Source organism: Pseudomonas sp. NPDC098740, from assembly GCF_044760065.1.
Lineage (GTDB): Bacteria > Pseudomonadota > Gammaproteobacteria > Pseudomonadales > Pseudomonadaceae > Aquipseudomonas > Aquipseudomonas rossensis.
Map to the genome: position 1 here is coordinate 115,790 of NZ_JBIWAM010000001.1, position 224,716 is coordinate 340,505.

208 protein-coding genes and 31 pseudogenes (2 of these 239 cut by a window edge) are annotated in these 224,716 nt (G+C 57.7%); 120 read left to right on the forward strand and 119 right to left on the reverse strand.

Translation table 11 applies throughout. From position 1 onward, the window contains the following. Nucleotides 1-766 carry the 5' portion of a putative selenate ABC transporter substrate-binding protein gene (locus tag ACIQU2_RS00550; RefSeq protein ID WP_347805272.1) on the reverse strand. Its footprint begins 86 nt before the window's first position, so only the first 766 of its 852 coding nucleotides appear in the window; it begins with the start codon at nt 764-766; its stop codon lies off the left edge, out of view. Nucleotides 767-1,056: 290 nt separating this feature from the next. On the opposite strand from ACIQU2_RS00550, the gene ACIQU2_RS00555 reads away from it, so the two are divergent. Next, nucleotides 1,057-1,365, forward strand: a complete 309-nt coding sequence (locus tag ACIQU2_RS00555) for a panthothenate synthetase (protein WP_347805273.1) — start codon at nt 1,057-1,059, stop codon at nt 1,363-1,365. A 22-nt stretch (nt 1,366-1,387) separates the two neighbouring features. Here the strand turns inward: ACIQU2_RS00555 and ACIQU2_RS00560 are convergent, their stop codons facing one another. The 4 genes and pseudogenes from ACIQU2_RS00560 to ACIQU2_RS00575 form a co-directional block, all read right to left on the reverse strand. Further along, nucleotides 1,388-1,873, reverse strand: coding sequence for a GNAT family N-acetyltransferase (locus ACIQU2_RS00560; RefSeq protein ID WP_347805274.1), 486 nt, complete (start codon nt 1,871-1,873; stop codon nt 1,388-1,390). Between the two features lie 41 nt (nt 1,874-1,914). After that, complete coding sequence (locus ACIQU2_RS00565) at nt 1,915-2,718, reverse strand: 2OG-Fe(II) oxygenase (protein ID WP_403137660.1); 804 nt, start codon at nt 2,716-2,718, stop codon at nt 1,915-1,917. Between the two features lie 84 nt (nt 2,719-2,802). Further along, entirely contained in the window at nt 2,803-3,612 is an 810-nt protein-coding gene (locus ACIQU2_RS00570; RefSeq protein ID WP_403137662.1) for a glycosyltransferase, read from the reverse strand. Between the two features lie 469 nt (nt 3,613-4,081). Beyond that, a pseudogene (locus ACIQU2_RS00575) lies at nt 4,082-4,896 on the reverse strand (methyl-accepting chemotaxis protein); the annotation flags it as partial. Nucleotides 4,897-5,191: 295 nt separating this feature from the next. Between ACIQU2_RS00575 and ACIQU2_RS00580 the strand changes: the two are divergent. After that, the gene (locus ACIQU2_RS00580) at nt 5,192-5,653 is read left to right on the forward strand and encodes an anti-virulence regulator CigR family protein (protein ID WP_347805277.1); all 462 of its coding nucleotides are present in this window, start codon (nt 5,192-5,194) and stop codon (nt 5,651-5,653) included. A 50-nt stretch (nt 5,654-5,703) separates the two neighbouring features. Here ACIQU2_RS00580 and ACIQU2_RS00585 read toward each other — a convergent pair whose 3' ends face one another. Both ACIQU2_RS00585 and ACIQU2_RS00590 read right to left on the reverse strand, forming a co-directional pair. Continuing rightward, complete coding sequence (locus ACIQU2_RS00585; RefSeq protein ID WP_347805278.1) at nt 5,704-6,138, reverse strand: GFA family protein; 435 nt, start codon at nt 6,136-6,138, stop codon at nt 5,704-5,706. A 42-nt stretch (nt 6,139-6,180) separates the two neighbouring features. Beyond that, on the reverse strand, nt 6,181-7,122 hold the full coding sequence (locus ACIQU2_RS00590) for a carbon-nitrogen hydrolase family protein (RefSeq protein WP_403137665.1): 942 nt from the start codon (nt 7,120-7,122) through the stop codon (nt 6,181-6,183). 103 nt (nt 7,123-7,225) lie between these two features. Here ACIQU2_RS00590 and ACIQU2_RS00595 point away from each other — a divergent pair, with 103 nt between their 5' ends. Both ACIQU2_RS00595 and ACIQU2_RS00600 read left to right on the forward strand, forming a co-directional pair. Further along, nucleotides 7,226-7,909, forward strand: coding sequence for a helix-turn-helix domain-containing protein (locus ACIQU2_RS00595; RefSeq protein ID WP_283180784.1), 684 nt, complete (start codon nt 7,226-7,228; stop codon nt 7,907-7,909). Between the two features lie 92 nt (nt 7,910-8,001). Next, a complete protein-coding gene (locus tag ACIQU2_RS00600) occupies nt 8,002-8,505 on the forward strand; it encodes a hypothetical protein (protein WP_403137666.1) in 504 nt (167 codons plus the stop codon). Between the two features lie 419 nt (nt 8,506-8,924). Here ACIQU2_RS00600 and chrA read toward each other — a convergent pair whose 3' ends face one another. Beyond that, nucleotides 8,925-10,283, reverse strand: a complete 1,359-nt coding sequence (gene chrA, locus ACIQU2_RS00605; protein ID WP_403137667.1) for a chromate efflux transporter — start codon at nt 10,281-10,283, stop codon at nt 8,925-8,927. After that, a complete protein-coding gene (locus ACIQU2_RS00610) occupies nt 10,276-11,220 on the reverse strand; it encodes a chromate resistance protein ChrB domain-containing protein (RefSeq protein ID WP_403137672.1) in 945 nt (314 codons plus the stop codon). The genes chrA and ACIQU2_RS00610 overlap by 8 nt, the downstream gene beginning before the upstream one ends. Before the next feature lie 99 nt (nt 11,221-11,319). Here ACIQU2_RS00610 and ACIQU2_RS00615 point away from each other — a divergent pair, with 99 nt between their 5' ends. Next, the gene (locus tag ACIQU2_RS00615) at nt 11,320-11,460 is read left to right on the forward strand and encodes a hypothetical protein (RefSeq protein ID WP_347806017.1); all 141 of its coding nucleotides are present in this window, start codon (nt 11,320-11,322) and stop codon (nt 11,458-11,460) included. Between the two features lie 49 nt (nt 11,461-11,509). Here ACIQU2_RS00615 and ACIQU2_RS00620 read toward each other — a convergent pair. The 5 genes and pseudogenes from ACIQU2_RS00620 to ACIQU2_RS00640 form a co-directional block, all read right to left on the reverse strand. Further along, nucleotides 11,510-12,250 (reverse strand): annotated as a pseudogene (locus ACIQU2_RS00620) (Mut7-C RNAse domain-containing protein). Between the two features lie 263 nt (nt 12,251-12,513). After that, nucleotides 12,514-12,939, reverse strand: coding sequence for a GNAT family N-acetyltransferase (locus tag ACIQU2_RS00625; RefSeq protein WP_403137675.1), 426 nt, complete (start codon nt 12,937-12,939; stop codon nt 12,514-12,516). Between the two features lie 130 nt (nt 12,940-13,069). Continuing rightward, nucleotides 13,070-14,083 carry an acyltransferase family protein gene (locus ACIQU2_RS00630; protein ID WP_403137677.1) on the reverse strand — a complete coding sequence of 338 codons (1,014 nt, stop codon included), beginning with the start codon at nt 14,081-14,083 and terminating at the stop codon, nt 13,070-13,072. Between the two features lie 437 nt (nt 14,084-14,520). Further along, a complete protein-coding gene (locus ACIQU2_RS00635) occupies nt 14,521-15,462 on the reverse strand; it encodes an MFS transporter (protein ID WP_403137680.1) in 942 nt (313 codons plus the stop codon). Between the two features lie 112 nt (nt 15,463-15,574). After that, nucleotides 15,575-17,082 (reverse strand): annotated as a pseudogene (locus ACIQU2_RS00640) (PLP-dependent aminotransferase family protein). A gap of 412 nt (nt 17,083-17,494) precedes the next feature. Between ACIQU2_RS00640 and ACIQU2_RS00645 the strand changes: the two are divergent. The 8 genes from ACIQU2_RS00645 (at nt 17,495) to ACIQU2_RS00680 (ending at nt 25,937) form a co-directional block, all read left to right on the forward strand. Continuing rightward, nucleotides 17,495-18,388 carry an amidohydrolase family protein gene (locus tag ACIQU2_RS00645; protein ID WP_403137683.1) on the forward strand — a complete coding sequence of 298 codons (894 nt, stop codon included), beginning with the start codon at nt 17,495-17,497 and terminating at the stop codon, nt 18,386-18,388. 35 nt (nt 18,389-18,423) lie between these two features. Continuing rightward, a complete protein-coding gene (locus ACIQU2_RS00650) occupies nt 18,424-19,389 on the forward strand; it encodes an alpha/beta hydrolase (RefSeq protein WP_403137685.1) in 966 nt (321 codons plus the stop codon). 216 nt (nt 19,390-19,605) lie between these two features. Further along, the gene (locus ACIQU2_RS00655; RefSeq protein WP_403137688.1) at nt 19,606-20,601 is read left to right on the forward strand and encodes a GlxA family transcriptional regulator; all 996 of its coding nucleotides are present in this window, start codon (nt 19,606-19,608) and stop codon (nt 20,599-20,601) included. A 344-nt stretch (nt 20,602-20,945) separates the two neighbouring features. Further along, the gene (locus ACIQU2_RS00660) at nt 20,946-21,635 is read left to right on the forward strand and encodes an ABC transporter permease (protein WP_403137690.1); all 690 of its coding nucleotides are present in this window, start codon (nt 20,946-20,948) and stop codon (nt 21,633-21,635) included. Beyond that, nucleotides 21,632-22,630: an ABC transporter ATP-binding protein gene (locus tag ACIQU2_RS00665; protein ID WP_403137693.1), complete on the forward strand. Its 999-nt coding sequence runs from the start codon at nt 21,632-21,634 to the stop codon at nt 22,628-22,630. Before ACIQU2_RS00660 ends, ACIQU2_RS00665 begins: the two co-directional genes overlap by 4 nt. 2 nt (nt 22,631-22,632) lie before the next feature. Then, nucleotides 22,633-23,301: an ABC transporter permease gene (locus ACIQU2_RS00670; protein WP_403137694.1), complete on the forward strand. Its 669-nt coding sequence runs from the start codon at nt 22,633-22,635 to the stop codon at nt 23,299-23,301. Nucleotides 23,302-23,355: 54 nt separating this feature from the next. Beyond that, a complete protein-coding gene (locus tag ACIQU2_RS00675; protein ID WP_403137697.1) occupies nt 23,356-24,237 on the forward strand; it encodes a glycine betaine ABC transporter substrate-binding protein in 882 nt (293 codons plus the stop codon). A gap of 155 nt (nt 24,238-24,392) precedes the next feature. Continuing rightward, complete coding sequence (locus ACIQU2_RS00680; protein WP_403137698.1) at nt 24,393-25,937, forward strand: amidase family protein; 1,545 nt, start codon at nt 24,393-24,395, stop codon at nt 25,935-25,937. Between the two features lie 17 nt (nt 25,938-25,954). Here ACIQU2_RS00680 and ACIQU2_RS00685 read toward each other — a convergent pair whose 3' ends face one another. Then, nucleotides 25,955-26,839 (reverse strand): LysR substrate-binding domain-containing protein, encoded by an 885-nt coding sequence (locus tag ACIQU2_RS00685; RefSeq protein ID WP_403137700.1) that lies wholly within the window; start codon nt 26,837-26,839, stop codon nt 25,955-25,957. Between the two features lie 159 nt (nt 26,840-26,998). On the opposite strand from ACIQU2_RS00685, the gene ACIQU2_RS00690 reads away from it, so the two are divergent. Then, nucleotides 26,999-30,022, forward strand: a complete 3,024-nt coding sequence (locus ACIQU2_RS00690) for an FAD-binding and (Fe-S)-binding domain-containing protein (protein ID WP_403137703.1) — start codon at nt 26,999-27,001, stop codon at nt 30,020-30,022. Between the two features lie 153 nt (nt 30,023-30,175). Here the strand turns inward: ACIQU2_RS00690 and ACIQU2_RS00695 are convergent, their stop codons facing one another. Beyond that, on the reverse strand, nt 30,176-30,619 hold the full coding sequence (locus ACIQU2_RS00695) for a PRC-barrel domain-containing protein (RefSeq protein WP_403137705.1): 444 nt from the start codon (nt 30,617-30,619) through the stop codon (nt 30,176-30,178). Between the two features lie 577 nt (nt 30,620-31,196). Next, nucleotides 31,197-31,496: pseudogene (locus ACIQU2_RS00700) on the reverse strand (LysR family transcriptional regulator); the annotation flags it as partial. Here ACIQU2_RS00700 and ACIQU2_RS00705 point away from each other — a divergent pair. After that, the gene (locus tag ACIQU2_RS00705) at nt 31,467-31,817 is read left to right on the forward strand and encodes an AzlD domain-containing protein (protein ID WP_403137708.1); all 351 of its coding nucleotides are present in this window, start codon (nt 31,467-31,469) and stop codon (nt 31,815-31,817) included. The pseudogene ACIQU2_RS00700 and the gene ACIQU2_RS00705 overlap by 30 nt on opposite strands. Here the strand turns inward: ACIQU2_RS00705 and ACIQU2_RS00710 are convergent. Further along, nucleotides 31,794-32,489, reverse strand: a complete 696-nt coding sequence (locus tag ACIQU2_RS00710) for an FMN-dependent NADH-azoreductase (RefSeq protein ID WP_403137710.1) — start codon at nt 32,487-32,489, stop codon at nt 31,794-31,796. The two genes, ACIQU2_RS00705 and ACIQU2_RS00710, sit on opposite strands and share 24 nt — an antisense overlap. A 106-nt stretch (nt 32,490-32,595) precedes the next feature. Between ACIQU2_RS00710 and ACIQU2_RS00715 the strand changes: the two genes are divergently transcribed. Next, a complete protein-coding gene (locus tag ACIQU2_RS00715; RefSeq protein ID WP_403137713.1) occupies nt 32,596-33,450 on the forward strand; it encodes a LysR substrate-binding domain-containing protein in 855 nt (284 codons plus the stop codon). Nucleotides 33,451-33,714: 264 nt separating this feature from the next. Here ACIQU2_RS00715 and ACIQU2_RS00720 read toward each other — a convergent pair whose 3' ends face one another. The 4 genes from ACIQU2_RS00720 to ACIQU2_RS00735 all read right to left on the reverse strand — a co-directional run bounded on the left by ACIQU2_RS00720 (nt 33,715) and on the right by ACIQU2_RS00735 (nt 35,746). Next, a complete protein-coding gene (locus ACIQU2_RS00720) occupies nt 33,715-34,143 on the reverse strand; it encodes a hypothetical protein (protein ID WP_403137715.1) in 429 nt (142 codons plus the stop codon). A gap of 108 nt (nt 34,144-34,251) precedes the next feature. Further along, complete coding sequence (locus ACIQU2_RS00725) at nt 34,252-34,914, reverse strand: hypothetical protein (RefSeq protein WP_347806072.1); 663 nt, start codon at nt 34,912-34,914, stop codon at nt 34,252-34,254. A gap of 47 nt (nt 34,915-34,961) precedes the next feature. Continuing rightward, nucleotides 34,962-35,192 (reverse strand): DUF6966 domain-containing protein, encoded by a 231-nt coding sequence (locus tag ACIQU2_RS00730; RefSeq protein WP_347806071.1) that lies wholly within the window; start codon nt 35,190-35,192, stop codon nt 34,962-34,964. Between the two features lie 281 nt (nt 35,193-35,473). Next, the gene (locus ACIQU2_RS00735; RefSeq protein ID WP_403137718.1) at nt 35,474-35,746 is read right to left on the reverse strand and encodes a hypothetical protein; all 273 of its coding nucleotides are present in this window, start codon (nt 35,744-35,746) and stop codon (nt 35,474-35,476) included. A gap of 644 nt (nt 35,747-36,390) precedes the next feature. Between ACIQU2_RS00735 and ACIQU2_RS00740 the strand changes: the two genes are divergently transcribed. From ACIQU2_RS00740 to ACIQU2_RS00750, 3 genes are all read left to right on the forward strand, one after another. Then, nucleotides 36,391-37,323, forward strand: a complete 933-nt coding sequence (locus tag ACIQU2_RS00740; RefSeq protein WP_403137721.1) for a diguanylate cyclase — start codon at nt 36,391-36,393, stop codon at nt 37,321-37,323. A gap of 550 nt (nt 37,324-37,873) precedes the next feature. Further along, entirely contained in the window at nt 37,874-38,680 is an 807-nt protein-coding gene (locus ACIQU2_RS00745; RefSeq protein WP_403137723.1) for a hypothetical protein, read from the forward strand. A gap of 9 nt (nt 38,681-38,689) precedes the next feature. Continuing rightward, complete coding sequence (locus ACIQU2_RS00750) at nt 38,690-39,124, forward strand: hypothetical protein (protein ID WP_403137725.1); 435 nt, start codon at nt 38,690-38,692, stop codon at nt 39,122-39,124. Between the two features lie 459 nt (nt 39,125-39,583). Here the strand turns inward: ACIQU2_RS00750 and ACIQU2_RS00755 are convergent, their stop codons facing one another. Then, the gene (locus ACIQU2_RS00755; protein WP_403137728.1) at nt 39,584-40,495 is read right to left on the reverse strand and encodes a DUF5677 domain-containing protein; all 912 of its coding nucleotides are present in this window, start codon (nt 40,493-40,495) and stop codon (nt 39,584-39,586) included. Nucleotides 40,496-40,809: 314 nt separating this feature from the next. On the opposite strand from ACIQU2_RS00755, the gene ACIQU2_RS00760 reads away from it, so the two are divergent. Together ACIQU2_RS00760 and ACIQU2_RS00765 are read left to right on the forward strand one after the other, a co-directional pair. Next, nucleotides 40,810-42,168: an MATE family efflux transporter gene (locus tag ACIQU2_RS00760; RefSeq protein ID WP_403137731.1), complete on the forward strand. Its 1,359-nt coding sequence runs from the start codon at nt 40,810-40,812 to the stop codon at nt 42,166-42,168. Between the two features lie 95 nt (nt 42,169-42,263). Next, complete coding sequence (locus ACIQU2_RS00765) at nt 42,264-42,965, forward strand: phosphoribosyltransferase (protein ID WP_403137734.1); 702 nt, start codon at nt 42,264-42,266, stop codon at nt 42,963-42,965. A gap of 205 nt (nt 42,966-43,170) precedes the next feature. On the opposite strand, the gene ACIQU2_RS00770 is transcribed toward ACIQU2_RS00765, so the two are convergent. Continuing rightward, nucleotides 43,171-44,538: an erythromycin esterase family protein gene (locus ACIQU2_RS00770; protein ID WP_403137735.1), complete on the reverse strand. Its 1,368-nt coding sequence runs from the start codon at nt 44,536-44,538 to the stop codon at nt 43,171-43,173. A gap of 240 nt (nt 44,539-44,778) precedes the next feature. Here ACIQU2_RS00770 and ACIQU2_RS00775 point away from each other — a divergent pair, with 240 nt between their 5' ends. Continuing rightward, complete coding sequence (locus ACIQU2_RS00775) at nt 44,779-45,810, forward strand: NAD-dependent epimerase/dehydratase family protein (RefSeq protein ID WP_403137736.1); 1,032 nt, start codon at nt 44,779-44,781, stop codon at nt 45,808-45,810. Here the strand turns inward: ACIQU2_RS00775 and ACIQU2_RS00780 are convergent. Together ACIQU2_RS00780 and ACIQU2_RS00785 are read right to left on the reverse strand one after the other, a co-directional pair. Continuing rightward, nucleotides 45,737-46,144 (reverse strand): MerR family transcriptional regulator, encoded by a 408-nt coding sequence (locus tag ACIQU2_RS00780; RefSeq protein WP_403138288.1) that lies wholly within the window; start codon nt 46,142-46,144, stop codon nt 45,737-45,739. The genes ACIQU2_RS00775 and ACIQU2_RS00780 overlap by 74 nt on opposite strands. Before the next feature lie 133 nt (nt 46,145-46,277). After that, nucleotides 46,278-47,033 (reverse strand): SDR family oxidoreductase, encoded by a 756-nt coding sequence (locus tag ACIQU2_RS00785; RefSeq protein WP_403137739.1) that lies wholly within the window; start codon nt 47,031-47,033, stop codon nt 46,278-46,280. 204 nt (nt 47,034-47,237) lie between these two features. On the opposite strand from ACIQU2_RS00785, the gene ACIQU2_RS00790 reads away from it, so the two are divergent. From ACIQU2_RS00790 to ltrA, 3 genes and pseudogenes are all read left to right on the forward strand, one after another. Next, nucleotides 47,238-47,807, forward strand: coding sequence for a YceI family protein (locus tag ACIQU2_RS00790; protein ID WP_403137741.1), 570 nt, complete (start codon nt 47,238-47,240; stop codon nt 47,805-47,807). Between the two features lie 88 nt (nt 47,808-47,895). Continuing rightward, a complete protein-coding gene (locus ACIQU2_RS00795) occupies nt 47,896-48,585 on the forward strand; it encodes a GNAT family N-acetyltransferase (protein ID WP_403137742.1) in 690 nt (229 codons plus the stop codon). Nucleotides 48,586-49,176: 591 nt separating this feature from the next. After that, a pseudogene (gene ltrA, locus ACIQU2_RS00800) lies at nt 49,177-50,599 on the forward strand (group II intron reverse transcriptase/maturase). A gap of 261 nt (nt 50,600-50,860) precedes the next feature. Here the strand turns inward: ltrA and ACIQU2_RS00805 are convergent. Further along, nucleotides 50,861-51,541 carry a TetR/AcrR family transcriptional regulator gene (locus tag ACIQU2_RS00805; RefSeq protein ID WP_403137744.1) on the reverse strand — a complete coding sequence of 227 codons (681 nt, stop codon included), beginning with the start codon at nt 51,539-51,541 and terminating at the stop codon, nt 50,861-50,863. 86 nt (nt 51,542-51,627) lie between these two features. Here ACIQU2_RS00805 and ACIQU2_RS00810 point away from each other — a divergent pair, with 86 nt between their 5' ends. Beyond that, on the forward strand, nt 51,628-52,278 hold the full coding sequence (locus ACIQU2_RS00810) for an NAD(P)H-dependent oxidoreductase (RefSeq protein WP_403137746.1): 651 nt from the start codon (nt 51,628-51,630) through the stop codon (nt 52,276-52,278). Here ACIQU2_RS00810 and ACIQU2_RS00815 read toward each other — a convergent pair. Both ACIQU2_RS00815 and ACIQU2_RS00820 read right to left on the reverse strand, forming a co-directional pair. Next, a complete protein-coding gene (locus tag ACIQU2_RS00815) occupies nt 52,235-53,356 on the reverse strand; it encodes a P1 family peptidase (RefSeq protein ID WP_403137749.1) in 1,122 nt (373 codons plus the stop codon). The genes ACIQU2_RS00810 and ACIQU2_RS00815 overlap by 44 nt on opposite strands. Before the next feature lie 212 nt (nt 53,357-53,568). Then, nucleotides 53,569-54,483 (reverse strand): annotated as a pseudogene (locus ACIQU2_RS00820) (extracellular solute-binding protein); the annotation flags it as partial. A gap of 142 nt (nt 54,484-54,625) precedes the next feature. Between ACIQU2_RS00820 and ACIQU2_RS00825 the strand changes: the two are divergent. Continuing rightward, nucleotides 54,626-55,052 (forward strand): annotated as a pseudogene (locus tag ACIQU2_RS00825) (LuxR C-terminal-related transcriptional regulator). Nucleotides 55,053-55,149: 97 nt separating this feature from the next. Here ACIQU2_RS00825 and ACIQU2_RS00830 read toward each other — a convergent pair. Continuing rightward, on the reverse strand, nt 55,150-56,088 hold the full coding sequence (locus ACIQU2_RS00830; RefSeq protein ID WP_403137751.1) for a class I SAM-dependent methyltransferase: 939 nt from the start codon (nt 56,086-56,088) through the stop codon (nt 55,150-55,152). A 166-nt stretch (nt 56,089-56,254) separates the two neighbouring features. Here ACIQU2_RS00830 and ACIQU2_RS00835 point away from each other — a divergent pair, with 166 nt between their 5' ends. The 6 genes from ACIQU2_RS00835 to ACIQU2_RS00860 all read left to right on the forward strand — a co-directional run bounded on the left by ACIQU2_RS00835 (nt 56,255) and on the right by ACIQU2_RS00860 (nt 59,777). Then, nucleotides 56,255-56,875: a cytochrome b/b6 domain-containing protein gene (locus ACIQU2_RS00835; RefSeq protein WP_403137752.1), complete on the forward strand. Its 621-nt coding sequence runs from the start codon at nt 56,255-56,257 to the stop codon at nt 56,873-56,875. After that, complete coding sequence (locus tag ACIQU2_RS00840; RefSeq protein WP_403137754.1) at nt 56,872-57,657, forward strand: molybdopterin-dependent oxidoreductase; 786 nt, start codon at nt 56,872-56,874, stop codon at nt 57,655-57,657. Before ACIQU2_RS00835 ends, ACIQU2_RS00840 begins: the two co-directional genes overlap by 4 nt. A gap of 71 nt (nt 57,658-57,728) precedes the next feature. Continuing rightward, nucleotides 57,729-58,010, forward strand: coding sequence for a pentapeptide MXKDX repeat protein (locus ACIQU2_RS00845; protein ID WP_403137755.1), 282 nt, complete (start codon nt 57,729-57,731; stop codon nt 58,008-58,010). Nucleotides 58,011-58,192: 182 nt separating this feature from the next. Next, nucleotides 58,193-58,600, forward strand: a complete 408-nt coding sequence (locus ACIQU2_RS00850) for a response regulator (RefSeq protein ID WP_347805865.1) — start codon at nt 58,193-58,195, stop codon at nt 58,598-58,600. Nucleotides 58,601-58,775: 175 nt separating this feature from the next. Next, entirely contained in the window at nt 58,776-58,988 is a 213-nt protein-coding gene (locus ACIQU2_RS00855) for a DUF1059 domain-containing protein (RefSeq protein WP_403137758.1), read from the forward strand. A gap of 111 nt (nt 58,989-59,099) precedes the next feature. Then, nucleotides 59,100-59,777 (forward strand): HAD-IA family hydrolase, encoded by a 678-nt coding sequence (locus tag ACIQU2_RS00860; RefSeq protein ID WP_403137760.1) that lies wholly within the window; start codon nt 59,100-59,102, stop codon nt 59,775-59,777. On the opposite strand, the gene ACIQU2_RS00865 is transcribed toward ACIQU2_RS00860, so the two are convergent. Both ACIQU2_RS00865 and ACIQU2_RS00870 read right to left on the reverse strand, forming a co-directional pair. Then, the gene (locus ACIQU2_RS00865) at nt 59,771-60,430 is read right to left on the reverse strand and encodes a methyltransferase family protein (protein WP_403137762.1); all 660 of its coding nucleotides are present in this window, start codon (nt 60,428-60,430) and stop codon (nt 59,771-59,773) included. The two genes, ACIQU2_RS00860 and ACIQU2_RS00865, sit on opposite strands and share 7 nt — an antisense overlap. Before the next feature lie 121 nt (nt 60,431-60,551). After that, nucleotides 60,552-61,499: a GlxA family transcriptional regulator gene (locus tag ACIQU2_RS00870; protein ID WP_403137763.1), complete on the reverse strand. Its 948-nt coding sequence runs from the start codon at nt 61,497-61,499 to the stop codon at nt 60,552-60,554. A 123-nt stretch (nt 61,500-61,622) separates the two neighbouring features. On the opposite strand from ACIQU2_RS00870, the gene ACIQU2_RS00875 reads away from it, so the two are divergent. Both ACIQU2_RS00875 and ACIQU2_RS00880 read left to right on the forward strand, forming a co-directional pair. Further along, nucleotides 61,623-62,414 carry an SDR family NAD(P)-dependent oxidoreductase gene (locus tag ACIQU2_RS00875; protein ID WP_403137766.1) on the forward strand — a complete coding sequence of 264 codons (792 nt, stop codon included), beginning with the start codon at nt 61,623-61,625 and terminating at the stop codon, nt 62,412-62,414. A gap of 67 nt (nt 62,415-62,481) precedes the next feature. After that, a complete protein-coding gene (locus tag ACIQU2_RS00880; protein WP_403137768.1) occupies nt 62,482-63,414 on the forward strand; it encodes a pyridoxal-phosphate dependent enzyme in 933 nt (310 codons plus the stop codon). 51 nt (nt 63,415-63,465) lie between these two features. Here the strand turns inward: ACIQU2_RS00880 and ACIQU2_RS00885 are convergent, their stop codons facing one another. Further along, entirely contained in the window at nt 63,466-63,783 is a 318-nt protein-coding gene (locus tag ACIQU2_RS00885) for a DUF2388 domain-containing protein (protein ID WP_403137769.1), read from the reverse strand. A gap of 304 nt (nt 63,784-64,087) precedes the next feature. Then, a pseudogene (locus ACIQU2_RS00890) lies at nt 64,088-64,249 on the reverse strand (OprD family outer membrane porin); the annotation flags it as partial. 3 nt (nt 64,250-64,252) lie between these two features. Between ACIQU2_RS00890 and ACIQU2_RS00895 the strand changes: the two are divergent. From ACIQU2_RS00895 to ACIQU2_RS00905, 3 genes and pseudogenes are all read left to right on the forward strand, one after another. Continuing rightward, nucleotides 64,253-64,420 (forward strand): annotated as a pseudogene (locus ACIQU2_RS00895) (MFS transporter); the annotation flags it as partial. A 16-nt stretch (nt 64,421-64,436) separates the two neighbouring features. Beyond that, complete coding sequence (locus ACIQU2_RS00900; RefSeq protein WP_347803892.1) at nt 64,437-65,555, forward strand: NAD(P)/FAD-dependent oxidoreductase; 1,119 nt, start codon at nt 64,437-64,439, stop codon at nt 65,553-65,555. A 241-nt stretch (nt 65,556-65,796) separates the two neighbouring features. After that, nucleotides 65,797-66,393 (forward strand): DinB family protein, encoded by a 597-nt coding sequence (locus ACIQU2_RS00905; RefSeq protein ID WP_403137773.1) that lies wholly within the window; start codon nt 65,797-65,799, stop codon nt 66,391-66,393. Here the strand turns inward: ACIQU2_RS00905 and ACIQU2_RS00910 are convergent. The 3 genes and pseudogenes from ACIQU2_RS00910 to ACIQU2_RS00920 form a co-directional block, all read right to left on the reverse strand. Next, a pseudogene (locus ACIQU2_RS00910) lies at nt 66,314-66,787 on the reverse strand (LysR substrate-binding domain-containing protein); the annotation flags it as partial. The gene ACIQU2_RS00905 and the pseudogene ACIQU2_RS00910 sit on opposite strands and share 80 nt — an antisense overlap. Before the next feature lie 72 nt (nt 66,788-66,859). Continuing rightward, on the reverse strand, nt 66,860-68,161 hold the full coding sequence (locus ACIQU2_RS00915) for a sensor histidine kinase (protein ID WP_403137774.1): 1,302 nt from the start codon (nt 68,159-68,161) through the stop codon (nt 66,860-66,862). Continuing rightward, a complete protein-coding gene (locus ACIQU2_RS00920) occupies nt 68,158-68,898 on the reverse strand; it encodes a response regulator (protein ID WP_403137776.1) in 741 nt (246 codons plus the stop codon). Before ACIQU2_RS00920 ends, ACIQU2_RS00915 begins: the two co-directional genes overlap by 4 nt. A gap of 304 nt (nt 68,899-69,202) precedes the next feature. Between ACIQU2_RS00920 and ACIQU2_RS00925 the strand changes: the two genes are divergently transcribed. The 3 genes from ACIQU2_RS00925 (at nt 69,203) to ACIQU2_RS00935 (ending at nt 71,127) form a co-directional block, all read left to right on the forward strand. Beyond that, complete coding sequence (locus ACIQU2_RS00925; RefSeq protein WP_347803889.1) at nt 69,203-69,466, forward strand: DUF2790 domain-containing protein; 264 nt, start codon at nt 69,203-69,205, stop codon at nt 69,464-69,466. 48 nt (nt 69,467-69,514) lie between these two features. Continuing rightward, entirely contained in the window at nt 69,515-69,727 is a 213-nt protein-coding gene (locus tag ACIQU2_RS00930; protein WP_403137780.1) for a hypothetical protein, read from the forward strand. 170 nt (nt 69,728-69,897) lie between these two features. After that, nucleotides 69,898-71,127 carry a cytochrome c biogenesis protein DipZ gene (locus ACIQU2_RS00935; RefSeq protein WP_403137781.1) on the forward strand — a complete coding sequence of 410 codons (1,230 nt, stop codon included), beginning with the start codon at nt 69,898-69,900 and terminating at the stop codon, nt 71,125-71,127. A gap of 9 nt (nt 71,128-71,136) precedes the next feature. Here ACIQU2_RS00935 and ACIQU2_RS00940 read toward each other — a convergent pair. After that, a pseudogene (locus ACIQU2_RS00940) lies at nt 71,137-71,337 on the reverse strand (helix-turn-helix domain-containing protein); the annotation flags it as partial. Nucleotides 71,338-71,662: 325 nt separating this feature from the next. Between ACIQU2_RS00940 and ACIQU2_RS00945 the strand changes: the two are divergent. Further along, nucleotides 71,663-71,932, forward strand: coding sequence for a DUF4242 domain-containing protein (locus ACIQU2_RS00945; protein WP_347803886.1), 270 nt, complete (start codon nt 71,663-71,665; stop codon nt 71,930-71,932). Nucleotides 71,933-71,969: 37 nt separating this feature from the next. Beyond that, nucleotides 71,970-72,782, forward strand: coding sequence for a class I SAM-dependent methyltransferase (locus tag ACIQU2_RS00950; protein WP_403137784.1), 813 nt, complete (start codon nt 71,970-71,972; stop codon nt 72,780-72,782). Between the two features lie 135 nt (nt 72,783-72,917). On the opposite strand, the gene ACIQU2_RS00955 is transcribed toward ACIQU2_RS00950, so the two are convergent. Continuing rightward, complete coding sequence (locus ACIQU2_RS00955) at nt 72,918-73,844, reverse strand: universal stress protein (RefSeq protein ID WP_403137787.1); 927 nt, start codon at nt 73,842-73,844, stop codon at nt 72,918-72,920. Nucleotides 73,845-73,996: 152 nt separating this feature from the next. On the opposite strand from ACIQU2_RS00955, the pseudogene ACIQU2_RS00960 reads away from it, so the two are divergent. Next, nucleotides 73,997-74,116 (forward strand): annotated as a pseudogene (locus tag ACIQU2_RS00960) (ABC transporter ATP-binding protein); the annotation flags it as partial. 14 nt (nt 74,117-74,130) lie between these two features. On the opposite strand, the gene ACIQU2_RS00965 reads toward ACIQU2_RS00960, so the two are convergent. Next, nucleotides 74,131-74,571, reverse strand: a complete 441-nt coding sequence (locus ACIQU2_RS00965; RefSeq protein ID WP_403137788.1) for a hypothetical protein — start codon at nt 74,569-74,571, stop codon at nt 74,131-74,133. Nucleotides 74,572-74,755: 184 nt separating this feature from the next. Then, nucleotides 74,756-74,956: a hypothetical protein gene (locus ACIQU2_RS00970; protein WP_347803882.1), complete on the reverse strand. Its 201-nt coding sequence runs from the start codon at nt 74,954-74,956 to the stop codon at nt 74,756-74,758. Nucleotides 74,957-75,150: 194 nt separating this feature from the next. On the opposite strand from ACIQU2_RS00970, the gene ACIQU2_RS00975 reads away from it, so the two are divergent. From ACIQU2_RS00975 to ACIQU2_RS00985, 3 genes are all read left to right on the forward strand, one after another. Continuing rightward, nucleotides 75,151-75,348 (forward strand): hypothetical protein, encoded by a 198-nt coding sequence (locus ACIQU2_RS00975; RefSeq protein ID WP_347803881.1) that lies wholly within the window; start codon nt 75,151-75,153, stop codon nt 75,346-75,348. A gap of 308 nt (nt 75,349-75,656) precedes the next feature. Beyond that, complete coding sequence (locus ACIQU2_RS00980) at nt 75,657-76,811, forward strand: hypothetical protein (RefSeq protein WP_403138291.1); 1,155 nt, start codon at nt 75,657-75,659, stop codon at nt 76,809-76,811. A 74-nt stretch (nt 76,812-76,885) separates the two neighbouring features. Next, entirely contained in the window at nt 76,886-78,004 is a 1,119-nt protein-coding gene (locus tag ACIQU2_RS00985; RefSeq protein ID WP_403137791.1) for a glycosyltransferase 61 family protein, read from the forward strand. Between the two features lie 32 nt (nt 78,005-78,036). Here ACIQU2_RS00985 and ACIQU2_RS00990 read toward each other — a convergent pair whose 3' ends face one another. After that, nucleotides 78,037-79,254, reverse strand: coding sequence for a DUF3422 domain-containing protein (locus ACIQU2_RS00990; protein ID WP_403138294.1), 1,218 nt, complete (start codon nt 79,252-79,254; stop codon nt 78,037-78,039). Nucleotides 79,255-79,465: 211 nt separating this feature from the next. Then, nucleotides 79,466-81,145 (reverse strand): thiamine pyrophosphate-binding protein, encoded by a 1,680-nt coding sequence (locus ACIQU2_RS00995; RefSeq protein ID WP_403137794.1) that lies wholly within the window; start codon nt 81,143-81,145, stop codon nt 79,466-79,468. A gap of 308 nt (nt 81,146-81,453) precedes the next feature. Between ACIQU2_RS00995 and ACIQU2_RS01000 the strand changes: the two genes are divergently transcribed. From ACIQU2_RS01000 to ACIQU2_RS01015, 4 genes are all read left to right on the forward strand, one after another. Then, nucleotides 81,454-81,720: a ParD-like family protein gene (locus ACIQU2_RS01000; RefSeq protein WP_347803877.1), complete on the forward strand. Its 267-nt coding sequence runs from the start codon at nt 81,454-81,456 to the stop codon at nt 81,718-81,720. Then, entirely contained in the window at nt 81,717-82,508 is a 792-nt protein-coding gene (map, locus tag ACIQU2_RS01005; RefSeq protein ID WP_403137797.1) for a type I methionyl aminopeptidase, read from the forward strand. Before ACIQU2_RS01000 ends, map begins: the two co-directional genes overlap by 4 nt. A 157-nt stretch (nt 82,509-82,665) precedes the next feature. After that, nucleotides 82,666-83,679: a GlxA family transcriptional regulator gene (locus ACIQU2_RS01010; RefSeq protein WP_403137799.1), complete on the forward strand. Its 1,014-nt coding sequence runs from the start codon at nt 82,666-82,668 to the stop codon at nt 83,677-83,679. Nucleotides 83,680-84,447: 768 nt separating this feature from the next. Further along, on the forward strand, nt 84,448-85,323 hold the full coding sequence (locus ACIQU2_RS01015; RefSeq protein ID WP_403137801.1) for an alpha/beta fold hydrolase: 876 nt from the start codon (nt 84,448-84,450) through the stop codon (nt 85,321-85,323). Here the strand turns inward: ACIQU2_RS01015 and ACIQU2_RS01020 are convergent. The 5 genes from ACIQU2_RS01020 to ACIQU2_RS01040 form a co-directional block, all read right to left on the reverse strand. Next, the gene (locus ACIQU2_RS01020) at nt 85,297-86,064 is read right to left on the reverse strand and encodes a metallophosphoesterase (RefSeq protein WP_347803873.1); all 768 of its coding nucleotides are present in this window, start codon (nt 86,062-86,064) and stop codon (nt 85,297-85,299) included. The two genes, ACIQU2_RS01015 and ACIQU2_RS01020, sit on opposite strands and share 27 nt — an antisense overlap. Nucleotides 86,065-86,127: 63 nt before the next feature. Further along, nucleotides 86,128-86,601, reverse strand: coding sequence for a GNAT family N-acetyltransferase (locus tag ACIQU2_RS01025; protein WP_403137803.1), 474 nt, complete (start codon nt 86,599-86,601; stop codon nt 86,128-86,130). A gap of 85 nt (nt 86,602-86,686) precedes the next feature. Further along, the gene (locus ACIQU2_RS01030) at nt 86,687-87,073 is read right to left on the reverse strand and encodes a DUF488 family protein (RefSeq protein WP_347803871.1); all 387 of its coding nucleotides are present in this window, start codon (nt 87,071-87,073) and stop codon (nt 86,687-86,689) included. A gap of 16 nt (nt 87,074-87,089) precedes the next feature. Continuing rightward, nucleotides 87,090-87,806, reverse strand: coding sequence for a phosphatidylcholine synthase (pcsA, locus tag ACIQU2_RS01035; protein ID WP_347803870.1), 717 nt, complete (start codon nt 87,804-87,806; stop codon nt 87,090-87,092). 246 nt (nt 87,807-88,052) lie between these two features. Further along, on the reverse strand, nt 88,053-88,478 hold the full coding sequence (locus tag ACIQU2_RS01040) for a GNAT family N-acetyltransferase (RefSeq protein ID WP_347803869.1): 426 nt from the start codon (nt 88,476-88,478) through the stop codon (nt 88,053-88,055). A 166-nt stretch (nt 88,479-88,644) separates the two neighbouring features. Here ACIQU2_RS01040 and ACIQU2_RS01045 point away from each other — a divergent pair, with 166 nt between their 5' ends. After that, nucleotides 88,645-89,385, forward strand: coding sequence for a tellurite resistance TerB family protein (locus ACIQU2_RS01045; RefSeq protein ID WP_347803868.1), 741 nt, complete (start codon nt 88,645-88,647; stop codon nt 89,383-89,385). Between the two features lie 70 nt (nt 89,386-89,455). Here ACIQU2_RS01045 and ACIQU2_RS01050 read toward each other — a convergent pair whose 3' ends face one another. Beyond that, nucleotides 89,456-89,899 (reverse strand): cupin domain-containing protein, encoded by a 444-nt coding sequence (locus tag ACIQU2_RS01050; protein ID WP_347803867.1) that lies wholly within the window; start codon nt 89,897-89,899, stop codon nt 89,456-89,458. Nucleotides 89,900-90,093: 194 nt separating this feature from the next. Between ACIQU2_RS01050 and ACIQU2_RS01055 the strand changes: the two genes are divergently transcribed. From ACIQU2_RS01055 to ligD, 3 genes are read left to right on the forward strand one after another with little or no spacing between them, the layout of a single operon-like run. Next, a complete protein-coding gene (locus tag ACIQU2_RS01055; RefSeq protein WP_347803866.1) occupies nt 90,094-91,479 on the forward strand; it encodes an iron-containing redox enzyme family protein in 1,386 nt (461 codons plus the stop codon). A 10-nt stretch (nt 91,480-91,489) separates the two neighbouring features. After that, nucleotides 91,490-92,485, forward strand: coding sequence for a methyltransferase (locus ACIQU2_RS01060; RefSeq protein ID WP_403137810.1), 996 nt, complete (start codon nt 91,490-91,492; stop codon nt 92,483-92,485). Next, on the forward strand, nt 92,482-95,073 hold the full coding sequence (gene ligD / locus ACIQU2_RS01065) for a DNA ligase D (protein WP_403137811.1): 2,592 nt from the start codon (nt 92,482-92,484) through the stop codon (nt 95,071-95,073). The genes ACIQU2_RS01060 and ligD overlap by 4 nt, the downstream gene beginning before the upstream one ends. A gap of 117 nt (nt 95,074-95,190) precedes the next feature. Here ligD and ACIQU2_RS01070 read toward each other — a convergent pair whose 3' ends face one another. The 3 genes from ACIQU2_RS01070 to ACIQU2_RS01080 form a co-directional block, all read right to left on the reverse strand. After that, entirely contained in the window at nt 95,191-95,865 is a 675-nt protein-coding gene (locus ACIQU2_RS01070; protein ID WP_403137814.1) for a DUF3313 domain-containing protein, read from the reverse strand. Nucleotides 95,866-96,013: 148 nt separating this feature from the next. Continuing rightward, nucleotides 96,014-96,295 (reverse strand): DUF3303 domain-containing protein, encoded by a 282-nt coding sequence (locus tag ACIQU2_RS01075; protein WP_056741823.1) that lies wholly within the window; start codon nt 96,293-96,295, stop codon nt 96,014-96,016. 225 nt (nt 96,296-96,520) lie between these two features. After that, on the reverse strand, nt 96,521-96,922 hold the full coding sequence (locus ACIQU2_RS01080; RefSeq protein WP_403137817.1) for a hypothetical protein: 402 nt from the start codon (nt 96,920-96,922) through the stop codon (nt 96,521-96,523). A 249-nt stretch (nt 96,923-97,171) separates the two neighbouring features. Here ACIQU2_RS01080 and ACIQU2_RS01085 point away from each other — a divergent pair. The 5 genes and pseudogenes from ACIQU2_RS01085 (at nt 97,172) to ACIQU2_RS01105 (ending at nt 99,836) form a co-directional block, all read left to right on the forward strand. Continuing rightward, nucleotides 97,172-97,810 (forward strand): annotated as a pseudogene (locus tag ACIQU2_RS01085) (DUF2092 domain-containing protein). A gap of 1 nt (nt 97,811) precedes the next feature. Then, entirely contained in the window at nt 97,812-98,378 is a 567-nt protein-coding gene (locus tag ACIQU2_RS01090) for a hypothetical protein (protein ID WP_403137818.1), read from the forward strand. A 46-nt stretch (nt 98,379-98,424) separates the two neighbouring features. Beyond that, nucleotides 98,425-98,817: a GFA family protein gene (locus ACIQU2_RS01095; RefSeq protein ID WP_150656047.1), complete on the forward strand. Its 393-nt coding sequence runs from the start codon at nt 98,425-98,427 to the stop codon at nt 98,815-98,817. 33 nt (nt 98,818-98,850) lie between these two features. Continuing rightward, nucleotides 98,851-99,309, forward strand: a complete 459-nt coding sequence (locus ACIQU2_RS01100; protein WP_347803859.1) for a metallophosphoesterase family protein — start codon at nt 98,851-98,853, stop codon at nt 99,307-99,309. A gap of 146 nt (nt 99,310-99,455) precedes the next feature. Next, nucleotides 99,456-99,836, forward strand: coding sequence for a RidA family protein (locus ACIQU2_RS01105; protein WP_123369193.1), 381 nt, complete (start codon nt 99,456-99,458; stop codon nt 99,834-99,836). On the opposite strand, the pseudogene ACIQU2_RS01110 reads toward ACIQU2_RS01105, so the two are convergent. Together ACIQU2_RS01110 and ACIQU2_RS01115 are read right to left on the reverse strand one after the other, a co-directional pair. After that, nucleotides 99,829-100,200: pseudogene (locus ACIQU2_RS01110) on the reverse strand (aldehyde dehydrogenase (NADP(+))); the annotation flags it as partial. The gene ACIQU2_RS01105 and the pseudogene ACIQU2_RS01110 sit on opposite strands and share 8 nt — an antisense overlap. 61 nt (nt 100,201-100,261) lie before the next feature. Further along, a pseudogene (locus ACIQU2_RS01115) lies at nt 100,262-100,519 on the reverse strand (lipoyl synthase); the annotation flags it as partial. On the opposite strand from ACIQU2_RS01115, the pseudogene ACIQU2_RS01120 reads away from it, so the two are divergent. Beyond that, nucleotides 100,517-101,287, forward strand: a pseudogene (locus tag ACIQU2_RS01120) (GMC oxidoreductase); the annotation flags it as partial. The pseudogenes ACIQU2_RS01115 and ACIQU2_RS01120 overlap by 3 nt on opposite strands. 91 nt (nt 101,288-101,378) lie before the next feature. On the opposite strand, the gene ACIQU2_RS01125 reads toward ACIQU2_RS01120, so the two are convergent. Both ACIQU2_RS01125 and potE read right to left on the reverse strand, forming a co-directional pair. Further along, nucleotides 101,379-103,664, reverse strand: a complete 2,286-nt coding sequence (locus ACIQU2_RS01125; protein WP_403137823.1) for an Orn/Lys/Arg decarboxylase N-terminal domain-containing protein — start codon at nt 103,662-103,664, stop codon at nt 101,379-101,381. 2 nt (nt 103,665-103,666) lie between these two features. After that, entirely contained in the window at nt 103,667-105,070 is a 1,404-nt protein-coding gene (potE, locus tag ACIQU2_RS01130; RefSeq protein ID WP_403137825.1) for a putrescine-ornithine antiporter, read from the reverse strand. Nucleotides 105,071-105,254: 184 nt separating this feature from the next. On the opposite strand from potE, the gene ACIQU2_RS01135 reads away from it, so the two are divergent. Continuing rightward, complete coding sequence (locus tag ACIQU2_RS01135; RefSeq protein WP_403138297.1) at nt 105,255-105,584, forward strand: hypothetical protein; 330 nt, start codon at nt 105,255-105,257, stop codon at nt 105,582-105,584. Nucleotides 105,585-105,685: 101 nt separating this feature from the next. Here ACIQU2_RS01135 and ACIQU2_RS01140 read toward each other — a convergent pair whose 3' ends face one another. Beyond that, nucleotides 105,686-106,402 (reverse strand): glycosyltransferase family 25 protein, encoded by a 717-nt coding sequence (locus tag ACIQU2_RS01140; protein WP_403137828.1) that lies wholly within the window; start codon nt 106,400-106,402, stop codon nt 105,686-105,688. A gap of 385 nt (nt 106,403-106,787) precedes the next feature. Between ACIQU2_RS01140 and ACIQU2_RS01145 the strand changes: the two genes are divergently transcribed. Next, nucleotides 106,788-107,441, forward strand: a complete 654-nt coding sequence (locus ACIQU2_RS01145) for a peroxiredoxin (RefSeq protein WP_403137831.1) — start codon at nt 106,788-106,790, stop codon at nt 107,439-107,441. Between the two features lie 3 nt (nt 107,442-107,444). Here ACIQU2_RS01145 and ACIQU2_RS01150 read toward each other — a convergent pair. Next, nucleotides 107,445-107,716 (reverse strand): annotated as a pseudogene (locus ACIQU2_RS01150) (cytochrome C); the annotation flags it as partial. Between the two features lie 274 nt (nt 107,717-107,990). Between ACIQU2_RS01150 and ACIQU2_RS01155 the strand changes: the two are divergent. The 5 genes from ACIQU2_RS01155 to ACIQU2_RS01175 all read left to right on the forward strand — a co-directional run bounded on the left by ACIQU2_RS01155 (nt 107,991) and on the right by ACIQU2_RS01175 (nt 113,032). Further along, complete coding sequence (locus ACIQU2_RS01155; RefSeq protein ID WP_403137833.1) at nt 107,991-108,488, forward strand: hypothetical protein; 498 nt, start codon at nt 107,991-107,993, stop codon at nt 108,486-108,488. 461 nt (nt 108,489-108,949) lie between these two features. After that, nucleotides 108,950-109,507 (forward strand): polysaccharide biosynthesis/export family protein, encoded by a 558-nt coding sequence (locus tag ACIQU2_RS01160; protein WP_403137836.1) that lies wholly within the window; start codon nt 108,950-108,952, stop codon nt 109,505-109,507. An 86-nt stretch (nt 109,508-109,593) separates the two neighbouring features. After that, the gene (locus ACIQU2_RS01165; protein WP_403137837.1) at nt 109,594-110,649 is read left to right on the forward strand and encodes a hypothetical protein; all 1,056 of its coding nucleotides are present in this window, start codon (nt 109,594-109,596) and stop codon (nt 110,647-110,649) included. Nucleotides 110,650-110,669: 20 nt separating this feature from the next. Further along, the gene (locus ACIQU2_RS01170; protein WP_347806452.1) at nt 110,670-112,232 is read left to right on the forward strand and encodes a lipopolysaccharide biosynthesis protein; all 1,563 of its coding nucleotides are present in this window, start codon (nt 110,670-110,672) and stop codon (nt 112,230-112,232) included. A 68-nt stretch (nt 112,233-112,300) separates the two neighbouring features. Then, the gene (locus tag ACIQU2_RS01175) at nt 112,301-113,032 is read left to right on the forward strand and encodes a CpsD/CapB family tyrosine-protein kinase (RefSeq protein WP_347806453.1); all 732 of its coding nucleotides are present in this window, start codon (nt 112,301-112,303) and stop codon (nt 113,030-113,032) included. Between the two features lie 44 nt (nt 113,033-113,076). Here ACIQU2_RS01175 and galE read toward each other — a convergent pair whose 3' ends face one another. After that, nucleotides 113,077-114,054, reverse strand: coding sequence for a UDP-glucose 4-epimerase GalE (galE, locus tag ACIQU2_RS01180; protein ID WP_403137838.1), 978 nt, complete (start codon nt 114,052-114,054; stop codon nt 113,077-113,079). Nucleotides 114,055-114,285: 231 nt separating this feature from the next. Here galE and ACIQU2_RS01185 point away from each other — a divergent pair, with 231 nt between their 5' ends. Beyond that, nucleotides 114,286-115,914, forward strand: a complete 1,629-nt coding sequence (locus ACIQU2_RS01185; RefSeq protein ID WP_347804479.1) for a phosphoethanolamine transferase — start codon at nt 114,286-114,288, stop codon at nt 115,912-115,914. Between the two features lie 65 nt (nt 115,915-115,979). Here the strand turns inward: ACIQU2_RS01185 and ACIQU2_RS01190 are convergent, their stop codons facing one another. Together ACIQU2_RS01190 and ACIQU2_RS01195 are read right to left on the reverse strand one after the other, a co-directional pair. Beyond that, a complete protein-coding gene (locus ACIQU2_RS01190; RefSeq protein WP_403137841.1) occupies nt 115,980-118,598 on the reverse strand; it encodes a glycosyl hydrolase family 5 in 2,619 nt (872 codons plus the stop codon). 5 nt (nt 118,599-118,603) lie between these two features. Next, on the reverse strand, nt 118,604-120,127 hold the full coding sequence (locus ACIQU2_RS01195) for an O-antigen ligase family protein (RefSeq protein WP_403137844.1): 1,524 nt from the start codon (nt 120,125-120,127) through the stop codon (nt 118,604-118,606). A gap of 95 nt (nt 120,128-120,222) precedes the next feature. Here ACIQU2_RS01195 and ACIQU2_RS01200 point away from each other — a divergent pair, with 95 nt between their 5' ends. The 12 genes and pseudogenes from ACIQU2_RS01200 to ACIQU2_RS01255 all read left to right on the forward strand — a co-directional run. Continuing rightward, nucleotides 120,223-121,602 carry an oligosaccharide flippase family protein gene (locus ACIQU2_RS01200; RefSeq protein ID WP_347804476.1) on the forward strand — a complete coding sequence of 460 codons (1,380 nt, stop codon included), beginning with the start codon at nt 120,223-120,225 and terminating at the stop codon, nt 121,600-121,602. A gap of 135 nt (nt 121,603-121,737) precedes the next feature. Next, nucleotides 121,738-121,932 carry a hypothetical protein gene (locus tag ACIQU2_RS01205; protein ID WP_347804475.1) on the forward strand — a complete coding sequence of 65 codons (195 nt, stop codon included), beginning with the start codon at nt 121,738-121,740 and terminating at the stop codon, nt 121,930-121,932. Continuing rightward, nucleotides 121,929-123,398, forward strand: coding sequence for a GMC family oxidoreductase (locus tag ACIQU2_RS01210; RefSeq protein WP_347804474.1), 1,470 nt, complete (start codon nt 121,929-121,931; stop codon nt 123,396-123,398). The genes ACIQU2_RS01205 and ACIQU2_RS01210 overlap by 4 nt, the downstream gene beginning before the upstream one ends. 133 nt (nt 123,399-123,531) lie before the next feature. Next, on the forward strand, nt 123,532-124,149 hold the full coding sequence (locus tag ACIQU2_RS01215) for an acyltransferase (protein ID WP_347804473.1): 618 nt from the start codon (nt 123,532-123,534) through the stop codon (nt 124,147-124,149). Then, complete coding sequence (locus tag ACIQU2_RS01220; protein WP_347804472.1) at nt 124,142-125,098, forward strand: glycosyltransferase family 2 protein; 957 nt, start codon at nt 124,142-124,144, stop codon at nt 125,096-125,098. Before ACIQU2_RS01215 ends, ACIQU2_RS01220 begins: the two co-directional genes overlap by 8 nt. A gap of 8 nt (nt 125,099-125,106) precedes the next feature. Continuing rightward, complete coding sequence (locus ACIQU2_RS01225; protein WP_129436669.1) at nt 125,107-125,631, forward strand: serine O-acetyltransferase; 525 nt, start codon at nt 125,107-125,109, stop codon at nt 125,629-125,631. Nucleotides 125,632-125,674: 43 nt separating this feature from the next. Next, on the forward strand, nt 125,675-126,652 hold the full coding sequence (locus ACIQU2_RS01230; protein ID WP_403137851.1) for a glycosyltransferase family 2 protein: 978 nt from the start codon (nt 125,675-125,677) through the stop codon (nt 126,650-126,652). Nucleotides 126,653-126,659: 7 nt separating this feature from the next. Beyond that, entirely contained in the window at nt 126,660-127,595 is a 936-nt protein-coding gene (locus tag ACIQU2_RS01235; RefSeq protein WP_347804469.1) for a DUF535 family protein, read from the forward strand. 75 nt (nt 127,596-127,670) lie between these two features. Beyond that, entirely contained in the window at nt 127,671-128,873 is a 1,203-nt protein-coding gene (locus ACIQU2_RS01240) for a glycosyltransferase (RefSeq protein WP_403137854.1), read from the forward strand. Then, complete coding sequence (locus tag ACIQU2_RS01245) at nt 128,870-130,057, forward strand: glycosyltransferase family 2 protein (RefSeq protein WP_403137856.1); 1,188 nt, start codon at nt 128,870-128,872, stop codon at nt 130,055-130,057. Before ACIQU2_RS01240 ends, ACIQU2_RS01245 begins: the two co-directional genes overlap by 4 nt. Beyond that, nucleotides 130,057-130,812: a WecB/TagA/CpsF family glycosyltransferase gene (locus tag ACIQU2_RS01250; protein ID WP_403137858.1), complete on the forward strand. Its 756-nt coding sequence runs from the start codon at nt 130,057-130,059 to the stop codon at nt 130,810-130,812. The genes ACIQU2_RS01245 and ACIQU2_RS01250 overlap by 1 nt, the downstream gene beginning before the upstream one ends. A gap of 142 nt (nt 130,813-130,954) precedes the next feature. Next, nucleotides 130,955-131,789, forward strand: a pseudogene (locus ACIQU2_RS01255) (hypothetical protein); the annotation flags it as partial. A 27-nt stretch (nt 131,790-131,816) separates the two neighbouring features. Here the strand turns inward: ACIQU2_RS01255 and ACIQU2_RS01260 are convergent. The 6 genes and pseudogenes from ACIQU2_RS01260 to ACIQU2_RS01285 all read right to left on the reverse strand — a co-directional run bounded on the left by ACIQU2_RS01260 (nt 131,817) and on the right by ACIQU2_RS01285 (nt 136,813). Continuing rightward, entirely contained in the window at nt 131,817-133,241 is a 1,425-nt protein-coding gene (locus ACIQU2_RS01260) for an undecaprenyl-phosphate glucose phosphotransferase (protein WP_403137860.1), read from the reverse strand. Between the two features lie 444 nt (nt 133,242-133,685). Beyond that, complete coding sequence (locus ACIQU2_RS01265) at nt 133,686-134,870, reverse strand: acetyl-CoA C-acyltransferase family protein (protein ID WP_149629676.1); 1,185 nt, start codon at nt 134,868-134,870, stop codon at nt 133,686-133,688. 313 nt (nt 134,871-135,183) lie between these two features. After that, a pseudogene (locus ACIQU2_RS01270) lies at nt 135,184-135,921 on the reverse strand (heavy metal sensor histidine kinase); the annotation flags it as partial. Then, nucleotides 135,921-136,007: pseudogene (locus tag ACIQU2_RS01275) on the reverse strand (DNA-binding response regulator); the annotation flags it as partial. The pseudogenes ACIQU2_RS01275 and ACIQU2_RS01270, both read right to left, overlap by 1 nt. A 108-nt stretch (nt 136,008-136,115) precedes the next feature. After that, nucleotides 136,116-136,373, reverse strand: a complete 258-nt coding sequence (locus ACIQU2_RS01280) for a DUF2790 domain-containing protein (protein WP_403137862.1) — start codon at nt 136,371-136,373, stop codon at nt 136,116-136,118. Nucleotides 136,374-136,502: 129 nt separating this feature from the next. Further along, nucleotides 136,503-136,813: pseudogene (locus ACIQU2_RS01285) on the reverse strand (hypothetical protein). 155 nt (nt 136,814-136,968) lie between these two features. Here ACIQU2_RS01285 and ACIQU2_RS01290 point away from each other — a divergent pair. Beyond that, on the forward strand, nt 136,969-137,190 hold the full coding sequence (locus tag ACIQU2_RS01290) for a hypothetical protein (protein WP_149629672.1): 222 nt from the start codon (nt 136,969-136,971) through the stop codon (nt 137,188-137,190). A 17-nt stretch (nt 137,191-137,207) separates the two neighbouring features. On the opposite strand, the gene ACIQU2_RS01295 is transcribed toward ACIQU2_RS01290, so the two are convergent. After that, nucleotides 137,208-138,110 (reverse strand): LysR substrate-binding domain-containing protein, encoded by a 903-nt coding sequence (locus ACIQU2_RS01295; RefSeq protein ID WP_347804463.1) that lies wholly within the window; start codon nt 138,108-138,110, stop codon nt 137,208-137,210. A gap of 149 nt (nt 138,111-138,259) precedes the next feature. Between ACIQU2_RS01295 and ACIQU2_RS01300 the strand changes: the two genes are divergently transcribed. Together ACIQU2_RS01300 and ACIQU2_RS01305 are read left to right on the forward strand one after the other, a co-directional pair. Next, nucleotides 138,260-139,561, forward strand: a complete 1,302-nt coding sequence (locus tag ACIQU2_RS01300; protein ID WP_403137864.1) for an NAD(P)/FAD-dependent oxidoreductase — start codon at nt 138,260-138,262, stop codon at nt 139,559-139,561. A 51-nt stretch (nt 139,562-139,612) separates the two neighbouring features. After that, a complete protein-coding gene (locus ACIQU2_RS01305) occupies nt 139,613-140,701 on the forward strand; it encodes a polyamine ABC transporter substrate-binding protein (RefSeq protein WP_403137866.1) in 1,089 nt (362 codons plus the stop codon). A gap of 3 nt (nt 140,702-140,704) precedes the next feature. On the opposite strand, the gene ACIQU2_RS01310 is transcribed toward ACIQU2_RS01305, so the two are convergent. Both ACIQU2_RS01310 and ACIQU2_RS01315 read right to left on the reverse strand, forming a co-directional pair. Then, entirely contained in the window at nt 140,705-141,217 is a 513-nt protein-coding gene (locus ACIQU2_RS01310) for a DUF6644 family protein (protein WP_403137867.1), read from the reverse strand. Continuing rightward, a complete protein-coding gene (locus tag ACIQU2_RS01315; RefSeq protein ID WP_403137869.1) occupies nt 141,217-141,567 on the reverse strand; it encodes a DUF6152 family protein in 351 nt (116 codons plus the stop codon). The genes ACIQU2_RS01310 and ACIQU2_RS01315 overlap by 1 nt, the downstream gene beginning before the upstream one ends. A gap of 466 nt (nt 141,568-142,033) precedes the next feature. On the opposite strand from ACIQU2_RS01315, the gene ACIQU2_RS01320 reads away from it, so the two are divergent. The 3 genes from ACIQU2_RS01320 to ACIQU2_RS01330 are packed head-to-tail and all read left to right on the forward strand — an operon-like array spanning nt 142,034 to nt 145,029. Next, entirely contained in the window at nt 142,034-143,005 is a 972-nt protein-coding gene (locus ACIQU2_RS01320; RefSeq protein ID WP_403137872.1) for a tripartite tricarboxylate transporter substrate binding protein, read from the forward strand. After that, nucleotides 143,002-143,496: a tripartite tricarboxylate transporter TctB family protein gene (locus ACIQU2_RS01325; RefSeq protein WP_403137875.1), complete on the forward strand. Its 495-nt coding sequence runs from the start codon at nt 143,002-143,004 to the stop codon at nt 143,494-143,496. The genes ACIQU2_RS01320 and ACIQU2_RS01325 overlap by 4 nt, the downstream gene beginning before the upstream one ends. Nucleotides 143,497-143,520: 24 nt before the next feature. Then, nucleotides 143,521-145,029 (forward strand): tripartite tricarboxylate transporter permease, encoded by a 1,509-nt coding sequence (locus ACIQU2_RS01330; protein ID WP_347804456.1) that lies wholly within the window; start codon nt 143,521-143,523, stop codon nt 145,027-145,029. A gap of 867 nt (nt 145,030-145,896) precedes the next feature. On the opposite strand, the gene ACIQU2_RS01335 is transcribed toward ACIQU2_RS01330, so the two are convergent. The 8 genes from ACIQU2_RS01335 to ACIQU2_RS01370 form a co-directional block, all read right to left on the reverse strand. Continuing rightward, nucleotides 145,897-146,316, reverse strand: a complete 420-nt coding sequence (locus ACIQU2_RS01335; RefSeq protein WP_403137877.1) for an organic hydroperoxide resistance protein — start codon at nt 146,314-146,316, stop codon at nt 145,897-145,899. A 248-nt stretch (nt 146,317-146,564) separates the two neighbouring features. Then, nucleotides 146,565-147,071, reverse strand: coding sequence for a peptide-methionine (S)-S-oxide reductase MsrA (gene msrA, locus ACIQU2_RS01340; protein ID WP_403137879.1), 507 nt, complete (start codon nt 147,069-147,071; stop codon nt 146,565-146,567). A gap of 310 nt (nt 147,072-147,381) precedes the next feature. After that, entirely contained in the window at nt 147,382-148,374 is a 993-nt protein-coding gene (locus ACIQU2_RS01345) for a LacI family DNA-binding transcriptional regulator (RefSeq protein WP_403137882.1), read from the reverse strand. A gap of 75 nt (nt 148,375-148,449) precedes the next feature. After that, entirely contained in the window at nt 148,450-149,952 is a 1,503-nt protein-coding gene (locus ACIQU2_RS01350; RefSeq protein ID WP_403137884.1) for a glycoside hydrolase family 32 protein, read from the reverse strand. Continuing rightward, nucleotides 149,949-151,094 (reverse strand): ABC transporter ATP-binding protein, encoded by a 1,146-nt coding sequence (locus ACIQU2_RS01355; RefSeq protein WP_403137885.1) that lies wholly within the window; start codon nt 151,092-151,094, stop codon nt 149,949-149,951. Before ACIQU2_RS01355 ends, ACIQU2_RS01350 begins: the two co-directional genes overlap by 4 nt. Nucleotides 151,095-151,121: 27 nt before the next feature. Next, nucleotides 151,122-151,964, reverse strand: a complete 843-nt coding sequence (locus ACIQU2_RS01360; protein ID WP_347805226.1) for a carbohydrate ABC transporter permease — start codon at nt 151,962-151,964, stop codon at nt 151,122-151,124. Beyond that, on the reverse strand, nt 151,961-152,923 hold the full coding sequence (locus ACIQU2_RS01365) for a sugar ABC transporter permease (RefSeq protein WP_347805225.1): 963 nt from the start codon (nt 152,921-152,923) through the stop codon (nt 151,961-151,963). Before ACIQU2_RS01365 ends, ACIQU2_RS01360 begins: the two co-directional genes overlap by 4 nt. Nucleotides 152,924-152,944: 21 nt before the next feature. After that, on the reverse strand, nt 152,945-154,219 hold the full coding sequence (locus ACIQU2_RS01370) for an ABC transporter substrate-binding protein (RefSeq protein WP_403137888.1): 1,275 nt from the start codon (nt 154,217-154,219) through the stop codon (nt 152,945-152,947). 168 nt (nt 154,220-154,387) lie between these two features. On the opposite strand from ACIQU2_RS01370, the gene ACIQU2_RS01375 reads away from it, so the two are divergent. Beyond that, a complete protein-coding gene (locus ACIQU2_RS01375) occupies nt 154,388-155,953 on the forward strand; it encodes a carbohydrate porin (RefSeq protein WP_347805223.1) in 1,566 nt (521 codons plus the stop codon). Between the two features lie 65 nt (nt 155,954-156,018). After that, nucleotides 156,019-156,927, forward strand: coding sequence for a carbohydrate kinase (locus ACIQU2_RS01380; protein WP_403137890.1), 909 nt, complete (start codon nt 156,019-156,021; stop codon nt 156,925-156,927). Nucleotides 156,928-157,074: 147 nt separating this feature from the next. Here the strand turns inward: ACIQU2_RS01380 and ACIQU2_RS01385 are convergent, their stop codons facing one another. Then, nucleotides 157,075-157,497, reverse strand: a complete 423-nt coding sequence (locus ACIQU2_RS01385; RefSeq protein ID WP_347805222.1) for a histidine phosphatase family protein — start codon at nt 157,495-157,497, stop codon at nt 157,075-157,077. Between the two features lie 17 nt (nt 157,498-157,514). Here ACIQU2_RS01385 and ACIQU2_RS01390 point away from each other — a divergent pair. From ACIQU2_RS01390 to ACIQU2_RS01405, 4 genes and pseudogenes are all read left to right on the forward strand, one after another. Beyond that, nucleotides 157,515-157,763 (forward strand): annotated as a pseudogene (locus ACIQU2_RS01390) (ParA family protein); the annotation flags it as partial. A 166-nt stretch (nt 157,764-157,929) separates the two neighbouring features. Then, a complete protein-coding gene (locus ACIQU2_RS01395; protein WP_403137892.1) occupies nt 157,930-158,145 on the forward strand; it encodes a hypothetical protein in 216 nt (71 codons plus the stop codon). After that, nucleotides 158,146-158,307, forward strand: a pseudogene (locus ACIQU2_RS01400) (LysE family translocator); the annotation flags it as partial. 532 nt (nt 158,308-158,839) lie between these two features. Then, complete coding sequence (locus ACIQU2_RS01405) at nt 158,840-159,877, forward strand: GGDEF domain-containing protein (RefSeq protein WP_347805220.1); 1,038 nt, start codon at nt 158,840-158,842, stop codon at nt 159,875-159,877. Between the two features lie 76 nt (nt 159,878-159,953). Here ACIQU2_RS01405 and ACIQU2_RS01410 read toward each other — a convergent pair whose 3' ends face one another. Both ACIQU2_RS01410 and ACIQU2_RS01415 read right to left on the reverse strand, forming a co-directional pair. Then, on the reverse strand, nt 159,954-160,637 hold the full coding sequence (locus ACIQU2_RS01410) for a helix-turn-helix transcriptional regulator (RefSeq protein ID WP_403137894.1): 684 nt from the start codon (nt 160,635-160,637) through the stop codon (nt 159,954-159,956). 64 nt (nt 160,638-160,701) lie between these two features. Beyond that, a pseudogene (locus ACIQU2_RS01415) lies at nt 160,702-160,917 on the reverse strand (hypothetical protein); the annotation flags it as partial. 284 nt (nt 160,918-161,201) lie between these two features. Here ACIQU2_RS01415 and ACIQU2_RS01420 point away from each other — a divergent pair. From ACIQU2_RS01420 to ACIQU2_RS01440, 5 genes and pseudogenes are all read left to right on the forward strand, one after another. After that, complete coding sequence (locus ACIQU2_RS01420) at nt 161,202-161,834, forward strand: CDP-alcohol phosphatidyltransferase family protein (RefSeq protein ID WP_403137895.1); 633 nt, start codon at nt 161,202-161,204, stop codon at nt 161,832-161,834. Then, a complete protein-coding gene (locus tag ACIQU2_RS01425) occupies nt 161,821-162,420 on the forward strand; it encodes a lysophospholipid acyltransferase family protein (RefSeq protein WP_403137897.1) in 600 nt (199 codons plus the stop codon). The genes ACIQU2_RS01420 and ACIQU2_RS01425 overlap by 14 nt, the downstream gene beginning before the upstream one ends. Continuing rightward, a complete protein-coding gene (locus ACIQU2_RS01430; protein WP_403137900.1) occupies nt 162,417-163,364 on the forward strand; it encodes a phosphatidate cytidylyltransferase in 948 nt (315 codons plus the stop codon). The genes ACIQU2_RS01425 and ACIQU2_RS01430 overlap by 4 nt, the downstream gene beginning before the upstream one ends. 164 nt (nt 163,365-163,528) lie before the next feature. Then, a pseudogene (locus tag ACIQU2_RS01435) lies at nt 163,529-164,050 on the forward strand (MCP four helix bundle domain-containing protein); the annotation flags it as partial. Between the two features lie 438 nt (nt 164,051-164,488). Further along, nucleotides 164,489-165,142 carry a methyl-accepting chemotaxis protein gene (locus tag ACIQU2_RS01440; RefSeq protein ID WP_403138300.1) on the forward strand — a complete coding sequence of 218 codons (654 nt, stop codon included), beginning with the start codon at nt 164,489-164,491 and terminating at the stop codon, nt 165,140-165,142. A gap of 105 nt (nt 165,143-165,247) precedes the next feature. Here ACIQU2_RS01440 and ilvD read toward each other — a convergent pair whose 3' ends face one another. Continuing rightward, nucleotides 165,248-166,930, reverse strand: a complete 1,683-nt coding sequence (gene ilvD / locus ACIQU2_RS01445) for a dihydroxy-acid dehydratase (protein ID WP_403137902.1) — start codon at nt 166,928-166,930, stop codon at nt 165,248-165,250. A gap of 387 nt (nt 166,931-167,317) precedes the next feature. On the opposite strand from ilvD, the gene mqo reads away from it, so the two are divergent. Further along, on the forward strand, nt 167,318-168,964 hold the full coding sequence (mqo, locus tag ACIQU2_RS01450; RefSeq protein ID WP_403137904.1) for a malate dehydrogenase (quinone): 1,647 nt from the start codon (nt 167,318-167,320) through the stop codon (nt 168,962-168,964). A 117-nt stretch (nt 168,965-169,081) separates the two neighbouring features. Here the strand turns inward: mqo and ACIQU2_RS01455 are convergent, their stop codons facing one another. After that, on the reverse strand, nt 169,082-169,360 hold the full coding sequence (locus ACIQU2_RS01455) for a hypothetical protein (RefSeq protein ID WP_403137906.1): 279 nt from the start codon (nt 169,358-169,360) through the stop codon (nt 169,082-169,084). Nucleotides 169,361-169,561: 201 nt separating this feature from the next. On the opposite strand from ACIQU2_RS01455, the gene ACIQU2_RS01460 reads away from it, so the two are divergent. Continuing rightward, nucleotides 169,562-169,927, forward strand: coding sequence for a hypothetical protein (locus ACIQU2_RS01460; protein WP_347805211.1), 366 nt, complete (start codon nt 169,562-169,564; stop codon nt 169,925-169,927). An 82-nt stretch (nt 169,928-170,009) separates the two neighbouring features. On the opposite strand, the gene ACIQU2_RS01465 is transcribed toward ACIQU2_RS01460, so the two are convergent. Beyond that, nucleotides 170,010-170,630 (reverse strand): hypothetical protein, encoded by a 621-nt coding sequence (locus ACIQU2_RS01465; protein ID WP_403137910.1) that lies wholly within the window; start codon nt 170,628-170,630, stop codon nt 170,010-170,012. 504 nt (nt 170,631-171,134) lie between these two features. On the opposite strand from ACIQU2_RS01465, the pseudogene ACIQU2_RS01470 reads away from it, so the two are divergent. Then, nucleotides 171,135-171,256: pseudogene (locus ACIQU2_RS01470) on the forward strand (DUF6124 family protein); the annotation flags it as partial. Nucleotides 171,257-171,452: 196 nt separating this feature from the next. On the opposite strand, the gene ACIQU2_RS01475 reads toward ACIQU2_RS01470, so the two are convergent. Next, nucleotides 171,453-171,836, reverse strand: coding sequence for a hypothetical protein (locus ACIQU2_RS01475; protein WP_403137913.1), 384 nt, complete (start codon nt 171,834-171,836; stop codon nt 171,453-171,455). A 102-nt stretch (nt 171,837-171,938) separates the two neighbouring features. Continuing rightward, complete coding sequence (locus ACIQU2_RS01480) at nt 171,939-172,874, reverse strand: LysR substrate-binding domain-containing protein (protein ID WP_347804861.1); 936 nt, start codon at nt 172,872-172,874, stop codon at nt 171,939-171,941. 151 nt (nt 172,875-173,025) lie between these two features. Here ACIQU2_RS01480 and ACIQU2_RS01485 point away from each other — a divergent pair, with 151 nt between their 5' ends. The 7 genes from ACIQU2_RS01485 (at nt 173,026) to ACIQU2_RS01515 (ending at nt 181,201) form a co-directional block, all read left to right on the forward strand. After that, a complete protein-coding gene (locus ACIQU2_RS01485) occupies nt 173,026-173,784 on the forward strand; it encodes an alpha/beta fold hydrolase (RefSeq protein ID WP_403137916.1) in 759 nt (252 codons plus the stop codon). Nucleotides 173,785-173,839: 55 nt separating this feature from the next. Next, nucleotides 173,840-175,387 (forward strand): GMC family oxidoreductase, encoded by a 1,548-nt coding sequence (locus tag ACIQU2_RS01490; RefSeq protein ID WP_403137918.1) that lies wholly within the window; start codon nt 173,840-173,842, stop codon nt 175,385-175,387. 65 nt (nt 175,388-175,452) lie between these two features. Then, on the forward strand, nt 175,453-176,382 hold the full coding sequence (locus ACIQU2_RS01495) for a LysR substrate-binding domain-containing protein (RefSeq protein ID WP_347804858.1): 930 nt from the start codon (nt 175,453-175,455) through the stop codon (nt 176,380-176,382). Between the two features lie 116 nt (nt 176,383-176,498). Continuing rightward, on the forward strand, nt 176,499-178,136 hold the full coding sequence (locus tag ACIQU2_RS01500) for a GMC family oxidoreductase (protein WP_403137920.1): 1,638 nt from the start codon (nt 176,499-176,501) through the stop codon (nt 178,134-178,136). Between the two features lie 19 nt (nt 178,137-178,155). Beyond that, nucleotides 178,156-179,613 (forward strand): aldehyde dehydrogenase family protein, encoded by a 1,458-nt coding sequence (locus tag ACIQU2_RS01505; protein WP_347804856.1) that lies wholly within the window; start codon nt 178,156-178,158, stop codon nt 179,611-179,613. Between the two features lie 113 nt (nt 179,614-179,726). Next, a complete protein-coding gene (locus tag ACIQU2_RS01510; RefSeq protein WP_403137924.1) occupies nt 179,727-180,656 on the forward strand; it encodes a catalase family peroxidase in 930 nt (309 codons plus the stop codon). Continuing rightward, nucleotides 180,653-181,201 carry a hypothetical protein gene (locus ACIQU2_RS01515; RefSeq protein ID WP_347804854.1) on the forward strand — a complete coding sequence of 183 codons (549 nt, stop codon included), beginning with the start codon at nt 180,653-180,655 and terminating at the stop codon, nt 181,199-181,201. The genes ACIQU2_RS01510 and ACIQU2_RS01515 overlap by 4 nt, the downstream gene beginning before the upstream one ends. Before the next feature lie 52 nt (nt 181,202-181,253). Here ACIQU2_RS01515 and dapF read toward each other — a convergent pair whose 3' ends face one another. From dapF to ACIQU2_RS01545, 6 genes are all read right to left on the reverse strand, one after another. Then, nucleotides 181,254-182,069 carry a diaminopimelate epimerase gene (gene dapF, locus ACIQU2_RS01520; RefSeq protein WP_403137927.1) on the reverse strand — a complete coding sequence of 272 codons (816 nt, stop codon included), beginning with the start codon at nt 182,067-182,069 and terminating at the stop codon, nt 181,254-181,256. Between the two features lie 272 nt (nt 182,070-182,341). Then, nucleotides 182,342-183,361: an AbrB family transcriptional regulator gene (locus ACIQU2_RS01525; RefSeq protein WP_403137929.1), complete on the reverse strand. Its 1,020-nt coding sequence runs from the start codon at nt 183,359-183,361 to the stop codon at nt 182,342-182,344. 152 nt (nt 183,362-183,513) lie between these two features. Further along, nucleotides 183,514-185,769, reverse strand: a complete 2,256-nt coding sequence (katG, locus tag ACIQU2_RS01530; protein ID WP_403137932.1) for a catalase/peroxidase HPI — start codon at nt 185,767-185,769, stop codon at nt 183,514-183,516. A 389-nt stretch (nt 185,770-186,158) separates the two neighbouring features. Further along, a complete protein-coding gene (locus ACIQU2_RS01535) occupies nt 186,159-188,195 on the reverse strand; it encodes an LTA synthase family protein (protein ID WP_403137934.1) in 2,037 nt (678 codons plus the stop codon). 32 nt (nt 188,196-188,227) lie between these two features. Beyond that, a complete protein-coding gene (locus ACIQU2_RS01540; RefSeq protein WP_347804849.1) occupies nt 188,228-188,842 on the reverse strand; it encodes a hypothetical protein in 615 nt (204 codons plus the stop codon). Next, complete coding sequence (locus ACIQU2_RS01545; RefSeq protein WP_403137937.1) at nt 188,839-190,137, reverse strand: exo-alpha-sialidase; 1,299 nt, start codon at nt 190,135-190,137, stop codon at nt 188,839-188,841. The genes ACIQU2_RS01540 and ACIQU2_RS01545 overlap by 4 nt, the downstream gene beginning before the upstream one ends. A 324-nt stretch (nt 190,138-190,461) precedes the next feature. Between ACIQU2_RS01545 and ACIQU2_RS01550 the strand changes: the two genes are divergently transcribed. Continuing rightward, nucleotides 190,462-190,968, forward strand: a complete 507-nt coding sequence (locus ACIQU2_RS01550) for a GNAT family N-acetyltransferase (protein ID WP_403137939.1) — start codon at nt 190,462-190,464, stop codon at nt 190,966-190,968. Nucleotides 190,969-191,149: 181 nt separating this feature from the next. Here ACIQU2_RS01550 and ACIQU2_RS01555 read toward each other — a convergent pair whose 3' ends face one another. From ACIQU2_RS01555 to ACIQU2_RS01565, 3 genes and pseudogenes are all read right to left on the reverse strand, one after another. Beyond that, nucleotides 191,150-191,722, reverse strand: a complete 573-nt coding sequence (locus ACIQU2_RS01555; RefSeq protein WP_403137941.1) for a hypothetical protein — start codon at nt 191,720-191,722, stop codon at nt 191,150-191,152. Nucleotides 191,723-191,870: 148 nt separating this feature from the next. Continuing rightward, nucleotides 191,871-192,077, reverse strand: coding sequence for a hypothetical protein (locus ACIQU2_RS01560; RefSeq protein ID WP_403138322.1), 207 nt, complete (start codon nt 192,075-192,077; stop codon nt 191,871-191,873). Nucleotides 192,078-192,132: 55 nt separating this feature from the next. Next, nucleotides 192,133-192,219: pseudogene (locus ACIQU2_RS01565) on the reverse strand (DUF899 domain-containing protein); the annotation flags it as partial. An 82-nt stretch (nt 192,220-192,301) separates the two neighbouring features. Here ACIQU2_RS01565 and ACIQU2_RS01570 point away from each other — a divergent pair. After that, complete coding sequence (locus tag ACIQU2_RS01570) at nt 192,302-193,522, forward strand: helix-turn-helix domain-containing protein (protein WP_403137944.1); 1,221 nt, start codon at nt 192,302-192,304, stop codon at nt 193,520-193,522. Between the two features lie 36 nt (nt 193,523-193,558). Next, nucleotides 193,559-194,188, forward strand: coding sequence for a PQQ-binding-like beta-propeller repeat protein (locus tag ACIQU2_RS01575; RefSeq protein WP_403137947.1), 630 nt, complete (start codon nt 193,559-193,561; stop codon nt 194,186-194,188). 16 nt (nt 194,189-194,204) lie between these two features. Here ACIQU2_RS01575 and ACIQU2_RS01580 read toward each other — a convergent pair whose 3' ends face one another. After that, on the reverse strand, nt 194,205-195,065 hold the full coding sequence (locus ACIQU2_RS01580) for a CAP domain-containing protein (protein WP_347805490.1): 861 nt from the start codon (nt 195,063-195,065) through the stop codon (nt 194,205-194,207). Between the two features lie 173 nt (nt 195,066-195,238). On the opposite strand from ACIQU2_RS01580, the gene ACIQU2_RS01585 reads away from it, so the two are divergent. After that, nucleotides 195,239-195,646: a hypothetical protein gene (locus ACIQU2_RS01585; RefSeq protein WP_403137949.1), complete on the forward strand. Its 408-nt coding sequence runs from the start codon at nt 195,239-195,241 to the stop codon at nt 195,644-195,646. On the opposite strand, the gene ACIQU2_RS01590 is transcribed toward ACIQU2_RS01585, so the two are convergent. After that, complete coding sequence (locus ACIQU2_RS01590; protein ID WP_403137951.1) at nt 195,594-196,484, reverse strand: DMT family transporter; 891 nt, start codon at nt 196,482-196,484, stop codon at nt 195,594-195,596. The two genes, ACIQU2_RS01585 and ACIQU2_RS01590, sit on opposite strands and share 53 nt — an antisense overlap. 83 nt (nt 196,485-196,567) lie before the next feature. On the opposite strand from ACIQU2_RS01590, the gene ACIQU2_RS01595 reads away from it, so the two are divergent. The 4 genes and pseudogenes from ACIQU2_RS01595 (at nt 196,568) to ACIQU2_RS01610 (ending at nt 199,743) form a co-directional block, all read left to right on the forward strand. Then, nucleotides 196,568-197,899: a PLP-dependent aminotransferase family protein gene (locus ACIQU2_RS01595; protein ID WP_403137954.1), complete on the forward strand. Its 1,332-nt coding sequence runs from the start codon at nt 196,568-196,570 to the stop codon at nt 197,897-197,899. Further along, nucleotides 197,900-198,118, forward strand: a pseudogene (locus tag ACIQU2_RS01600) (peroxiredoxin); the annotation flags it as partial. It abuts the gene before it with no gap. Between the two features lie 172 nt (nt 198,119-198,290). Continuing rightward, complete coding sequence (locus tag ACIQU2_RS01605; protein WP_403137957.1) at nt 198,291-199,565, forward strand: epoxide hydrolase family protein; 1,275 nt, start codon at nt 198,291-198,293, stop codon at nt 199,563-199,565. Next, nucleotides 199,492-199,743 carry a DMT family transporter gene (locus ACIQU2_RS01610; RefSeq protein WP_403138302.1) on the forward strand — a complete coding sequence of 84 codons (252 nt, stop codon included), beginning with the start codon at nt 199,492-199,494 and terminating at the stop codon, nt 199,741-199,743. The genes ACIQU2_RS01605 and ACIQU2_RS01610 overlap by 74 nt, the downstream gene beginning before the upstream one ends. Here ACIQU2_RS01610 and ACIQU2_RS01615 read toward each other — a convergent pair. Next, complete coding sequence (locus ACIQU2_RS01615; protein ID WP_403137960.1) at nt 199,632-200,420, reverse strand: alpha/beta hydrolase; 789 nt, start codon at nt 200,418-200,420, stop codon at nt 199,632-199,634. The two genes, ACIQU2_RS01610 and ACIQU2_RS01615, sit on opposite strands and share 112 nt — an antisense overlap. Before the next feature lie 504 nt (nt 200,421-200,924). Between ACIQU2_RS01615 and ACIQU2_RS01620 the strand changes: the two genes are divergently transcribed. After that, the gene (locus tag ACIQU2_RS01620; RefSeq protein WP_403137962.1) at nt 200,925-201,869 is read left to right on the forward strand and encodes an aldo/keto reductase; all 945 of its coding nucleotides are present in this window, start codon (nt 200,925-200,927) and stop codon (nt 201,867-201,869) included. Nucleotides 201,870-201,932: 63 nt separating this feature from the next. Here ACIQU2_RS01620 and ACIQU2_RS01625 read toward each other — a convergent pair. Further along, nucleotides 201,933-202,127, reverse strand: a pseudogene (locus ACIQU2_RS01625) (glutathione S-transferase N-terminal domain-containing protein); the annotation flags it as partial. A gap of 148 nt (nt 202,128-202,275) precedes the next feature. Between ACIQU2_RS01625 and ACIQU2_RS01630 the strand changes: the two are divergent. Beyond that, a complete protein-coding gene (locus tag ACIQU2_RS01630) occupies nt 202,276-202,647 on the forward strand; it encodes a nuclear transport factor 2 family protein (RefSeq protein ID WP_347805498.1) in 372 nt (123 codons plus the stop codon). Between the two features lie 45 nt (nt 202,648-202,692). Here ACIQU2_RS01630 and ACIQU2_RS01635 read toward each other — a convergent pair whose 3' ends face one another. Further along, nucleotides 202,693-204,084, reverse strand: coding sequence for an aldehyde dehydrogenase family protein (locus tag ACIQU2_RS01635; protein WP_403137965.1), 1,392 nt, complete (start codon nt 204,082-204,084; stop codon nt 202,693-202,695). A 100-nt stretch (nt 204,085-204,184) separates the two neighbouring features. On the opposite strand from ACIQU2_RS01635, the gene ACIQU2_RS01640 reads away from it, so the two are divergent. Further along, the gene (locus ACIQU2_RS01640) at nt 204,185-205,069 is read left to right on the forward strand and encodes a putrescine utilization regulator PtrR (protein WP_046055497.1); all 885 of its coding nucleotides are present in this window, start codon (nt 204,185-204,187) and stop codon (nt 205,067-205,069) included. Between the two features lie 35 nt (nt 205,070-205,104). Here ACIQU2_RS01640 and ACIQU2_RS01645 read toward each other — a convergent pair. The 3 genes and pseudogenes from ACIQU2_RS01645 to ACIQU2_RS01655 all read right to left on the reverse strand — a co-directional run. Then, nucleotides 205,105-205,455: pseudogene (locus ACIQU2_RS01645) on the reverse strand (MarR family winged helix-turn-helix transcriptional regulator); the annotation flags it as partial. A gap of 40 nt (nt 205,456-205,495) precedes the next feature. Further along, on the reverse strand, nt 205,496-205,936 hold the full coding sequence (locus ACIQU2_RS01650) for an Ohr family peroxiredoxin (protein ID WP_347805500.1): 441 nt from the start codon (nt 205,934-205,936) through the stop codon (nt 205,496-205,498). A gap of 109 nt (nt 205,937-206,045) precedes the next feature. Next, nucleotides 206,046-206,333: pseudogene (locus tag ACIQU2_RS01655) on the reverse strand (Ohr family peroxiredoxin); the annotation flags it as partial. Nucleotides 206,334-206,488: 155 nt separating this feature from the next. Here ACIQU2_RS01655 and ACIQU2_RS01660 point away from each other — a divergent pair. Further along, nucleotides 206,489-207,496: an Ldh family oxidoreductase gene (locus ACIQU2_RS01660; protein ID WP_403138305.1), complete on the forward strand. Its 1,008-nt coding sequence runs from the start codon at nt 206,489-206,491 to the stop codon at nt 207,494-207,496. A gap of 142 nt (nt 207,497-207,638) precedes the next feature. Here the strand turns inward: ACIQU2_RS01660 and ACIQU2_RS01665 are convergent, their stop codons facing one another. From ACIQU2_RS01665 to ACIQU2_RS01740, 16 genes are all read right to left on the reverse strand, one after another. Then, entirely contained in the window at nt 207,639-209,219 is a 1,581-nt protein-coding gene (locus ACIQU2_RS01665; RefSeq protein ID WP_403137969.1) for an aldehyde dehydrogenase (NADP(+)), read from the reverse strand. Nucleotides 209,220-209,438: 219 nt separating this feature from the next. Further along, nucleotides 209,439-210,836, reverse strand: a complete 1,398-nt coding sequence (gene abaF, locus ACIQU2_RS01670; RefSeq protein WP_403137971.1) for a fosfomycin efflux MFS transporter AbaF — start codon at nt 210,834-210,836, stop codon at nt 209,439-209,441. Between the two features lie 72 nt (nt 210,837-210,908). Further along, the gene (locus ACIQU2_RS01675) at nt 210,909-211,826 is read right to left on the reverse strand and encodes a dihydrodipicolinate synthase family protein (protein ID WP_403137974.1); all 918 of its coding nucleotides are present in this window, start codon (nt 211,824-211,826) and stop codon (nt 210,909-210,911) included. Nucleotides 211,827-211,963: 137 nt separating this feature from the next. Next, on the reverse strand, nt 211,964-212,992 hold the full coding sequence (locus ACIQU2_RS01680) for a trans-3-hydroxy-L-proline dehydratase (RefSeq protein WP_076030925.1): 1,029 nt from the start codon (nt 212,990-212,992) through the stop codon (nt 211,964-211,966). A gap of 149 nt (nt 212,993-213,141) precedes the next feature. Beyond that, entirely contained in the window at nt 213,142-213,864 is a 723-nt protein-coding gene (locus ACIQU2_RS01685; protein ID WP_008157200.1) for an amino acid ABC transporter ATP-binding protein, read from the reverse strand. Next, nucleotides 213,857-214,507 carry an amino acid ABC transporter permease gene (locus tag ACIQU2_RS01690; RefSeq protein ID WP_008157201.1) on the reverse strand — a complete coding sequence of 217 codons (651 nt, stop codon included), beginning with the start codon at nt 214,505-214,507 and terminating at the stop codon, nt 213,857-213,859. Before ACIQU2_RS01690 ends, ACIQU2_RS01685 begins: the two co-directional genes overlap by 8 nt. A gap of 10 nt (nt 214,508-214,517) precedes the next feature. Beyond that, nucleotides 214,518-215,183, reverse strand: coding sequence for an amino acid ABC transporter permease (locus ACIQU2_RS01695; protein ID WP_403137979.1), 666 nt, complete (start codon nt 215,181-215,183; stop codon nt 214,518-214,520). Next, the gene (locus tag ACIQU2_RS01700; RefSeq protein ID WP_403137981.1) at nt 215,176-216,954 is read right to left on the reverse strand and encodes an aconitase X; all 1,779 of its coding nucleotides are present in this window, start codon (nt 216,952-216,954) and stop codon (nt 215,176-215,178) included. The genes ACIQU2_RS01695 and ACIQU2_RS01700 overlap by 8 nt, the downstream gene beginning before the upstream one ends. A gap of 10 nt (nt 216,955-216,964) precedes the next feature. Continuing rightward, on the reverse strand, nt 216,965-217,783 hold the full coding sequence (locus ACIQU2_RS01705; protein ID WP_403137984.1) for a transporter substrate-binding domain-containing protein: 819 nt from the start codon (nt 217,781-217,783) through the stop codon (nt 216,965-216,967). 251 nt (nt 217,784-218,034) lie between these two features. Next, on the reverse strand, nt 218,035-218,784 hold the full coding sequence (locus ACIQU2_RS01710; RefSeq protein ID WP_403137987.1) for a helix-turn-helix domain-containing protein: 750 nt from the start codon (nt 218,782-218,784) through the stop codon (nt 218,035-218,037). A gap of 74 nt (nt 218,785-218,858) precedes the next feature. Next, nucleotides 218,859-220,115 carry an FAD-dependent oxidoreductase gene (locus ACIQU2_RS01715; RefSeq protein WP_403137990.1) on the reverse strand — a complete coding sequence of 419 codons (1,257 nt, stop codon included), beginning with the start codon at nt 220,113-220,115 and terminating at the stop codon, nt 218,859-218,861. Further along, nucleotides 220,112-220,348 (reverse strand): (2Fe-2S)-binding protein, encoded by a 237-nt coding sequence (locus tag ACIQU2_RS01720; RefSeq protein WP_008157207.1) that lies wholly within the window; start codon nt 220,346-220,348, stop codon nt 220,112-220,114. The genes ACIQU2_RS01715 and ACIQU2_RS01720 overlap by 4 nt, the downstream gene beginning before the upstream one ends. Further along, a complete protein-coding gene (locus ACIQU2_RS01725) occupies nt 220,341-221,456 on the reverse strand; it encodes an NAD(P)/FAD-dependent oxidoreductase (RefSeq protein ID WP_403137993.1) in 1,116 nt (371 codons plus the stop codon). Before ACIQU2_RS01725 ends, ACIQU2_RS01720 begins: the two co-directional genes overlap by 8 nt. Further along, the gene (locus ACIQU2_RS01730) at nt 221,453-222,385 is read right to left on the reverse strand and encodes a 4-hydroxyproline epimerase (RefSeq protein ID WP_403137996.1); all 933 of its coding nucleotides are present in this window, start codon (nt 222,383-222,385) and stop codon (nt 221,453-221,455) included. Before ACIQU2_RS01730 ends, ACIQU2_RS01725 begins: the two co-directional genes overlap by 4 nt. 114 nt (nt 222,386-222,499) lie before the next feature. After that, on the reverse strand, nt 222,500-223,171 hold the full coding sequence (locus tag ACIQU2_RS01735; protein ID WP_347805354.1) for a GntR family transcriptional regulator: 672 nt from the start codon (nt 223,169-223,171) through the stop codon (nt 222,500-222,502). Nucleotides 223,172-223,279: 108 nt separating this feature from the next. Further along, nucleotides 223,280-224,716, reverse strand: the 3' portion of a protein-coding gene (locus ACIQU2_RS01740) for a M15 family metallopeptidase (protein WP_403137999.1). The gene runs 24 nt beyond the window's last position; only the last 1,437 of its 1,461 coding nucleotides appear in the window; its start codon lies off the right edge, out of view; it ends in the stop codon at nt 223,280-223,282.

Below are 224,716 nucleotides of genomic sequence, written 5' to 3' on the forward strand. Positions count from 1 at the left end.
GCAGATCCAGAATCTCCTTGTCCTTCGGGTTCGCCGGATCGAGAGCAAGAAAGGCGGCTTTTATCTTGGCCGCCAGCGCTGGGTCGAGAGTCCCGCGCACCGTCCAGTTGTAGTCGTAGTAGGCCGGGGTGGTCGCAAACACTCTGACCTTGGTGGTGTCGACCTTGCCGGCGGCGACCAGTTTTTCCCACACGCTGGCGTTCAGTACCCCGGCGTCCACCTTACCGGCCTGGACCCAAGCGACAGTGGCGTCATGGGCGCCGGAATAGCCCACGCGGCTAAAGTAGGTTTCCGGTTTGATGCCGTCCTTCAACATGAAATAGCGCGGCATGAGACTGCCTGAAGTGGAGGACACCGAACCGAAGGCGAAGGTCTTGCCCTTGAGGTCGGCGAGGGATTTGACGGCTGGGTCGGCGGTGATGAATTTGCTGGTGAACTGGGCGTCCTGTTCGCGCTGTACCAGCGGAATGGCGTTGCCGGTTTTCAGGCGGGCCTGCACGAATGTGAAGCCGCCCAGCCAGGCCATATCAATTCGGTCGGTGGCCAGCGCCTCGACCACGGCCGGATAGTCGCTCACGGGAACGAACTCGACCTTCATGCCCAATTGTTGTTCCAGGTAGGTGCCCAGCGGCTTGAACTTGCGGAGCAGTTCGGTCGGGGCTTCATCGGGAATCGCACTGACTTTCAGGGTGTCGGCGGCCTGCGCCAACAGGGTGCAAAAAGACAGGGTCAAGCCGACAGCCAATGCCAGGGTACGGTTGAGCATGAAAATTCTCCGGTGCATCAAAGCAAAAATGTCGATACGCCAAGCGCAAGCTGATTGCTGCATGGCACTTTGTGAGGGTAAACGAAATGGAGCGAAATTGACCGCTTTGGCCCAATTGTTAGTGCGACAAGCCTGAAGTCGATCCGGCCAGGATGATCCTTGGGTTAGCGCTTTTAGCAGCCCGAAATCGCCATATTTCATGACCGCCCGTAACCCGGCACGAGGGTTGGCTCACGCTTCGCTATTCTTCATGACACTACAGGGTTGCAAGTTGAACAGAGGATTGAATGATGAAGATGTTGCTGATGGTCGAGTGCCCTAATGAACCCTTCAACACCCTTGTCAAAGCCGGGAAGGTGGGCGAGGTTATTGAGCGCATCCTGAACAGCATCAAACCGGAGGCGGCGTACTTTACCGAGCAAGATGGCAAGCGTGGTGGGATTTTTGTGGTCGACGTACAAGACCCCTCCGACATCCCCGCATTGGCGGAGCCCTTTTTTCTCAACTTCAACGCCAGCTGCAAGTTCCGTATTGTGATGAGCGCGCAGGATCTGCAAAAGTCCGGTCTGGAGGCTCTCGGGAAAACGTGGGCGTGCTGAGAGGCCAGACACGTCTGATTAGTCAGTTCCGTACAGTCCAAAGCATGGTCTGAACCCTGATATGCGGATGACTGACCAAAGGTTCCCATTCATCGATGAAAGAGAAGCCCTGCTTTAGATAGAAATTCGAGGCTCTTGCATTGTCCGGGGAGACATCCAGAAAAACGCGATCATGCCCTTTGCCGATTGCGCGAGATTTCACTGCCTCAACCAGCTGACCTGCCACGCCAGAACCACGTGCAGCGGGTTCTACCCACATTCCGATCAGGTTATAGCGATTCGCTTGGCTGACCCCAGCACCGATCATCCCAACCGGTCTATCGTCCTTGATGGCCAACCAGAATTCCGGTCCTGCCGCTGACGAGGCGCGTTCTTTCCACTGCTCGTCACTGTATTGAGCGGCCGTTTGGTAACTCACACCAAACGCTGTCGGCGTGTCCAAAAGCGCAGCGAGACGGACTTGCTTCAAAAACATCCAGTCTTTGGCTTCCGTCAATCGAATGTCCATGTTCTTCCTTAAAGATGGCGCGCAATGGATGCTTTCGTAGTCTAGTTTTTCTTCTTGATTAGTTTGCCCAGGTAGTACTTTAGGCTTAAACGATCTTTGGGCCTTGGCTTGTAGTGGGTTTTATTTCTTTGTGCGGGATCGATCACCATGGTTCCTGCGGTGTAGTAATAAAGCGCTATAGACCTGCGCGTGATGTGCTCTGGCGTTGTTAAAGGCTCTGGATGCCCGTGATTGCTGTCTTTGTCTGTATTGAAAATGACACATCGATTGTAAATTGGCAGGACTTTTTTAAGACAGGTCTTCATGTCGACATCCCAAAGTTCAAGGTTGCCGCCGTATTCCTCTCGCCAGTCTTCATTTAGATAAATGATGATATTCAGTCTGCGCTCAACATTAAGTTTTTTGTTAAGCCTGAAGTCCGAGTGTACCCCCAGGAAACCACCACTTTTCGTTTCATGCAAGCCGCCACCAGCAAAGTAGGGGTCGGGTATCAAGCCTTCAATGCCTGTGAGCCTTTCAAGAAACTGCAACATGGGGGCTGAGTTAAAGGCGTTGAAAACAGTCTTCAAATAGGGGGTGCATTCGTTGGGACTGATTTGACGTTTTAATTGACCTTTATAGCCGCGCTCATAGAGCATTTCGTTGTTGGTGGGTTCGGTTGGGAAGTGCGAGCAGATACTCGCAATCAGCTCTTCATCCAAGAAATTATCGATGACGATGTGCGGAAATGGCGCAGCCTGAATATAGCGACTGGCCAATGAAGAACCCAAGGCGCTGGCGGCGTTCTGGTCGAAATCAAGCTCCGGGGAGAGGGTCATAGGTAGTGCTTGAGTGATGGGTGCCATTACCGCTCCAATAACTTGGTATAAAGACGTGTGGGTGACTTCAAGCAGAGTCCAGCAGCACTGCTCGTTGTGTCTCTTCGTTGCTTAACTTTTGCTGTCTTCTTTTTTCAGGCGCTTAAGAATATCGTTGTACATTTTGGTTCGTCTATGAGTCTTTTCATAGCCGCCAGCCGCTGCGACAGTGCCAGACTGCATGTGATCCAGATAACTGAAGATTTTACGCGGTGATAACATTTCAACGACATAGCCAAGTTCGGTCATGCGGTCTTGGAGGGTGTAGCCTGGCACGCGATCATCCATCGAAAAATGCATGTTGTGCTGTTTGATAAGTTTGCAGTTCCACAATGTGCAGAAACTCTTCAAGTAGACTTCTCTGTACGGTTTTGGTTCTCTGGAGCGTAGTCCCATGGAGATTTTCAGACGTCTGAAATGGTGTTTGAATAGTCGTGCGCTAAAGCGCCAAAGAGTTCTCGTGGTGCCACGGTTTAATTGCTCGACACAACCGACCGCTACGACTTTTTGGTTTTTTAAACATTTATTTAGCATCATCGGAAAAACATTTTTATCGAAAACAAATGTGTCGGTGTGCATTAGAAATAAATAATCAGTTTCAACTCGCTCCAAGACCAGGTCAAGTGCTTTGCCATGCGCTATATGCCCAGGTTCTGGTTCAGAAACAGAGCGCTCGATTAAATTTATCCAGTCAAGAGTTCGTAAGTACTCAGTGCTTTCATCGGCGGAATAGTTGTCAACTACCCATATTGGGACGCTGTGGCTGCCCACATGCTGTTGCAATAAGTCTAAGCATATCTTGGTGATTTCTGGTGTTTTGTAATTGACTATAACTATGCTGAAGGTTTTAGAGTTGTCAGCCAGAAAGCTAGAGTTATTCATCGTTCAGGCGCCCAATGATATTGCATGTTATTGTAGGAATAATTGAACCTGTATACAACTTTCGTTTATTTTTCTGCGCAAAATTTGCTTGACTATTAAGCACGATTTGTTAAGCCGCTTTGTTGTACATAATAACCATAGCTTACTCGGACCTGATGGAGAGCAGTATATGCGGGCGTCATCGTATAAGGATCTGCGCTGTAGGTAAACATCCGTGAAATCGCCATGTCCCTGTCTCTCTCTGGCTGTGTCGGGGTAGTGGTTTCCATACCGGAACCGGAAAGAGAACGCATTCCCTTGACCTGCCAGCAAACAGATAGCGACCAGACCACGCGAGCGTGGTTTGAGCGAGGCGGCGCCACAGAAAACAACCATTTCTGTAGATACCGTGGCACTAACGGCTACTGCGCATTGAGCATTACTGATGAAACGTGCGGCCCAGTGCATCCAGGCGAACGGCGATGGGCGGCAAGCGCTGGCTGCTCAGGGCAAGGATTTCGACATTGCCTTTCAGGCGCGATGCCAACTGAGTGATTTCCTGCTGCGCGCGGTTCACACTTTCATGTTCTCGGGTGATTTGCACGCTGGCCTGGCCGGCATGTTCAACGGCATGTTCGACATGAACGGCTATATGTCCCATCGCGTCCCCCATCCGCTGCATCGAACCCGTCATCTGGGCAATTTCCGTCAGCTGATGCTTGGCCCCTTTCTCCAGCGTATTTGAGCTGGGACGTGGCCGCGATTGTCCAGCATGTCCTGGCTCTCCACCGCTTCGGCCTGACTGTGCACGGCCAGATAGAGCAGGGTGACCGCCGCCATGATCACATAGAAGGCGTGAACGAACACCATCGTCCACCCACCGTGATGCGCCATGACGTAGACCGGAAAACCTTGGTGTTGCAGCGCATGGAAAACCACGTGATGAACGGCGATCGTGGCAGCGGCGACCAGAATCGGTAGCCAGTCGCGATAAAAAGTCAGTACCGCCAGCAACGCGAAAATACCGAAGTGGGATTCAATGACGCCCTCGGCCTGATTGATATGCAACGCGGCGACGACCATCAAACCAATGCCCAGGCAACACCGCATCCATCGCGTGCCGCCCATTGCGCGATAAAGCACCGTCAGCAGCAGGCTCGTGCCGCCACCCACCAAAAACGCCTGAATAAACGTGTCGTGCCAGTAAGCCAGACCCAAAGCGAAGAGGAACATCAGCCAGATCAGGCCCAACATGATTCGGTCGGCCTTGCGGTAGTGGTCAAGAAAACGAGGGGGCAAAGGCATTCACATTTACTCCATGTAATTGAGCCGGAATAAGGCAGGTCATTCCGGCATGTCGAGGCATACATGAGAAACCGTGCAAAGCGTAGCCGTTTGCCATCACACCTCCCGTGGTCGACGGTGAACACGGGAAACAAAGTCAGAAATAGAGGCAAGTAATGTTGAAGTGAGGCGCAGTACGGCAGTTCCGTTGCAAACCGGCCGTGCGGCTTGGGTGTCGATGGGAGAATATGGAACCCACATCACCGATAGCGTCTAAATTCCAGAGAGATGTCCCGCCACCCTGAAGGAACGACTCATGCTCAGATCTAGCTCATTGATTGCAGCTATTACATGCCTTGCGCTGGTTTCCGGTTCAGTGACTGCATTGGCCGATCCTGGTAATGGAAAGGGCCAGGGAAATGGCAAGGGAAACCCGCAAAACAGCCAGGTTCATGGTAACCAGGGAGGCAAGGGAAAAAATTCCGGGGGTGGTGATTGGGATAATGGCCCAAGCATCAATCGCGGAAGCGTTCTTGGAATTATTGGTGGGTATCGGGACTACTGGAGCCCCGGACCTGCATTGCCACCCGGCATTCAAAAGAACCTCGCGCGAGGTAAGCCGCTTCCACCCGGAATTGCCAAAAAACTGGACGGCCGGTTGATCGGCAGGCTGCCGCATTATGATGGGTATGAATGGCAGCAAGTTGGCACCGACTTGATATTGGTCGCGCTGGCAACCGGGCTCATCTACGAAGTGCTCAACGGTGCTTTTGATTAATGGGCATGATCCATATGCCCATTTGAAGGTGGCAACCGGCGTAAACAGCGCTATTCGTCCACGCTGATACCCGATCCCCCTAATTCGTTGGGGACATCCTTCAGCTTGGGCAATCCATCTTTGATGCGCAGCACGGTCTCCTGATAGTGGACGTGAACGCCTGGCAAATACGCAAGATCCGGGATGACCGCGGCATACACATCGATCAGCCCCATCCCCGGGTGTTCAGTGAAGATGTGCCCGCCGCAAGTCTTGCACCACTTGCGGTAACTCTGCGGTGTCTTGTTGTAGGTGCCGATGTTGTCAGCACCGCGAGTCACTTGCACCGCCTCGGGTTTCCACAGCGTGAAGGCATTGACCGGTCCTGCTGACCAATGCCGACACGACTCGCAATGGCAGTAGCCCATCCCGACCGGCTCGCCACTGACGGTGAACTCGACTGCACCGCAAAAACAACTGCCCTTGTAAGACCGTTCAATGCTCATGGCATGACTCCTTGATCAATTGCCAGGCGATACCGCCGGACTTCATTCATCGAGGTAACGCACCGCTGTCGCCGGCGTGCGCCGCACCTGCAGTTCGAAAATGTCAGGGCGCGCGTAGTGCCCGGTGACGTCGAGCGCCCGCCGCGCTGGCGCCACGAGAGCGACGTCGATGTCCGCATACAGAATGCCGGCCTCTCGGTGTAATGGACCGGCCACGATCCGGCCTTGAGGGCTGACCACCACTGAGTCGCCGTCGTTGATCCATTCGTCCGGATCGGGAAACAGTTGCGCACGAGACGGGAAGTCGTCGGGGATGTCGCTGCCGCGCAGTGCGGAGCCACTGCCGAGCACCCAACAGCGGCCTTCAAGTGCAATGTGACGCATCGTGCTGATCCAGCCTTCGCCCGTGTCGTACGTGGGGGCGACGTAGATTTCCACCCCTTGGGCATACAGTGAATAGCGTGCCAGCGGCATGTAGTTTTCCCAGCAGATGAGTGCACCCACGCGACCGACCGGTGTATCGACCGTACGCAACCCGGAGGCATCACCGAAGCCATGCACCATGCGCTCTGGATTGGTTGGCATCAGCTTGCGGTGTCGGTTGAGCACGGCGCCGTTCGCGCCGATAACGACTACGCTGTTGTAGAGCGTGCCGCCTCCGTTGCGCCGGTCGCATTCATTGATGCCGCACACGATCGTCACCGCATGCACCCTGGCGGCCTCGCACAATTGGCTCAGGTCACCGTTCGCGATATCGACGGCGTTGGCCAGCAGCCGCGTGTGCAACTGGCCCATGACAGCCCCGTCCTTTCCCGCCGCCAGCCGCCAGATCCAGGACGGGTAACCGGGAATGTACGATTCGGGCAAAACGATCAGCGAGGCTCCCGCCGTCGCTGCCTCGGCGACCGATTGCACGGCCCGGGCGATTGTCGCGCTGCGATCGAGCAGCACGGGCGGACGCTGAATGATGGCTACCTTGGTCATGGCGTGCTCCTTTGGTATTTGGCTTTCGAGGTTTCAGCGTGCGCGTGGCGAAGTGGCGGGGCTAGTTCAGAATCTGAAGCGTTGTAATTGCGGAGCCAAAGCAATGGACGAAAGCTACGGTCAGTTCTGCACGGTCGCGCGCGGTGCTGAAGCCCTGTGCGAGCGCTGGACACCTTTGGTCGTGCGCGAGTTGCTGTGCGGCAGCAAGCGCTTCAATGAACTGCACCGCGGCGTTCCACGGATGTCCACCAACCTGCTGGCACAACGTCTGCGCCATTTGGAAGAAATCGGCGTCGTGCACCGCACGGCCACAGGCAAAGTCTGGGAGTACAGCCTGACCAAGGCGGGGGAGGAGTTGCGCCCCATCATCATGGCGCTGGGTCATTGGGGCGCGCGCTGGATCGGCAGTCGCCTTCGCGATGACGAACTCGACGCGGGCCTGCTCATGTGGGACGTGCGCCGGTTCGTGCGCGTCGAGACATTCCCGTCCCGACCGGTGGTCATCCACTTCAAATTCCGCGACGCGCGGCCCGGCGAGCAAGCGTGGTGGCTCGTGGTTGAACAGGGTGTGGCAGACCTGTGCCGCGACGACCCCGGCCGCGAACTGACGCTCGTCGTGGACTCCAGCGTGCGGGCGTTGACCGAGGTGTGGACGGGCGACCGCACACCGCGGGAGGTTCTGCAGTCGCGAGAGCTGCGTGTAGATGGCGCGGTGAAAGATGCGGAAAGCTTGTGGCGATGGCTTGGCACAAGCGCGTTCGCGGGTACCCGGAGCGCTGCACGCTAGCGCTGGCAGCTCCATCCGTCGCAGGACTTGAACTGTCTGGGGCTTAATGCGTCCTAAGACTCGCGATATCAACCAACCCTACGGAAGCAATCATGCTTTTAAAGAATAAGAGTCTCGTTGCTGTAATGTCCTGCGCCCTGATGCTTGCGGCCGCCCCATTACTCCCTGCTGACCTGTCCATCATGAGCTCCGCCTATGCGAAAGACGGTGGTGGTGGTGGTGGTGGTGGTGGCGGTAACGGTGGTGGTAATGGGGGCGGAAACGGAGGTGGTAATGGCGGTGGCCATGGCGGCGGTACAGGCGGCGGTCATAGCGGTTCAGGTCACTCCGGCAACTCTGACAGCAACGGCCGCGGTAATGGACTGTCCAGCGATCATGCCGGCAAGGCTGTTCGCGATCGTGGCGAAAGCGGAAACCACTACGGCAGTGTTCGCAATAGTGATAGCGGTCATGGCCAAACGACTTCAGGCATCGCCCACTCCAAAGATACTCGCGGCTTAGACAAAGCCAGAGCAGTCTCGACCTCGACTCCAGGTGATCACAACACGAAAGGGTTGAGCAAAGCCGGGACTTCGGTATCGAAAAAATCGCACTGATCAGCCATAACGGCGGATAAAGAAGTCCAACAGACTCAATTGCAAAGTCTGCCGCACGCTTGGGCTCAATTGGACTTCTTCGGTGGGTAGTTACCGCGCAAGCCCCCGGACCGGGTGCCTGTTTTGCAGGGCAGGGCAGGCACTACCGGGCGAGATCTGGGTTGGGGGTTGGAGCGGCTCCGGGGTTGAGGTTGTTTGCTCATTGTGTGCCTCCTGACTTTTCAGGGTTTCGCGAAGGCCTCCTGATAAAGCTTAGTTGCTGGCTGCGATGGTCTGCATCGTTCGGCAGTGGGTGAAAAGGCTGCAAGCGACCAAAACCCGCAGCACGTAACCCCAAACAAAACGGGCGCCCGACAAGGCGCCCGTTTTTGTTTGTTTTGCCGCCTGCGCCCGCAAGCGCCGGCTGATCACATCCTCTCTTAGCGCAGCAGATGCACCGCCAAGCCGACGAGCGCGCAAGCCATCAGCACCTGAATGACGCCCCGTTTGAAGCGGAACAAGGCAATTGCCGCCAAAATGGCGATCAGTGCAGAGGGCCAGTCGAGGTTGCTGCTGAAGCCCTTCGGCCACAGCACGTGATAGCCGAAGAAACATGCCAGATTGAGGATCACTCCAACCACCGCCGCTGTGATTGCGGTAAGCGGTGCAGTGAACTTGAGTTCGTTGTGGGTCGATTCCACCAGCGGGCCACCGGCGAGAATGAACAGGAACGAGGGCAGGAAGGTAAACCATGTCACCAGGGTGGCTGCGAGAGCCCCGGCCAGAAACACATGATCGGCGCCGAACACTTGTGAGACGTACGCTCCAACAAAGCCGACGAAGGCCACCACCATGATCAGCGGCCCTGGTGTGGTTTCCCCCAGTGCCAGACCGTCGATCATCTGAGTCGGGGTAAGCCAGCCATAGTGACCGACCGCTCCTTGATAGACATACGGGAGGACTGCATAGGCTCCGCCAAAAGTAAACAGCGCGGCCTTGGTAAAGAACCAGCCCATCTGGGTCAAGGTACCTTCCCAGCCAAAAAGCGCGGTCAGGACTCCCATCGGCAACGCCCACAGCGCCGCGCCGATGAGGGCCAGCAGCGCCAGTTTCATCCAGCTGAACCGGGCATGTTCCGGGGACGGGGTGTCGTCATCGATCAAGGCCGGGCCGAAGGACTTTTTGGCAGCGCTATGGCCCCCGGTTCTGAACTTCTCAGGCGCCAGACGCCCTCCGACATAGCCGATTAACGCTGCCCCCAATACGATCAGCGGGAAAGGAACATTGAACGCGAAGATCGCGGTAAATGAAGCTGCTGCTATCGCCCACAGCCAATTATTCTTCAGCGCCCGAGTGCCGATCCTGTGTGCCGCCTGCACCACGATGGCCGTCACGGCAGGCTTGATCCCATAGAAGAGGCCGGCCACCACAGGCACTTCGCCGAACGCGATGTACATCCACGACAAAGCGATGAGGATGAACAGTGAGGGCAGCACAAACAACACTCCGGCGATCACTCCGCCCCAGGTTCGATGCATCAGCCAGCCGATGTAGGTCGCCAATTGCTGAGCCTCTGGCCCAGGCAGCAACATGCAATAGTTGAGCGCATGGAGAAAGCGTCGTTCGGAGATCCAGCGCCGACGTTCTACCAGTTCCTGGTGCATGATCGAAATCTGCCCTGCTGGCCCGCCGAAACTGATGAAACCGAGCTTCAACCAGAACCGGAATGCCTCACGCAAGCTGATCGCCTCCGGCCTTGATAGGTTCTCTTCAGCCGTTGATGCCAACACCTTACTCATTGGGTTGTTCCTCTTTCACAAACTCGGCGAGCAGTCCGTCGAAGATAGCGCTGGCAGCAGCCAGCAAGTGGTCGTCATGGGCAATGGTTTCACGCAGTCCTGCCAGCACGCGCTCGATGCCGGCAGCCTCCAAAGGCTGAATGCCGCCGATATCGAGGTAGTGCACCAACGCCGCGATGCGGTTCAGGCCGGACTCTTGAAGCTCAAAACTGGCTTGCAGGGTTTCGAAGGTCACGCGATTGCCGACATGACTGAAGGTCGCATCATCGAAGTCGAAGCCCAGCGCGTCTGCCGGACAGTCATGTGGCGTATTCAGCCAGAGGATCCGAGCCTCAGGATCAATGAAGCGCCGAATCAACCAGGCGCAAGCCAGACGATCAACCCACGGACGCTTACGTGTTGCCCAGACACGACGTTGATAATCACCACGGTTGAGTGCCGTTATGGGCTCGTCGCGGCTAGGTGGTTCATCCGCAGCCAACGCTCTGCTGACAGCCGTCTCAAGCTCCAGCAAGGCTGAATCAATCTGCTCCTTTGGCTTACCTGGGAAATAATCGATGTGGGTGAGCTGATCGTAGTTTTTGCGCAGCTTGCGAATTTGTTTGGTTGTGGCCAATGCGCTTTCAGGATTGAGCTGCCCACGGCACTCTTCAATCTCTGCGCGTAGCTTGCTGTAGTCATCGCTACGGTCGAACAACTCGACAAAGCGCTTACCCTCCGGATCGACCACGGGCAGGATGTAAACAGTGCCATTGATAGAAAGGATGTCGCGCTCGACAGACGCCAGAACATCGCGACAGACACCGGTATCAGGCAACAGATAGGCACCATCGCGCAAAACCGCCGCACCTGAGGCTTTCAGAGCACGCCAGGCTCGCATGCGCTCGGTGGCATTCGCGGTAGGTAAAGCGAGAATCAGTGTCAGCCAGTTTTTCATGTAGATGTCGCTATTTATTTTGTTGTTCTTATTACATTAACTGTGGTTTTGGCGTTTGGAAAGCCATCCTTAAAATCTGGGATTTTGGCGATGCATTAAATGGGGATTGATTTGTTTAGTGAGGCCGAAGAGATCAATCGGCATATCCAGCAGATCTACGACGAGGCGCGGCTGGTCGAAAGCTGGCCAGCTCTGCGCAAGAAGACTCAGGCCGGCTTTCGCACCTCTCGAATGAACTGAACGGGCTGGTGGGGCGCTTGAAGTCGTAGAGGCGGCCCGATGCGCTCGGCTATCGGTCCAGCAGAGGTGCCAGCAGTGCACACATGCCGCGCCAGTGCGAACCCTCCCAGTAAACCCGTTGTCAGGCGTTGCAGCGCAGGAAGTGCGAATAGAGGATGCCAACGCGTGGCGGCACCTGCGACCGGGCCAGTTCCGGGCTGATCTCGTGCAGCGGCAGGTTGCAATGAAGGCACAGGCTGAATGGCCGCGCGCTACGCGCCAGGTCGAGGCGCTCGTACAACTCGCGCAGCTGCAGCGACGGTTTCAGGGCATGCACGTAACAGCCGTGGCTGATGATCCGTCGCTTGAGCAGTTCGCGGTCACGGGTTAGCACGATGCGTCCTTGCTGCGCAGCGATCTCGGCGATCTCGCCATCCTCGAAGCCATTGTCGTAGAGGGTGTCGAAGCCGCTCATGCGCAGCAGGCTGGCCAGCCCGCCAAGGTGCGCATCAGCGACGAAGCGCAGCACCCGTAAAGGTTGCGCACGAACCTTTAGCAGCGGGCTGATGTCCAGTGCTTCGAACTTGGGATACACCGCCAGCCGGTCACCGTCGAAGATCATCCGCTCCAAGCCCACCGACTCGCCGTTGAGCAGCACTAATTCGACCTCCGTGTGCGGTATCCCGAGCGCCTCGATCATGTGCTTGACCGTCGCTCCTCGCGCGCACTCGCAGGTGAAGGACTGCCGCCGCCGTTCGGCCGGCAGGAAATCGTTGAGCTCCTCGTAGAAGCGGAAGGTTGCACGGGTCATGCTGAACAGTATGGCAGGGCTGCAAGGATGAGCGAGTCTAGTCCGGGCATCTTCTCCGGCAGGCCCCAAACTACGAAACGCCCGCTGAACGATTTAGCCAATCTGTTGCATCGACCGGTTGAATCTACAACCCATAGCGGACCTAACCGGTTTCTGAAGCTGCGCGAAGCCTGGAGCAGAGTCTACCAACGACTAACCCGCAGAGCAGCTGCATTATCACCAGGCGTTGGGATCTACGAGAGCAAAATCAACTAAAAACGCTGTTAGCACAGCGTCTTTTGGTAATAGAGTCGAGTATGTCCTGGCGGGTAATCTGCCAAGCGTCCGAACTCGGAGTACCCAAGTTTTCGATAAAAACCTGGCGCTTGAAAGCTGAAGGTCTCTAGCCAAATTCCAATGCAGTTCTTCTTTTGCGCGATATCTTCGGCCATGCGCATTAATCGCTCCCCGATACCCTGGCCCCGCATCTGTTCAGGAACACTGACAAGATCGATGAGTAGCCATCGATAGGAGATCTTCCCGTACAGCCCGCCAATGACTTCGTCCCTGTCAGGGGCTCGTAGCAGCAGAGCAAATGCTTCATGCGCGTCGTCTCCGCCGTTAGTCAGATTATGGGCCAGCAGCGGGGTCAGAATGGCGAGGCGCTCTGCCTCCGTTACATTTTCTGATAGTTGGATTTGTGCAGACATGGTGCTCTCCCTGAGCGTTTTGCAACCGGGTCAAAATGGTATCCGATTCGCGTCATCCATAATGACTCGGCTGACAAATTAAGTCGTCCGTTTTTAGACAGTTCTGAATGGCTGCTTTTGGTCTGTGGATTCAACCGGCCGATGTAACAGATTGGCTAGCTACTTTTTTGGCAAATCTCTTACCAAAAGCAATCCACCATTTTTCATAATAGAAGGTCGAGATGTGCGCGGTGATAAAAATGGCGGCGAACAACAAAGGGCGCTTCAGATATTTTATGACGGTATCTCCGCTACCCAGCCAAGTATGTATTAGCAGTGGATGAACAACGTAGAGAGCGTACGAGATGGTGGCGATATAAAATAGAGCGCGATTATTCAGCATCTGGGCAATTCGTGTCCGACTATTTAGTAACGTGCTCCCCACCATTGCTGCGGCAAGATAGGGGCGGAAGTAGTTCATAAAGCCCGCATCGGGATGACAGGACACGACAAACAGGAGGAGTAAAAATATTTGCACGAACGCCGTTTGTGTCGGAAGTTTGTCAAGGATGTTGCCCAGTCTATTGTTGTATATCAGTGCCAGTATGCATCCGGAAAGTATTTCATCAATGCGGTAGTAAGTGTTGATTGCGACATGCACATCATTCATGACCCGGTACATCGTGACGGCGATGCAGAGAACAGGGATCAGCAGCACCCACTTGTTTCTCATCAGAACTACCAGCAAAGCGATGGCGAAATAAAACTGGACCTCCATGCACAAACTCCATAGGTGGCCGTTTACATTGCCAAGCCACATAGGCGGCCAGTTGGCAACGAACAGAAAGTTTGCGATGTAGAACTCCGGAGTGCTGTTCATGACAGGTAAAGCAATGAGCATGTACAACCAGGCGAGAGGCACAACCCGAAAGATTCTGCGGATTAAAAAATCAACGACGCTGCTGTTGTTGAGCAGAAAGTTTGTTATCAGGAAACCCGATAACGTAAAAAATATAGCCATTCCCATAACGCCTGCGGCGGCATTAAATTGCCAAGGCTTTGGGCTAAGTGGTAGCAGGTGGCATGCCAAGACAAGCAAGATGCTTATGCCGCGCCATCCATCAAGTACGCTGAATCGAGAGCCCGCTACTGAACTACTGTTCATATTTGCATCCCGCTCTTGGGTCGATAGGGGGCATTCGATAAAGGCAGTGCTGCGTCTGAAGACTGTCTGAATTCATATAAAAATCCAGTAGTTTCAGCGGTGAAAAATTCAAGAAATCAGACCATTTAAGCCTGTAGTCTAGGACACCTTTTGCACTTTACACTTCACGCCATGAAAAAATTCCAGTCGCGAGGAATTCGCTGAATGACCGGGTTTTTGACGTTGCTTGTTTGACGTTGCTTGAGAGCGTGGCGCTAAGTGAATCGCCCACGGTCGCTCCATAAGCCGGTGCATCGCCATACGATGAAAAAGCATTCCGTCGCGGTAACGCGTTAGCCAGATTGTGCGCAAGTCAGCGCCGGTTCATTCCGGCGTTATGGCCAGGAGGAGGGATCGGCGTGGTAGACGATTCCTCCTCCTGGAGTCCAAGGCGATGATCAGGCTTGCGCCGCGCTCATCCCGCCAGTGGCCATGGATTTTTTGCGCACCGCTTGATAGAGCAGGCTGGACACCATGAAGCCCACAACGGCCAGTATGCTCATCAGGGTGAAGACATAGTTGTAACCCTGTTGACCGGGGAAGTGGTCGAGAATCGCGCCATAGATGACGTAGGCAAACATGCCGGGTGCATAGCCGATCAGGCAACCGATGCCGAAGGCCGAGCTGGTGATGTGCTGGGGAATACCGATTTCACCCATGGGGGCCCAGAACACGCCGCGCATGGAGAACACGATCAGGGCGAAGGACAGGGTGGCGGCCATGCCCGCATAGATGAAGCCCGGGCTTTTCGGAATCAGCATGATCACGCCCATCAGTGGCAACAGCGCCAGGAAAGCCCACTTCAGGTAGCGGCTGGTGCTCTTGAACTGCTTGTCGGCAATGAAACCACCGGCAGGCCCGCCGAGGATCTTCAGGAAGTACTGGTTGATGATGCCGTAGGCGCCCACCAAAGCCACGGGCAACCCGTACATTTCCTTGAGGTAGGGAATGAAGTAGGTCAGGCCGCAGTAGACGATGTAGACCATGAACACGTTGAGGCTGACCAGCCAGATTCCCGGTACCTTGATCGCCTCCATCAGGTTCGCCAGACCATTCTTCGGCTTGGCCACCGACTGCGCGGTGCCGCTCTTGAGCCTGGAGCTGCGCGGGTGACAGCCTTGCAGCTCGTGGCGATAGGCGAAGTCCAGCAGGTCGGCAGGGGTGACACGACCGTGGGTGAGGTTGGTCAGTAGCGGGTAGGCATGGGCAAACAGGCGCAATTGCCCGAGACGTTCAAGCAACCGCCGGGCCAGTGCGTCCGTCAGCACGGGAACAGCCCCGTGTTCGACCACCTTATGGCTCAGCAAGGCGTTGAATCGTTCCTGGATCTTATTGTTCATTAGAGCCGTTCCTGGTTCAGACACCGGGTCTACCGGCGCAGCCTTTATCGCGCCAGTCAGGAACTCTCGAAAGATCCATTATCAGTTAATTGATAAGACCACTTGCCTCGCATCAAGTGGTCGGCGGCAGATAACCCAATATGCGCAAGGCCTGGGCCAGCGCTTCGACACGTTCCCGGGCCTGGTTTTCAGGCGTGCCGGCAAAGCCGATCAACAGGGCCGGAGACAGGGAATACTTGATGCGATAGTCGCTCAAGGCGTAGGTGTGGATGTTGTGCTGGGCCAGTTGCCGGGCGATGTCAGTGTCACTGAGTTCGGGGGGCAGCCAGGCGATCAGATGCATGCCAGCATCCGTCGGGGTGATCTTGAAGAAGCTGCCAATCTGCTTTTCAAGCTGTTCGATCAATGCCTGCTGGCGCGCCTTGTACAGCGCACGCATGCGGCGGATGTGCCCCAAAAAGTGGCCTTCAACCATAAAGTCTGCCGTTGTCGCCTGAAGCAGGGTAGGCGGACTGCGATCCATGACTGCGCGCAGGGTGCAGAAGGGTTCGACCAAGGGCCTGCGGCAAAATCACGTAACCCAGTCTCAGTGACGGAAAGAGAACTTTGCTGAACGTTCCGACGTAGATCACCCGGGCCATCTGGTCCATGGCATACAACGCCGGGAGGAGGCGGCCACTGTAGCGAAACTCACTGTCGCAATCGTCCTCGATGATCCAGCTCTGATGCTGCGCAGCCCAGTCGATGAGTGCCTGGCGCCGCGCATAACTCAGGGTGACACCCAAAGGATGCTGGCGCGAAGGCGTACAAAACACCAGGCGGGCATCAGGGCACTCGGTCAGGCCTTGCTGGACATCGATCCCCTGTTCATCGATACGCAACGGAATCACCTGAGCCCCCTGGGCCTGCAACGCAATGCGCGCGGCGATGTGCCCCGGGTCCTCCATCCAGACGCTGTCCTGAGGATTGAGCAGCAGAATGCCCAGCAGGTTGAACGCTTGCTGCGCGCCGGAAACGATCACCACTTGCCCGGCACTGCAATCGATGCCACGCGCATCGAAGACGTATTCGGCAATCGCTGTGCGGAACGCCTGCAAGCCTTGCAACTCGCCATAACCCAGAATGGCCTTGGTTGGCTTGAGCAGATGACGGTTCATCAGGCGCCGCCAAATCGCCTGCGGGAATGCGTCATAGGTGCTGTGGCTGGGCCAGGAAGGTATCGGGGTCGCGGGGTCCCAGTCAGCATAGGACACCCCGCGAAAATGATCGCTGCGCAGCGACAGCATCGACTGGCTCAAGTCGGAGAGGCGCGGTGGCTGGCGCTGTTGCTCATCCTCGATACCTCGGCTTTCCCACTCAGTGTCGACATACGTACCGGCGCCAGTACACGAGGCCAGGAAACCTTCGGCAATCAGCTGATCGAAAGCATTGAGAATGGTGATCAGCGACAACCCCAACTCGTTGCTCAAGGTCCGGGTCGACGGCAGGCGCACGCCCCCCCTGGAGTCTGCCGTTGAGTATCTGTTTGCGAATCTGCAGATACAGTTGGCGGTACAGGGGAATGGCACTGGCACGGTCCAACTCGATAGCCGACAGCAGCAAACCGGCGGGGGATTTCATGACATGCTCGTCTGGATGAAATGGGATTTGACTTGGAAACCCTCAGGCGACGGGGAGGTAAGGGTATCGAGCGATAGTCGATAAGTCATCCGTCTGGCGTTGATGTTCGGCGATTCGCCGGGAAGGCACTATAGGCGGTCCAAACCCCATCAATTTTTCGCCATCCGCCTGACGGACCGCTTACCCATCGCCCGCCCCGGGCTTCATTTTCACGACTCTGGAATCCTGCCAGCGCTGCAACAGAGAATCCCAAGGGCTACTTCACCCCCACAAATCCATGCGGTGATTTCACAAGCCTCCTCGCTCACAAAATCGCGCATGGCGAAATTTTGATACTACACGTCGAGTTGGCGGGAGCGACGAAGCACTGACGACGATTATTGTTTTCGCACAAAAGCAGGAAACAATACTCATGCTGCCGTTGATCAAAAGAATAGACAGTCACGTTCATTTTTATGCTTCGCAAGACCTCCGTCGAGTGGCCGGTTCGCTGCCCTATACGTTACCTGAGCCGCATCCGCTGACTGCTTATCTGGATACATTGATCGATGCCGGAATTGCTCCGACGCTCCTCAATAACGTCCATTTAAGTATCCTGCCCGATTCAGAAAACGTATTTGCTTCATTTGACGAACTCAAGAATCTCCAGGCAGCCAACCCTCTGCGCTATGGGGACGTCAAATTGGTGGGGACGATCAAGGCAGAGCCTGCTTACGCCACCCAGGAACGTCTCTCACACCCGCAGGTGGTTGGCGCCCGAATCGTTCTGCACGATGCAAGGCCTGAAACGGTTTCTGATGCGCAGTTCAGTGATGGGCAGTGGTCGGCGTTTTATGGCCGCCTGCAACCGCACCAGCATCTGCACATTTACGCGAAAGAAGCTGAGACGAATCTGCGCGTATTGCGCCAGATCCCTCGCAATGTGCGGGTCATTATCGATCACCTGGGCACCTGTCACAGCGAGCGTGACATCACTGAGCCGGCATACATCGCGCTACTCACTGAAGCGAGAGAACGAGGCAACGTGTGGTTCAAAGGCCCTGGCTATCGCACTTCTGTCTATCCCGAGGAAACAGCTCGTTTCGTGACGCAAATTGTTTGCGCAGTCGGCGCGGACAAGATTCTTCTGGAAGCAACCGATGCACCTCATGTTGGAACGGACAACCAGGGTGTGCCGTATTCCCGCCTCTTTAATCTGAACAACGCTTTTAACTTTGTTGATGCCGTTGCACAGCATGTTTCTACAGAAACCCGAATTCCTGTTGGCCAACTTCTCCGAGGAGCATCTGGCCAATTGGTAAGTTGATCTATGCCCACGCTCTAACTTCGAGATATCTAGCGATGACGAACATTACTACAAAAGAAATCGAGTTTGCCGTTAAGTATGGTGACGAAACCCTGAACCTCAAAGGAACGGTGTTTCAGCCAGAACTAATCGACGCGTCAATTCCGCCCGTCATCTTCAACTCCGGCTTCACCGGCGGGGTCACGATGTACGGCCAGCTGTTTGGTCGCGCCCTGGCAGCCCGCGGTTATCGCGTCATGACCTACGACGTGGCGGGCTTTTTTACCAACAAACACATCCGCAACACGATCCAGGCCGCAGACATTGAGATCACCAATGTCATCCTCGAAGACCAGAAAGATGAAGTCCTTGGAGCCATTGAATGGGCGCGCGAGAATTTTGGTGAGATGCCGGTAGTTGCATCTTGGGCGATGGGTTCGGTGGCGAGCCTCGGTGCAGTGGCTGAACTGGCCGCCGCAGGCGTAGAACAGATCCGCTTCTGGGTACCGATGAGCTACACCAACATCCGTAAGCTGCAAGCCTTGCGTGCAGACAAAGACGCGGCGGATGCCGCCATTAACCAACTCGCGGATGACGCGCCGATCCCTCCGTTCGATACCGGAACTGACGCGACCCGCCTCGGCTACTATCCGCTGGATCCTGAGACTCAGGCTTACGTTGATCAGCAGTTGGGCGGCTACACCGAAGCGGGTGGCGCGGACCGTTGGCCTGGCTGCACCCACGTGACGGCGAAGTCCTACAAGTCTTATGTGGCGTATGACCCGGAGCAGTCCATCGAAGGTGCAAAAGGCTTCCCGCCTGCACTGATCATCCACGGCGCCGACAACACGTTGCACATGCCCTCGGAGTCTGTACGTCTGCACCAGAACTATCCGGGTGATGCAGGCCCGAGCGCGCTGATCATTTCCCAGATGCAACATGGCCAGCAGAATCAGGTCGACAGCCCTGTGTTCAAGTCGATGATCCAGAGCATCGATGAGGCCATCCGCGCGCGCGGCTGATCCGCTCGCCCTTCTCCTGTGAGGCCTCGGGCGACGAAGCCTCACAGCGACGTTCAAGCGCCGCGCTGCATACTCCCGTCATTGCGATCTGTCGCAGCGATTGAATCTGGCTGAATGCGTGCCCAACCCCTAACATGGCGTGTCCAAAGCCACTCTCTCGGGCTGGCCTGAGCTGTTCATTTGAACGGCTGGAACGACCCATGAAAGGATCCGGCGATGGCAGCCCCCAGTGAATCAGCGACGTCTGTGAATAGCTACACCACCAAGCGAATCGGGCTGCTCATTCTCCCTCAGTTCTCCATGATGGCCCTGGCCGGAGCCAGCGAGCCTTTGCGGGCGGCGAACAGGCTGTTCGGCAAAACACTGTATGAGTGGACCCTGCTCACGGAATCCGGTGGTCCGGTCAGCTCCAGCAGCGGTATCGAAATCCAGACCGTGCCGGTTGATCAGGCCCCGGAGCTGGATCGCGTTTTCGTCCTGGCAAGCCTCGATATCGAGCATCAGAAACCACCGAAAATGTTGCGCTTCCTGCAGCGGGCAGCGGCCCGAGGGATCACCGTCGGCGCACTGAGCACCGGTACGTTCATCCTCGCCCGCGCCGGGTTACTGGAAGGAAAGCGCTGCACGTTGCACTGGGAGTCCATCGGTCAGTTTTCGGAGGAATTCCCCACGATCGAAGTGACCAAAGAACTGTACGTCAACCACGGCAACCGCTGGACGTGTGCCGGGGGGACGGCGGCCATCGACCTCATGCTGGCGCAAATCGCGCTTGATTTCGGCAATCAGCTGGCCGCGAGCATCGCCGAGCAATTTCTGCACGCCAGGATAAGAGCCCCGGAAGAACATCAGCGGATGTCGATTCAGTGGCGGTTCGGGATTCACGATCGCAGGCTGACGGCCGCCATCGCCTTCATGGAAGACAATCTGGAGAACGTTGTCGGTATCGAAGAAATCGCCGACCGCTGCAATCTGTCCCATCGTCAACTGGAGCGGCTGTGGCATCAGCACTTCGGAATGACACCCAAGAAATTTTACCTGGAGCTCAGGCTGAACGAAGCGCGGCGCTTGCTGCGTGAAAGCACCCAGCCCATTGCTTCCATCGCCTACAGCTGCGGATTTGTCTCGGCGTCACATCTGGGCGCTGCTTACCGTCGGGTGTGGGGATGCACGCCGGGTGAAGAGCGGCGGAAATTTGATGATGCTCATTCCTGATTGCAGTCGTTGAACCGGCTGGTCAATGAACGCTAATCCGCTGAAAAACCACAGAGTTGATCCGCTCTGTAAAACCGCATAGCAAGCTAATGACTCGGCCCGACAAGCGGTGCGCTCCGGCACGCTTCGGGAATTAGGCGATCCTGCATACTTCCTTCTTCAATCAACCCTTCATCTTGCATTGCACGCTGGGGGCCACGTGACGTCGGTTTTTTGATAGAAATCGTCGAGCTCAAAGCTCAGGCTGCCTACGGTAGCGCGGTAATGTTTCTTACAAATCCGGCGTCCACTTCCAGATGCATAGCCGGCAAAAACAACAATGACGTACAGAAGGCATAACAACCATGGAAACCTTGAGTTTCATTCTGGAAAACGGCGGGCTGATCGGCCTGCTACTCGGACAGCACCTTCTCATCGTGGCGGTAGCGGTGGGACTGGCGATTCTGACCGGCGTTCCTGTTGGGATCGCAATATCCCAGCACCCCAGAACGCGCCGTTGGGTCCTGGCTTTCGCCGCTGTCCTGATGACCATTCCTTCTGCCGCGCTGTTCGGGCTGATGATTCCGGCTCTGTCCCTGATTGGTTATGGAATCGGCGTCGTGCCGGCAGTCATTGCGTTGTTTCTCTATTCCCAACTGCCCATCATTCGAAACACCACCACCGCGATCTCCAACATCGATCCCGCCTTGCGCGAAGCGGCGATCGGGATGGGCATGTCCACCTGGCAACGACTGCGCAAGGTTGAGCTGCCGATTGCGGTCCCGCTGATCATGGCGGGCGTCAGGATGGCGACCGTCATCAACATCGGCATCGCGGCCATCGCGGCTTACATCGGCGCTGGTGGCCTGGGCAGTCTCATCATTCGTGGCATCGCTCAATCGGATACCCGACAGCTGTTGGCTGGCGCGATCGTCATCAGCGTGATTGCCATTGCGGCTGATTACGCGCTCTACGGCTTGCAGCGTGTCCTGACGCCAAAAGGCCTGAACAAGAACAAAGTGGCCGCTGGCCGAATGAAGGAAGCTACGACGTGATCCAGATCGAAAATTTAAACAAGAAATTCGGCTCAATCACTGCAGTAGAAGATGTCTCATTCAATGTTGAAGAGGGGCAGATCTGCGTACTGCTTGGGCCGTCGGGCTGCGGTAAAACCACGACGCTGAAAATGATCAACCGACTGATCACGCCGACCTCAGGCACGATCCGAATCGGTGGTCGCGACACATCCGAACTGGACAGCGTCACCCTCAAACGCTCCATCGGCTACGTGATTCAGCAAGTCGGCCTGTTCCCGAACATGACCGTCGAGGAAAACATCTGCGTCGTCCCTAATCTGTTGGGATGGGATAAGAACAAAAGTCGCAAGCGAGCGGCGGAGTTGCTGGAAGTGGTCGCGCTGGAACCGTCCAAATTCCTCAAGCGCTACCCGTGCGAACTTTCTGGCGGCCAGCAGCAGCGGGTAGGGGTGGCCCGGGCCTTGGCAGCGGATCCACCCGTGATGTTGATGGATGAGCCCTTTGGCGCGATCGACCCGATCAACCGCGAAGTGATCCAGGACGAGTTCATGCGCATCCAGCGTCTCGTCAACAAAACCGTACTGTTTGTCAGTCACGACATCGATGAAGCGGTGAAGATGGCGGACTGCGTCGCCCTGTTCCACAACGGAAAAATCCAGCAGTTCGGTAGCTCGGATGATTTGCTGGCTCGGCCCAACAGCGAGTTCGTGGCGAACTTCATGGGCGGCGACCGGATCATGAAACGCTTGCGCCTGCTGCGCGCGGCTGACGTCGTGAGCAAGATCGCGCCGCGCGAACACATGCAGATCGTGGGCGGCAACAGCGGTGTTACTTCGCACACACACCTGATCGTCAAGCCCGGGGATGACCTGCGCCAGGTGCTCTCGCAACTGCTGGGTCGCGGGCAGGACTGGGCAATATGCAACGACAGCGACGGACGCTTCATCGGCTATGTCCACCAGGCTGACATCCTGGCGCGACTTGTTGAAAACATTACTCCGGCGGTGCACTGACGATGTCTGACTTACTGATCAGATTTTGGGAAGGGCTGCAGTTTTACTGGGGCGACATCAGCTACCTGATGGTCCAGCATCTGCAGATCGTGGCGGTCAGCGGGGCGCTGGCCCTGGCCATCGCGCTGCCGTTGGGCGTGTGGATGAGCCGTCCGGCGAACCAGCGTTACGCCATGGCCAGCATGCAGGTCCTTAACGTGGGGCAGGCGATCCCCAAGCTCGCGTTGCTGGCATTGGCCATGAGCTTTATTGGCGTCGGCAGCGGGGCGGCCATCATCGGCTTGTTTGTCGCGACGTTGTTACCCGTCGCGGTCAACACCTATGAAGGCTTGCGCGCGGTGCCGCAGCACTTGGTCGAAGCGGCCGAGGCCATGGGCATGACGCCTCGGGAGACGCTGTGGAAAGTCGAATTTCCGAATGCGATGAACGTGATTTTCGCGGGCATCCGCACGGCGCTGGCGATCAACGTCGGTACCGCGCCGCTGGCCTTCCTGGTCGGTGGCGGCGGGCTGGGCGAGTTGATCTTTACAGGGATCGACTTGAACGACTTTGGCATGATGCTGGCCGGCGCCGCATCGACCGCGCTCCTGGCTATTGCAGTCGATCTGGGCTGCGGCTTGATTCAAAACATTGCAGTGTCTCGGGGCTTGAGGTTGGCCGGGCGCGAATGAATCTGAAGACCATCGACCTAAACCAATAATATGAGGTGCATGATGATTTATCGAATGCTAGCCAGTCTGATCTTTAGCCTTAGTCTTGTTTCAGGTGTTGTGGGCAGCGCTTCTGCCAACAGCACGATTGTGGTCGGCGGCAAGAAGTTTACCGAGCAGCAACTGGTTGCCGAGATGACCACTCAACTCCTGCGCGCCAATGGCTACAGTGTCGATAAACGCCCGGACCTGGGTTCGTCTGTATTGCGCGCGGCGCAAGAGAACGGTCAGGTCGATGTGTATTGGGAATACACCGGCACTTCCCTGATTACTTACAACAAAGTCACGGACAAACTTAGTGCTGACGAAACCTACAAGAAGATCAGCGAGCTTGACGCGCAGAAAGGCATCACCTGGTTGAACCCCTCCAAGGCCAACAACACCTACGCCTTTGCCATGCGCAAGGAAGAGGCCGAGAAAGATGGCGTCGTCTCCATCAGCGATCTTGCAAAGAATATCCAAGGCGGCAAATCCTATAAATTCGCCTCCAACGCTGAGTTCTTTTCCCGGCCCGATGGCCTGCGCCCTCTTCAAGAGGCGTACAAGTTTGAATTCGAGCGCAAGAATATCGTCCGTATGGACGGCGGGCTGACCTACCAGGCGCTCAGGGACGGTCAGGTCGATCTGGCCTTGGTCTTGTCGACGGATGGGCGGATTCCGGCCTTCGGTTTTGTGGTGCTGAAGGACGATAAAGGCTTCTTCCCCAGCTACGCGTTGACGCCTGTCATTCGCACTGAAGTCTTTAAAGAGAATCCGAAGATCGGCGAGTTGCTTAACGCCCTGTCCTCCAAACTGGACGACGACACCATTGCGGGTCTCAACTCTCGGGTCGACGTTGGCCGTGAATCTATCGAGAGCGTGTCCAAGGAATTTCTGCAAAAGAGCAAGTTGCTGTAGGAACTGCCGAAGGCTGCGATCTTCGATGGTGTCTTTATAACCTTCCAGGCCTGGCATAACGCCGGCCTTTTTTACCCTGCCTACCACCCATTCCCTCGCACCTACATGAGGTGCGAGCTCATTCCGTTCGCCTGTACTCACTAGGAGAATCACCCATGCAGTTGAATAAAAAGTTCGTGGCGTGCTCGTTTTTGCTACTGGCAGCAAGTGCTCAGGCAGATGACGGTATCGACCGCATGACCCTCGCCGATATGCGTCATGCGTTGAATAACGGGACCCTCAGTTCCGAGCAACTGGTCCAGCACTATCTGGATAACATCCGGGCGAACAATCACCAGGGCCAAAACATCAATGCGCTGGTGACCATCAATGAACAGGCGATCGATCAGGCCCGGAAGTGGGATGCTGAACGGGCGAAAAATCCTAATGCCAAATACGCACCGCTGGCCGGCATTCCTTTCGTAGTGAAGGACAACTTTGACACCGCCGCAATGGTTACCTCCGGTGGGTCCTACGTTCTGCGTTCGTCGGTGCCGAGCCAGGATGCCTTCACCGTCAAGAAGTTGATCGACGGGCAAGCGATTCTTCTCGGCAAGGCCAACCTGTCGGAACTGGCCGCGTCCTTTGGCTGGTTTGGCTACAGCTCGTTCGGCGGCCAGACGCTGAATCCGAAAAATACCAAGCGTGATGCTTCTGGCTCAAGCAGCGGTTCTGCCGCCGCCGTGGCGGCAGCGTTTGCACCGTTTGCGCTAGGGTCGGACACCAGCGGCTCGATCCGCGCCCCGGCCAGCGTCACAGGCACCGTGGGTTTTCGGCCTTCGCTGGGGTTGATCAGCCGCAGCGGCATCATTCCGCTGTCGCTCGCGTTTGATACGGGTGGCGTCATTACCAACAGCGTGCTGGATCAGGCCATCGTGCTGGATGCGATCAAGGGCCAGGACAAAAGCGACCCGGCAACTCTGGATCTGGTCGCCGACAAAATTCAGTTCGAGCCAGCGCTGAGTCGTTCCTCGTTGCAAGGCAAAACCATTGGGGTGATCACCAATTTCAAAGGCGCCAATCCAGAGGTGGATGCAGTCTTCAAGGCCGCTCAGGAAACCCTCGGCAAGCGCGGCGCTCATGTTGTTTCCATCGACCTTCCCACGTCGTTTGAAACGCTATGGAGCGATGTGTTGGGTCCCGTTGGCGAGAGCGAATTCAAACCGCAATTCGAACGCTACCTGGCCACCCTCAACCCGAGCCAACCGCGAACGCTTGCGCAGTTTCTCGATCAGGCAAAAAAAAATCAGTCTGAAAACGGACCGCATGGCATGAACCCGGCACGCCTGGCCGGACTGGAAGCCGTCTCGAATACCGCAAGCACCGATTCGCCGCTGTACATCTCCATCCTCTCGAGAAAGATCCCGCAGTTGCGCGCGCAACTGATGGACATCATGAAGAAGAACAAAGTGGACAGCCTGTTCTTCGCGACGATCAATTGCCCGGCTTCGGTGGTTCACGGCGTGACCGATGACAGTTACGTGTGCAAATCCGGCGATACCTACGCGTCGTCGTACATTGCCTCCGCCACCGGATTTCCCGAAATCACCGTTCCGGCAGGCACGATCAAGGGCAACCTGCCGGTCGGTGTTTCGTTCCTGGGTGGCTACGGCGAAGACGCCAAGGTTGTGGGCTTTGGCTACGCATTCCTCGGGCGCTGATCAGTGGGGCGGGCCGTTCAGATCTGTTTCAGCAACCAGGTACGGAACGCGATGAGCGATGGCAGCATTTCGTTGCGGGGCGGGTAGGCCAGGTAGTAGCTGCGCTGACTGGCGAACGGCAGGTCGAGGCTGATCAGCTCGGCGTTGGCCAACTCGTCGGCCACGAGAATGCGCGGCACCAGACCGATGCCGATGCCGGCCCTGACGGCCTGGATCAAGTGCGAGGTGAGTTCGAAACTCGGCCCCAGCCGCATCATTCGATGGGGCAGGCCGTGGTGGCTGAACCACTCGCCCCAGACGTTGGCATTGCTCGCGACGTTGAGCAGCGTCTGTCCGCCAATGCGCTCCGGCGTCCAGGTGTCATGGAGTTCGGCCGCTTGTGGAGAAATGATCACCATCAGTTCTTCCGTGTGCAGGCGATGGCTGATCAGACCCGGCAAATCGGCATTACCGACGACGATCGCGGCATCGATGCCGCTGGTTTCAAAGTCGATGGCGTCGATCCGGGAATTGATGTGCACCAGCATGCCAGGATGGGTTTTGTAGAAGTCATGAAGGCGCGGCAATAACCACTTCGAGCCGAAGGTCGGCAAGGTGGCCAGGCGCAAGGTGCCGCTGCCGGATTGATAAGCCATGGCTTGCAACGTGGCGCTGCGGATGCGTCCGAGCGCTTCGCTCATTTCCCGCTGGTAGAGACGACCGACATCGGTCAATTGCACTTGCCTGCCTTCACGGCGAAACAGCGTCAGGCCCAGTTGCTGTTCCAGCGCCTGGACTTGCCGGCTCACGGCGCTTTGGGTCAGTGACAGTTCCATCGCGGCCCGGGTGTAGCTTTCATGGCGGGCGGCGGCTTCAAAGGCCAGCAGCAACGACATCGAGGGCGTGAGGTGACGGTAATTCATTCGTAAAAGTCATCGATAGCGGCAGGAATATCCGTTTGTCCGGTGCCGGAGCCTGCAGGATCATTGGCGCAACCGGCGACCTGAGGCTGACCCATTAATGCTCAGGCGACAAGTGTTTTGATTTTTCCCGTGATTAGACCGACAAGAGAACAACCTGCGATGATCGCTCAGTTGCCCACCGTTGCACTCGCGGCACAGTACCCGGAATTTCTTCAAGCCCTGCGCGCCAGCGGCTTCCGCGGTCAGCTCAACGCCGACTACGCCACTCGCACCGTGCTGGCGACCGACAACTCGATTTACCAGCGCCTGCCGCAAGCCGCGGTGTTCCCCGTGGACGCGGACGACATCGCACGCATCGCGACCTTGATGGCCGAACCACGCTTTCGCCAGATCAAACTGACCCCGCGGGGCGGCGGCACTGGCACCAACGGCCAGTCGTTGACCGATGGCATCGTGGTCGACTTGTCGCGGCACATGAACACCATCCTCGAAATCAACATCGCGGAGCGTTGGGTGCGGGTGCAGGCGGGCGTGGTCAAGGACCAGCTCAATGCCGCGCTCAAACCCCACGGACTGTTCTTCGCCCCGGAGCTGTCGACGTCCAACCGCGCCACCGTCGGCGGCATGATCAACACCGACGCCAGCGGCCAGGGCAGTTGCACCTATGGCAAGACCCGCGATCACGTACTGGAACTGCACAGCGTGCTGCTCGGCGGTGAGCGCCTGCACAGCCATCCGCTGTCCGACGCAGAGCTGGAAGTGGCGTGCACGCAACCCGGCCGCATCGGCGAGGTGTACCGGACAGCGCGGCACATCCAGGAAACCCAGGCCGACCTGATCGAGTCGGTGTTCCCCAAACTCAACCGCTGCCTGACCGGTTACGACCTGGCGCACCTGCGCGACGAGCACGGGCGTTTCAACCTCAACAGCGTGCTGTGCGGTGCGGAAGGTTCGCTGGGCTACATCGTCGAAGCCAAACTCAACGTGCTTGCGATTCCCAAGTATTCGGTGTTGGTGAACGTGCGCTACAGCAGCTTCATGGATGCGCTGCGCGACGCCAACGCGTTATTGGTGCACAAGCCGTTGTCCATCGAAACCGTGGACTCCAAGGTGTTGATGCTGGCGATGAAAGACATTGTCTGGCACAGCGTCGCCGAGTATTTCCCGACGGACGCCGTGCGCTCGACGCTGGGCATCAATCTGGTGGAGTTCAGCGGAGAAGACCTGGCGGACGTGAACGCTCGCGTGGCGTCGTTCGTGGAGCATCTGCAAGCCGATACGACGATCGAGCGACTGGGCCACACCCTGGCCGAAGGGGCCGAAGCTGTGACACGCGTATACACCATGCGCAAACGTTCGGTCGGGCTGCTGGGTAACGTCGAAGGCGAGATTCGCCCGCAGCCATTCGTCGAAGACACCGCCGTGCCGCCGGAAAAACTGGCCGACTACATCGCCGAGTTTCGTGCGTTGCTGGACAGCTATAACCTGGCGTATGGCATGTTCGGTCACGTCGATGCCGGGGTGTTGCATGTACGTCCGGCGCTGGACATGAAAGATCCGGCCCAGGCCGCTCTGGTCAAGCCGATTTCCGATGCCGTGGCCGAGCTGACCAGGCGTTATGGGGGGCTGCTGTGGGGCGAGCATGGCAAGGGTTTACGTTCGGAATATGTCCCCGGATTTTTTGGTGAGCTATATCCGGCGCTGCAATCGCTCAAGGGCGCGTTCGACCCGCACAATCAGCTCAACCCCGGCAAGATCTGCACCCCGCCGGATGCCACCCAGGGCTTGCTCAAGGTCAACGAAGTCACGCTGCGTGGTGATCTGGATCGGCAAATCGATGAGCGAGTCTGGCAAAGCTTCGGTACCGCGATGCACTGCAACGGTAACGGCGCTTGCTACAACTACGATCCCAACGATGCGATGTGCCCGTCGTGGAAAGCCACCCGTGAGCGCCAGCATTCGCCGAAGGGCAGGGCGTCGTTGATTCGCGAGTGGTTGCGTTTGCAAGGCGCGGCCAATATCGATGTATTGCAAGCGGCCCGGGGCAAGTTGTCGTGGTTGAGCGGGTTGCCGACGAGGTTGCGCAATAACCTGGCGCGCTCGCGCGGCGAGGCGGACTTCTCCCATGAAGTCTACGACGCGATGGCGGGGTGTCTGGCCTGTAAATCCTGTGCGGGGCAATGCCCGGTCAAGGTCAACGTGCCGGAATTCCGTTCGCGATTTCTGGAGCTGTACCACGGTCGCTATCAACGTCCGCTGCGCGACTATTTGATTGGCTCGCTGGAGTTCACCATTCCTTACATGGCCTACGCGCCAGGTGTGTACAACGCGGTGATGGGCTCGAAATGGGTGAGCCGTCTGCTTGAGCGACAGGTCGGCATGCTCGACAGTCCGTTGATCAATCGTCATGACGTGCAGGCCACGCTGACCCGCTGCGAGGTCGCTGTCGCCAGCGTGTCAGCCTTGCGCGAACTCACCGTCGCACAACGTGTGCGTAGCGTGGTGTTGGTGCAGGACGCCTTCACCCGTTACTTCGAAACACCGTTGCTGGCGAGCTTTATTCAGCTGGCGCATCAGCTGGGCTATCGGGTGTTTCTGGCGCCCTATAGCGCCAACGGCAAGCCGTTACACGTGCAGGGTTTTCTCGGTGCCTTCGCCAAGGCGGCAATCCGCAACGGCAATCAGCTCAAGGCGCTCGCCGATTGTGGAGTGCCGCTGGTGGGGCTGGATCCGGCGATGACGCTGGTCTACCGCCAGGAATATCAGAAAGTACCGGGGCTGAATGATTGCCCGAAGGTCTTGCTGCCTCAGGAGTGGCTCTGCGATGTGTTGCCGGAAAACCCGCATCCCGCGACTGGGACATTCCGTTTGTTGGCGCACTGCACCGAGAAAACCAATGTCCCGGCCAGCACTTCGCAATGGGAAGCCGTTTTTGCCCGGCTCGGGCTCAAGTTGACGACTGAGGCGACCGGCTGCTGCGGCATGTCCGGCACCTTCGGCCATGAAGTGCGCAACCAAGGCCACTCACGGACCATTTTTGAGCAGTCCTGGGCCGGCAAGCTCAAAGAAAAGAGCGAGGCGCTGGCAACGGGATACTCCTGTCGCAGTCAGGTGAAGCGCTTTGCCAACATGCAATTGCGCCATCCATTGGAGGTTGTGTTAGAGCATACGCTCGCGAAGTGAAAGGGGAGCGTCGTTGAGTCCTGCGGAATGTTGCTTCGACAAACCTTTTTTCACCGCAATGCGCGCCTTAGGGGTTGGCACCCCCCAACGAAACATGTCGTTGTTTGCTCGGCGCGCATCGTTTCGGATATGAATATTAACTTTGTCGATACTTTATCTCCGGACAGTATCGTAATCGTAGGGTTTAGTTCCATAGAAAGAATGGATTTCTGTTGCCCAAGACTCGTCGGCCATATTAGGCCAATTGTCCTTGTCAAAACCTGGTGCATTTTCCAGGCGTTCTTTCTCTACGTTTAGTACGAAGCGCTTATTTACTGTATCGAGTGTCAATGCATTCCAAGGTACTGCAAACAGTTTTTCTCCCATGCTAAGAAAGCCACCAAAAGATAGAACAGCATAACTCACTCTGCCGCTGCGAACATCTAGCATGATTTCCTTGATATCTCCCAAGTCTTCTTCATTATGGTTATAAACATCATTTCCAATGAGTGTGTCTGCCCCCATCAGGTCGGGGCCAGGGCCCTGTTCTTCAGAGTCGGCATCTCGCAGGAGGTTGGTTTTGTACATGCCATAGGTATCGCGATCTACGTAGTTCATTACTATCTCCTATCAACAATCGTCAATCAATCAGAAAAATATACTCACCGCCTTGATGGCTGTATTAGTGGGAGTCACCCGCTGTCGAAAAAGTTGGATTTTTTTTCTGCATGACGACGAATGGCAAGTTGGAGTAAAAAGTCGATCAACTTTTAATTGGTACGCTGCCCATGTGTGACTTCCTAAATATGACGATTAAGTTTAAGTTGCTACTGCGACCAAACTTATTTGAATGATAGTTAATATAGGGGAAAGTTCAGGAATATCTGGAGCAGGACATACTGTTGGCAGGTGAATGTCTGCTTCGTCTTCGGTCCACGGATGATGGGCCGGGAGTGGGCTGGCCCGATAGAGGCATGATTGTGGCGGTGGAGATCTCGGTCGATATTGTCAGGCAAGCGGACCAAAAGGGGGGAATGCCAGGCAGTTAAGGCGCAGAACCTGTGGGAGTGAGCTTGCTCGCGATAGCGGACTGGCAGACAACGTATGTGTTGAATGTAAAACCGCCATCACGCCCTGAGCTTTTCCGTCAACACGGTTTTGCTGTGTCCGGCTCGCTGGTCAACGGTGAGCCGTGCCGAACCAGGCGCCCCTGCTGCACCAGATGTCTCACCAAATGATCCCAACCCAAGGCGATACCTTGATCATCCAGCGCCATTTGCACGAGAAGGCTGTAGTCATTGCTGCTGAAGTAGTGCGGACTTTCCGAGGCCGGGATCTGCAGGTCATGGGACTGGAAAGCGAACCACACATTCCAGTCGACCTGTTCTGACAGCTGGGAACGGCCATAAGGGGTCAGGTCCAGCAGTACGCTGTTGCGCATGCCCTCCAGGGTTTTCAGTTCTGGATGAGCCTCCAGATAACGAGGCGTGCACACGATCTAGCCTTGTGGGGGATGTTCCTGGCGGTCGGTTTGGGAGCGTTCGCGATGCGTCTTTCCTTTGTCGAACTGTATGGCCGGTTGCGCATCCCGTCAGTGCTGAGTCGGGCCTTGCTTTACGTACCGGCGAGTGTGCTGGCGGCCCTTGTGCTGCCCGCCGTGGTGTATCCGAATGGGCAGGGGGAATTCGTGTTGAATAACCCCCAGATCCCCGCCGCCATTATTGCGGCCTGGGCCGCCTGGCAGACTCGCAATACGGCCCTGACGCTGGCGGTGGGCATGGGAGGGCTGTGGCTATTCAAGTTTTTCGGTGTGTAATGAATCGATGTGCAGCAGGGGCACCTGAAGCGTCAGCGACAAACTGTCTGCCAGGCTCCTGGCCTGCTGAGTCGCGGCCTCACGCGCGCGCCGATCAACGTCTTCCCCCAGGATGGTTTTCTCCACAATCACCGAATGCACATCCGTGACGCCGATAAATTTCAGCCAGGCTTCCACGTAGGGTTTCTGGAAGTCGAAGCGCTCCGCCGGTGTGATCGACTGCGCCGAAAAATCCAGGCCGCGGGCGTACATCACCACGGCGAGTTTGTTGTGCAGCATGCCTTCCAGACCGCGTTCCGGGTCAACGCTGAACAGGATGTCTTTCTGCGATACCAGGTCGATGAAGTGCTTGAGTTTGTACGGGATGCTGAAATTCCACAGCGGTACGGACATTACGAGTACATCCGCGCGATGCAGGTGACTGGCCAACTCTTTTAACGTGTTCCACGCGTCTTGTTGTGCGGCGGTCAACGGCGTGCCATTGAGCCCGGCATATTTGGCCTCCATGGCCAAATCATCGAATTCCGGCAGCGCCATGTTCCAGAGGTCGAGGGTGATGATCTCGGTGTCCGGGGTGTTTGCTTGGTAACGCGCAATGAAGCTGCGCGCGACTTCAAGGGAAGCCGAACGCTGCTTGCGCGGCGAACACTGAATATGGAGAAGAGTCGTCATGGCACACCTTGAATGATGGGGAGGCAGGGCAGGTGGGAGCATTGCAACATAGTTGCAATTGAAATATAAATCGTGAATTCCTATTCGATTGATCACGTATAAAACTATGTTCGATGCTCTGCTGCTCAAGACATTTGTCACGGTCGTCGATGAAGGCGGCTTCAGTCGTGCCGCCCAAAAGTTGCACCTGACTCAGTCTGCGGTCAGTGGCCATGTGCGGCGATTGGAAGAACAGATTGGTAAACCCCTGTTGACGCGCACCACCCGTTCCCAGCAACTGACTGCCGATGGCGAGCGCCTGGTCTCTTATGCGCGCACAATCCTCGCGCTGAACCGTGATGCCTGGACAGACCTGACACGCACGCCGTTTCATGGGCGGCTGCGAATCGGGGTGTCCGAAGATTTTGTCGAGTCTCGATTGCTGCGCACTGTTCAGGATTTCGCGGCGCAGTACCCCGGGATGAAGATCGAGGTGCAGGTGAACATTCCGGCTACGTTGCTGGCGCTGATGAAGCAAGGGCATCTGGAGGTGGTCATCGGTTCGCTGTGCGAAACCAGCGAAGCGGGGCTGTTGCTATGGCAAGAACCGCTGGTGTGGGCCTGGTCGGCGCAACCCGTCGCCCGGTTACCCACGCCGTTGCCGCTGGCCCTGTTCCCCGAGCCGTGCCCTTATCGCGAGGCCGCGCTGACGAGGCTGGCGCAGGCGGGGATCGCCCAGCGCACGGCGATGTTGTGCAGCAGCACAGCCGGATTACGGGCAGCGGCACTGGCAGGCTTCGCGGTAGCGCCCATGCCCCTCAGTCAGTTGGGGCAAGGATTGGCGGTTATTGGGGTAGAACAAGGGTTGCCGGATTTGCCGGATGCGCAATGTCGGCTGTTCACCTCGCCTGACGCGGATCAGTCGATTGTGGCAGCGGTTACTCAGCTCATTGTGGAGTATTGCTCTACGCGGAGGGCTTGATTGTCATTTTGAGGGCCTGCTTGAACGTCTCGGGTAGCGAACTCAATACGAGCCAGTGACTGCGAGCCCGAACAACAGCATTGCAGGGCCGCACCCGAAAGGTGGGGAGGCCGGCCAAATGATTCTCAGATTTATTTTACTGCGCACGTTTTATGGCACTGGCGAGCGCTGCGGCTTCGCTGCGTAACGCATCAAATCTTGTGTTCAACTCCTCACTCACTATTAGGTGGTGTGGCGTGCGAAACAGGCCGGAACTGTCTGGGCTCAACGTCCATATTCAACGTAGGGGCCTAAATAGAAGTCCTGCGTATCCCAGTTGATTCGATAAATCACTTCTTTCCTTGGCTTGATGTTGGCCACAACAGTTTTGATCGCGACACCAGCACATAATCCAGACTCGGCGAGCCCGGTGCCGAGATTCACTTCACCGGCAGGCAAAACGAAAGATGCCTTCTGACCGGGACCTATCTTGGCTGCGCGCTGACCATCGATGTAGAACACGACGTCACATCCCGAACCGACAAACCCGTCATCACGGAAAATGGTCAGGCGTCCCGGATCTGTCGTACCCTGGCTTTTGATCGCGTACATCTCACTGGCCGGCACTGGCCGCGCTTCAGAAACCCGCATAGGTGATGTTGCGCACCCGCCCAAGGCCAGCAAGAGCGCCCCCGTTGCGATAATCCTTCGCATAATTTTCCCCTCCTGAAAAAGGGCGAATGTCTCAGAGCGACATACTGCTTTGCTTCATAACGCCATTCGCCAAAAACACTTTAAATAGATCTGTCACCTTTTATTCTATTAGCGCATCCAGGCACGAAGAGCTTCAAACTCAATGGGGTTTGGATGGTGCAGCCTGGCAGCTAACGCTTCCTCTTCTTCTTGAGAAATGAAGGCTTTGACAGTTTTCGGGATACTTTTTGGCCCAGCCTTGTAGCTCTTGTCAACGCATTGCCGGCTGAACAAATCCTTAAGAAATTCATAGTCTGAGGGTAGTAGCGCTGCCTGGATCAATGCCACTTCACTTATCAGTGCTGCACTGAAGTCCGCTTGAGGTGATAGCCAGGACAGATTTGTTGCAATGCGCACGTATTCCCTGGCCACGAACGACGAGATATCGGCATGGGCGAGTGAAGATGGCTGTGCAAAATGAACTATCCGAGCAATCCCAGAAGCGCCGTTTTCCAAACGTACCACGCAGTAAGGCTCTCCACCGCCAGTAGTCGCAAAGGGAAGAAAGGTTCTACCTTGTTGATCATTTGGATTGAGCCACTCATTGATTTCTCGCTCGGCCTCCTCGGCATCAAGCCATAGAAAATCTTCAAGGCTACTTAGTGCTGCCGTTGCTGGAAGCGTGTGTGCTATCCCCATGAGCGTCGCGAGGCGTTCTGGAAACTCAATGTCAATACTGCGTGCAAGCTTTTGAAAGGCTTCTACAACAGTAACGTCTTGTCCGTAATTCAAAGCGACAGGCTCTCCATATCAGATTGCAGGAATTAAATGGGGACAGATCAATTTTGCTGCGTACGTTTTATGGCTCTCGCGAGCGCTGCGGCTTCGCTGCGTAACGAATCAAATCTTGTGTTCAACTCGACATACCCGGGCTTCCAGGCCCAAACACCATCGACGTGGTGTTGCCCAAGGACCAGGTCATTAAGCGAGCCCATTCCGCCAAAGGCTGACAGCAAATACTCAACCCCGTAGTAATCAGAGTTCATCAAGTGTGCCTTGGCTTTGCGCATCCACTGGCTCCAGTGAGTAGCTCCATCGATTTCAGCACGGTGGCGAGCTGATCCAGAACGTCGATCAATTGTTCAGTCATTTGTCCCATTTTGAGGTCATCCAAACTGTGGAACGATGGATTTTCGACCATTGAGCAGTTGACCGTGCGATAACCTCCGCTTCAGCCATTTGCGCACACAATCCTTGATTTCGCTCGGAGCTGGCAAGTCCGATGGATGCTGGTGCACCTCTTTGTTTGCGGACAAAAAAAAACGGGCGCCTTCACGGCGCCCGTTTTCGTTTATCCCGCTACTTGAGCCCGCAAGCGCCGGCCGATCACATCCATCAAGTCACAGCCATCGCGTAACGGAATGGCCAGCAGTTTGGAGAAGTCCGACAGCACCACCGTGTCGCAACCGAGTTCGCCGCGGTAGGCGATGTTTTCCAGCACCTGCGTGACCGTGCGGATGCGGTAATCGGCCATGGCTTGCAGGACGTCGAGTGGGGCTTGGGTGTCGATGAGCAGGGAGGCCGGGATCAGGTCGATTCCGGTGAGGGGCATGTATCTTTCCATAGGTGAGATCTCGTTCAGTTAGATGAGACCGCCAACAGATCGTCGCCAAACGAATAGGGTGGCAGTTGCGCGCAGGTTGGCGAACCGGGAACGAAAACCGGCAGACCCGAAGGTCTCCCGCGCGCAACCGCCATAGTACAGCGGTTTTGCAGTTGCGACGACGCCTGCAAATGAGCAGGCGGCCCTCGCATTCGTATCTCGGGTCGCCAAACCCGAATCGCCATTTCGGGCGACGAGATGGACTATAGGCCTCATCAGAACGGCGGGAAAGGTGAGGGATTCCGAGGTTTGTGTAGGAATTTTTATGGTGCTCCTAGGACCGTTACGCCCCTTCAGCGAGCGACGGCTATCGGCCTAAAGCTGCCGGTCACCACGCGGTCGCGCGAAAAAGAAGTGACCAGTTAAGCCTTTAATACTGATGCCCTAATGCAGGTCATTTCTGACGCAATCAGCCAGCCAAGGCCATTTCTGCGGAACTTTTGACTGAAATCAATCGCAACGGCTATCGAAAGCATAAAAAACAGACATTGTATTTTTCCAACGACTACACTTACACATTAAGCAAGTTAATTAATTGTGCTATCTAGATGTTATACCCTTTTTAAAACAGCGCTTCTCCATTCAATCCTACTAACGGAATTTGCATGAAGATTGAAATTCTTAAACAGGCAGTTATGGATTCTCGAGATGGCATCACCATCTCCGATAATTGTATCGACGACAATCCGCTGATTTTTGTAAATCCTGCGTTTGAGCGCATGACCGGTTACTCGTTTGAAGAAATCACTAACATTAACTGCCGATACCTACAAAAAAACGATCAAGAACAGCCTGAACTTGAAATAGTTCACAACGCCGTTAAAAAGGGTGAGCACTGCCTCGTAACCTTGCGAAACTACCGCAAGGATGGAACGATGTTTTGGAATGAGCTAAGCATATCTCCAATTCATGATGAGAATGGAATTGTAACAAATTTTTTAGGTATACAAAAAGATGTAACGCCTCGCATGCTAATACAACAGCAACTTCGCGACGAGCATCAGTCCCTAGAGGAAATGAAAGCACACTTCGAACAACTATCCATAAAAGATGGACTGACAGGCATTTACAATCGTCGTTTTTTTGATACACAGTTCGAAATTCAATGTAAAATTGCATGCCGCAACAGCGACTCATTGACTCTTGCCATGATTGATGTCGATAACTTCAAGTCATTCAATGATATTTATGGGCATCAGGCTGGCGACGAAGCATTAATACGTGTCGCTGATAGTTTGAATAAGTCTTTCCAGCGAAGTTCTGATTTTGCAGCCAGGTATGGCGGTGAAGAATTTGTAATTCTTTCCAACGGCATGACGAAAGACCAATCAGCTCGGCACGTCGAAACTCTATGCCAACTAGTGCGAGACTTGAGAATACCGCACTCCGCTTCCAGCACAGGATACTTAACTATAAGCGTTGGTTTTTCATTACATACATTTGACCCACTGCAACCAGATAACGTACTACTGGCCCGAGCCGATAAAGCTCTCTATATAGCTAAAGAACGAGGTAGAAACCAATTTTTTAATCTTTAGGTTTTGTAGGGAATTCTAGAAAATGGCCATTGCTCAACATCATGTAGCGCCCTAAAGGCCTGTTTGAGGGTCGCCTAGGTCCGTTTGCGGCTGGCAGAAATCGACCTAGGCTGTGTGAAAATGCATGCACCGTCTCGTAGTCTGCGTTGCTAAGTAAAATCTGCCAGGGTTTGGTTAGTCAGCCAGACCTGAAGTTTGCGTAGGAATGCGTCGTTCGTTCCGATTCTGACTGTCAGACTTGCTCTCAAACGTTTTCACACAGCCTAGACCCATAGCTGCCGGTGACGAAAGGCAGAAATCGGCCAAAAGCGGGCAACCCGCCTTGAGCCTGGAGCCGACATTAGGATCTGTATATTCAGATTTTTTTCATCCTAGTGTTCTTATTTGAATAACCGCGCTACCATTTGCAGCGTGAATACATTAGGAATGTGATAGTCATCGTTTACCAGAACCTTCAATCAGTCTAAACAGGCGTTTTTTTGTCGCTGGGGGCTTGAATAAAACCCACTAACACCTTTCAATCAATAACACAGCACCAAGCGAGTATCTAATGCAGTTGAGATGTTTATTCTGGAATACGGGGAAAAAAGCTCCCGATGTGGAAATCTCTGAACTAGCAGCATCATCTGGCGCCAATCTTATTGCGCTTGCAGAATATACAGAAGACGGAACAAGCTTACTTCATGAGCTATCAAAAAAAGGGTTAGATTTTTTTATAATACCTCAAATCGGCTGCGATCGAATTACACTGATAGCTTCATTTCACTACTCTTTTATAAGCCATAAACGAGAAGCCGAGAGATATACTATAAAAGAGTTAGCTGTGCCAGGACGTCATCCCATTTTACTCGCCTTCGTGCACCTTCCGAGCAAAATGCACGTCAACGATCAGGATCAAGTTCATATAGCAAGCTTTTTTAAGCGGGACCTTGAAAAGGCAGAAATAGAAGCTGGGCATGCCAACACTATCGTGACTGGAGATTTCAACATGAATCCCTTTGATGATGGAATGATGTCTGTTGTGGCGTTGAATTCACTTCCATGCCTAGTCACGGCGAATAAAAAAGATCGGGTTTTCCATGGAGATACGCACAGCTTTTTCTATAATCCAACGTGGAACTTACTCGGTGACTTTGTTGGGATGCCAGGAACATACTTCCACCCTTCCCCAACATCTCTTTCACATTACTGGAATACTCTTGATCAAGTTATATTGAGGCCGTCAATTGCAAACCAGCTTGATAAATCCTCTCTTAAAATTCTTACGATTGCGGGTTCAATTGACTTGGTCAGCAATAAAAATCGCCCTACAATCAGTGATCATCTACCAATTTTTTTCGCTTTTAATTTAGCTTAGGAGTTTAATATGAAAAACCTTTGGCCTACAGAGTTCGAGGCGAGCGATCTACCTTCCACCAAAGAATTGTTAGAGGAGCAAGCAAGGCTTCTCCCTCAACTAACCAACGATATGGTTCATGCCGACATTGTACAGCTAGACGAAATTGATAAGATCAGATTTGGCATGTCGAATGATTTTGCGTATCGATTCGACATTCGAGGAAAGTTCCTAAAAGACTACCGCTTCAATTTGTTCAGTTTCTCACACGACATCACCTTATTTCCTGTCACTTTCAAACTTGATGGAAAGATCGCTTCGGAAGTTAATGCTAAACAGGGCGCACCCTCTACTAACAAAATATTAGTCAAAGATGCCGAAGGTCTAGAAACGCTGCTAAGCCAAATCTTTGGAACGGCGCGACTGAAATCCGTTATAAGCTCAATAATTAGACTATCGAAATAACAATATCGGATAGCCATTTATTAATAGCAGATGAATTGCCACTTTCGAAAGTGCTAACTACGAAAGGCTGGCTGTAAGATTTATCCAATCTGTTGCATCAACTGGTTGAATTTCTAACCCATAGCTGCCTTCCACGGAGCGCAGTTATGGGTCGTTTTGCCGTGGTGGGAAAATGCTCTTAACACGGCAGATAGTTCACGTACCCTATCATCCGCGGGGCCAGGAAGCTGGCCAGGACAGGCATGGTAGAGTTCAAGCGCTAGTATTACCTCGTCACGTGTCCAATTAGGATTTCCGTGCCCGTTAGTTACCGCCATTCTTAATCTCCCCCGGCTTTATATTATTCGCGACTCGTCAGGCTCAACAAACTTAACTTTAATGTCGCGGCCCCTCCTATGCCTGACTGCAACCTATCACCAGTAGCTGCTTCAGGCCGGAGACCACTCTAGAAGCTTCGGATCAACGTACTTCACTGCTGCGTTGCTTTTCCATTAGGCTCTCCTTGGCTGGCGCTATGGTATCGAGACAAGCTTTAGTCAGCGTCTCATGTTCCATTATCATCACCTCGAGAGCTTTTCCAATGATTTGAAATTTTGCAGACGCTTCTTCATTCTCAGCTCTGTCGGCGATAGAAGACGCAGCTACGCAAAAAAAGAGGACTGAGTGAGTCGCGAGGTAATACGCAAAAGAAATTTTTTCTGCCAATTGTCCTTCAACGAATTCCTTTCTTTCCTCTTCGCTCAGTGGAAGTTTTTCAGCAAAAATACGATTGAATATATCATTACTGAAGCCATGTATAGAGTCCGAAGCAGGAGCAAAAAGGATATGGTAAAAATGTTCGAATCCAGCATCTCTAAATCGGCTGTACGCGTCCGGCCAACCTTTGATAGTTTTTGGGTCTAGGTCCCCGAACAGACCTTTTATGATGTCTAATGATTGCTCAAAATCACTTGAACGCTCGATAGATTCAGCATTATTACTTTCTTTTGCATAGCGATGCCATTTTTGGGCCCGAATCTTGGAAGTCTTAAAATAATTCAGCAGGATCGATTTCGGCCTGCTAGTTGTAGGGTCTTGGCTAAAAAGAATCAAATTTATTGAGTTTTCAAGAGATGACCTGGAAAGCGCTTCAGCCGCAGAGAAACTTCCAATTTTTAGACTTTGAAGGATTGCAATATTTAAATCGGCAATTATATCGGCTGTAGTGTAGCAGCAAACTTTCGACGCAAGCATAAAATCACCAGCTTCATCTAGACTAATGCTATGTAGCACCTCATCGATTTGATACTGCAGTTTTTCAAGTTCAGGCAAGTGACGCTTGTGTTCAAGGTGCGGTTTTGTGAATTGCTCTTTGCGATTGTAGTTCTCCACGGCCATTCCTTAGTCGTTTCTAGATATGGAGAGTCAATGCGTAAACGATACACCAGTTCAGTCCTCTAAGTCAGCTGGGGCGCCAATAACTCGTCGACCACATTATTCGACTGTTAACCCGGGCATTCGTCTCTAATAAACAATCTGCCTCATGCAATCACCTCCCACTGAAACCGCCTCATATTGGACGGCGGCTTTTGGCCGAAAGCGAACATTACTCATACTTCCCAAATCTGCGAAATCGAATCGGGTGGTGCCCAGTCCCCTAGCGTAGAATTTCCAAAACACGAGCCCACCCCCGAGACGGACCCTCAATGCATACCCCCGCCACCCAACACCCCCTCTGGAAAACCTACCTCCTTTTCCTGGCCCCCATGGTCCTCTCCAATTTCCTCCAATCCATGTCGGGCACCATCAACAGCATCTACATCGGCCAAATGCTCGGCACCCAAGCCCTGGCCGCCGTCTCTGGCATGTTCCCCATCGTCTTCTTCTTCATCGCCCTGGTCATCGGCCTCGGCGCGGGTGCCGGCGTGTTGATCGGCCAAGCCTGGGGCGCGCGTGAACCGCATCTGGTGAAAACCATCGCCGGAACAACTTTACTGTTAGGCGCAATGATCGGCCTGACAGCGGCAGTACTCGGCAGCGTTTTCGCAAGGCCAGCGTTGCAGGGTTTGGGGACGCCGGCAGACGTTCTTGATGACGCAGTGTCCTACGCCCACGTGATGATGTGGATCATGCCGTCCCTCCTGGTCTACGTACTCTTCACCCAACTCCTGCGCGGAGTGAGCGATACGGTGTCGCCGCTGATTGCGTTGGTGGTGTCGACGTGTATCGGGTTGGCGCTGACGCCGGCGTTGATTCGCGGTTGGTTTGGGCTGCCGATGATGGGGATTCAGAGTGCGGCGTATGCGGGGTTGGCGGGTAACTTGTCGGCGATGGGGTGGCTGGCGTGGCGGTTGATTCGCAAGGGGCATCCGTTGGCGCCGGATCGGGAGATGTTTGCGGCGATGCGGCTGGATCTGGTGATTCTCGGCAAGGTGTTGCGCATCGGGTTGCCGACCGGGTTGCAGATGGTGGTGTTGTCGGTGTCGGAGCTGGTGATTCTGGCGCTGGTGAATCAGCACGGTTCGCAGGCGACGGCGGCGTATGGCGCGGTGACGCAGATCGTCAATTATGTGCAGTTTCCGGCGCTGTCGATTGCGATCACGGCGTCGATCCTCGGTGCTCAGGCGATTGGGGCAGGGCGGCTTGAGCGCATGGGGCCGATTCTGCGCACGGGGCTGTTGATCAACGTGTGCCTGACCGGTGGGTTGGTGGTGTTGGGTTATCTGTTGTCGCACTGGTTGCTGGGGTTGTTCCTCACGGATGATTTCACCCGGGCGAAGGCGGAGCATTTGTTGCACATCATGCTGTGGAGTCTGTTGGTGTTCGGCTTCCAGGCGATTGTCGGCGGCATCATGCGCGCCAGCGGCTCGGTGCTGGTGCCGATGGCGATTTCAATTATTTGTGTGGTCGGGGTGCAGTTGCCGGTGGCGTATGTGCTGGACGGGCACTTCGGGTTGCAGGGTGTGTGGATGGCGTTTCCGGTGGCGTATCTGGGGATGCTGGTGTTGCAGACGGCGTATTACAAGATGGTCTGGCAGCATCAGAAGATCGAGCGGTTGGTGTAGGCGGGCGGACTTGCTGTCGGCCACCTTCAGACTGACAATTCAGAGTGACTGTGTGATGCGAACCGACAGGCGTGATCGCCTGAGGAGGTTTTCAAATGAGTCTCTCATCGCCCACCATCCTGCAGGACCGGGCAGCAGCCGGGCGACGGCTGGTGGAACCGCTGCTCAAATACGCTCATCGCCCCGATGTCATCGTCCTCGCCTTGCCCCGTGGCGGTGTGCCGGTGGCTTATGAAGTGGCCGCGGCACTGGACGTTCGTCTGGACCTGATGCTGGTGCGCAAGCTGGGTGTTCCGTCTCATCAAGAGTTCGCCATGGGCGCCATCGCCAGCGGCGGCATCCAAATCCTCAATGAACATGCGCTGCGGGTTCACCCGATTGACCCGGCCACGTTCGATGACGTGGTCGCACGGGAAACCCGGGAGCTGCTACGCCGCGAGAAGGTTTACCGGGGAACGCGCGCGCCTGTGCAACTCAAGGATCAGGTCGTGATCCTGATCGACGACGGCCTGGCGACAGGCGCCTCGATGATGGCGGCGATCCACGCGGTGCGTGCGCAAGCGCCGTCTCGCATCATCGTCGCCGTGCCGGTGGCGCCGATTGAGACGGCGGAGGCGCTGCGCAGCGAGGTGGATGAGCTGATATGCCCGATCATTCCTGACTGGATGATGTCGATCAGCCGTTGGTACATGGACTTTACCCAGACCTCGGATGCCGAGGTCATCAAGCTGTTGCAGCGGGCCTGGCTGCGAGAATCTGCTAGCGGCGCTTCAGCTCAGGGACGTTCCGAGGCGTGAGCGACACAATCCGTAGCAGCTGGCGAAGCCTGCGTTCGGCTGCGCAGCAGTCGTGAAATCAGACGATGCGGTGTTTCAGGAAGACCGCAAACTCAGGTTTTACGACTGCTGCGTCCGAACGCGGCCCGAACCGAACGCAGGCTTCGCCAGCTGCTACGGATTGTGTCGCTCCTTAACTGATCGGCATTAGGCGTTACTCCCGGGTTTACACACCAAATGGGAAGGTGTCGTCTTCCGGTTCCAGTTCCTGGCTTTTCGGCAGTGCCAGTGCCGTCACCGGTTGGGTCTGTTCAATCCAGACCATTGCATCAAATTGTTCGGCCAGCACCGCCTCGAAGTAATGACTGCTGCGCTCGCTGTCGGGTCGGTAAATCACCCCGATGGCCCGCTCCAACAAAGGTTTGGACAAGGCTCGAAGCAGATCTTTTCGCTGCGGATCTCGCCAATCGGTCAATGACGCCGGGACACCGGCCTTGAGGAACTGATGCTCCCAACTGTCTGGACGAGATGGCCGGATGTCCTTGATGTGCATCTCGCCATCCCAGTCATCGGCCGCTGCTACCTGACCCCGGTCGGTGCTCATGCCGATCAGAACGACATTGCGGCCATAAGCGTTGCGGCACAGCTGACCGATATTGAACTGGCCTTTCCAGCCCATTTCCGTGGCCGCCGCATTGCCGATATGGGAGTTGTGCGCCCACACCACTGCTTTGGCGTTTGGGCCTCGATGCTCGAGCAGGGCCTGTAATGTGTCGAACATGTGCCGGTCACGAAGGTTCCAGGAGGCGGTCGAACCTCGATAAATCGCTCGGTAGTATTGTTCCGTCGCCCGGACGACCCGCGCGTTTTGCGCAGCATTGAAGAACGCCTCGTCGTATTGGACAAGCCCGGCCAGTTGTTCGGCCAACATGGCATTGAGCTGGTCGACCACGTCATGCTCGCAGGGCATCAGGCCGTCGCGTTCGACAAAATGCCCGTACAACGCAGGATCATCCTGCCAGGGTGTCAAACAGCCATAACGACGCCTTGCTTCATAGGCTAGGTGCGGGTCGACCCGTTCCAGATAGCTCAGCACCTCATGAATGGAGTTACGCAAACTGTAAACGTCCAGACCGCGAAACTCGACGCGACATTCAGGGGCTTGCTGGTGGTTGTACTGATGGAGCCAATGGGCGAACGCTCTCACATCGGTGTTGCGCCACATCCAGGTTGGAAACCGGCTGAAGATATGACGTTTCCAGGCCGAGGGCGCTAACCCCCGGACATAACGGTCGACATGACCGGCGTCTGGCCAGTCGGCTTCAACCGCCACGATACTGAAGCCGTGCTGCTTGATCAGTCTTTGGGTGATCGCAGCCCGGGCTCGATAAAAGTCGCGAGTGCCGTGACTGGCTTCACCGATCATCACCACCCGCGCATCAGCGTAGCGGTCGAACATTTCACCAAGGGCTTCGGCGTCCTGTTCCGGCAGGGGCTCGGCGTATTGACGCAGGAGAGGGGCGATGGCGGCCTCGTCAATATGGCTATGTGAGCCATAAAGTGTGTCTGGCATGTCTTGGGGAGTTTTGTTCATGGACGTCATCCCCATGAGGGTGGATTGTCCAGCGTGCAGTGAGTCGGCTTTGATCGGCACGACTGACCTGTCTGTGTTTGTTTTGAGTCAGAAACAGGAAAAAAATTCTTCGCCAGTGACCAGTCGATTCGACGATCCGGTGGCCGCGTGAGCGTGTACTGCTTGACTCTGTCCCAAGGGACAGAGCCTAAGGTCGTCCTCGCCAAAATGGATGTTTATTCAAGCGAGGGGGGCAGTTGTATGAGTCAGTTATGTCTGGTCACAGGGGCCAATGGGCATTTGGGCAATACCTTGGTCAGAGCCTTGCTCGATCAGGGTTACCGAGTCCGCGCCGGGGTTCGTGATGTGAACGATTGGGCAGCGTTCGAGGGGCTGGATTGCGAAAGGGTGTATGCCGAACTGCTCGACGAAGCGGCCATGCTCGAGGCGTTGAACGGGGTGGACCTGTTGTTTCAGGTCGCGGCGGTGTTCAAGCATTGGGCGAGGCATCCGCACGCCGAGATTATCGAACCGAATGTGGAAGGAACACGTCGCGTTTTGCAGGCGGCGGCGAAGGCGGGGGTCAAGCGCGTGGTGTATGTCAGTTCCGTTGCGGCCATCGGTCAGAACGGGCAGGCGCTCGATGAAGAGCACTGGAATGACGAGGACGAGAATGCCTATTACGCGTCCAAAATCCTGTCGGAGCAAATGGCCTGGCGTACGGCTCAGGCCCTGAACCTTTGGATGGTCTCGGTGTTGCCCTCGGCGATGATCGGTCCCAACGCGGCCAAGCTGACTGACACCATGAAGTTTGTCGATTCGGTCTGGCGGCGGCAAATGCCTCTGGACCCAGGCTTTCATTTCAATTTTGTCGACGTGCGAGATGTCGCCCTGGGGATGATCCTCGCGGCAGAAAAAGGCCGGTCAGGGCAGCGCTACATTCTGGCGAATGAACGGTCCTCTTCACTGGCCCAGATCATTGATGCCGCGAACGTGGTTTCACCGGGCTATCGCCCACCACCGCCGGCACCCAAATGGCTGTTGGTCGCGGTGGCGTGCATACAGGAACGTTGGGCCGGGTTGACCGGTCGGCCAGCCCAACTGTTGCTCAGTCAGGTGAGGATGTTCCACGGCGTCAAGCAGGAATACGCCATCACCAAGGCCAGGACCGAATTGGGCTTCCGTCCGCGGGCGCCGGAAGTCGCTCTGCAATCGACTTTTATCTGTCTCGGCCAGCGCTCGACGCATCGCTATGAGGCGTTATCACTGCGCCCGGTTCAAAAAGGGAATTGATCTCGATTTTGAGTTCGCCGAGGTGATCAGCCAAGGCCAGCAAGTCGGCTATTTTCCCGAAGATGTGTTGGCGCTTGAGGTCGATCGCCTCGTTGGCCAGTTCCACGGGAAAGGCTTTCAATGTGTTCTTTGCAGCGATGAGAGGCACCATCTCGGCGAGCTTGAAACCGGCGATCTGCGCCCGGCGGATGAGGCGCACGAGCGTGAGGTGATGTGAGGTGTAGACGCGATATCGACCCTGGCGATCCGGTTCCGGGATCAACCCCATCTGTTCGTAAAGTCGAATGGCTTTCGGGGTGCAACCGGTGAGCCCGGCGAGTCTTCCAATGAACATCAGCAATCCTTCTCGCCATGCGAGTCGCTATCGAAAATCCGGGCGTCATCCTATCGCAGCCCGATTTGCTTGCAAGCCGTTGCTTGTGAAGAGCTGATACCTGAGCCCGCTGATCATCATTGCCAATAGCAACTCAAGAGGGATGCGCGATCTCTAGCCAATCTTCAAACCGGGTCGCTCCGACAATGGGGCTATCGCCTGGCGTGAGGGACTTGTCATTGATCGGGGCGCCGAAGTAAGGAACCGTGTCATCCGAAACGGCTTCGCGCGGGTCCTTGGTGTGTTTCAGGTACTCACTTACGAATTCGACAATGGGTCGGCGATCCGGCCCGGCCACTTCCACGGTCTGATTGTTCGGCGCTTTTTGAGCGATAGCCGTCAGTGCGGCCGCGACATCGACCGAGGCCACCGGTTGCAACGCGGCGGCCGTTAAATGGATGGTGTTGCCGTCCTCGCGACCCGAGTAAGCAATGGCACCAATGAACTCGAAGAACTGTGTGGCCCGCAGGATAGTGTAGGGAACACCCGATGCCTTGATGAGTTTTTCCTGGGCCATTTTGGCCCGGAAATAACCACTGTCGAGCATTCGTTCGGTGCCCACGACTGACAGGGCGACATGGTGTTTGGTGCCGGCTACCTTCTCGGCAGCAAACAGGTTATGCCCGGCGGTCTCAAAGAAATGCAACGCCGCGTGATCCTCGAATGAGGGGGAGTTGGCCACGTCGACCAACACGTCGGCGCCCTCGAGCGCGTCCGCCAGGCCTTCGCCGGTGATGACGTTGATGCCGGTACTCGGTGACGCAGATATGACTTCATGCCCCAGATCCTGGAGGTTCTTGCAGACTTTGCTGCCGATCAACCCGCTTCCTCCGATGATGACGAATTTCATGGCCGGTCTCCCGATGCGGTGAGTTGGGACAGTCATTAAACACCCGGGCAGCGGCCGTATCGGGCGGCCATTGGCGTGGGCCGACAGGTGGTCGGAAGTCTGAGTTGCAGGTGGAATTAACGGCGTTTGTTTGCTTTAGTCCACCTATCGCTCGCTCATGTGTGCGGCGCCGCAGCTCAAGACGGGACCCGACCGGAGAATCCCATGAAACATCGATTCCCGACCTGCGCCGTGCTGGTGGCCGCCCTTGCATTCGGCGCGTTGCCTTGCGCCCAGGCGGTCGAATACACGCAGGTCAATGAGACCGCCAGCACGATTTCCTTCACGTTTAAACAGTTCTCCTCGCGGGTATACGGCACGTTCCGCAAGTTCGAGGCCACGCTTGATTTCGACACGGCGAACCCGTCGGCAGGCCGGGCCGCGCTCACCATCCAGCTCGACAGCATCGACGCCGGAAGCAGCGACGCCAACAGCGAACTGCAAAAACCAGCCTGGTTCAACACGGCAACGTATCCAGTGGCGACGTTTGAATCGACCGGTGTGAAGGTACTGGGCGACAACCGTTACTCGATCACCGGCAAACTCACGCTCAGAGGAATCACGCGTGAAGTGGAGGTACCGGTCCTCTTGAAGACCGACAACGCCATCGGGATTTTCGATGGCCAGTTAACGCTCAAGCGCAGCGACTTCAAAGTCGGCGAAGGTGAATGGGCCGGTGGTGTTGTCTCTGACAAGATCAATATCCGGTTTCGGATGGTTGCGCCGCAGCAGTAACGTGCTGCGGCGCACGCTGCCCCGGCACGTTATGATAGGCACGCCTGCGAACACACTCTTCACGTCCGTCCCAGAGTCAGAGCCACGAATGCCCCAGATCATCCATTTCAAAACCCCGTGCCCCGAGCACATCAATAGCCAGATCCTGCAAATGGTGGTCGATTACCTGACCGACATCAGCATGGTCGCTATCGCGCCGAGCAACCTGTTGTACAACGTGTATCAGTACGCGATCGGCTACGAGGTTCACCTCTATCTGGAGGCATTGAACGGAGCGAAAGGGATTGCCGTGGAGTTGCTCGTCGCGACCGACGAAGACGACCCCGAGAAGGTCATCGGTTTTTTGCTTTACCTACCGGTCAAGGACGATCCCGATGCATGCGGTGTTGCGTATATGGCGGTGAATGCCAGCCATCGACGCCAAGGTATTGCCCGGCGGATGCTGCAGGAAATGGTCGGCCGCTACCCGCATGCCGAGCTGACGTGCGCCGTGGCCAAGGTTCCGTATTTTGAGGCAATGGGGTTTCGGGTGGTGGGAGTGCGCGCTACTCAAGTACTGATGAACACCCGCGATCACGGCAGTGATGGCTTGATGGCCGTGCTGGACGTGGCATCGATCTACAGCTCGCTGGAGGTGCGGCAGATTCATACGTATTTGCTGCAAAAACACGGCAAGCGAGCGATGCTCGATGCGGAAAAACAGCGTGACCGGCATCTGGACCAGATGACGCGCAAGGCGAATGAGTTTGTTCGGGAGCGGCTGGAGGAACTTGGTTAACTGTGGGAGCGAGCTTGCTCGCGATGGCGGCGGATCAGTCGATATTGATGTTGAATGATCAACCGCCATCGCGAGCAAGCTCGCTCCCACATTGGACTTGTGTTGGTTGTTGGATCGAATCCGATCAGACGCGCAAAGCCCGGCCAAATGCCGGGCTTTTTCTTGGTGCGCCAGGCATGGCGCGTTGCGCGCAAGCGCAACCAGTTTGGCTGTGGTGGCCACGCTGGTGACTTGGAGGTGCAAGTCCTCTACACACCCGGCAAGGGGAAGTGTTAGCCGAAGGCAAGGGTGTCGCGGGTGACTGCGAATCTGAAGGAAGCCCCAGGCAAATTGCTGGCCTGACGAACAGGAAGCGGATTAGGCGGCGCAGCGGGGTAAGAAGGCCAATATCTTCAAAGCCCGATACTTGCACGGAACGCTGTGACGTAAATCCGACAGGCATAAGCAGGAAGGTCGTGCGAATTACCCTGGGAGATCTGCACGTTTGCCACTGTGCTACCGAACGTCGAGAGGCGACGGGATGAGCGTGCAGAAGTCAGCCGAGGCCGTAGTAAGTGACGAATAACCGCGTTGCCAAGGGCCGAACAGGTTATGCCGCCAGTAGGCGTCAGAGTCTCGTCGAATGTCGAAAAAGCAGAAATCTCTCAACATGAGGGCTGTAACCCCAAGTCCCGGACGGAATCCGGGGTTTGCGGCTGGCAGTGCTCAGACATCGGCGGCGTCTGTGACGTGGACGAAAGCGGAGCCGGACACGCTGATGGCGCGGGTGCTTGCACCCGCCAACCTCAAGCGTGCGTATCAACGCGTAGTCAGCAACAAGGGCGCGCCGGGTGCCGATGGCATGACGGTCGACCAATTGGCGGGCTACGTGAAACAGTATTGGCCGATCCTCAAGACTCGGTTGCTGGCCGGCGAGTATCACCCGCAAGGTGTACGCGCCGTCGACATTCCCAAACCCAAAGGCGGGACACGGCAGCTGGGTATCCCCTGCGTCGTGGATCGTCTGATCCAGCAGGCTTTGCTGCAACAGCTCACGCCGATCTTCGACCCTCTGTTCTCGGACTACAGCTATGGCTTTCGTCCGGGCAGAAGCGCTCATCAAGCCATCGAAACCGCCCGCGCCCATGTGGCGGCAGGGCACCGCTGGTGTGTGGAACTTGATCTTGAGAAGTTCTTTGATCGGGTCAACCACGATGTATTGATGGCCTATGTGCAGCGTCAGGTTGAAGACAAGCAGGTACTCAGACTCATCCGTCGCTATCTCGAGGCCGGGGTGATGTCGGGCGGGATCGCCAGCCGACGGCAGGAGGGGACGCCGCAAGGCGGCCCGCTGTCGCCGTTGCTGTCGAATATCCTGCTCAACGAACTCGACCGCGAATTGGAGCGGCGGGGCCACCGTTTCGTACGCTATGCCGACGATGCGAACATTTATGTGTGTAGTCATCGTGCTGGCGAACGAGTGTTGGCCGGGGTTGAGCGCTTCCTGAGCCAGCGTCTGAAACTGACGTTGAACCAGGAAAAGAGTCGCGTGGCACGACCTTGGGTCTGTGACTACCTGGGCTATGGGATGAGCTGGCATAAACAGCCGAAGCTGAAAGTAGCGACAACGAGCTTGGGTCGCCTGCGTGACCGGTTGAAAGACCTGCTGCGCGGAGCGCGGGGTTGCAAGATGGCAAACGTCATCGAGCGGATAAATCCCGTCCTGCGCGGCTGGGCTGCTTACTTCAAGCTAGGTCAGAGCAAGCGGCCACTGGAGGAGCTGGACGGTTGGGTGAGGCATAAACTTCGCTGCGCCATCTGGCGCCAATGGAAGCTACCTTTTACGAGGATACGCAACTTGAGGCGTTTGGGGCTCAACGAGGCGCGCGCCTGTAAATCAGCGTTCAACGGTCGAGGCCCATGGTGGAACTCGGGAGCGCCACATATGAATCAGGCGCTACCAAAGAAGCTGTGGGACCGGCTCGGGCTGGTCTCGATACTGGATACGATAAACCGGCTTAGCCGTATAACCTGAACCGCCGTATACGGAACCGTACGTACGGTGGCGTGAGAGGACGGCGGCTGCAAAGCCGCCTCCTACTCGATTCTGGAATTCGTGCAGATAAAAAAGAGCCTCAAAGCTCTTTGATGGGGAGGAAGTAGAGCCCTCGAGGCTCAAGATGCGCATGAAACAAGTGGTGAGCTTGGTAGGGGTTCATTTCACTCACCACTTACGCAACGGCTTGAGCAAACAAGCGGCTGCGTAGAATCATCGTAGAAAGTTGGGGGTTGGCGCTCAAGTACCGCTAGTCGAATCCATCTGTCCGGCGTCAGTTTTTGCGATTTTTCCAGCGTCGCCACGGGCACTTCTTTCGACCATTGCGATGATGGTTTCGTACAGTTCGTCCTGTGCCTGCACGGCGCTGATTTCTCCATTCGCGGCGGCGTGTGACAAGGCTTCCGCCGCACCGAGCATCGCCCGCAATCCCGCTGGCTTGATCTCACCAGAGCCAGCGAAAGGGGCGAGGGCGGTTCGGCACTTGTTCAGGAAAATCGCTTCGTACTCACGCTTGATCTTCTCCAGTTCCGGGGAGCTGGCCAGTGCCGCGATGACGCCGGGGATTTCGTTGCCCTGAAGCAGCACGCAGTCGACGTATGACGAGGCGATCACCTTGGCGGTGCCGGGTAAAGTCGGTTCGCTGTCCTGAAGCGCAGCATCCATCAGCGCAGTCTGTCGGGCGTCGAAGTCCTGGTAGAGCGCCGCCAGCAACCCGGGGCGCGTCGTGAAGTGATCGTACACCACCGGTTTGGTGATCCCGGCTTGCTCGGCGAGGCGCCCCAATGTCAGCGCGTCTGTGCCTTCTTCCCGAACGAGTTGCCAGGCGACGTCCAGCAACTGGCGTTGGCGGTCCTCCCGGGACATTCGTCGTCGCGGTTGCGGCGTGGAATCTTGCGCGTCTGTTTCGGTGGTTGACATGGCTATGTACCAAAAGTAACTTACTGATCTTAACTTACCAAGAGTATATAAGGTCCGCCTTATACTCTCAATCAGGAGTTTCCAGCATGCACGCGCTTATCGTTGTGGCTCATCACGATCCTCGTTCGCTTACCCATAGCCTGGTTGCGCAAGTCGCTCAGGGCATCGCCCTGGACGATCCCGGTCATACCTTTGAAATCGCTGACCTCTCGGCCGAAGGGTTCGATCCGAGGTTCAGCGTCGCTGATCTGGCGGTGCATCACCGGGAAGCGCCGCCCCCTGCTGATGTGGTTACCGAGCAAGCGCGGGTAGACCGCGCCGATGCGGTGGTGCTGGTTTATCCGGTCTACTGGTGGTCGATGCCGGCACTGCTCAAGGGCTGGATTGATCGGGTGTTCGCCAACGGCTGGGCGTTCGATTTCACTGCCGATGCCAAGCTCGAGAAGAAGCTCGGCCATCTGCGGGTTCACCTGATCGGTGTGGGCGGTGCCGACGCTGCCACCTACGCCCGGCACGGTTATGCCGAAGCCATGAAGACGCAGATTGACCATGGGATTTTTGATTATTGCGGTGCACGGGTGGTGACGTCCGAGCTGCTGCTTGAATCGGAAATTCAGGATCCGACGGTGCACCTGGACGCCGCGAAAAGCCTCGGTCGCGAGCTCTTTGCGGCATCCAGACACCTCAATTTTGTCAGCCCTGCTCTCCCGGCCAACCCGCCCGACGCATGGCGTTGAGCAGCGTCCCGGCGTCCAGTCCCGGCACCGCATGGCCATTGCCTTCGGCGGTGTCGGAGGCGAGCAAAGCATTGATGATCGCTTCTTCTACGGCTTCGGTGGCGGCCAGGAACAACTCGCTGATGTGGTCGTTGTTGACCATGCTCAGGTTGTCGGTGGTCGGCGCACGTTTGCTCTCGTAAGCGGCGGGCGGCACGTGCTGATTACCGGTGGCGAAGGCGATGAAGATGTCACCGCTGTGATCTTCATTACCGCCGCCGGTGCGGGCAAGACCGAGGCTGGCGCGCTGCGCGAGGCGAGTGCACTGGTGCGGCAGCAACGGTGCATCGGTGGCCAGGCAGACGACGATCGAGCCCATGCCCGGATGCGGCAAGGACGCTTTGAGGAACGGCGAGTCGGCCTTTTCCATATATCGCCCGACCGGGTAGCCATCGACGCGCAATTCGTTGCGGATGCCATGGTTGGCCTGGACGATGGCGCCGACGGTCCAGCCGCCCTGAGCACTGTTCAGACGTCGCGAAGCGGTGCCGATCCCACCCTTGAATTCGTGGCAGATCATGCCGCTGCCGCCGCCGACGGCACCTTCAATGACTGGGCCACCCACCGCCGTGCGCAGGGCTTCGGCCACATGTTCAGGCTTCACGTGGAAACCGTTGATGTCGTTGAGCAGACCGTCGAAGGTCTCCAGCACCACCGGCATGTTCCAGTAGAGTCGCCCGTCATCGGGCTGGTTCTGGCGATCCAGTGTCACCAGCGCATCGCGCACCACACCCAGGCTGTGGGTGTTGGTGAAGGCGATCGGGCTGGTCAAAAGGCCTGCTTCGCGAATCCACTCAAGACCCGTGGCATCACCGTTGCCGTTGAGCACATGGACGCCGGCAAAGCACGGTTGCAGGCTGGTAGAACCGGCACGCGGCTCGATCACGGTGACGCCGGTCAGGATGTCGCGGCCGTGGGCAGTGCGTCCTCGCACATTGCTGTGGCCGACCCGTACGCCGGGCACATCGGTGATGGCGTTGAGGGGGCCGGGTTGCAGTTGGCCGAACTGGATGTTCAGGTCGCGGGCACGTGGTTTCATTGTTTCTCTCATCTTCAATTTATTCAAAAAAGTTATTGGCTAACGCAATCCCCGTAGCAGCTGTCGAGCTTGCGAGGCTGCGTTCGGCTGCGAAGCAGTCGTGAATCCGGTTAACGCGATTCCCCTGAAGCACCGCGTAATTAGACTTTGCGACTGCTGCGCAGCCGAACGCAGCCTCGCAAGCTCGACAGCTGCTACAGATCCCATCGGGTTTATTGACCGTTTTTCACTTTGCTCCAGATCCGCGTCCGCACGCGCTCGGTGGCGGGCGGCAGAGGCTGAAGGGTGAATAACGTGGCCATGGCTTCGGCCGACGGATACACGGCAGGATTGTTGCGGGTGGCTTCGGCCACCAGTGGCGTCGCGCTGCGGTTGCCGTTGGGGTAGGAGAGGTGATCGCTGACCGGCGCGATGACGTCGGGGCGCATCAGGTAGTCGATGAACGCCAGCCCCTGTTCCGGATGCGGTGCGTCCTTGAGCAACACCAGGGTGTCGAACCACACCGGCGCGCCTTCTTTCGGCAGGCTGTAGGCGATCTTCACGCCGTTGTTCGCCTGCTCGGCATTGGTCTTGGCTTCCAGCATCGCGCCGGACCAACCCACCGCCACGCAAATGTTGCCGTTGGCCAGGTCGCTGATGAACTTGGACGAGTTGAAGTAGGCGATGTGCGGACGCAGCTTGAGCAGCAGTGCCTCGGCCTTCTTGTAGTCCTCGGGGTTGGTGCTGTTGGGAGGCAGGCCGAGGTAGTGCAGGGCGACGGGCAACATCTCGGCCGGCGAGTCGAGCATGGCCACGCCACACTGGCCGAGCTTGGCCAGGTTTTCTTCGTTGAACACCAGGTCCCAGGAATCCACCGGCGCCTTGTCGCCCAGCGCAGCGCGGACCTTGTCGATGTTGTAGCCGATGCCATTGGTGCCCCACAGATACGGCACGGCGTACTGGTTGCCCGGATCGTTGTTGGCCAGTTTCGCCAACAAATCGGCATCCATGTTTTTGAAGTCAGGCATCTGAGCGTGGGGCAGAGGTGCAAGGGCACCGGCCTTGATCAGGGTCGGCAAGCTGAAGTTGCTGGCCACCACCACGTCGTATCCGCTGCGGCTGGTGAGTAGTTTGCCTTCCAGCACTTCCAAGATTGAAATGCGAGCGGTGACGACTGATGATGCGGCACTCCTGGCCTGCTGCAGGCCGGTGATGATCAGGTGCTTGCAGCGTATCGGCAGGGAGTGGACTCACCCATTCCCATCATGGGTTACTCGAAAGGGGTAGGGCGTGGACGCGTTGTTGAAAGAGTTACCGGTGCACCAAGGGCTGGCGCGGGTATTTGGTGCCTTGGGGCAGGACGGGTTCTGGCGAGCGCTGGTCGACACGCTGCGGTTGCTGGTGCCGATGGACAACGCGTTGGTCGCGGTGATGCGGGCCGGGCGGGTGCCGCGCCTGCTTGATGCCGCTTCAAGGACCGGCCGCCGAAGCGGTGGCCGGGGATCTGGCGACCCTGCTGGATCGCTTCGACGCGCGTCTGTCAGTGCGGGAAATCGAAACGGCGCGCCTGATTCTTCAGGGCTTCTCAAGCAAGGCCATCGCCCAGCAGATGGGCATTTCCCCGGAGACGGTGAAGGTGCACCGGCGCAATCTCTATCACAAGCTCAATGTGAATGGGCATGGTGAGCTGTTCGCGTTGGTGTTGCAGCCGCGCTGAGATCAACATCAAAAGATCGCAGGCTTCGCCAGCTCCTACGTTGGGATGGCGTACACCCTGTAGGAGCTGGCGAAGCCTGCGATCTTTTGATCTTCAGCTAACCCAGCCTGAACACCAGCGCCTTCAACCCGCATTCAACATCGGCGTCCGGAAATTCCGGCGGATTGTCCAGCCGTTGCTCGAACCGCAGGCTCGGTGCTTCGCGGGTGACGCCGTCGATGAGGAAGTCCGCACCGAACGCCGGATCGTTCATGCACGCCAGAACCGTGCCTTCGGGGCTGAGCAATTCCGGCAGTCGACGCAGCACGCGCTGGTAGTCCTTGGTCAGCAGAAAACTGCCTTTCTGAAAGGACGGTGGGTCGATGATCACCAGGTCGTAGGGGCCCTTGCCGATCACCTTGCCCCAGGATTTGAACAGGTCATGACCGAGGAACGTCACCTTGCTCAGGTCGTGGCCGTTGAGCCGGTGATTGTCGCGACCACGGCTCAGGGCCGGGCTGGACATGTCCAGATTGACCACGTGCGTCGCACCCCCTTCGATGGCCGCTACCGAGAATCCGCAGGTGTAGGCGAACAGATTCAGCACGCGCTTGCCTTGGGCATTGGCCCGCACCCAGTCGCGGCCGTAACGCATGTCGAGGAACAGGCCCGTGTTCTGTTTGCGGCCCAGGTCCACCCGGTAATGCAGGCCGCCCTCGGTGATCGTCATCTCGTCGATCGCGTCCCCCAACAGCCACTCGGTGGTGCTTTGCAGCAGGTAGCGATGTTGCAGCAAGAGTGTATGCGCGCCGGATTGCGTCCACGCAGGCGATTGCGTGACGTCCATCAGCCTCTGTTTCAACGCTTCCAGCTGCGACGCTTCGGGTTCCTTGAACAGCGACACCAGCACCACGCCCTGCAACCAGTCGACCGTCAATTGCTCCAGCCCCGGCCAGCACCGGCCCCGGCCGTGGAACAGTCGGCGGGTTTCTGCGGGGGCAGTTGCCAGGGCCGTCAGTAAATGGTCGTGGAGGGTGGAGAGGGCATCTGAGTTCATCGGGCAACGTCGGCAATTTGGAGGGGCGGCATTTTAAACACAATTGCGGCGCGAGGACCGTTGCAAGGCGCCGAGAGTTATCACGTTTAATTTAACTTTACGTGAGGATTTGGCGATCTGTCGGCTCGCATACTCGGCTCCAACGATCAACCGCCGGGAGCCCATCATGTCGCAGTTACCTGCTTCACCCACGGTCAGCAGCCATCCCCGCTGGCTACGGCTGACCCATTGGCTGAACGCCTTGGCGGTGCTGGTCATGGTCACCAGCGGTTGGCGAATCTATAACGCGTCTCCGCTTTATGACTTCAGTTTTCCCAAGGCAATCACGTTGGGTGGCTGGCTCGGAGGCGCGTTGCAATGGCATTTCGCTGCGATGTGGCTTCTGGCCGTCAACGGTCTTGTCTACCTGATCATCAACCTCGTCAGTGGTCGTCTGAAACGGCGCTTTTTCCCGGTCTCACCCAAAGGGGTTTTGCATGACCTGTGGGCGGCATTGCGGGGCCGATTGGGGCATGCCGATCTGAGTCATTACAACCAGGTGCAACGGGTGGCGTACCTGTTCGTGATGGTCGACATCACGCTGCTGGTGATTTCCGGGCTGGTGTTGTGGCAGTCCGTCCAGTTTCCTCTGTTGCGTGAACTGCTGGGCGGTTACGAAGGCGCACGGCACGTGCACTTCATCGCGATGTCGCTGTTGGTGGCCTTTGTCGCGGTTCATCTGGTGATGGTCGCGCTGGTTCCCAAAACGTTGTGGGCCATGATTGTCGGTCGCAAGGAGGTCGTATGAAAAAGCGCATTCAAGGCTCAGGGCTGGACGAGTCGTCCATCCTGACAGACGCCAGAAAGATCCTTGCACCACAGATCGAGGACCGCTCACGACGCTCGTTCCTGATGCGCAGCCTGACCTTGGGCGGCGTGGCCATGTTGTCCGGCTGCAACCTCACCGACAACGAAAGCGTCGAAACCGCGTTGTCCTCCATGTCCCGGTTCAACGATCGGGTGCAGGGCTGGTTGTTCAACCCCAATACCCTGGCGCCGACCTATCCCGAGTCAATGATTACCCGGCCGTTTCCGTTCAATGCCTTTTACGGCATTGACGAGGCACCCGTCGTCGAGGAAACCGATTATCGACTGGAAGTGACCGGCATGGTCGCCGACAAGCGCAGCTGGCGCCTGGAAGAACTGCGCGCCATGGCGCAGACCGAACAGATTACCCGACACATCTGCGTCGAAGGCTGGAGCGCGATCGGCCGCTGGGGCGGCGTGCGGTTCAGCGACTTCCTGAAGCGGGTCGGTGCCGACACGGATGCCAAATATGTCGGCTTCAAATGCGCCGACGATTACTACACCAGCATCGACATGGCCACCGCGCTGCACTCGCAGACCCTGCTGACGCTGACCTATGACGGCGCGGTGCTGCCTCGCCAGTACGGTTTCCCGATGAAGCTGCGCATGCCCACCAAGCTGGGCTACAAGAATCCCAAACACATTCAGGCGATTTTCGTCACCAATACCTATCCGGGTGGCTACTGGGAAGACCAGGGCTACAACTGGTTCGGTGGCAGCTGATGGCGCCTGGCTACTTCACTGCGCAGCGCCCGCTGCGCTCATTTGCAACCTGAGCTTCAAGGAGTTTCATCATGAAAAAGTTAGCCACCACCGTACTGTCCATGTGCCTGGCGTTTGGTGCTGCCAGCGTGTTTGCCGCCGATGCAACAACCAATAACGGCATGAGCAACGACAGCATGAACAAGGATTCAATGTCTAAAGACGCCATGCACAAAGACACGATGAAAAAGGACACCATGTCCAAGGATTCCATGAGCAAGGACGCGATGAAGAAAGACACCATGTCCAAGGACGGAATGAAAAAGGACGCGATGTCCAAGGACGCCATGAAAAAAGACGCTCCGTCGTACTGATCCCAACACCCTTCTTCGAGGCCAGACCCTGGTTTTTCGGCGCCCATACAGTGCTGTATGGACGCCCGATTTATCGCCCGGTTGTATCAAAAATGAATTTCCGCGAAGTCCGCTGCTCATACCTGATAGGTAGCGGATTTAAGCCCGCGAAATCATCTAGGCAATCAGGGAGTGGCACAGTCATGAGACCAGTATCGACGGCGGGCGATCATCTCCTTGGCGGGTTGATTCTTGTGGTTGAGGACGATCCGCTGATCCTGGAGTTTCTCTGCGAAATTCTTCAGGAGGAAGGCTTTGTGGTTGAACCGCAGACCAGCGCGGATGCCGCGTCGAAGTATCTGGATCAACACTCCGAAGGCGTCCGTCTATTGCTCACGGACATCACCATGCCGGGCAAACTCAATGGCGCGGACCTGGCCAATCTGTTTGGCGACCGCTGGCCCGACAAACCGATCATGATCATGTCCGGTTTCGAAACGCCTGAAAGCGCCGGGGTCAGGCATTCGGTGTCGTTCATCAAGAAACCGTGGGCGCTTGGGCAGTTGCTGGACTGTGTGGAAGGTGCCTTGAAGTCGAAACGTACCCTGTAGAACCTGCGGCACATCAGGCCACTACAACCTGGCACGATGCGCCTTGTGGCGGGCCTATACTTCAAGAGTCGGCACACTCGGTGCGACATGCAATCGTGTTTGATGTATGGGGTGACGCGTCGAGTGATCGTTCACGCAGGCCACGGCCTGCCTTCGTCGTAGGGAGGAGAAGATCATGGCGCGTAAATACATCGACTGCCGAGAGTTTCCAAGTGATGCCAAATGCTCGGTCGCTCTGTCCGCAGACTCTGAAAACGAACTGCTCGAGGCCGCCGCACAGCATGCGGTCAGTGTTCACAAGCACACCGACTCACCGGAACTGCGTGCTCAACTGAAGACGATGTTTCACGACGGCACCCCGCCTGATGAAGCACCGCGTCCCGCTTAGCAAGGAAATCCTCTTCAGGAGTTGCCGAAGGCTCGGGCCGCGTTCGGCAGCTCCTCGCAAATGCTACATTGCTCGGCGAACCCGCCTGGCACTTGCGAGAGGAAGCTCCCCTTGTCTGCTCAAGAATCTGTCTTCAATACCCCGTACCACGCTTTTCTGTTTGATATGGACGGCACCGTCCTCAATTCCATCGCCGCTGCCGAGCGGATCTGGGCGGCCTGGGCCTTGCGCCACGGCGTCGATGTCGACTCATTCCTGCCCACCATCCATGGCGTTCGAGCCATCGACACCATCAATCGTCTGGCGTTGCCCGGGGTGGATGCCGAGGTTGAAGCGGCGTTCATCACCGAGGCAGAAATCGAGGATGTCGAGGGGATCATCGAGGTGCCTGGCGCGGCGAATTTCCTGAAGTCGCTGCCCGCCAACCAGTGGGCTATCGTCACCTCGGCGCCGAAGGCATTGGCGCTGCGGCGGATGGCCGCGGCGGGTATTCCAGAGCCTTTGGTGATGGTTACTGCCGAAGACGTCAGTGCCGGAAAGCCTGATCCCGCGGGCTATCGACTGGCGGCCAAGCGCTTGGGCGTTGAGCCGGCCGATTGTCTGATTTTTGAAGACGCCACCGTGGGCATTCTCGCCGCCGAGGCGGCGGGTGCGGGCCTTATCGTGGTGACTGCGACCCACGACCATCCGCTCCGGACCCCGCATGCCACGCTCGCCAGCTATGAGTCGGTCGGCAGCCGCGTGGAGGCAGATGGTCTGCTGCGTCTTGAGCCGCGGGACCTTCAGTAAACCCCGGGAATCAACCGCCAACTGCGGGCGCAATAAGCCTCGTATTCGCTGCCGAACTGCGCCCTTAACAGCCCTTCTTCGGAGTGAATGCGGGCGATCAGCGGGATTAGCGTCACCGCGGTCAGCAACAGGCCAACGCCGGAGCGAAAGGCCAGTGCCCAGCCCATTGCAGTGATCATCAGCCCCAGATAGCTGGGGTTGCGCAAGGTGCGATAAATCCCGTCGGTGACCAGCGTGTGCCCCGGCTGAATCGCCACCAGTCCACTGAAACGCTTGCCCAGCACAAACACCGGCCACAACCTCAGCGTGCCGCCGATGATGAACAGTAATGCCCCGAGCCAGCGCACACCTTCGCCACCAAAGGTCCAGAAATCGATCCGGTCGGTGTAGGCCGGCAGGTACCCGCTCAATAAACCGATCACCCCGAACGCCGGCAGCACCCAATGATTGGCCCGGTCTTCACGTTCGCCGGAACTCAGGTTGACCTCAGTGAACAAGGACGCGATGGCCATCACCACAGTGGCAAACACAATGACTACCAGCGGTGCATGAGAGAAAAACGCCGAGAATCCGCCAAGCCCCCACACTGCGAGCCCAAGGTAGGCGAGGGTGGAAACAATGGCGAAAAACGCCAGTTTGGCCGAGATTTTCATCTGCACCTCCACAAACGGACCTGACACCGTTCATTGTAGGAGCTGCAGCAGGCTGCGATCTTTTGATCTTGAGCGGTATTGAGGACGGCCAAGATCAAAAGATCGCAGCCTTCGGCAGCTCCTACGTAGACGTGTCGGCCCTGGCATTACGCCGAATCACCTGCGGCGGCTGCCCGAACGCCCGAAGGAAGGCTTCGCGCATGCGCCGGCAGTCGCTGAAGCCGGATTCTTCGGCGATCTGATCGAGGGTCAGGCGCCCGCGTTCCAGCATCTGCCGCGCCGTTTCCAGGCGCAGGTTCTCGATGGCTTTGGCCGGTGATTGACCGGTTTCCGCCCGGAAGGCCCGGCTGAACTGCCGAGGGCTGAGGCGCGCGACGTCTGCCAGTTGCTCCACCGACAACGTCTCGGTTAGGTGTTCTCGCGCATAGCCGAGCACGGTTTGAATGCGGTCGGATTTCGTTTCCAGTTCCAGCAGCGCCGAGTGTTGCGACTGGCCGCCCGCACGGCGGTGGTACATCACCAGTTTCTGCGCCACGGAACGGGCCAGTGCGGCGCCGTGATCCTTTTCCACCATGGCCAGCGCCAGGTCGATGCCGGCGGTCATCCCGGCGGAGGTCCAGATCGAACCGTCGACGACGTAGATGCGGTCTTCTTCGACCTTGATCGACGGAAACCGCGCTTGCAGCTCCCGTGCATAAGCCCAATGGGTGGTGGCGCGCCGTCCGTCGAGCAATCCCGCCTGTGCCAGGACGAACGCCCCGGAGCAGATCGACGCCGTGCGCCGAGCGGTTTTAACGTTTGCGCGCAGGTAGTTCAGTACGCCTTCGGGTGCCTGCGCGAGGATGGCATCGCCGCCCACCACAATCACCGTATCGAACACCCGCTCACCAAAGGCCTCGGTGCCGACGCTCAGCCCACCGGAAGCGCGCAATGTGCGGCCATTTTCGGACAGTACGCTGACGTCATAAAGCGCCTCGCCGGCGCTGAAGTTGGCGTACTCGAACACCGGCATGGCCGCCAGCGCCATGGACTGGAACCCTTCAAACACTACAAACGCTACGGAAGTCATTGAGGTGTCCTCAAAAGGTCGTGTCCGAAAAACGTACTTTAAACGTCATTTGAGACGGGTGTTAGACCCTTTATAACGGTTCACACCCGGCGACGTTATCGCCTCACTGTGAAGGAAATCGACATGGCCCTCTCATCCAAAGGTACCGCACTGATCACTGGCGCCTCTTCGGGCATCGGCGCGGTGTATGCCGACCGTCTCGCCCGGCAAGGTTACGACCTGATTCTGGTCGCCCGCAGCCAGGGGAAACTGAACGACCTGGCCAACCACCTGAGTAACGAAACCGGCCGCGCCGTCGAAGTGGTCGCCGCCGATTTGAAAGACAAGGCTGACTTGCGGCGGGTCGAAGAATTTCTACGCTCCGACGCCAGTATCACCCTGTTGGTCAACAACGCCGGGGTCGGCGCTGTCATGCCGCTGCTCGGCAGTCCCGTGGATGACATGGAAGACATGATCAACCTCAACGTTACCGCTTTGATGCGCCTCGCTTACGCGGTGGTACCAGGCTTCGTCGCTCGCGGCACCGGGACGGTGATCAATATCTCCTCGATCGTTGCCATCGCCCCGGAAATTCTCAACGGCGTGTATGGCGGGACCAAGGCGTTTGTCCTCGGCCTGAGCCAATCGATGCACCGCGAGCTGGCCGACAAAGGCATTCGTATCCAGGCCGTATTGCCCGGTGCCACCGCCACCGACTTCTGGAGTGAGGCCGGCAACCCGGTGGAAAACCTGCCGCAAGAGATCGTGATGTCTGCCCAGGACATGGTCGACGCCGCGCTGACGGGCCTGGCGCAAGGCGAAGTGGTGACCATTCCGGGCCTGCACCAAGGCGATCAGTGGGACGCCTACGAAGCCCAGCGTCAGACGCTTTCAGGTTTGTTCGGCAACTCCACGGCAGCACCGCGTTATCGCTAAAGCGGTAGCCGCCGGGCAGGGTGAACTAAGCTTGGATTAGGACCGTTCACCCTTAAGGAGCTCTACCATGCTTCACATCAGAACGCCCTTGATTCTGCATCCAGACCTGTCGACTCCATCCCGGCGAATCTGGCTCAAGCTGGAAAATCTGCAACCCAGCGGCTCATTCAAACTTCGTGGCATAGGGCTCTTGTGCAGCCAGGCAGCGGAGCAAGGGAAACGCAAAGTGATCTGTCCTTCCGGCGGCAACGCCGGGTTCGCCACCGCCGTGGCTGCCGCCAGACTGGGGTTGAAAGCCTGCATTGTGGTGCCGCACACCACGCCGGAAACCACCCGCGCACGGATCAGGAAAACCGGTGCCCAGGTGATCGTCCATGGCAAGGTCTGGGACGAAGCCAATCTACGGGCCAAGGAACTCGCGCAGGGCGCGGACACCGAATACGTGCCAGCCTTCGATCACCCGGTGCTGTGGGAAGGGCACAGCACGATGGTCGACGAAATCCTCGAGGATTGCCCTCAGGTCGATGCGCTCGTGATGTCGGTAGGGGGCGGAGGTTTGCTGGCGGGGATTCTCATCGGATTGATCCGCCACAAGCGCATGGACTGCCGGATCATCGCGTGTGAAACCCAGGGTTCTGCGTCTTTTGCCGCCGCTGTCAGTGCCGGACATCCGGTCATATTTCCCCGGATCGATACGGTCGCCAGGTCGCTCGGCGCTACTCAGGTGGCCGCCTGGCCGGTGCAGCATATCGTCGATTTTCCCCACGAGTGCGTGGTGCTCAGCGATGACGAGGCGATCATGGGCGTGGTGCGTTACGCCAACGACCTGCGCCAGTTGGTCGAGCCGGCGTGTGGTGTTTCGTTGGCGATTGGATACCTGGACCATCCGGCGATTGCCGAGGCCCATGATGTGGTGATTGTGGTGTGCGGCGGCGTGAGCATCAGCGCGCAATTGGTGGCGGGTTGGGCGAGATTATCCACCGGCGCCGAAGCAAGGTAGGGCTGCAAACGTTATCCGTGTGCTGCAGCCCCACCGCTATTTTTTCAGCCTTTATTGACCCGCAGCTACGCCTTCCTGGACGAGGATTGCTCTGGCCAGGTCTTCGTCGCTGGCGTTGAGGCCGGGATTTTCCTGACGAATCTGCTTTAAGAACGACTCCAGATAAACACCACGAATCGCGCCGCCACTGGCAACGAAGCTGGAGGCGTCATCTCGGGCCGGAATCACCCGTTTGTCATCCTTGAACGTCGAGTACAGCGATGCGGAAACCCCAGCCGAGGTGGCGACATCTTTTGCATCTACATCGGCCATGGCTGAACCAACGGGCAAACAAAGCACTAGTGAAGAGATGATAATCAGACGGCGCATGACGGTGTCCTCTGAAAGCGTGAAGCAAAAAAGGAAGTACCACATCTGTAGGATGCGTGGCGGTCGCCAGGAGTTCCCTGCCGAAGCGTTATCAGTCCAACGCCTGCCTCTGAAAAAACTCAGCCCCTCGCCGCACACACGATGATCTCCACCAATAACGCTGGATCAGCCCGCTTTGCTTCGCCGCAAGCGCGGGCCGGAGTCCTTGGTCAGCACAGACAAAGCGCTGACCCAGTGTCAGCGCTGAGTCAAAGAGGCAAGGCGAAAACCCTCCAATTGCGCACAGTCCCTTCAGGCCGCTCTGCTACAGCAAAGGAATGCTGTAGCTCACGATCAAGCGATTCTGGTCCTGGTCACGGGCCGCCTCGCTGTTGGACTTGCCGTTACGCCATCCGAATCCGACACCTTTAAGCGAACCGGACTGAATCACGTAGTCCAGAGAAATGTCCCGCTCCCATTCTTTCTGGGTATGAACTTCTGCGGGAACATGGCCGGGGTGATCGTGCCGATCCTGATCGGGCTGATCGTGCAGTTCACCGGGTCGTATTTCCTGGTGCTGATCTTCTTCGTGGTCATGGCCATGCTGCTGGCGATATTCTCCAGCCTGATCGATTATCGGGAACGAGGGCTGGCGTGAAAGGAGCTGAGGTCAGGTGAGCGTCGATATCGAGTGCGTGGTGGTTGGGGCCGGAGTGGTCGGGCTGGCGGTCGCCAGAGCCCTGGCCCGGAGCGGGCGGGAAGTGATCCTTGTCGAGGCGGGCGAGGGGATTGGCGTGGGCATCAGTTCGCGCAATTCGGAAGTGATCCACGCCGGCATTTACTACTCGAGCGGCAGCCTCAAGGCGCAATTGTGTGTGGAGGGCAAACAACGCCTTTACGCCTATTGCGATGAGCGCGGCATCGATTATCGGCGCCTGGGCAAGCTGATCGTGGCCACGGATGACGGTCAGTGCGCGGCCTTGCGGAAGTTGTTGGCGCAGGGCCACAGCAATGGCGTCGATGACCTGCAATGGCTGGACGCCGAACAGGCGCGGGAACTTGAACCGGCAGTGTCCTGCGTCGCTGCGCTCTGGTCGCCGTCCACCGGGATTGTCGATTCCCATGCCCTGATGCTGGCGCTTCAGGCAGATGCCGAGGCCAGCGGCACATCGCTGATTTTTCATACGCCGCTGGCGTCGGCCCGTTGCACCGGGCAAGGTTTCGAACTGCGGATGGGCGGCGCCCAACCGATGACATTGAACTGCCGTGAGTTGATCAATTGCGCCGGATTGTTCGCACCTGAGGTGGCGAGCCGGATTGAGGGCTTGCCGTCGCAGCACGTTCCAACTGCCCGGCTATGCAAGGGCAGCTATTTCAGTTTCAGCGGCCGGGCGCCGTTCCGGCATCTGGTGTATTCGGCTCCGGAAAGTGCAGGGCTGGGCGTACACATGACCCTCGACCTTGGCGGTCAGGCGCGCTTCGGGCCGGACGTCGAATGGGTCGATCAGCTCGACTATCGTGTGGATCCACACCGAGCCGATGGTTTCTACGAGGCGATCCGGCGCTACTGGCCGGCGTTGCCCGATAACAGCCTGCAACCGGCCTACAGCGGCATCCGCCCGAAAATCACGGGCCCGACCGAGCCGGCGGCCGACTTTGTCATCAGTGGTCCGAGCGAGCATGGTGTGCCGGGGCTGGTGAACCTGTTCGGAATCGAATCGCCGGGGTTGACCAGTTGCCTGGCGTTGGCAGATCGGGTGACGACCATACTAGTCACACCACGACCGGTGTAGCAGCTGCCGAGCCTGCGAGGCTGCGTTCGGCGGCGAAGCCGTCGCTAAACCATACGCTGCGGTGTCTCAGACAAACCGCGTGCACAGGATTCACGACTGCTTCGCAGCCGAACGCAGCCTCGCAGGCTCGGCAGCTGCTACGGGTCGCGTTATGGCTTAAGTACCGGTAATCAGCGTTTGCAATGCCGCTCGCCCTGAGGGCTATGCTTGGCAGTGCGCCCATCACAATGGGAGACCTGCGATGATTAACGTACGCACTGCCCGCATGCTTGCCGATTACAAACGCTGGGCCAATCAACGCCTCTTTGACAGCCTGGCCGCACTGCCACCGGGTGAGGTCAATAAAGGACGCGTGTCGGTGTTCAAGAACATGATCGGCACCCTGAACCACATCTACGTGGTGGACTGCATTTGGCAGGCTCACCTCGAAGGCCGAGGGCACGGCTTCAAGACGTCACACGATCTGCTGCACCCCGACCTCGCTGAGCTGCGCCTGGCGCAAAAGGGCATCGATCGCTGGTACTGCGACTGGAGCGAACGGCAGACCGATGCCTCGCTGGATAAACCCGTCGAGTTCAGCTTTGTCTCGGGGGAAAGCGGCATCATGAGCGCCGGCGCGATACTGATGCATGTGGTCAATCACGCCAGTTATCACCGCGGCTGGGTGATCCAGATGTACTTCGAAATCCCGGTCATGCCGCCGGTCACTGACTTGCCGGTGTACCTGCGCGAGACCGACCCCGAGTCTTTCAAATTGATTAATGCCCCGGCAGTGGGGCGGCCATGTGTTGGGCAATTCGCGAGCGCAACCAACGTTCTGCCGGATCGTTATCGTTGACGCCGTTCCAGACCATGGACAGTTCGGACAGCACGATGTCAAACGGCGGGTCGTCGGCCCGCAACTGGCTGCTGCCTTCGATCAGCGCGCACGCCGCGTAGTCCGGCACCGTGGCCAGCATATCGGTGCCGGCCAGCAAGGCGCGCAGGCCGGCGAATTGCGGCACCGCCAGCACCACCCGGCGTGAGCGGCCGATACGCGCGAGGTCGTTGTCGATGGCCCCGGTCAAATCCCCGGAAAACGACACCAGCGCGTGCGGACGTTCGCAGTATTCATCCAGGGTCAGGGTGCCGGGGCGATTGTCGCCGCGCAGGATCTTCACGCTCAGGTCACGCAACTTCTTGCGCTTGGCGTTGGCCGGCAGTTCCGTGGTGTAGCTGATCCCGACGGAAAAACGTGTGGCGAGGAGGCAAGCCCCTTCGCCACAGTAACCGATCGTTCCCAGAGCGTGGGAACGATCATCATGCTACGGAGCCGGTAATTTGAGTTCCGCGCACAACCCACCTCCCTCACGATTACTCAACGTCAACGATCCCCCGATCGCCAACGCCAACTGCTGTGCAATCGCCAACCCCAAACCGGTCCCGCCGGTGCTGCGGTTACGTGAGTTCTCCACGCGATAAAACGGTTCCATCACCTGGGCCAATTCCTCCTCGGCAATCCCTGGCCCGCGGTCCATCACCTTCACCGACAAGCTGCCGTCAGCCTTCGCTTCCACCCTCAACTCGGCGGCGCCGGCGAACTTCAATGCGTTGTCCGTCAGGTTCACCAGCACCCGCCGCAAGGCGTGCGGCCGGGTGTTGATCACCGCGTCACTTTTACCGCCTAGCTGCACGTCTTTGCCCATGTCCTGATAGTCGAACACCAGGCTGTCGAGGAACGAATCCAGATGGGTGCGGCGACTTTCCTCGGTGGCGCCATGAACGCTGCGGGCATAGGCCACGCCTTCGCGCACCAGGTGTTCTATCTCGCCAAGATCATTCCAGAGTTTGTCTTTCTCGGCGGAGTCGTCCATGAATTCGGCGCGCAGTTTCATGCGAGTGATCGGGGTTTGCAGGTCGTGGGAAATCGCTGCCAGCAGTTGCATGCGCTCCTTCAGGTAGACGGCGATGCGCGCCTGCATCGAATTGAAGGCCATGGCGGCATGGGCGACTTCGGTCGGGCCTTTTTCGTCCAGGTGCACCGCGTGGGTGTTGGGGTCAAGCGTCTCTACCGCTTGGGCGAGGCGGGTGAGGGGGCGGATGGCGATTCTCACGGCCAGCCAGGTGCAGATGAGCATCAGTGTCAGTTGCCCCAGCAACACGATGGGTAACCACGGCGACAACGGCACCATCGAGGGCCGCACGTCGATGGTTACCGGGCTGCCGTCCGCCAGTTTCAGGTGGACCTGAAAATGTTTATCCGGCCCGGGGATGTCGGTCACCGTCATCGGGTAATCCTTGCCGATGGCCTCTTTGATCGAAGTCATCGCTATTGGCGAATCGCTCATGGGCATGCCCGGCGAGCCTTCGTTCAACAAATAGCGGTAGTTACGTCGATCCAGTTGTTGCAGCCAACTCATGCGTTCTTCGGCCGGCAAACGGTCGAGGATGGCGATGGAGGTCGAGACGTCGGTTTCCAGATTGCCCAGCATGGTGTTCTTCGTGCTTTCGTACCGCTCGTAGTACTGCGCGCCGAAGGACAGCGCCTGCGCGAGAATCAAGCCGATCAGGAAGATCAGCGACAGTCGCGAGGCGAGGGTGCGGGGCCAACGAACGGTGAAGTTCATGATGGCGCCCCGAGTACTTCCACCGGCAGCGAAAACACATAGCCTTCACTGCGCACGGTTTTGATGTAGGCCGGTTCGCGGGCATCGTCCAGCAGTCGCTGGCGCAAGCGGCTGACCAGCAAGTCGATGGAGCGGTCGAACAGGTCGGCATCGCGGCCTTGGGTCAGGTTCAGCAGTTGATCGCGATTGAGCACCCGCTGAGGATGATCGAGGAACACCCGCAGCAACCGATATTCCGCGCCACTGAGCGCGACCATCGTGCCGTCCTCATCGAGCAGGTGCCGGGCCGAGGTGTCCAGGCGCCAGCGCCCGAAGGCCAGCAGGCGACCGCTTTCGGTGACTACCAGGTTGGGCGGCAGCATCCGCGTGCGGCGCAATACGGCGTTGATTCGGGCGAGCAGTTCACGAGCGGCGAATGGCTTGACCAGGTAATCGTCGGCGCCCATTTCCAGGCCGATGATGCGGTCGGTTTCATCGTTGCGCGCGGTGAGCATCAGCACCGGCGTGGCCTTGTGTTTGCCGGCGCGTAACTCACGGCACAGCATCAGGCCATCGTCGCCCGGCATCATGATGTCGAGCACGATCAGGTCCACCGGCGTGGATTCCAGGAACGTGCGCATTTGCCGTCCATCCGCCACGACGGTGGTGCGCAGACCGTTTTTCTTGAGGTAGTTGCCTACCAGTTCCCGGATCTCGCGGTCATCGTCCACGATGAGAATGTGATCGATGTGTTCCATTTGGCCAGGCCTCTGTAGATGGGGATGTCGCGCAGTCTATCGAGCCTTGGCCCGCTCGCCCGCAGTCCTTTGTATTGCAGTGTATCTGGCATGTCGGCGGATACACGTGGACGCAAAAACACTCATTTCCAGGGCTTTTGTATCGCTCTGTATCCCGGCCCGGTTTTGATACGTACCGATTTACACGCGCCTGTTCCCGACACAGTCGGGATACCTCGCGGGCTTCTAATAGGTTCCATCGAGGCAAGCCAAGTCGCCTCGGCCCAATACACGATTGACCTATTGAACCCTTGAGGAAACCACCATGAACACCAAAGCCGTCTACGCCGCTTGCCTGTTTGCCGCCCTGAACATCTGCACCTTGTCGGCCCGCGCCGAAGCCGATGTCTCCGCTAAAACCTACACCTACGGCACGCACCTGGACATCAAGAAAGTGGTGTCGCTGAAACAGGACGCCTCGCCTTCCTGCGGGGTTGTGGATGCCCAGCTGACTTACCTGGATTCCCATAACAAAACCCAGGTTCTGGACTATCGCAAATTTGCTGATGGCTGCAACTCAGACAACTGAGTCCTGCGCTGACCCATTGCCCATCCCATTTGAAACAGGAAGCACATCATGAAAAACGTCACCCGCTTTTTGACTGCCATTGCCTTCTCCGTGGCTGGCGCCGCTGCCCATGCCAACGCTGCTGTTGAACAAAAAAGCTGTGGCAGCGCGACTTGCTTTCAGTTGACGCCGGTGGCGCAGAAGGGCGGGAACGCCTTTTTGGCGCAGGACGGCTCCAGCCGTACGCCGCAAGGTCAGTTGCTGGGTAACCAGACGGCCTGAAGCCCGAACACGGTTTTGTGAACACCACAATTCCGGTGTGGGAGCGAGCCTGCTCGCGAAAGCGGGGTGTCAGTCAACGAAAATGTTGAATGTGATGGCCTCTTCGCGAGCAGGCTCGCTCCCACAGGGATGGGTGGTGAGTCGCCCTCTATAATTTCAAGGTGATCCCAATGTTTCTCATCGCTTTCCTCGGCGGCATATTGACCGTCCTCAGCCCTTGCATCCTCCCGGTCGTGCCGTTCCTGTTCGCCGGTGTTAAACGTTCACGTTCCTCGATCCTGCTCACCCTCGGCGGCATGACCCTGACCTTCGCCCTGATCTCCAGCCTGGCCGTGGTCAGCAGCGAGTGGGTGATACACGCCAGCAACACCGGCCGTCATGTGGCCCTCATCGTGATGGTGCTGTTCGCCCTGTCGCTGATTTCCGCCCGTGTCGGTGACTGGCTGGCCCGTCCTTTCGTGGCGCTGGGCAATCGCATCGACCCCGACACCCGCAAAATGTCCGGCCCGTTGAGTTCGGTCATGATCGGTGTAGCCACCGGCCTGCTCTGGGCACCGTGTGCCGGGCCGATCCTCGGGGTTATCCTCACGGGTGCCATGCTGCAAGGTGCAAACGCTCAAACCAGCCTGTTACTGGTGGCGTACGGCCTGGGCAGCGCATTGTCCCTGGGCACCTTGATCTTCGCCGGTCGCGGCCTGGTCAATCGCTTGAAAGCGTCGATCCCGGTCACCGGTTGGTTGCGTCGCGGCACCGGTGTTGCGGTGCTGGCGGCTGCGGCGGTGATCTCCACCGGTGCCGACAAAACACTGCTGGCCGGCACCTCGTCCGAAGGCGTTACCACGGTTGAAAAACATGTGTTGGAAACCGTACCGAAAGTCGTCGATTACTTCGTCAGCAAGGTCAAGGCAGATTCGTCCATGGACAACGCCCAAGGCGCCATGCCGTCGCTGTCCGGTGCGGTCGAATGGCTCAACTCACCGGCACTGAGCAACGATTCGCTGAAAGGCAAAGTCGTGCTGGTGGACTTCTGGACCTACGACTGCATCAACTGCCAGCACACCTTGCCCTACGTGAAGGACTGGGCGAAGAAATACGAGAAGGATGGCCTGGTGGTGATCGGCGTGCACACCCCTGAATACGGTTTCGAGCGCATCATCGACAACGTCAAGGATCAGGTGAAAAAGCTCGGCATCACCTACCCGGTGGCCATCGACAACAACTACGCGATCTGGCGCAACTTCGACAACCAGTACTGGCCGGCTCACTACCTGATCGACGCCAAGGGACAGGTGCGTTTCACCCACTTCGGTGAAGGCCGCTACGAGACTCAGGAGAAAATGATTCAGCAGTTGCTCGAAGAGGCCAAGGCCGACGCCAAAGCCACCGCACCCGCCGCATAAACCTTCAAATCAATGGCTCACAGGCTGCGCGCCGTGGGCTATTGGTTTTTTCTCCTGACTGCGCCGCCACGCCGCTGGCGGCGCTCCATACTCTCGGCGAAATGCCCGACTGAACGCCGTGTCAGTCTGGTAGCCCACCTCTTCGGCAATCCGCATCAACGAGCTGTTACTGCTGCGTAACAGGTTGGCCGCCAGCAACATGCGCCATTGCCGGGCTCCAGAAACGGCGCCGCCGTGTCGGCGCTCGGCGATTGGTAGCACCAGGGGGCAGTGAACCTGGCATTGATGAAAATCGCGCCGACCAGGCGGACGACGCGCAGGGTCTGGGACAGGGCGTCCATGGTGGTTTTCCCGTGTTGGCGGGCAGCTTTGGGTGGTGAGCTTGATTGTGAGCCTGTCGCGCCAGAGCGTGAAATCTCCGGACGATCGGGCAGGGTTGGCCGACGATCGGGCAGGACGCCAGCGTTGCCCGGCGCGATAGTTGGCACACAGGGTCTGCCGACCCTGTCATCAATAACAAGAATGAGAGGTTGCCATGCCGAAGTTCGTCATAGAACGCGAGATTCCAGGTGCTGGAACACTGTCAGAAAGGGATTTGAAAGCGGCTTCGCAAAAGTCCTGCAGGACGTTGCGCGACTTGCCAGAGGTGCAGTGGCAGCAGAGTTATGTCACCGGTGACAAGCTCTACTGCGTGTACATCGCGCCCAACGAAGAGTTGATCAAGGAACACGCCAGGCAGAGCGGTTTCCCGGCCAACCGCATTTCCCAGGTCTCGGCCATCATCGATCCCACCACGGCCGAATAAGCCGGGTTGCGTTCCAACCCGCAACGGAGCGGAATTCATGAGTACACCCATTGATCTTACTGCCTTGAAAAACCGTCAGATGGCCTCTTGGGCCAGTGGCGACTATGCCGTGATCGGCACCACTTTGCAGATTGTCGGCGAGCAACTCGCCGAGGCCTGCGACCTGCTTTGCGATGAACGCGTGCTCGACGTGGCCGCCGGCAACGGTAACGCGACGCTCGCTGCCGCGCGCCGTGGTTGCCTCGTCACTTCTACCGACTACGTGGCCGCGCTGCTGGAACGCGGCGAAGACCGGGCCAGGGCAGAACGCCTGGATGTCACGTTTCAAGTGGCCGACGCTGAAGCATTGCCGTTCGAGGATGCCAGCTACGATGCCGTGCTTTCGACCTTCGGTGTGATGTTTACGCCGGACCAGTCCAAGGCCGCCACGGAACTGGCGCGGGTCTGTCGCCCCGGAGGGCGGATCGGCCTCGCCAACTGGACGCCCGAAGGTTTTGTCGGCCAGATGTTCAAGACCCTCGGACGCCACCTGCCGCCACCGCCGGGCGCTCAACCGCCTTCGCAGTGGGGCACCGAAGCCTGGCTGCACACGCACTTTGACGATCGTGACTTTCTGGTCCAGGTGACGCGCAAGACCTTCAACTTCCGTTACCGCTCGGCCGCGCATTTCATCGACACGTTCCGCACCTGGTACGGCCCGGTCCACAAAGCATTCGCAGCGCTGCCTCCTGAAGGCGCCCAGGGACTGGAAAGAGACATGACCGAACTGATCAACCGTTTGAACAGAGCGGGAGAAAAATCGCTGGTGGTGCCGAGTGAATACCTGGAGGTGGTGATAACCCGGCGTTGAACTCATTCACCTATCTGAAGAGAACACTGTAGGAGCTGCCGCAGGCTGCGATCTTTTGATCTTCATTCGACGCATAGGGTCAAGATCAAAAGATCGCGGCCTGCGGCAGCTCCTACAGGGGGGCGTGTATCGCGGCTATTCATCCAGCCGCTCGGTGTACACCACCCAAACGCTGCACGGCATTTTGTACAGCAGATGCTCCACCGTACTGCCGATCAGCCGGCCCATGCCGCGATGACCGATCCGGCCCATGACAATCACGTCAACGTCATAGGCATCGGCATAGCGGGTGAGGACCTTGGCCGGGTTACCCATGATCATGTGCCGCTGCTCCGGCGCGATGCCGTTGCGCTCGGCCAAGTCGTTGAAGGCATCCTCCTGGTAATCGAACACGGTCTTGGCCTTGCCCGAGGAGAAAAACGCCGACCCGTTGTCGAAACCGAATTCGTCGGCGCTGATGGATGAAAGGTCATAGGCGTAGACCACATCGAGCTCGGCATTACAGGCGCTCGCCAGTTTCGCCGCCTCGTGAAGGATTCGGTCGTTGAAGGTTTTGTAATGGTCATCGCGATGAAAGGGGTCGACCGCCGCGACGATCTTTCGCGGCAAGGCGTGCACGGCGTGGCTCACGAAATGCAGAGGTACCGGGCATTCGCGCAGCAAGTGCACATCGAGCGGGGTAAACATCAGCCGCGACAGCAGCGATTCGTGCTCCAGCGCCTTGATCAGCACGTCCATCGGCTGCTCTTTGAGGTGAATCAGGATTTCCTCCAATGGGCGTTCGACCCAGGCCACTTCGGTGGTGACGTGGACCCCGATTTTGCGCAAGGGGCGGGCCTGCTCCTCAAGCCATTGGCTGTGGCGCTCGACGTAGCCCACGCGCATCTGTTCCAGGGCCTTTTCGTTGACCAGACTGGCGGTCGCCAGGCCTTCAAGGAAATCGAAGGCGACGATGTGCAGCGCGGCGTCTTCGGCCTTGGCCAGCGCAGCGGCCCTGTCGAAAGCAGGGCTGTGTTCCATCAGCGGTGATGCAACCAGCATGAAGCGGGATTGACCAGACATGATGAACCTCCCGTGAATAAGCCGCCCGACGTGCGGCTCGTGCGACGTACATCCAGTCTCTAAGTATTGACCATGATCTACCTCCCTTCCGTAAACCGGGTGCAGGCTGAGGTTCGTACGGGTGCCGGATGCGTTGGCACAACCTGAGCGCCCTGGATTACGCTCAATATGCCTTTGTGCTGGAGAGCGGCCGGGTGGTGGATGAAGGTTCGGCGGTCGAGTTGGCCGGGCGCGAGGATATCCAGAACTATTACTTGGGGGCCGTGGGGTAGGGCAATGTTGAATACTAACTGCACCTGACGCTAACGGCCTTCGCGGCGCGTTGCAGTTCTTGTTTAACGTCGACCGGTATCCGCTGTTTCACGAGTCGTTGTTCGAGGAATGTCTGATCGCCTTGGGTATCAACTTGAGCGTCAATAGCCGCATCCACCGCTTCTATGGTGGCAGCGTGAGCCTCTATGACCGTGTCGACCTCAGCGTCGCTCTTGGCGGCGTCGAGCGCACCAATGAGTGTCGCCACTTCGTCTTCTTCAGCCTTGCCATAGGCCTCTACAGACAGTCCGGCAGCCAACGCACGCGCCCGGATCTCCACGCCTTTCAGCGCCTGCTTGGCCTCTCCGCACAGAATGTCGTGTTTGTGGCTTTCGACGATTTTCCATTGGAAAAATCCATACGTCATCGTGCCGATAATCGCTACGGTGATACCACCGATCAGGATCCGTTTCATGGCTACAGTCGTGAAAGTCTGGGGATTGTGAGTTCGGTGGACATCGCTTCATTCTCTATTCGAGGAAATGAAAGCGTAGCACCGGAACCCGGTCCAGCCCCTTCCAATGTCAATGCAAATACATTGACGAAGGAGAGGAGCAGCGTGTCTTCTAGATTATAGCCTCACAGCCCTCGGCGTCCCGCTAGTTACCGTCCGCCACTTTGCGTTCTATCTCCGCTATTTTCCGACTGAGCTCCTCAGCCTCCTGCTCCTGGGTTCGAGTTGAAGAGGGCGTAACGGTTTCATCCACATCTTTGGCGTCCGTGTCCCTGTCCTCAAGATCTCTTTCGGCGTTTGACGTTGCGTCCGGTTCGACGTCGTTAACACTGTTATCGCTGTTCATATCACTGACCTCCATTGACCTGGACATTGGATTCAACGCTATGGCTTGAGTTCGAGTTTTTTGTCGGCGCTCCTCGATTACCTGACGAAACGTGCCTGCGGTCAGACTGCCTGAATTTTCCCTCCAGGCGGTACTCCACCGTCCGAGGAGCAGCCGCTCCTTAATAGCGGTGTAATCCGCCGGGGGAACACGTAATGCCATCGGTCGAAGATTTCAGAATCCAGTCTCACGCATTCCTGATCGAACTGGACGCCGCAACGATGGGCATGATGACGCTGGTCTCTTCCAAATGTGTTTCAGGACCAGAGTGGGAAGAGGCGAGCAAACGGCATCACGATGCTTACGAGATCTGGAATGCCTTTCTTAATGTCTCTGCTTCAAGCACTGACTAAGGACGATAGTGGGGGCTGACCCGCGCGCCAATGTCGCCATACAGCGCATAGTTGGACGAAAACACGACCACTACAATACTGACGACGCTTCTACTGGGCCTGGAAGAAAAATTGGCGTCATGAAATAGACGACTGGCGCTACTCCATGTCGCTTGCAAAGTCGCTACCTTGATCTTTACTAGTCACTGAACGTGAGAGCGTTCCTCATCAAATATGTCTTTTATATCAAGGTTTAAGCACGCCTCTTGAAGTTCCGCCTTGATCTTTTTCTGATCTACCCAAAAGAAAGCTCAAAGGATGACGAAGAAATGAAAGAGAACTTGGCGGCAGTTATCCGCAAACTCATATCTCCTTCAATGCGGTATGAGTTAAGAAACGCTTCAAACTGGTTGCGAGACATCCTTGGACGTGCGTGTTTCTGGCGCTGGGAAATTGCCAGGTTCAGAGTGCAGAACGAAAGTCCTTACGAAATCCTCTATATCGGAAGGAAAAAGAAGCGGGAGATGGCCAAGCTTCTCATAAGGGGAAAGTCCCAAGGTGATTCCCCTATGGTCGACGGCGAACCGGAACCTGGTGCGTCGAGTCATGTGGTAGTGGTCAGTGAAATGCCGACCTCGGGGGCCTTGTATGTACCCTTGTATCTGAGTGCCGTCGTACCGCTGGGGCGATCCATCGAGGAGATCACCACAAAATACGATAGCGAATTGCGTCGAAATATACGCAAGAACCGACCGCGCTACCGAATGGTCCAGACGCTGTTGGATGAAGACATTGAAAAGGCAGACAGGGAAATGCTTCGACCTTATGCCACGGCAAGGCAAGGCATCCACGCTGCGCAATTTGCCACGCAGGAGGTTTTCAGGATCGCCAAGACTGTCGGCCGGCTCGACCTGATCATGCTGGAGGACGAGGTTGTTGCATGTCACCTTGGCTGCGTAATAACCCGGGGCGGAAAGCGCTACTGGAGCACGCTACGTTTCGGATATACCGAGGCGATTTTTTCAGATGCCAAAAGACTGCGTGAAGTCAACTCGATTACCACCTTCATGGCACTTGAATGGGCGATAGAAAATGGCTTCGATTATTACGACATCGGTCTTTGTCTGGCACGGCCAGATGACGGACTTCTGAAATGGAAAAGAAGGCGCGGCGGTGATATTGATTCCCTGGGAAACCATGCTTATATGTTTGTCCGGCTGCCCAAGACAGGGGCAGCCAAATTCCTCTGGGATACGCCGCTATTCGCTGTCGAAGGAAAGGAATTGACCCTTCACCTTGGCTTGCCGGACGGGCCAAGCGATGAGGAGGTCGCCAGTCGTTATCATGAAATGGTATTTGGCGGGCTACACAAGATTTATCTTTATTGCGCCAAGAGCTCGGGCGAACAGTTTCTCGAAACCTTGCGTAGTCGCTACGCCAATTTGCAGACCCCACCCATTATGAAAAGGATTGCATCCAGCTGAGCAATTTCCAGGACTGAAATAAATAGAGCGCTTCGCGTCTGACTATTGACCCTGTCCCGCAGGGAGGACTCTTCATGGAAAGCGATGTCTCGCAAATAAGCACTTCGACCACTGGCAATCGGAAAAAATGGACCCTTGCCGCCTACAGGTATATGGCAAGAAAAAGACTCGCACGAAAGGCGGAGATCAACTTAAAAAGCCTGGCGGCGAAAACCTGGGATATTGCTCCGGGTGGGACATCTTATTCTCCGCCGGCTTTCTTCCTGCCCAATCAAATGGACCGCGTCACAGGATGGGAGGCGAAGCGCTTTTATCCTTTCGAGCATCCCGCTCGCACAATGGAAGGGCTGGGCAACGTAGTACAAGGCCCGACACGTGGCTACCTGATCAAGGATGTCTGGCTGATCGATGGAGCGCTCTACAAGAACAAGGCAAGTCACTGGTTGTCTCTCAAGCCTGGCTTGTTTCCGCGAATTCTCGTGGAAAACGAGATCGAGCGCGGTGCCGCCTACTGCACGCAGAATGGAAACACATGGTTTGGTACATGGTTAATGGAAGACTGTCCGACCTATTCATTGGCATGCGACGAAGGCGTCCCGGTAACCACCGCGCCATCCGCCAGGTTTCCTCTATTTACCCAGGCTCCCGCCTATGAGGACTGGTTTGATATGAAACCGCTTCGCTTGCACAGTGCGTTTTTTCGTGAGCTCGTGCTGTTCGACGATGTGAGCAACAATCAAAGCAGGCATTTACGTTTCCGTGCCATGGGTGAAAAGCTACTGTCGCACGTGAGCTATGAGTCTCACCCTGGCGTGTTCATTCTCCGGGGTGGCGACGGTGACTTGCGCTTTTTGCGCAATGAAATGGAGCTCGCTGAACATCTGCGCAAGAGCAGAGGGTTTCGCATAGTCGATCCTTTGAAAACCGATGTCCCGACCATAGTGGCGACGTGTGCCGGGGCGCGGACCGTGGTGGGGGTCGAAGGGAGCCAGCTTGTACATGGTGTCAATGTACTGCCGCAGGGTGGTTCGTTGCTGGTACTGCAGCCACCGAACCGTTTCGTCAGCTACTTCAAGTACCTGACGGATCGCGACAACCAGAATTTTGGCTTTGTAGTCGGAACGCCAGAGGGTGATGGCTTCAAAATCGACATTCAAGAGGTTGAGCGCACACTGGATCTGTTCCCATCCTGATGGGTGATGGCGCCTCCCTGCGATTCACCGTTTCAGTGCTCTTTGACTTTCTTGATGCGGAAAATAATCAGCGCAAGGATCGCGATCGCGAGGGGCGTCATGGCCAGCATCGCCTCTCGCGGGGCCACCTCGGCGCCGAGCAGGTGCAACCCTGAGTAGCCAAGCTTGAGCAGGTTCAGCAGGTAGTAAGTAATGGCGATAATCGACAGACCTTCCACGGCACGCTGGATCTTGATCTGGGCATCGGCGCGGGCGTTCAGGCTTTTGAGAATTTCCGAGTTCTGTTCTTCCATTTCCACTTGAACCCGGGCTTGCAACAGGTCGCCCAGGTTGGCCACGCTTTTGGCCAGGTGTTCCAGGCGTTGTTCGGTGGCGGTGCAGTACCTGACGGTGGGTTTGAAACGGCGTTCGATGAACACCCCGAGGCGCTGGCAATCACCGACGTGACTTTCCCGCAATTCGCCCAGGCGCTCGTACACGAGTTGGGCATAGGCTTGGGTGGCACTGAAGCGGTGGCGGGTTTTCGCGGTACTGCTGACCACTTGGGCTGACAGGTTGGAGATGTCCGCCAGCAGGGCTTTCGCGTTGCCGCTGTCAGCGTCGGCGTTACGCTCGGAGAGGGTGACCAAGGTCTTGTCAAAGACATCAAGTTGCGCGCTCAAGGTCTTGGCCGTGGTCAACGACAGCGAGGCCATCATGCGGTAGGTCTCGATTTCCAGCAGACGGCGGATCATCCGCCCTTGGCGGTAAGCGTTGAGGCGCCGGTTGACGAACAGGATGTGGTTGTTGCCGTCCTCGCTGAGACGAAAATCGCTCCAGACCACCGCATCGCCACCGCCCACGCAGGAACCGCACGGGTCCTTGAAACTGTAGCCGGCGAGGTCCAGGCCGGACTCTCCACGTACGACGATCTGCACCGAGTTGATCAGCTGCGGCAAATGCGTTTCGATCTTTTGCGCCAGCACCTCGGGCAGCGATGTCCAGAACAGGTCATCGCAGGATGAAGTGACCACCAGGGTCAGGGTGAAGAACTCGGCGTGGCGTTCCCATTTCAGGGCGTGGCCATCGAGCTGGGTGATGCCTTGGGCGGCATGAGGATCGATCGGGGTAGGGCAGCAGCGCTCCAGCAGGGCATTGCACTCCGGCTCCCCGCCAAGGAAGGCCAGATGAAACACATGGGCCGGTTCGTCGAAATACAGTGACGGGCGCGCGTGCAGTTCGTTGTGCAGGGTTTGTCTTTGCGGATGCATGCTGTTCAGGCCATTGATCGACTGCTGTTGTAGGTGGGACAGGTCGACGAACTCACGAGTCACACGCAGCAATCTCTGGTTTACGCTGAAGTGGTCATGCAACGCTGCCACTTCAGTAGTGGGCCAGCGAACAATGAAGCGCGAGGGAAAATCAAAAAAAAGGCGCCTTATAAATCGTGAACCAGGCGCCCAAAACAGAAGAAATTGCCGCTCACTTCTTGCTTGATTGCTCTCTGATCTGAGTCAGGCTCAGTCGAGGTGTCAATGCTTCTGGGTCGACTCTGACCTCAATCAAGGATGGCCGGTACATTTCAAGGCAGCGTTCAAACGCTGGCGCAAAGTCGGACGTGGCGGTTACCACCTCGCCATGCAGTCCATAGGCTTGGGCCAGTGCGGCGAAATCCGGGTTGCGCAATTCAGTGCCTGACACGCGTCCAGGGTAATTGCGTTCCTGGTGCATTCTGATGGTTCCGTACATTGCGTTGTTGATCACAACGAAAATCACATTGGCCCCATATTGCGCTGCAGTCGCTATCTCCTGACCGTTCATCAAGAAGCAGCCATCCCCGGAAAACGAAACCACCACTCGATCAGGGCACGTCAGTTTGGCGGCCACAGCAGCAGGAACGCCATAGCCCATGGAGCCATTGGTAGGGCCTAGCTGGGTGCGGTATCGGCGGAACTGATAGAAGCGTTGAAGCCAAACGGCATAATTTCCGGCGCCATTGGTCAGGATCGCGTCGTCCGGAAGTCTGCGATTCAACCACTCAATGATTTCCGCCATTTGCACGTCGCCAGGGGAGGGCGAGTATTGCAGATTTTCACGGTAGTTTTTGTTCAGGGTGCGCGTCCATTCACTCTTTATTTGGCTGGTCGCCGCCGGAAGCTTTGCTGCTGATTTGGCAAAGGTCGACATGCTGCTGTTTATCGCTAACGCAGGTTGGTAAACCCGTCCCAACTCCTCAATGCCTTGGTGAACATGGATCAAGGTTTGCTTCGGTACCGGGATGTCCAAGGCCACATATCCGCCCGTTGAAACCTCCCCCATTCTGGAGCCTACGACCAACAGCAGATCGGCGTTTTTTACCGCTGAGGACAGCTGCGCTGACGCGGCGAAACCAAGGTCACCGACATAGTTCGGGTGTCGATTGTCGAACAGGTCCTGGCAGCGAAAGGAGGCGGCAACCGGGATATTTTGCTGTTCAGCAAAAAGCCGGATGTCGTGCACCGACTCGGTGTCCCAACCGCTGCCCCCCAGCACCATCAATGGCCGCTCTGATCGCTCAAGCAGTTGCTGCATGGCGGCCATTTGTTCGGCTGCCGGGGTCATCAATACGCGTTTGAAAGGCCCTGCATCATTGACTTCCGCCATTTCGGTCAGCATGTCTTCCGGCAGTGCGACCACTACAGGCCCAGGCCTGCCATTGACCGCTCGGTGGAACGCCTGGCTGATCAGTTCGGGAATTCTGCGGGTGTCGTCTATTTGCACGACCCATTTCGCCAAGGGGCCAAACATCTGGCGAAAATCAACTTCTTGAAAGGCTTCGCGATACTGCTGATCGCGAGCGACCTGGCCAATGAACAGAATCATCGGCGATGAATCCTGGAACGCCGTGTGAACGCCAACCGAGGCGTTCGTTGCACCCGGGCCTCGGGTCACGAAGCAGATGCCTGGCTCTCCAGTGAGCTTGCCGTAGGCTTCTGCCATATAGGCCGCCCCACCTTCCTGGCGGCACACCACCAGATCGATTTCTTCTTGCACGTCATGCAATGCATCGAGAACCGCGAGGTAGCTTTCTCCCGGAACACAAAAAGCTCTTTTGACGCCATGGATGCGTAAGGCATCCACCAATATCTGACCTCCGCTACGACGAGAAATGGTTTTATTCATTGTTATCTCCTGAGTCGAATGGTGCGGTGTGAAAGGGTGAATCGCTCTCTTTCTGGCAGGTATTGACTCGATCAATTGGAAGAACAACGGCTAATGTCTGCGCCACGAATTCTGAGCATCATCGAGTAGGGGTACAAACGATGATTGCTCAGCACTTCATTCCCTCAGCTATTGAAGTCGGACTTCAAGTCGCCCAGTGACATTTATGCTGTCGCGCGCTTCAGGCGTGGCTACAAATCGTGAAATTGCATTTTCACACGACTACCGATTAATATACGATCCATATACATTTCATATTGGATTGATCAGTGGGTATCGTAAAAATTTCAGAAGCCATGCACGAGAATCTGCGCGTCGCCAGCGATGCGTTGAGTCGCTCGATCAACGCACAAGCCGAGCACTGGATGCGCATCGGGATGCTTGCGGAGTTACATCCCAACCTGGACCATAGCGACATCTGCCGCTTGCTGATTCGTGCCGAACTGGCTGGCGGCCTCGATGTAAAACAGCTATGCGCACTCGCCGATTTTTCGCAAAGCGCCCAGGTTGATGCAGCATCAGGAGCCAAGCAATGAAGGCCAATGTCACGCTCAATACCCCGGCAGAAATAGCCATGTCTCGTGCTGCGGGTACGCTGGCCGCCGAGGTCCTGGCCATGATTGCTCCGCATGTCAAAGCGGGGGTCACCACCGACGAACTCGATCAGCTCTGCCACGACTACATCGTCAACGTGCAGAAAGCCATTCCGGGCAATGTCGGCTATCACGGCTTCCCGAAAACCGTGTGTACATCGGTCAACCAAGTGGTCTGCCATGGGATTCCTTCGGCAACGCCACTAAAGGATGGCGACATCGTGAATATCGACATTGCCGTTATCAAGGAGGGTTGGTACGGCGACACCAGCCGCATGTACTTCGTGGGTGAGCCCGGCCCGGATGCCCGACGTCTGGCAGAGACGACCTATGAAGCGATGTGTGCCGGTATTCGCGTCGTCCGCCCCGGCGCTACCCTGGGTGACATTGGCCATGCCATTCAGACGGTGGCCGAAAGAGACGGATTCAGCGTCGTGCGTGAATACTGCGGTCACGGTATCGGCAAGATTTATCACGATGAGCCGCAGGTGCTTCACTATGGCTATCCAGGCCAGGGCCTGAAACTGAAAGCCGGCATGATCTTCACCATTGAACCCATGTTGAACGCTGGCAAACGCCATGTGAAAACGCTGGCTGATGGCTGGACCGTGGTCACCAAGGACCACTCACTCTCTGCTCAGTGGGAGCATATGGTCGCGGTCACTGACGACGGCTTCGAGGTTCTGACCCGTTGGCCCGATAGTGTCGATGGGTATCCGGCCATCGTTTAGGTGCAGCTTGCGAGTGATACAACGCTACGTCACGGCTTTCAGCTGGCCTGATCAATCGCAAAATGGCGCTAGTGGTTTTGAAACTTCTACAGTTAGCATTGAGGTTTATCAACGCACCCAACGACAGGTTGGGTAACGTAACCGAGTAGGCCGAACATTGATCGAGCGACGCCAATTCAGCGGAGGCATGAAGGGGAAAAATCTCCGCTATCTGAATGAGAACCCCAACGAGAAAACTCAAATGGTTCGGGCAGGATTTCTGTTGCTTGAGCATTTCTCGCTGCCCGCATTCACGCAAGCACTGGATACGATTGTCACCGCGAATCTTCTGCGACCCGGGTTGTTCTCTTCCCGAACGTTCGGCTTGACCGATGAGGAAGTCATCAGTGACCTGGGCCTGGTCATTCGGCCGGATACCCGTTTCGATGGCTCAACGATCCAGGACCTGGATCTTCTGGTCATTTGTGGCGGCTACAGGACAGAACTCAAAGCGACGGATGAACTCATCTCTCTGTTGAGGGCTGCATCAGACTTGGGCGTCAGTCTGGCCGGGTTGTGGAATGGCGCATGGTTCCTGGGGAGGGCAGGCTTGCTTGACGGATATCGTTGCGCGATTCATCCCGAACATCGACCCGCACTCGCGGAAATCTCCAAGGCGACGCATGTCACCAGTGAGCCCTACGTCATCGATCGAGACCGGCTCACGGCTTCCAGTCCCTCGGGGGCGTTCCACATGGCGTTGGACTGGATCAAAGGGCTGCACGACAAAGCACTTGTCGAGGGTATCGAGGACATCCTGGCTTTCGAGGAGTCACGTTATCGGCGAATAAAACCGACTGAAAATGTCTGCGTGAGTGCGCCATTACGCGAGGTGGTGAAGCTGATGGATGCCAACCTCGAAGAGCCTCTGGAGTTGGAGCAGTTGGCCGTTTACGCAGGCCGCTCGCGTCGACAACTCGAGCGCTTGTTCAAGGAGCAACTGGGCACAACGCCGCAACGGTATTACATGGAATTGCGGATTACCGAAGCGCGTCGGCTGCTCCAGCACACAGAGCTGTCCCAGGTGGACGTGTTGGTTGCGTGTGGCTTTGTATCGCCCAGCCACTTCAGCAAGTGCTATAGCTCGTACTTCGGATACAGGCCTTCCAAGGAAACGCGTCTCGTCAAATAGAACGGCTTTTTGAGTCGATGCTTACTCGTGATTTGTGCAGATTTACGCCGTCATCATTCAGTAGTTTTGAGGAAGCCAAAACGTCCGTTTTCGACTCTTTGCCCCAACCTTGGGGTAATTCCTGAAAGTGGGGCGGTCTGTCGTCTAGATGCTTACCACAATCAACACACTGTTCAGGTCCTGCATAAACGCCATGATCGTCGCCAGGCTTGCGGTCAGCATCAGCACCAGCGGTCGCCTACCAAGCCCTATCAGGCATAAACATTCGAAATTCCGCAAAGATAGCCAGGTACCGCAAAAGATGCCAAAGCAAGGCCTGGGCCAATAGTCAAGTATTTCGACGAGACCGATGACTCGGGGGCGTCACCCGGGAAGTGATCCCCGAACATGGGATAGCGGCCCGCGCAGCTTTCGCGCGTCGCCTCGTCTTGGGTGACATCGTTCGACCATCACGACGTCTTCGACGCAATAACTCGTCTGCGTTCTTGCAGACGAGGAAATCCCTGCTTAACTCTGAACACATGGTCAGTCAGTGACTCATTGGTCACGGTCGCCATCCGAGCACCCTCGCGCTGTTGTTGCTTGTCCGTGTTGCCAGATTAAGCCCGAGGAGGCCTATGCGTTGACGCTTGAAAATCACCCTGAGTTATTAATGTATTGGCCTGACACTTCACTGTCAGGTCCACGTGTACTGCTATCTGCGATAGGGCCCTGTGGGCATCCCAAACGCTGTGCGCTTAGTCCAATGGGTTCAAGGAAGAAAATGTCATGATGCCGAAAACTGCCATCGTCGAGATCTGCGGGAAGTACAAGGTTTACACCGAGCACTATCTCAACACTGCCGCTGACAAGACCATCATTCTGGTCAACGGCTCACTGGCAACGACCGCATCTTTTGCCCAAACGGTGCGTTACCTGCAGCCGCGATTCAATGTAGTTCTCTACGACCAGCCCTACGCCGGTCAGTCGAAGCAACACAACCTCCACGGCCAACCGATCCGAAAGGAAGACGAGGCCGCGATACTGCTGGATTTAATCGAACACTTTGGTGCGCACCATGTGCTGTCCTTTTCCTGGGGCGGTGCGGCTACCTTGCTGGCGCTGGCTCAGCGGCCGCGACGAATCGAGAAGGCGGTGATCAATTCATTCGCAGCGCGTATCAATACGCCGATGCGCGATTACCTGGAGCACGGCATGAACCATCTCCAGGCTTGCGACCGCCTCAATGTCGGTCACTTGATCAACAGCACGATCGGCAAGCACCTGCCATCGCTGTTCAAACGCTTTAATGACCGCCATGTCAGAAGCCTGGCCGAGCACGAGTACAGGCAGATGCATTTCCACGTCAATGAGGTGCTGACCCAAGACACCCATTGCTATGTCGCCTGTGCCGCTGCCATCGAAATACCGCTGCTGTTTGTCAACGGCGAATGGGATGAGTACACCTCGGCCGAAGACGCCCGGCTGTTCGCCGATCATGCGTCTCAGTCCCGGTTCCATACCATCAAGAATGCCGGGCACTTCCTCGATTTGGAACATCCGGCGGCCTGGCATGACACCCGGCAGGCTTTGCTCGGTTTTCTGGACCCAGCTTCCAGGAGGCAGGGCCGTGTTGCCTCAGATATCCAGGTCAATCACGTATGAGCCATTAAATTCCGGATTTTCATTAATGCCATTTTTTGCATAGCCCCGGGCGTTGCAAATGACACGAGTTTTGCCCACTTGGTAGTCAAAGCTCCCATGGGTATGGCCATGCAGCCAAAGTGCCGGCTGCCAGACGTTGATCCGGTCTTCGAGGTTTGAAACAAAACTCGCGTTAATCGGCGAATTCTCAAACAGCAGGCCTATGCTCAACCGTGTCGGTGCAAAATGCGAAACCACCACCGTGGGAGTGGTTTTGTCGCGGGAGAAGCAGTCTTCCAACCAGGCGACTGTCTGTAAAAAAACCAGTTGGGAAACTGCCGGGCTGAACAGATCTGGAAAATCTGGTGCGATTTTTATGTGGGTGAAGTCCCGCATGAGCTTCGTAGCCAGATCAACACCCTGTGCCCGATCCTCTGCAGAATCGAAAAGCCGATAGTCAGACCACAGCGTGCAACCCAAGAACCGCACGCCGTTGTGGAGATACTCCGAGCGTTCCAATACGTGGATCTGTGTACCTTCCGACAACCTGTTCAAGTGCTGGTAGGTAGAGATCAAGTCGCTGCCATAAAACTCGTGATTCCCTGCCACGTACACGATCGGAACAGGGCACGATTTGGCCCACTCGATGGCCGTAGCCGGTCGGGAGATGTCTCCGGCGAGGACGACAAGATCGGCATCCACATCGGGAAAAGGTAACGCGTTGACGGACAAGTGGATGTCTGACAGCAAGGCGATGCGCATCGATCAACTCCTACTTATTTTGGATGGTAACGAGAACAGCTCAATGACGGACATTCGCTGGCGTCAGTTTGTGTAGTCGACAACGGGCCTCAAACGCCGCTCCATAATGATCGTGCGCTCGACCCCGTGAAATTCGTCGCGAACTTTTCGATAACCCAGCTTGAAGTAAAAGGCTTCTGCGGTGATGGAGGAGGGAACGCGCAGTACCTCGATTTTTGCTTCTTGGGCGACAGATTGAATCGTTGCCATCAACTGCCTGCCGAGTCCGCCCCCCTGATGGCTTGGGTCAACGAATACGCTGCGCACAACGTTTTGGTCAAGGCTGGCCGTGGCGACTACACGCTTATCGATGGTGGCGACAAAGACCTGGCGTTGGCTCAACAAGGCGCGGATGGCCTCGGTAGAAAAGCTTTTCTCTACCTGGGTGATGACGTCGGGCGGGTAGTCCAGGGCATTGGACTGGCGCAGCGATTGAATGATGACCTGGCTGATGGCTGCCGCATCGTCAGGGGTGGCGAGTCGAATCTGGTTATTCATTTTTAAGACCTCGATCCTTGTGTCCTTACCAAAATCCTTTAGTCCGATCTTGAGCGGTCAATGTCGCAATAGCCTGCGCCAGCGACTATTTGAGCTGCGCACCACGCGCCTCTAACAGCGCCCGCAATACCGACCGATGGCAATGCGCTTCATCTTCGCAATAACAGCCAATGGCCAGTGACGTTTGGTGGGACAACGCCGCCAACAAATCGAGCAACTGGCTGGGCGCCGGGTGGTTCATTTCGGTCTTGAACTTGCGCTTGAAGGCTTCCCACGCCTTGGCGTCTTCTGCCGCTTTGGCTTCTGCGACCAGTTCGGCACTGGGAGACAGCAACGGCTGCCACACGTCATAAAAATCCCGACTGGCAAACTCGGCTTTCGGCACGCCACGCGGCGGGCGACGCACCGTGCCCAGGCGCAGGCCTTCATTGGCTGCGCGCGGTGAACCGAGGCGCACGATATGGATGGGCACGCTCTACATTCCTTTATTACCGCGAGTTTTCGAACCACTCCAGCGCCGTGCGCCAGATGCAGATCCCCAGGAAGTAAGCCGACATCAGCAGCCAAAGCCCCATCACCAGTGGATTGATCACCGGATGGTTGACCACCAGCGACAAGCTGCACAGCAGCCAGATTGCCGTTACCGCGATGTTGATCGGCATGAACTTGCGCACGCGGAACGGGTGGAGGAACTTCATCCGGGTCACGGTCAACAGCGCCAGGCCGATGATGGTGAGAAAGGTGATCCACGGCGACGGGGCGATGATGTACAGGCACAGGGCGACCACGTTCCAGGCGGCGGGGAAGCCCTGGAAGTAGTTGTCCTTGCTCTTCATGTTGACGTTGCAGAAGCAAAACAGCGACGAGACCAGAATCAGCGACACGGACAGCAGCAGCGTGTAGTCCGGCAAGGGGATGTAACGATAAATGAACAGCGCGGGGATAAACACGTACGTCAGGTAGTCGATGACCAGATCGAGGATCGAGCCATCGAAACTTGGCAGCACCGACTGGACATTGACCTTGCGTGCCAACGCACCATCCAGCCCATCGACGATCAGGGCGACGCCCAGCCACAGCAGGCAGTTTGCGGCCTGGTTTTCCAGCAGGGCGAGGGTCGCGAGGAAGGCAGTGACCACGCCGGTGGCGGTAAAACCATGGGCGCCCCATGCTTTGAGCCTGGCGATGTGTAGGGTCGATATCACGGGGGCGTTCTCCAGAAAGTGAAGCAAGCCTGTTATCACCCCTTCAATTGGGGGTGTCGGCAAACCAAGTCAGGTTGCATGTATCGACCGGGTATCCGGGGATAAGGTTCACCATCTGTAAATCTTAGCTGGGCCGCAAAAAAATACCCCGGATAAATCCGGGGTGTTAAATGAAACATCGGCACAGGCGATACCTTTTACCCAAACGCAGTAATCGGCGGATTGACCTTGTACAGACTGGCTCATTCACAGCGCCCTGCTCATGAACACCCGACTCGTGCCTGGCGGGTCGCAAGGCACTTCCCCGAAGCGCTGCCAGCCGTGTTTTTCATAGAACTGCGGGGCCTGGAAACTGAGGGTATAGAGCACCGCCGAGCGGCAACCGCGACGACGGCCTTCGTCCTCGTACGCTTTAAGCAGTCGAGAACCAAGCCCGGAGCCGCGCAGTGACTCGGGCAAGTAGAACAGATCAAGAAACAGCAGTCCGAGCGACGTACGCCCGGTGATACCGCCCAGCACTTGATGTGTGTCCGGATCGCGGACCGTGACCGCCAGCGACTGGCGGTCGTTGACTCCGGTCATCTGATCATTGAAGGCACTCAGCCCGGCGCTGAGTACTTGCTCGACTTCAGGTTCGATGACGTCGCTGACGACAATCAGATGGCGGTCCATGTGTTCGTTGATCCTGTGGAGGTTTGCGAGGGTGGAACACTCGCAGCCGAGGGTCATCGGGGTCAAGTGCGATAAGGGTTTCCCGTCAGCCAAACGGTGGTGGCGCATTTGTCGGCGAGGACTATCGTTGCCTGACTGGATCACTCCAACCGATGAGGACATCGTCATGAACACCAGCGATCTGCTCGAACAATTACTAAGGGCCGGCCAAGGCTCAATGTCGCAACAGGGTGGCGGTGGCGCGTCGGCTCAAGGTGGTCTCGGCGGACTCGGGGGATTGCTCGGTGGCCTGTTGGGCGGTGGTGCCGGTTCAAGCGCCGGGGGCGGTGGCCTGGGTGGTTTGCTCGGTGGTCTGCTGGGCGGTGGCTCCGCCATGGGCGGTTCGACCCAGACCCGCTCGACCCAGACTCGGTCGGGTGGCGGCACCAACTACGCGGCGCTGGCTTCGCTCGGAATGATGGCATTCCAGGCCTATCAAGCCTGGCAACGCAGCCAGGCCTCGGCGCCGCAGCAGGCACCGCGCACTGTCGACCTGTTGTCCGGCCCGGAAGTCGAGGACCACAGCCGCGCGATTCTTCGTGCATTGATTGCGGCGGCGAAGGCCGATGGCCGGATTGATGACGCCGAGAAGCAGATGATCAGCACCGAAATCGGCCGCCACACCGACGACCCAGAGCTCCAGCAATGGCTGGACGATGAAGTCGCGCGGCCACTGGACGCCGCCGATGTGGCGCAGTCGGCCACGGATTCCGGCATGGCGGCGGAGATGTACCTGGCCAGTGTGATGCTGGTGGACGATCAGCAGGACGCCGAACGCAGCTATCTGGATGAACTGGCTGCGGCGCTGAGTATCGATCCGCAGCTGCAAGTGCATCTGGAGCAACAGGCCAAAGGTGGTGTGGCCTGATGATCGTTCCCGCGCTCCACTCTGCGTGGGAACGATCATAATCAGCTGAAGCCTTGGGCTCTACCGGGTTTCAGGCGTTATTCGGCACCAGAAACGTAACGCCGAAGCTCTCGGCGATTGCCAGTATCCGCGGCAAATCCTGCGGCACTTTGAGCTGATCCACCGCGGCAAAGAACTGACCACCGCGCGGATCAGAGACCACGCCGATCATCTTTGCCGTCGCGCTGATGTTCTTGTAAGCATGAACAGTCCCAGCAGGAATATGCACATAACCCCCGGGGAAAACGGTGGTGGCCTTGCCCGCAACCGTCACTTCCACCTGCCCGTCAATGACGTAGAACGCTTCGTCCCAAGGGTGAAAGTGCGGAGGCGGCCCGCCGCCTTGCACGCCTTCCTGGATATGCATTTCAAAAGGTTTGCTCAGATCCCCGCCCGCGAGAATGGTGATGGCCTCACCCACGACATTGACCGGGTCGGGGGTTTTTTCGGGCTCGATGACATGAACCGTTCGCATGATTGCTCTCCGAAGGGTGTGTCTACACTCGCTGAGTATATTCACTTGATCTGGCGCCGGGTGCCGCGACACAAGCCCGTCTGTCCGGGCGATTTCAACGCCGATGGAATTTTCTTCGGGGGGTGTCGCTCTGCTGATGTAGAGACGTGCTGATTCAGCGTCCTGCCACTGGCCTCAGACCGAGAGACGACCCCATGACTGCCCTGACACGACTTGAATCCCAGCCGGCCCACCAACGCGCGATCCTGACCGCCGGCAGCCTGAAACCTATCTACGAACAGTTATTGCTGAGCGACGATATCGAGCACCAGCGTGCACTTGGTCAATCCTTTCTCGAGGCTCAACTTGCGCACGCAACGGACCTGCCTGAGGACATGCCGCGAGACCTGTCGGCGTTGCAAACCTTTGTCGAACAGCACTGCGCCGACGTGGCACGCCAATACGCCGACTACCTGCAAAAGCGCAAGGACGGGGCGCCACGGCAGTTCTTCACTAACAAGGCGCACGCGTTGTTTTTCCTGCAAGCCGTTGCCCCGACCAAACTGGTGGACGGCGCGTGGCTGTATGGCCTGCTGCGGCACTGGCATGACCCTCGTTTTGAAGGGCTGATTTGCACCTACCTGGAAGAGCTGGGCGACGGCAACCCGGCGCAAAATCATGTGGTGATCTACCGCAAGCTGCTCGCCGAACATGGCTTGCAGGACAACGCGTTCATCCCGGACAAGCGTTACCTGCAAGGCGCGGTGCAATTGGCGCTGGGTTATTGCAGCGACGATTTTTTGCCGGAAGTGATCGGCTACAACCTCGGTTATGAACAACTGCCGCTGCATTTGCTGATCAGCGCCTATGAACTCAGCGAGCTGGGCATCGATCCGTATTACTTCACCCTGCACGTGACCATCGACAATGCCAGCACCGGCCACGCGCAAAAGGCCGTGCAATCGGTGCTGCAATTGTTGCCGGTGGAAGCCGACCGTGAAGACTTTCTGCGCAGGGTTGCGCTGGGTTATCGGCTCAACGATCTGGGGCAGGGCAGTCGCGCGATCATCGAGTCGTTCGACCTGTACGGCGAGTTGCTGAGCATGCTTGAGCGCAAGCGCCCGTTTGGTCAGCACATGCATTCCGACTATTGCCGATTTGAAGGCAAGACCGTCAATCAATGGTTGTCGTCGCCGGAGCAGTTGCCAGGCTTTCTCAGCGCGATGGAAAACAAGGGCTGGATCAAGCGTCACCAGGACCCGCAAGCCAGCCGTTTCTGGCAATTGGTCGATGGCAACGGCGCGGCCATGTTCGGGGTGTTCAGCCCCTACGAAAAACAACTGCTGCACGACTGGATTGCCGGGGACTGGCGACCTGAGCGAGCGCCGGCCGCGGTTCGACGCGGTAGCAGTGCCGCGACCGAACCACTAGTGCCCGTCAATGACCCGGATGTCCAAAGCCTGCACGCTACACTTAAAGGGCTTGCCGCCGACGAGCAAATGCAGGTCTTGATTCCGTGGTTGTCCGCCCATCGGCACGCCCATCCCGCTGGCCTGATGGCCACGCGACGGTTCATCGAACTCAAATCCGGTTTTCGATAGGGAGCCCTTCATGAATCAGGAAGAACACCTTAGCGCCGCCGATCTGGCTCTGCTGCAACTGGGGCGCCGCTTGCAGGCCGACGGTTACCGTTTCATCACGCCAACGCCGCTGACCCATCAACGGGTCAATGATCGCGTATTCGGGCAAAGCGCTCGGACCCTGCGCGAAGTATTCGGCTGGTCGCGGCCGTTTGAGCCCGGTCTGTTGTCGGTGGATGAGCAGCGGCAGTTGCAACAGGCAGGTGTCCTCGAGGAATGCAATGGTCGACTGAAAAGTCATGTGCGCTGGTCAAGCCTCGATGATCTGTTGTTCGTGCATTCGGGTTACCCCACTGATGCCGCTGACGCGGTGTTCTTCGGCCCCGACACTTATCGTTTTGCACAACTGATTCACGCTCATCTGCAACAGAGCTTCGCGCCGATCAGGCGCGCCGTGGACATTGGTTGCGGCGCTGGCGTCGGAGCGATTGTGATTGCCCGCGCCCGCCGTGAGGCCGAAGTACTGGCCGTCGACATCAACCCGTTGGCGTTACGCATGACCGCAGTCAATACCGCGCTCGCCGAGGTGGCTAACGTCAGCATCGAGGCCAGCGATGTGCTGCAAGACGTCGACGGCCACTTTGACCTGATCGTCGCCAATCCGCCCTACATGGCCGACCCGGCCGAGCGTGCTTACCGGCATGGCGGCGGCGCGCTGGGCGCGCAATTGTCGTTGCGTATTGTCGAGCAAGCCCTGTATCGGTTGGCCCCCGGTGGGTCCCTGGTGCTGTACACCGGCGTGGCGATGATCGATGGCCTCGATCCTTTTCTGGACGCGGTGACGCCGCGCCTGGAATCGCCGATGTTCGGCTGGACTTACCACGAACTCGACCCCGATGTGTTCGGTGAAGAACTGTTGACCCCTGGCTATCAGCGGGTGGAACGCATTGCCGTCGTCGCTCTGATCGTCACGCGCATCGGCCCAGGCATCGGGGGAACCGTTACGTCGTCCGCAGGTGCGCCATGACCAGGAGCCTGGACGATTACAATCGCATGCGCGATTTCTCGGCGACCTCTGAACCGGCCGCCGATAAACGTTCGGGCAAAAAAACCGCGAAAGACCATGCCTTGCAGTTCTGCATCCAGAAGCACGACGCCTCGCGCCTGCATTACGACTTTCGCCTGGAGCTCGATGGCGCACTGAAAAGCTGGGCGGTGCCCAAAGGCCCGTCACTGGATCCAACGGTCAAGCGCCTGGCGGTCCACGTCGAGGACCATCCGATTGATTACGCAACCTTCGAGGGCAGCATTCCCGAAGGGCATTACGGTGCCGGCGACGTGATCGTCTGGGACCGGGGGGTGTGGATTCCTCAGGACGATCCGGTCAAGGCGTACGCCAAGGGCAAGCTTAAATTCGAGCTAAAGGGCGAGAAGCTCGGCGGCCTGTGGAACCTGGTGCGCACGCACCTGCCAGGCAAGCAGGAGCAATGGTTTTTGATCAAGCATCAGGACGGCGCGGCCAAACCCGAAAGCGATTACGACGTGGTCGCCGCCGAGCCCGACAGTGTGCTCAGTGACCGGACCATCGTTGCCAAAAAGCCGAAGGCCGCTACCAAACCCAAATCCATCAAAAAACCCGCTACCCCGGCGCGCAAGGAAAAACCGGCGCCATTGACGGGCGCCCGCAAAGCCAAATTGCCGGAGGGACTCAAACCGGAACTGGCGACGCTGGTCGAAAAGGCCCCGGGCGGGGAGTGGAGCTATGAAATCAAGTTCGACGGCTATCGGATCATGGCCCGCATCGACCACGACGAGGTCAAACTGTTCACCCGCAACGGTCACGACTGGACCCATAAATTGCCCAGACAAGCCGAGGCGTTGGCGGCGCTAGGCCTCGAATCCGCCTGGCTCGACGGGGAAATGGTGGTCGCCGATGAGCAGGGCGTGCCGGACTTTCAGGCCTTGCAAAACGCCTTCGACTCAGGCCGCAGCGGCAACATCGTCTACTACCTGTTCGACATGCCTTACCTCAACGGCGTGGACCTGTGCGAAGTGCCTGTCGAGGAGCGAAGGGTTGCGCTGTCGACAGTACTCAACCCCAACAAAGACCGGCTGCTGCGCTTCTCCGATGCCTTTAGCGAAGAACCGGAAGCGTTGCTAAACAGCGCCTGCCAAATGCAGATGGAGGGGCTGATCGGCAAACGTCTGGGCTCGCCTTACGTGTCGCGACGCAGCAGCGACTGGATAAAGCTCAAGTGCAAGCATCGGCAGGAATTTGTGGTCGTCGGTTTCACCGACCCGAAAGGCTCGCGCAATGCCTTCGGTGCGCTGCTGCTGGGGTTGCATGACCGCGACAGCGGTGAGTTGCGTTACGCGGGTAAGGTCGGCACCGGGTTCAACGAGACGACGCTCAAGCGCATCTACGAGCAACTGAAACCGCTGCAAACCAAAAAGATTTCGGTGGTCAATCCGCCGAGCGGTTTTGACGCCAAGGGTGTGCACTGGCTCAAGCCCACGCTGCTGGCGGAGGTCGCTTTTGCCGAAATGACCAAAGAAGGTTCAGTTCGTCATGCGGTGTTCCATGGCCTGCGTGACGACAAACCTGCCGAAGACATTACCGAGGAGCGTCCGAAAGCCGTGAAGACTTCAGCCGCGAAAAAAAACACTGCCGAAAAACCTTCCACCCCTGCCAAAAAGAAAGCCGCACCCGCGCCCTCACAAATCGGCCTGGGCGAGGGCAAGGTCCGAATCACCCATCCAGACCGGGTGATCGACGCCAGTAGCGGCACCACCAAAGTGCAACTGGCGGAGTATTACGCCAGCGTCGCCGAATGGATTTTGCCCGAGCTCAAGGACCGGCCCGTGGCGCTGGTGCGCGCCCCGGACGGCATCGCCGGCGAACTGTTTTTCCAGAAGAACGCCGAGCGCCTGGCCATTCCGGGGATCACCACCCTGGACAAGGCACTCACCGGGCAACCGGTGATGATCATCAACAACGCCGAAGCCCTGATCGGCGCCGTGCAGATGAGCACCGTTGAGCTGCACACCTGGAACGCCACCTCGGACAACCTCGACAAACCCGACCGCTTCGTCCTCGACCTCGACCCGGACCCGGCGCTGCCCTGGAAAAGCATGGTCGAAGCCACCCAGCTGACCCTCTCGGTACTCGATGAACTGGGGCTCAAGGCGTTCCTCAAGACCAGCGGCGGCAAAGGGATTCACTTGGTGGTACCACTGACTCGCAAGCTGGGTTGGGATGAGGTGAAAGACTTCAGCCACGCGATTGTCAGCCACATGGCCAAGTTGCTGCCGGAGCGTTTTTCCGCCGTGTCGGGACCGAAGAACCGGGTCGGGCGGATCTTCATCGATTACCTGCGTAACGGCCTTGGCGCCACGACCATCTGCGCCTACGCCGTGCGCACCCGCGAAGGGCTGCCGGTGTCAGTGCCGATCTTTCGCGAAGAGGTGGGCGAGCTCAAGGGTGGCAATCAGTGGAACGTGCACACTGTGCATGGACGCCTGGCCGAGGTCGGTGATGAACCTTGGGCCGACCTGAAGAAAACCCGGCAGTCGATCACCGCCGAAATGCGGCGGCGGGTTGGGATGAAGAAGTAGCGGTTGGGGTGAACACGATAGGTGTAGGAGCTGGCGAAGCCTGCGATCTTGGCGATAGTGGTTACACCGACAACATCAAGATCAAAAGATCGCAGCCTGCGGCAGCTCCTACAGGGGTTACTTGATGAACGCCTGTAGGTCACTGGTCAGCTTGTCGATCGCCACTTTGAAATCCTTGGTGGTGATCTTCTGGCTGGCGTTTGACAGGGTGCTGCCAAAGACTTTTCGCACCACTTTCGCCACGGTCTGGTTGTTGCTGGCGTCGATAAACTCGGCCTCGATGAACAGTGTGGTGTCCTGATCGCGGTGACCACTGGCAGCGGCAACACCTCCCACGACGGCGGCAACCGGAACCACTTCATACCACTTCATGCCTTCGTTTTCGGCATTCACCCCGGTGATCGCCGCGCGCATGATCAAGGTTTTTGAACCGGCCGGCGCTGATTTTGCGCTCGACACCACCTGATACTTCTGGTCCAGCACGCCTTTGGCCTTGCTGGTCATGTAGCTCTGCAACTCGTCCAGGGTTTGCTGGTTCACCCGCTCAGTGGGCTTGGGTGCCGGGTAGAGCTCCAGCTTGTTGAAGGCCACGGTGTTATAGGCATCTGGGTTCCAGGACGGACTCACCCAGCGCATGGCTGTTTCGCCGCTGGTGGTGGTGACCTGCTGCAAGTTGTTGTAGTTGGACAGGAAGCCGGAATACTGCTCACGCTCGGTGACTTTCGAGGTGCAACCGCCGAGCAGCAGGCTGGCCAGCGCAGCGCCAATAAACAGTTTTCGGGACAGGTTCATTGTGGTGAGTGCTCCATGGATTGATGTCGGTGACCTTGTTCAGAGCATAGGTGGCCGGCCGCAATGCGCCAGGATTCGCCCAGGGGAATAGTAAAAGTTCGTGCGGGGGAGGGCATGGGGCGGCGAGCCCGGCTCGCCGCCCCAACGACTATTGCTTGCCAACAGCGGCCGCCAGCAACGGCGCGATCTGTTCATCGGTCAGTGCCGCCTGGACCTCCATGGTCATGAGGTCGCTCCATTCCAGCACCCACTTCTGAATGGCCGCCGGATCACTGGCCTCTGCCACGCCAAAACCGGACGCACCACCGACGGCGTGCCAGCGTCCCAGCATCTTGACGCCCGCGGGTGGAGCCCCCCCGGTCTTGAGGAAACGCTCGATCGCGCTGTTACGATTTGCCGAACTGATAGACCAACTGACTATGAATAACATTTGCCACCTCCTGCTACGGATTGGCACCTGTTGCTCTTCGCGCACCTGGCGGGTGCCGGGACCACGGTCACGCTTGAGTTTCCAGCTTCATCCCTGACTGGCTTGAAACCATTGCTCCCATGAGAAGGCATAGCAGCGGCCAAGACTCTGCGTATGACCGCTGATCCTGTTTCATTGCCTTTTTATCAGTCCGTGGATTCAATGACATCGGCTCGCTGGAAGGACTCACGCGTCGCGCAACAGGTCGTTGGCATTGAGCAGCTCGTAGGCAATCTCCGGGCGCTTCTCCAGTGCGCGACGAATCGCGGCCGGGATCGACTGACGGGTTTTGCGGCATAGCCCTGGTTGTTCGCCAAGGTTAATACCGATACCGCGCATGGTGCGTACTTCGTTGAAACTGGGGACGATGTCTACGCGGATGCCCAACTGTTCGTACATTCGCTGTTGCAGGCGTTCCAGATCACTCAGGCTCTGGAGGTTTTCCAGGCGTTCGACCAGGCGCTTTTCCTCCAAACGGGTCAGAAACAGGATGCGCACGTCCGCCCCCGGTGTTTCCAGCAGCGGGTCACGCCCGCAGTCGCAGGCGCCGGGCGGGCAGGGTTGGCGGATCGGAGGCGTGGTGGTCATGGGGTTCAATCATAGAGTGCTCCAATCCGGTTTGCCCATAGGGTTTTTGCCCTTCTGGCGAACGGGTCACGCCGGGTCTAGGCTTAAGAGTCGTGCGCAGGCCCAGGAGCGGGATCAATGAAAGCCAACGCGAGTGTTTTCTGCCTGTTGTTCACCCTGGCGCTGATCCCCGGGGCTCGTGCCGACGATCCGCCAACACCGGACGCCACCCCGACAATTAACCCGCAAGTGGTCGATAAACTCATCGATATGGGCACCTACCTACGCAGTCTGCCGACGTTTCAGGTTGACGCCGAAGTGTCCCGGGATACCGTTCTGGAGTCCGGCCAGAAGATCAAGACCGAGGCCTCCACTGTCTTGAAAGTGGTGGGTCGCGATCGGATGTATGCCAAGACGCAAGGCGATGTTTGAACGCGAGAGTTCTTCTACAACGGCAAGAAACTGACCCAGTATTCACCGTTTCTCAAGTACTACACCACCGTGGATGCGCCGCCTGAAGTCTCCGATACGCTGCACTTGATAGAAAACCATTACGGGATTCAGGTGCCCATGGAGGACCTGTTTCTGTTTGGCAGCGATCAGGCACAGATCGATGCGCTGAAAGAGGCGCTGTACGTCGGCCCGTCGACGATCAAGGGGCAACTGTGTGATCACCTGGCCTTTCGGCAGGAGGGCGTTGACTGGCAGTTGTGGATCACCCGATCCGAGAAGCCGTTGCCGTGCAAACTGGTGATCACTACCACCGATGAACCGGGGTTTCCGGAATACAGCGCGGTGTATCGCTGGAACCTGAAGCCAGGCATCAAGGACTCGATCTTCACCTTCGCACCGGGTAAGGGCGATGTGGCGATTCCTTTGAAGAAAGCCAGTGATCAGGGAGGGGAATGACATGAACAGGACGAAGTCGTGGAGCCTGTTGTTATCGCTCGTAACCACCTCGGTACTGACGCTGAGCCTGGTCACTTATGTGGATGCCCGACCCCAGCGCGCCCAAGGGCATGCCAGGGCATCGGTCAATCGTGCGCCGCCGCCCACTGCCCAAAGGGCTCAGCGCGTCAACACCGGCAATACCGGCAATACCGCGCAACGCGCTACCAACGTCAACGCGGGCAATCGGGTCAATGCCGGCAACACGGTCGGCAACCGAACCAACATCAACAACAGCACCCGTAACGTCAACATCGACAACAGCCGCGACGTGGACATCGACGTAGACGGGCGTGGCCGCTATGGCTACGACAATCACTACCATCCGATCGCCACGGCGGCGGCCGTCACCGCAACGGTCGCGGTGACAGCGGCGGTGGTCGGGTCGATCTTCACGCCAGCGCAACTGCCCCCCAGTTGCGTGCAAGTCATCCAGTACAACACGGCTTACATGCAGTGCGGTTCAACCTGGTATCAACCGCAGTATCAGGGCAGCGATGTGACTTATGTCGTGGTTAATGCGCCTTGAGTCGGGGGGGCACGTTCCGACTGCTTGATTTTAGAGGAGACGCAGCATGGAGCGATTCACGGGTGGTTGCCTGTGCGGCAACGTCCGAATTGAGGCGTCGGGACTCCCGTATCGGGTCGGCCTTTGTCACTGTCTCGACTGCCGCAAGCATCATGGGGCGCTTTTTCATGCTTCCGCGATATTCCCTCAGAGTGCGGTGACGATCGAAGGCGAAACACGCGACTACGCCGGGCGGTTTTTCTGTCCCCGCTGCGGTTCGTCGGTTTTTTCGCGCACCGACGACGAAATCGAAGTGAACCTGGGGTCCCTGGATGCCCCAGACCAACTGATGCCAACCTACGAAAGCTGGATCGTGCGTCGCGAGTCCTGGTTGCCGCCGTTTCCGCTCACAAGACGATACGAGCGCGATCGTGATGCCACGGGTCGCTTTGAGGAGTAGGTGCCGATGCTTGAACCGGGTGTGGAATGTTGCATGAAAGTGGGCGTGATTTCCGATACCCATGGCTTGCTCCGCACCGAAGCCCTTGCTGCGCTGCAGGGTTGTGAACGGATTATTCATGCGGGCGACATCGGCAATCCCGAAATTCTCGATCAACTGGCGTCAATAGCCCCGCTGCACGTGGTCCGCGGGAACAATGATCTGGACGCCCCTTGGGCGGAAAACCTCGCCGACTGCCTATGTTTCGACCTGAACGGATGGCAGACCTTGCTGGTACATGACAGTGCCGATCTCCCAGCCGTGCTTGATGCAGGCATAAAGCTGGTGATCACCGGCCATTCGCACAAGCCACGCATAGAATGGCGCGGCGAACAGCTCTACCTCAATCCCGGCAGCGCGGGAAGACGGCGCTTCAAGCTGCCGGTGACGCTGGCTCTGCTTGAGGTGCTTGAGACCTCAATTGAGCCGCGTCTGGTCTCGCTACTGGAATGACCTTTCCCTGGATTGTTTTGGCTACACCAGTCGATGGGCGGCGTCTCCAGCCAGAAGATATCGCTATCAAACTGGGCGTTCCACACTGAGTTTTCCAGCCGCTATATACTCGACGGCCCCTTTACCCCCTCAAGCAAGAGACACCCATGGCAAACCACGATCTCACCTTTCTCCCCGACCCCGATCCGCAATCCATCTCCTCGGATGTCGCCGGTTTCGGCGGCTTGCTGGTCTCCACTCAGATCCCCACCCGCGCCGACGGCAGCCTGGAACTGGGCGACATCGCCCTGCAAAGCGAATGCACCCTGCAGGCGCTCAAGGTAGCGCTGGAGCACGCCGGCAGCTCCATGGACCGGGTTCTGCATCTGACCATCTACCTCACCGACATGGCCGACCGCGCCGCCTTCAACGAGGTCTACCAGCGCTTCTTCGCCAAGCCCTGGCCGGTTCGGGCCGCCGTTGGCGTGGCCTCCCTGGCGGTTGAAGGCATGCGCGTGGAAGTCACCGCGATGGCGGCCAAGGGCTGAGTCGGTAGGACGCCGGGCGCAAAAAGCGTTCAATCGACGTCATGCCAACCCAGGTGAAGCGGCTGTCCGACGTTGCCGGAAACGGTCCACCGTGGAGGGTGGCGAAAGACACCTCCTGAGGATGCGCGAAGGCGTTGACAACGATTCGCCCGGTGCGCCGCTCCAGGACAGGCAGCAAGCGATGATCCAGTGGCATATCGCGCTCATCAAGCTGCATGGCGGCGCTGAGCTGGCCCTTGAGCGAGCGAGCGACGGCGAGCAGTTCATCCTCATCCTTGACGTTCACCAGCAGTGCTGAAGGACCGAATACTTCTTGCGCAAGTACCGTCTCGGTCAGGAAACGTTGGCCGTCGACTTCATGCAACACCTGATCAGCGAGCCGAGCGCAGCCTACACAGAAGAGCGCAACGCACGGCGTGAGGCTTTCAAGGGGAATCGAATCCAGCAGTAAGGAGGGAATCCACAGTGCTCGTTGCCCGCTGAACTTGTTGGTCCGCATGGTAGGACGAGCGCACCAGAGGACCGGATGCAACGTTCTTGAAGCCCATCCGGGTGCCTTGTTCGGCGAACCAGGCGAACACGTCCGGGTGCACGAAACGCTGGACTGGCAAGTGACTGCGCGACGGTTGCAGGTATTGGCCGAGGGTGAGCATGTCGACATCGTGCTCACGCATGCGCTGCAGCCGGTGACGCTCAACAGCAAAATGGACCCGCTGAGCAAACTGTTGATCGGCTTGCGCTGGCTGTTGTTCAAGGACGGACTCGGTGCCACCAACCATTTCGAGGCCGGTGGTTTCATTCGCTCGGACAAGGGCCTGCGCTGGCCGGACATTCAGTTCCACTTTCTGCCCGCGGCCATGCGTTATGACGGCAACAAACCGATCAAGGGCCACGGCTTCATGGTGCTCACCGGGCCGAACAAACCGAAGAGTCGCGGTTATGTTCGGGTGCGTTCCGCTGACCCTTACGAACATCCGCAGATTCAATTCAACTACCTGCAACGCGAAGAAGACCGCGAGGGCTTCCGCCGCTGCATCCGCCTGACTCGCGAGATCATCGGCCAGCCGGCGATGGACCGCTTCCGCGACGGCGAGATCGCGCCCGGGCCACAGGTGAACACCGACGAAGAAATCGACGCCTTCGTGCGTGAAAACCTGGAAAGCACCTACCATCCCTGCGGCTCGTGCCGCATGGGCGAGGACGAGATGGCCGTGGTTGATTCCGAGCTGCGTGTGCGGGGCATCGCGGGGTTGCGGGTGATCGACTCGTCGGTGTTCCCGACCGAGCCAAACGGCAACCTCAATGCACCGACTATTATGCTGGCCGAGCGGGCCTCCGATCTGGTTCGTGGGCGCACCATGCTGCCGGCGTCCGATGCGCCCGTCGGTCTGGTCCAGGATTGGGAAACCAGCCAGCGATCATCATTGCCGGGACGCAATGTGAGGGTTTAAACCCGACGGGTTAATTGCTCAGGAGAAGACACATAAAACGGGCGCCCTCAGGGCGCCCGTTTTTTACTTTGCTGCACGTAAAGGCGCTAGCTCATTTCAACACCAGCATGCGATAAACCCCGCCCTCGCTTTCGATCCCGTGGGTGTCGTGGGTGAAACCCGGGAAGGATTTGTCGAAGGCTTCCAGCGCCTTGAGAAAGGCCAGCAACGGCCCATCCGCAGCCCCGGCGTTTTCGCCCGGCATCAACAGTGGAATGCCGGGTGGGTAGGGCACGATCCCGGTCGCGGCGATGCGTCCGGCGGCTTCTTCGAGTGTCACCTGTTCGATGTCGTTTCTGACCAGTTTTTCGTAGGCCTCCACCGGGCTGAATTCGGCTCTCGGCAGTGTGCCGAACGCCTGGGCCATGTTGGCGGTAGTTTTGTGTTTCTTCATGGCAGCGAAGATTTCGTCGGCCAGGTCCTTGAGGCCCATGCCGGCGTAACGAGTCTGGTTGGCGGCCAGCAGATCCGGCAGGCACAGTTCCAGTTCGACGTTGTCGTCATAGTCGCGTTTGAAGTCGAGCAGGGCATTGAGCAAGGTGCCCCATTTGCCTTTGGTGATACCGATGGAGAACAGGAACAGGATGGTGAAGTCGGTGGTTTTCTCGACCACGATGCCCTGACGTCCCAGGTAGGCCGTGAGCACACAGGCCGGGATGCCCGAGTCGAGCAGGTTGCCGTCGTCGCCCATGCCGGGGCTGAGCACCGAGACCTTGATCGGGTCGAGCATGCAGTAGCCTTCTTCGATGTCACCGAAGCCGTGCCATACCGCGTTGGGATGCAGTACCCAGCAGTTCGGCTCGGTTTTCAAAAGCACTGGGTCGACTTCATGGAACGGCACGGTGGCCGCGCCAACTTGCACGGTCGGCGGCTGCCAGCAGGTAAAGAACCAGTCATCCTTGCTCAGCATCTCGTTGTGCATGCGCGAGACGACCTGGCGAAAACTGATAGCTTCTTCGATCGATTCGGTGGTGAGGATTTGCCCGCTGGGCGCTTCCATCATCGCCGAGCTGACGTCGCAGGAAGCCATGATCGCGTAGTTCGGTGAAGTCGAGGCGTGCATCATGTACGACTCGTTGAAGCGCCCGTGTTCGATCGGGTTGCGGCCGTTACGCACATGAATCATCGAGGCCTGGGACAGGGCGGCCAGCAACTTGTGGGTCGACTGGGTGGCGAACACGGTCGGCTTCGAGTCGTCGTGATCGTCCGGGCTGCCGTGCATGGCGTGGCGCTCGCGGTACAGCGGGTTGAAACGCGCATATCCGTACCAGGCTTCATCGAAATGCAGACGATCGACGCTTTGCCCCAGCAACTCTTCGACGCGGGTGACGTTGTAGGTCAGGCCGTCGTAGGTGGAGTTGGTGATGATCGCGTGGACAGGTGTCGGATCGATGCCTTGCTTGACCAGCGGGTTGCTGGCGATAGCGGCTTTCACGCCGTCGGCGCTCAGGGTTTGCGGCAGGATCGGGCCGATGATGCCGTAGCGGTTCCGGGTCGGCACCAGATAGGTCGGAATCGCACCGGACAGGGTCATCGCATGCTCGGCGGACTTGTGGCAGTTGCGGTCGCACAGGGCGATCTGATTGCGCGTGACGCTGGCCATGAGGATGACGCGGTTGGACATCGACGAACCGTTGGTGACGTAGTAGGTGCGGTGGGCCCCGAACACTTTGGCGGCGTAGCGCTCGCCCTGGCCAATGGGGCCGCTGTGATCGAGTAGCGAACCGAGTTCACCGACCGAAATCGACAGGTCGGAACGCAGCAGGTTCTCGCCAAAAAACTCGTAGAAGGCACGCCCCGCCGTACTCTTTAGAAACGCTGTGCCACCGGCATGGCCGGGGGTGTGCCACGAGTACTCATAAGTCCGGGAAAACTTCACCAGCGCACCGAACATGGGAGGGAGTGCGGCTTGGCGATAACGTTCGATGGCCGCCAGGATGCGTCCGCTGAGGAAGCGGCTGGTGTCCTCGGGCAACCAGATGAAGTCGTCGGCGTGCTGCATGACCACCAATGGAATGCTCGACGCGGTGCTGCGGTCGCTGATCAAAAACACCGGCACCCGCGTGTTGCGCTCACGCAAGCTGACCAGCAATTTGATGCATTCCTCGTGGCCTTCGCTTTTGTCCATTTCCCAGCTGAGCAGCACGCATTGAATGGCCGGGTCCGAGCATAGGATCGACGTGGCGTCGCTCAAGGTTTCCGACGCCAGCACCCTGACGGCGCGTTCTTCCACATCGTTGATCAACTGATGCAGGGCGCGACCAAAGACGGTGCGTTTGTCCGGCGGGCTGCTGACCAACAGCGTGAGCATCCCGAGCGAATGTCTATATTCCGTCATGATTAAGCCTCCACTCTGACTGCTTGCAAGTTATTGACCGGCACCGGCTCGCCTGTGATGTGCTGAGCGCTGACGGTCTGTGTCGGTACGCTGTTATTGAGCGCTTCGAGGCGGATCAGGCGGTTGTTGACGAAGCCAAACAGCGTGTAACCAAAGATCGTTGCCACGCCGCCGAGCATCAATGCCTGCGCGCCCGAACTGTACAGCGCCAGGTAGCTGTAAGCCGCCGCCACCCACGCAATGATGTTGGTTATCAGCGCCGTGCCCGCCGGAACGTTGGAGACCTTTTGAATGGTCATCAACGCGGCCATGGAGAGGATGTAGGGCACCAGGTTGGTGACCACCGCGAGGTTGACGAGCGTGTCGAACTGCTTGCTCAGGTCAGGGCTGATGGTGAGAAAAGCCAGCGCCGTCTGCACTGCCAGCAGCACCAGCATGCCGACAATGGGTGTTCCGGCCTTGTTGGACTTGGCAAAGATCGACAGGAAATAACCGGTGTCCGCGGAGCTTTTGTAGACCTGAGCGATGGTGAATTGCCAGCCCAGCAGCGAACCGATGCACGCCAGTACCATCGCGGCCATCACAATGTCGCCGACCAGAGGGGTGAACATCTTGGCAAAGACCAGCCCGAACGGTGCAGTGGAGGAGGCCAGTTCAGGGTTATCGACGATACCGGCGATGACGTTGGTGGAGACGATGTAGATCACCGCCGCGCCGAGGGTGCCGCCGAGTACCGCAATCGGTACGTTCTTCTCCGGATTTTCCACGGCATCGGTGTTGGCGCACGCCGACTCCAGGCCGAGGAATGCCCATAAGGTGATCGCCACCGATGCACCTGCGGCTTCGAACCAGCCCATGTTGTGGGGGTTCCAGCCGGCGGCGTAGACACTGCTGTCGAACCAGAACCAGCCAATGGTGGACACCAGCACCACCGGCGCAATCACCCCCCAAACAGTAATCGCACCGATCCGGCCGGTAATCCGCGCGCCACCGAAGTTGGCGAAAGTGGTGATCCACAACAGAGCGATGGTCGCCAGACCCACTTGCAGTGAACCCAGTTCAACATGGAGCAGCTCCTGGATATAGCCGACCGCCGTAATACTGATCGCCACGTTGGCAATCAACAGCGAGAGGCCATAGGTGTAGTTCGTGATGTAGTTGCCCGCCTTGCCGAAAGTGTATTCGGCATAGCCGCCCATGCCTCCGGTCTTTCGGCTGAGCATCCCGCAGCGCGCAAAGGCATAGGCCAGCGCCAGGGAGCCGGTCGCCGTGATCAGCCAGGAAAGAATGGAAATACCGCCGACTTCGGCGAGTTTTGTGGGGAGTAGCACAATGCCTGAGCCCAGCATGTTGACGGCTGTCAACATTGTCAGTTGCCCCACCGTCATTTTCTTTGCGACTGACATTCCGTTGCCTCTTTGGTTGGCGGGAGAGAGCGTTAGCTATAGCAAAGGATTGAAATGCCGCAAGAAATGTCCGTAAGACACGGAGAAAACAGGCTATAGCGCACTTAAGGCATTTTGCTGGCCCCGAAGTCTGAAACTTTTGACCAAAATCAATTTATTTTCAGTTAGTTGGGATCGAATGCAAATGCGGAATGTAATGGTTGCGCTGATTTCGTTAGGCTTGGCGAGCGTTGCTGCTTCTGTCCAGGCCAAAGAACTGGCATCGAATGATCGTTACCTTTGCAGCTGGGGCGCAGGTACTGCGGCGAGAGCCCAGGAACTCAAGCAGTCCGGGGTTTCACTGTATGCAGCGCGGCAGAAGTTACATACCTACAAGTTCAGCAAGCCGTGGATGCACATGATGGCGATGGGCATTACCGAGCAGACCTATGACAGTCATTCGCGGATGAAGCCCGCAGCCCTGCGCGAGAGCTTTTACGAGGAGTGCGTCCGCTACAAGTTGGCGCGCAAATGACGAGGGCGGTCCGCCACAATCACCCGGACACGGCTCCTGCGCCGTGCCTGGCTGGTTACGTCAGGCATTAGGTACTTCAGACCTTCCCTAAAGAGAGAAAACTATCGAGTTCTTCTCAGGTTTTTTGCCTTTAACCTCCTGAGCATACCCATTACCGGCTGCAGGAGAGGCACCCTGTCAAAGATGGAAAGCTCATGCAGATCCGTCCGCGAGGGCCTTTGATAGCCACAATTCCAGGTAAAGTAGTAAGCCAGAATTTCTTTATTCTTATGAATAAGCGTATTGAGAGCAGCGTCATAATGCATCGGACCTCCGTCAGGATGTCCCGGTGGTCGCTCCAGAACCTGGAATAAAAAATCCCTCAATTTCCCAAAGCATTTCCCGTTTACAGCATAGAAATGGGCCAAATGTATTGGCCGGTCGACTGCTTTCCACGCGGGCAAGTTTGAATTTTCTTCAAACGGATGCCCAAAATAGACGATGTCCCACTCCATACCTTCCAGAGACTCGATCGCCTCTCTCCCATATTGGGAAATATGTCTGGAAAACTGTATGTCGTCCTCCATGATCAAGATATTTTTCAAATTCAGGCGCATTGCCTCTTCCAGCACCCCCAGATGACTTAAAAAGCAGCCTCTGACCCCGACGCTCGGGAAGCCATTTCCCTCACTGGGCGTAACAGCCTCAAAAAAGCCTATTTTTTCATCATCAATTTGAAAGCCGTTGCGAGCGAATTCTTCTACTGTTTCTAAACGGCGATCCTTTCTTGACGAGATATTGATGATTCTTACTCGATCAAAATATTCGATCACATTCATCTGTCAGGTCCTTAGCGCAGACAATCAGGGCAGTTGGATTGGGGAACCCGCAGATTTCGGAAAAAATCGTACGCAAGCACTGCCGACAGGAGGCAATCCCTTACGTCTTCTGGGGTGTGTTCGTTTTCTCTATCGACCCCGGATTGCAGTATAGGCAGCATTTCCGGATGAAGTTTTAGTCTCGTAAATCGGCGTGCAGCACCAGTTCGAGAAGAGCCGTCAGAGAGGTGCTCAGTGAATGGGAACCGGGCGGAAAGCTCCGATAGGTCCGGGCATTTACCCGCTGGCGCCAGCTCTTCGGCGGGGTGCAGAGCGAAGTCTTCAAGGTCTCCTATACTGGATCGTTCCGAGAGTTTCCCTACCCTTCACAGCGAGGAGAACGCACATGACCATTCGTATTGGCGACGAAGCACCGGATTTCACCGCCGAAACCACCGAAGGCACGCTCCATTTCCACGAATGGATTGGCGACAAGTGGGCCATCCTGTTCTCGCATCCGAAGGACTTCACCCCGGTCTGCACCACTGAACTCGGTTATATGGCCGGGCTCAAGCCGGAGTTCGACAAGCGCAACACCAAGATTGTCGGTCTCAGCGTCGACCCGGTCGGTAACCATCAGACCTGGGCCAAAGACATCGAAGAAACCCAAGGCCATGCGGTCAACTACCCCATGATCGGCGACGAGAATCTGGTGGTGGCCAAGCTCTACGACATGATTCACCCGAACGCCAGTGGCGGCGCTCGTACTGCCGTGGACAACGCCACGGTGCGTTCAGTGTTCATTGTCGGCCCGGATAAAAAGATCAAGGCGATGCTGGTCTACCCGATGAGTGCCGGGCGCAACTTCGATGAAGTGTTACGGCTGCTCGACGCTATTCAGTTAAACGCCAAACACACGGTTGCCACGCCGGTGAACTGGCGTCCGGGGGAGGACGTGATCATTCCTACGTCGGTATCCGACGACGACGCAAGGAAGAGGTACCCGGATGGCTTCAAGACGGTGAAACCTTATTTGCGTACGGTGGCGCAACCGAAGTAATGGTCAGTCATTCATCCTGTCTTCAATCACGATGCCTTTCACGCGCATTGCATTGATCTGCTCGGCGCGGGTGCCAGGGAGGTTGAGCATGGTTCCCTGGCGCAGCGCCGAGACTTCTACAGTGTTCCAGGGCTGAGAATGCACGGGGAGCCTTTACCTGCCATGCCGTCTTCATGCGTCAAAAACTCTCGGCCGCCGGGTACTTTCAGAAAGTTGCCGACAAACCCGCCTTTACAGGCGTCGTCGGCGGTCGAGCCCATGCCATTGCCAAGGTGCTTCGTTGCCCGGTAAGGGCGCTTGCCGGGTCGTGTGCCAGCGTCCTGATGAGGGCTAACGCCCATGCGTGAAGCTATTACACATGGATAGAATTCACAGAGCTGACGTGCTCGTTGTGGCGTTATTCTGACGCCATCCTCCCTGAAGTGAAATTTCGATTTATTATTGTGACGAGCTGTTGACGTAATGGCGATGTGCTTATAGGCTCAATGTAGCCGATAAAGATTCCTTCAACCGACAAATGAATAACCCCCTACGCAAGGAGGCGGTGTTATGCGCTCAACACTTGTCATTAAATTCGTGTTGTTTTCTGTGATCCTGAGTGGTGCAGCCGTTGCTAGTGCTGAGGCGACCAGTTTGTCCTATGAAATTAGTCGCATTAGCAACACTAGTGAAGAGTCAAGGCCTCAACTTGGCACGGCTCTTGAAGAGTATGCGAGTGGCGCGTCGCTTACTTTTGGAAAGGGCCTGGGCTTGCCTTCGTTGATCACCGATATTTACTTCGATAATGCCCTTTCTGCCAAATTTAACAGTGTCATTCATCACGCCGACTCAGGCGTGGGTGTATCCGTCAATTCTTCTTCGGGTGACGGATTAATGGCGGCGGTTGACAATAAGCAGTTCAAGATTGATTCGACTGTCCAGGATAAAAGTCTGGTGTGGGTATCTGATATCAACCAACCCAATGCAGTACCGCTTTCTGCGGCAGCATGGTTGTTTTCTTCCGCATTGTTTGGTTTTATTGTGGTTGCCAACCGACGGAAGATATAGGTGTTGGTTGTTAACGTTTTCGGCAATAAGGTCTGTTAGACGGCCACTCTGATGGCTGGCTAGACACACGACTTTATGTATTGTTTTTGCGGATAATACCGGTCTTGCAATGATGCTTGGTTTGTAATTGTGGATATCAGTTAGTTGCGCTGGCAAACGTAGCCATAGTCAGGTTGATAGTGTCGCAGTTGAGCCAGCTCAAGCGGGTATGGTGTAGTTAATATTGGCGCGAAATACATCGGGGGCAGCTTGCTTGCTCCAAGCTATTGTTAAATAACACTATTCTGCTGTTTTGCACTAGCGTTCCGGTTTTGGGTGTGTTGCATTGGCGGAATTGACCGCCCAGAAGCTCAAGGTGATTGCTGTTTAGTAATTTCTTTGGCGTGAAATAGGCTAGAGTGATTTGACTAGGTTTTTTTGTTCTAAACTCCTTGCATGGCTACTTAGACGGAGGGATCCCGATGTTCCGTTCATTGATACCTGTGCTCTGCGCGCTGGCTGTTTGGTCCAGCATTTCCAGTGCCGTCGAATACGACCCGACTTACCGGCTGAGTCCGGGAGATAACCTTTCTGTTTCCGTGTGGGGCGAAGACAAGCTCAAACAGGATGTACGCGTACTCCCCGATGGCAGCATTACCTTCCCGCTGGCAGGGCAAGTCAATGTTGCGGGGCTTGATGCCACCGCTGTCGCAAAGCAAATCGCTGCCAAGCTTGAGGCTTTCATACCTGACCCGCAGGTGAGCGTTGTCGTCACCGGCACCGAAGGTAATCTCGTCTATGTTCAGGGCAAAGTGCTGAAACCCGGCACCGTGCATATGTCGGGTCAAACGTCAGTGCTTCAGGTAATAAGCATGGCGGGCGGGCTCGACAAATTCGCCGATAAGGACGACATTAAGGTCGTGCGACTCAATGGGGCCAGACAAGAGATCCTGCGCGTCAACTACAGCAAGTTGATGTCGGGGGATGACATGTCCACCAATTTTCTACTTAAAGCCGGCGATACGCTGGTCGTGCCTTAGCCTTGCGCGAGGCACTAGGGATTATCTTGCTTAGATTTCGAACGACCGGGGTTGCGACGGCGATCCTGGCTTTGTCGTGGTCGGACATGACCTATGCTGCAACCTGGCAATCAGCAATAGCAGTGCCTTCGACGGTCGAGTACGACAGCAATCCCCTGCTGCTCACGAGTGATGAGAAGGGGGTGACCCGTACCATCATCGCCCCCGATTACAGCCTCGTGGGTACTTCCGGACGGGATGAGTTCCAGTTCGGTCTCGGGTTAAATATCGTGCGTTCGTCGGATACGTCCATCGTTTCGGACCGTGAAGATCCCAGATTAAGGTTGGGGTGGCAGCGCGAGACCGAAACGGGTGCTTTTGGACTCACGGCGAGATATGAAGAAAACTCTACGCTTTCCACAGTGGTTCAGGAAACCGGCGTAGTTGCCTCTGATGGCACGCAAAAGATGTATTTGGTGGGCGGCAACTGGAGCACTGCTCTCAGCGAGCGAAGTACCCTGGTTAACGAGACTGACTACACTCATGTCACTTACGATGTTGATTCACTGACCGACTATGACGAGCTGGCGACCCGCTTCAGCTGGAACTATGCATGGAGTGAGCAGGTCGAGCTGTTCACCCGTCTTGGCGTGAGGCGCTATGAGCCGGCGGAGGGGTCTGCGGTGGCTTCCTCAAACAGCTACACCCCCACGGTCGGCTTGAATGTCCAATTCTCCGAGCGGCTTAAGGGGACGGCCTACGCGGGTCTCAACCAAGTCTCCGGCACAGGTAGCGGCCCCAAAGGCCAGGGCGGTTTAATGTTGCAATATGCCGGTGAGCGTATTGATACCAGCATCGACGCGAGTCGTAGCACTCTCGCCAGCGGGGACGGTGGTTTCGTCGAGGTTGATGCCCTGAGGGGTACATGGAGCTATGCCGTCGATGAGACCCGGCGCACCGGTTTCGATGTCTCCTGGCAAGACGCCAAAGGCCGGACGCCGAATACCCTGCAAAATTACAGTGCCTGGTTTAGCCAAGAACTCTCGCCTTTTTGGATTGCACGCCTATCCTACACATACAAACAACGCCAGCAAGATGGCTTGCCGGATGCCACTGCAAACGTCGTCGGGCTGACGTTGACTTATAGTTATCCCGGTCTCTGACATTCAGCTGTGTGAGAAATATGGCCTCTGAATACGAAATGTCGTTCAACGACTACCTAGCTATCATCAAGCACCACGCCCTGCTGTTGATCGTGAGTTTCGTGGTCATACTCGGCGTGTGCATAGCGGTAGCGATCTCTCTCCCGCCGACCTATGAGTCATCCGGCACGATTCTGGTGGAGTCTCAACAGATTTCGCCAGACCTGGTGGCGGCCAACAACAATACCTTTGCCGATGAGCGCATCGAAGTCATTCGCCAGCGCGTGATGACCCGTGAGCATCTGGAAGGGATTATCGACAAATACAATCTTTTTGCTTCGCAAAGTCGACAACTGAGCGTTACCGAGAAGATCGAAGAAATGCGCAATGCGATTGCGGTCTCCCTGGTCAGTGCTGTCGTCAAGGGGCGCGGAGAGGTGACGATTGCTTTCCGTCTTTCCTTTGAGCACAGGCAGCCAGAGATTGCGAACAAAGTTGCCAAGGAGCTGGTGACGCTGTTTCTGGATGAAAACATCAAGCAGCGCACCCAACGCGCCAGTGAAACGACAGAGTTCCTGACGCAGGAGGCGGACAAGCTCAGGGTGGAGCTGGAAGCCCTGGAGAACCGGTTGGCGGACTTCAAGCAGGCACACAGCAACGCGCTGCCCGAGCATCAAGAGCTGCGCATGAATATGTTGACGCGCGCCGAAACCGAGCTTAAAGAGGTCGACCGTGACTACAAAACTGCCCGTGAGGAGTTGCGCTTCAATGAGTTGGAGCTTTCCGCCGCGAATGCCGGGCTAGCGACCAAGCCTGGAGCACCCGGTGCGGCAGTTGATAAACCACAGGATCTGGCTAGCCTCAAAGCGGAGTACACCAGGTTGCAGTCGCTGTATACGCAAGCCCACCCCGACGTGCGTGCCGTCAAACGCAAAATTGCTGCACTTAAGGCTGGCAAAGGTGCTGATGGTGCAGCGGCTTCGGTCAATCTGGACGTTGCCAAGGCCCAGACGCGGATCTCCGCAGCAGAAGCACGTATCAAGTCGCTGGCCGATCAAAAGCAGCAAATACTCGGAAAAATAGCCGAATACGAGGCGCAAATTCTTGAGACGCCGCAAGTCGAGCGCGGCTTGGTCACGGTGATGCGTGACCATGATAACGCTCGTAAAAAATATGAGGAGATTCGCACGAAGGAAATGGGTGCGAAAATTTCCGAAAGCCTGGAGCAGGAAAACAAAGCCGAGCGTTTTGTTCTTCTGGAGTCACCGCTGATGCCCGAAAAGCCGGTACGGCCGAACCGTAAAAAAGTGGTTGCCATGGGTTTCTTGCTTGCCCCGGTGGGTGCTGGCGCGCTGGTGATGCTCCTCGAGATGATGAGTCAGCGTGTGCGCGGTGCCCAGGCCTTGGCCAGCGTGCTGGGTAGACGCGTATTGGTTTCCATTCCCTACATTCATACCAAGGCTGAACTGGCACGCCGCAGGAAGTGGCGAGCGCAATTGATCGTCTGTGGAGTCGTGATAATCGCGATTTTTCTGGTGCTCCTGCACTTCCTCTACATGCCTCTGGATCTTCTGATGTTTAAAGCTCTGGGCCGGTTTGCATAAGGAATATAGCCATGGAAATAATCAATCCCGATACCGAAAAAGCCGAGCAACAGACCTCGTCAAAAGCCATGACACCGATCACGCAGTCCACAGGTCTGAATGCACTCAGTTATGTGCAAACCAAGGTTGTACCTTTGCGACCAGATCACCTTGAGCGCAACCGCATTGTGGCTTACAACAAAAATTCGAATATGGGTGGGGCATTCGATCTACTGCGTACACAAGTTCTAAAAATCATGGAAGAAAATGGCTGGCGCACGCTCGCCATCACTTCGCCGACTCCGGGGGCAGGCAAGACGGTGTTGGCTATAAACCTGGCAATGAGTATCGCGCATCACACGACCAAGACGGCGTTACTGGTGGACTTCGACTTGCGTCGTCCGAAGGTGGGTGAGTATCTGGGTCTGCCGATGGATAAATCGCTTAATGAATTGTTGGCAGATGAAGCTGAACTGCAAGAAGTACTGGTCAATCCGACCTTGCCGCGCTTTGTGGTCCTGCCGACGCGTGAGCCGATTCCTCTTTCCACCGAGGTGTTGTCATCGCCTGCAGTGAGCCATTTGATTGCTGATCTGCGCGAGCGCTACAACTCACGCATCGTGATTTTCGACTTGCCGCCGTTGTTGAGTTCGGATGATGTGATTAACGTCCTGCCCAGGTTCGACTGCGTCTTGCTCGTTGTCGCTAATGGATTGAACAGCAAGAAAGAGATCGAGGAAAGCCTGCATCATCTTGGGACCGCCAATCTGATTGGCACGGTGTTGAACAAAGCCGAGCCCGAAAACCGCTCTTACTATTAGAGCATCACCAGCAGGAGGTCGGCGCTATTGGCTAGCGCCGACGCTCAGTGCCAAGGGTACTTCTGCTCCCAGCTCCAGGCGTGCGCCACTATCTGTTCAAGTGAGCCAAATTGCGCTTGCCAGCCAAGTAATGTGTTGGCCCTGCGGGGATCGGCCACAAGGCGTGGTGGATCGCCCGCGCGACGTGGCGCTTCGCTGACAGAGATATCCTGGCCGGTCACGTAGCGCGCGGTATCTATCACTTGCTGTACTGAGAAACCTTGACCGTTACCGAGGTTGAACGCGGTGCTTGCACCCCCTGCCAGCAGATAATCCACGGCAAGTGCGTGAGCTGCAACGAGGTCGACAACGTGGACGTAGTCGCGAATGCAAGTGCCGTCAGGCGTGTCGTAATCACGGCCATAGACGGTGATGGTTGCGCGCCGTCCGGAGGCTGCTTGCAGGATCAGGGGCAGCAGGTGGGTTTCCGGTTCATGGCGTTCACCTAACTGTCCTTCGGGGTCTGCTCCGGCGGCGTTGAAGTAGCGCAGGCAGACCGATTTCAGCCCGTATGCGCGGTCGAAATCTTCAAGCATCTGCTCCACCATCCACTTGCTGCGTCCATAAGGGTTGATCGCGGCCTTGGGATGCTCCTCGTCGATCGGTACATACATCGGGTCACCGTAGACGGCGGCGGTCGAGGAAAAAATGAAGTTTTTAACCCCGGCGCGAACCATCGCCTGGAGCAGCGTCAGGGTGGCAGCGAAGTTGTTCTGATAGTACTTGGCAGGTTCAGCGACGGATTCGCCCACCTGTATAAAGGAGGCGAAGTGGAACACGGCATCGAAGTGGTGTCCCGCAAACAGGGCATCCAGCGCCTGTTCGTCGGCTATGTCCAGTTCTACCAATGTCCCGCCCCTCAACGCGCTGCGATACCCCGTTGAGAAATTGTCTGCCACCACAAGATCGTGACCTGCACTCAGTAGCTGCTTCACCATGTGCGAGCCGATATAACCCGCGCCACCCACCACCAAAAATTTCATCCTGATCTCCGACTATTGCTGTGCAAGCAGAGGCTGCAACGTCAGTGCGATCCGACCTGACCATTACATTAAAGGACAAGTTCGACTTTTCGCTACAAGCTTGCTGGCAATAGCCGAGACTCGCTACGTTTGGAGCGCCAAAGGAGAGAATTTTCGAGCAAGACACAGTGAGCGCGCCAATCGGAGCTACCCTTTGAGGAGGTTTGGGCATTCTGCGGGAATAATTATCAAATGAAAAACTCTGCCGGATTCAGCATAAAAGCAGAATGGCCAAATTTAGTATTGTGGTCATTTCTGCTATCACCGTTGTTTGTCAGGACGCTAACAAACTATCAATACTCTAAAATTGATTTGTTGGTCTTTTACACCCTTGGTATGTCGGTGTTATGGCTGTTGGCAATTAGATTTATTTCATCCAATCAATTCAAGGTTCACCTTGTTCTGCTACCGTTCTATTTAGTAGCAGCCATTGATCTGTTTTTGGTTTTGAATTTCAATTCGAGATTAACAGCTGCCTATATATTTATTGGCTTGACAAATCATCAGGAGGTCGGCGAATTTCTACCGACCTATTGGCAGCCCATCAGTATTGTTTTGGTGATTTTCATATTTTGCTATGGGCTTGGGTTAATAGGCCTGCATAAGCGCGAATTATATAAAAACAAAGGTGTTTTTGTTTTGGTTGTTAGCGCCTTGCTAGTGGGGTATGGGGCGTATTTCTATAAAACCGTCAAGCTTAATTCTTTCGGGAAATCTGCAGTCATGGATCTCCTTGCAAAAGATCAAAGTACGCCAGTAGGCTATTTATCGCAAATTGCCCTTACTGCAAACTTGTATTCGGGGACGGAGGAACTTATCAAGCGTCGCCGGGAGTCTGACGTAATAATAACCAGCATCTCGAATCAATCAAATATAGAAACCATTGTTTTTGTGATCGGTGAGTCATCACGGCCGCACAACTGGTCCCTCTACGGTTACAACAAGGAAACAACCCCGAATCTCGGTAAGCAGGCGGGGGTTTTCAAATTCAATCAGATCTGCACGACAGCCCCCTATACCTCGTTCGCGGTCCCTTCAATGCTGAGCCTTGAGCCTATATCGGATTGGGGCGCCATTGCGTCAACCAAATCACTGGTGAGTATTTATCGCGCAGCCGGGTACATGACCTATTGGTTGTCCGTACAGGAGGTTGATAGTTTTGGCGGAATAATTCCACAAATAGCTGCAGAGGCACAATATCGTCAATATTTTGAGAGAAGTTATGATGGTGCATTGATTGCAGAATATGAAAAAATACTAAATAAAGGCGATACAGAAAAGAAAGCCATATTCATTCATGTCAAGGGTAGTCATTTCGAGTATTCACGCCGATACCCAGAGCAATTCGATAAGTTCAAGCCGTCAACAGACAGCTTCAAAGACAAAATTACCGCCGAATATGATAATAGTATTTTATATACAGACTGGCTATTAAGCATGCTTATTGATCAATTGAAGGCAAGCAAGAAACCATCCGTCTTGTTTTATTCATCGGATCATGGTGAAAACATGATGGATGATAGTAGAGGACTACTGGGGCATGGGATTGGCAATAAATACGATCTCCCGGTTTCGGCATTTATCTGGGCATCCGATAATATTTCAAGCGAGCAATCGCTCAAGCTTTTAAAATTGAAGGAAAGAGAAAGTCAGAAAATCAGCATATCCTCCTTGCCGCATACTCTTTTAAATATCACCGGGGTTTTCACGAACAAGTATAAAAGTGCGGATGATTTATTAAGTGATGATTTTGTATCGTCGAAATGTCCACATCTGCTCGGCTCAGGCTATGTTCCGTCGTTTGATTTTGACGCCCTTTGAATAGCCCTCGCGGAACAACACCGCCAAGGTGTTATTCCATCTAGTTGAGGTCGGCTGCGCATCGCCTAAGGTTGTGCTTGCGTGACGTCTTTTTTCAAGAACAACCAGTTCGACGCCTGCAAGCCGTCGAACTTGATTGTATAGCGGCCATCAAGGTAGGTCGCGGGCAGCTTCTTCATCTGCCTTTGAATGCCGTGGGTGAACAGTGTCAAGCCTTGCGGCGCCTGGATGGTTAGCGTGCCCTCGAGGGGCTCAACATAAAAAGGTATTTTGTCGCCGTCCTGGGGGATGGCACGGGTGCCTAACGAAATCAGTAAGTCCTGCGATCGGCCCAAAGGCGTGTCGTCCAGACTTTGCACCACCACACTGGCGTTGGCGGTCTTCACTTGAACCTTAATGTTGCCAAGGCTGATCGATTCGCCGCCGATCCAGCCGGTAGCGGCCTGCGTGCGCGGCGTATTGATGGTGTAAACACCTTGTTTCCAATTGCGCTTTAGCTCTCCCGTGTCGGTCGTGGACTCGCTGGCATTGGCATCCAGCAGCGACTGGTCAGGGTCATGAAATTGCTGTGCATTGCCTGGGATAGCGCTCTGTTGCAACCAAGGCAATTCCGGCGTCTGTGGCATCGCGATTTCCAGCTTGCCTTTCTCCATGGCTGTGCGCAGGAAAGCAGAGCTGGCCGGTGTGATCATTCGGTTGAACAGGGTGGCTGGCGTCGGCGCGAAGACGTAGGTCGTTGTTGCTTCGTGAACGTCTGCGCGGCGATAAAGCAAGGCGGCGGCGGGCAGGGTGGCCAGCATTGCAGGGTCGTTATAGGCGTGCCAGTTGTTGGCACTCATCCCTTGGCCCCCGAATGGCTCCTGGCTGTAGGCATATTGCATCAGTGCATCCCAGCCTTGGTGACTGGCGGTGCCGGCGATATAGAGTGGCAGCGAGTGACGGTCTGGAATCGGGAAGGGCTCATTGTTCCATTCGGTGACGGTCAAGGGTTTGCCGATGACCTGGCCGGCGGCAATCCAATTCACTATGCCGTCGCTGTAGAGCGGGTTTTTCTCTATCTGCCCCGAGCCCCCGTAGCTATGGACGTCGATTACGTCGCCGGCAGTAAGGGCCGGCAGGGAGTTCAGACCATTACGGCCCCAGCTACTGGTCGTGGCGATGGGGACTTTCACGCCTATTCCACGCAGGTGTTGAATCATGTCGATGTTGAAACGCCGCTCCAGATCGTTAAGGAACAGCTTGGAGGGGCCTGGCTCCCAGGAGCGCCAGGTCTGGTTTGCAGACAGATTGTGCTGTTTGGCAAAGGCCTCGGCCTCCGCCATATAGATGCGGTTGTGCTTGGGCAGATTCTTGTCTGGCAGCAGGGCGTTGCCGAAGTGGTTGGTGACGTCGTTTTCGTTGGTAATCAGTACGGCGGCGATCGCCGGGTCGTCTTTGTAGGCGAGGCCGGTATAGCTGTTTACATGGGTCAGGTAGGCTTCGGTAAAGCGCTTCATGGCTTTTTGAATGGTGAGATTCACATAGGAATAGCCCTTGAGATAGGTAAAATTCTGCGCTTCTTTTGGCAATTCATCGAAGCCATAAATGTTGTCGTTTTCAGTAAAGACTCGCTGGACGTGCATGTCGAGCCACACATAAATGCCTTCGTCTTTCAGGCACTTGATCCACCAGTCGATTTTTTTCTGCGATTCCGGGCTCAGTTGCTGGGTGCTGCGCGTAACCCTGCCGTCGCCAAAGATGTTCGGCAAGACCCATGGCGAGTCATGGTGGTGCAGCCGTACAAGATTGAAGCCCAGTGCCGACAGGCGTTTGGCCTGCTGCTTGATTGCATCGTCTGGCGTGAGGAACAGCGTGTAGGCCGAAAGGTTGGTGCCCCAGAAACGCGCCGTAGTGTTGTCGGCAAATAGCAATTGCTCGCCGGAGGCTTTGATGAAGCCGCGCTTGCCTGCAGGTTTTTCCTGAGCGTTGAGAAAGGACAAGTCGACCGGCGAGGTTTTCAAGTCGAGCTTGTCAGTCGGCCAGCTCTTTGGGTCCGACAGCCCGAAGCGCTCGGTAGTGGTCGGGCCGACCGCTACATCGCCCGAAACGCTCAAGGTGGCTGTGAAATCCTGACGACCAGTTTTGATTGTGTCCTTGTAGAAAAAAGCGCGGATCTCGGATTTGCTGCCCGGTTCAAAGTACACACCCGCCAGTGCGGGCTCGAAGCGCATTTCGATGCGTCGACCTTGTGCATTGCCCCAGGACCAGCCGCGGTTGTCGGGTAGCAAAGTGGGCTCGCCCATTTCTCCAGCGAAAAGAGCGGGGTCGAATTCGAAGACGATGCCTCCACCTGAAACGCCAGACTTCCCGCTGTGTGCATCCAGGGCAAAGTTCCAGATCAGCTTTTGCTCGTTTTGCTTCTGAATCTGCGCAGTCAAGTCGAAATCCAGCGCTTTGTTTTTACCAGCAAGGGAGTATCGATAAGGGGTGTTTACCTTGAATTCAGTGTGCAAATACGTCCATTCCCAGTTGCGCCCGAAGAACGAGAATGTCGTAGCAACTACCGGACTGCCACCACGCATCAGCGTTGGCAGGCCGTTGCGCTCATCCACACTGACGACCCAGTCCGACGCCCAGGTACGAAACGGCCAAATAGCAAACAACAGCAGGAGCAGTATCTGGGGGCGGCGCAACAACTGGATCATGGGTTCTACCTGAGTTGGAGATGGGCACTCGCCGTGACAGCCGTCGAGGTGAGCTTGAACCTGCGTGCCATCTGAGCGTAGGCCACGCCCAGTCCAGCCACCGACCAATACACCACGGGGATTACCGTAATACTGCTAACGGTAACGATGGTGATCAGGATCCCGGCCAGTGTCGCCAGAAGTGCACGTCCGAGTCGGCGTGCCTCATCGTCTTCGTTGGGGAACGAACGCATCCCTTTACGGATGCCCTGCAGGACACTGACGAAAAAAACCACGAAAAGCGTCAAACCAATCAAACCGAACGACAGCGCTATGCCGATATAGGTGTTCACGATATCGATGATCCCCTGGCCCTGAATCATGGACTGCATTTCCGGTGTGCTGCGGAAATTGAAAGAACCCAGCCAAGGGTTGCGCTGGATAACGATCACGGCGTTATCAATCAAGCGCTGCCGGTAGGTGATATTTTCGACGTCCACCGTGCCGATAAACGGTAGCAGATCAAGCACTTTTTGCCCGCCCGGCACGATGGCCAGCAAGGGCAGGGCGAGCGCCCCGGCGGCCGCCAGCAGCAACAGGCGTTTGATCGCTTTACGGCCGGTGCCGATGAACACGACGATCATGACGGCTGCACCGATCCAGGGGCCACGCGACAGCGGTGCGTACAAACCACCGGCGAGCAACAGTGCGCCGAGGCTGCGCTGCAATTTGCTGCGTACCTCCTCCTGCAAGTACAGATAAAAGCCGATGGCCACGCTGATGACGAAGCCCAGCGCAATGGCCTGGCCGGTAGTGGCGCTGGCGCGTAATGAGCCACCACGGCTCAAGTAGCCGGGATCCCATTGCATGCCCATGGCGTAGACAACCGCGCTGTACAGCTGCCAGTGCTTGGCATATTCGAAGAGACCTATAAGCGACAGCACCATGGCGGCGAGTACAAAACCGAACAGAGCGTCCTTGAAGTCGCTGAGGTTCTTCAGCGCCCGGCTGGCAACGTAGTAAGGCAAAAAAACTTCGATGAACAGGTAGAGCATTTGGCGCAAGGTGTCGGTGACCGTGGTTTCGCGCAGGAAAAGCAGGCTCGTCAGCAGGAGGTAGGCGGTTAACAGTTTGTCAGGCCAGGTGCGCCCGAAAGGGACCGTGTCGGCGCGCTTGCGCAGAATGAAAAAAGCCGGAAGCAACACACACAGTGCCAGCACACGAATATGGTTAAGGGCAAAAAAATAGTTGATCAGGCCGAAGCCCGGAATCTCGGCCGTGGCCGGCGGGATGAGAAACACCAGAAGGAAAAATAGCGCCACGGGATTGCGTTCGCGATTTCGTGCGAAGGTCAAAACGATCGCGGCAATGCCCGCGTACACCCAGAAGCTGTGCGACACAAATGCCAGAAGCGTCAATACGAACCACAGATTGCGCCGACGAGTGAAATTACGGTCGGGAATCAGGTCTGCTGCTGGTCGACGTGCCATGGCAAATACGATGCCAGTAAGGACCAGAATGACGATTAACGCTCGGAAATGCTCAGGCATGGATGATTGGACTTATTGATTGATGAGCGACGGCTAGTGGAATGGTCAAACGCGACTATAGTTCCTTTTGAGCCATTGAGTCCGGGGATGATGCTATGTCGTTAGTTGATTTGTCGCCGACGTTGGGCCTTCGTAAGCGAGCGATCTCTGCCGGGGCATGGAATCTGGGGGCGCTGGTTACGTCTCAAGCCTTTCGCTTGGGCGGCAACCTGATAATGGCCCGTCTGCTGATGCCGGAGATGTTCGGCATCATGATGATCGCCATCACCGTTTCGCTGATTCTTCACATGCTTTCCGATGTCGGCTTGCGCCAGAACATCATCCAGAGCCCGCGTGGCGACGATCCGGTGTTTCTCAATACCATCTGGACCGTGCAGATCGTGCGCGGCTTTATCCTTTTTGCTTTGACACTTCTCCTCGCGGCGCTGGCCTGGTATGCACAGATCCTCAATCTGTGGTCGACCAATTCCACCTACGCCGCACCCGAGTTGCCGCTGGTATTGGCCGTGACCGGTTTCTCGGCAATCATCGTTGGTTTTCAGTCGACCAAAATCGACCTGGCAGTGCGCGCTTTCCAACAAAAGAAAGTGGTGCTCACCGAGTTTGCGTCTCAGGTCGTCGGGCTGGTGGTCATGCTGGCCATCGGTTACTTCACCAGGTCCATCTGGTCGCTGGTGATTGCAGGTCTGGTCCAATCGATGGTCAGCACGCTGCTGGGGCATTTCTGGTTTGAGGGCCCTTCTAACCGTCTACGGTGGGAGCGTACTGCGCTCGATGAATTAGTCGGCTTCGGCCGTTGGATATTGTTGTCGTCGGCAGTGGGCGTATTGGCCATGTACGGTGATCGTATCTGGTTCGGCGGCAGCATGACGACCAGCGAACTGGGCGTTTACTCCATTGCCGTGCTGATTTTGGGAGCTGTTCAGCTTGCGCTGCAAAAGATAGCCGGTGCCGTTGCCTTGCCGGCCTTCAGTGAGGCTTCAAGAACTAATGACACCGTACGGCTCCACGCTTTGTACCACCGCTTGAAATTGATGATCGATCTTGCCTGCCTGTTTCTCTGTGGACTGTTCCTGACCGGCAGTCCACTGCTCATCAGCATTTTGTACGATGAGCGTTACGCTCAGGCCGGCAACATGATGGCCATTCTTTCGCTCTCTTTTTTCACCATGCGCTACATGCTGGCGAATCAGGTCTGGATTGCCTTGGGACTCACCAAGTACCAGGCCATGGATAACATTATTCGCGTGGTCTCGTTGTGGGTGCTGCTGCCCCTGCTGCTGGCAATTGGCGGGGTCGAATATGCGATTTGGGGCGCTGCCCTGTACACGTTTCCTACGCTTATCCTGGTTTTTTATGTCAATTGTCGTCTGGGGCTGTTGAGTCTCAAGCGTGAACTGGTAGTGCTGCCAATGCTGGTGGTGGGGGCTTTGTGTGGGGAATTATTGACTGATCTTGCTAAATGGCTGATTTGATCTATTTCTCTTGATGTTTCCAAAGCTGTGGCACCGCGCCGTCATTGAGGTGTTGATGGCGGTTGCCAAAAAAATGTGACCTTGATGTGCAGTTGAAATTTCCAACGTAATCTCGGTGTCGTGGAGCTTTGAATCATGAGAGAAACTGATTTGAATACCTCTGTGATGGGGCGCAGAGGCTTCCTCCAGGCTTCTGTTCTGTTGAGTATTGGCGGTCTCACATTCGGCTTTTCCAAAGCCGTTGCCCGGCCCTCTGCTGCTAAATCCGAGTTTGTTGTCATCAACGGATGGGTGCTGCCTGCCCAGCATTTTCGGCAAACACACGCATGATCAAAGACTACCAATCGCAGAAAGAACTCCGCGACCACTATGACGTCTGCATCATCGGCGGGGGGCCGGCCGGCATTACGCTGGCCTTGCGTTTAGCCGGTAATGGTCGGCGTGTGTTGCTTGTCGAGGGTGGCGGGCACGAGTATTCGTCAGCCTCGCAGAACCTCTACAAGGTCTCATCATCAGGCCTCGAGATGTACGCTCATGAAACACGCCTGCGTTATCTTGGCGGGACCTCCAATCACTGGGCCGGGCGATGCCGTCCATTCGAAAAGTCGGACTTTACCGTAGGCCCTCCGGTGCCCGTGCCGGGCTGGCCCATCACGTTTTCCGAGATCGAGCGCAATCTGTCGGCGGCCATGGATATTGTCGATCTTCCACCGCACTCCGGATTCAAGGCTATCAATGCGACTTTGGACGGCACCGACTTTGACGCTGATCGTTTCCTGCTGAGCCCGCCGACGCGATTTGCACAAAAATATGCCAAGGAACTTAATGAGACCGAGGGGCTGGATGTCTTCATCCATTGCAATTGCGTCGATCTTGAGTTCGACAGCAAGACCGGCCGTATAGCAACGATAGTCGTCTCGGACTACCAGTTGCGTCGAGAGCGAGTCACGGCAAAACAATTCATTCTGGCGACAGGCGCGATCGAGAATGCCAGGCAGCTGCTCAGCAGCGAGTCTCTGGCAGCTGGCGGTATCGTAAGCAAGGATGGTTTCGTCGGTAGATGTTTTATGGAGCACCTGAACGTCGAAATGGGAAACTTCATCCTGAAAGACGAGCAGGGTGCAGATGCTCGGCAGGAGTTCTTCACGACCGATGCATTCGTGATGGAGCACAAGTCAGGTAAAGGGAATGTGACGGCCACGCTTGTAGCTGAAGTGAAATCTTATGGGCGAATGTCTGCCATCAAGAGCTTTTTCGAGAACCTCATTTGCGAAGTGGGTGCGGAGCGCAAGGTTGAATTTATTGCCAAGTTCGATTGCCCTGGTGATGGGGTGCTCGGCACGCTGATCGAGCAGTTTCCCAACCCCGATAGCCGCATCTCATTGCTCGACGAGCGAGATGCGTTAGGGATGAGGAAGGTCAAGATTCATTGGGAGCTAACGCCTGCAGACAGGGAAACCGTCAAGTCCATAGGGCTCGAAGTGGCAAAGTGTTTTGCCGACACAGGGCTGGGCTTCGTCAAGTTGGAAGAATATGTGTATGACGTCGATTTGCCACTGATGCTCAATCCCCATGCTCATCATATGGGGACCACGCGGATGGCGACTTCGCCTGAGTTTGGCGTGGTCGACGAGAACTGCAAAGTGTTTGGTGTCGAGAATCTTTACGTTGCCGGTAGCAGTGTTTTCGCTACAGGCGGTGCCTGTAACCCCACGATGCCCCTTTTGCAACTTGCTCTAAGGCTGGCGGATCATCTTAACCATCAGATGGGGCCCGGGGTGGGCAGATATTCCTGAGGGGGAGCATGTGTGGATTATTTGAGTGTTTGATTTTAGGGAAGCGTCTACTCTTAGGGTAGTGGTAATGAAGAATCAGGGTGTATCTAACCCTGGCACAGATGTCTATCGCTGAATTATTGAGGCTGACAGGATGATTGGTCTACTAAAGCGTACTATTGCTCATATTGCCAAAACAACGGGGCGTGGAACTTCGCTCTATAAAAGATTCTGTAAACCGGACGGGTACGAATGGGCTAAACACCTGGCTCGATGGGGATCTCTGCACTCCGTCGGTAAAAACGTATGGATCAATCTTGGGTGCAACATACCTGACCCTACGTTAGTACGACTCGGAAATAATATAGCTTTATCTGATTGCACACTGTTCGGTCACGATGGAATAGTCGGCTTGCTCGATGTACGCTTTGGTACAAAACTTGACTCTGTCGGCCCTATCGATATACGTGATAATTGTTTTATCGGTTATGGCGCTATCATCATGCCCCGTGTGACTATTGGTCCGGATTCAATTGTTGCAGCCGGTGCAGTAGTGGTGAAAGATGTTCCGCCTGGGGTAGTGGTTGCGGGTAATCCAGCCAAGGTTATTTGTACGCTGGAAGATCTGTTGGCGAAAGTCGAAGAACGTTGCGCCGCTTACCCGTGGATTGACCTCATCAGGCAACGCAGCGGTGAATTCGATCCGGAACTTGAGCCGAAGCTTAAAAAAATGAGAGTGCAATATTTTTTTGGCGAGCAACCCAATGGTTAGTGCGCCCCTTGACGTGTTGGTAGTTAATTACAATACAGCGGCGCTGTTGCAACCGATGTTTAATGCGTTACGCCAGTCAAATAGTGTGGGTCGCACGCGCTATTTGGTGGTGGACAACGCCTCTGCCGATAATTCGCTGGAGTGCCTGGCAACTATTTGTCCAGAGGCATTGCAACTGGCCAATGAAAATAATGTTGGCTTTGGGCGTGCCAATAATCAATTGGTTGAACACCTGCAGGGCAAGTATGCGTTGCTGCTCAATACCGATGCCTTCGTTGCTGCGGACACCCTGAGCAAGACCCTCGAGTACATGGAGGCTCATCCTGATTGCGGTGTCCTTGGCGTTCGGTTGGTTGGACGAGAGGGAGAATTACAGCCCTCCTGTCGCTATTTTCCGACGCCGTTGAATGTCTTTCTTTCGCATACAGGGCTTGAACGCTTTTTCCCTGTGGTGAAGAGGGTCGACGACATGGCCTGGGATCATGCTTCGGTGCGTGAGTGCGACTGGGTACCCGGGTGCTATTACCTGATCCGCCGTGAAGTCATCGACCAGGTTGGCTTGTTCGATCCGCGCTACTTCCTTTACTTCGAGGAGATAGATCACTGCAAACGCGTTAAACAGGCAGGCTGGAAGGTCGTTTACTACCCGCATACCACGGTGGTGCATATCGGCGGTGAAAGTGCCAAGTCTGTTGACACACTCAATGTGGCTAGTCGCCAGCTACCCACGTTACAAATCGAAAGTGAGCTTTTGTACTTCCGCAAGCACCACGGTCTGCCTGGTTTGGCCTCACATATGCTACTGGTGAGTCTGGGTGATTTGATTGTGGCGCTCAAGGCGCTATTGAAAGGCCGCGGTCGGGCCGCTTTAGGGCCATGTTGGCAGCATACTCGTGTGACCTGGGCGTTGCTGCGTGATACCAAATTCGCTAGCCAACCAACACGGTAGAGCCATTTATGTTCGAAAACATACGTGCTGACTTGCGTGCATACGCCGGAGATTGGGGGGCTCAGGGGTTTTGGGTGATGGTGGTTTATCGCTTTGGGCGCTGGCGTTACGGTGTGCGACCGGCACTGTTACGCAAGTTGTTCTCCTTTATATACAAAGTGCTCTTCAAACTGGTGCAGATCGTCACGGGTATCGAGTTGCCGTGTGAGGTTGTGGTCGGGCGCAACTTCGTCATCGATCATTTCGGCGGAATCGTGATCAGTGGCTTTGCGCAGTTCGGCGATGATTGCCGTATCCGCAATGGCGTCGTCGTGGGCCTCAAGAATGTGAGTGAGCCGATTGCTCCGGTGATGGGTAACAATGTTGATATCGGTGCAGGGGCCAAGGTGCTGGGCAATATCCGCATTGGTAACAATGTCGTGATTGGTGCCAATGCCGTGGTGCTGACCGATGTACCGGACGACTCGGTGGCAGTGGGCGTGCCTGCGACTATCAAGAAAAGGAAGTACGCAGAATCGAGGGAATTTTCATGAGCCACCCGATGGATTACTTCAATTGCGTCGCTGAGTGAACGCCATGGCTATGGGGATGGGTGTCGTTGTTATCGGTCGCAACGAAGGCCAACGGCTTGAACGTTGTCTGACTTCCCTCGCCGGTTCGGCGCAGAAGGTTGTTTATGTCGACTCTGGATCAACGGACGGGTCAGTGCAGATGGCACGGAGGCTTGGGGTCGAAGTGGTCGAGTTGGACATGACGATTCCCTTTACGGCTGCGCGTGCGCGCAATGAAGGATTTGCCTGCATGCAACGCTTATTGCCGGCGATGCGTTATGTGCAGTTCGTTGACGGTGATTGTGAGGTTATCGGCGGTTGGCTGCCCCGGGCGCAGGCCTTTCTTGATACACATCCTGACGTCGCGGTGGTCTGTGGACGGCGCCGTGAACGTTTTCCGCAGCACTCGGTTTACAACTTACTGTGTGATTTCGAATGGGATACGCCGGTAGGTGAGGCCAAGGCATGCGGTGGCGATGCGCTGATGCGGGCTGACGCCTTTTCCGAGGCGTCCGGGTTTCGACCGGGCCTTATTGCCGGGGAAGAGCCTGAATTGTGCGTACGTCTGCGTGGGAATGGTTGGAAGATCTGGCGTCTGGGCGAGGAAATGACCTTGCACGATGCAACCATGAGCCGGTTCGGCCAATGGTGGCAGCGTACCTTGCGCGGTGGTTATGCCTTTGCCGAGGGCGCATTTTTGCATGGGGCCGCGCCGGAGCAACATTGGTTGCGTGAGTCGCGCCGTGTCTGGTTCTGGGGATTGGGTGTCCCGCTGGCAACTGTTATCGCGAGTTTGGTGTCGGGATGGTTTGGGCTGCTTGTGCTGCTGGTCTATCCATTGCAGGTCGTGCGCCTCGCCCGCGGGGGCGATAGATCCGCGCGCGAAAACTGGCTGCGGGCTTTCTTTCTCGTGCTGGGGAAATTTCCCGAGATGCTCGGGCAAGTCAAGTTTCTACTGAACAGATTCGGCGCCGGCAAGACGGCGTTGATCGAATACAAGTGAGACTTATATGAATAATTGGTTGATATTAAAGAGCGTGTTTTTTTTACACGCTGGGTATTCCGTAAGGGCATTGAATAATAAATTTAAAATGTTGGTTCTGGTTGCAAAAAACTGGTCAGAGCTAAAGTTGTTTTGCGGGCGTATGTCGAGCGCTCTGGGTAAGTCCGGTGTTGAGAAGTTAGGCGGGGATTGTGTAGGCGTTGTTCATTGGCCATACATCAGTAGAAACTGGAGCCCCAAGAATAAACTTAGTGTGTTGGCCTCGCATTACGAAGTGGTTACCAAAAGCTGTCCGCAGCTATTGCTGTTGGGGCGAAGTGACAGCTTGATGCTGAGTGACTTGTCGGAGTTTGCGGCTGGCTGTTCCCTGGTGCTGGATCGTCCGATATGGTTTATGCGTGAAGGGGAGTTGGTGCTGAATTTGTTTCAGGGTGACCTGCGCATTGCGTCAATAGCATTCACCTTGTGTCGCACGGACACTGAGTTATGTATTTTTATCGGCGCCGTTCAAGGGATACATAAAGGCGTCGAGAGTGAACTGTCGTTGAGTATCTACAGGGACCTGACAAAAGACTTTGAAGGCCTTCGGCCAAGAAGCTTTCTGATCGAAGTTATTAAATACATTGCCATTAATATCGGTGTTGAAAGAATTTATGCGGTAGGGGATGGGTATCGCCACCACCGTCATCCGTATTTTGGCGCTCACAAAGCTCTAGAACTGGCGGCAAATTATGATGTGATCTGGTTAGAGCATGGAGCGACTCCATCAGAGCGCGAAGATTTTTTTGAGATTCCCATGATTCTGTCCAGGAAGCCGCTCGACAGTATTGCTTCAAAAAAACGTGCCATGTATCGCAGGCGCTATGAATTGCTGGATGACACGTTTAAAAAGATAGATGGCGTGTTAATAGGTAGTTATAGCAGCAGCCGTGTGGCTAGTTGACGTTCCTGATACCTGTACTACTGTGGGATTACTTGCAGTAATAATCCACCGCAACGACAACTAAGTCTGGTTCCTATGCGTATCGCTTATTTCATCAATCAATACCCTAAAGTCAGCCATAGCTTCATTCGTCGCGAGATTTTGGCGTTGGAACGTCAGGGGTTTGTGGTGCAGCGCATTGCTCTGCGCGGCTGGGATGCCGAATTGGTGGATGCCGAAGACGTGTCCGAACGCGATAAAACCCAATATGTGCTGCAGGGCGGAGTCAAAGAGCTGTTAGTGCCTGTGCTGCAGGTGCTGCGCGTCCAGCCGCGACGCTTTTTTTCGGCGCTGTGGCTGGCGCTACGCATGGGCCAGCGTGCCGATCGCCCCTGGCCCTATCATTTGGTTTATTTGTCCGAGGCGTGTCGCGTGCTGACTTGGTTGCAGGCGTTTGGGGCCGAGCATGTGCATGCGCATTTCGGCACTAACTCAACCGAGGTGGTGATGCTGGCCAATGTGCTCGGTGGGCCGGCGTACAGTTTTACCGTGCACGGGCCGGAAGAGTTCGACAAACCGCAGTTTATTCATTTGGGCGAGAAAGTTCGGCGCGCGGCCTTTGTCGCTGCTATCAGTTCTTATGGGCGCAGTCAGCTGTTTCGCTGGGTGGCTCATGCACACTGGGCAAGGGTAAAGGTGGTGCATTGTGGGCTGGAGCGCGCGTTTCACGATGTGCCGGCCGTTGCTGTGCCATCCACGCCGCGCTTGGTTTGTGTAGGTCGTTTGTGTGAGCAGAAGGGTCAGCTTTTGCTGCTTGAGGCCGCCCGCATTCTGGCAGCACAAGACGTGGAGTTCGAGATAGTACTGGCCGGCGATGGAGAAATGCGCGCGGAAATCGAAGCCCTTATTGCACTGCATGGCTTGCAGGCGCGGGTGCGAATTACCGGCTGGATCAGCAGCGAACAGGTGCGGGCGGAGATTCTTGCGGCGCGGGCCTTGGTATTGCCGAGCTTCGCCGAGGGATTGCCGGTGGTCATCATGGAAGCCATGGCGTTGCGCCGACCCGTACTGACGAGCTATGTGGCGGGCATTCCCGAGTTAGTGCGACAGGGTGAGAACGGTTGGTTGTTTCCCGCTGGAGCGGTGGATGAGTTGGCGGCGGCACTGGCGGACTGTCTCGCGCAACCTGTCGAGGTGTTGCAGCGGATGGGCGAGGCGGCTTATCAGAGAGTGCTGGAGCGACACGACATCGATATCGAAGCGACCAAGTTGGCTAATTTGTTTAGGGCGCAAGCATGATCACATTACTTAGTTGGCTGTTCAGCTCACTGCTGATACTCATCCTCCTGCCGGTGTTGGTGCTGTTTGTGCAGGTGCTGATGGCTTGCCTGCCTGCACGGTCGCGCTCGTCGGCGCAAGGATCGCGACCGCGGGTGGCGGTGTTGATACCGGCACACAATGAATCCTCGATCATCGTCGCGTCGTTAAATAGCATTCGGCCGCAGTTGCTTTCGGGTGATCGCCTATTGGTGGTGGCGGACAACTGTTCTGACGACACGGCCGCGCTGGCCCGCACGGCGGGCGCCGAGGTGGTGGAGCGCAGCAATGATCAGCAGCGTGGCAAGGGTTATGCGCTGGACTGTGGGGTGCGTCATTTGGCGAGCGATGCGCCGGACGTCATGATTGTTATCGATGCGGATTGCCAGGTGGCCGAGGGTTCTATTGAGCGTTTGGCAATCTTTTGCATCGACTCAGGGCGGCCAGCGCAAGCACTTAATTTAATGCTTGCTCCAGCAGGTTCCGGGCTGAAAGTGCGGCTTGCCGAGTTTGCCTGGTGTGTGAAGAATCGGGTACGGCCGCAGGGTTGGACCCGGCTTGGTTTGCCCTGTCAGTTAATGGGCACGGGAATGGCTTTCGTCTGGCGGGATCTGACGTTGATCAATTTAGCCAGTGGCCACATCGTTGAAGATTTGAAGATGGGCCTGGATTTATGCCGAAGCGGCAAGCCGCCATTGTTTTGCCCCGATGCGCTGGTGACCAGTTATTTTCCACGCAGCGATGAAGGCTTAACTACCCAGCGTACGCGCTGGGAACATGGTCATCTAGGGGTAATCCTTGGGGATACGCCAAAGTTGCTGGTGGAGTCGATTGGCCAGCGTAACGGGAGTCTGCTGGCGATGACGCTGGATTTGCTGGTCCCTCCATTGGCGTTATTGACGTTGGCCTTGGCGGCGGCATTTGGTCTGTCATGGTTGGTATTTATGCTGTCGGGAGCGTTGGCGCCAGCATTGGTAGCTTCTTCCGGGGTGGCAATATTGGGTGTCACTATTTTGCTGGCATGGAGCCAATTTGGTCGCGGGATTATTTCTTTTTCAGCCTTGTTGTATGCGCCGTTTTACGCGCTGAAGAAAATCCCTCTGTATCTCGGATTTTTGCTTAAGCGCCAGGTTGAATGGGTGCGTTCGAAGCGAGATGACAGCTAATGCGTGCTTTATCCTGGCAGCACAGCTGGCAAACGATTACCCAGAAACTCAGGGTGGTCAGCGATGTTGATGACGAGCAAGCCTTGATTGATGCGTTATCCAGAGCTGACGTGACGACAGTGCTTGGGTTCGCGAATGCCCATGCCATGAATCTGGTGGCGGCCAATACCGACTACTTTAACGCGCTGCTGGCTGCGGACGTGTTATTACGGGACGGCTCCGGCATGGCCATCCTGTTTCGTCGCCTCGGCCGAGAGCCGGGGTTAAATATGAATGGCACCGATTTCATTCCCAAATTGCTGGCCGCGTTCAAGGGCCGGCGCGTGGCTTTCTGGGGCACTGAAGAGCCCTTTCTAGCCAACGCGGTGCAGCGTAGCGAGGCGCTATTTGCGGCCAATGTAGTCTCTGCTCACCATGGTTTCGCGTCGGCGGATACTTACATAAACCTTGCCCGGCAGTTTCAGCCGGAACTGGTTGTGTTGGGTATGGGCATGCCGAAGCAAGAAGCCGTTGCTGCCAGGTTAGCCGTCAGCGGCGTGCCCTGTCTGGTCGTGTGCGGAGGGGCAATTCTGGATTTTCTCGGCGGCAAGGTGACTCGTGCTCCGCAATGGGTGCGTCGTCTCGGTTGTGAGTGGGTGTTCAGGCTGATAGGTGAGCCAAAGCGATTATTCAGACGCTATGTGGTGGGTAATCCGATGTTCCTGTTGCGCACATTGATCTGCAGGAATAAAGGAAAGGTGACGTGTTCAAAATAGATGGCGGATTGTATCAGTGTCGTAATTAGGGTTTACCGCACATTTTGAATAATGTGCTCAGTTGTCGAGCTCTCATTTCGAGTAGTCAGGTTATTGATTTGTAAGCTCAAATACCCCTTCCTTGAATTGTGCTAATAACCAAATGAAAGAATACATAGCAGAGTTGATGCGTAAGTTAATATCGCCTTCGATGCGATTTGAGCTAAGGAAAGCTGTTGCCTGGCTGCGGGATATTCTTGGGCGAGCCTGTTTTTGGCGCTGGGAAATTGTCAGGTTCAGACTGCGGGAAGACAGCTTCCACGACATTCTCTATGTGGGCAGGAAAACACAGCGGGAGTTTGTGAAGGTTCTACTGGGCGCTGAATCTCAAGCGGTTGATAGTCAGTTGAAGTTGGACACGTCAGACCGGACGGTGTGGGTCAGTGAAATGCCGACCTTGGGGGCATTGTATGTGCCTCAATATTTGAGTGCTGTCGTTCCGCTGAGCAGGTCAATTGAGGATATTACGGCCAGATACAATACCGAGTTACGTCGAAATCTGCGCAAAAACCGGCTGCGCTATCGTATGAAACAGGCCTTGAACGACGACGAAATTGAAATCGCAGATCGGGAAATGCTTCAGCCCTATGCCAGAGCAAGGCATGGAGCAGCCGCCTCTCAAATTGAATCGCATGAGGTTCAAAGGGTGGCAAAAAATGCCGGACGGCTCGATCTGGTATTGCTGGAGGATGAAATTGTTGCATGCCATCTTGGGAGCGTAATTACCCGGGCAGGAAAACGCTACTGGAGCACGATCCGTTTCGGCTATCCCGATGTTGTATTTTCAGATGCCAAGAAGTTGCGTGAAATCAACTCGATTACCACGTTCATGGCACTTGAATGGGCATCTTGGGTTGCCGGACGGTCCGAGTGACGAGGAAATCGCTAATCGATATCGCGAAATGGGTTTTGGCGGCCTTATCAAAATATACCTCCATTGAGATCGTCCAGGCACTCAGGACTGGCTAATAGGCATGCTTGCCGGAGAAGGCAAACACCGTTCGTACAAGGATGACGAAATCGAGCCATAGCGACCAGTTGTTGATGTATTCAATGTCCGAGTCAACACGCCGGATCATCTGATCTATATCCCTCGTTTCACCACGATAGCCACGTACCTGAGCCAGGCCTGTGATGCCCGGTTTAATGTTGTGACGCGCAAAGTAGCCCGAGACATCGGGCGAGTACTGCACATCGTGTTGAATAGCGTGCGGGCGAGGCCCCACCAGAGACATTTCCCCCATCAAAACGTTGAACAACTGCGGTAGCTCATCCAGGCTGGTCCGCCGAATAAAGGCCCCAACCCTGGTCATGCGCGGGTCATTCTTTTGCGCCTGTTTGACGATGCCGTCTTCAGGCTGATGGACGACCATGCTTCTGAACTTCCAGATCCGAAAAGCTTCTCCACTCCACCCCATGCGCTGCTGACGAAAGAATATGGGGCCGGGGCTATCGAGCTTGATGGCAATGGCGACGGCTACCAGGACTGGCGTTGCAAAAACCAAAATGAGAAAGGCCAGGACTTTGTCTTCAAGATTCTTCAGAAACAGACGCATCCCCATCAGCGGAGTTTCAGACAAGGTCAGCACGGGAATGCCGGCAATTTCGCGAACACTGTGGTTGATCAGGCGCAACGAGAAAATGTCAGGCACCCAGTTAACAGAGATGTGTTTATCGAACAGCCTTAAATAAACGTCCTGGATGACCTCTGAGCCACCCAGAGGGGTCACGAAATAGACGGTACGAATGGCATGTTTAACAACTAACTCATCAAGGTCGGAGATATCGCCCAGTATCGACAGACGTTGCGCGCCTTCCAGACTTTCCTTTCCCCGATCATCGTCCGCGCCAATCAACACACAGCCGACTATGCGCTCACCGAGCCAGGGATTATTGCTGATCTTCTTGTGAAGATAGCTGGCCAGTTCGCCCGAGCCAATGATGAGCGAGTTTTCCAATTGAGTCGGGTGGGCCAAAAACTTCTTCTGCATCTCGCGTGTCGCGAGGTGCAAAAGCAACTGAGCAAAATATCCAAGAACAAATAACTGCCCGACCAATAAACGCGAGTACTGTTCGCTTTGCTTGGTAAGAAAGGCCATGGCAACGAGAAAGCCAAACGTGGCAGTCCATGCTTTCAAAAGCTTGAAGGCTTTGACGGTAAAACCAACATTGCTGCGGTAAATGGCATAGTGGTCGTACACGACGGCCAAAGCCCCCAGCAGCAACAGGAGCAGGATGACATAGGACTGCGTTATGAAGCCGATATGATAATTGATCAAAAACCATGCAACACCGGTCACCGCAACACAATCGAGACCAGCTTGAATAACGATACTGGTACTGCTTCTTCGCTGGAGAACGGAACGGGTACTGTTGGGCTCAAATATCATATTTAGACCTCATGTCTGCCGCCCCTCGCGCTCGATGATGACGCGATTCAGTTCATGCTGCCCTCGCTTGAGAGCGTTGGCGTCACCGTGATTAGCCACCCACCTTCGAAAATTACAGGCTTTGGGAGCATGTGGCGACGCGTGCTTTCACTTTAGCAGTACTGTGAAATCATTCACTGAATCTGCGTAGTTCTGCGTAGTTTAGTAGAACCTCCGGGCCTGAAAAAATGAAGCCCGTCGAGATACCGACCGGCCTACCGCAGGGCGCCGTCTGCGGTGTCTGCAGCAAGGTCGTTCCTTGTCAGCAATCGGGTATGGGGCGCGAGTGTGGTCGCGCAGTGATCGAGGCTTACACCGAGCTGAAATCGGAGTGCATTGCGCACTGATTCCATCGGGGTAAAACGAGACGGCACCCACATTGGGCGCCGTCTTCGTTTTGGCCGATCAGACGCGTTCGAACAACACGGCGATGCCTTGGCCGCCGCCGATGCACATGGTTGCCAGGGCATAGCGACCCTGAACACGGTGCAGTTCGTGAATGGCTTTGGTGGCGATAATCGCACCGGTCGCGCCCACCGGGTGGCCCAGAGAAATCCCCGAACCGTTCGGGTTGACCTTCTCCGGGTCGAAGCCCAGTTCCTGAGCCACGGCACACGCTTGGGCAGCGAATGCTTCGTTGGACTCGATGACATCCAGGTCGGCAACGGTCAGGCCGGCGCGTTTGAGGACCAGGCGGGTGGCGGGAATCGGTCCCAACCCCATCAGCTCGGGCTCCACACCGGCATGGGCATAACCGACCAGTCGTGCGATGGGCTTGAGGCCTTGATCGAGAACCATCTGACCCGTGGCCATGATCAGTGCACCGGCACCGTCATTGAGGCCGGACGCGTTGCCGGCGGTGACGCTGCCGTCTTTTTTGAAGGCTGGTTTCATCTTGCCCAATTGCTCGGCATTGACCTCGGCGCGGACATGCTCGTCCGTCGCAAACGTCACGGTACCTTTGCGGGACGCCACTTCGATCGGCACGATCTGGTCGGTAAACCGCCCTTCAGCAATCGCCCGGGCCGCCCGTTGCTGGCTGAGCAGCGCCAACTCATCCTGAGCCTGTCGAGTGATGCCATAGCGCTCGGCGATGTTTTCCGCAGTAATGCCCATGTGGAAACCGCCAAACGGGTCTTGCAGAGCACCGAGCACGTAGTCGATAGCTTGCATATCACCCATGCGTGCGCCCCAGCGCGCCTGCGGCAACAGATAGGCCCCGCGGCTCATGGATTCGACGCCGCCCGCCAGCGCAGCGCCGGCATCCCCCAACATCAAACTTTGAGCTGCACTGACAATGGCCTGCAAACCAGAACCGCAGAGGCGGTTGACGTTGAAGGCGGGCGTCTCTTTCGGCAGGCCGGCATTCATCGCCACGGCACGAGAGATGTAGGCGTCGCGTGCTTCCGTCGGGATCACATGACCCATCACCACGTGACCGATGTGTTCAGGTGCCAGCCCCGAACGTTCAATGGCAGCGCGGCAAACGTCAGTGGCCAGTTGGATAGGTGGCACATCTTTGAGCGAACCACCAAAGCTGCCGATGGCCGAGCGGACGGCGCTGATAACAAAAATGTCGGATGGGTTCATGCGGGTTCCCCTGGAACAGTCCTGGACTCAAGTGTGCTTTCGCACTGTTATATGGGGGTGAGTCTAGACACAGCGATGATTTTGGCCTATGCCAAAACTGCTCAAGGGGGGTGGCGTTTTTGGCCATTTCAGTTGAAGTCGCTTTTTGACCCGTCTGATTCGGTCAAAAGCGCAGAAAAGGGTCCGGGCTTGATCGTTCTCACTCCGCGTGGGAATGCCGCCGGGGACGCTCCGCGTCCCGCTATCGCCGCAAGGCTTGAGTCCTGCGCAAGGGTGACGCGGAGCCTGGGAACGATCAGTGGGTGCCGGGACCTCATTCATCCAATTGCCGCGCCGGAAAAAACAGCTCGAAGCAGGTGATGCCTTCGCTGCTGCTAACGCTTTAAGCCCCATTGTGCAGCTGCATGATCGTCGCCACGATCGACAGGCCCACACCGTTGGAGTGCGCCGAGCGTGCGCGGGATTCGTCGACGCGGTAGAAGCGCTCGAACAGTCTGGGCAAGTGTTCGGCGGGGATGGTCTGGCCGTGGTTGCGCACGTGCAGGCTGATGCCGTCGGCCGTGGGTGTGGCGCGGATGAACAGCTCGGAGTCGGGCGCGCCGTATTTGATGGCGTTGGCGCAAAGGTTGGCCAGGGCACGGCGCAGCAACATCGGTTCGGCCCAGATCACTCCGCTGCCCTGGGCATCAACGCTGATCCCGGCATCCGCCGCCAGCCCTTCGAAATAGTCGGCCATGCGTTCCATTTCATCGGCAGCATCCAGTTCCTGCCGTTGGCGCAAAGCACTGGCCCGGTCGGTGCGGGCCAGAAACAGCATGTTGTCGAGCATCCGGGCCAGGCGCTCCAGCTCTTCGACATTGGAGGCGAGCAGTTGCTGATAGGCCTCAATACTGCGGTTTTGCTGCAGGGCGACCTGGGTTTCGCCGAGCAGGTTGTTAATCGGCGTGCGCAGTTCGTGGGCCATGTCGGTCGACACCTGACCCAGTTGCACGAAGCCCTTGCCGAGACGGACGAGCATTGCGTTGAACGCCTCGATCATCGGCAGCAGTTCAGGCTGACGGAGTAGCCGAGCTCCAGCAGGCCATTGAGCAGGTAGTTACCGGACTTGGGTTCGTCTTCGACTACGAGGATGTTCATGGGATCTGCCTGGTTCGGTGTCAGCAACATACCTGTCGCGGCGGCGGGCTACAGAGGTCAGCCAGTGGCGCCAGTGTAGCCCGATCCTCTGTGAGTACAGGCGTCTGATCAGTTATCACCAATGCAACCCATGCCCTGGACCTGGTAATCCAGCACGTGCTTGCGACCCTGATGGTCGAGATAAATCAGCTGCGCGGGGACGATGCCGCATTCTTGCGTGATGATATTGCTGGACAGGTCTTTGGCGATATCCAGGTTGACGAAGAAACCGGTCTTGTCGTGGATGACAGGTTCGGCGGTCTGGGTATCGGCAAACGCCGAACCGGTGGCGAGGAGAGCAGCAAAACCGAGGATTAACATTTTCATGATGATTCCCTCTATTCAGGGGCGGGTTGGCTGCCGATGGGTTGCCTGGCAGTGAATTCAGGTTAACCAGGCGATCCGCACAGCCGACCCACAGTTGAATGACAATTTTGTAATGAAACGGCGCCGACGTTACGGTTGGCGACCAGCGGCTTCGAGGATCAGGTCCGCGATTTCTTTTGAGTGGGAGACCAAAGACAGATGGCTCGACGGCAGCTCGATGGTGGTCGCGTTCATGCGTTTGTCGAGGAAGCGTTCCAGGTCTGGGTTGATGGTTTGATCGAGGCTGGAGACCGCGTGTGCAAGCCGGCGGCCTGCAACCGGGTCATCACGACCGACCAGCTCGAGCCATCGGCCCAGGATCCGTGCACCAGCACGACGTTGTTGGCCTTGACCGGGGCGATGTTGCTGGCCATGGCGGAACCGGTGACTGGCGACGCCACTGTATGAGGCGAGGGGGCTGGCTACGCTGACAACTCAATGACAAGTTTGTAATGCACGGCGCGCCTGTCTTTATGCCTGCCTGCCGTATGTCGGGAGTGAGGAACGCCACCCATGAAAAAACTTCAAAACGAAGACTGTCTTTGGGAGTTTGAGCATGAGTGATGATCAAAAGAGCGAAGCCCTGGCGGCCTGGTATCAGCTCCTGAAAGTGCCCGAAATCCGGATGGATGCCGAAGAGCAGTATGACGAGTTGCTCAAGGCTGCCGATGAGATGGAGCGCACCGGTCTCATCAACAGCGTTGAATGGCGCAAGCTGGTTCAAGAGGCGAGCGCAGCTTTTGCCAATGCGACACAAGGGTTGGGGCGCGGAACGTAGTGGTCAATCCCTGGTGATCAAACGTCGCCTGCTGGCTGTTCGGCCTGTTGAGCGAACCACTGCATGATCAGCGAACAGGCTGGATGAGCGGCGGCGGAAGGTTGCAGGTTCAAGGCGTAAATGCCGCGGGTCTTCAAGGGGTGACCGAACGGAACGACGAGCACGCCGCGTTCGAGTGATTCGCCTGCCAGGGTCAGGTCAGTCATGGCGACCCCCAGCCCTCGCGCCGCCGCATCGAGCGCCAACTCGTCGAGGTTGAAGGGGATGTGGCGGTAGTCCTCGAGTGACTGGCCGCCATTGGCATGCAGCCACCGGAACCAGTCATGTTTGTCCGCCGAGCGATGCAACAGCGGGAAACGCACGAGATCGGCCACCGACTCCAACGGCTGGGTGGCGCTGCCCAAGCCTGGGGCGCACACCGGCACCAGCGCCTCTTCGAACAAGGTCAGGCAGTCAGGATCGAGGGACGGCTCGGGCAGATAGAGGATGTAGGCGTCGCTGTCGATGGCTGGCTCCACCACTTCCGTGGCCACGGTTTCGATCGACAGCGAAACCTGCGGATGACTTCGATAGAACTCGCTCAACTTTGGCAGCAACCATCGAACCGCCAGCGACACATGCATGCGTATCCGAAAAGGGCGCTTCTGCGGTGCCAGCCGATCTTCAAGTGCCTTCAGTTGCGCCAAAATACTTCGGGCGGTCGCAAGCACCTGTTCGCCTTCCGGTGTCAGTCGAACACTGCGGCTATTCCTCACGAACATCGGCAAGTCGAAGTGGCTCTCCAACTGCTGGATTTTTCGGCTCACTGCGCTTTGGGTCAGACACAGCTTTTGCGCCGCTTGCGTGAAGCTGCCCGAGCCTGCGACCTCGACCAGCGCCTGCAAGGCCTGGAGAGAAGGAACGTGGTGAATTTTATCCATGCGTTTTTTGAATAGCTCGATGAGTTTATAACGTTGGTTGTATCACTACAGGCCTTATAGATTCTAGCTCTAGCCAGCGCCAGCCGGAAATACTCATGCGATGACGTCATGTGCGGTGCTTGCGGAACGACAGGAAGATGAGGTGATGCATGACCAATGTATGTGGCTGGATTGCGCAGGCGGGGAGTTCACCCGCTCGCGATGCTCTCAAAGGCACGCAAAAAGCCGATTGGCTGATTGTCGGTGCCGGTATCACCGGCCTGTGCGCCGCTCACACACTCGCTGAAATGCACCCTCAGGCGCGGATCGTGATTGTCGACAGACAACGGGCCGCACAGGGCGCCTCGGCGCGCAATTCAGGCTTCGTGGTGGGGCACGAACATCCGGCCAAGGATGAGCTGATCGGCAACCCGGGGTTTGCCGGATTTGAAGTCGACACCTCGATTTCCCGTGCCGCCAGTGACGAAGTGCGCCGACGCATCGCTCGTCTGGGCATCGAATGTGAATTCAGGGAATCGGGCTACTACTTCGCCGTCAACGATCCCGGCAAGTTGACCGATGTCGCGGCCAAACTGACAACGCTACGCGCTGTCGGCGCCTCTGCGCAGTTTCTGGAAGGTGAACCGCTGAGCAAACAACTGGGCACCGCGCATTACCAGGCCGCGATCTGGTGCGGCAATGGCAACGCACTGCTGCAACCCGCGAAATACGTGAAGGGCCTGCTGGATACGCTGCCGGACACGGTGACCCTGTTTGAGAACACCGATATCACCGGCCTGGAGCGTTTGGGCAAAGGGCGTATTCGCGCCAATGGCACCGATGGAAGCATCGAGGCCAGGCAAGTCCTGGTGTGCCTGAACGCGTTCATCCCGCGCTCCGGAATAGAAGACAGCGGGACGTTCCCGATGGAACTCAGCGCCAGCCTGACACGACCACTCAGCGACGCCGAGTTCAAGTCCATCGGCGCGGTTGAGCCTTGGGGCGTGCTGTCCACCCGGCCCTTGGGCGCCACGGTGCGACTGACCCCGGACCGCCGCGTGATGATCCGCAATACGGCGGAATACCGTTCTCGGGATTTATCCGACAGTGAGCTGCTGCACCGTCGCAAACACCATGTGCTCGGCTTGCAACGACGCTTCCCGTTCTTGAACGAGCAGGACATTCAATACACCTGGACCGGACACTTGAGTGCTTCGCGCACCGGGCAACCGTATTTCGCCAAGGTCGACGAAGGTGTGTTTGCGGTGGCCGGCTGCAATGGTTCGGGCGTCGCACGCGGCACCCTTTGGGGACGCTTGCTCGCCGAACTGGCGTCGGGTGCCAGCTCGCCAATCCTCGAATCAGTGATGCGCAGAGCCCAGCCGGGCTGGCTGCCACCGCGGCCCTTGCTCGATATCGGTGCCATGCTTCGAATGCGCGTGGAGGCGGTCAGGGCCAAAACAGAAATCTAGAACACCCGGCGATCAAAGAATAAAAACTCATCAAACACACGGTGATTGAACATGCGCGTCAATAACATTTCCCTGATGGTCGTGCTGTCGACGTTCTCGGCAGCCACTTACGCTGACGAAGTCGTCAATATTTCGAACTGGAACGGCTACATCGCCGACGACACCTTGACCACGTTCACCAAGGAATCGGGGATCAAGGCAACGTACGACATACACGACAGCAACGAAGTGCTGGAATCCAAACTGATGACCGGCAATACCGGCTATGACGTGGTGAGCCCTTCAAACCATTTTCTGTCCCGATTGATCAAAGCCGGGGCGATTCAGAAACTCGATAAAAGCCAGCTGCCCAACTGGAAAAACCTTGACCCGGCACTGATGAAAAAACTCGAGGTCAATGATCCGGGCAATCAATACGGTTATCCGTACATGTGGGGCACGGCGGGTATTGGCTACAACGTCGAGAAGATCAAGGCGATCTTCGGCAACACCGATGTCACCCATTCCTGGAATCTGTTTTTTGATGAAAACAACATCAAAAAGCTGAGCCAGTGCGGTGTGGCGATTATCGATAATCCTACGCAGATCCTGCCGATCACCCTGAATTACCTGGGGCTGCCGCCCCATAGCCACGAGCCGGCGGATTACAAGAAAGCCGAGCAGGCGCTGCTCAAAATCAGACCTTATGTCCAGTATTTCCACGCCTCCAAGTACATCAGCGACCTGGCGAACGGCAATGTCTGCGCGGTGATCGGTTTTAATGGCGACATTGTGCAGGCGGCTGCCAGCGCCAAGGAAGCCAACAACGGCATCGACATCGCCTATTCGATCCCTGACGAAGGCTCGACGCTGTGGTTCGACATGGTGGTCATGCCCAAGAGTGCGCCGCACGAGAAGAATGGCTACGCCTACATGAACTACCTGCTGACGCCGCAGGTCATTGCCAACATCAGCAACAGCATTCATTACGCCAACCCCAACCTTGCGGCGGATGAATATGTGACTCCGGTAGTGAAGCAGGACCTGGCGATCTACCCGCCGAAAAGCGTGCTGGACAAGTTGTTCACCGTCGAGGAACTTCCCGCGGCCATCGCACGGTTGACTACTCGCCTGTGGACCAAGTTGAAAACCAATACCTGATGATCAGGTGTACGCCAATAGCCGACCGCACATCACCACGCTGACCCATAACCCAATCGAAAGCAGCGCCTGGATTTTTGCGATTCCAGGCGCCGCAGTACCCGTGTTCCACTGGGTGACCGAGCGGTATACCCCGACGTGGAAAAGAGCAGCGTTGAGCCCGGCAGTAGCGATCAGGCATAGCTTCAAGATGAAGATGTCATTCGATGCGAAGTCATGGGGATGGGCTGAAAACATCATCAGCCCGGCGGGCACGATCAACAGCAGGGCCAGGATGGACCAGGTCAGGAGGTGGCGAGCCAGGGCTGAAACCGCTATCTCTTTCGACAGCCCGAGCACCCGCAGATCGAACATCACGACGGAGCCGACAAGCACCGTAAACCCGATGATGTGAACCACCTCGACCATCGGATACAGCCACAGGTCGCCCCGCATGGCCGCGCCAAGCTGCGAGTCACCCGCCCAGTCCAGCCAGCTGTTCGGACTCGATCCTGCGCTGGCATCAATGGCCTGCATCACCGCAACTCTGTGGTTTTGTCGCCGACGGTGATGCGTTCGGCGCGCATTTCATCGGGGTTGTTTCGATTCTGATAGCCGACCACGGTGGCCGTGTTACCCACACTCAGCATGTCCCGGGAAAGGCCGCGGTTTTCCATGCGCGAGGGAGGCGCCAGGACGACGTTCCAGGTTTTGTCTTGCGTTTTGAGGCGCACGAACCCGTGTGGATGGGAGTAACCGGATTCTTCTATCGTGCCGTTCAACTGCAGGGGGTTGCTCGAGTCGTATTCGCTCCAGCCGTGATGCGCGAACGCCGCCGTTGCAGCCAGTAACAGTGACAATCCAATGCTGCCGAGCATGCCTTTCATGACAAGTCTCCTGTTGCAGATCATTGATCAACGTGAGTCCTGACGTGTTTTCACCACAGAGGGTTTTTAGAATAGCCCGACATTTTTCAGCACTGCGCCGAGCAAATGTTTCTGAAGAAGTAGATGTTTGAATATCAATAGCTTCCTTGTCGGCTATTTTCTTGTTCCTCACAACAGGACACTCCACAGCCACCCCGCAGCCGACAACCACCAGCCACGGTGGGAGTTTCCAGAACATCAGTGCAACCAGGGCGACCAGTGCCCCGGCGTATCCCGCCCGAGGTTCACCTGCCTGGTTCGAGCGGGTCCGGTTCAATCGTCGCGTGACGATAGTGAATTCGTTAAATGCTGTCTCTCTAACCATGGCCTACGCTTATCCGCAGGCCAATGTTCATTGAACAGGGTTCGCTCCCTGATCGACGTTCACCCCGGCACCTATAAAAACAATGCAATCGGGAGACAACTTATGTCCGCTTTGTTCCGTCGATTCAGCCGCTGCATCGCAACGGCCGTTACCGCAGCTGCGCTCGCAACACCGGCCTTTGCGCTGGACACCGTCAAGTTCATGGCCCCGGGTTCTGTGGGTGGCGGCTATGACCAGACCGCCAGGGTTCTGGGCAAAGCCTTGATCGAGGCCAACACGGCCAAATCCACCACCTTCGAGAACAAGGGCGGAGCAGGGGGGACGTTGGGGCTGGCGCAGTTCGCCAACAGCACCAAAGGCGATCCGAATGCGCTGCTGGTTGTCGGTGCGATCATGGTCACTGCCATTGAACAGAACAAGCCGCAAATCACCTTGAAGGACGTGACGCCGATTGCCCGGCTGTTTACCGAATACAACGTGATCGCCGTCCGCAAGGAGTCTGAGTTCAAAACCCTGGAGGACTTGCTGAAAGTCTTCAAAGACAAGCCGACCAGTATCTCCTGGGGCGGTGGCTCCAAGGGGTCGATCGATCACATCGGCATTGCCGAATTGGCCGCAAAAATGGGTGTCCCGGTCAACAAGGTGAATTACGTCGCCTTCGCGGGCGGGGGTGAAGTCGTTGCTCAGGCATTGGGCGGGCAGATCAAGGTGATCACCGGTGGTTATGCCGAGCTTGGCCAATACATCAGGAACGGCCAGTTCCGAGTACTCGCCATCGGCGCGCCAGAACGCATTGAAGGCATCGATGCACCGACCCTCAAGGAGAAAGGCTACGACGTGACCATCGGCAATTGGCGGGGTGTTTACGGTGCCGCGAACCTCACGCCTGAGCAGCGCAAAGAAGTGATCGACGCTGTCGTGGCCGCCACCAACAGCAAAGTCTGGAAAGACAATATCGACACCAACAAATGGTCACCCAACGTCCTGACCGGCGATGAGTTTGGCAAATTCGTCGACGAAGAGCATGTGCGACTGCGGGCGATGCTGGTCGAGGTCGGGCTGGTTTCGAAATGACTCAGCCTCGCGCAATAGTGCCGGTGCAACTGGCGATTGGCGTCGGAGTGATTGCCATCAGCGCCGTGTTGGCGGTGGGCGCATTCCGGTTTCCTCCCGAGATGGGCTTCGTCATCCTGGGAGCCCACGTCTATCCGTACGCCGTCGCGGTGTTCCTGGGCGTTGTCGGTCTGTTGCTGTGTTATCAGGCCGTCACCGGTGGTTTTCGCGAGCTGGCAGACCACAGCGACGAAGCTGCCCAAGCGCTGCCCGGCGGCAAACTCGGCGCAGCCTGGGTGACGGCGGGGCTTGTGGGGGTGGCCGTGCTGATTAACCTCATCGGCTTCGTATTGGCCGCCGGGCTGCTGTTTGCCTGTTCGGCGCGGGGTTTTGGCAGTCGTCGACCGGTGAAGGACCTCGCTATCGGTATTGCCTTGACCCTGCCGATTTACTGGCTGTTCAACGCCGGGCTAGGGGTTTCCCTGCCGCCCCTTGTCAACGCCTGGATCTGACCCGGGCCAAAGGAGGTAATCAAGGTGGAAACTCTCGCGAACCTGGCCATTGGTTTTTCCGCTGCGCTGACACCGATCAATTTGATGTGGGGCTTTATCGGCTGTTTGCTCGGCACCGCCATTGGTGTCTTGCCGGGTATTGGGCCGGCGCTGACGGTGGCGCTGCTGCTGCCGATCACCGCCAAGGTCGATCCCACGGGCGCCCTGATCATGTTCGCCGGTATCTATTATGGCGCTCAGTTCGGAGGCTCGACCACTTCCATCCTGCTCAATACGCCCGGTGAATCGTCCTCCATGGTCACGGCCCTGGAAGGCAATCTCATGGCGCGCAACGGCCGGGCAGGACCGGCCCTGGCAACGGCCGCGATAGGGTCATTTGTTGCCGGCACCATCGCGACGGTGTTCCTGACGTTGTTTGCCCCGATTGTTGCCACGCTGGCGCTCAAGTTTGGTCCTGCCGAGTATTTCGCAATTCTGGTGTTGTCCTTCACGACGGTGTCTGCGGTACTCGGCGCTTCGATGCTGCGCGGTTTTGTCTCGCTCGGGATTGGGCTGACCATCGGCTTGATCGGCCTGGACTCGACATCGGGCATTGCCCGCTACACCTTGGCGGTGCCGGAGTTGGTTGATGGCATCGAAGTCGTGCTCGTGGCGGTCGGTTTGTTTGCAGTGGGTGAAGCCTTGTACAGCCTGCTTTATCAAAAAGAAGAAGCGTCCGGTCGGCACCGCTTGACCTCGTTGTGGATGACGCGCTCTGACTGGAAACGCTCGGTCCCCGCCTGGCTACGGGGCACGTTGATCGGCTTTCCCTTCGGGTCGATTCCGGCCGGTGGCGCTGAAATTCCGACGTTCCTGTCCTATTCGGCGGAACGCAAATTGAGCAAGTACCCGAAAGAGTTTGCGGGCAACAAGGGCGAGGGGGCGATTGAGGGGGTTGCCGGTCCCGAGGCGGCCAACAACGCGAGCGCGACGGGTTCTTTGGTGCCACTGCTGACGCTCGGCATCCCGACGTCCGCCACCGCGGCGATTCTGTTGGCCGCGTTCCAGAACTACAACCTGCAGCCGGGGCCGATGCTCTTCCAGACTTCAGGGGAACTGGTTTGGACCCTGGTGGCCTCGCTGTATGTCGGCAACGTGATCCTGTTGGTGTTGAATCTCCCGCTGGTGGGCCTGTGGGTCAAGCTCCTGCAGATTCCCCGGCCGTACCTGAACGCCGGCATTCTGGTGTTTGCCACCATTGGCGTGTACGGCATGCGCCATTCCTCCTTCGATCTTTTGCTGATGTTGGCGATTGGTTGGGGCGGCGTATTGATGCGCCGTTTCGATTTTCCCGTCGCACCCGTGATCGTCGGCATGCTGCTGGGGCCGATGGCCGAAAAGCAGCTGCGCAATGCGTTGTCCATCAGCGAGGGAGACTGGCTGGTGTTTGTGACGCAACCGATATCGGCCGCGTTCCTCGCGCTGACGCTGCTGGTGCTGGTGATCCCGCACCTGCTTCACGCCCGCGGTATCAAGTTGCATGAGGACGATTGAGCGAACTGGCCAGCGCAGCCTGCCGGGAAGGCAGGCTGCACGGGTAATGCTGTTCGCTTAAGCTCGGTGTTTCCAGGCATACACATGCGTAGCGAGGGGGCGGTGGATCAAGAGCGAGGCGGCCGACCTGTATTTTGTTGATCGTGTGCATATCCATTCCTGCGGTAACGGCTGCTTAGGGTTCCGCCCTTACGGCGGGTCACTTTGGAAAAGAACCGGAATGCCGGCCCAGCCCAAAGTAACCAAAGGGTTCTTGCCCCTTTCGTTCGGCCCTTCGCCTAGGCTCAGGGTGCCCTCGCTCCGGTCCTGCTCCGTGGGCCCGCCGCCATCGGCCATCCATGGCCGGGGGCGGCTAACCCGGCATCCATGCCGGGTTGCCCACTGCGCAGAACCTCCATTCGGCCTCTCGAGGGGGCGTGCACCGCAAACGCCAAAGCGAGGCGGCCTACCGGCCGACCTGGCTTCAAATGAACGCATTTCCCTGTAGGAGCTGTCGAGCGAAGCGAGGCTGCGATCTTTTGATCTTGCTGTGGCTGTGGCTGTGGCTGTGGCTTTTGATTTTGATCTACTGCCCCTTTCCCAGAGGCCGAACGCAGGCGTTGCGCAGGGGGCACCGCGGCAAGGATGCCGCGGTAGCCGCCCCCGGCCATGGATGGCCGATGGCGGCGGGCCCCCGGAGCAATGCCTTCGTTACGGCATGCCGAGCCTGGGCGAGGCACCGAATGGCGGGGCAAAGCGCTTTGGTTACTTTCGCGCTTTTCGAAAGTGACTCGCTGTAAAAGCGAAACCGCTAGCCGCCGTGACCGCAGAAACGGATATGTACCCCAACCTTAAGTGAACAGCATTAGGCCGCACGAGGTGCTTTGGCTAAACCAGATTGATCGTGACGTCGATGTTGCCACGGGTCGCTTTGGAGTACGGGCACCGCTGGTGGGCGCCATCCACCACCGCCCGTGCGACAGCAGGGTCCAGACCCGGAAGGCTGACATTAAGGCGCGCCTGGAGGAAAAAGGCGTCCTCGGTCTTGCCCAGGTCCACTTCGGCATCGACGGCAACGTCGCTCGGCAGGGTCACCTTTAATGCCACAGCCGCCTTACCCATTGCACCGATGAAACAGGCCGACCAACCCGCAGCCAGCAGCTGTTCGGGATTGGTGCCACTCCCTGGCGAGCCAGGCGCGGAAAGCTTGACGTCCAAACGTCCATCGTCGCTACGCGACTCGCCGTTACGGCCTCCGGTTGTGTGGGTCTTGCCGGTGTAAAGCACGGTATCGATTTCATTGATCATGAGGTGGCTCCTGCTGGTGTGTTGGGCTCTTTAGCCTGGGTTCATCGGAGAACGCCAGGTGTGCGACGCCGCCCACTTTTTCACCTTCATGTAATCCGTATGTGTCCTGATCCGGCGATTGTGTATTGCTGTGTAAGATCGCCAGCGAACATACAGAGCGATACAAATCATCTTGCCTCCTGACCCTTCGCAGATGCGCGTGAAGCCGTTATTCGCGAGGGGCCGTTACGCCGTTTTTGGCCTCACCATCACCCTCGTTTAGGCAGTTTCCAGTCTGGCCGAATGAAATGGCAGGTGTAACCGTTGGGGTAGTGTTCGAGGTAGTCCTGATGTTCCGGCTCTGCTTCCCAGAACGGGCCTGCGGGAACGATTTCAGTCACGACCTTGTCGGGCCACAAGCCAGATGCATCAGCGTCGGCCACCGTATCCTCGGCCACCTGCTTCTGTTCATCGTTGAGATAGAAGAGTGCCGAGCGGTAGCTCATACCCACATCGTTGCCCTGACGATTCGTCGTCGTCGGGTCGTGGATCTGAAAGAAAAACTCGAGGATCTGGCGATAGCTGATCTGCTCCGGATCGAATACGATCTCGATCGCTTCCGCGTGCGTGCCATGGTTGCGGTAAGTCGCATTGGGTACATCGCCGCCCGAGTATCCCACCCGCGTGGATACTACGCCGGGGTAGCGTCTTAGCAGATCCTGCATGCCCCAGAAGCAGCCACCGGCCAGGATGGCAGTTTCAGTTCTCGTCGTCATATACGGTCCCTCCCATCAGTGAATTTGGGATCAGGTATCAATGTACCTCATGCGCTTTCGCTTTTTGGCCGAAAGCGCTCACTCCGTCCGCGGCCACCGATCCTCGATTGCATACCACGGCGCTTTCGATGCAACGCACACGTGTTTCTGTTTTTCACTCAGAAACGGCGTATCCACCGTGCCTATCGCCACGGACATCCAATCCGAATACTCACCTTTGGAATCAGACCAGAACAGCGAAGAGCCGCAGTCGCCACAGAACTGGCAAATCGAAAGCAAGCGGGCGTGCAATCACCGAATGAGCTAATTCTTATAGTGATGCCCTGACCACTAATGGACAATCAACTGGCTGAGCTCCCGATACCTCAATGGTCTCGATCAGGTGCCGGGCAGCCTTACGACCGATCTCGTAGTACGGCAGTTGCACCGTCGTCAACGGCGGGATGAACAGCTCAGCGATACCGATCATGTTGTCATAGCCGAGCACGGCGACATCGTCGGGGATTTTCAGGCCTCGGCCCAACAACAGCTGATAGGCACAAAACGCAATGCGGTCGTTGCCACAGATCAGAATGTCAAATTGGGGACGACCATCAATGATGTGCAGGTCGAGGATGGCTCCGGTTTCACCATAGGCATCATGATCGGAAAGGTCGTATTGCAGGAGTGCGTCAGGCGCAAGGCCGAATGCCTGACAGGCACGCAGCAAGCCTTTTTGTCGCAGGTCCCAGGCCAGACTCTGTTTTGGCAGATTGATACACAGAGGGCGCCGATAGCCTTGGCTCAACGCGTGATGTACGGCTCGATACTGCCCCGTTTCGTCGTCGGGCACATAACTCACCAGGCGACTGTCATCCGCCAGGCAATTGGCGAGTACCAGGGGTTTGCTCTTCAAGCGCTCGGGAATGCACACCTGGCGAAATCCCATGGCGCTGAAGATCAACCCGTCGGGACGGTGCGACAACATCAGGTCGATGTTCTGGTCGGTGGGCGGGTTGCTCAACAGGTTAAGGATGAACACATTCCAGCCCGCCTGCTGTGCGGTCTGTTCGATGGACAGCAGCAACTCGACCGCGAACGGTGTGGTCGCGGTGTCCAGCGCGAACACACCGATGGTGCGCGACTGGAGGTTGTCGCCGCGCATCCTGCGCGCCGACAGGCTCGGTACGAATTGCAGTTCATCAATGGCGCGACGTACCCGCTGAAGGGTTTCGGGGCTCAGTTTTTCCGGGTTGTTGAGCGCTCGAGAAACCGTCATCAGGGATACGCCGGCCAGTTGTGCAACGTCTTTCACTGAAGTCATGCGAGGCGAAACCGGTCAGGTTGACGCAGAATCATGACACATGGCCCGCGCTTCTCGCGACTCGAATGACGCTGCTCATAGCCATCCCGAGGCGAGCGGCCATGCTCTGGGAATGGAGACACGTCCGCCACTCCCGCTTGCAAGGAGCTTCACGCCCAGACTGTCAGGCCGCGGATAGAGGCGACTGCTGAGGCTGAAGCGTCCGTTTTCGTCGAACACCTCGATGGACGAGCGATCGAGGAACACACGCAGTTCCAGCTGCCCTTGTGTTGGGTCTATCGCCACGCTGCGCTGACCGGTGACTTGCGCACCCGAGCGACTGCGGTCAAGCACCAGACGCTGCAGTGATGCATCGTAGTAGAGCAGGGTTTCTTCATGGCCATCATCGCTGCAGCGCAAGGCAATTCCCAGATGGCCGTCGCTGCAGCCGAGCAGATCCAGATGCACATGGATTTCGAGCATGTCACCATTCACTTCCGGCACCCACTGGGTTCCCGACTCACCCCACCAGAGCGTGCCCGGCAATGGCGCTTTGCGCAGAGCGGTGAGCTCCTGTGCCGGATACACGCAAAGGCGATCGGCGCACAGTTCAAGTTCGCGCGGCAAACTGAGCATGCCGCACCAGTGATGGGCCTTGGTCGGCATCGGGCTTTCCCACATGTCGAGCCACGCCCACACAAGGCGTCGACCATCGGCGGCCAGTAGCGTTTGCGCTGCATAGAAATCATGACCGTTATCCAGCTCGATAAAAGGCCCGCCCGTGAAGTGCCATTCGTTGTCGAGTCCGCCCACTCGGTAACCCGTCTGGTACTTGTTGAGCCGTTCGTAACCTTGGGGTGACATGCCTTGGGGGGAGTACAGCAGCACATCGCGCCCGTTCAGTCGGAACAGATCCGGGCACTCCCACATATAGCCATCGCCCTCGCTGCCGCTAGACACATAGTCGAGGAACTCCCAGGTGTGCAGATCGGTGGAACGGTACAGCGGGAGCAACGGCACATCGCCCAGACGTGCGCCGGCAATCAGGTACCAATCGTCATCTTCCTGCCATACCTTGGGGTCACGGAAGTGCATGATCGTGTCTTGCGGCGCGGTCTCGATGACGGCGCCATGCTTGACGAACCGGATGCCGTCGATACTAGTGGCCAGGCACTGGACTTGACGGATCGAGCGCTCGTCACCCACTTCCCCCAGCCAGGTGTGCCCGGTGTAGATCAGGGCCAGGGTATCTCCACACACCACCGCGCTACCGGAAAAACAACCGTCACGGTCGAAGTCATCGCCGGGCGCCAGCGCAATGGGCAGATGCTGCCAGTGGACCAGATCGGCACTCTTGGCATGCCCCCAATACATCGGGCCCCATTTCGCTTCGAAGGGGTGGTGTTGATAGAACACGTGGTATTCGCCACGAAAGTACACCACCCCGTTAGGGTCGTTCATCCAGCCCGCAGGAGGGGCAAGATGATAACCGGGCCGATAATCGTCGATGACGTGAGACAGACCATCACTCAGCGCATGCTGCGCAAGGTCAAGGGCGGAAGACATTGGGTCGTTCATGGGATTCAAATACACAGTCATAGGGCGCTTGCTCGTGCCGAGCGCAGAGAGACGCCATCCGGCAGGGTTTCAATGGCTTGTGGGTGGCGCCTCAAGGCCGCGCCGTCGGCGTCGAACAGGTGCAGGTTGTCGATGTCCAGCTGCAGCTCAACCCGATCGCCCGCTTGCCATCCGGCGCTGACTTCGCAACGACAGATCAGTGGCTCGTCTTGACCTGTCTCGAGGTGCACATAGGTTTCGCTGCCCAGGTATTCGACCGCGGTAACGACGACGCCAGCGGCTCCATCCGCCGCCTTGAGCGACACATGCTCCGGGCGAATCCCCAGGCTCAGCTGCGTGCCCGTCGTCAGGTTCGAGCTGTCGAAGGGCAGGGGTGTGATACCCCATACGAGGGTATCGACCAGGCTGGTTTCGCCTGACGTCTGCAGGCGCGCCGGCAGAAAATTCATTCTGGGCGAACCGAGGAAACCGGCGACAAAGCGACTGGCCGGGCGTTCATAGAGTTCGCGCGGTGAGCCGACCTGTTCTACGCGGCCGCCATTGAGCACGACAATTTTGTCGGCCAGGGTCATCGCTTCAACCTGATCGTGGGTGACGTAGATCATGGTCGAGCCCAGCCGATCATGCAGTCGGGCAATTTCGTTGCGCATCTGCACCCGCAAGGACGCATCCAGGTTGGAAAGCGGCTCATCGAACAACAAAATGTCCGGTTCCCGGGCCATGGCTCTGCCCATGGCCACACGCTGACGCTGCCCACCGGACAGTTCCTTTGGCTTGCGTTGCAGCAGTTTGTCCAATTGCAGGATTTGCGCCGTTTTCAGCACCCGCTCGCGCAAGCTGCTCTTTTCAGTCTTGGCCAGTTTGAGGCCAAAGCTGATGTTGTCGTAGACGCTCATGTGCGGGTACAGCGCATAAGACTGAAACACCATGCCGACACCACGCTCGCGCGGTTCGAGGTCGTTGACCCGACGCCCGTCTATCAGCAGGTCGCCGGCGCAGATCGAGTCCAGTCCGGCGATCAGTCGCAGCAGGGTCGACTTCCCGCAGCCCGAAGGGCCGACGAACACCACGAATTCACCCACCGCGATTTCCAGGCTGACGTCGCGAAGAATCCGCATGCCGCCCAATTGTTTGTTCACATTGTCCAGTTTCAATTTGATCACGATGCTGTTCCTTGTCTTTGTTGGGCATCAACCCTTTAACGCGCCGGCAGTGAGACCGGAAACGATTCGGCGCTGGAAGATCAGCACCAGAATCACCAGTGGGACGGTGACCACCACCGAGGCGGCCATCAACAACCCCCAAGGCAACTCATGGGGACTGCCACCGGAAATCAAGGCGATGGCGACCGGAACCGTGCGTTGCGTGTCGGTGAGGGTGAAGGTCAGGGCAAACAGGAACTCGTTCCACGCTGCGATGAAGGCCAATAAGCCGGTGGTGACCAGTGCGGGCCAGAGCAGCGGCAACAGCACGCGGGTCAGCGTGACCCAGGGCGAGGCGCCATCCATGATTGCCGCTTCTTCCAGTTCATGGGGCAGTTGTCCCATGAACGTGGTCAGCACCCAGACGGTGAAGGGCAGGGTGAAAATCGTGTAGCTCAGGATCAATGCCCAGGACGTGTTGTACAGGCCCAGGGCGCGGATCACTTCGAACAGCCCCGACAGTACAGCGACCTGGGGAAACATCGACACGCCGAGAACCATCATCAGTACCGTGCCACGCCCACGGAATTTCACCCTTCCCAAGGCATAGGCGGCAGTCACACTGAGGAACAGCGCCAGCGTCACCACGCAAAGCGCAACCACCAGCGAGTTACCGATAGCCCGCAGGAATGAGGCTTGGTGGAGTACCGCCGCGTAATTGGAGAAGTCGGGGCTTTCGATCCAGTAGCTCACCTCGAACAAAGCGCTGGACGGCTTCAGCGAAGTCACGATGGCGTAGTAGAAGGGGAAAACCGCATACAGCAGCAACACCCCGATCAGACACCAGAATCCGAGGCGCACCAGCGCTTTTTTCAGTAGGCGCAGGTTCATGACCGGACCTCCAGTTGACGGCGTCCGAGGTAGAGATAAAGCATGGCAATTACCGCAACCACCAGAAACAACAGCGTCGAGGCCGCGCTGCCGTAACCAACGTCCTGGAACTCCACCAGGTGCTGGCGGGCATACACCGACATGCTCATGGTGCTCGATGAGTTCGAGGTCAGCACATAGATGACGTCGAAAACCCGCAGGGAGTCGAGGATGCGGAAGATCGCCGCCACCAGCAACGCGGGCATCAGCAATGGCAGCGTGACACGCCAGAACACCCTCAGCGGATGAATGCCATCGACCCTGGCGGCTTCGTAGCAATCGCTCGGCAACATCTGCAAGGCAGCCAGCATCAGCAGCGTGACAAAAGGGACGGTCTTCCAGACGTCGACGATAATCACCGCCCACATCGACAGGTCCGCATCTGCGGTCCAGGCCAGGGGCGCGTCAATCAGGCCGAGGCTCAGCATCAGGTGATTGATGATGCCGAACTGGTCATTAAGCATCCATGACCAGATCTTCGCCGAGACAATGGTAGGAATTGCCCACGGAATCAGAATCAACGCGCGCACCAGAGAGCGGCCGGTGAACTTGATGTTCAGCAGCAACGCCACCAGCAGTCCCAGTACGACTTCCAGTCCCACCGACACCACGGTGAAATGCAAGGTGTTGCGCACTGCGTTCCACCATTGAGGATCGACCAGGATGCCCGACCAGCTGGAACCGTTGTGGAACAGATAATTGCTCAAGCCGACGAAGGATCCGCCACCAGTGTCCGCCAGGCTGGCGTCGGTCAGGCTGAACCAGAATGTGCGCAGTAGCGGCCAGGCCGCCACCAGGGCCAGACACAGCAACATCGGCGTCAGAAATAGCCAGGCAGCGCGTACGCGGCGACGTTGTACGGGCGTTTCTCTGGTGAGCAGGAGCTCGTCACAGGGGGCATGGGTAGTAGAGACAGACATGGTGATTTCCTTCCTTGTGGCTTACCAGTTCCGGCGTTTGATGCGCGTGAGTTCGCTTTCCAGTTCGGCCAGCGCCTGATCGACAGGCAACTCGCCCGCCAGCACGCCATGCACTCGATCGAAGAACGCATTGGAGACTCGTGGATAGCGATCGGCAGTTATGGATGCGGGGCGCATGACCCCATCGTTGAGAATGCTGAACAGCTGACTGTAATAAGGCATTGCCGCGAGCAGTTCGGGATCTTGATAGAGCGACTCGATAACCGGGTTATAGGCACCGATCAGGGCACGATGTTTTTGCTCTTGGGCACTGGTCAGATAGCTCACCAGCTCTGCGGCAAGTTTTGGATGGGCGCTGTAACGCGATACCGCCAGGCCCCAGCCACCGACGGTGGATGCATGGCTGCCGGTCTTGCCGCCCCGGGGCAGGGGAGCGACCCCAACCTTGTCTTTTACGGCACTGTCCTGGCTTTGCACCAGGGCCCAGACATAAGGCCAGTTACGCATAAACAGCGCATTTCCCGATTGGAATACGCCACGTCCTTCTTCCTCGGTGTAATTGAGTACGCCACGCGGGGAGATGTCTCCTACCCAGCTTTTCGCCAGGGCCAAAGCAGTTCTTGAGGCCTGACTGTTGACCACGATGTCACCTTGTGGATTGACCAGTCCGCCTTCCGGTTGGCTGCTGATCCACTCCAGCGCATTACACGTCAGACCCTCGTAGGCGCGTCCCTGAAAGATGTATCCCCACACATTGGCGTTCCCGGCGTTGCGCTCAGCCTGTTGAATATCCTTTGCGGTAGAGGTCATTTCCTCCCAGGTCTGGGGAACCTGCTTGTCGTACTTCTCGAGCAAGTCCTTGCGGTAATACAGCAGGCCTGAATCGGTGAACCACGGCATCGTCACCAGCCGTCCGTTCACCGTGGCGTTATCCACCTGTGCCTGGAAATAGCCTTGGGTCGCGTTGGCGGGAAGCACCTCGCGCAGATCCATCAGATGTTTGGCCAGCATTCCCGGCCACACCATATCGATTTGAATGATGTCGATGTCAGTGGACTGCGCACTGAGGATCTGTTGGTAGAACGACAACCTCTCGGTCGCCGAGTTAGGCGTGGAAACTACCTCGACGTTGTTGCCAGTCTGTTTCGACCATTCCTCGACAGCCTCCTTGCAGAGTTGTAATTCAGCACCCACCGCACCGCACGAGATCGTCAAATCCACTGCGCTCGAGACAGACGGAAATCCGGCACAGAGGGTGAGCAGTGCTGCTGGAAGGAGAGATTTCAGCTGTTTCATAGAGCCCCCTTTATTTTTGTTTTTAGAAAAGTTAACGTTAACATCGCCAAATGTAGCAGCGTATTTGCGATGAGGCATCCTTTTTTTCGTCGATTGCGACAATTCACAACTCACGAAAAATGGCCGGTCGCGGGAACAAAACAATAAAAACAAAACAGGGAAATCCACATGCAGAAAGCATCAGGCTGGCTACTCGCAGGCGTGCTCGGCACATCGGCGGCAACCTCTCAGGCCGCGACTCTGGAAGAACGCATGGCCGCGTTTGAAGCTCGTACCAGCGCAGCGGAAAAGCGTGCAGCCGCAGCCGAACAGCAAACCCAGGCACTTGCCAGGGAGCTGCAGCAGATCAAACTGACCACTCCCGCCTTGCAGTCCGTTGCGTCTACCGCAGCAGCCCTTTCGGCGCCTGCTTTGGACACTCGACTGGCAAAACTCGAAGCCCGTCAGCAAAGCATGGAAAAGCAGGGCAGCAGCGGACACCTCACTGACGGCTTCAGCTTCAAGGGCTACGCCCGCTCCGGATTGCTGATTAACGATGGGCTTGGTGGCGGTCGTGGCGGCCCATATACAACCCCTGCTGGTTCAGTCGGTGGTGCCGTCGGGCGACTGGGTAACGAAGACGACACCTACATGCGCATAGACCTCTCGAAAGAATCCTATGCGCAGAACGGCACCCGTTCAAAATTCACGGTGTCCATCGCCGATGGAGTGGAAAGCTCCAATGACTGGACGGCCGACGAAAGCAACCTGAACGTGCGGCAGGTATTTACAGAGCTCGACCATCTCGCTGCCTTCAAGGGCAATTCAGTGTTCGAGAACGCCACCTTGTGGGCGGGCAAGCGATTCGATAGAGACAATTTCGATATCCACTGGCTGGACTCGGACATCGTCTTTCTGGCCGGTACGGGGGGTGGTATCTACGACGTGCAGATGAACAAGAACTGGAGCTCGAATTACTCCTTGATCGGGCGTAACTACGGAGATTTCAGTGAGGGCGGTGTCAATGCCGATGTGGAAAGCTACATCCTGACCTCCAACCAGTTCTTCGATAATGGTCAGTGGCAGTGGATGTTCAATGGCATTGGCTCAAAGAAAAACGACTTCGGCACTCGCCGCAATGAAGCGGGCCTGACGCCTGCGGATTCCGGCTTGCACAGCATGCTGGCCAATCACCAGAAAAACTTTTTCGGCAGGGAAGGCTTCTTCAAAACGGCACTGCTCTATGGGCAAGGTCTGGGGGCAGAGGTCAAGAACATCGGTTCGGATGGCGAACTGATCGACGACGCCCGCGCTCTGCGTCTGGCGCTTTATGGTGAGACACCAATTGCACCGGGCTGGCGTATCGGCCCCAGCTTGTTGGCCGAACAGAGCAAGGACAGATACGTCAAGGGTGACGACTACCGCTGGATGACCCTGAACGTGCGGTTGGCCAATGAAATCAACAGCAATTTTGAGATGGCCTACGAAATGAGCTGGCAAACCATGGACCTCGACCCCAAGGGCTACATGCAACGCAATGCGGTCGACGGTAACTTCTGGAAATTCACGGTCGCTCCGACATTCAAGCCTGACTTTGGAGACCTTCTCACACGTCCCGAATTGCGAGTGTTCGCAAGTTTCATGAACTGGTCTTCGGATCTGGACAGATACAGTTCCACAGACAACTTCGGCAAGACGGACTTCAACGCCGGAGGTGTGTGGCAATACGGGATACAAATGGAAACCTGGTTTTAATAGTTGAACGCGTCCGGCCGATCAGCCAGCAGTTATCCCTACGACAAAAAATTGAGGAAATGACGATGGTATTGCCTCGCGCAGTAGTATTTGGCGAAGCCCTGACTGACCTTGTCCAGGGTGTCCCTGGACAGTGGAAAGGCTATCCAGGCGGCGCTCCCTGGAACGTGGCACGAGCGCTAAGTCGCTTGGGCGTCAGCAGCGCCTTTGCGGGTTCTATCAGTACGGACTCTTTGGGCGACGAGATAGCCTGGCAATCAGAGACGGCAGGCCTGGATATGCGATTTATCCAACGGGTAGACCGAGATCCCTTGGTCGCCATTGTTCCATCGAGCCGTCCGCCAAGATACTTTTTTGCTGGAGAGGCCGATCTGTTTTTTGATCCAGATCTGATGCCCGAAGGATGGAGCAACCAAGCAGAGCTGTGTCATTTCAGCTGCATCAGTTTGGCTCGACAGCCACTCGCAGACAGGCTGGTTAAAATTGCTCAGCAGGCCAAGGAAACCGGTAAACGGATTAGCTATGATCCGAACTGGCGCAATTTAATGGATAGCCATTATCGGGAGCAGACCTTCCCTACGATGACTACTCTTGCTGACATGATTAAGCTTTCCGACGAAGACCTTCGGCAAATTTATCCAGGGCTGACCGAGCACCAGGCAATGGATGAACTTCGCGCTCTTAATCCTCAGGCACAGATCCTTTTTACCCGAGGGGAACACGGGATGGTTCTCCACACCCCGGACAGCCAACTCGAGCAGCCAGCTATTGCCGTGAAAGTGGCAGACACGGTTGGAGCAGGAGACGCTTGTATGGCTGGTTGGTTGGCTGCGGAGTTGCTGGGGATCGCAGACTTGGGAGAGCGCTTGCGATTTTCAGCGGCTTGCGCATCCATATCTTGCCGCCATGCCGGAGCCCATGCTCCTGCGCTAGCTGATGTGGAAGGTTTACTGGAGCTGCTAACACATACCTGACCATGGCCTTGTCCTGAGCCGTTGGCTTGCTGGTGTAGGGCTTTCGTTCTGATTCAGGTTTGGCTGCATAGGTCGTTACCGCTTCAGGATCGCGCTGTAGCTTTTCTTGAACTTGAGACTCCAGCATCGTACGAAGATGTGTGTGCCTTAACCCTGATTCATTCGATAGGTCGTCGCGCCCCAGTAACGGTTACCGTTGCTTTTTTTGCGAGTCCATCCGGCAGCTTCCAACTGCTTCGCGATCATTCGATTCATGAATCCATGACCGAGCAGAAGCACTGCCCCTTCGCTGGTAAGGGACTGAAGTCGTTGAGCTGCCGTATTAGCTCGTGTTCTGGCCTTACGGGCAGACTCGACCTTCCCTGAGAACCCGCACAACCATAAAATTCGAAGAATAAATGCCCACGTAAACGGTGAAAGGCGCGGCAGTGTCCATCGTCCATAGGGCAACTGCGCCTCGCAGAAAATCTCATCTATAAGGGTGGGCTGAAGGCCCAGCGCCCGAACAGATGTCAGCGCCCGGGGCGCACTGCTCGACACGATCACTTTGGCGGTAACGGCCAGCTCCATGGGGACGCGATAGTATCAATCACAATGAATTACTGAAAGTGGAAGGGGTGGTGGTCAATCAGTTCACCGGGCATACCGGCTTGCACCAAAATCTCGTTGATGAGCTGTTGGCAGAAGGTTTGCCTGTGCTACCGGTTTACCTGAGCAGCTCCGTCAAGATGCGCGAATCTCACGAAGTTTCAGTACCCATCATCCATTTGGCCCCTCGGCATAAGCTTTCTCGGGAGTTTTTTTGTTTACTGGATGCTCTGGAGCGAGCCGCTTAGCTTCATCAATGACGGGTTGCTACAAGGGTAATCGACCCCTCTGGTTGTCCCTCCAGCTAGCGTCAAATGAGCCGGAGCCGGTGATTCAAGCCAGTTCGTGCAGCTGAAATACTGACGAAACATTCTGGCCATATGATTCGCGTCACTGAAATCCAAGGAGTTGGAGATGAATCGACCATCAAGAAGCATGCGCAAACTGCTCGACTCCGTCGCCACTAACAATGAGGTAGCGGCGCTCGATATGATGCGCGCAGTAGAGCAGCTTCAAGACGAAGTGCTACGCCAACGGTTGCTCAACATGATTCACCGACTTAACCAGGACGCTATTGACTTACGAACGGCGCGTGACAATATCCAGGGCGCAGCCATAAAGCTCGCGTGATCGGTCTCGGTGACGTCTCTTGGTCTGTATGCCGCACTGGTCTCTTGGGCCAAGGGCGTGTTGACCCGTCCCGAGCTATCCCGGTGGGTCAGCCGGGTAGTTGGGTCGACGTTCATCTGCTTCGGAGCAGCCATCCTGACCATGCGTCGACAGGCTGCATAAGAGGAGGGCGGTTAGGTACCGATTACCGCAGCACAGGCGCCAAAACATCACTACTGAGTTGATGCAGAGCCTGCCTCTTTCAAGCCAGGGTAATCATCGAGCGCAGGGCTAGACTCACCATCGTCCATTGGCTCGCGCACTGATTTATGTATCACTCCGGCTTCAGCATCCGCACGCATCTGATCGAGCTCCCTGTGAAATGCCTTTTGGGTACATGCCTGGGATGATTCCGTGATCGACAGGAACGCAGGCAGTGAGAGAGTACAAAGCTACGATCCCTTTTCGATTTCCAGCGTGCTGATCATTGGTTGTTGACATCTACATGGATATCCATGGCTGGATCGGCTTGAACGCATAAGAATGGTGATGTGATAAAGGTGATTGAAAGCCTTATCTCCTTGAACGCGAGAGTTCGGTCTATAGCTAGTCCGACAGGTAGTAGGGACACCTTATGTATGGCTGCTTGGCGTACGTAAGGATATGCTGCCCCCCGACTTCATATATGCCAATAAAAACCAACCACAGTGACGTTATGAGCCAACCAGAGACGCGTGCGACTGCCCTAACGCTGTATCCAGAGGACTCCCGCGAGGCGGCGGCTCTGCTGAAGCAGGCCGTACCACTGATGGTGCGTCACAACATTCCGCCAAATCCCGTGCACTATGCTCTCTGGTACACCTACAGCAAAGGTCAGGAGCCAGAGCTTAATCGTCATCTGGACAGGCTGGTCAAAGACTTCGACTGTTTCCCTCCCGAATCTGCTACGAAGCTTTTTCGCGATTACATCATTCGTGACGAATTGGAGGAGGCGCGCGCAGGGCAACAACAAGCGATTGATCTGGTTGACGACATGGAGCGTAATGTCTCGCGTAGCGTGAATGGCAGTTTCAACTTTCAAGCCAGTCTTGGCCATTGCATGGAAATGCTCGCGGAGCCGGTCGACAAGAGATTACCCGCCATTCTTAGCGAGCTGCAACAGAGCACCCAGGTCATGCAGGATCAGCAAGAGCTGTTCCTCTCCCAGCTGCACTCAGCGCAAAATGAAATTAAGAGTCTGAGAGACAAGCTCGAGCGAGCCCAACTGGCTGCATCTTTGGATGGGCTGACTAAGGTGTTGAACCGAGCTACGTTCACTCGCTTGCTGGAGCATGCATTGATCAACGCTCCTCTTGGGGTGGCATTGGTCATGTTGGATATCGATCATTTCAAGCAGTTCAATGACCGGTATGGCCATCCTTTGGGCGACCGCGTACTTGAGCATGTTGGTCAGGTGTTACGGAACTCAATCCCGCCTCTGGCCCTGGCGGCACGCTATGGTGGTGAAGAGTTCTGTGTAGTCCTGAAAGAGTGTTTTGATCTCACCAGTGCTCATACTTTTGCTGAGCAGCTGCGCATGAAAATTCAGGCGCTGCGGATCAAGGTTCGTGGCACGGATGAGGTGCTAGATACTGTAACTGCGTCTTTTGGTGTCGCCATCGCCAAAGCTGGTGACGATGTGGAAAGCCTTCTGACTCGTGCCGATGATGCGCTCTATCTAGCCAAGCGCAGCGGGCGCAACCGAGTGAGCTGAAAAATCATTGATGTATTTTATCTTTTTAAAACTGCTGTCTAGAAAAGCGGATATGTCGAAGAAGGGCTTTTACGAATCAATCCGGTGAATCATCAGCCCGATCTGTTCGATCAGAAGGCCCGGAGTTATCAGGCTCGCCGGCCTTTTCTACGAGTGGTCGCAGTTTGAATCGACAGACATTCCCGCCGCGCACCATGCACTCCGTGTGATCGACTTCACCACCGCCTAACGCTCCGATCAACGCCAGGTCCAGTTCGCAGACCACCGGGTGGGCCGCGGCCAGGCGGTGGAAGACGCAGTTATGCGCGACGATTTCCTTATCGTCGGACGAGCGAAAAAACACCTCTGCTTCGTATCCCGCCTGGTTCATGTACTGCACGATTCTGGCTTCGTCAACCACCTGATGTTCGCGGTCCTGGGCCAGTTTTCGGCCCATGCTGCGCATCAGTGAAGCCAGGGCATCGTGGCCGATGATGTCGGCCACTTCCTCGATCAGCACACTGGCCAGCATCTGATATTGGCGAGGGAACTGCTCGCGCGCATGGTCGGTGAGCCGATACAGCTGCTCCGGACGCCGGCCCGTCGGCCGGGTTTCGCCGCGCAGCACCAAGGCGTCACGCTCAAGCGCCGCCAGATGCTGGCGAACCGCGGTGCGTGTCACCGAAAGATGATCAGCCAACTCGTCAATGCTCATGCCGCCCGCATGGTGCAGCAACGCATTGAGCAGGTCCTGCTGTGTACGGCCCAGTCCTTCCAGCATGGTTTGCCCTCGCGCGGTATCAGAACTTGTCCGGGAACTGCTTGACCAGTGCGGCCGTCAACGCGTCAGCGGCGACTTTGGCTTGCTGTTTGTCCGCTGCCTGGTTGGCGATCGCGTAACTTCTGATCCAGAAAATATGCTCGACCCAAAGGTCGCGCAAGACCAGGCGTGTGGTCAGCGCGGCGCTGTCGGCGGAGGCTGGAGCGGCGGGGGTGTTCTGACTCCAGGCCGGTTGAGCACAGAACGCCAACAGCATTAAAGCCAGGGCTTTGATATTCATGACGGCACCCCCTGGTGATGGGATTGTTCGACAATATCAATTAAAGCATATGAATATGTTTTTATTGGGCGCAGACCAAATTCGCGGATCAACGGAAGTTAAAAGGGGAAAGTAGGGGCACCGTAGCCTGGATAACCGGTGCCCCCCGAAGTTTAAGCTCGGAACAGAGTTCCAAAAAATTCGATAACACCGCCAGCGGTTTTGCATATTGCTGGGTGTAGTCAGCGCGACTCGCCATTACAATGCAACACGTAGTAGCTCATCATTTATAGGGATATTGGCTAGTGGATGACAACAGAAGGCCCATCAAGACGCGCTCTGCGGGCTGGGCAAAACGCATCACCGACATTCTGGTGAAAAGAGACATTTCCCCCAATCAGATATCCGTCGCCAGCATCGTCTTCGCGTTTGCCGGCGTCGTGGCGCTCAATATTGATAGCGGTGTCATTGGATCGATCTGCTGCGCGATCGGCATTCAGTTGCGCCTTCTGTGCAACCTCTTCGATGGGATGGTGGCGATAGAGGGCGGCAAGAAGTCCGATATCGGCAGTCTCTACAACGAATTCCCGGACCGGATTGCCGACAGCCTGCTGATCGTAGGGTTGGGGTATGCCATTGGGCAATCCGACCTCGGGTGGTTTGCTGCCCTGGCGGCGGCACTGACTGCTTATGTCAGGGTGTTCGGCGGCTCGATTGGCCTCAAGCAGACCTTCATCGGCCCTATGGCCAAGCAGCATCGAATGGCCGTGATGACCGCAGGACTGCTGCTGAATGCCATCGAAGCAAGCGTTTATGGCACTCACTACGTACTGTTGATCGCGCTGGCTGTCATCGCCATTGGCTCAGTCGCAACCTGCGTCAGGCGAACGCTGGCGATCGCCAGGCAGCTGAAAGGGGCCGACCATGTGGATCAGTAATGCGCTGATTTCTGTTCTTCGACTGCTGATTGGCGTCACGGCCAGATGGGAGAGCCCGCCGGATCTCACGCGTCAGCGAATCTATTTCGCCAATCACACCAGTCACATGGACACCTTGGCCATCATTGCGGCCCTGCCGCCCGAGGCCAGGTTAAATGTGAAGCCGATCGCCGCTGCCGATTACTGGGGAAAGAACCGGATTCTGTCGTACATCTCCCAGAAAGGCCTGAATGCCGTGCTGATTGACCGTAAACCGGCGCCCGGTAAAAACGCGCTGGAGCCCATTTTCGATGTGGTGCAGGCGGGTCATTCGATCATCTTTTTTCCGGAAGGCACTCGCTCATCCGAGGCACTGCCCGGGGAATTCAAATCAGGTCTTTACCGGTTGAGCGAAACCTTCCCCGATGTCGACCTGGTGCCGATCTACCTGGAAAACCTTCATCGCTCCATGCCCAAAGGCAAACACGTCCCTCTGCCGATCATCTGCACGATCCGTATCGGCAATCCGATGGAAAGGATTGCTGGCGAGGATAAACAGGTGTTTCTGGAACGCGCGCGTAACGCCATTGTAGGGCTGTCGAAATGAGTCTTGAAGCAAAGTTTTTGTGGTTCTTTTTTGGATTGGCGTGCTTGCTGGCGATTGCTTCGCTGGCCGGTCGATTGCTGGCCCGGCGGGCCAAAACGGAAGGCGCTGTCTCGACCATCGAAAACCTCAATCAGCGCGTGAATGCCTGGTGGGGGATGGTCATCATCTTCTTCGCTTCCTACCTGCTGGGCGGCAATGCAACGGTCGTTCTGTTCGGTTTCATCTCACTGTTTGCGCTCAGGGAATTCATCACCCTGACGCCGACCAGACGAGGTGACCATAACGCCCTGTTTTCGGCGTTTTTCATCCTGATCCCGCTGCAATACATTCTGATCGGTACGCACTGGTATTCGATGTTTACGCTGCTGATTCCGGTGTATTCATTCCTGCTGTTGCCGGCGATTGCGGTGCTGAGCCAGGACACTGACGGCTTCCTGGAAAGAACGGCAAAGATCCAGTGGGGCGTGATGATCTGCATTTATTGCATCAGCCATGCGCCCGCACTTTTGCTCCTGGATCTGAAAGGATTCACGGGCCAAAACGCGCTGCTGCTGTTCTATCTGGTGTTTGTCGTTCAGTTGAGTGACGTGTTGCAGTACGTGTTCGGCAAGCTCTTCGGCAAGCACAAAGTAGCGCCGCTGGTGAGTCCGTCAAAAACGATCGAAGGACTGGTCGGTGGAGGCCTGTCTGCAACGCTGATTGGCGGCTGCATGTTCTGGATGACCCCCTTCAGCTTCTGGCAGTCACTGATGATGTCGTTCGTCATCGTGGTGATGGGTTTTCTCGGTGGGCTGGTCATGTCGGCGATCAAGCGCAGTTTGAGCGCCAAAGACTGGGGAACCATGATCAAGGGCCACGGCGGCATGCTCGACCGGATGGATTCGATTTGCTTCGCCGCGCCGATCTTCTTTCACCTGACGCGATACTTCTTCTCCGCTGCCTGATTCAGGCGCCCTCAAAACCGAAAAAACATACCGCATGTCGTAAAGACATGCGCGTATGGACATTCGCTTCATTAACCACTCGTGCCGGTCGATAACCTTTTCAGCAAACCAATCCGCAGTTGGCTTTACGCCACTGACAAACGTGCTGAGAGAGGATCCACAGAGTGTCCATAAAATTACGTTTGATTCTGCTGATTGGCACCGGGCTGATTACCGCGTTGATCATGAGTCTGGTCAGTTACCTGGGAAACACCCAGATGGCTGAGGCGGTGAATGACAATGAGGTCAGTATGGCCGTGCTGCGCAATCACCTCGAAGCCGACATGATGCACGATGCATTACGCGCCGACGTGCTGTCCGCGATGTTGGTTGGGTTGGGCAAAAGCACCAGCAGCAAAGCCGAGGTGCGCAGTTCCACCGAGGAACATGCAGCGAATTTTCGTGAAATGCTCGGTGAAAACCTCAAGCTGCCGGTTAACGACACCCTTAAAACGGGCCTGAATAAGATCAAGCCCAGCCTCGATACCTACATCAGCGCAGCCGAACGCATCGTCGCGCTGGCGCTGGAAAATCCGGAAGCCGCGCAGCAACAACTGGGCAATTTCAGTAGCGTATTCAGCCAGCTGGAAGATCAGATGGCCGCGCTCAGCGAACTGATCGAAACCAACACCCAACAGACCAGTGCCGACACTCAGAAAGTCATCAGCAACGCCAATTTCACCCTCGGCGGTGTCCTCATCGCCAGTCTGTTATTGCTGCTGGCCCAAGGGCGCTCGGTGATGCTGAGCATCATGGGGCCGTTGAAAACCGCCAGCCGCATCGCCGAGAGCATCGCCCATGGCAACCTGAGCGAACCGATTGTCGAGCCCATTCACAACGACGAAGCGAGCGCCCTGATTCGCAGCCTCGCGACCATGCAGCGCGACCTGCGCGGCATGATCGAAGTCGTGCGCAGCAACGCCCACGGCGTGAGTGGCATGAGTGAACAATTGAGCAGTGGCTGCCACGAAGTGGCCGGCAGCAGCCAGCAGCAAAGTGTAGCCGCCAGCACCATGGCAGCGGCTGCCAGCGAAATGACCGCGAGCATCGAGGAAATCACCCGGCATGCCGAGCGCGCACTGAACATGGCCAATCAGGCCGAGGCACTGGCCAAGGATGGCGGTCGTGTGATCCATCAGGTGGTCAACGACATGGACGGTATTGCGCGTTCGGCGCAGCAATCGGCCCAGGTGATCCGCACGCTGGACAAGGAGTCCGAAGGGATTTTCAGCATCATCCAGGTGATCAAGGGCATCGCCGACCAAACCAACCTGCTGGCGCTCAACGCCGCGATCGAAGCCGCTCGTGCCGGTGAGCAGGGCCGTGGATTTGCCGTGGTGGCCGACGAAGTGCGCAGCCTGGCGGGACGCACCAGCGCCTCCACCCAGGAAATTGCCACGATGGTGTCACGCATCCAGCAAAGCACCCGCGAGGCGGTGACCAGCATGGAGGCGGGCGTGGCGCAGGTCGACAAAGGCATGGCCGTGACTGCCGACGTCGAGCGCGCCATCCGCGAAATCCTCGACGCCACGCTGAACACCACGCAACTGGTCAATGACATTACCCGCACCATCGGTGAGCAGAGCCTGGCCAGCAATGAAATCGCCCATCAGGTCGAAATGATTGCCGGCATGTCCGAAGGCAACAGCAAAGTCATTGGCCGGACCGCCTCGACCACCGATGAGTTGTCCACCCTGGCAGGCAAGCTGTCGCAGTCGGTGGATCGGTTTCGGCTTTGATGCGGGGCTAAAAGATCGTAGCCTTCGGCAGCTCCTACGGGGTTTGCGTACATCCGGGACGTACGCGATCGATGTAGGAGCTGGCGCAGCCTGCGATCTTTTGATCTAGAGGTACTTATCCGTCACCGCGCCTTCCGAGGCGCTGGACACGGTCTTCGCGTACTTGGCCAACACCCCGCGTTTGTACTTGGATTCCGGGCGCACCCAGCGGGTCTTGCGCTCTGCCAGTTCGGCGTCGGAGACATCGACCGTAATCTGCCGTGTTTCGGCGTCGATGGTGATCTTGTCGCCGTCTTCAATCAGCGCGATCGGCCCGCCATCAAAGGCTTCGGGCGTGATATGGCCCACCACAAACCCATGTGAACCGCCGGAGAAACGGCCGTCGGTGATCAGCGCAACGTCCTTGCCCAGCCCCTTGCCCATGACCGCCGACGTCGGCGAAAGCATTTCGCGCATGCCGGGCCCTCCCTTGGGGCCTTCGTAGCGAATCACGATCACATCGCCGGCTTTGACTTCGCCGTTGAGGATGCCGGCCAACGCGCCTTCCTCTCCGTGATACACACGAGCTGTGCCTTCAAAGCGCAAGCCTTCCTTGCCGGTGATCTTGGCCACGGCGCCGGTGGGCGAAAGGTTGCCGCGCAGCACCACTAAATGGGAGTCTTTTTTGATCGGTTGGTCGAAGGGCAGGATCACGTCCTGGCCTTCGGGGTAGTCGGGCACGTTTTCCAGGTTTTCGGCCAGGGTTTTGCCGGTGACCGTCAGCGCATCGCCATGCAGCATGCCGGCGGCGAGCATGCGTTTCATCAGCGGCTGGATGCCGCCGATGGCCACCAGTTCACTCATCATGTATTGACCGCTGGGGCGCAGGTCGGCCACCACCGGGGACACCTTGCCCAGCTCGACGAAATCATCCAGCGTAAGCTCGACATCCACGGCATGTGCCATGGCCAGAAGATGCAGCACGGCATTGGTCGAGCCGGCGAGGGCGATTACCACTCGAATGGCATTTTCAAAGGCCTTGCGGGTCATGATGTCGCGCGGTTTGATGTCTCGTTTAAGCAGCTCCATGACCTGCTGGCCGGCGCGGAAACTGTCCGACGCCTTGTCGCTGCCGACGGCCTCCTGAGAGCTGGAACCGGGCAGGCTCATGCCCAGCGCCTCAATCGCAGAAGCCATGGTGTTGGCGGTGTACATGCCGCCGCAGGAACCAGGGCCTGGAATCGCCACTTCCTCGATTTGTTTGACCTGAATCTCGCTGATATCCCCCCGCGCGTGCTGACCCACGGCCTCGAACACGGAGATGATATCGGTGTGGCCGGCGCCCGGCCGGATGGTGCCGCCATAGACGAAGATGGAAGGGCGATTCAGTCGCGCCATGCCGATCAGGCAGCCCGGCATGTTCTTGTCACAACCGCCCACGGTCACCAGACCGTCAAAGCCTTCGCAGCCGGCCACCACTTCAATGGAATCGGCAATCACTTCCCGTGACACCAGCGAATACTTCATGCCTTCGGTGCCGTTGGCGATGCCGTCGGAAATGGTGATGGTGTTGAAAATGACGCCCTTGGCACCGGCGGCATTCGCGCCTTTTTCGGCTTCAATCGCCAGTTTGTCGATGTGCATGTTGCAGGGCGTGACCATCGCCCACGTGGAGGCGATGCCGATCTGCGGTTTCTTGAAGTCCTCGTCCGTGAAACCCACGGCACGCAGCATGGAGCGGCCGGGCGCGCGCTCCACGCCGTCGACCACTTGGGAGGAATATTTGCGCAAATCGTCTTTGTCGCTCATGACTGCTCCTCATAGGCTCGTCGAGAAAATCACGATGAGTATAGTGGGCTCAGCGCCCGTGCCCGGACTATCAAGTCGGGAACAGACGCGCGGGTTTGCCGTGTCGTGATATTCTTCGCCCTAACTTGCTTTGACCTATTCAGTTTGCGCGTCCTTGAGACGCGCCAACAGAATCACTGTCGCTCAAGTAGCTGAAGCCAATAAAGATAAAAAGTCAGTTCAGTAGGGACATATAAACTGAGGTCGATGGAGACACGTCGGCCTTGTGTGCCCACCCTCCAATCCTTATGAGTGCGGAACCCACAGCATGCTGCCTGCATGCCGTGAGCCAGGGGCCTCAAGCATGGGGATGGAAGGGCGGATGGCGTTTTATCATAGGTGCTACACATGTTTAAAAAAATGAACACGGCCCTGCTGGGGCTGGCTTTGTCGATGGGGATCGCGTCCGCGCAAGCGGAAGAGGCAAAGAAAGTCGATGTGCTGCTCATTGGCGGCGGCATCATGAGCGCGACCCTCGGTGTTTGGCTCAATGAGCTGGAACCGGGTATGTCGATGGAAATGGTCGAGCGCCTCGACGGCGTCGCCCAGGAAAGCTCCAATGGCTGGAACAACGCCGGTACCGGTCACTCTGCCCTGGCCGAGTTGAACTACACCCCGGAAGACGATAAAGGCAACGTCCAGATCCCGAAAGCCGTTGAAATCAACGAAGCCTTCCAGATCTCCCGTCAGTTCTGGGCCTGGCAGGTTCAGCAAGGCGTGCTGAAAAACCCGCGTTCGTTCATCAACTCCACGCCGCACATGAGCTTTGTGTGGGGCGATGACAACATCAAGTTCCTGAAGAAGCGCTACGAAGCCCTGCAAGCGAGCCCGCTGTTCGCCGGCATGCAGTACTCCGAAGACCCGGCTGTGATCAAGAAGTGGGTTCCGCTGATGATGGAAGGGCGTGACCCGAACCAGAAAGTCGCGGCCACCTGGTCTCCGATCGGTACCGACGTCAACTTCGGCGAGATCACCCGCCAATTCGTTGCGCACCTGCAAACCACGCCAAAGTTCGACTTGAAACTGTCTAGCGAAGTGCAAGACATCACCAAGAACGAAGACGGCAGCTGGCGCGTCAGCTACAAAAACCTGAAAGACGGCACCAAAACCGAAACCGACGCCAAGTTCGTCTTCATCGGCGCGGGCGGCGGTGCACTGCACCTGCTGCAGAAGTCTGGCATTCCTGAAGCCAAGGAATACGCAGGCTTCCCGGTAGGCGGCTCGTTCCTCGTGACCGAAAACCCGACCATCGCCGAGCAACACCTGGCCAAGGCCTACGGCAAAGCCTCCGTGGGCGCACCGCCAATGTCGGTTCCGCACCTGGACACCCGTGTCCTGGACGGCAAGCGCGTCATCCTGTTTGGCCCATTCGCGACCTTCAGCACCAAGTTCCTGAAAGAAGGCTCGTACCTGGACCTGCTGACCACCACCACCACGCACAACGTGTGGCCAATGACCAAAGTCGGCATCAAGGAATACCCGCTGGTCGAGTACCTCGCCGGCCAACTGATGCTGTCTGACGAAGACCGCCTCAACGCCCTGAAAGAATACTTCCCGAACGCCAAAGCCGAAGACTGGCGCCTGTGGCAAGCCGGCCAACGCGTGCAGATCATCAAGCGTGATGAAGCCGCGGGTGGCGTGCTGAAGTTGGGTACTGAGATTGTTGCTTCGCAAGACGGCACCATTGCTGGTTTGCTGGGCGCATCGCCGGGTGCATCGACTGCTGCGCCGATCATGCTGACCGTGCTGCAGAAAGTGTTCAAGGACAAGGTTGCTAGTCCTGCCTGGCAGGAAAAGCTGCACCAGATCGTGCCGAGCTATGGCACTCAGTTGAATGGCAGTCCTGAGAAGGTGGCTGAGGAGTGGGCTTACACCGCCAAGGTGTTGCAGCTGACTCCGCCGCCGGCGATTGGTCAGGTGGTGGCTCCGGCTGCTGCTCCGGCTGCTCCGGCCAAGGCGCCGAAGGCTAATGCTGCGACTGATATGGCTCTGTAACTAGAGGCCAAATCAAAAGCCCACTGAACCGGTGACGGTCAGTGGGCTTTTTTGTAGGCGCAATTCAGTTCTTGCAGGTTACGCAACACTTAAGGCCGAAGCGGGCGGACCGCTATCTCAATACTGCGTTGGTTTTTGCTCAACGTCCTTCGAGCCGCTAGAGGTGGCCGCATCTTTGTCCGTCTCTTCCGAGTCGGCACCGGAGTTTGAACCCGCAGCTTCCTCACCTTTTTTGTCGGCCTTGTCCTCCTTGGATTCAGAGCCCTGAGCCTGGTGGATTCCGGGAAGCGCGGCAGGTGGCACAGCAGAGTCTTCAGTCACCTTTTCGGCAGCCAGTGCGAAAAGCGAGCAGGCGAACAGGCCCGCGATCGTGAGAGCAGCAATTGTCCTGTTCATCATTTAGGCCAGCCATGTGAGGGGGTGTACAACGTTGGAATAACCGGGAATGGGAAGGTGCTGGGAAGCTGACAAGCGGTGGTGGCTCCTGAGTTCACAGCTCCAGAGATGGCCAAGGCAGTGCCTTCATCCGTCGCGACAAAATGGCTTAAGCTAAGCGAAGGCTGGAATGGAACATCTCGACTAAAGGACGCGACATTTATGGAAATCCCTTTTTCTCAAATCAGCGAGCGTTTGAACAATCGCCGATTTTCGGTAGCAGACAACGCCCACGGACTGTCCGATGCGCGCACCGTATTTCACTACCATGTCGAGGAAGATGCCATTTGGGGTACTTACCAGGGCGGCCATATCCGCATGGGTAATCAAGTCGGACGCGTGACAGGCCCCGATACCATTGAGCTTCTTTATCAGTGCTTGACTACGGAGGGTGAGACTCTTGCCGGCTGGTCTCGGGGCACGGTGGGCGTTGATCACGCAGGACGTACTACTCTGGCCTTTGTATGGGGTTGGTTGTCGGGCGCGACGGGAGGAGGGGAGTCGAGCTACGTCGAGCTTGCCGCGTAGCGGTTAAGCAGAAAAAGTCGGACTCCGCCGCCGGTGATTGGTCAGGTGGCGGCTCCGGCTATTGTTCCAGAAAGGTGAACGATCATTCGTCGTACATCAATTCCAGGCTATTTATCCATTCATTCGGCGCATTGTATCTTGCGTAATAAATCTCCCTTTCTGCTCCGCTTAAATTAGTAAAAAACAGCGAGAAGTAACTGTCGTTATAGTAGCCCTGAGCGCCTTGCATATTTCCTCCCCACCACAAAGGGTTGTACCCCTCAAACGCTATCCAGGGTGGTGGAACGGCCAACTTCTCAAGCTGAATGATGTTCAGGAATTCGACGCTGTTCGTAACCATCCGTATCGTTGTGGCATTAAATTCTCCGTCGGAACTGAAATAGATCAGGTGGTTGTTTTCTCGGATATCTGAATAACGTTTTACGGGAAGGTCGTTGAATAGTTTTTCAGTCTTGAACCTGAAATTCGATTCGACGAGTGCCGAAAACGTATGAGCGTCTTCATTGCCGATTAAGAAAGCAGAGTAATAGGCCGAGATACCGATATCGTCCAAAGATACCACTTGCGGATAGTCGGTCAGAGACCGAGGGAGGCGTGATAGAGGCTCAGCAAAAACCGACTTCAACTCTGGTATGGAGTAGCCGGCAACTTGCTCTTCCTGGCCACGTCTTACGAAAGCTTTTATTCGACTGAAAATACTCATTCCCTATCCTCGATCCTTGAGATGACCAATCAATTTTGCCCATTTCTGGGCGCTGACAGATAGGCGTGCTGCTCTGCTATCCAAGCATCCGGGTAGGGCTCCGAGTCCTCTGGAAACTCGGTTCGATACGTTCCGAAATCAAGAAAGTCCTAGTAAATCTGCATCGCTTCAATGCGGGACATAGCCCAGAAAACCCACACGCATTCACTGCCAGGCTCGTTCAGGTTGCGGGCGGCATCTCCGGTGGGGCCGAGGGGGATGCAGGAGGGGAGCAGTTGGCCTTCTTCGTCAGGAGAAAGCCGGATTTCGTGGTAGTACCTTTTGGGCATCGAGGGTTCTACTTTTGTTGGAGTGCAGGATGTATAGCATTAGTAGTGTTCAAACTGAATGTCTGACGCCCCGGGAAAAAATAATCCATCACCATTATTCTGAAAAATAAATCTGTCCCGGTTTTTGTAGTCCCGGTTTTTGTACTTCAGCCAATGTCATGGCCAGCGAATTGGCGAATTGGCGTTCAGTCTCACCGGCCCCCGCAATGCAATATGGCGCTAGCCATCCAGCAGATGATTTCCCTGGCAGAGTTGCTGGTGAATCGGGTGCTGGATCAGGTAGATCCGCAGAAGTAGGTTAGGGCGTTGTTTCAACGCGACTCGCAGTAAAAAAGCCCACTGAGCCGGTGACGGTCAGTGGGCTTTTTTATGTCTGAAATTCTGGTCTTGCAGGTTACGAAATGCTCAAAGCAGACAAGTGTTTGTGGCAAGTCAGATTCCCTCATCGCCGCACATCAACTCCAGGCTTTCTATCCATTCTTGCGCTTGATCCTTATTTTATACGCAAGAACTCAAGAATTTGCCGTGCCCTCGTCCACGCATAAAAAATCAAAAAAGAAACAACTGTAACAACCACCATAGGGGCGATGGCATTAATGCCCGTGGTGATGGTCGAATAGAGTGAAAGAAGAATAGTGAGGGTGACATAGCTTGCGGCGGTCTTGCTAAACACTCCTAGTATCACCGGCACGATTGCAATCAGGGCCGAATGGGCCGCGATGGTCAGAGAAATATCCATGATCAACTGTGCAGGAATATTGCCGAATTGAGCCTGCGCGATTTGGATCATGGCTTCGTTTAATAAGATTTGTAATGTCGCGACCATGACAGTGCTGATTAGAATAATCGGCCAAATTTTTTTGTGTGCGATGTTCATCGGTTATATGTAGTCCTATGGCTGAATCGGTGGCGTCATTGCCGGATGCGGCTGTCGCTGGGCGAATGATTTAAAGTTTATCCAGGTTCCTGAGACAAGACATCAAACCAGTGGACTCACCCGCATCCCTCGCGCCGGGTCATCCAGCAACTTGAATTGCTCCACCATGAAATCGATCAACATCCGCATCGACGGCAGCATCCCATGCCTGCTCGCAAACACGGCATAAATCATCTCCGTCCTCGGCGCCCAGTCTGGCAAAATCATCACCAGTTGCCCGCGATCAATGTAGTCGTGCACCAGGGACATAGGCATCTGCGCAATGCCGACGCTGTCCAGCGCCGCGCATCGCAGCATGGGCAGTCCTTTGGTGATGAGATGCGGACGGTGTTGAATCGTAAATTCCGCGCCATCCTGATGAAACAACGTCCAGCTGTAATCACGTTGCGGACTGCCGTGATGGACGCTGGGGAAGCGTGACAGGTCTTCCGGTTTTTCAGGCTCACCCAGGCGCTGCAGTAGCGCGGGACTTGCCACCAAACATTGTGGCCGCTGGGACATAACCCGGTTAACCAGGTCCGAGTCCTGAAGGGGAGGCGGGCGTACTCTCAGTGCCAGATCAACGCCCTCGGCCACCACGTCTACTTGACGGTCGCTGGCTTCCAGATGCACTTCGACACGCGGGTGCATGGCCATGAATCGCGTGATCATGCTGCCTACGCACTCTTCCAGTAACACCGTCGGGCAGGTGACGCGCAGCAAGCCGCCAGGTTCTGAGCGGGTCATGGCAATGGCCGCTTCAGCGGCTTCTGCTTCCTTGAGCATTGAACGGCAATGGGCGTAGTACGTCAGCCCTAGTTCCGTCACTTTGAAACTGCGGGTGTTACGGATGATCAAGCGCACACCGAGTCTTTCTTCGAGCAGTGCGATCCGTCGGCTGAGGTTGGATTTTGGAATGCCTAGCGCCCGAGCAGTCGGCGCGAAGCCACCGTGGTCCACCACCATAACAAAGTACTGAAGGTCATTGAGATCGAGCACTGGGCGACGTTCATTCAGCCAAAGGAGGCCAACTATACAAGAAGGATCGTCCACTGTATGGGAAAGAGAAACCAACTATTGGGGCCTAGTTGACCAGGCAACACGGCGGCTAGATTGCCGCTGTTTGGTTGGTTCACTTAAGGAGATACAGATGTTACGCAGGACAGTTCTCGCCATGTCTTTGGGTTTGGCCGCACTGGGTTCGGTGTGTTGTGCCAATGCTGCAAATGATCCTTCCGTTGTGCTGGTGCATGGGGCGTTTGCCGACGGTTCTGATTGGGCGAAGGTGATCACCTTGTTACAGGCCAAGGGAGTGCAAGTACGGGCCGTGCAGAACGGTTTGAATTCACTGGCCGATGATGTGGTCACAACCCGTCGCGCTATTGAAGCGGCGCCGGGCAAAGTGGTGCTGGTCGGGCATTCGTGGGGCGGCAGTGTGATCACTGAAGCCGGTGCCAGTGACAAGGTAGCGGCGCTGGTTTACGTGGCCGCCTTCGCCCCGGACGTCGGGCAGACCACGGGTGAGCTCGGTAAAGACTATCCGCCGTCGCCGGGCATGCGCGAATTTGTGGCCGACAAGGCCGGGTATCTGTCGCTCACGCAGCATGGTATGGAGCAGGATTTTGCCCCGGACGCGCCCGCCGCGCAGGCCCGATTGATGGCCTCCACGCAAGGCGCCATCAATGCCCGAGCGTTCGACGAACGCATCAGCGTGGCCGCGTGGAAGCAGAAGCCATCGTGGTACATCGTCAGTGAGCGCGATCGCATGATTGCACCTGAACTTCAGCGCGCACTCGCCAGGAAAATAAATGCCACAACGACGGCGCTGCCCACCAGCCATGTGCCGCATCAGTCCCGCCCGGCAGACGTGGCCAAGGTCATTACCGAAGCGCTGAACACCACGCGCTGAACATGACCTGCGATGTAAATCAAAGTCGCTAGATCAATAAATAGGGATATGAAAGATGACTGTAAATAGCAAGGTATTCGACTTTGTCATTCTGGGTGGCGGTTCTGCCGGCGCCGTATTGGCGGCACGTTTGTCGGAAGACCAACAACTTAGTGTTCTGTTGGTTGAGGCGGGTCGAGCCTTTGAACCCGATGAATATCCAGAAGCGATCTACAGCAGCAATATCATCGCCGCCAACGCGGATGGACGTTATGAGTGGGGGTATTTCGCAACGCCGGTCGATCAACCACAAGCGGTCTACGTTCCGCGTGGAAAAGTATTGGGCGGGAGTTCCGCCATCAATGGCGCCGTTGCCTGCCGTGCGTTGCCTTTTGACTTTGCGCGCTTCACTGCCAAAGGCCTGAAAGGCTGGAGCTTTGAAGAGGTGCTGCCCTATTACAAAAAAATGGAGCGCACCCCGCACGGTGAAGAAGAATGGCACGGCCGCAGCGGGCCGCTGCCGATTCACCAAATGTCATTGGAGTACATCACTCCTGTACAGCGCGCAATGGTCGAGGCGGCATGGGCTTGCGGAGCCAACAAAGTTGACGACTTTAATGACCCAGAGGCCAATAACGGCGCCGGCCCCATTCCAATGAACGTGATCAACGGTGTGCGCGTTAACACCGGGATGGCCTATCTCACCCGTGAAGTACGCGCTCGCCAAAACCTGACAATCCTGGATCAAAGCCTCATCGACAAAGTGTTGATTGAAGGCGGCAAGGTTCAGTCCGTGCTGTTGGCTGGAGGTGAAAAAGTCCACGGCAGAGAAGTCATTCTTTGTGCTGGCGCCTATGGCTCTGCTGCCATTCTTCTACGTTCAGGTATCGGCCCCAGGGCAGACCTTGAAGCATTGGATATTCCCTTGGTCAAAGAGGCGCCGGTCGGTGTTCGACTGCTCGATCATGCGTTCTTCTGGATGAATTTCAGTGGAACAGAAGCGTTGAAGGGGCAGGATCATCCGGTGGTGGGGGCGCAGTGGTGGACCCACTCATCCTATGCCGGTTCGGATAAGGAACTGGATATCGCTATTTCTCCCTCGCATTTGCTCGATCCCGCCAGCAGTCCGACCGGTGTCGCGTTTTCGCTGGGGCTGGAACTGATGCATTGCACGTCCCACGGCCGCCTGCGTTTGAAAAGTCGCGATCCCGAAGAGGCACCTGTGATCGAACTGAATCATCTGAGCAGTGAGGATGATATGAACAGGATGATTGAGTGTTTCCGTCTGGCCAGAAAACTGGCCAACACCGAACCGCTTAAAAGCATCATCGTGGAAGAGCTCTATCCAGGCTCATCCACTGACGACAGTAATGAGCAAATTAGTGCCGCGCTGGCAAAAGGTGTGGGCACTTTGCAGCACCCTTGTTCGACGGCCCCGATGGGGTTGCCGGATGACCCAAACGCCGTGGTGGATGAGGAAGGGCGCGTTTACGGCATAGAAGGGCTGCGCGTTATTGATGCGTCTATTTTTCCCGAGATCCCGCTGATCAACTTGAACCCGACCGTCATCATGACGGCGGAAAAGTTGTCCGATGCCATTAAAAAATCCCTCCAGTCCGCATAAAAAACCTTGAGGGGGCATGCCTTCTGAAAGGTATGCCCCCCGACTTTTCTTTGGATTACCAAAACTTGAACAAACTGTCCGAGATGCATTCTTTCGTCATGGTGGTGGACACCGGCAGTATTTCCGAAGCCGCCCGGCGTTTGGGTATCGCCAAGTCAATGGTTAGCCTGCGGATCCAGCAATTGGAAAAGCGCCTGGGCAGCATCTTGTTGGAGCGTGGTCGTCAGGCCCGGCTGACTGAGTCGGGCGAGGTGTTTCACAGTTATTGCGTACGTATTCTGGCCGATGTCGAAGATGCCGAAGATGCAGTGTTGGCGTTTCAATCGAGTTTGCGCGGGGTCCTGCGGCTTGCAGCGCCGATGGCCTTCAGCATTCGCTACCTGACGCCGATTCTGTCGTCATTCGCGGTGCGTTACCCTGAGTTGCGGCTGGACGTCGAGTTTGATGACCGCCACGTCAACCTGCACGAAGAGCAGTATGACGCGGCCATCCGCATCGGCGAGTTGCCTGACTCCACGCTGGTCGCCAAGACCATTACGCCCAACCGGCACATCATTTGTGCGAGTCCGGAGTACCTGGCCGCTCACGGCACACCGCAAACCCCGCAAGAGCTGGCCCAGCATTTCGCCATGCTCTATGTGAATCGCGAACCCCACGGCATGTGGACGCTGCCGGTGAACAACACCTTGGAATCATTCCGTGTCCGTTGCCGTATGCGCACCAATAATGGCCATCAACTTTTGGAAGCCGCCAAGGCTGGTATGGGCCTGGCGATTTTGCCGACCTTCCTGGCGGCGCAGGCGATTGTCGCCGGTGAGCTTAAGGAGGTGCTCGCGCCTTATGCCCCTCGAGGCGGCAATATCTCGGCGGTTTACCGGCGATCTCAGCGAGCTTCGCCCAAGCTTCAGGCGCTGATCAACTTCCTCATCGAACAGATCGGTAGCCCGCCGGTGTGGGAGCAAATGCTGACGGCTCACTCGCAACCACAGCGTTGATTCGTTCGAGAATAACGAAACGTGGAATCGTCTTTTGCCGGCTTATGAGTCTGCGCACCCTCCCATATGCTTTTTCCCAACAGACGCAATCTGGCGTCTGACAGGGAAGAAGACGGATGAAGAGTACCCTTAACAATCCTGCTCGCCGTGCTGTTCTGGCCGGCGGTGTTGTGGCTGCCGCTACGCTGGCGGCGGGCAGTGGTTTGGCGCAGGCGTTGGAGTCAAGCGGTAGTACCGGCAAGCGTGCCGCTCACAGCGCCCCGGTTGATGTGATCATTGTCGGCGGTGGCTCGGCAGGTGCGGTTTTGGCCCGTCGTTTGAGCGAGAACAACCAGCGTCAGGTGGTATTGCTTGAGGCGGGCCACAGCTACAGTTCGCACAATTACCCCGAGATCATTGCCAGCAGTGACATCGTCGGTGCCAATGCCAATCCTGAGTTCGAATGGGGTTACAAGACCCGACCGGGCTACATCGATCATCCCATCGGCGCCTTGCGCGGCAAGGTGCTGGGAGGCAGTTCGGCGATCAATGGCGCGGTGGCCATCCGCGCCCGTGCCAGCGACTTCAAGCGCTGGGATCTGCCTGGCTGGAGCTATGAAGAGCTGCTGCCTTCGTTCAAAAAACTGGAAACCCACAGCGGTGGTGCCAGCCCGTTGCACGGCCATGAAGGGCCGCTGCCGGTGCATCAATTGGGCAAGGCCGATGTCACCCCCATGCAGCGGGCCTTCATCTACGCGACCTTCGCCAACGGCTACAGAGTGATTGAGGACTTTGACGGCGCTGACGCCCACGGCGTGGGTCCGTACCCGATGAACATTGTCAATGGCGTGCGGGTCAACACCGGCATGGCGTATCTCACCGATGAGGTGCGCGCACGCGACAACCTGCATATCCGCACCGACAGCCTGGTGGACAAAGTGCTGTTCGACGGTACTCGTGCGGTCGGTGTGCAACTGGGCAACGGTGAGAAGCTGCTGGCCGGTGAAGTCATCCTGTCGGCTGGCAGCTACGGCAGTGCCGCGATCCTGTTGCGTTCCGGCATTGGTCCTGGCGAGGACCTGCGAGCCTTGCAGATTCCACAAGTCGCTGAGCTGGCGGTCGGGCAGAACCTGGTGGATCACCCGTTCTATTACAACGCCTATGCCGCCAGGCCTGACCTGATCGGCAGCCAGTCGCCCGCCATCGGGGCCAAACTTTGGACCCACAGCCGTTCTGCCGAGAATGGCGAGCTGGATCTGCATATCACGGCCACCCATTTGTTCCCTCATGATCAGAGCCCGACCGGCGTTGGCTTCGTGCTCGCGGTAGCCCTGACCCGGCCACTGTCTCGGGGCAAGGTGACGCTGGCCAGTCGCGATCCGTTCGTGGCACCGAACATCGACCTGAATTTTCTCGCCGAGCCCAAGGATCGCCAGCGCCTGCTGGATGGCATCCGTCTGGCCCGCAAAATCGGCACCACGGGGCCTCTGAATTCGTTGATCCATTCCGAGCTCAACCCCGGTCAAGGCAACGATTCGGACGAGGCCTTGCTGGCCAGTGTCAAAGCCAGTCTCGACACCTATCACCACCCGACCTCGACGGCCCCGATGGGCAAGCCAGGGGATACGCGAGCGGTGGTCGACCTGCAAGCGCGGGTCATCGGTGTGCAGGGGCTGCGCGTCGTGGACGCGTCGGTCTTCCCCGACGTGCCATCCGTCGCCACCAACATCACCGTGATTGCCACCGCCGAGCACATTGCCCGTCTTTACGCTTGACCCTCAGGAACCTGCCTCTATGAACAGCACCCCGGTTTTGAACTGGATCGACGGCCAATGGCTGGACTCCGGTGTTTACAAAGACTCCATCGACCCTGCGACCTACGAGCTGATTGGTCGATACGCCGAAGGAGGCTTGAACGAAGCGCAACAAGGGATTGAAGCGGCGCAACGGGCGTTTGCCGAAACACCCTGGAAAGATGACCGCCAATTGCGCGCTCAGGTGTTGCTGGAGCTGGCGGACGCCTTCGAGCGCAACGCCGATGAGCTGATCGATACCCTGGCGCTGGAAAACGGCAAGATCCGACCCGAAGCCGAGTTCGAGGTCGGCATGGTGCCCTCCAAGTTGCGCTATTACGCCGCCCTGGCGCGTGCCGAATACGGTCGAGCGGCCGAGCCCCGACTCGGCAAGCTATCGTTGGTGATTCGTCAGGCGGTAGGCGTGGCGGGCATCATCGTGCCGTGGAACTCGCCGGTGGTGCTGATGATTCGCTCGCTGGCACCGGCGCTGGCGGCCGGTTGCACCACGGTCATCAAAATGCCCGGGCAAACCGCGCAGACCAACTGCCTGGTGGCCCGGATCATGAGCGAGGCGCTGTCGCTGCCGCGCGGCGTCATCAACCTGTTCAGCGAGCAGGGCGCGGCCGGCTCCATCCACCTGGTGGAATCACCCCGGGTTCCGGTGATCAGTTTTACCGGCAGCACCACCACCGGCCGGGCGATTTCAGCCGTGGGGGCGCAACACCTCAAGCGTTTTGGCCTGGAGTTGGGCGGGAAAACACCCATGTTGGTGTTTAACGACGCCGACCTTGATGCCGCAGTACCCACTCTGGTGAAAGCCCTGACGGTATTCGCCGGTCAGTTCTGCATGACCGGTTCGCGGCTGCTGGTGCAACGCGATATCGCCACGGCGTTGACCGAGCGTCTGGCCGAGCGACTGGAAGCCGTGCGTGTGGGGCCCGCCGCGGATTCGGCCAGCGAAATGGGTCCGTTGATCGATAAGCCCAACGTGCAACGGGTCAATCAAATCGTGAAGGAGGCGATTACCGCCGGTGCCCAGGTCATCGTTCGCGGTGGCCCGGTGACCGAGGGGCCTTTGGCCAAGGGCGCGTTCTATCGCCCGACGCTGCTGCGGGTCAGCGACCCCGAGATGGCGATCGTCCAGCGCGAAACTTTCGGCCCGGTGCTGACGCTGCAGGTCTTCGACAGCGAAGCCGAGGCGATCGAACTGGCCAACAACAGCGAGTTCGGTCTGGCGGCCAGTGTCTGGACCCGCGATGTCGACCGCGCGCTGCGGGTGGCTCGCGAACTGGAGGCGGGCACGGTGTGGGTCAACGACTGGGCCGTGGTCTACGACGAGTTCGAAGAAGGGGGTTTCAAACAGTCGGGGCAGGGGCGCCTCAACGGCGTGGCGGCCATGGATGACTTTGTCGAGTACAAACACATCGCCCTCAATCCTGGCCTGCGTCAAGGCTGAATCCAATGCAGCCACCCCGATTGTTGATCGGCATGCTGCTGGCAGGGACGCTTGCCGCGTCCTCTGCCTTTGCCGCCAACCAGAATAATGTGTCGCCCATGAGAAGTGCCCCCATGTCCCAGGACAGACTTTACGACGCTTTACTTGATGCACTCGCCGCGACGTTCGGCCATCACCCGGGATTTCGCGTGACCCATGCCAAGGGTGTATTGCTACGCGGAACCTTTGCGGCTTCGCCATCAGCTCCCGTACTAAGCCGGGCTGCCCATTTGCAGGGGCAACCGGAGTCGGTGCTGCTGAGGTTCTCCAACTTCAGCGGCGTGCCAGCCACCGAGGACGGCGATCCGAAGGCCAGTCCTCACGGCCTGGCCGTTCGCTTTACGCTGCCGGACGGTGAGTTCACGGACATCGTGACGCACTCGTTCAACGGCTTTCCGGTGGCCACACCCGAAGACTTCCTGAGTTTTTTGCAGGGCATCGCCGCCAACGTCGCCACGTCGCCGAATCCGCTGCCGCTGCAAACCTTTCTGGCCAATCATCCACGTGCGGAGCATTTTCTTCAGGCACCCAAGCCCGCGCCGAGCAGTTACGCCAGCGTCGAATACTTTGGCGTGAATGCCCTGGTGTTCAGCAACCGTCAGGGTGAAGCGTTTATCGGTCGCTACCGTATTGAGCCGTTGCTGGCAGAGCCTGCATTGAGTGATCAGCAAGCCGCCGCGATGCCAGCCGATTATTTGCAGGCCGAAATCGGCGCCCGACTGGCCAGGGGGGCAGTGAAGTTACGTCTGGTGGTGCAACTGGCGGCGCCGGGGGATGCCATCGAAGACGGGTCGATCCCTTGGTCGCGCAGCCACGAGGAAGTCGAGCTGGGGATTCTGACCCTTGATGCGCTTGTCCCGGCTGAGGAACAACAGCTTGCCCAGCAGCGCCTTGATTTCAATCCCGGGCGCTTGCCCGATGGCATCGCACCCAGTCACGATCCGATGATTCTGGCGCGCGAACGCCTCTACCAGCGGGCCATGCTCCGGCGGCAGCAACCATGAGCATTGACGCCGATATTGGCGTCAGTGTGATTGTGCATGAGGTCAATCCGCAGTATCAGGCGTTGTATGAGCAATGGATGAACAAGGCCATCGACGCCCATCGACAGTTTCCGGGTTACCTGGCGACGGATGTGGTCAAACCGGTCGGCTTGCACTTGCGCTACGCAATCATCCTGCGCTTTGTCAGCAAGGGGCATGTCACGGCCTGGCTGGAATCCCGGGTTCGTCATGCCTTATTGCGCGAGTCATTGCCCTGGCTGCGGCAGGACTACCACCGTACTGACGATGATTCGAAATTCTGGTTTGAGCCGCTGCAAGGACGGGTAACCGTCGAGCGATGGAAGCAATGGTTACTGTCCTGGATGATCGTATTGCCGTTGACCGTTTTTGTGCCTTGGGTTTTGGCGGCTGGGCTTGAACTGTCTGATCTGCGTCTGCCGGTCTGGTTGTTCAAGGTTGCGGTTGCCGGGGTGGTGTCATTCAGTATGGTCTATGGGTTGATGCCGTTGACGACGCGTCTGATGTCGCGTTGGTTGTTGAGCTGATATCAGTGGTCGTGAATGATTAACTCCTCCGATTATCACGATATAGCCGCTATTAAACGTGCAATAAGCTATCCGTGATCATTCCCGAAAAAGTTGTCTCTACCGGTCCGATAAGAAAGACAGATCCCACGCCATCCCATTGAACCGTTACGGTTCCGCCATCACATTCAACCTCAACGGAGTTGTCTAATAAACCACGACGAATTCCGTTAACAGCGGCGCCACAAGAACAGGAACCTGAACCGAGCGGAATGCCACCCCATCGCTCCCAAATGCGCAACCGAATGTGCTTCCGGTTAATGATCTGGACGAAATGTACGTTCGTCCTGAGGGGGAATAGGGGGTTGGTTTCAATTGTCGGTCCGATTGTCGCTATATCAATGGCTGTTAGATCATCCACAACATAGGTGCAGTGCGGATTGCCCATGCTGCACGCTGTTGGGTCACCAGCAAGTGGCAAAACAGCTGTATCCAGTTCCAGAGCCAGGGGAATATCCGACCAGCCGAAAAGCGGCTCCCCCATGTTCACAGAAACTGCGCCGGTCGAAGTTCGTTCGCAAGTGAGTAGGCCACGGTTGGTTCGGAGCGCTATCGAAGTGGTATTTGATTCGCGCATCAGCATATCCGCGGCACCCCGCGTTGCGCTGCCACAAACATCCAGCGTGGAGCCATCTGCATTCCAAAACATCAAACGCGCATCTGCATCATCGCAATCGAGCACCACCGCGAGTTGATTGAATCCGATTCCTCGGTTCCGATCACCCATTCGCCGAGCCAGGGTACTTGTCATTGGATTGGCCGCGTTTCGCGAGTCCACAATAACGAAGTCATCGCCATTGGCGTGCATTTTATGAAAACTCAGCGGCATAAATAGATCCTGGCGGAATTGACGTTTAAAGGCGATCTAGCCCCAATTCGGTTTTCTGATCCGTATTTTCCTGCGTCATCTGCATCTGTAACGCACACAGCCGCCGGCTCACAATATCGGCACGCTCCGCAGTCGCGGCAACGGCTGCTCCGCAAACTCATAATGTAGGAGGCCCAATGGGCAAGATGGCGATTTTCCTGGGTGGATTTCTGGTGTTGACCATTTTGATTGGTGCCCTGGCCACGATCTCTCCCGCTTAGTCCTTTCTGCGATCAGACATCCTCCCGCCAGCGCCGCGCCTGTACGACCAACGCCGGCGCAAAGTGCAGCACGACCATTCGCACCAGGTGATGGGTCAGGATGAACACCACGTTCAGCCCGCCACTGAAGGCGACGAGGGCGATGGTTTCGATCGCGCCAGGCATGTACGCCAGCCACAACGACAAGGGATCGCTGCCCAGTACCCGTCCGGCCACTGCGGCAAACGCTGCTGCAATCAGCAGCATCAGGCCGACGGCCATCAGCCCGGCTCGTCCGTGGCGGACGAGTTCTGCGAGGCTGATGTCTTTGAATTTCGAGCCAATCAGCACGCCGAGGAGGACCACGGCGGTGTCGACACTCCATGACGGCAGGTGGAAGGCCTGGAGATAGCCCAGTTTGATGTAGACGCCGGTGACGACGATCGCGGTGAGCATGAACGGTGCCGGAACGCCGACGCGCAACAGCAAGCGGCCGAGCAACAGGCACAAGGCGATCAGCGATAGCAGGGTCAGCGCGGTACTCATGAGCAGCGGGCTGCTCTCGGCAAGCGCCACGTCGGTCTGCCCGGGAATGCAGAAGCTGACCAGCACGGTGATGGACAGCAGTCGCACCAGGTGCACGACGATCACCTTGCTGGACGCGCGCTCGGACTCGAGCAAATCGAACACGGCGGCGAGTGCGCCCGGATACACGGCTAACAGGGAGTCCTTCGGGTTCCATCCCGAGACCTTGAGCAGCCACACGCCGGCCACGGCACTTTGGACCGTCAGGCCCAGCAGCATGAAGCCCAGACTGGGTAACATGGCGGCCGCCGTTTGGCTGTTCCACGAGGTGAACATCAGGCCGGTCGCGATCCCCAATACGATTTGCACGTAGCCAAGGCTGAAGGGCAGCGTGGGGGAAAAACGCAAGTTGCTGGCGATCAATGCGGTGGCGAGTATCGAGCCCAGCAACAGGCCATGGGGGAGACCGGCATATTGCAGCGCGGTGCCGACGCCGGTGGCGATCAGCAAACACAGTAGGGTTTTCATGGTGTTGATGAGTCTTCCTTGATTCATGCCGAACCCAACGCTTGCATCCGGGCCACGCACGTTTTCCCATCTAACGGCGTGAAGCGTCAAGTGACAAAAAGCACAACGCCTCCACAGTGGGAGGCGTTGCAGTTTCAGCATTAACGCTCGTGTTACTTAAGGTCGAAGCGATCCAGGCCCATCACTTTGGCCCAGGCGGCTACGAAGTCTTTGACGAACTTCTCCTGCGCATCAGCGGTTGCATACACTTCCGCCAACGCACGCAGCTGCGCATGTGAGCCGAAGACAAGGTCGACACGGGTGCCGGTCCACTTCACTTCGCCGGTTTTGCGATCGCGGCCTTCAAACTCCTCATTAGCCTCCGACACCGGTTTCCATTCCACGCCCATATCCAGCAGGTTTTTGAAGAAGTCGTTGGTCAACGCTTCCGGCTGCTTGGTGAATACACCGTGCCTGGTTTGTCCGACGTTGGTGTTCAGCACGCGCATGCCGCCAATGAGCGCGGTCATTTCTGGCGCGGTAAGTGTCAGCAGTTGCGCCTTGTCGATCAACAGCTGCTCGGCCGCTACGCTGTATCTGCCTTTGAGGTAGTTGCGGAAGCCATCGGCGATGGGTTCGAGGAAGCCGAAGGATTCCACGTCCGTTTGCTCTTGGGAGGTGTCCATCCGTCCTGGTGTGAACGGCACCGTCACGGTTTGACCGGCATTTTTCGCCGCCTGTTCGACGCCCGCGTTACCGGCCAGCACGATCAGGTCTGCCAGCGAGATCTTCTTGCCGCCGCTGTTGAACTCGCTTTGGATGCCTTCGAGTTTCGCCAGCACGTTCGCCAATTGCTCAGGCTGGTTGGCCTGCCAGAACTTCTGCGGGGCCAGACGCAAACGCCCACCGTTGGCACCGCCGCGTTTGTCGGAGCCACGGAAGGTCGAAGCCGCCGCCCAAGCCGTTGATACAAGCTGCGAGACGGTCAGGCCCGAGGCCAGGAGTTTGCTCTTGAGTGCGGCGACGTCACTGTCGTTGACCAAGGCATGGTCGACCGCTGGAATCGGGTCTTGCCACAGCAGCTCTTCGCTCGGCATTTCCGGGCCGAGGTAGCGGGAGAGGGGACCCATGTCGCGGTGGATCAGCTTGAACCAGGCGCGGGCGAATGCGTCGGCCAACTGGTCTGGATTGGCCAGGAAGCGCCGCGAAATCGGTTCATAGATCGGGTCGAATCGCAGCGACAGGTCGGTGGTCAGCATGGTCGGATTACGACGCTTGGACGGGTCGTGAGCATCCGGAATGATGCCCGCACCGGCACCGTTTTTCGGTATCCACTGGCTCGCACCGGCCGGGCTTTTGCTCAGTTCCCACTCGAAGCCGAACAGGTTCTCCAGGTAGTTGTTGCTCCACCGGGTGGGCGTGGTGGTCCAGGTCACTTCCAGGCCGCTGGTGATGGTGTCCGGCCCTTTGCCGGTGCCGAAGCTGTTCTTCCAGCCAAAGCCTTGGGCTTCGAGGCCAGCCGCTTCGGGCTCGGCGCCGACATTGTCGGCAGGTCCGGCGCCGTGGGTCTTGCCGAAGGCGTGGCCGCCGGCGATCAGTGCCACGGTTTCTTCGTCATTCATCGCCATGCGCGCGAAGGTTTCACGGATGTCCTTCCCGGCAGCGACCGGGTCGGGGTTGCCTTCCGGGCCTTCCGGGTTGACGTAGATCAGGCCCATTTGCACGGCGGCGAGCGGGTTTTCCAGGTTGCGCCCCTGGTCGGTGCGGCTCTCCTCATTTTCCCCCGGCTCGGCAACGAGTGGGCCTTCGCCGGGCTCTTGCATGGGTTCCTTGTCTTTGCCGTAGCGGGTGTCGCCGCCCAGCCACTTGTTTTCGGAGCCCCAGTAGACGTCCTCATCCGGTTCCCAAACGTCCGCACGACCGCCGGAAAAGCCGAAGGTTTTGAAGCCCATGGATTCCAGCGCAACGTTGCCGGTGAGGACGATCAGATCTGCCCAGGAAATTTTGCGGCCATATTTTTGCTTGATCGGCCAGAGCAGCCGGCGTGCCTTGTCGAGGCTGACGTTGTCCGGCCAACTGTTGAGCGGCGCGAAGCGTTGCTGACCGGAACCGGCGCCACCACGACCGTCACCGGTGCGGTACGTACCGGCGGCGTGCCAGGCCATGCGAATGAAGAGTGGCCCGTAGTGACCGAAGTCCGCCGGCCACCAGTCCTGGGAATCGGTCATCAACGCAGTCAGGTCTCTTTTGACCGCTTCAAAGTCCAGGCTTTTGAATGCTTCGGCGTAGTTGAAGCCCTCGTCCATGGGGTCGGACAGGGACGAGTGCTGATGGAGGATCTTCAGATTCAGTTGGTTCGGCCACCAGTCGCGGTTTGTCGTGCCACCGCCAGCGGCGTGATTGAACGGGCATTTCGATTCATTTGCCATGTGTGAGCTACCTTTGGTCGTGTTCATCCGGCTATCCGGCCCAGCGTGGGCGTTAAATAGCAACGAGCGAAACCAATGACACAGGCTGCAGGGCCAGCAGTTTGATCAACTGATTGTTTTGATCACACGGGAATTCTGAACAGCGGCAATCGAGTTGCCTGCACGGTGGCCTACGGCAGGTTTAGTCAGGCTTCTGACCCATTCCTATCTCCTTATCAGCTCTTGACCGGCCGGCTTATGGTGCCGGCGCTCGAATAAGGTTAGACCCCAGTTGGGAAGTCAGCTAATAGGGGGAGTATTGGGTCGTGATAGGCAGAGTCTTTTACTGGCATCACGGGGCGCGCCCGCGTCTATCTGGACCAATAGACGGGGCTTGAAGGCAAACGTGGTTACTTTCGCACGTTCTGGTACAGCATCAACCTTGAGGTTTCATGCATGGCGCGGGTCAGTTGCGACAGGCGCTTGAACTCTTCAGGGTTTTGCTCGGCGACGTTGTCCAGCGGCGTTGGTGAGGCCAGGTCATGGAGACTTGGCGAGCTGCCGTCATGCTCCATCTGCACCATGTAGTGTTGAGTCACGCCAGCAATCAGTGGGAATGTTCCCTCACGCAGTACCAGGGGTACCACGCGTTCACCCTCGGGAGCGGGCTGCTGAATGTCACGGCCCATGCCGCTGTTGCGAAACTCAAGGCCGGCCATGCCCGCCACGGTGGGCAGCAAGTCCACCAGGCCGACCGCTTCCTTGACCTTACGCGTCCCCAGCAAACCTGGTGCGTGGATGATCATCGGCACCGCGTTGCTTTCCAGACCCAGTTGCTCGTAGGCCGGTGCCAGGAACGGGATCTGCGCGATACGGGTGTTGTGGTCGCCAAACAGCACGAAAATGGTGTTGTCGTACCAGCCGCCTGCTTTGGCGATTTCCATCAAGCGTCCGATGTTGAAGTCCAGCAAACGCACGGCGTTGTACTGCTCGACACTGCGCGATCCTGCGGCCTGTACTTCGGCAAGGGTAGGGTGCTTGACCTCGAATCCATCATTGGTCTTGGGAATCGTGAAGGGGCGGTGATTCCCGGCCGTCTGTACATAGGCGAAGAACGGTTTGTCCTTGGGCAGTGCTTGCAGGATCTGGTCGGTTTCCTTGAACAGGTCCAGATCGGAAATCCCCCAGACATCCACCACCGGGGACTTCCAGTCCCGCTCTTCAAACAAGCGAACGCCGTCGATGCTTTGCCGGATCAAGGCATTCATGTTGGCCCAGCCGGAGTTGCCGCCGATGGTGTAGATCTTGTCGTAACCGGTGAAGGCGTTGATCAGTGTGTTTTGCTTGGTGATCAACGGATTACGCGTCGCGGTTTCCTGACGGGTGACGTCAGGCACACCGCTGATGCTGGCCCAGACGGTTTTTGCGGTCCCCGTCACCGGCACATAGAAGTGCTCGAAGAACCAGCTCTGCGTGGCCAGTCGATCGATGTTCGGCGTCGGATTGATCGGATTGCCATAGGCCCCGACGGCGCTGGTGCCCAGCGATTCGAGCATGACGAACATCACGTTCGGCGGCCGCGAGCCCGGTATTTTGTAGGGTTGTGGTGCCTGGTGACGGACGAAATCAAGGGTTTGCGGATCAGGCTTGTCCACCCCCAGGTAGTTGGCCATCACCGCGTAGTGTTCGCGCACCTGCGCTTCGTCATAGCGCGACTGGCCGACTTTGACCGTGTCGTAGAGGAACAACACCGGGTTCAAGCCCAACGCAGCGATCTGGTTATTGCCCGAGAAGAACGCATCGCTCCAGCGCAATGGGACCGGGTTTTCAAGGTTCATGTTTTCGACACGACCCAAAATGCCCAGCAGCACCACCACGACCATCAACGCGCCACCCAATGTCGCGGCGAGCCGGCGAATGGCTTTGCGAGGGCGGTCCAGCGTTACGCGTTCCAGACGCACAAGGGCCAGTGTCACCAGCGTGACCGTTGCCAGCCAACCCAATGAAATCCAGATAACCGGGTAGGTCTGCCAGACCATGTCACGGGATATTTGCGCATCCTCGATGAAGCGCAGCACGGTGGCGTTGATCCTCACACCCAGGTAGGCGTAATGACCAAAATCGATGATGTAAATCAGCAGCAGGACGCTCAGGGCCGCGACCAGATACACGCGGGCGATGCGGCGAAGCAGACGGCTGCCGATCAGGTTCCAGCGAGGAATCCAGGCCAGGAACGCCAACGGTAACATCGCCAGGATGGCCAGGCGCAGATCGAAACGAAAGCCGATTCCCAGGGTTTCCATGACGTCATTTTTGTCGATCAGGGCGTTGGCGTCGAAACCGGAATAGCCGAAAAAGAACATGACCCGAAGCACAGCAAACAGCGCAAACGTAATCGCTGTCGCGCCCAGCCAGTAATGTAAACGTCTCGAGTGCAGCCAACCCATCCCTGTTCCCCTGTTAATAAAGTCGTTAAATCTCAAACGGAACTGGACACATCGCCCACTGCACCGCGGCGCTTGGTTGCCCGGCGATACGTCCAGCGCACGGCAAGCATCAGCAGTGCCACGCAGCAATACAGACCCAGCAGCGGGTCAACCAGGTAATCCCAATAGTTTTGCGAAGGTTTGATCCCGGCAATGAAGGCCAGGGTCGCGCTGGCCAGCATCACGACGGCCAGGCCGTTGCGCAGGTAAAACAGGCCCAGTGTCAGCACGGCGAGAAAAATCAGCATGGGGCGCGGGCTGTAGCCAAACCGATAGGGGTCCAGATCACTCATGCCCAGGGTTGCCGGGTACAGCACCAGGGCCATCGCGGCGAAGAGGATCAATACGCCGGTTTTACCCCGCGCAGGTGGCAGGATGTCCAGCCGACGCAAGCAGCCCCACGCCATGAACACCATTGAGGTGATCGCCAGGTCATCAATGTAGCTGCGCAAATAGGCGGCCAACGATAACCCGTCCAGCGGTATGAAGCTGACTGCCAGCAATGCGGCCAACAGTGCGATCCGCCAGGTCCTGTGCATGCCGAAAGAAGGCAGCACCAGGAAGATGATCATTGCGAAGCTGACATGGGCTTGCCACAGGCTGATCATTTGCGACGCTCGTTGAGCCAGGCATCGTTGAAGGTGACGTGCTTGATGAAGGTGTTGTTCCAGGAATAAACCAAGTGATACATACCGTCGGGACTGCGGATGAAGTACGGGTATTCATATTCAAACTCACACCCTTGGCTTTTACAGACACGGTTGTCGAGGTTGTCCAGGAACTGTGCCTCCAGCGGTTGGCGAAGTGCGCCGCTGGAACCGCGGAACTCTTTACCGATGATTTCCTTGTAGGCCTCGGGTGAAAACGGAGCGCCCGCTGGATCAGGTGACTTGTCCAGGTCCCGCAACGAACGCCAATCGTCCATTTTTGCGTCGGTCCCATAAAGACTCAGCTTGAAGCGCCCCTCCTGCAGGTCGTTGAGCGCCACCAGCAACCCATGTTCGGGCGTCGCGACGGCGGCCAACGATGAGTTCGGATTCGAGGGGTCGAGCGGATAAGGCTCACTCCAGGTTTGACCGGCGTCTTCGGTGCGGGTCGCCAGCACACGGTGGTGGGTGTCGCCGGCATAGCGCAGCAAGGCGATGCCGCGCTGGCCGTCCAGCGGAACCACCGTGGGTTGCAATGAATTATTGCCGTGGCTGATGCGGAATTTGTCGATCACTTCGCCGTCTGCGCTCAAGTAGAGGTACTCGGCAAATTTGCCCAGAAACTCGTGGTAGACCGGTAAGCCGATGGAGCCATCGGCATGAAACACCGGTGCCGACCGGACCAGGGTGCTGATGTTCAGAAAGGGTGAAGTGATCAGCTGGCGCGGAGCGGACCAATGTTCACCGAAGTCGTCTGAAACCATTACATTGACCGCGCTGCCGGCCCAGCCACCCATGGACACGGACACGTAGAACAACCACAGGCGATTGTCCGGCGCGAGTGCCACCACCGGATTGCCCAGCTTGCGAATGTATTTTTGGGTGCCCTGTTGGGTCGAATCCCGCGTCGCCAATACCTGTTCAGCCCCCCATTCGCCGGTTTTCGGGTCGAAACGGGCGGAGCGCACCTGCACATCGGCTGCGCCTTCGCGGGAGCCGGCGAACCAGACCGTCATCAGGCTGCCGTCGGGCAAGGCGGTGACCGCCGAGGAATGCACGAAATCCACCAGCCCGGAGGAGGCGAAGCGGCTGGTATAAATAGGCTTGGCCACTTGGCCGGCCACTGCCATCACTGGACTTATCAGGGCAAAGGAAGAGTGCGTATTGGCAGGATTGACGAACCATGCGGCTGCAAACAGGCAAGAGAGTGCGAGGTATGCACCGAGGGCAGGAATGCTGGGAAGTTTGATGCGCATAATTAAGGCTTTGGCATTTCATGGCCCGATAAAGCGCTCAAGCTAACACTCGGTAGTACAAGATCGGGTTTAATGAATTTCTATTTTGTAAGAAATTGTTTGTGGTGCGCTGCCATGTCGATCAGCAACACTCAATGGATAGGCTGAAACTGCCGGAATAGAGGGATGTCGATCGAGCCAGCGGAATTGACGAGCCATTCTCGCCGTTGGTCGTAAAGCCGGACATGAACGGTGACGAGAGTGAAAAAGGAAGCCGATTTCACGCTTCTCTCCATCATCCGCAAAAAGTAATCTGTCGAACCTACACTTGGATGGATCCAAACCATGCACCTGACCCACCGCCCTGTCAGCGCTGAAGATATTCCGACCCTTTGCGCCTTTCCACAAACCCCCCAAGAGCTGTTCTTTATGTTCCCGAAGGCGCAATACCCCCTGACGGAAGATCAACTGCAGGCATCGATTGCTCAACGTTCTGACTCAACGGTGGTTGAGGGCGACGGTTATGTTATGGGCTTCGCGAACTTTTATACGTTTGATCGCGATGGCGTCTGCGCGATCGGCAATGTGATCGTGTCGCCCAAGGCTCGAGGGAAAGGGATCGCGAAGTTTTTGGTGCAGACGATGGTGGGGCTGGCGTTTGAACGTCATCGAGCACGCGAGGTGCATCTGTCGTGTTTCAACGAGAATACGGCGGGGCTGCTTCTGTATCCGCAGCTTGGGTTTGTGCCGTATGGGATTGAGGAGCGCTTGGCGCCGGACGGGCGTCGGGTAGCGCTGATAAAAATGCGGTTACTCACCGAAGGCAAAAGCATCGAAATCCCATGTGCGTAGATAAAGCGTGCCCCGTCGTGCTGCGAAACAAGAAGGGCGGGAGATTTTAGCGTTCCAGCATCCGTTGGTTTCCAGGTGAAACGAGAGGGTGGTATTGCGGGGGAGTTGTAAGGCTCCAATAAAGAGCCTTACTTATCCTGAGAATCAAAGTGCTTGCGAATGCGGCGAGTCGTGGTGAGGGTTAATGCTGCTTGTACGTATGCATGGTGAACGCTTTTCCTGTCGGGTCGTTGCCCTCAAGCGTTATTTCATCATCCTTGATCGACAGGATTCGGGCTTCGTCGGAAGCGCCAGAGGCGTAAGCATCGCTCAAGTTCGGCGCCGACGGCCCGGCCAATTTGGCAACCAGCGACGGTGGAATGGATGTGCCGTCGACTACGTAGGACATTGGAATTGTTTTCATGTCAGCCAGGGTGAACGAAAGCAGGCTTGAGTCGGCGGTCCAGCTACCGGCACCGTTTACGCTGTACTCAAAACGGTAAGGTTTGGCTTCCACGGTTCCGTCCACGATGACGGTGCCATTGACGTTGTACCGACCGTTGCGGAAGTACTCGGTCATGCCCTTGAATTCAAAATTGCCGTTGGTGATTGGGTAGGTGTAATCAGTGTTCCAGCGACCTATGAAGCGTGGGTTGTTGGGGTTGGCGTCGTGCAATGTAGAGTAAATCGTTACAACACTGGCCAGAACAGCAACCACGCTCCCGAAGATGAACCAGGCTTTCAGTGACGCATTTTTTAAAACAGTGAAACTCATTTTGATGGATTCCATTCGATTGGTTAGTCATGCATGCATGCATGCAAAGGAATATTAACTTCACATTCAGCTAATTCGTTTGGGGTTCCAGAAAAATAGCCGCACCCCATTTGATGGGGCGCGGCTTTTTGCAGTTTTTCATCAGGAGCTATCGGCCGCAGAACTCCGCTGGCCTTCGCTCGGCAAAGACTGCCAGCCCTTCAGTGAAATCGGCATTTTCGCAGGCCTGTCGACGCAGTTCGGCCATCTGCTCCATCGCCTGGACGGGCATCGGTTGCAGGTCTTCCACAATGCGCAATTGTTCCTTCACCGCCGCAATGGCCAGCGGCGCTTTGGCGGCGATGCCTCGGGCCATTGTCGACCCGAACCCATGGCAGCGCCTGACGTTGCCGTGCCAGTTCATCGCTGCGCCGGGTCAGCGCTTTCTCAGCTTCGAGCAGTTCGAGCCGCGTTGCCAGCCATGCTTCACGCGTGGTGATCATGTGGTTGTTCATCATTGTCCGCTCCGGGTGGAGGATCGTGAATTAGACTAAACACCGAACATCCGACGGTGGGAGTGACAACGGTGGCGGGATTGCGATGGACTCGCTGATCACGGCCGCAGCGCAGGCGCTGGCGGCGGGTGATCCGCTCGGCGCGCTGAACCGGGTCGCGTTGCGCGACGATGCGCCGGCGCTGGCGTTGCGGGGTATTGCGATGGCGCAACTCGGCGATCTGGTGCGAGCCAAGGCGCTGGTGCAGAGGGCCGCACGGGCCTTCGGTCCGAAGGAGGCCTTGGCTCGGGCGCGCTGTGTGGTCGCCGAGGCCGAGATCGCGCTGGCCTCCCGGGAATTGGGCTGGCCGGTGAAGGCACTTGAGTCAGCGCGAGTGACGCTGGAGACGCACGGCGATCGAGTGAACGCCGCTCATGCGCGGTATTTGCAGATTCGGCGTTTGCTGCTGATCGGGCATCTCGAAGAGGCTGACGTGCTGCTCGCCGAGCTTGACCCCGCCCCATTACCGCCAGCATTGCGCGCCGCCCACGAACTGGTCGTGGCGGGGATCGCGATGCGACGACTCGAGACGAACAAGGCGCGGTTTGCACTCACAAGAGCCGAGCACGCCGCGCGCGACGCCGATATTCCTGCGCTGACGGCCGAGGTGGAAAACGCTGCCCTTGTCCTGAACACGCCCGTAGCGCGTTTGATTGCCCATGGCGAAGAACGGCCTCTATTGCTGGATGAGGTTGAAGCGTTGCTCGCGTCCACGTCGCTGGTCGTGGACGCGTGTCGCTACGTCGTGCGTGGTGCCGGCATGTCGGTCTCCCTCGCCACACGCCCGGTCTTGTTCGCCCTCGCACGGGCACTGGCCGAAGCGTGGCCGGCCGACGTGTCGAGGGAAACGCTGATTACCCGGGCCTTCCGTTTGAAGCACGCCGATGAGTCCCTTCGCGCGCGGTTGCGAGTCGAAGTCGGGCGACTGCGCGCGGCACTTAAACCCTTGGCCGGCGTAACGGCTACCCAGCGCGGGTTTGCGCTGGTGTCGCTGGTTGCCTCTGACGTTGTGGTGCTGGCGCAACACCTCGAAGAGAAGCACGGGTCGTTGTTCGCTTTCCTCGTCGACGGTGAGTCGTGGTCGAGCTCGGCCCTGGCACTGGCCCTCGGTGCCAGCCAGCGGACGGTGCAACGGGCACTCGAGGAATTGGCCCGCGCGGGCAAGGTGCAGTCGTTCGGTCGCGGTCGGGCACGTCGCTGGATGGTCCCGCCGGTGCCGGGTTTCGCGACGACCTTGTTACTCCCGGTGCCGCTGCCGGGTGACTAGGATGAACGCCTCCCACCCGTAACGAGGAATGCCAACATGAAACAGTCAGCAGCCAAAATCGTTCGTGAATATGGACCCTTTGCCGGTGTCGACAAGGTGCATGGCGTCACCTGGGACGGCCGGCACGTGTGGTTTGCCACCGGCGACAAACTCAACGCCCTGGACCCTGCGAGCGGCAAGACACTGCGTTCAATCGATGTCGCCGCCCATGCCGGCACCGCCTTCGACGGCCAGCACCTGTTCCAGATCGCCGAGGACCGCATCCAGAAAATCGACCCGCAGACCGGCCGTGTACTCGCGACTATTCCGGCGCCTGGCGGCAGTGACTCAGGGCTGACGTGGGCGGAAGGGACGCTGTGGGTCGGTGAGTATCGGGATCGCAAGATTCATCAGATCGATCCCGAGACCGGCGCGATTCTGCGCACCCTTGAATCCAACCGTTTCGTCACCGGGGTGACCTGGGTCGAGGGTCAGCTGTGGCATGGCACGTGGGAAGAAGACGAGAGTGAGTTACGCCATATCGATTCGACAACCGGCGAGGTGTTGGAGAGCGTGAAGCTGCCGGCCGGCGTCGGGGTGTCGGGGCTTGAATCGGACGGCGGCGATCAGTTTTTTTGCGGCGGCGGTGGCAGTGGGAAGGTGAGGGCGGTGCGGCGCCCCAAATGAGGCGCCGCTCAATCGCTTAAGGCGCGCCAAACAACATCGTCCAATAAACCCCCTCATCACTGCGCGCGTCCGCCGCATAGGCTGCGCCCATTTGGGTAAACATCGGATTCATCAGGTTGGCGCAATGCCCCGGGCTGGCCAGCCAGCCCGACATGGCCTTGCTCGGTGAGCCCTGGCCGGCAGCGATGTTCTCGCCGATCTGCCGGCCACGGAAACCAGCGGCTCTGGCCCGGTCTGCAGGCATATCACCGTCGGGGTCCTGGTGGGCGAAGTAGTTGCCGTAGGCCATCGCCTTGCTGTGCCCTTGCGCAGCTGCGCCCAGGGCTGCGCTCCAGGCCAATGGCCGTGCGGCGGCGAAGCGCTGACGACCGCAGAGGCGCGGCTTTGAGCGTGCCGCATTGACCTGTGCCAGCAACGCTTTGCTGACGGCTCGCGAATCACCCACACGACTGTCCAGCACGGGCTGCGCCAGCACCACCTGCCACTCACTCCGGGCGCGACTGACGCCAATGTCGGCGTATTGGGTATCGAGCAACGCCCCGCAGTAATCGCTCTGGAGCATGTCGAAGGCCTCATCGGCATCCTGCGCACCGACCACGCGAATCGTGCGCACCGTCACTGCCTGATAGCCCGACGCTTTCAATCTATCGCGCAAACCACCGCCGTAACCGATCGGCAAGGCCAGGTTCGACTTCAGCGCCAGCGGCGATAACGCTCGCCCCGCGCGCCCCAAGCAGCGATCGGGGTGAGCGCGGTAGTCGTTGATGGCTTCCACCAACTGCCTTTCGGCACCGGCGTGGGCGGGGTTGGCGAACAGGTAAAAAAGAGGAATGAAACAGAGCGAGGCAACGCGAACGGACAGGAGGGTTTGGCGCATGGATGAATAGCTCTGAGCGGGCAAGTGGGTTTCACGGCTCGGCTATGACTGGCGCTTCAACACAAGGTTCACGGGCGAAAGAGACATATTTGCGCTGGGCGCAGTGCGTCCGCCAAAGAGGACATGGAGGTGTCGTATGATGGCTTCTTTTGACCCGTCACAAGGATCCACCCATGCCGCTAAGCAAACGCGATCAGGCGCACATCGAGCGTCGCCTGATTGCCACCCTGACCGAGGCGTGTGAGACGGCCAAAGTGGACATCGTCGGGTTCTGCTGGCTGACCCACGAGGTCGATTACGAGGTGTTCCCCTCCAGCCTGAGGGTCATCTGGGTCTTCGATACGCAGGCCGATAAGGATCAGGCGCTGGCCAGTGGGCAGGGCGAGCGCATGCTCGAGTTGACTGCCAATGCGTTAAACGAAGCGGACGTTCTCGTCAGCCCGGTATCGGCCCATGTGCAGTTCGATTCTGAAGAAGAATGCCAACGCGCCAATGGCGGAAACTGGCAGCAACGCTTGTCGCGCCCGCTCACTTCGAAAACTTCCTCGCCCCGGCCACGCAAAGGATCACCGCGACGGTAACCCCCAGCATGCCGATGCTGACGTGCTCGTGAAGCAGCGTGGCCGCCAGCGCCAAACCAAAAAACGGCTGTAGCAGTTGCAGCTGGCCGACGGCGGCAATCCCCCCTTGGGCCAGCCCGCGGTACCAGAATACGAAGCCGATCAGCATGCTGAAGATCGACACGTAAGCCAGGCTGAACCACGCGGATGGGGTGATTCCCGAGAACGAAGCCGGGGCCATGAACCAGCTCAGCGGGACCATGACGGGCAGCGACAGCAGCAATGCCCAAGAGATCACCTGCCAGCCTCCCAGGGTTCTTGAAAGCTTTGCGCCTTCTGCATAACCCAGCCCGCAGGCGAGGATGGCCAGCAGCATGAGGATGTCGCCGGTCGGAGAAGCTGTCAGGCCTTGCGAGACGGCAAATCCCACGACCAAAGCGCTGCCCAGGACTGAGAAGAACCAGAACACCGGCCGTGGACGCTCCCCGCCGCGCAACACGCCGAACACCGCAGTGGCGAGTGGCAACAAGCCAACGAAGACGATGGAATGCGCCGACGTCACGTACTGCAGCGCCAGCGCCGTCAGTAGCGGAAACCCTACTACAACGCCCATTGCCACGATCGCCAAGGGCAGAAGCTGAGGCTTGGCGGGACGTTTTTCTTTAAACAGCACCAGCATGCACAGCGCCAGAAGCCCGGCAATCGCCGCTCGGGCAACGGTCAGGAAAACCGGGTCGAATTCCAGCACGGCCAACCGTGTGGCCGGCAGCGAGCAGCTGAAAATCAGCACGCCGATAAACCCGTTGAGCCATCCGCTCGCGGTCTTTTCCGTCATTGGGTTTTGCAGGGTCCGTTCCATATGAGGGCACTCTGAATTTGCAGAGATCCATCGTATGATCGACGATCACTACAATCAAAAAATTGTCATGGATACATCTCGACATGCCTCGCTCACGGTACAAGTCATTAGTGGATGCTTTGGCGGCCGACATCCGGTCTGGCCGGTTGTTGCCGGGCACGCGCTTGCCGACGCATCGCCAACTGGCGGCCACAGAAGGGTTGGCGCTGGTGACCGCCAGTCGGGTGTATGCGGAGCTCGAAGCCATGGGCCTGGTCAGCGGCGAGACGGGGCGAGGCACGTTCGTGCGGGAGACGTCGTTGCCGCCTGGCTTGGGTATCGACCAGAAAAACGTTGCCGTTGGAATGACCGACCTCAACTTCAACTATCCCTCGCTGCCAGGGCAGGCAGAACTCTTGCGAAATGCACTGCGCCAACTCGCCTCGGGCGGTGATCTGGAGTCCCTGTTGCGCTACCAGCCACACGCCGGGCGTCTGCATGAGCGCGCCTCGGTGGCGCGCCATTTGCTCGCCCGAGGGCTGACAGTGGATGCCGAGCAAGTGTTAATGGTCAGTGGTGCCCAGCATGGGCTGGCCGTGACGATGATGGCGCTGCTGCAACCCGGTGATGTGATTGCTGCGGATGCGCTGACCTATTCAGGATTCATCGTGCTGGCCGAAGCCTTGCACCTTGAAATCGTGCCCATTCCCGTGACCGAACAGGGACCTGATCTGGAGGCGCTGGACAGTCTGTGCCGGAGTCGCCGCGTGCGGGCGGTGTACTCGATGCCGACGCTGCACAATCCGCTGGGGTGGGTGATGAGTGCCGATCAGCGCGAGTCACTGGTGACAATTGCGCGCAAGCATGACTTGCTCATCATCGAGGACGCCGCGTATGCCTTCCTTGCCGAGAACCCGCCGGCACCGATAGCGCAACTCGCACCCGAGAGAACCGTTTACGTTTCAGGGCTCTCCAAGAGTGTGGCCACTGGACTTCGCGTTGGTTTCGTCGCAGTCCCGGCAGAAAAAGTGCCCGCGCTGGAGCGAACGATCAGGGCGACCACCTGGAATACCCCCGGCGTGCTGACGGCGATCGCGAGCACGTGGCTCGACGATGGCACCGTCATGCAACTGGAAGCTGAAAAACGTCGGGATGCTCAGGCCAGGCAGACCATGGCCGCCGAAGTGCTGGCGGGCCTTCCATGTATTCGCCACCCGTCGTCCTATTTTCTTTGGCTGCCTTTGTCTGAAGATGCGAGGGCAGACCAGATCGCCGCGGCGCTGCTGCGTGAAAAAGTCGCGGTTTCAACCGCTGAGCCTTTTGCCACTTCTGCTCATGTCCCGCATGCGATCCGCTTGGCGCTGGGGTCAGCGGAGATGGGCGCACTTCGAGAGGCGCTTGAAAAAGTTAAGTGGGTGATTGGTGCTTATTCATAGCGCAAAATGAAGGTCACGCTCCCGCCTGACCTGGCCATTGACGCCGAAGTGGACCTGGGCACCAACGCAGGCGGCTACCTCCTGCAGGCGCGCCTCAACATCAGCCTGCCGGGAATGGACCGCGAAACAGCCCGAGCGCTGGTGGATGAAGGGCACAAGCTGTGTCCGTACTCCAAAGCCACGCGGGGCAACATCAACGTCGAAATCAACCTGGTCTGAGCCGGACCTGTCACGCAATTTGGGCAAGGCATCGCAAGGGTGAAGCTTGGCTTTCGCCCTTGCGATATGGCTTACGTGCCCAATGCCTTCTCTGACCGGCTGGTAAAGCGTCTTCGGTGACCGATAAGCGCAAACTCATCACTCATCGTGACCCTCAACTGAGGTAATGAAGATGAAGCACCTATTCGCGGTTGCTATCGCCACCCTTGCGCTTTGCGCCTCGGCCCTCGCCAGCGTCGCTCCCGCCGCCAATCCCCAGGCCATTCAACCCTTCCACGTCAATGTTGCGGACAAGGAACTCGCCGATCTGCGCAACCGTATCGCGGCGACCCGCTGGCCGGACAAAGAGACGGTTTCCGATCGATCACAGGGCGCACAGCTGGAACAGCTGCAGGAGCTGGTTCGCTACTGGGGCACGAACTACGACTGGCGCAAGGCCGAAGCGCAGCTCAATACGCTGGCGCAGTACGTGACCACCCTCGACGGGGTCGATATCCACTTTATCTGGGTGCGCTCCCCCCACCCGAACGCTTTGCCGATGATCATGACCCACGGGTGGCCAGGCTCCGTGCTCGAGTTCATCAAGGTCGTTGGTCCGCTCACCGACCCGACCGCGCACGGGGGCAATGCGGCAGATGCCTTCGATGTGGTGATTCCGTCCATTCCTGGCTACGGCTTCTCCGGCAAACCGAGTGGTATCGGTTGGGATCCGGACCATATCGCGCGGGTCTGGGCGCAGCTGATGCAGCGCCTCGAGTACACCCACTACGTCGCCCAAGGTGGCGACTGGGGCGCCCCCATTACCAGCGCGATGGCGCGCCAGGCGCCGGCCGGATTGCGCGGCATTCACCTTAACCTGCCAGCCACGATACCGGCGGAAGCGAGCGCGGCGCTCGCTGTCGGCGGACCGGCGCCGACGGGATTTTCCGAGAAGGAACGCGCGACCTACGACGCCGTCGCCACGCTCGTCAAACAGGGAAACCTGGCGTACAGCACGATGATGGCCGCGCGGCCGCAGATGATCGGTTACGGCGCGACGGATTCACCGGCCTTCCTCGCAGCGCTCATGCTCGTGCATCCAGGCTTTGCCCGTTGGACATACGGCGCCGACCCCCAACAGTCGCCGACGAAGGATGAAGTGCTGGACGACATCACGCTCTACTGGCTGACGAATAGCGCCGCCTCGGCAGCAAGGCTCTACTGGGAGAACATGGGGCGAAGCCCTCTTTCTTCGGCCGCACAGAAGACCACCGAGATTTCTCTGCCGGTGGCCGTCACCGTGTTTCCAGAAGATGTTTACTGCCCGCCAGAAACATGGGCCCGGCGCGCTTATAGCAACCTGATCTACTTCCACCAGGCCGACAAGGGCGGCCATTTCGCGGCCTGGGAACAGCCGCAGCTTTTTACCGAGGAACTTCGCGCGGCGTTCCGATCGCTGCGGCGCTAGTCGAACACTGCCCGTGGGGACGGCCTACGCGGTCTGGACCGGTATCGGCACGGCGGGCACCGCCACTTACAAACCATCGCCCAACGCCTTGAGGTACTCGGGACTCTCGGATATCGAGTTGTGCCCCGTACCCGGTATCACCTTCAGCAACGCCACTCCCTTGGCGAAATGCGTGTAGAGCCGCTCGGTGCTGGAACGCGGTATCACTTCGTCGTGTTCCGCCGCGATCAAGAGCGTGGGCACCGTGATGTGGGCGGCGTACTTCCAGGATTCATAGGTGTCCTTGAGCAACCACTTCACCGGGAAGATAGGGAACTGCCGTGTAGCGAGTTCTTCAACACTGTTGTAGGGCGTGATGAGCACCAGACGCGCCGCCGGGCGTTGGCTGGCGAGGCGCACGGCGACGCCGGAGCCCAGGCTGCGACCGACCACCGTAATGTGTGGATGGGTGGCGTAGACCAGGTCAAACAAGGTCATGGCGTCGCGCGAGATCATCTCCTCGGAGGGCGATCCGGAACTGCCACCGTAGCCTCGGTAGTGCAGCAAGTAGACGGCGTGATCGGCAAAGGCTTCGGAAAACGAAGGCAGGCTCCGGGAGACGTCCTCGGCATTTCCACCGAAATAGATCAACGCATTGGGCCCCTCGTGCGGCCTGACGGACACCAGCACCTGTGCGTCGTCGACGGACAGGGTGAGCAGCGTTGCCGAGGTGCCGACAGCGCGGGGTTGTGGGAAGTAGATGAGGGCGCGCTGAAACACGAACAGCGCGGCGCAGAGTGCCAGATACACAACGGCGATGATGACGACGATTGACACCAGGATTCGTGGCATTCGGCTAACTTTAGTGGGCGGCATTGACGGCTCTGGCCTGAAGACGGCTATCGCTTGATCGCTGTCAGAGTGTAGTAGACCGATAGCGCGACGCACCGGGAGGGGCAGCCATGCCCATCGCTGTTAAATGGCTCAACGTCCTGCCGTCGGAAAGAGCGGCGCTGAGGCTAATGCCAGTCAGTTAAGCCGTAACGCGATCCTTGTAGCAGCTGGCGAAGCCTGCGTTCGGCTGCGAAGCAGTCGTGAAATCAGACGATGCGGTGTTTCAGAAAGACCGCAAACTCAGGTTTTACGACTGCTGCGCAGTCGAACGCAGGCTTCGCCAGCTGCTACGGATTGTGTCGTTCCTTAACTGACTGGCATTAGGCGCTGAGTCTGGGCTTCGACTTACATTTCTGCGTGCTGGTGCTGTTGGAGATTGCGGTGCTTGTGTCGCCGGTAGCTATGCTGATGTGGCTAGCCTCGTGCGTCCGGCGCGAGAAGTGCTGTGGACCGTGGCTGACAGCAAAAATGTGGAAGGACAATTCCATGAGCCACACTGATGGGTACACGCGTCGAAAAATACTCACGCTGGCTGCCGGTGCTTCGGCGGTTTTCACCTTCGATCCGGCTTTTGCAGCATCCACGCCGTCGACCGAAACAGGAGGCAAGAACATGCTGACCCGGGCCATTCCATCCAGCGCCGAACTATTACCGATCGTTGGGCTGGGCACGTATCGCGGTTTTGATGTCGAGCCTTCAAGCCCCGCCTACAAGCAGCTGCCTGCTGTGCTGCGCGCGTTGTTCGAGAAGGGCGGGAAGGTGATCGACAGTTCGCCGATGTACGGTCGCGCCGAACTGACGACCGGCGAACTGCTGTCGATTCATGAACCGCGCTCGCCGGCGTTTCTGGCCACCAAGGTGTGGACACGTGGCCGCGAAGAAGGCATCGCGCAGATGGAACAGTCTTTCAAACTGCTGCAGACCGACCGGATCGACCTGATGCAGATTCACAACCTGCTGGACTGGAAAACCCATTTGCCCACGCTGCGCAAATGGAAGGAAGAAGGGCGCATTCGTTACATCGGCATCACCCATTACACGGCGTCGGCGTATGACGAAGTGGAAGCGGTGCTCAAGGCCGAGCCGTTGGACTTTTTGCAGATCAACTATGCCCTGGACGATCGCGGCGTCGAGAAGCGCATTCTGCCGCTGTGTCGCGAGCTGGGCGTGGCGGTGATCTGCAATCGGCCCTTCGGCGGCGGTGATTTGCTCGCCCGCTTGAAGGACAAACCGTTACCGCGCTGGGCCGCGGATGTGAGGGTCAATAGCTGGGCGCAACTGGCGCTCAAGTTCCTGCTGACGCATTCGGCGGTGACTTGCGTGATCCCCGGCACCGGCAACCCGCGTTACATGGCAGAAAATGCCGGTGCCGGTTTCGGTCCGATGCTGACAGGGGCGCAGCGTGAGCAGTTGATTGACGTGGTGGGGTAGGCGAATGTTCGAGGCCTGTCAGGTGTTGTCCGGCGGCTGGCGAAATCGCTCCGGGATGGCCGCCACGTTGCGCTGGCGAGCGTGGTCGCGGATGACCGGGAATTTGCCGAGCGGCCATAGCGTTTGCAGCTCTGCTCTGTCTGCATCGTTGGCGAGGTCGATGATCCGTTTTTCGAAGTCGACAGCGTTTTCGTAGAGCGCGATGAGCACTTTGTGGCAGAACGACGACAGCGGATGGTAGTCAAGAGTCAGCGACATCTCTCAGCTCCTCGAAAGGCAGGTGACCCCCATCATCGTAGTCGCCCGTCCGGGACGGTTAAGCGCGCGGTGCTAGACTTTCAGGGTGGGATGGATGATCGAACAACCTGATCCGGCGGTGCGATGGTGAGAGCGCTGGAGGTATGACATGACGACTCAATCGCTGGCTAAAGAACACATCAACGTGGTGGTCCGCAATTATGTAGAAGGCATGGTATTCGCCGATGAAGCCTTGCTGCGACAGGCCTTTCATCCCTCTTGCCGCATCATTGGGCATTACGAAGAGAAGCTGGAATGGGCATCCATGGAGGAATTTATCAGCGCGATCAAGGCCGAGGGGCCGGCAGCCAAAGAGGTCAAACCGTTTTGGGAAATACTCAGCATCGATGTCACGGGTGATGCTGCCGCGGTAAAAGTCACTGATGATTATCTCGGCATGCGATTTACCGATTATCTGTCGCTACTGAACATCAATTATCGCTGGATGATTGTGAACAAGCTGTATTACCTGAACGAATAGATCGTGAGCCCGGGAGCCAAAAGGCTCCCGGGCATCGTTATGCGATCAGTGCCGATCCAGCCACACCGTCTGGGCATTGCAGAACTCACGCACACCGAAATGCGAGAGTTCACGGCCAAACCCGCTTTTCTTCACGCCGCCGAAGGTGACGCGCGGGTCGGAGGCGCAATAACCATTGATAAACACGCCACCGGTTTCCAGTTCACCAGCCATCTGCTCAGCAAGCTCGACGTTGCGTGTGTAAATGGTTGAGGCGAGGCCGAACTCACTGTCATTCGCCAGTGCCAATGCATGCGCTGCATCGCGTGCGGTGATGATCGAGGCCACCGGGCCAAACAGCTCCTGTTTGAACGAGGTCATCTGGTCGGTGACATCGCCGAAGACCGTGGGCTCGTAAAAGTTGCCGGGGCCTTCTGCCTTCTTGCCGCCCATCAGCAACGTCGCGCCTTCTTCCAGGGTGTCGCGCACCTGTTGATCCAGTTCATCACGCAGATCAAAGCGGGCCATGGGGCCGATGTAGGTGTCGGAGGCCAGTGGATCACCGACCACCAGTTTTTGCGTGGCTTCGACGAACTTGCGCGTGAACTCCTCGACGATGCCTTGCTCGACAATCAGGCGTTTGGCGGCCGCGCAGACTTGCCCGGTGTTCTGGTAGCGGCCAATCACGGCGGCTTTGACCGCTTCGTCGAGGTCGGCATCGTTGAGCACGATGAAGGGATCGGAGCCGCCCAGTTCCAGCACGCACTTCTTCAACGCCGCACCGGCTTGAGCGCCGATGGCGATGCCGGCTCGCACGCTGCCGGTGAGGGTGACTGCCGCGATGCGTGGATCGGCGATTGCGGTGGAGACACCGTCCGGCGTGACATTGATGACCTCGAAGACACCTTCGGGGAAGTCGGCTTGCTTGAAGGCCTCACGCAACAGATAAGCGCTGCCCATCACGTTGGGTGCATGTTTGAGCACGTAGGTGTTGCCGGCGATCAACGCTGGAACGGCGCCGCGCAGGACTTGCCAGATCGGGAAGTTCCACGGCATCACGGCGAGAAGCGGGCCGAGCGGGCGGTATTCAATGCGCGCTTTTCCACCTTCAACCAGCGTCGGTTCAGCGCTCAACATCGCGGGGCCGTGCTCGGCGTACCACTCACAGAGCAGCGCGCACTTTTCGATTTCGCCGCGGGCCTGAGTGATTGGCTTGCCCATTTCCAGGGTGATCATGTTCGCCATCGCGGCGGCGTTGTCGCGCAATGCCTGAGCCAGGGCGATCAACAACTGCGAGCGTTGATCAACCGGTTTGCTGCGCCAGACGCGGAACCCGGCAGCGGCGCGGGCAAGGGCGGCGTCCAGTGCCGATGCGGATTCGAAAGGGTAGTGGCCGATCTGCTCGCCGTTGGCGGGGTTGATCGAAATGGCATGGGTGAGGCTGGAAACTTGGGTCATGGCACCGTCCTGCGAGGTGGGGATGCGCTCAGGTTACGGTGGTGTTTGTTTTCTGGAAACTGAATAATACTGAGCATATCGTTCACGTTTGGAGAATGACTTGGATCTGGTTCAGCTGGAAATTTTCAAAGCCGTTGCCGAGCACGGCAGCATCAGCGCGGCGGCTCAGCACATCCATCGGGTGCCTTCGAACCTGACGACGCGGATCAAGCAGCTGGAACTGGATCTGGGCGTGGACCTGTTTATCCGCGAGAAGAGCCGTCTGCGCCTATCGCCGGCGGGCTGGAGTTTTCTGGACTATGCCCGGCGCATCCTCGATCTGGTCCAGGAGGCTCGCGCGACGGTGGCGGGTGAAGAACCGCAGGGTTCGTTTCCGCTGGGGTCACTTGAGAGTACCGCTGCGGTACGCATTCCTGAGCTGCTGGCCGCGTATAACCAGAAGCACGCCAAGGTCGAGCTGGACCTGTCCACCGGACCTTCGGGGACCATGATCGACGGGGTGTTGTCTGGCCGACTGGCGGCAGCGTTTGTCGATGGACCGGTGCTGCACCCGGCACTGGAAGGCGTGCCGGCGTTTGAGGAAGAGATGGTGGTTATCGCGCCGCTCAACCATTCCCCCATTCATCGCGCGCGGGATGTTAATGGCGAAAACATCTATGCCTTCCGCTCCAATTGTTCCTACCGGCATCACTTCGAAAGCTGGTTTGCCAAGGACGCGGCGGTGCCCGGCAAGATTTTCGAAATGGAGTCCTATCACGGCATGCTGGCGTGCGTCAGCGCCGGTGCAGGCCTGGCGCTGATGCCCCGCAGCATGCTCAACAGCATGCCCGGGTGCACCACGGTGAGCATCTGGCCGCTATCGGAATCGTTCCGCTATTTGCGCACCTGGCTGGTGTGGCGCCGGGGGACGGTGTCGCAAAGTCTGACCATGTTTGTGCGCTTGCTGGAGGAGCGCGGGGTGGTGCGGGATGAGGCGGTGCGCTAGTTCGCGCTTGAGAATGTCCAGATCGGCGTGCCGGCTCATTCCCCGGCTTTTGTCGACTTGATCAGATTGTTGCGCAGCTTCACGACCGCTTTTTGCAGGATCGAGAACTCGTCGAGCGTCAGGCCCGTCGCGTCGGCGAGGCCCATTTCCGGTTGGCTTTCGCGTAGCTGTCGACCGTTCTTCGTCAGGCTGATCCGCACCTGGCGCTCGTCCTCGGGATCGCGCTGCCTTTGCAAAAAGCCCATCGCTTCCAGCTTCTTCAGGATCGGGGTCAAGGTGTTCGATTCGAGAAACAGCTTCTCGCCCAGGCTGCCGACGGTCTGATTGTCTTCCTCCCACAGCGCGACGATGGTGATGTATTGCGTATAGGTCAGCCCCAGCTGCTCCCCGGTTCGACGGCGAAAGTCGAACCGGTCGTTCGGTGCATCACGCTGTCAGAGCGTTGATGACCACGTCGATGTTGCCGCGCGTAGCCTTCGAGTACGGGCAGATTTGGTCTGCGGCGTGCGCCAGCTCCGTCGCGACGTCTTGCGTCAAGCCTGGCACGCGAAGAGTCAGCCGGGCCTGGAGGAAGTAGGCCGGACCGGTCTGGCCCAGATCGACCTCAATATCAATGGCCAGATTGGGCGGCAGCGTCACCTTCATATTTTTCGCCGCCAGCTCGACGGCAGCGGTGTAGCAGGCCGACCATGCGCCGGCGAAAAACTGCTCTGCCGTTGGGTGCGGCACAATGGCTGCGAACTCGTGTGCCAGTCTAGGGTTTCCAGGCGACGAGAGCTGGATGGCGAGGCCGCGGGAAGAGTTGTCACCGTCGCTGAACGTCGTGTGGGTTTTGCCTGTGGCCAGGACTTTTTCGATCTTGTTCATGGTTGAGTCCTCAACGCTTTGCTGGGTTTGTGTTTCGCGTGCGCTTAAAGCGCATGCGATATATATGGCGTATCGACCATGCCGATCGATAGCAACGCCGCGCGGTGCGTCAAGCCGTGAGGACGTTCAGGGCCACGTCAATGTTACCCCGCGTCGCTTTCGAGTACGGGCAGATTTGATCGGCGGTGTGCGCCAGTGTCGTCGCGATATCGCGGGACAAACCTGGTACGCGCAGGGTCAATCGAGCCTGAAGGAAGTAGGCCGGACCGGTCTGACCCAGATCGACTTCGATGTCGACGGACAGATCCGACGGCAGCACCACGTTCATTTCTCCGGCCACCAGCCCGACGGCGGCGGTGTAGCAGGCCGACCAAGCACCGGCGAACAGTTGCTCGGCGGTCAGGCAGTCGGTGTCAAGGGGTGGTGTGACGTCCAGCCGACGAATGGCCGTGTTGCCGGGATATGCCGAATTCGTCGTCGACCGGGCCTAAAGCGATCAAGCCGTGGCGTCTGGAATGGGCCAGTCTGGACGGTCTGTCCAAGGAGTTGATGATGAAACGACTGTCCCTGGCCGAAGCTCGCGAGCTGGCCGAATCGATCTTGCTGCACAACGGTTTCAACCTTGCCCACGCTCAGGCGGTAGCCGCCACGGTGATTGCCGGCGAGCGCGATGGCTGCGCCTCTCACGGTTTGTATCGGGTACTGGGGTGCGTGAATTCGCTCAGAGCCGGCAAGGTGGTGGCCGATGCCGAGCCACGGGTGATCGACCAGGCCCCTTCGATCGTGCGGGTCGATGCGGCGGGTGGTTTCTCCCAGTTGGCGTTTCAGGCGGGTCTGCCATTACTGGAGGAGAAAACCCGGGCAAACGGGATTGCGGCCTTGGCGATCAATCGCTGTGTGCATTTTTCCGCCCTGTGGATCGAGATCGAGCAGCTGACCGCTGCCGGCCTGGTGGCGCTGGCGTGTAATCCCAGCCATGCCTGGGTCGCGCCGGCGGGGGGCAGTCAACCGGTGTTCGGCACCAATCCCATTGCGTTTGGCTGGCCGCGTTCGGGCAAGGATCCGTTTGTGTTCGACTTCGCCACCAGTGCGATTGCCCGTGGCGAGATCGAGTTGCATCGACGCGCCGGCAAAGCGATTCCCGAAGGTTGGGGCGTGGACGCTGAAGGGCAGCCGAGTACCGATGCGAACGTGGTGCTCGATGCCGGCGCGATGCTGACGTTCGGTGGGCACAAGGGCTCGGCGCTGGCCGCCATGGTGGAGTTGATCGCCGGGCCGTTGATTGGTGACCTGACCAGTGCTGAATCGCTGGCGTACGACGCGGGCAGCAAGTCGTCGCCGTACCACGGCGAGCTGATCATCGCCCTCGATCCGCGGCGCTTTCTCGGCGAGGCCACCGAGCAGCATCTGGCCCGTGCCGAAGTGATGTTCCAGAGCATACAAGGGCAGGGCGCACGCTTGCCGTCGCAAAGGCGTTACGAGGCGCGAGTACGCAGTTTGGTGGAGGGCGTGCAGATTCCCGAAGCCTTGTACAACGACTTGAAGGCACTGCTGGGCTGAAGAAACGGGGGGTGGCCAACCCTCCTGTGGGAGCGAGCTTGCTCGCGATAGCGGTCTGACATTCAGCACATGTGTTGAATGTTAATCCCTCATCGCGAGCAAACTCGCTCCCACAGGATTTCGCTGCACATTTGAGTGTTTTTTAAACCGGGTCGCGATGGCTGTTGCCGTCAACCAGACGGGCGATGCCCAGCGGATTGGCATTTTTCAAGGCGTCGGGCAAGAGCGCATCCGGGCAGTTCTGGTAGCACACCGGGCGCAGAAAACGCTCGATGGCCAGGCTGCCGACCGAAGTGCCACGGGCATCGGAGGTGGCCGGGTAGGGACCGCCATGCACCATCGCATCGCAGACTTCGACGCCGGTCGGGTAGCCGTTGAACAGTACCCGACCGACCTTCTGTTCAAGCAGCGAGAGCAGTTCGCCATGGGTTTGCAGGTCACCGGCTTCGGCAATCAGCGTGGCCGTAAGTTGACCGTGCAAACTCTGCAATGCCCGTTGCAGTTCGGCTTTGTCGGCCACTTCCACCAGCACCGTGGTGGGGCCGAACACTTCTTCCTGCAGCAATGGGGCGCCGTGGAGTAGCAGGCTGACGTCGGCCTTGAACAGCTGCGGCTGGGCCTGCTTGCCCTGTTGTTCGCGACCGGCGAGGTGGGTGATGTGCGGATGCGCCCGCAGCGCCTGCACACCCTTGGCGTAGCTGGTTAACGTGCCGGCGTTGAGCATGGTTTGCCCTGGTTGGTCAGCCATTACCGCGCTGAGCGATTCAGTAAATGCGCTGAACTCGGGGGAGCGAATGCCGATCACCAATCCGGGGTTGGTGCAGAACTGGCCGCAGCCGAGCACCACTGACGCGGCGAGTTCACTGGCGATTTTCTCGCCGCGCCGTTGCAGGGCTTCGGGCAGTACCAGCACCGGATTGATGCTGCTCATTTCGGCGAACACCGGAATCGGCTGAGGCCGTGCGGCGGCCATGTCGCAGAGGGCGCGACCGCCCTTGAGCGAGCCGGTGAAGCCGACCGCCTGGATCGCCGGATGCTTGACCAACGCTTCGCCGACACCCGCGCCGTAGATTATGTTGAACACACCCTTGGGCATGTCGGTTTGCTCGGCGGCGCGGATGATTGCATCGGCCACGAGCTCGGCAGTCGCCATATGCCCGCTGTGGGCCTTGAACACCACCGGGCAACCGGCGGCCAGGGCGGCAGCGGTGTCGCCACCGGCGGTGGAGAACGCCAGCGGAAAATTGCTCGCACCGAACACCGCGACCGGGCCGACGCCGATCCGGTACTGACGCAGATCGACCCGTGGCAGCGGCTGACGCTCGGGCAGAGCCCGGTCGATGCGCGCGCCATAGAAATCACCACGGCGCAGGACCTGAGCGAACAGCCGCATCTGACCGCTGGTGCGACCGCGCTCACCCTGAATGCGCCCGGTCGGCAGCGCCGTCTCGCGGGTGACCAGGGCAATGAACTCATCGTCCAGCGCCTCCAGTTGCGCGGCGATGGCCTCGAGAAATTCCGCACGCCGGCTCGCCGGCAAGTTGCGGAAAGCCGGGTAGGCGGCAGCCGCTGCCTGGGCGGCGGCGTCAACTTCCTCAATGGTGGCTTGCATGAACGAGTAGGGCAGCGCTTCACCGGTGCTCGCGTCATGGCTTTGCACGGTGATGTTGCCGACGGCACTGCGCGCACCGCCGATGTAGTTGTGGCCGATGATGTGGGGCATGAAAAACTCCTGTCGAAATATGAGGCCAAATACGTTGGCAGACCGCGGCGCATGACCCGTAGCAGCTGCCGAAGGCTGCGTTCGGTGCGGGCCGCGTACGGACGAAGCCGTCGTAAAACCATGCAACGCGGTGTCACAGTCACACCGTGTCGCCCGTATTGACGACCGCTACGCGCTCGGACGCAGCCTGCGGCAGCTGCTACAGGTTGCGTATTGAGGTCAAGCCAGAGAATCACCCCGACGTGCGCTGGCGGGTTCGGCGCTGTCCAGGGCGGCGATCCGTGCAGCGGATTCGCTATCCACCAGATGCAGCGACTTACCCCGGGTTTCTCGAGTCAGGCCGACGGCGACGATGGAGATCAGCGCGGCGCCGACCAGGTACCAGGCGATCGGTGTCGAGCTGTGGTACTTGTTGAGCAGGGTGAGGGCAATCAGCGGCGCCAACGAGCCGGCGAAGATCGGTGCCACCTGATAGCACAGGGACAACGCGGTGTAGCGCACGTGGGTCGGGAACATTTCGGCCATCAGCGCCGAGTAGGGCGCGTAGGTCATCGACTCGATCGCCAGGCCCAGGGTAATTGCCCCGATGATCAGCCAGTTGTTGCCGGTGTCCATCATCGGGAAGCCGATGAAGCCCCAGAACGCGGTGAGGATTGCACCGGTCAGGTACACCGGCTTGCGCCCGACCAGGTCGGACAGATAACCCATCAGCGGGATCATGAAGAAATGCAGCAGGTGCGCGCCAAACATCAGAAACAGAATCTCTGAAGTGTCCTTGTGCACCACCAGTTTCAAGTAGGTAATCGAGAAGGTCACGACGGTGTAGTAAAGGATGTTCTCGGCAAACCGCGCGCCGATGCCAACCAGCACTGCACGCCAGTGATGACGCAGCACTTCGACCACGCCCAGCTGTTGTTGCTTGTTTTGCGCCTGCCGGGCCTGGGCTTCCTTGAAGATCGGCGCGTCATCGACGCTGGTGCGAATCCAGTAGCCGATCAGCACCACCACCGCCGAGAACCAGAACGCCACACGCCAGCCCCAGGCAAGGAATTGCTCCTCCGACAGGTTCGACGACAACAGCAGCAACGCAACGGTCGCCACCAGGTTACCGGCCGGCACACCGGCTTGTGGCCAACTGGCCCAGAAGCCTCGGCGATTGTCCGGGCAGTGTTCGGACACCAGCAGAATCGCACCGCCCCATTCACCACCGAAGGCGAAACCCTGAATCAGCCGCAGTAGCACCAGTAACACAGGCGCGGCATAGCCGATCTGGTCGAAGCCTGGCAGGCAACCCATCAGGAACGTGGTGATGCCGACCACCACCAGGCTCAGTTGCAGCAGGCGTTTGCGGCCGAACTTGTCACCGTAGTGACCAAACACCAAACCACCCAGCGGGCGGGCGAGAAAGCCGACGGCATACAGGGCGAAGGCGGCGAGGATGCCGTCGATCGGGCTGTCGGTCTGGCGAAAGAACAACTGGCCGAAGACCAGTGCCGAGGCGGTGCCATAGAGAAAGAATTCATACCATTCGGCGACCGTGCCGGCCATCGCGGCGGCCACGACACGTTTGAGTCCCGAGGGTGTGGTTGCGCGGGCGGTGCTGTGAGGATTGGACATGCAGACGTTTCCTGTAGAGGCGCAAAGACAGGTAGCCGGGCCGATTCCGCAAGGGACCCGCCCGGCAATCACTCAGAGACCGACGTCCGGCAGTTCCGGACGGTTGCCGAGGGCTTTGGCCATGATCTGCTCGACGAAAACCCGATCGGCTTCCGGCAGGGCCAGGCGTGGTGGACGGGTCAGGGCGCTGCCGCGACCGGCGATGGCTTCGCACAGCTTGATGCACTGCACCAGGTCGGCACGGGCGTCGAGGTGCAGGATCGGCATCAGCCATTCGTAGATCGGCATGGCTTCGGCGAAGCGACCAGCCTTGGCCAGGCGGAAGATGGTTTCGCCTTCTTTCGGGAACACGTTGGACATGCCCGAGACCCAGCCTTCAGCCCCGACCGCGATGCTTTCCAACACCACGTCATCAAGGCCGGCGAACAGCACAAAACGATCGCCGACTTCATTGCGCACGTCGATGAAACGACGGGTGTCGCCGGAGGAATCCTTGAAGCACACCACGTTGTCGCAGTCGGCCAGGGAAATCAGAATGTCCGGGGTGACGTCGTTTTTGTAGATCGGCGGGTTGTTGTAAACCATCAGCGGTACGTCGGCGTTTTTCGCCACGTAGCGGTAGTGCTCGGCGGTCTCGAACGGCTTGGAACCGTAGACCAGCGCCGGCATCAGCATGACCCCGTCGACACCGACCCGGCGCACGGCGTTGGCGACCTTGGCCGCTTGCACGCTGGTGAATTCGGCCACACCGCAGATCACCGGCACGCGGCCGCGGGAAGCGTCGACCGCGACTTCGGTCACGGCGATTTTTTCTTCGGCGGTCAGCGAGGTATTTTCCCCCACCGAACCGCACACCACCAGGCCCGACACGCCGTCACGGATCACGTTGGAAATCACCTGGTGGGTTTTTTCCAGGTTGATGGAGAAGTCGTCGTTGAATTGAGTGGTCACCGCGGGGAAGACACCACTCCAGTTAATGCGCTTGCTCATTGTTGCCTCCGGTTCGTTAATTGTATTTCGTATACGATATTGCAAGTGAAAAGACTCGGCCAGTGCTTTTTTCAGTTACGAGGGGTTTTTTGCTAGCCGTTGGTCAGAGATTTTGGTGAGGGTTTGTAAGGCTGTGCTCAAGCCCCAGGCCAGGTGTCAGACAGTCGATAGCCTTGTGGCCACGGATCGCTTGGATCGAGCAGCAATTGATGAGTGCCGGTGATCCAGGCCCGGCCGGAAATGCACGGGTAAATTGCCGGGCGGCCGGCCACTTCCGTCAGCGAATCGATGCGGCAGTGGAACTCGGAACCGATGATCGAACGGCCAATAAAACGCTCGCCGACCTGCATCAAGCCCTTGGCCTGCAGTACCGCCATGCGCGCCGAGCAGCCGGTGCCGGTCGGTGAACGGTCGATCTTGCCGGGTTGAATCACCACCGCGTTGGCGCCGGTGGCGATGCCATTTTCATAGACGAGGGGCGCCGCGATCTGGCAGAAGGAAATGTGCGACCACTCGGGGTTCAGCGGATGGACAAAGCCCAGTTGTTCATTGGCCGCGCGGGTGATTTTCAGTCCGACCTCGACCAGCTCCGCGGCTTCATCAGGACGAATGGAAAAGCCCAGGCGCTTGGCGTCGGCGATCACAAAACTGTCGCCGCCGTACGCGGTGTCGACCTGCAATGAGCCGACGCCTTCGACTTCGATCCAGGCGTCGAGGCGGTCAGCGAAGGAGGGCACGTTCTTGATTTCCACCCGTTCAACCTTGCCGTCACGGCAGTCGGCCACCGCTTCGATCAGCCCGCCTGGGGCTTCGAGCACCAGCCGGGTTTGCGGTTCGGTCATCGGCAGGATGCCGCTGTCGAGCAACACAGTGGCCACGCACAGCGAGTTGGAGCCGGACATCGGTGGGGTGTCGGCCGGCTCCATGATGATCCAGGCCATCTGCGCCCGAGGATCCTTGGCCGGCACCAGCAGGTTGACGTGGCGGAACACGCCGCCGCGCGGCTCGTTGAGCACGAAGTTGCGCAGGGTTTGGTCCTTGGCAATCCAGCGCGACTGTTCCCACACGGTGGCCCCGGGTGGTGGGGCGACGCCGCCGACGATCACGTCGCCGACTTCGCCTTCGGCATGACAGCTGACTACGTGGATGACTTTTGATGAGCGCATTGTCTGCTCCTTGTTTTGTCCATTAGGGCCTCATCGCGGGCAAGTCGGATCGCCGCACCGCCGCTCCCACAGTGATCTGTGTCGGCCACCGATTTTGTGTACACCATCAAACCCTGTGGGAGCGGGCTTGCCCGCGATGGGGCCATTAGTTATTTCACTGATTTCAGAAAAGCCGCGGTTTCCGCGTGCACCGGGTTGCCGATGACCTGATCAGGCGAGCCGATCTCATGCACCAAACCATTGCGAAAGAACGCCACGCGGTCGGACACATCGCGGGCAAAGCGGATTTCATGGGTCACCAGAACCATGGTCATGCCGTCTTCGGCGAGCATGCGCATGGTGTCGAGTACCTCGCCTACCAATTGCGGGTCGAGGGCCGAAGTGGCTTCGTCGAACAGCATGTAGTCCGGCGACATGGCCAGGGCGCGGGCGATGGCCATGCGCTGTTGCTGGCCGCCGGAGAGCTTGCCGGGAAAGGCTTTGAGCTTGTCGCCCAGACCGACGTGGGTCAGTTGTTTAACCGCCAATTCCTCGGCTTCCGCCTTGCTCTTGCCCAGCACTTTGCGCGGCGCCAGCATCACGTTTTCCAGCACGGTCAGGTGCGGGAACGCGTTCCATTGCTGGAAGACAATGCCGATCTTCTGCCGCAGACGGTTGAGGTCGGTGGCGCTGTGATGGACCTCGACACCGTCGACGCGGATGTTGCCTTTCTGGATCGGCTCCAGACCGTTGATGCACATCAGCAGGGTCGATTTGCCCGAGCCGGAGCCGCCGATGATCGACACCACCTCGCCCTTGTTCACTGTCAGGTTGACGCCCTTGACCACTTCGAGGTTGCCGAAGGATTTGTGTACGTTGTCGATCTCAATCATTTTCTTGCCACCTTCTTTCCAGACGAGCGCCCAGACGAGCGACCACCAGGCTCATGACGTAGTAGATGAGGCCCGCGATGCACAGCACCAGCAGCGGTTCCTGAATGCGGGTCACGATGGTTTGCGAGGCACGCAGCAGTTCGACGATGCCGATCCACATCACCAGCGCGGTGTCTTTCATCACGCTGAGTACCAGGTTCAGCCAGCCGGGAAAGGCCACCCGCGTGGCCATTGGCAGGACGATCCAGCGCAGGTCCTGGAGGAAACTCAGGCCCAGCGAGCGACTGGCCCGGCGCACGGTGAACGGCACAGAAAGCACGCCGCTGCGCACGATCTCGGTGAAGTACGCGGCGGCATAGACCCCGAGCACAATGCAGCCAACGCTGAAGGCACTGATGTTCAAACCGACGATGCTTTTCAGCGAGTTGAACAACACAAACTGGATCAGCAACGGCACGCTGCGAAACACGTCCAGCACCCACGCCAGCGGCAGGCTGGCGCGCGGCAACAGCGCCCGCAGCAAGCCGAACAGCAGCCCGGCGAAGGAGCCGAGGATGATCGACCAGAACGTGAGTTTCAGAGTGACCCAGGCGCCATCAAGCAGGAACAGCAGGTCATTCCAGGAAAAACTGGTGGTCAACATGCTCACCTCCTCAGTAGCGGAACAGTCGCCAGGCCATCAGCCGGGCGACGGCGACGATCGCCTTGGCAATCAGGTAATACAGCGCCGCGGCGATGGCGAAATATTCGAAGGTGCGGAACGTCTTGACGTTGTAGTCCTGGGTCACGCCGGTGAGGTCATTGTTCAGCCCCACGATCACCCCCAGCGACGTCATCAACACCGCCCAGACCATCTGGTTACTCAACGGGTAGAACACGATGCGCAACAGCTGCGGGACGATGATCATTCGGTAAGCCTGAAAGGCGCTCATGCCCAGCGAGCGCGCGGCGCGCACTTGCGTGCCGGGCACAGCTTTGAGGCCACCGCGAAAGTTTTCCGCCAGGTAACCGGCGTTGTTGAAGGTGATCCCGGCCAACAGTGCGAACCATGAGCTGACATGCAAGCCGAGCGAGCCGAGGCCGAAGTAGAGGATGTAGATCTGGAACAGCGATGGGGTGTTGCGGGCGATCGACACCCAGCCATTGCCGATGCCGCGCAACAACGGTTGTTTGGTTTCGCGCATCACCGTCAGGGCCAGGGCGATCAGCACGCCGAAAATCATCGACAGTGCAGCGGTCTCGAAGGTGACCCAGGCGCCGGCCAGCATGTCCGGCAGGGCGCGCAGGGTCGCGCGCCATTGGAAGGTGTAATCAAACATACGCGTGGCTCTCCAGAGAGGCGGCCGATTGCAGCCAGGCCGGCAAACGACCGCTGGCGGTGGCGCTGCAAGCGGCGTCGACACATTCGGCGAGGTTGGCGAAGTGCACCTTGCGGCCCACCAGGCCGGGTGCGTAATGGGCGTACTTGCCCGAGTTGGTCATCAAGGTTTTGGCGGCCAACGGGATCACCGGCTCGCCGAGCATGCACCAGCAGGTATCGGTGACCAGGGTCGCGCCGAAGGCTTCGATCACCGCGATATGTCCAGCCTCGCGCGCCTGCTCCAGCACCGCACGACCGCAGGTAATGGCGAGCACCACCTCGGGGTGTTTGTGCCGACCCCGACACAGCCGCGCCAGATGCGCGAATTCGCTGAGAGAGAAATGCGGGTTGCCCAGCGAGACCACATCCACCCGGTTGTCGCGGGCACTGTTGAGTTCGCGCCAGCTGAGTAGCAAATCCTTCAGGCGGATTTTTTCCACCGGCACAGGATCATCCGCCTCCAGCACCTGCGTCGGGTCGAGTGCTTCCGGAGTCACCCCGGCGATATGGAACAGCGGCGCGGCGGAGGTGGTGGCGAAAGCAGCGCCGAAGGCTTTCAGGTCATCCAGGCTCGGCTTGCTATGTTCCAGCCCCAGCACCAGCGGAATCCGGCTGCCGGCCAGGGCACCGATGTGGTAACCGAGCAGGGGGTAGAAGGCATCGTCCAACTCACCCAAAACCGGTAAATCGATTTGCAGTCTCGCTTTACGTTGCGCGTCCAGATGGCAGCCGATCAGGGGAGCGCGGCCGGTCAGGGCGATGCAGATATCCAGGTAGTCTGGGTATTTCAGGGTGCGTGCGCCGAGCACGCTGTTGGCATAAACCACGGCGTTGGATTCGGCCCAGACGATTTGCTCGCCGGACTTCGGCGCGCTGTCGAGCAGGTAGGGCGCGCAGGTAAAACTCAGCTGTGCGCCCATCGCCATGTACGCATCGCCCAAAGCACTGGCCGGCACACCGAGTGCCGGATCAATGCCCAACTCACGCCAACGACGCTGATCGACGGAAATCGAATTGAGCGTGGTCGGCACCCGTACTTTGGCTCCCCACTGCACCAGTTGTTCGGCGAAGCGCAGGCTCGCAGGGCCCGTATAGATGCAACCGTCGATGTGTGCCTGGGTGACATCCACCAGGTGGCGGGCACCTTGCAATTGAGCCATGCGCAGGACGATCTGCATGGCGACCTGGGTGGCCTTGCCATGTTGGCCCTCGAACAGCGCCCGATCGTGTTCGGTGAGTTCGATAGAGGTGCTTTTTTCTGCTGTCTGCAACGGACTGTCGAGTGCCTGCCAGGCATCACCCGGCAGGCGGTCGAACACGGTCACCGTTGAAGCTTCGACCCGAGCAAAGGCCTTGCCGCGCAAGGCGGCGAAGGCCTCCCGGCCGATGCACAGCACCGGCAGGGAACGCTCGAAAATGGTCTGTGCCACGAGCACGCCCAGGGTCAGGATCTCATCGGGTTCGGCCAGCACCAGTGCGGCCGGCGCATGACCGTTGCTGATCAGTTCCATCAGCACACTGCTGCCGGTGCACGAGCCGCGGCCACTGGGAATCGCCAGCACCCGGCCGGTCAGATGTTCGCCGCTGAGCGGGTGGTGACGGTCGATGACCTCGCCGCTGTACGGGTCGACCCCGCCCCAGAAACTCAGCCCGACATCGGCAAACAGCAGGGCGCCTTGTGCGGCACCGGCGACCAGACTGCGACCGGTCAGAGAGGTTGGCCTAGGCATGCCGGACACCTCAGTAATAGACCTTGGGCACGGTCAGGTCGGAGGGTGAAATCTCGGTGCCGACCCATTTGGTAAACAGCTCGTTGTACCGGCCGCTGCGCACCTGCTGGTTGACGAACAGGTTGAGGTAGTTGAGCAGGCCATACTCGTTGCGCTTGGCGCCCAGGGACACGTAGTCGATGGTGTACGGCGCGTTACCGGCGATTTTCAGGTTCTTGTATTTGCCCGACTTGATCGTGGCGGCGGCCACGGTGTTGGTGACCACGGTGGCGTCGATGTGACCCTGGGCGACCGCCAGCAGCGTGTCGTTCTGCGACTGATAGGCGCGGAAAGTGCCGGTGCCCCAGCTCTTCACGTCTTTTTCCAGAGCGATGGCTTCATAGGTGCCGCTGGTGTTGCCCAGGGCTTTGCCTTTGATATCGGCGAAGCTGTTGATGCCGGTGTTGTCGCGGGTCAGCACCACCATCTGGAAGGCGAAGTACGGCACGGTGAGGCCCACGGTCTTGGCGCGTTCGAGGGTGTCGGACGTGGAGGCAACGATCACGTCCGCACGCCCGGACACCAGCGCCGGGATTCGGTCGGGGAAGGGCGTTTCAACCACTTCCGCGTCGACCCCGAGAATTTTCGCCAGGTCGCGGCAGTAGTCCACGTCGAAACCGGCCGGGTTGTTACCTTCATCGCGGAAACCCATGGGTGGGAAGTCCAGGGTCACGGCGCAACGCAGCTTGCCCGAACCAATAATGTCGTCGAGCTTGTCGGCCTGGGCGGTGGCGATGAAGGACGTACTGAGAACAGCGCTGAGGGCTACGGCAAATGCGGGGTTTTTCATAGAGGCCTCGTTGTCGGAAAGTGCTGTTGGATATCGTATTGTGAATTTCGTATACGATATGTGATTAGCAATGAGCGTGCCTGTTTGCGAACAGAGGCGAGAATTAATCGCCAAGCCTTGAGCTAAAGGTCTTACAAGATTGTGGGAGCGGGGCGTAGGAGAAGAACGCCTCGGCGGGCCGTATCAGGCGGTGTTACAGAAGGGAGCAGTGGGGGCGCCAGGCGCCCCTTAAAGGAACACTTGCCTGGGGTTCAGCGACGGCTTTCGCGATACTGACTCGGCGCCAGACTGGTCAAGGCACGGAACTGCCGGCTGAAGGCGCTGTGATCGGTGTAACCGCAACGCAGGGCTATCTCGGTGATGGGCAGGTCAGTGTGCAGCAACAGCCGGGAGCCTTCTTCCAGGCGCGCCTTGTGAATCATCTGCCGTGGGGTGAGTTGGAACACGCGTTTGCAGTGGCGCTCCAGTTGCGCCACGGAAAACCCGGCGATCGCGGTCAGTTCGGCGAGGCTGATGGGGTGGGCGAAATGGCTGCGGATATGCGCGTCCACCGCCGCGAGTTTCTGGAAGGCCGGATGGCTGGACTGTGGCGTTTGCAGGTCGCGGGAGATACCGGCCAGGCCGACGATCTGACCTTGCAGGTCGCGCAGCGCGAGTTTGTGGGTCAGGCACCAGACCGGTTGGTTACCGTAATACAGGTGCAGTTCGAGTTGGTCGGCCAGTTCGCGGCCGGTAGACAGCACTCGCCGATCCTGCTCTGTGTACAGCGGGCCGAAGCGCTCGGGAAAGACCATGTCGGCGGTGCGCCCGAGCAGCTCGTCACTGTGTTTGAAGCCGCAGCGCCGGGCCAGGGTCTGGTTGACGAAGGCATAGCGGGCCTCGCTGTCCTTGATGAAAAACACCACGTCCGACAGGGTGTCGAGCAACGCCGCGATCGGCTGCAGACTGCTCAGCAGGGTGGACAGGTCGCAGGGTTTGAAGGTAGTGAGCGAGGCATACATGGCGCTGGGCGTCTGGAGGCAATGCCCGGGATCATAAAGACTCGGCGACGGACCCGAAAGCCCCGGGCCGGCATTCAGGCCGGTGGGGTGTCGTCCAGGCACAGCAAGGTCTCGATCCGCGCCGGACTGAATGGCGGCCGTGGTGACGAAGGTTGCCAGCCGAACAGGTGCTGCAACGCGCTGCCACACACCCGGCCCTGGCAAGCGCCCATGCCGCAGCGGCTGGCCAGTTTGGCGTCGCGCCAGTCAGTGTGCCCGGCAAGCGCTGCGTAAGGCACGTCTTCGCAACGGCACACCAAGGTGTCGGGTTGTGCCAGCGACTTGAGTTGCGGGTCGAGGGTGAACGCCTTGTTGAGGGCGTTGGCGAAACCCTGCCAACGCGCACGACGAGGCCACAATGCTCGGGCCGAATCAAGGTCACCGACGGCGGCGTGGCCAGCGATGGCGCCTTCGACCAATGCCAGTTCACTGCCACCGAAACCAGTGCATTCACCCGCCGCGTAGTGATCGGCGCGGCGAGTGGTCTGCCAGGCATCGACGGCGATTGCCTGATCTTCAAGTTCGCAACCGAGGGCCTGGCCGAGTTGGGTATTAGGCATCAGACCGAAACCGCAAGCCAGGCGATCACATTCCAGTTCGACGATTTTTCCTTGCTGTTGCAGGCGCACACCTTCCAGCCGCTCATTGCCCAGGGCGGCCAGTACATAGGTCCCGGTACGGTAATGGCGGTCGAACAACGTGACCGACTGCATCAGTTTGTTGGGCCAGCGTGGCAGTTGCGCGGCGAAACCGGCGACGGCGGCCGCACGGGCTTGCTCGGCGATACGTAGCACCCGGGCGCCGTTGTGTTTCGCGGTGGCGGCGCTGGCGAGCAATAACGGCCCGCTGCCGGCAATCACAATGCGTTCGTCCTGCACCGGCAGGCCGCTCTTGATTAACGCTTGGAGGCCGCCAACCCCGGTCACTCCAGGCAGCGTCCAGCCGGGGAAGGGCAGCAGTAACTCGCGGGCGCCGGTGCACAGAATCAGTTTGTCGTAACCGATCAACCAGCCTCGATCGGCGTCTTCGACCAGCAGTTGTTTCGCCCCGGCGCAGGCGATCACCCGAGTGCCGGAGTGGCGGTGGATGTTGCTGCACGCCTCCAGTCGCTCGCGCATTTGAAGCGCCGGGTTCGGCAGGTTGGCCTGAGGCCCGTCACGCCAGATTTGCCCGCCCGGCAGCGGGTTGTCATCGAGCAGGACGATGCGCGCACCGCTTGACGCCGCAGCGAGCGCAGCGGCCATGCCGGCAGGACCGGCGCCGATGATCAGCAGGTCGGCGTATTCGCTCATGCTTGGGTCTCCACGTGCATGCCGTCACGGCACAGCGTCTGGCAGGCCAGGCGCCGTCGACCGTCGATGGTCACCCGGCATTCCTGGCAAATGCCCATGCCGCACAGCGGTGCGCGGCGTTGGCCACTGACCGAGGTGCGCGTGCAGCCATCGCCGCTCAGGGCCAGTGCCGCGGCGACACTGGTGCCTTCGGCAACCCGCAGGGCACGTCCGTCCAGCATCAATTCAGGCATAAACGGGCTCTCCGAGAAAACGTTGCGGCAGATACGGTTGCGCGGCCAGCGGCGGCGTTTCGTCGAACAACTGCGCGACCAGCAGGTCGGCGGTGCCGGGGGCGGTCGTCACGCCGAGGCCCTCGTGACCGACCGCCAGCCATAAACCTTTGCGTTGCGGGTGCTGCCCCACCAGCGGTAAACCGTCGGGGCTGGCAGCGCGAAAGCCGGTCCAGGCGCGGATGCCGTTGAGCTGAGCCAGCCCTGGCATGTAATCGGTGGCACGTCTGAGCATTTTCGCCAGCATCCAGCCCTCGACTTGCGGGTCGGTGGTGCCGAATTGTCGCGAGGCGCCGATGAACAGTTGCCCGGTCGGCCGAGGCTGGATATTGCACGCCGTCGAGGGACCGCTGGCGTTGTGGGCACTGGTGACGTAACCGAGTTCCACCAGGGTGTGGGTGACTTTGCCGGGGTAGCGGTCGGTGATCAGCAAGTGGCCTTTCTTCGGCTCGATCGGCAACTCCGGGCACAGTTCGTTAGCCTGGATGCCGTTAGCCAGAATCACCGCTTCGGCGCTTAGCCAGTGGCCGTTGTCGAGTCGCACGCGATTGCCATCGACTTCGCTGACCCGCGCCCGGCGTTGGCTGATGTTCGGTGTGCCGAGCATCCAGCGGGCGGTCGCCGGCGCATAGAGAATGCCGTCGCCATTGATCAGCAGTCCGCCTTCCAGGCCCTCGCGCAGTTCCGGTTCGCGCTGGTGCAAGGCACTGCTGGAGATCAATTCGCAGGCCACGCCTTGGGCCTGCAAGTTCAGGTATTTGCTGTGGGCGACGGCCATTTCTTCGGCATTGGCGGCCAGCCAGAGGGTGCCATTGCAACGGTAGGCGCAGCCATCGGGCAGGGCAGACGCCAGTTCGCGCCAGCGTTGCAGGGAATATTGACTGAGGGCCAGTTCGGCCGGGTTCTCGTCGAGGACCAGCAAGTGGCCCATGCCCGCCGCCGTAGCGCCGGGCAGGCCGGCGTCCAGCACCAGCACGCGCAAGCCGCGCCCCGCCAGCGTCTGGGCACAAGCGGCGCCGATGATGCCGGCGCCGATCACGATCACATCGGCCACCAGGCCCTCGTTCACGGACGAATGCCCCAGGCGAACGGGTCGTCCTGTTCGATGATCAGGCTGGCTTCGGCGCTGATAAAGGCGCGGCCGCGGATGGTCGGCACGATGCGCTCGCCCTGAAGTTCGTAGGAACCTTCGAACTCGCTACCGATGACACTGGCCTGACGCCAGACCTGTCCCGGCTGCAATTTGTCGTCGGCCGCCAGGCACGCCAGTTTGGCGCTGGTGCCGGTGCCGCAGGGCGAGCGGTCATAGGCTTTTCCGGGGCAGAGGACGAAATTACGGCTGTCGGCCTGCTCGTCATCGGCGAACAGCTCGACATGGTCGATCAAGCCGCCGTCTTCGCCGCGAATACCCTGAGCCTCCAGTGCTTGCTGGACGGCGAAGGTGTAGGCGGTCAGCGCATCGAGGTTATCGCCAGCAATGCGCAGGCCATGCTCGGCAATCAGAAAAAACCAGTTACCACCCCAGGCGACATCGCCGGTCACTTGACCGATCCCCGGCACCTGCAGCGACAGCGCTTTACGGTAACGGTACGCCGGCACGTTGCGCACGCTGACCGAATGGTCTTCGTGCAGCGTCGCCTGCACCGTGCCCACCGGGGTTTCGATGCTGTGCACCCCTGGGCCGATCTTGCCCAGATGCGCGAGCGAGGCCACCAGGCCGATGGTGCCGTGGCCGCACATGCCGAGGTAACCGCTGTTATTGAAGAAAATCACGCCGGCACAGGCGCTCGGGTCTACCGGCTCACAGAGCAGGGCGCCGACCAGCACATCGCTGCCTCGGGGTTCCAGCACGCAAGCGGCGCGCCATTGATCATGCTGTTCCGCCAGCCGCTGTCGACGTTCGGCCATGCTGCCGCTGCCCAAGTCAGGAAAACCGGCGGTCACCAGACGGGTGGGTTCGCCGCCGGTGTGGGAGTCGATCACGGTGATGCGTTTCATAAGTTGGCCACGCCCGTTCAGATGAGTGAACGAAAGAGTGGCCTGTGCGAGGGCTTGCCGGCTTGATGGTTTTATCCAGTGCCGATGACGAAATCAGCACAGTGCGGCGAGCTGTCAGTGGTGGTGAGGCAGGTGCTCGAACAGGGTCTTGCAGACCCCGGCAATGTGCTCGTCGAGCAACTTCACCGCCAGGTCCACGTCACCGGCGCGGCAGGCCGCAAGGATTTCCCGGTGTTCGTGATCGGCGCGTTCCTTGCCGGCCGACAGGCTCATCTGCATGCGCAGGTAGCGCTCAAGCTTGTCGTTGACCGAGCGAATCAGGCTGACCAGAAACGGTCGTTGCGCCGGTTCGTAAAGACAAGAGTGCAGTTCCCAGTTGAGCTCGGCCCAGCGCCCCACATCATCTTCGCCGATGAACTCCTGGCAGATGCGTTCGGCGCGCGCGAAGGTGTCTTCGGTCATGTTCGGAATGGCCAGGCGAAGCACCTTGTCTTCGAGCAGCATGCGCACTTCGAACATCTGCGCCAGTTCCGCATCGGAAACCCGGGTGACCATCGCCCCACGATTGCGCTGGAACATCACCAGGCCTTCAGCCTCCAGACGCTTGAGGGCTTCGCGCACCGGAATCTTGCTGACGTTGAACTGGCGGGCAATGTCGTCCTGGCGAATCGGCTCGTCCTCGGCGAAATGCCCGGCGACGATGGCGTCACGCAGATGACGGGTGATGATTTCCGACGTCGAAGGCGAATTGCCAAGGTCGGGAGCATTGAGTTTTGTCAGGGCCACGGTCGTGATCGTTAGGGTTGAATTGTAGATATGGTATACGAATTTTCCTTGGGTGTTCCTTCGTCGATGGACAGGACTTCCAGACACCGTCTGCCAATGCTGACGCTATCAACGTTCGGGCAGGTTCCAGCTTTCGCGAAAGTGCTCGTATTGCGCCTCGGGCATTTGAACCAGCAGAGGGGACTGGCGAGGATCCAGCCAATTGAACAAGCGAGAAATATCCGCTTGATCCATGGCGGTGCAACCCAGCGTCGGGGAGGTGGGACCGCGCCAGATGTGGAAGAAAATGCACGAGCCCGAGGCTGGGGACGCCGGCGTATTGTGCTCGATGAAAATGCCTTTTCGATACGTGTCGTCATCGCGACGCATACGTTCGGAGCTGTTCCAGTCTTTCGAAACAGCCGCTCCATCGACAAGCTCGTTGTAGCGTGCGGAGTGGCTGTCATCCACGCATTCGATGGTCGACGTCAGCGCAAGGTAAGGCAGTCTGGTGTCGGCCGTGCTGTCGTAGCCAAACGCCGTCCCCAGTTTGAATACCCCGGCAGGTGCTTTGCCATCACCTTCACGTTTGACCGGACCTTCGCGTTGCTCAACGCTGCTCAGGCCCTTGCCCCACGCCAGCCCGCTCTTGCCGATCACCACCGGAAACGATCCTTCGTATTTTCGAAAGGTGTTGCCCTGCCGTTCGTAGCGCTGGGCCGTGCCCTGGATGTCAGTCCAGTTTTTTGTGGTGACCACGATCAGCTGATTGGCGGTGTCGAGAACATCGCGTGTACCCAGCGGCGTGATGGGGAAGTCCATGACGTTCTTCGGAGAACCTTCCCCACTGTATGTGAAGTGCCACCATTCCTTCGAGTACCCGGTAAACCCTTCTTTCTCCATGGCCCTGCTGAGCTTCTGGCGATTGTCCCTGGCGGCAGCGCTGATCGTCGGGTTGTCGGTATGCGCGCGCTCATCAAAGCAATCGAACCCCGTGCCCATGTCGAGCGCGCCGTCGCGCCAACGCTGGCCATAGGGGGCCGTGCAATCGACTTGATTGGCTGACGGCGTCCAACTATCGGCGGGCAGGGCATCCGGACCGGTCAGTGTCAGATCCACGGTTGAGCCTTTGGAGTGGTTCGACACCCGTGCCACGTAACCCAGACGCCAGAAGTCCTGCTTGTCCACGCGCGGATAGAACTCGGCCTTGCGTGGGTCACCCGGCACCAAAGCAAAACGCCCCATATCGGCAACGGCACGGCTGGGCCGATAACAGTCAAACACCTTCAAACCGTAGCCTTGCGCACGCAATGCTATTTGTACCCGAGCGAGGGCCTTGGCGGCGTCCAGCGATAACAGGCACTGCGCCGCGTCGTAACCGTCGAGTGGGTGCCCGGTGAAGTTATGAGCGCTGGCATAGCGAATGTCTTGCTCGATGCCCGGATCAATCGTACGCAGATAAACCATGTTCTCGGGTCGTGTCTCTGCACCGGCGATGCCGGGTGCGACAATGCTCAGGCAAAGGATCCATCGCCGAAGCGAAAACAGTGTCGAGGAGGGCAGAGG

Coding starts and splice junctions, on each gene's coding strand:
- ACIQU2_RS00555 (WP_347805273.1), top strand. CDS start 1,057: ATGAAGATGTTGCTGATGGTCGAGTGCCCTAATGAACCCTTCAACACC.
- ACIQU2_RS00560 (WP_347805274.1), bottom strand. CDS start 1,873: ATGGACATTCGATTGACGGAAGCCAAAGACTGGATGTTTTTGAAGCAA.
- ACIQU2_RS00565 (WP_403137660.1), bottom strand. CDS start 2,718: ATGGCACCCATCACTCAAGCACTACCTATGACCCTCTCCCCGGAGCTT.
- ACIQU2_RS00570 (WP_403137662.1), bottom strand. CDS start 3,612: ATGAATAACTCTAGCTTTCTGGCTGACAACTCTAAAACCTTCAGCATA.
- ACIQU2_RS00580 (WP_347805277.1), top strand. CDS start 5,192: ATGCTCAGATCTAGCTCATTGATTGCAGCTATTACATGCCTTGCGCTG.
- ACIQU2_RS00585 (WP_347805278.1), bottom strand. CDS start 6,138: ATGAGCATTGAACGGTCTTACAAGGGCAGTTGTTTTTGCGGTGCAGTC.
- ACIQU2_RS00590 (WP_403137665.1), bottom strand. CDS start 7,122: ATGACCAAGGTAGCCATCATTCAGCGTCCGCCCGTGCTGCTCGATCGC.
- ACIQU2_RS00595 (WP_283180784.1), top strand. CDS start 7,226: ATGGACGAAAGCTACGGTCAGTTCTGCACGGTCGCGCGCGGTGCTGAA.
- ACIQU2_RS00600 (WP_403137666.1), top strand. CDS start 8,002: ATGCTTTTAAAGAATAAGAGTCTCGTTGCTGTAATGTCCTGCGCCCTG.
- chrA (WP_403137667.1), bottom strand. CDS start 10,283: ATGAGTAAGGTGTTGGCATCAACGGCTGAAGAGAACCTATCAAGGCCG.
- ACIQU2_RS00610 (WP_403137672.1), bottom strand. CDS start 11,220: ATGAAAAACTGGCTGACACTGATTCTCGCTTTACCTACCGCGAATGCC.
- ACIQU2_RS00615 (WP_347806017.1), top strand. CDS start 11,320: ATGGGGATTGATTTGTTTAGTGAGGCCGAAGAGATCAATCGGCATATC.
- ACIQU2_RS00625 (WP_403137675.1), bottom strand. CDS start 12,939: ATGTCTGCACAAATCCAACTATCAGAAAATGTAACGGAGGCAGAGCGC.
- ACIQU2_RS00630 (WP_403137677.1), bottom strand. CDS start 14,083: ATGAACAGTAGTTCAGTAGCGGGCTCTCGATTCAGCGTACTTGATGGA.
- ACIQU2_RS00635 (WP_403137680.1), bottom strand. CDS start 15,462: ATGAACAATAAGATCCAGGAACGATTCAACGCCTTGCTGAGCCATAAG.
- ACIQU2_RS00645 (WP_403137683.1), top strand. CDS start 17,495: ATGCTGCCGTTGATCAAAAGAATAGACAGTCACGTTCATTTTTATGCT.
- ACIQU2_RS00650 (WP_403137685.1), top strand. CDS start 18,424: ATGACGAACATTACTACAAAAGAAATCGAGTTTGCCGTTAAGTATGGT.
- ACIQU2_RS00655 (WP_403137688.1), top strand. CDS start 19,606: ATGGCAGCCCCCAGTGAATCAGCGACGTCTGTGAATAGCTACACCACC.
- ACIQU2_RS00660 (WP_403137690.1), top strand. CDS start 20,946: ATGGAAACCTTGAGTTTCATTCTGGAAAACGGCGGGCTGATCGGCCTG.
- ACIQU2_RS00670 (WP_403137694.1), top strand. CDS start 22,633: ATGTCTGACTTACTGATCAGATTTTGGGAAGGGCTGCAGTTTTACTGG.
- ACIQU2_RS00675 (WP_403137697.1), top strand. CDS start 23,356: ATGCTAGCCAGTCTGATCTTTAGCCTTAGTCTTGTTTCAGGTGTTGTG.
- ACIQU2_RS00680 (WP_403137698.1), top strand. CDS start 24,393: ATGCAGTTGAATAAAAAGTTCGTGGCGTGCTCGTTTTTGCTACTGGCA.
- ACIQU2_RS00685 (WP_403137700.1), bottom strand. CDS start 26,839: ATGAATTACCGTCACCTCACGCCCTCGATGTCGTTGCTGCTGGCCTTT.
- ACIQU2_RS00690 (WP_403137703.1), top strand. CDS start 26,999: ATGATCGCTCAGTTGCCCACCGTTGCACTCGCGGCACAGTACCCGGAA.
- ACIQU2_RS00695 (WP_403137705.1), bottom strand. CDS start 30,619: ATGAACTACGTAGATCGCGATACCTATGGCATGTACAAAACCAACCTC.
- ACIQU2_RS00705 (WP_403137708.1), top strand. CDS start 31,467: ATGAGCCTCCAGATAACGAGGCGTGCACACGATCTAGCCTTGTGGGGG.
- ACIQU2_RS00710 (WP_403137710.1), bottom strand. CDS start 32,489: ATGACGACTCTTCTCCATATTCAGTGTTCGCCGCGCAAGCAGCGTTCG.
- ACIQU2_RS00715 (WP_403137713.1), top strand. CDS start 32,596: ATGTTCGATGCTCTGCTGCTCAAGACATTTGTCACGGTCGTCGATGAA.
- ACIQU2_RS00720 (WP_403137715.1), bottom strand. CDS start 34,143: ATGCGAAGGATTATCGCAACGGGGGCGCTCTTGCTGGCCTTGGGCGGG.
- ACIQU2_RS00730 (WP_347806071.1), bottom strand. CDS start 35,192: ATGCGCAAAGCCAAGGCACACTTGATGAACTCTGATTACTACGGGGTT.
- ACIQU2_RS00735 (WP_403137718.1), bottom strand. CDS start 35,746: ATGGAAAGATACATGCCCCTCACCGGAATCGACCTGATCCCGGCCTCC.
- ACIQU2_RS00740 (WP_403137721.1), top strand. CDS start 36,391: ATGAAGATTGAAATTCTTAAACAGGCAGTTATGGATTCTCGAGATGGC.
- ACIQU2_RS00745 (WP_403137723.1), top strand. CDS start 37,874: ATGCAGTTGAGATGTTTATTCTGGAATACGGGGAAAAAAGCTCCCGAT.
- ACIQU2_RS00750 (WP_403137725.1), top strand. CDS start 38,690: ATGAAAAACCTTTGGCCTACAGAGTTCGAGGCGAGCGATCTACCTTCC.
- ACIQU2_RS00760 (WP_403137731.1), top strand. CDS start 40,810: ATGCATACCCCCGCCACCCAACACCCCCTCTGGAAAACCTACCTCCTT.
- ACIQU2_RS00765 (WP_403137734.1), top strand. CDS start 42,264: ATGAGTCTCTCATCGCCCACCATCCTGCAGGACCGGGCAGCAGCCGGG.
- ACIQU2_RS00770 (WP_403137735.1), bottom strand. CDS start 44,538: ATGAACAAAACTCCCCAAGACATGCCAGACACACTTTATGGCTCACAT.
- ACIQU2_RS00775 (WP_403137736.1), top strand. CDS start 44,779: ATGAGTCAGTTATGTCTGGTCACAGGGGCCAATGGGCATTTGGGCAAT.
- ACIQU2_RS00780 (WP_403138288.1), bottom strand. CDS start 46,144: ATGTTCATTGGAAGACTCGCCGGGCTCACCGGTTGCACCCCGAAAGCC.
- ACIQU2_RS00785 (WP_403137739.1), bottom strand. CDS start 47,033: ATGAAATTCGTCATCATCGGAGGAAGCGGGTTGATCGGCAGCAAAGTC.
- ACIQU2_RS00790 (WP_403137741.1), top strand. CDS start 47,238: ATGAAACATCGATTCCCGACCTGCGCCGTGCTGGTGGCCGCCCTTGCA.
- ACIQU2_RS00795 (WP_403137742.1), top strand. CDS start 47,896: ATGCCCCAGATCATCCATTTCAAAACCCCGTGCCCCGAGCACATCAAT.
- ACIQU2_RS00805 (WP_403137744.1), bottom strand. CDS start 51,541: ATGTCAACCACCGAAACAGACGCGCAAGATTCCACGCCGCAACCGCGA.
- ACIQU2_RS00810 (WP_403137746.1), top strand. CDS start 51,628: ATGCACGCGCTTATCGTTGTGGCTCATCACGATCCTCGTTCGCTTACC.
- ACIQU2_RS00815 (WP_403137749.1), bottom strand. CDS start 53,356: ATGAAACCACGTGCCCGCGACCTGAACATCCAGTTCGGCCAACTGCAA.
- ACIQU2_RS00830 (WP_403137751.1), bottom strand. CDS start 56,088: ATGAACTCAGATGCCCTCTCCACCCTCCACGACCATTTACTGACGGCC.
- ACIQU2_RS00835 (WP_403137752.1), top strand. CDS start 56,255: ATGTCGCAGTTACCTGCTTCACCCACGGTCAGCAGCCATCCCCGCTGG.
- ACIQU2_RS00840 (WP_403137754.1), top strand. CDS start 56,872: ATGAAAAAGCGCATTCAAGGCTCAGGGCTGGACGAGTCGTCCATCCTG.
- ACIQU2_RS00845 (WP_403137755.1), top strand. CDS start 57,729: ATGAAAAAGTTAGCCACCACCGTACTGTCCATGTGCCTGGCGTTTGGT.
- ACIQU2_RS00850 (WP_347805865.1), top strand. CDS start 58,193: ATGAGACCAGTATCGACGGCGGGCGATCATCTCCTTGGCGGGTTGATT.
- ACIQU2_RS00855 (WP_403137758.1), top strand. CDS start 58,776: ATGGCGCGTAAATACATCGACTGCCGAGAGTTTCCAAGTGATGCCAAA.
- ACIQU2_RS00865 (WP_403137762.1), bottom strand. CDS start 60,430: ATGAAAATCTCGGCCAAACTGGCGTTTTTCGCCATTGTTTCCACCCTC.
- ACIQU2_RS00870 (WP_403137763.1), bottom strand. CDS start 61,499: ATGACTTCCGTAGCGTTTGTAGTGTTTGAAGGGTTCCAGTCCATGGCG.
- ACIQU2_RS00875 (WP_403137766.1), top strand. CDS start 61,623: ATGGCCCTCTCATCCAAAGGTACCGCACTGATCACTGGCGCCTCTTCG.
- ACIQU2_RS00880 (WP_403137768.1), top strand. CDS start 62,482: ATGCTTCACATCAGAACGCCCTTGATTCTGCATCCAGACCTGTCGACT.
- ACIQU2_RS00885 (WP_403137769.1), bottom strand. CDS start 63,783: ATGCGCCGTCTGATTATCATCTCTTCACTAGTGCTTTGTTTGCCCGTT.
- ACIQU2_RS00905 (WP_403137773.1), top strand. CDS start 65,797: ATGATTAACGTACGCACTGCCCGCATGCTTGCCGATTACAAACGCTGG.
- ACIQU2_RS00915 (WP_403137774.1), bottom strand. CDS start 68,161: ATGAACTTCACCGTTCGTTGGCCCCGCACCCTCGCCTCGCGACTGTCG.
- ACIQU2_RS00920 (WP_403137776.1), bottom strand. CDS start 68,898: ATGGAACACATCGATCACATTCTCATCGTGGACGATGACCGCGAGATC.
- ACIQU2_RS00925 (WP_347803889.1), top strand. CDS start 69,203: ATGAACACCAAAGCCGTCTACGCCGCTTGCCTGTTTGCCGCCCTGAAC.
- ACIQU2_RS00930 (WP_403137780.1), top strand. CDS start 69,515: ATGAAAAACGTCACCCGCTTTTTGACTGCCATTGCCTTCTCCGTGGCT.
- ACIQU2_RS00935 (WP_403137781.1), top strand. CDS start 69,898: ATGTTTCTCATCGCTTTCCTCGGCGGCATATTGACCGTCCTCAGCCCT.
- ACIQU2_RS00945 (WP_347803886.1), top strand. CDS start 71,663: ATGCCGAAGTTCGTCATAGAACGCGAGATTCCAGGTGCTGGAACACTG.
- ACIQU2_RS00950 (WP_403137784.1), top strand. CDS start 71,970: ATGAGTACACCCATTGATCTTACTGCCTTGAAAAACCGTCAGATGGCC.
- ACIQU2_RS00955 (WP_403137787.1), bottom strand. CDS start 73,844: ATGTCTGGTCAATCCCGCTTCATGCTGGTTGCATCACCGCTGATGGAA.
- ACIQU2_RS00965 (WP_403137788.1), bottom strand. CDS start 74,571: ATGAAACGGATCCTGATCGGTGGTATCACCGTAGCGATTATCGGCACG.
- ACIQU2_RS00970 (WP_347803882.1), bottom strand. CDS start 74,956: ATGAACAGCGATAACAGTGTTAACGACGTCGAACCGGACGCAACGTCA.
- ACIQU2_RS00975 (WP_347803881.1), top strand. CDS start 75,151: ATGCCATCGGTCGAAGATTTCAGAATCCAGTCTCACGCATTCCTGATC.
- ACIQU2_RS00980 (WP_403138291.1), top strand. CDS start 75,657: ATGAAAGAGAACTTGGCGGCAGTTATCCGCAAACTCATATCTCCTTCA.
- ACIQU2_RS00985 (WP_403137791.1), top strand. CDS start 76,886: ATGGAAAGCGATGTCTCGCAAATAAGCACTTCGACCACTGGCAATCGG.
- ACIQU2_RS00990 (WP_403138294.1), bottom strand. CDS start 79,254: ATGCATCCGCAAAGACAAACCCTGCACAACGAACTGCACGCGCGCCCG.
- ACIQU2_RS00995 (WP_403137794.1), bottom strand. CDS start 81,145: ATGAATAAAACCATTTCTCGTCGTAGCGGAGGTCAGATATTGGTGGAT.
- map (WP_403137797.1), top strand. CDS start 81,717: ATGAAGGCCAATGTCACGCTCAATACCCCGGCAGAAATAGCCATGTCT.
- ACIQU2_RS01015 (WP_403137801.1), top strand. CDS start 84,448: ATGATGCCGAAAACTGCCATCGTCGAGATCTGCGGGAAGTACAAGGTT.
- ACIQU2_RS01020 (WP_347803873.1), bottom strand. CDS start 86,064: ATGCGCATCGCCTTGCTGTCAGACATCCACTTGTCCGTCAACGCGTTA.
- ACIQU2_RS01025 (WP_403137803.1), bottom strand. CDS start 86,601: ATGAATAACCAGATTCGACTCGCCACCCCTGACGATGCGGCAGCCATC.
- ACIQU2_RS01040 (WP_347803869.1), bottom strand. CDS start 88,478: ATGGACCGCCATCTGATTGTCGTCAGCGACGTCATCGAACCTGAAGTC.
- ACIQU2_RS01045 (WP_347803868.1), top strand. CDS start 88,645: ATGAACACCAGCGATCTGCTCGAACAATTACTAAGGGCCGGCCAAGGC.
- ACIQU2_RS01050 (WP_347803867.1), bottom strand. CDS start 89,899: ATGCGAACGGTTCATGTCATCGAGCCCGAAAAAACCCCCGACCCGGTC.
- ACIQU2_RS01055 (WP_347803866.1), top strand. CDS start 90,094: ATGACTGCCCTGACACGACTTGAATCCCAGCCGGCCCACCAACGCGCG.
- ACIQU2_RS01060 (WP_403137810.1), top strand. CDS start 91,490: ATGAATCAGGAAGAACACCTTAGCGCCGCCGATCTGGCTCTGCTGCAA.
- ligD (WP_403137811.1), top strand. CDS start 92,482: ATGACCAGGAGCCTGGACGATTACAATCGCATGCGCGATTTCTCGGCG.
- ACIQU2_RS01070 (WP_403137814.1), bottom strand. CDS start 95,865: ATGAACCTGTCCCGAAAACTGTTTATTGGCGCTGCGCTGGCCAGCCTG.
- ACIQU2_RS01075 (WP_056741823.1), bottom strand. CDS start 96,295: ATGTTATTCATAGTCAGTTGGTCTATCAGTTCGGCAAATCGTAACAGC.
- ACIQU2_RS01080 (WP_403137817.1), bottom strand. CDS start 96,922: ATGACCACCACGCCTCCGATCCGCCAACCCTGCCCGCCCGGCGCCTGC.
- ACIQU2_RS01090 (WP_403137818.1), top strand. CDS start 97,812: ATGAACAGGACGAAGTCGTGGAGCCTGTTGTTATCGCTCGTAACCACC.
- ACIQU2_RS01095 (WP_150656047.1), top strand. CDS start 98,425: ATGGAGCGATTCACGGGTGGTTGCCTGTGCGGCAACGTCCGAATTGAG.
- ACIQU2_RS01100 (WP_347803859.1), top strand. CDS start 98,851: ATGAAAGTGGGCGTGATTTCCGATACCCATGGCTTGCTCCGCACCGAA.
- ACIQU2_RS01105 (WP_123369193.1), top strand. CDS start 99,456: ATGGCAAACCACGATCTCACCTTTCTCCCCGACCCCGATCCGCAATCC.
- ACIQU2_RS01125 (WP_403137823.1), bottom strand. CDS start 103,664: ATGACGGAATATAGACATTCGCTCGGGATGCTCACGCTGTTGGTCAGC.
- potE (WP_403137825.1), bottom strand. CDS start 105,070: ATGTCAGTCGCAAAGAAAATGACGGTGGGGCAACTGACAATGTTGACA.
- ACIQU2_RS01135 (WP_403138297.1), top strand. CDS start 105,255: ATGCGGAATGTAATGGTTGCGCTGATTTCGTTAGGCTTGGCGAGCGTT.
- ACIQU2_RS01140 (WP_403137828.1), bottom strand. CDS start 106,402: ATGAATGTGATCGAATATTTTGATCGAGTAAGAATCATCAATATCTCG.
- ACIQU2_RS01145 (WP_403137831.1), top strand. CDS start 106,788: ATGACCATTCGTATTGGCGACGAAGCACCGGATTTCACCGCCGAAACC.
- ACIQU2_RS01155 (WP_403137833.1), top strand. CDS start 107,991: ATGCGCTCAACACTTGTCATTAAATTCGTGTTGTTTTCTGTGATCCTG.
- ACIQU2_RS01160 (WP_403137836.1), top strand. CDS start 108,950: ATGTTCCGTTCATTGATACCTGTGCTCTGCGCGCTGGCTGTTTGGTCC.
- ACIQU2_RS01165 (WP_403137837.1), top strand. CDS start 109,594: ATGACCTATGCTGCAACCTGGCAATCAGCAATAGCAGTGCCTTCGACG.
- ACIQU2_RS01170 (WP_347806452.1), top strand. CDS start 110,670: ATGGCCTCTGAATACGAAATGTCGTTCAACGACTACCTAGCTATCATC.
- ACIQU2_RS01175 (WP_347806453.1), top strand. CDS start 112,301: ATGACACCGATCACGCAGTCCACAGGTCTGAATGCACTCAGTTATGTG.
- galE (WP_403137838.1), bottom strand. CDS start 114,054: ATGAAATTTTTGGTGGTGGGTGGCGCGGGTTATATCGGCTCGCACATG.
- ACIQU2_RS01185 (WP_347804479.1), top strand. CDS start 114,286: ATGAAAAACTCTGCCGGATTCAGCATAAAAGCAGAATGGCCAAATTTA.
- ACIQU2_RS01190 (WP_403137841.1), bottom strand. CDS start 118,598: ATGATCCAGTTGTTGCGCCGCCCCCAGATACTGCTCCTGCTGTTGTTT.
- ACIQU2_RS01195 (WP_403137844.1), bottom strand. CDS start 120,127: ATGCCTGAGCATTTCCGAGCGTTAATCGTCATTCTGGTCCTTACTGGC.
- ACIQU2_RS01200 (WP_347804476.1), top strand. CDS start 120,223: ATGTCGTTAGTTGATTTGTCGCCGACGTTGGGCCTTCGTAAGCGAGCG.
- ACIQU2_RS01205 (WP_347804475.1), top strand. CDS start 121,738: ATGAGAGAAACTGATTTGAATACCTCTGTGATGGGGCGCAGAGGCTTC.
- ACIQU2_RS01210 (WP_347804474.1), top strand. CDS start 121,929: ATGATCAAAGACTACCAATCGCAGAAAGAACTCCGCGACCACTATGAC.
- ACIQU2_RS01215 (WP_347804473.1), top strand. CDS start 123,532: ATGATTGGTCTACTAAAGCGTACTATTGCTCATATTGCCAAAACAACG.
- ACIQU2_RS01220 (WP_347804472.1), top strand. CDS start 124,142: ATGGTTAGTGCGCCCCTTGACGTGTTGGTAGTTAATTACAATACAGCG.
- ACIQU2_RS01225 (WP_129436669.1), top strand. CDS start 125,107: ATGTTCGAAAACATACGTGCTGACTTGCGTGCATACGCCGGAGATTGG.
- ACIQU2_RS01230 (WP_403137851.1), top strand. CDS start 125,675: ATGGCTATGGGGATGGGTGTCGTTGTTATCGGTCGCAACGAAGGCCAA.
- ACIQU2_RS01235 (WP_347804469.1), top strand. CDS start 126,660: ATGAATAATTGGTTGATATTAAAGAGCGTGTTTTTTTTACACGCTGGG.
- ACIQU2_RS01240 (WP_403137854.1), top strand. CDS start 127,671: ATGCGTATCGCTTATTTCATCAATCAATACCCTAAAGTCAGCCATAGC.
- ACIQU2_RS01245 (WP_403137856.1), top strand. CDS start 128,870: ATGATCACATTACTTAGTTGGCTGTTCAGCTCACTGCTGATACTCATC.
- ACIQU2_RS01250 (WP_403137858.1), top strand. CDS start 130,057: ATGCGTGCTTTATCCTGGCAGCACAGCTGGCAAACGATTACCCAGAAA.
- ACIQU2_RS01260 (WP_403137860.1), bottom strand. CDS start 133,241: ATGATATTTGAGCCCAACAGTACCCGTTCCGTTCTCCAGCGAAGAAGC.
- ACIQU2_RS01265 (WP_149629676.1), bottom strand. CDS start 134,870: ATGAACCCATCCGACATTTTTGTTATCAGCGCCGTCCGCTCGGCCATC.
- ACIQU2_RS01280 (WP_403137862.1), bottom strand. CDS start 136,373: ATGAAAATGTTAATCCTCGGTTTTGCTGCTCTCCTCGCCACCGGTTCG.
- ACIQU2_RS01290 (WP_149629672.1), top strand. CDS start 136,969: ATGAGTGATGATCAAAAGAGCGAAGCCCTGGCGGCCTGGTATCAGCTC.
- ACIQU2_RS01295 (WP_347804463.1), bottom strand. CDS start 138,110: ATGGATAAAATTCACCACGTTCCTTCTCTCCAGGCCTTGCAGGCGCTG.
- ACIQU2_RS01300 (WP_403137864.1), top strand. CDS start 138,260: ATGACCAATGTATGTGGCTGGATTGCGCAGGCGGGGAGTTCACCCGCT.
- ACIQU2_RS01305 (WP_403137866.1), top strand. CDS start 139,613: ATGCGCGTCAATAACATTTCCCTGATGGTCGTGCTGTCGACGTTCTCG.
- ACIQU2_RS01310 (WP_403137867.1), bottom strand. CDS start 141,217: ATGCAGGCCATTGATGCCAGCGCAGGATCGAGTCCGAACAGCTGGCTG.
- ACIQU2_RS01315 (WP_403137869.1), bottom strand. CDS start 141,567: ATGAAAGGCATGCTCGGCAGCATTGGATTGTCACTGTTACTGGCTGCA.
- ACIQU2_RS01320 (WP_403137872.1), top strand. CDS start 142,034: ATGTCCGCTTTGTTCCGTCGATTCAGCCGCTGCATCGCAACGGCCGTT.
- ACIQU2_RS01325 (WP_403137875.1), top strand. CDS start 143,002: ATGACTCAGCCTCGCGCAATAGTGCCGGTGCAACTGGCGATTGGCGTC.
- ACIQU2_RS01335 (WP_403137877.1), bottom strand. CDS start 146,316: ATGATCAATGAAATCGATACCGTGCTTTACACCGGCAAGACCCACACA.
- msrA (WP_403137879.1), bottom strand. CDS start 147,071: ATGACGACGAGAACTGAAACTGCCATCCTGGCCGGTGGCTGCTTCTGG.
- ACIQU2_RS01345 (WP_403137882.1), bottom strand. CDS start 148,374: ATGACTTCAGTGAAAGACGTTGCACAACTGGCCGGCGTATCCCTGATG.
- ACIQU2_RS01350 (WP_403137884.1), bottom strand. CDS start 149,952: ATGACTGTGTATTTGAATCCCATGAACGACCCAATGTCTTCCGCCCTT.
- ACIQU2_RS01360 (WP_347805226.1), bottom strand. CDS start 151,964: ATGAACCTGCGCCTACTGAAAAAAGCGCTGGTGCGCCTCGGATTCTGG.
- ACIQU2_RS01365 (WP_347805225.1), bottom strand. CDS start 152,923: ATGTCTGTCTCTACTACCCATGCCCCCTGTGACGAGCTCCTGCTCACC.
- ACIQU2_RS01370 (WP_403137888.1), bottom strand. CDS start 154,219: ATGAAACAGCTGAAATCTCTCCTTCCAGCAGCACTGCTCACCCTCTGT.
- ACIQU2_RS01375 (WP_347805223.1), top strand. CDS start 154,388: ATGCAGAAAGCATCAGGCTGGCTACTCGCAGGCGTGCTCGGCACATCG.
- ACIQU2_RS01380 (WP_403137890.1), top strand. CDS start 156,019: ATGGTATTGCCTCGCGCAGTAGTATTTGGCGAAGCCCTGACTGACCTT.
- ACIQU2_RS01385 (WP_347805222.1), bottom strand. CDS start 157,497: ATGGAGCTGGCCGTTACCGCCAAAGTGATCGTGTCGAGCAGTGCGCCC.
- ACIQU2_RS01395 (WP_403137892.1), top strand. CDS start 157,930: ATGAATCGACCATCAAGAAGCATGCGCAAACTGCTCGACTCCGTCGCC.
- ACIQU2_RS01405 (WP_347805220.1), top strand. CDS start 158,840: ATGAGCCAACCAGAGACGCGTGCGACTGCCCTAACGCTGTATCCAGAG.
- ACIQU2_RS01410 (WP_403137894.1), bottom strand. CDS start 160,637: ATGCTGGAAGGACTGGGCCGTACACAGCAGGACCTGCTCAATGCGTTG.
- ACIQU2_RS01425 (WP_403137897.1), top strand. CDS start 161,821: ATGTGGATCAGTAATGCGCTGATTTCTGTTCTTCGACTGCTGATTGGC.
- ACIQU2_RS01430 (WP_403137900.1), top strand. CDS start 162,417: ATGAGTCTTGAAGCAAAGTTTTTGTGGTTCTTTTTTGGATTGGCGTGC.
- ACIQU2_RS01440 (WP_403138300.1), top strand. CDS start 164,489: ATGGCCAATCAGGCCGAGGCACTGGCCAAGGATGGCGGTCGTGTGATC.
- ilvD (WP_403137902.1), bottom strand. CDS start 166,930: ATGAGCGACAAAGACGATTTGCGCAAATATTCCTCCCAAGTGGTCGAC.
- mqo (WP_403137904.1), top strand. CDS start 167,318: ATGTTTAAAAAAATGAACACGGCCCTGCTGGGGCTGGCTTTGTCGATG.
- ACIQU2_RS01455 (WP_403137906.1), bottom strand. CDS start 169,360: ATGAACAGGACAATTGCTGCTCTCACGATCGCGGGCCTGTTCGCCTGC.
- ACIQU2_RS01460 (WP_347805211.1), top strand. CDS start 169,562: ATGGAAATCCCTTTTTCTCAAATCAGCGAGCGTTTGAACAATCGCCGA.
- ACIQU2_RS01465 (WP_403137910.1), bottom strand. CDS start 170,630: ATGAGTATTTTCAGTCGAATAAAAGCTTTCGTAAGACGTGGCCAGGAA.
- ACIQU2_RS01475 (WP_403137913.1), bottom strand. CDS start 171,836: ATGAACATCGCACACAAAAAAATTTGGCCGATTATTCTAATCAGCACT.
- ACIQU2_RS01485 (WP_403137916.1), top strand. CDS start 173,026: ATGTTACGCAGGACAGTTCTCGCCATGTCTTTGGGTTTGGCCGCACTG.
- ACIQU2_RS01490 (WP_403137918.1), top strand. CDS start 173,840: ATGACTGTAAATAGCAAGGTATTCGACTTTGTCATTCTGGGTGGCGGT.
- ACIQU2_RS01500 (WP_403137920.1), top strand. CDS start 176,499: ATGAAGAGTACCCTTAACAATCCTGCTCGCCGTGCTGTTCTGGCCGGC.
- ACIQU2_RS01505 (WP_347804856.1), top strand. CDS start 178,156: ATGAACAGCACCCCGGTTTTGAACTGGATCGACGGCCAATGGCTGGAC.
- ACIQU2_RS01510 (WP_403137924.1), top strand. CDS start 179,727: ATGTCCCAGGACAGACTTTACGACGCTTTACTTGATGCACTCGCCGCG.
- ACIQU2_RS01515 (WP_347804854.1), top strand. CDS start 180,653: ATGAGCATTGACGCCGATATTGGCGTCAGTGTGATTGTGCATGAGGTC.
- dapF (WP_403137927.1), bottom strand. CDS start 182,069: ATGCCGCTGAGTTTTCATAAAATGCACGCCAATGGCGATGACTTCGTT.
- ACIQU2_RS01525 (WP_403137929.1), bottom strand. CDS start 183,361: ATGAAAACCCTACTGTGTTTGCTGATCGCCACCGGCGTCGGCACCGCG.
- katG (WP_403137932.1), bottom strand. CDS start 185,769: ATGGCAAATGAATCGAAATGCCCGTTCAATCACGCCGCTGGCGGTGGC.
- ACIQU2_RS01535 (WP_403137934.1), bottom strand. CDS start 188,195: ATGGGTTGGCTGCACTCGAGACGTTTACATTACTGGCTGGGCGCGACA.
- ACIQU2_RS01540 (WP_347804849.1), bottom strand. CDS start 188,842: ATGATCAGCCTGTGGCAAGCCCATGTCAGCTTCGCAATGATCATCTTC.
- ACIQU2_RS01545 (WP_403137937.1), bottom strand. CDS start 190,137: ATGCGCATCAAACTTCCCAGCATTCCTGCCCTCGGTGCATACCTCGCA.
- ACIQU2_RS01550 (WP_403137939.1), top strand. CDS start 190,462: ATGCACCTGACCCACCGCCCTGTCAGCGCTGAAGATATTCCGACCCTT.
- ACIQU2_RS01555 (WP_403137941.1), bottom strand. CDS start 191,722: ATGAGTTTCACTGTTTTAAAAAATGCGTCACTGAAAGCCTGGTTCATC.
- ACIQU2_RS01560 (WP_403138322.1), bottom strand. CDS start 192,077: ATGGCCCGAGGCATCGCCGCCAAAGCGCCGCTGGCCATTGCGGCGGTG.
- ACIQU2_RS01570 (WP_403137944.1), top strand. CDS start 192,302: ATGGACTCGCTGATCACGGCCGCAGCGCAGGCGCTGGCGGCGGGTGAT.
- ACIQU2_RS01575 (WP_403137947.1), top strand. CDS start 193,559: ATGAAACAGTCAGCAGCCAAAATCGTTCGTGAATATGGACCCTTTGCC.
- ACIQU2_RS01580 (WP_347805490.1), bottom strand. CDS start 195,065: ATGCGCCAAACCCTCCTGTCCGTTCGCGTTGCCTCGCTCTGTTTCATT.
- ACIQU2_RS01585 (WP_403137949.1), top strand. CDS start 195,239: ATGCCGCTAAGCAAACGCGATCAGGCGCACATCGAGCGTCGCCTGATT.
- ACIQU2_RS01590 (WP_403137951.1), bottom strand. CDS start 196,484: ATGGAACGGACCCTGCAAAACCCAATGACGGAAAAGACCGCGAGCGGA.
- ACIQU2_RS01595 (WP_403137954.1), top strand. CDS start 196,568: ATGCCTCGCTCACGGTACAAGTCATTAGTGGATGCTTTGGCGGCCGAC.
- ACIQU2_RS01605 (WP_403137957.1), top strand. CDS start 198,291: ATGAAGCACCTATTCGCGGTTGCTATCGCCACCCTTGCGCTTTGCGCC.
- ACIQU2_RS01615 (WP_403137960.1), bottom strand. CDS start 200,420: ATGCCGCCCACTAAAGTTAGCCGAATGCCACGAATCCTGGTGTCAATC.
- ACIQU2_RS01620 (WP_403137962.1), top strand. CDS start 200,925: ATGAGCCACACTGATGGGTACACGCGTCGAAAAATACTCACGCTGGCT.
- ACIQU2_RS01630 (WP_347805498.1), top strand. CDS start 202,276: ATGACGACTCAATCGCTGGCTAAAGAACACATCAACGTGGTGGTCCGC.
- ACIQU2_RS01635 (WP_403137965.1), bottom strand. CDS start 204,084: ATGACCCAAGTTTCCAGCCTCACCCATGCCATTTCGATCAACCCCGCC.
- ACIQU2_RS01650 (WP_347805500.1), bottom strand. CDS start 205,936: ATGAACAAGATCGAAAAAGTCCTGGCCACAGGCAAAACCCACACGACG.
- ACIQU2_RS01660 (WP_403138305.1), top strand. CDS start 206,489: ATGAAACGACTGTCCCTGGCCGAAGCTCGCGAGCTGGCCGAATCGATC.
- ACIQU2_RS01665 (WP_403137969.1), bottom strand. CDS start 209,219: ATGCCCCACATCATCGGCCACAACTACATCGGCGGTGCGCGCAGTGCC.
- abaF (WP_403137971.1), bottom strand. CDS start 210,836: ATGTCCAATCCTCACAGCACCGCCCGCGCAACCACACCCTCGGGACTC.
- ACIQU2_RS01675 (WP_403137974.1), bottom strand. CDS start 211,826: ATGAGCAAGCGCATTAACTGGAGTGGTGTCTTCCCCGCGGTGACCACT.
- ACIQU2_RS01680 (WP_076030925.1), bottom strand. CDS start 212,992: ATGCGCTCATCAAAAGTCATCCACGTAGTCAGCTGTCATGCCGAAGGC.
- ACIQU2_RS01685 (WP_008157200.1), bottom strand. CDS start 213,864: ATGATTGAGATCGACAACGTACACAAATCCTTCGGCAACCTCGAAGTG.
- ACIQU2_RS01690 (WP_008157201.1), bottom strand. CDS start 214,507: ATGTTGACCACCAGTTTTTCCTGGAATGACCTGCTGTTCCTGCTTGAT.
- ACIQU2_RS01695 (WP_403137979.1), bottom strand. CDS start 215,183: ATGTTTGATTACACCTTCCAATGGCGCGCGACCCTGCGCGCCCTGCCG.
- ACIQU2_RS01700 (WP_403137981.1), bottom strand. CDS start 216,954: ATGCCTAGGCCAACCTCTCTGACCGGTCGCAGTCTGGTCGCCGGTGCC.
- ACIQU2_RS01705 (WP_403137984.1), bottom strand. CDS start 217,783: ATGAAAAACCCCGCATTTGCCGTAGCCCTCAGCGCTGTTCTCAGTACG.
- ACIQU2_RS01710 (WP_403137987.1), bottom strand. CDS start 218,784: ATGTATGCCTCGCTCACTACCTTCAAACCCTGCGACCTGTCCACCCTG.
- ACIQU2_RS01715 (WP_403137990.1), bottom strand. CDS start 220,115: ATGAGCGAATACGCCGACCTGCTGATCATCGGCGCCGGTCCTGCCGGC.
- ACIQU2_RS01720 (WP_008157207.1), bottom strand. CDS start 220,348: ATGCCTGAATTGATGCTGGACGGACGTGCCCTGCGGGTTGCCGAAGGC.
- ACIQU2_RS01730 (WP_403137996.1), bottom strand. CDS start 222,385: ATGAAACGCATCACCGTGATCGACTCCCACACCGGCGGCGAACCCACC.